Below are 230,686 nucleotides of genomic sequence, written 5' to 3'. Positions count from 1 at the left end.
CTCGGCCGCGTACGCGCGCAGGACGATCCGCAGCTGACCCATGACCGCCGCCGCGTGCGTGTCGTGGCCCTGTACGTCGCCGATGACGGCACCGACCCGGCCGCCCGGCAGCGGGATGACGTCGTACCAGTCGCCGCCGATGTCCCGGCCCATCCGGGCGGAGCGGTACCGAACGGCGATCTGCCCGCCGGGCACCGAGGGTATCCGCCTCGGCAGCATGGCCTGCTGGAGGCCCTCCGCGAGGTCGTGCTCCTGCTCCAGCAGCATGGCCCGCTGGAGGCTCTGCGCGATGCTGCTGCCCAGTGCGACGAGCAGGTTGCGCTCCTCCTGGGTGAAGCCGTCCTTGTCCTGGTAGAGCAGCCCGATCGCGCCGATGGGACGGGCCTGGGCGATGAGCGGCAGATAGGCGGCCGCCGAGATCCGCATGTACGAGATCTTCGCCCAGAGCTCGGGATAGCCCTCGGCGAACTCCTGCGCGGAGTCGAGGAAGCGCGGCTGCAGCGAGCGGACGACCTCGCTCATCGGGTACTGCTCGTCGATCCGGGTGTAGCGGGTGCCGGGGACGAAACTGTCCTGGGGGCCCTCGGCCACGAGGTGGATGCGCCCGGCCTCGACGAGGCCCATCACCATGCCCATGGAGCCGAGCCGCTCCAGGCCGTGGGCGTCGCCGATGACGTCGATGACGTCCCGTACGGTCCGGGCGTGCGCGAGGGCGGCGGTCGTGGACTCGACCACCGAGGTCTGGCGGCGCCGTTCCTCGTCCAGGCCGAGGCGCTCCGCCGAGTGGCTGAGCTCATCGGTCGCGTCGCGGACGATGCCGATGATCCGGTAGGGCCGCCCGTCCGGGCCGCGCATGACGCGGCCCTGGGTGTGCGTCCAGCGCAGCCGCCCGTCGCGGCAGCGGATGCGGAAGTAGGCGCCGTAGCTGTCCACCCCGCTCTTGAGGGCGGAGGAGACGAGGGCGTCGAGGCGCGCGGACTCGGTGGCCGGGACGCGCGGGGAGAGCGACTCGGGCCGGCCGTCGTACTCGTCGGGGGTCGTGTCGAAGACGTGGAGGGCCGCTTCGTCCATGTGCATGAGACCGGTCACGAGGTCCCAGTCGAAACTGCCCATGCGGTTCAGCGAGAGCGACCGGTCCGGGTGTGCGGGCCAGTCGTCCGGCAGCGATACGGTGGTCGGCACCGATCCACCATGACACACGGGCCGGTCAGGCGCTCTCCAGCGGGTGGCTCCCGTCCGAGGGCTGCGGCTGCAGGTCCGGGTCGGCATATGGGTCTGCGTACGGGTCCGTGTACGGGTCTGCGGAGGGGGCCGTGTACGGGTCTGCGGAGGGGGCCGTGTACGGGTCTGCGGAGGGGGCCGTGTACGGGTCTGCGGAGGGATCGGCATACGGATCGGCGTACGGATCGGCGTACGGATCGTTCGGCTGCGGCGCCGTTCCGTCGGGCTCGGGCACGAGACCCGGGGCGTTCGGGTCGGGCTGCGTCAGGTCGAACGGGATGTCCGAGGGGATGTTCGAGGGCACGTCGCCCGGCAGGTCGGAGGGGACGTCCGACGGGCCGTCCGAGCGCGGCTGCTGCGGCCGGGTGACGGAGTCGGACGGCGAGCCCGGGGTCTGCGGGACGCCCGGGCTCTGCGGCGGGTTCTCGCCCTGCGGATTCTGCGGGTTCTGCGCGGCCGGTCCGGTCGGCTGGCAGTCCGGCGCCGCGGCGGCAGGATCGCTCTGGCACGGCTGGACCGAGGCGGACCCGGACGGGGTGACGGGCCCCGTCGGGATTCCGTCGGCCGGGTCGTACTGGGGCAGGGTGCGCGGGGGCCTGTCCTGGGCGCCGTCGTCGCCCCGCTTGCGTTCGATCCAGGTGTTGTCGGCGATGTTGACGATCACCAGGTTGTTGATCACGTGGGGAGTGGGTTCGATGACGACGACCTGGTTGGGCTGGTAGCCGCTCCACGGGTCGCCCTTGTGCACCGGGGACCCCTTGGCCGCGAGCGGGGAGGCCAGCGGGTTTCCGCAGCCGCAGCGCACCCGGGGCATCCCGTGTTCGTCGACGAGGACGGCGGTTCCGGCCTGCAGGACGGACTGGAAGCCGTCGGCGCCGCCGTCGCGGAAGGCGTGGTTGGTGACGCGGGTGTCGGCGCGCAGTACGACGGGAGTGAGGCCGCGCAGGAACTCGGGGATGCTCGCCTGCTCGATGTCCGCGGCCTGGGCGAAGGCGCGGGCCTTGGCGTTGTCGGCCGTCAGGAAGCGGACCTGCTGTTCCACGTCGCAGCTTCCGAGCCGCTGGGTGCCGCCGTACAGGCCGGGAGTGGCCGCGTTGATGGTGCGGATGCCCTGTCCGGTCGGGTTGGGCAGCGGCGGCTGCACGGGGGCGGACTCGGCGGTGGCCGAGGAGGCGGTGAAGGGGTCGGGGCCGGCGGAGGCCACGGGCTGGAGGTAGACCTCCTGGCTCTCGGGTCCGGCCGCGCTCTTGGGCTCTTCGGCGCCGCCGCAGCCCGCGGCGAACAGGCCGAGGAGGGCCAAGAGGGCGGCGCCGGCCGGTAGGTGACGGCTCGACGTCTGACGAGGTGTCGGAAGTGACGGTGCGTGCACGTGGATCTCCCTTTTCGCCCCGGTTGCTCCCTCTTGTCTGCCCCATGTGCGCGAGACCCGCAACCGGAGAGCGTCTTGAACATGTTCAAGGAAGGCCGTAGGCTCACCACCGTGAGTTGAACGCGTTCAAGGCGTTCGGCCGCAGCGTTGGGGGGAGTCCAGGGTGACGGTACTGGTGAACGTGATCGTCACCCTGGGCATGCTGTACGTCGTCCCGGCGGGCCTGCGCCTGATCGACCCGGCCGGGCTCCGCCGGACCGCCCGCCTCTGGCCGCTGCTCGCCGCCCCCGGGGCGCTGTGCCTCTGGCTGCCGCGCGGGCTGCCCGCCACGGCGCTCGCCGCACTCTACGCGGCGGCCTGCCTGGCACTCGCGGTCCGGGCCCCGGTCCGGCTGCTGCGGGGCCGTTCCCCGCGGCGCGCCCCGGCCCCGGCCGAGATCGCCGTCGCCACCGCGCTGGTCTCGCCCGCGATCGCCGGGACCGCGCTGGTCGCCGAGCGCGCCGGGTACCGGCTCTTCGGATTCGACCTCGACATCCTGGCGCTGACCGTGCCGCACTTCCACTTCGCCGGGTTCGCGGCCGCGCTGGTCGCGGGGCTCGTGTGCCGGGCCGCCCGGGACCGGCCGGCGACGGGGCTCTCGCGCTGGGCCGCGTACAGCGTCCCTGCGGGCACGCTGCTCGTGCTCCTCGGCTACTTCGTCGACGACTGGGCGGAGCTGGTGGGCGCGGTCGTGCTGACCGGCGGAATGTGGGCCGTGGCCCTGCTGACCTGGCGGGAGATCCGGCCCGCGGCGCGCGATCGCGGCACGCGGACGCTGCTCGCGACCTCGGCGGCCGTGCTGGTGGCCACCATGATGCTCGCCCTGTGGTGGGCGGTCGGCGAGGCCACCGGGATCGTGCACCCCACCCTGACCTGGATGGCCGCGACCCACGGCCTCGGGAACGCCCTCGGATTCGCCCTCTGCTCGGTACTGGCCTGGCGGCGGCTCACCACCGACCGCGGCCGCCCGCCGACGGCGACCGGCCGCTCACCGCTGACCACCCACCGCTGACCACCCGCACGACTGGAGACCTCGCCATGACCCGCCTCATCAGCGCCGGCCGGGACACCGTCAACTACCCCGACAGGGGCGCGACGGCCCACCGGCCGCTGCCCGCCGGATACCACCACCTGAACCACCGCACCCGCCTCGGGCACGGCCGTGCCGTCTTCGAGGCCGCCGGCACCGCGGTGACCACCTTCCACGCGCACCGCACCTCCGGGATGCGGGTGCGCGCCGATGCCGGCGCCGTCCGGCCCGGCGCCCGCGTGGTCGTCGGGATCGGCGTGGGGCCGCTGCGCATCGACGCCCCGTGCCAGGTGATCTGGACGGCCTACGAGCCCGCCCGGATCGGTTTCGCCTACGGGACCCGGCCCGGCCACCCCGAGTGCGGCGAGGAGTCCTTCATCGTGGACATGGACCCCGACGGCACCGTGTGGTTCACGGTGACCGCATTCAGCCGCCCGAACAGCTGGTACACCCGCCTCGCCGGCCCGGTGGTCCCCTTCCTCCAGCTGCGCTACGCCCGCTGGCTGGGCCATCGCCTGCGCAAGCTGGCCACCGCCGCCTGACCGGTCCGATACTGGAGGCGATGGACTGGTTCACGGCACCCGGATACTGGCTCGCCCGGCTGGTCTTCCAGCGGGCGCTGGCCGGCGTCTACCTCGTCGCCTTCATCGGGGCCGCCCTGCAGTTCCGGGCCCTGATCGGGGCGCACGGCATGCTGCCCGTGCCGCGCTACGTGCGGTACGTGCCCTTCCGTCGCGCCCCGAGCCTGTTCCAACTGCGCTACTCCGACCGGCTCTTCGCCGGCTGCGCCTGGACCGGCGCGGCACTGGCCGCGGCACTCGCCGCCGGGGCCGGGGACGAGGTGCCGCTGGGCGCCGCCATGGCGATGTGGGCCCTGCTGTGGCTGCTCTACCTCTCCATCGTGAACGTGGGACAGACCTGGTACTCCTTCGGCTGGGAGTCGCTGCTGCTGGAGGTGGGCTTCCTCGCCGTCTTCCTCGGCAACGCCCGGGTGGGGCCGCCGGTGCTCGTGCTGTGGCTGCTGCGCTGGGTGCTCTTCCGCGTGGAATTCGGGGCCGGGCTGATCAAGATGCGCGGGGACTCCTGCTGGCGCAAGCTGACCTGCCTCTACTTCCACCACGAGACGCAGCCGATGGCCGGGCCGCTGAGCTGGTTCTTCCACCATCTGCCGAAGCCGCTGCACCGGGTGGAGTGCGCGGCCAACCACGTGACCCAGCTGATCGTCCCGGTCCTGCTGTTCACCCCGCAGCCGGTGGCCTCGTACGCCGCCGGGATCATCGTGGCGACGCAGCTGTGGCTGGTGCTGTCCGGCAACTTCGCCTGGCTGAACTGGCTGACGATCACACTGGCCCTCTCGGCCGTGGACTTCACCGGGCTCGCGGGCGCTCCGCCGGCCGCCGCCTCGCAGGGGGCTCCGGTGTGGTTCGTGGTCCTGGTCTGCGCGGTGACCGCCCTCGTGCTGTTCCTCAGCCACCGTCCGGTGCTCAACATGATCTCGCGCCGGCAGGTGATGAACCGCTCCTTCGACGCACTCCACCTGGTCAACACCTACGGGGCCTTCGGCTCGGTCGGCCGGGTCCGCATGGAGGTGGTGGTGGAGGGCACCGCGGACCGGGTGCCGCACGAGGACGGCGCATGGCAGGAGTACGGCTTCCGGGGCAAACCGACCGAACTGCGCAGGATCCCCCGCCAGTTCGCCCCGTACCACCTGCGGCTGGACTGGCTGATGTGGTTCGCGGCCATCTCCCCCGGATACGCGCGGGACTGGTTCGGGCCGTTCGTGGAGCGGCTGCTGGCGGGCGACCGGGACACGCTGCGGCTGCTGCGCCACAACCCGTTCCCGGACGCGCCGCCCGTCTACGTCCGGGCCCTGCTCTACCGCTACCGGTTCACCACCTGGCGGGAACTGCGCGAGACGGGGGCCTGGTGGCACCGCACGCTGGTGCGCGAGTACCTCCCGCCGACCCGCCTCGCGGACGCCTGGCTGTCAGAGCCCGAGTAGGGCGGCCTCCCGCTCGGCGTCGATTCCGGGGGCCGGCCGGTCCGGCCGCTGCGGGGCCTGTCCGCCGAGGGTGCACAGCCAGGCCCAGGTGTCGGCCACGGTCTCCTCGACCGGGCGGCACTTCAGGCCGGCCTCCAGCGCCCTGGTCACGTCCCCGCCGAACATGTAGTCGTGCGACTCGCCCTCGGGGAGCCAGACCGGGAGCTCGGTCCACGGCTCCACGCCGGCCGCCAGGATCGGCTCCGGGTCGGTCCAGCGCAGGTCGCCGCCGCCACCGGTGGCGGCGGCGCAGGCGTCGAGGAAGGTGCCCATGGTGGCGTGCCCGACCGGGGAGACCAGGTTGTACGGGCCGCCGAGCCCGGCCTCGGCGGCGTCCAGGGTCCAGCGCGCGAGGTCGCGCACGTCGATGTACTGGAGCGGGAGTCCGCGGGGGCCGGGGGCGAGCACCGGGCCGCCGCGCGCCGTGCGGTTCAGCCACCACGGCAGCCGGCCGACGTTCTCGTACGGGCCGAGGATCAGGCCGGCGCGTACCAGCAGGGCACGGTCCGCGAAGGCCTCCAGTGCGGCGAGTTCGCCGCCCCTCTTGTCCTCGGAGTAGGCCTTCGACCCGGCGTCCGGCGAGCCCTCGACGAGGGGGCCGTCCTCTCCCTGCCCGGCGGGGGCCGGGTAGGCGTACACCGAGCGGCTGGAGATGTACGCGTACGTCCCGGCGCGGCCGCTCAGCAGGCGGGCGCTGTCGCGCACCGCCGTGGGGGCGCCGCCCCAGGTGTCGACGACGAGGTCCCACTCCCCCGCGGCGAGGGCGGCCAGGCCCCCGGGAGCGGTGCGGTCCCCGTGCAGGGCGCGGGTGCCGGGCGGGGGCGCGTGGTGCCCCCGGTGGAAGACGGTCACCTCCCAGCCCCGGGCGAGGGCGTCCTCGGTGATCGCACGTCCGACGAATTCGGTACCACCCAGCATCAGCAGCTTCATGCCGATCAGCCTGGACCGGTGGGCCGGGCCGCGGAAGCGTTGATCGCCGACAGCGATGACGCTCAGGGCGTACGCGGGACGGGAACCCGCCGGGAAGGGCAGCGCCCCCGGTGCCGATCGGCACGGGGGGCGCTCTGCGCTGCTCTGCGGATCAGTCGATTCCGGGCAGGATGTGCGATTCCGCCAGGTCGTCCTCGTACCCCGCGAGCCGGATCGGGGCGGAGCGGGCCCAGACCTCGAGGCTGCCGAGTTCGTCGGTCCGGGGCTTCTTCGACCGCGATGCCGGTCGCTCCAGCGACGTCGGTTCGGGCTGCGTCATTTCAGTCACCGCGCACTCCTTCGCGTAACCCGGCAGGCGGACCGCGCGCCGGGCAAGGGATCAAGGGTTTTCCGGACGCGGTGGCGCCTTAGTGGAGCGCGGCCCGGATGGGGGCCGTCTTGATGCCCCAGAGTACACATATGAGCGGACCTCCGCTCGATAGGAAGGCAAAATCCGCTGCGCCCTCTTAGTTTCGTCCCGAGTTCAGCAAGTCGTAGGTCGGCGGGTAGGTGACGGGTGGTGTGCTCGGACCCGGATGCGCGAGGCGCGACGGAGGGGGTCGGCGGTGTCGAGGTCCGGAGTGCCGGAGGCCCAAGTGCCGTACGTCACAAGCGTGGTGGAGCTGATGGACCTGCTCCGCGGCAGCTGCGACGACCACGCCCTGCGGACGGCGGCGCTGATCCGCCGCTCGCACCCCTCAGACAAGGAACTGCAGCTCGCGGGCTTGCTGCACGGCATCGGGCTGCTGCTCCGTCCGGGTGACGGAGCGCGACACGCCGTACTCGCAGCGGAGGCGGTGCGCCCGCTGCTGGGTGAGCGGGTGGCCCGACTCGTACGGCTGCACGCGCCGGCGGCGGGGAGCGACCGGGCCGGCGAGGCCGACGGGCAGGGCGACGACGCCGACGCGGTGGCCACCCTGCGCCAGGCCCACGATGCGGCCGCCGGGTCCGGACTGGACGCGGGCGTCCTGGAGGACTGGCGGCCGCTGCTGGAACTGGTCGCGGCCGGGTCCTGCCGGGCCGCGCCCGCCCGGAACGCGATCGACCCCCTCGGTTCGCCGAGGGGGTCGATCGCGGGCATGTCGTAGGCCGGGGGCCGCCGGGGCTACCAGTTCGCCGGGGCGTAGTCCTTCAGGAAGACGCCGAACAGGTCCTCGCCGGCCTCGCCGCGGACGACCGGGTCGTAGACCCGGGCCGCGCCGTCGACCAGGTCGAGCGGGGCGTGGAAGCCCTCCTCGGCGAGGCGCAGCTTGTCGAAGTGCGGGCGCTCGTCGGTGATCCAGCCGGTGTCGACCGAGGTCATCAGGATGCGGTCGGTCTGGAACATCTCCTGGCCGCTGGTCCGCGTCACCATGTTCATCGCGGCCTTGGCGGCATTGGTGTTCGGGTGCCCCGCTCCCTTGTAGCCGCGGCTGAAGACGCCCTCCATCGCCGAGACGTTGACGACGTACGCACGCCCGCTGGACGCCTTGCGGGCGGCCTCCGCCATGGCCGGCCGGAGTGCGCTGATCAGGATGAACGGCGACGTGTAGTTGCACAGCTGGGTCTCGAGCAGCTCCACCGGGGAGATCTGGTCGATGGTCTGCACCCAGGTGTTGCTCTCGACGACGTCGGGCAGCAGGCCGCCCGCGTCGATGGCGGTGCCGTCGAGGTGCCGCTCCAGGCTGGCGTTGCCCGCGACCAGGGCGAGGTCGGCGACCTTCTGCGCTTCGAGCCCGCTCACCCCGACGGGCAGCGCCGTCAGGCCGTCGACCGCGCCGGAGTTGAAGGCGCCGATGACGTGGTGGGCGGGGAGCTCGCCGGCGGGCAGCGGGGCGGCCTCCCCCTCGACCAGCGCCGCGTAGGCGGTGGGCAGGCGGCGCACGGTCTGCGTCGCGTTGTTGATCAGGATGTCGAGCGGACCGGCGCCGGCCACCTGGTCGGCGAGGGCCACGGCCTGGGCCGGGTCGCGCAGGTCGATGCCGACGACCTCCAGGCGGTGCATCCAGTCCGCTGAGTCCTCCATCGCCTTGAAGCGGCGGATGGCGTCCTTGGGGAAGCGCGTGGTGATGGTGGTGTGGGCGCCGTCGCGCAGCAGCCGCAGCGCGATGTACATGCCGATCTTGGCCCGGCCGCCCGTGAGCAGCGCGCGCTTGCCGGTGAGGTCGGCGCGCGCCTCCCGCCTGGACCGGTTCTCGGCGGCGCACTCGGGGCAGAGCTGGTGGTAGAAGTAGTCGACCTCGACGTACCGCGTCTTGCAGATGTAGCAGGAGCGCGGGCGCTGGAGTATCCCGGCGATCCGGCCGGCCTCCGTGACCGAGGAGGGCAGGATGCCCTCGGTCTCGTCGTCGATGCGCTCGGCGGAGCCGGTCGCGGTGGCCTCGGTGACGGCCTTGTCGTTGGCGGTCTTGGCGGCGCGGCGCTCTTGGCGGCGGCGCTGCTTGACCGTGCGGTACAGGCCGGCGGTGGCGCGGCGTACGGTGATGGCGTCGGGGTGGTCGACGTCGAGCTTGTCCAGCTCGTCGAGCACGCTGAGGCAGAGAGCCAGTCGCTCGGGGTCGATGCCCGGCCCATAGGCCTGCCCGTGGTCGTGGCTTTCTTCGGTCACCGTCATGGCCGCTGCCGTTCCTTGATCACTCGTCCGCATCCGCCTGCTGCGGAAGTCCTCAAAAGGGGAACTGTACGGATCCCACGCGCCTGGAGCCAAACCCGCTCCGGGAAACCTCACGGACCGCGAGCGGCCGGTCACCGTAGGGGTCGATTGGGGTGGCTCCGGGGCGCCTCAGGGGTCGCCTTCCGCTGCGGTAAGGGTCACGCTGGCGTACTCATGTACTACGCCGGGAGTATGACCGGTGACCACCTGTGGGCGGAGGAATAGCGCAGATGGGTCGGGCATTGTGGACCTTATGAGTGCACTGGCGCTGGCGGTCCTGCTCTGCCTCGTGTCCGCCTTGGCGTACGCGGGTGGCGCGATCGTCCAGGAACGGGTCGCGGCGAGCACGCCGGACCGCCCGTACGCCCCGCTGCGGCGGGGCGTCTGGTGGGTGGCGGTGGGGCTGAACGGCCTCGGTGCGCTGTTGCACGTGGTGGCCCTCGCGTACGGACCGCTGAGCCTGGTGCAGCCGCTGGGTGCGCTCACCATCGTCTTCGCCCTGCCGATGGCGGCCGTCTTCGTACGGCGCCGGGCGGGCGCGGCCGCCTGGCGCGGGGCGGTGCTGGCCACGGTGGGTCTCGCCGGGCTGCTGGCGCTGACCGGCGGGGACGGCCGGGCGGAGCAATCGCTGGCGGGTGGTGAGGGGAGCATGCTGCTGACGGTGACCGGGGCGGCGGTGGCCGTGCTGTTCGTGGTGGCGCACCGGATGCGCCGGGCGGTGCTGCACAGCGTGCTGCTGGCCGCGGCCGCCGGTACCGCCTTCGGCATGGCCTCCGTGTTCACCAAGTCGGTCGCCGAGGGCTTCGCCCCCGGCGCGCTGGGCGGCCTGTGGCCCGACCTCACCGCGATCGCGGCGCTGGCGGCCGCCGGACTGCTGCTGTCGCAGGCGGCCTACCGGGGCGCCGGGCTGACCGCGCCGCTGGCCACCGTGACGGTGATCAACCCGGTGGTCGCGGCGACGGTCGGCATCACGCTGTTCGACGAGGGCTTCCGGTACGGGGCCGCGGGCACGGCCGCGGCGGTGGCCAGCGCCCTCGTGGCGGCGGCCGGCCTGGTCCTGCTCACGGTCGTGCCCTCGCCCGTGCGCGGGTCAGATGCGGACCCCGTGGCCCCGGAGGTACTTCAACGGGTCGATGTCGGAGCCGTATCCGGGTCCCGTGCGCATCTCAAAGTGCAGGTGCGGGCCGGTGGTGTTGCCGGTCGAGCCGGAGCGGCCGATCCGCTGGCCCCCGGAGACCTGCTGGCCGGCCTTGACGCCGAGGGCCGAGAGGTGGGCGTACTGGGAGTACCGGCCGTCGGTGTGCCGGATGACGACCTGGTAGCCGTAGGCACCGGCCCAGCCGGCGGAGACGATCTGGCCGGGCCCGACCGACTTGACGGTGGTGCCGGTCGCCACGGGGAAGTCGACGCCCGTGTGGTAGCCGCTGGACCAGTGGGAGCCCGAGACGCGGTACGCGGTGCCGAGGGCGGCGTCGACGGGGGCGGAGAAACCGCCCGCATCCGGCTCCTGCTGCGCTGAGGCGGGCTGCGTCGCGGGCTTCTCGGTCGGCTTTTCGGCTGGTTTTTCGGCCTGTTTCGGCGGCGCGGGCTTCTCGGCGGGCTTCTCGGCCGTCGGCTCCCCGGGTTTCACCGGGTCGGCGGTCCGCGGCGGCTTCTCGGGGTTCTGCTCGGGGGGCGGGGGCGTCGACGGCGCCGTGGGCGACTTGGCCGGTGTGGCGGTGATCCGCAGGGTGAGCCGCTGGCCCGGGAAGATCAGGTTCGGGTTGGGCCCCACCGTGGTCCGGTTGGTCTCGTACAGCGCCTGCCAGCCGCCCTCGACGTGCTGCTCGGTGGCGATCGCGGAGAGCGAGTCGCCGGGCGCGACGACGTACGGGTTCGGCAGGACGGAGGTCCCCGTCGGGCGGGGTGCGCCGGCCTGCGCCGGGGCCGCCGTCTTCACCGGCTGGGACGGCGCCACGGCCTTGGGCTGCGCCGCGGACTGCGCCCTGGGCTGCGACGGCGCCGGCGGGGCGACGGCCGGCGCCGGGCCGCTGCGGGTGAGACCGGCCTTCTTGCCGCACTGCGGCCACGCCCCGGGGCCCTGGCCCTTCAGGACCTTCTCCGCGACCGCGATCTGCTGGTCCTTGGTGGCCAGGTCGGCGCGCGGCGCGTAGGCGGCGCCGCCGAAGGCCCGCCAGGTGCTCTGGCTGAACTGGAGGCCGCCGTAGTAGCCGTTCCCGGTGTTGATGCGCCAGTTGTTGGTGGATTCGCAGGTGGCGACCTTGTCCCAGGTGTCCACGGTGGCGGCGTGGGCGACCCCGGCGCCGATGAGCGGGAGCGCCATCCCGGCGCCGCCGGCGGTGACGGCCAGCGAGGCCCGGTTGATGCTGCTCGGCTGATACCGGCGGTGCCGGCCCCGTACACCCATGGGAGCCCCCATTGAAGACATCAGGAACCGCATAACTTAACGTTGCGAACAGGGCATGACAAGGGGCGCAACGGGGCGCTTCTCAGCGGTACTTGACGGTGTGTTGCCCGTCAGGAGATCCACAGGCGACTGCGTGGGGGTAGCGTCGGCAGTCCCGCACACCGAAGCACACCGAAGCACGCAGGAGCGCAACGATGAGCACCAGCACAGCCCAGATCGGCGTCACCGGACTCGCCGTCATGGGCAGCAACCTCGCACGCAACTTCGCCCGCAACGGATTCACGGTGGCCGTCCACAACCGGACCGCCGCCAAGACCACGGCCCTGGTGGAGGAATTCGGGCACGAGGGCAGCTTCGTGGCCGCCGAGTCGGCGAAGGAGTTCATCGACGCGCTGGAGCGCCCCCGCCGCATCGTCGTCATGGTGAAGGCCGGGGAGCCGACCGACGCCGTGATCCGCGAGTTCGCCCCGCTCCTGGAGGAGGGCGACGTCATCATCGACGGCGGCAACGCCCACTTCGAGGACACCCGGCGCCGCGAGAGGGAACTGCGCGAGCAGGGCATCCACTTCGTCGGCGTGGGCATCTCCGGCGGCGAGGAGGGCGCGCTCCTCGGCCCGAGCATCATGCCCGGCGGCTCGCAGGAGTCGTACGCCTCGCTCGGCCCGCTGCTGGAGAAGATCTCCGCGAAGGCCGCCGATGGTACGCCCTGCACCTCGCACGTGGGCCCCGACGGCGCCGGACACTTCGTCAAGATGGTGCACAACGGCATCGAGTACGCCGACATGCAGCTGATCGCCGAGGCCTACCACCTGCTGCGCGAGGTCGCCGGCTACTCCCCCGCGAAGATCGCGGAGACCTTCCGGGAGTGGAACCGGGGGCGCCTGGACTCGTACCTGATCGACATCACGGCGGAGGTGCTCGCGCACACGGACGCCGCGACCGGCAGCCCCTACGTCGACGTCGTGGCCGACGCCGCCGAGCAGAAGGGCACCGGCCGCTGGACCGTGCAGATCGCCCTTGACCTGGGGGTGCCGGTGTCGGGGATCGCCGAGGCGGTCTTCGCCCGCGCCGTCTCCGGCCACGCGGACCTGCGGACGGCCGCACGCGGGCTCGCGGGGCCGACCGCCAGCGCGCTCGCGCCGGAGGCGGCGGAGGCTTTCGCCGCGCAGGTGGAGCAGGCGCTGTACGCGTCGAAGATCGTCTCGTACACCCAGGGCTTCCACCAGATCCGCGCGGGCAGCGAGGAGTACGGGTGGGGCGTGGACCTGGGCGCGATGGCCTCGCTGTGGCGCGGCGGCTGCATCATCCGGGCCGCGTTCCTCGACCGGATCCGGGCGGCGTACGACGCCCGGCCGGATCTTCCGAGCCTGCTGGCGGACCCGGGCTTCGCGGACGAGATCGGCGCGGCGCAGGAGGACTGGCGCGCGGTGATCGCGGCAGCCGTGGGCGAGGGCATCCCGGTACCGGCGTTCGCGGCCTCGCTCGCGTACTACGACGCCCTGCGCGCCGAACGGCTGCCGGCGGCCCTCACCCAGGGGCAGCGGGACTTCTTCGGGGCGCACACCTACCGGCGGACCGACCGCGAGGGCTCGTTCCACACCCTCTGGAGCGGCGACCGCTCGGAGGTCCGCACGGACTGACGTCCGGCACGCCGCCCTGGCCGGGGGCCTAGCTGAGGGGCCCCGGCTGGGGGATCGGCGCGGGCCCCGGAGGCGGGGGGATCGGGTCCGGCTCGGGCACCGGTCCGGGCACGGGCGGCACCGGCTGCGGCATGGGCTCCGGGTCGGGGAACGGGCTGGGCCCCGGCACCGGAGGCTGCGTCTGCTCTATGTTTCGTCCCATATTGTTCAGTTTCCCGCGATGGCGGCGGGTACGCCCCTACTGCGGCCCCGGACGCATCCGCAGGCCGGCGGCCAGGCCCGGGGCCGGGCTGGACAGCACCGGGAGCGCGCTCGCGGTCAGGTCGGCGGCCCCGGCCATGGAGGCCTGGGCGAGCACGATGACATCCGCGCCGGTCACTGCATCGGCGGCCGCGGCCACGCGGGCCAGGTAACCGTCCGTGTCCCCCGCCTCGAAGCGCTCCCAGGCCCCGGCGACCAGGTGCGTACGGACGGACACGCGCCGCTCGCCCGTCACCGCCTCTTCGGCCAGCAGCTCCGCGGTCGGGGCGAGCGTCGACTCCAGGGCGGCCAGTACGGCGATCCGCGCGCCCGTGCGCACCGCCGCGGCCGCCATCGGCCGGTCCACCCGCAGTACGGGGACACCGAGCTCCGGAGCCAGCGACTCCGCGGTCGCCCCGATGGTCGAGCAGGTGACGAGCACGGGCGCGGGCCCCGAGGCCGCCAGTGCCGCGAGCAGGGCCGGAGCCACGGCCCGGGGCCCTTCGGCGCGGGCCCGTTCCAGCAGCTCCGGCTCCACCAGGTGGCGCAGTACGGCCCCCGGGTGGTGCCGGTCGCGCAGCGCGTCGAAGACCGGGACGTGCACGGGCGAGGTGTGCAGCAGGACCAGGCCCGGTTCCGTCACCAGAGGTCGGAGTCCGAGTCGAGCTGGGCCTTGGCCGCCGCCACGACCTCGGCGGCCGGCTCGGGCGCCTGGTCGGGGTGCTTGGCGGCCCAGCTCGCCGCGTACGGGCAGAGCGGCACCACGGGCACGCCCTCGGCGGCGGCGAGCCCGTAGAAGGTCCTCACCAGCCCCCCGGCGATGCCCCGGCCCTCATGGGCCGGCTCGACGACGGTGTGCACCGCCACCAGGGCGTGGGGCGCCTCGGCGAGCACGAAGTAGGCGATGAATCCGACCACCGCCCCGCCCTCGACGGCGAACAGCCGCCCGGCCTTCCGCCCGTCCTGGAACTCGATCGGCGCGTTCTGGCCGCTCTGGCCGCTCTGGCCGCTCTGGCCGCTGTGACTCTCCGGCATGGTCCCCGACTCCCGTCAGACAGCCACCGCGTGGGGGCTGCGCTCCTGATCCGTCCCCGGCACCGGGGCGGAGGGGTCCGCGCCCAGCTCTACGATCCGATTGTCGCCGTCCACGTGCACGACGCGGGGCTTCAGCACCCGCGCCTCCGCGTCCTCGACCTGTGCGTAGCTGATGAGGATGACCAGGTCTCCGGGGTGCACGAGATGGGCCGCGGCCCCGTTGATCCCGATGACCCCGGACCCGCGCTCGCCCTCGATGACGTAGGTCTCCAGCCGGGCCCCGTTGGTGATGTCCACGATGTGGACCAGTTCTCCGGGCAGCAGGTCCGCCGCGTCCAGCAGATCGGCGTCGATGGTCACGGAGCCGACGTAGTGCAGGTCGGCCTGGGTGACGGTGGCCCGGTGGATCTTGGACTTGAACATGGTACGAAGCATGAAATAACTCCCGAAATGTCTGCTCCCTGCCTGCTTCACGCAGGTCAAGGGCGGTCTCCGGAGCGTACAACGATTCGCGTGTTCGGTCAGCTTTCCGCAGGTCTTTCAGGACTCACGCTGACCGATCGCCGACTCTTCCGACGCACCGTCAGAATATGTGGCAGCCTCCGTGGCGGCGATTGCGGGTCCGTTGGATCCGAGGCCGGTCAGCGAGCGCGTACGCGCGGGCCGGTCCTGGTACAGGAGAGGACGTCGTCCGGTACCAGGACCAGCCGCTGCGCCGGATGCCGGTTGTCCAGTGATCGGTGCTTTGCGCTCGGCCCGGCCGGTCGAGTGTCCCACCGGGACGGAGCCGGGCTCCTGATCAGGCGAACCGGATGGTGAGGACGGAGCCCGTGCCCACCTGGACGCCGGACGGGCCGTTGCCCAGGACGGGATGGTGTCGGAGGAACCGGTCGCGGTCGCCTGGGTGGCGAGCTCGCCGCCCGACCGCGGGTAGAAGGTGTCGCCCGTGACGTACGGCGGAGGAGCGTCACCGGAGGTGGTGGCGGTCACGACGGCGCTGGCCGGACCGACCTGGTTGGCGGTGTCGCGGGCCTTGACACTGTAGGAGTACTCGCTGCCGGGGGTCAGCCCGGTGTCGGTGTACGTGGTCCCGGTGACCGTGGCGACCTTCGCGCTTCTCCCTGGCCAGGTGCAGCGAACCACCGGTCATGGGGAGGAAGTTGATGCCGTGGATCTCCTCGGGGTTTGCGGTCCACCAGGTGGCATAGGCACCACCACTGCTCCAGACCATTCCGACGACGTCGTGGGCGAAGTCCTGCGGGCAAGGATGCGCATCTGGCTGGTTCAGTGTGCCCGCAAGCCGTGCGCCCGGAACCGGTCGCGAACGCGCTCGACCAGTGCGGCGTCCGGAACCGGGTTGTCGCGGAGCGGGAAGGGGATGCCGAGCGAGTCGTACTTGTGGGCACCGAGTTTGTGGAAAGGCAGGACGTCGACGCGGTCGACGTTGTCCAGTTCCGCGAGGACGCGGCCCAGCCCATCGATGGCAGCTGGATCGTCGGTCCAGCCGGGGACCAGGACGTAGCGGATCCAGGTCGGGACGCCGAGACGGTTCAGCCGGGTGGCGAAGCTGAGGGTGGGCGCGAGACGGCCGCCGGTCAGGCGCCGGTAGACGCCGGCGTCGAAGGACTTGATGTCGAGCAGGACCAGGTCGGTATCGGCCAGGAGCGCGTCGTCGGCCCGAGTACCGAGGGCGCCGGAGGTGTCCAGTGCGGTGTGCAGGCCGAGCTCCTTGCAGCGTCGGAACACCTCGGCGGTGAAGGCTGATTGGAGCAGGGGCTCGCCTCCGGTCAGCGTCACTCCTCCACCGGCCAAGGCGGTGAACCGCCGGTACCGCTCGATGCGTCCGACCACTTCGTCCACGGTGACCGGCTGCCCGTCGCGCATGTGCCAGGTGTCGGGGTTGGCGCAGTACAAGCAGCGCAGCTGACAGCCGCTGAGGAAGAGGACGAACCGGGTGCCGGGCCCGTCCACGCCGGTAGACAGGTCCCAGGAGTGGATGCGGCCCGTGGTCATCGCGCACCGTGGAACGTACGGTTGATGACGTCGAGTTGCTGTTCGCGCGTGAGGCGGACGAAGTTGACGGCGTAGCCGGAGACTCGGATGGTCAGGTCCGGGTAGTCGTCCGGGTGCTCCATGGCGTCCTCGAGCGTGGCGCGGTCGAGGACGTTGACGTTCATGTGGAAACCGCCTTCGGTGGTGTAGGCGTCGAGGATTCCGACGAGGTGCCCCGCACGTTCGGTCGGCTCGTGCCCCAGGCCCTCCGGGGTGATGGTGGACGTCAGGGAGATGCCGTCGCGGGCCTGGTCATACGGAATCTTCGCGACCGACAGCGCCGATGCCGCCATCCCGTGTCGGTCACGTCCGTTCATCGGGTTGGCGCCCGGGGCGAACGGCGTACCCGCACGGCGGCCGTCGGGGGTGTTGCCGGTGTGCTTGCCGTAGACGACGTTGGAGGTGATGGTGAGCACCGACTGCGTGTGCTCGGCACCCCGGTAAGCCGGGTGGCGGCGTACCTTGGCCATGAAGGAGCGGACCAGGTCGACCGCGATGCTGTCGGCGCGGTCGTCGTCGTTGCCGTAGGCCGGGTAGTCGCCTTCGACGTGGTAGTCGACGGCGAGCCCGGAGGCATCCCGAATGACCTTGACACGGGCGTGCTTGATGGCCGAGAGGCTGTCGGTCGCCACGGACAGCCCCGCGATGCCACAGGCCATCGTGCGGTGGACCGGGTGGTCGTGCAGGGCCATCTCGATGCGCTCGTAGGCGTACTTGTCGTGCATGTAGTGGATCACGTTGAGCGCGTTGACGTAGGTCGCGGCGAGCCAGTCCAGCATGCGGTCGTACGCGCTGGCCACATCGGCGTAGTCGAGCTGCTCGCCGGTCAGCGGGGCCGTCGCCGGGGCGACCTGCTCGCCGTTCATCTCGTCGCGGCCGCCGTTGATGGCGTACAGCAACGCCTTGGCCAGGTTCACACGGGCACCGAAGAATTGCATCTGCTTGCCCACCGCCATCGCGGAGACGCAGCAGGCGATCGCGGTGTCGTCGCCGGTGCGGGGGCGAAGGAGGTCGTCGGACTCGTACTGGATGGAGCTGGTGTCGATGGACGTCTGGGCGCAGAACTGCTTGAAGCCCTCCGGCAGCCGTGGGGACCACAGCACGGTCAGGTTGGGCTCCGGGGCGGGGCCGAGGTTGTACAGGGTCTGGAGAAGGCGGAAGGATGTGCGGGTGACCAGGGGGCGGCCGTCCTCTCCGATGCCGCCGATGGACTCGGTCACCCAGGTGGGGTCGCCGGAGAACAGCGCGTCGTACTCCGGCGTACGCAGGAACCGCACGATCCGCAGCTTGATCACGAAGTCGTCGATGAGTTCCTGGGCGCGGCTCTCGTCGATGGCCTCTTCGTCGAGGTCACGCTGGAGGTACACGTCCAGGAAGGTGGAGGTGCGGCCCAGGGACATCGCCGCGCCGTTCTGCTCCTTCACGGCGGCGAGGAAGCCGAGGTAGAGCCATTGGATGGCCTCGTGCGCGGTGGCCGCGGGACGGGACACGTCGCAGCCGTAGGAGGCGGCCATGCGTTCCAGCTCGCCCAGTGCCCTGATCTGCTCGGCCAGTTCCTCGCGGTCGCGGATCACGTCGGCCGTGGACGGGGTCTCGTCCAGCCGGGTCCGCTCGGCGTGCTTGGCCTCGATCAGCCGGGCGGTTCCGTACAGCGCGACGCGGCGGTAGTCGCCGATGATGCGGCCTCGCCCGTAGGCGTCTGGCAGGCCGGTGATGATGCCGGCCTTGCGGGCGCACAGCATGTCGGGGGTGTAGGCGTCGAAGACACCGTCGTTGTGGGTCCTGCGGTACGTGCCGAAGACCTTGGTGACGAACGGATCAGGTGCGAAGCCGTACGCGCGCAGCGCGTTGTCCACCATCCGCAGCCCGCCGTTGGGCACGATGGCCCGCTTCAGCGGAGCATCGGTCTGCAACCCGACGATCAGCTCCCGGTCGCGGTCGATGTAGCCGGGCGCGTGGGAGGTGATGGTGGACGGCGTGGCGACGTCCACGTCGAGCACACCCTTGCGGCGTTCCTCCGGGAAAAGCGCGGTGACGGTCTTCCACACAGTGCGGGTGCGCTCAGTGGGACCGGCAAGGAATGCGGCATCGCCCTCGTAGGGCGTGTAGTTGCTCTGGATGAAAGAACGGACGTCGATGTGTCGCTGCCACTCATCACCGGTGAAGCCGCGCCACGGGGTGACCCTGCGGCTGGTGTCGGCAGGGTGCTGGACGGTCACAGTCATGTCGTCATCTCCTGGGCCGGGACGGAGGCGAGGTGGGCGATCGCCCTGCCTCACCGATGATGGTCCCCGTCGGCTGTGTCGCCGTTCAGAGTCGAAGAGGCAGGCGGAGCCCGCTGACCGGCCCCGGTGAGCCGGACGGAGAGGGCCTGTGGTCCCGGTGATACGAGGGACCACAGGCCCTCCCGCAGTGCGTCACGCGCCGTACCCGGCAGCCGCGGGTGGTACCGGGTCCATGACGGCGTGGTTGTCCGCGCCCCGGGCAGCACGGTGCGGGGCTACACGCTCGCGTCGGTGCCGTTCGCTTCCAGGGCTGCCCGGCCGGCCTCGAGGCGGGCGGCCGGGACGCGGATCCTGGAGGGGCACGGTGTTGCGGATGCCGGCGACGACGTCCTCGCCCTGGGCGTTGGACAGGTAGTCGCCGTAGACGCCCGGTCGGCCGGTTGCCGGATCCCGGGTGAAGGCGACACCGCTGCCGGAGTCCGGACCGAGATTGCCGAAGACCATGGTCTGGATGCTGACCGCGGTGCCCAGGTCGTCCGGGATGTGCTCGCGCCGGCGGTAGAGGCGTGCGCGCTCCCCGTTCCAAGAGGTGAAGACGGCAAGGACCGCCCGCCGCAGTTGCTCGGCCGGATCCTGCGGGAATTCCTCCCCGGTCCGCTCCTGGATCAGGTCCTTGAAGGTTTCGACGATCTGGATGAGGTCGCAGGTGTCCAACTGCGTGTCGTCGCCGTGGTGGTGCTGCTCCTTGACTGCGGCGAGTGCCGCCTCGAAGTGGGAACTGTCGACGCCCATGACCGTACTGCCGAACATCTGCACGAGACGCCGGTAGGAGTCCCAGGCGAAGCGTTCGCGCTCGGGGGTCTTGGCCAGGCCCAGGACCGAGAGATCGTTCAGGCCGATGTCGAGGATGGTCTCCATCATCCCCGGCATCGAAAACTTCGCCCCCGAGCGGACGGAGAGCAGGAGCGGGTCGTCCACGTGGCCGAGTCGCTTCCCGGCCGCTCGTTCCAGCGCCGCGAGATGCTCGCCGATCTGCCGGTCGAGTCCGGCCGGAGGCTGCCCCGTGGTGAGGAAGATCCGGCAGGCCTCGGTGGTGACGGTGAAGCCGGGCGGCACGGGCAGACCCATGCGCGCCATCTCCGCGAGGTTCGCTCCCTTGCCTCCCAGGAGACCGGCCATGTCCCGGGCGCCCGCGGAGAAGTCGTACACATAGGTGGTCATGGCTGCTCGCCTGTCTCTTCGGTGGGTGCCGGGTCCCCGGAAGCGGGGCGGCACGCGGCACGGTGGCCGGGAGCGGTCGGTTCGGTCGGTTCGGTCGGTTCGGTCGGTCAGTCGTGCGGCACGACTGCCACAGGAGCCAGGGAGTGGTGGATGACGGCGTGGGTGACGGCCCCGATGTGCGTGCCGATCCGCGCAGGCCGGTTCCTGCGACCCACCACGACCAGCCGGGCCCCCCGCGAGGCTTCCGCGAGGTCCTGCGCCGGCCGGCCCTGGCGGCATTCACGGACGACGGCCACGCCGGGACACTTCTCCGTCCACGGGGCCAGCGCCTCGTCGAACGCCCGGCGCGCGTCCCGCGCGACCTCCGCCCAGATCAGCTGCAGGGCGCCGCCCATGTCGGCTCCGTAGACCGCCGGAACGGCCCAGGTGTGCAGTACCCGCAGACCACAGCCGTACCGGTCGGCCGCCGCGAAGCCGAAGGCGAGCACCTCGTCGCCGCGTGCGGACACGTCCAGGCCGACCACGACCTCTCCGGCCGGTCCGTCCTCCCCGGCCGCCGGGCGGTCGTGCGGGCGGACCAGGACGACCGGGCGCCGGGTGCGGGCGAGCACGGCCAGCGAGACGGACCCGGCCAGGAAGCCGGCCAGCCCGCCCAGGCCACGGGAGCCGAGCACCAGCAGCTCCGCCTCGTCCGCGGCGGCGCACAGCTCCTCCACCGGGTCACCGCAGACCCATTGCGTCTCGGTCCGCAGACCCGGGTGGCGCCGGCGCAGTCGCCTCTCCGCCGTACCGAGCGCCCGCTCACCCCATCCCTGGGCGGTCGCCGGGTCCACCAGGCGCGTACGCGGGCCGTCGTCCTTGCTCCAGACCCGGAGAAGCCGCAGAGGCACCGCGCGGCGCACTGCCTCCCTGGCAGCCCAGTCCACGGCGGCGAGGCTTTCACGGGATCCGTCGAAGCCGACGGTGACGGTGCGGGACATGAATGGCTCCTCGGGAGAACGGGGACGGGCCTGCATCTCCACAGTGGCCCGCCACGACACGCCCGCTGAGGGGCCACAGGTCCCTGCTGCGGGACCTCTGGGCCCCGCAGGACCGCACACGGCCGGGCGGCACAGGCATCGTGGCCGAACGGCGGGGACACAGGGCCAAGTGGCCCTCTGCCGGCGGTGCCCGCCTCGCCGATGCTGGGGAGGAGAAGAAAGGGCGGCCCGGACGGCCCGGCCGTGCCCGTCGAACCATAGGGAGGCAGCCCCCCATGACCCGCGCTATCACCGTCGGAGTGGACGGATCAGAGGAGAGCCTGGCAGCGGCCGACTGGGCGGCACGCGAGGCCGAGATCCGCAAGGTCCCGCTGCGCATCGTGCACGCCTGGCTGTGGCATCCGCTGGACGTACCCGTCGTCCAGGACGAGGAGACCCAGGCCAAGTCCGCCAACGCCGTGCTGCGTCAAGCCGAGACGCGCGTGGCCGGGCGGTACCCGGACCTGACCGTCACGGCTGAAGTGGTGCACGACACCGCGGTCGCCGCACTGCTCGGCGAGGCGGAACGGTCCGACATGCTGGTGCTCGGCTCACGCGGGCACGGCGCCCTGATGGGCTTCCTGCTGGGCTCGTACGGACAGCAGGTGATCGCCTACTCGACCCGGCCGGTGGTGTCCGTCCGGCCCCGGGACGAGAGGACGCTTCCCGCGGAGGGCGGCGAGGTCGTCGTGGGCCAGCAGGGCACGCCCGAGGACTGCGACGCGGTACTCGGGTTCGCCTTCGAGGCCGCGGCCGCACGCGGCGCCGCCGTTCGTGCGGTACGGGCCTGGAGCCTGCCACCCGTCTACGCCTACGGGGCGGGCTCGATGCGCCTGGTCGACGAGGCCGGAGGACTGGAGCCGTTCGAGAAGAAGGCGCTGGCGCAGGCACTCGCTCCGTGGCGCGCACGGTACCCCGACGTGCCGGTCGTCGAGCACGTCGAGATCGGCAGCGGCGGGCAGGTGCTGCTGTCGGCCGCGTCGAACGCGCAGTTGCTCGTGGTCGGCCGCCGGGCACGCCACACGCCCGTCGGTACCCGCATCGGGTCGGTCGCCCACGCCGCGCTGCACCACGCCCGCTGCCCCGTCGCCGTCGTGCCGCACGCCTGACGGCCCCGCCCCCGGCGGGGACGGCCTTGTCCGTCCCCGCCGCGCAACAGCTCCTTCGTCCGCGCGGGCGCTGCGGCATCCGACAGGAACGTGGCCCGGCCGGCCTCTCCGGCAGACACGCGGAAGCGGTCCTGCCCGGCGTCCGGGAAGGGCGCCGGGCAGGACCGCTCAGCCGGTTCGCGGGCGTGTGAACCTGCGCTCAGGTCCTCGGACGGCCGTCACACCCTTCCGAGCCGCCCGCTCTGATCGCCCTGGGCGGCCAGGGCCTGGGTGGCGATGACGGCGGCCTGCACCCGCCGTTCGACGCCCAGTTTGGCCAGCAGCCGGGAGATGTTGTTCTTGACCGTCTTCTCCGCCAGGTAGAGCCGCTGACCGATCTCACGGTTGGTCAGCCCTTCCCCGACCAGGGCGAGGATCTCGCGCTCGCGCTCCGTCAGGCCGGGCAGACCCTGCGGAAGCTCCTCCTGGGGAGGTCCGCCGCGCAGCCGGGCCATCACCCGGGCCGTGGCGCCGGGGTCCAGCATGGACTGGCCGGAGGCGACCGTCCGCACGGCGTTCACCAGGTCGGTGCCGGTGATCTGCTTGAGCACGTAGCCGGACGCGCCGGCCATGATCGCGTCGAGCAGCGCCTCCTCGTCGTCGAACGACGTCAGCATCAGGCAGGCGAGGTCGGGCATGCGGGAGCGCAGCTCCCGGCAGACGCTCACGCCGTCCCCGTCCGGCAGACGCACATCCAGGACGGCGACCTGCGGGCGCAGCGCGGGCACGCGGATGAGCGCCTGCTCGGCCGTGCCCGCCTCCCCGACCACGGTCAGGTCCGGCTCGGCGTCCAGCAGATCGTGCACACCGCGGCGCACGACCTCGTGATCGTCGAGGAGGAAGACCCTGACCGGTTCCTTCCCGGTGGGGCCGCCGCTGCTGTCGGTCATCGCACACTCCGTGTTCGCCGATTCTTCCGCCCGCCGGCGGATCCAGTGCATCGTGCCGTGCGAGCGGGACCTTCGGCCAGGGCCGGATGGCCCTCATACGCGGCCGCACCCCCGTATGGCTGCCCAGGGCCGCCAGGTCCCATGCTCACGGTGGCCCCGCACGGTTGTGGACGGGGAGCTCCGCGGCCGGCACTGCCGGCAGCTCGGATCCGGGCCGGCCCGCCCGCGCGAGGCGCCGTCGGCGCGGGACCTTCGGCCCCCACTCGGAGGGACCGGTCGGACCTGCTGCCTGCGCGCGCTTTCTGATGGACTGCCATGCACCGGCACAGCCGGCGCGATCAGCACCCCGAGCCTTGCCCGGACGAAGAGAGGCCGCCGCCATGTTTCTGCGACAGCTCCGGCGTCGCTCTTCCTCCGCGTGCACCGGCGCCCGGCGACCGGCATGCGCTCGGTCCGTCCGGCCTCCTGCGGCTTCCCGCCGCGTCATCCGTGCCCTGGGCGTGGGCCACGCCCTGCCCCGCGCCTTCGCCCGACCGCTGCGGCACGACGGCCTGAACTGCGCGCCCGCGCGAAAGACCCCTTCGGTCCTGCTGCCGACGGTCGACCGCAGGGACGCCGACCGAAGGCACGCAGCGCTTCCAGGGACCAAGGCAGAGCAGAAGGTGGGCACGATGAAGGACGAAGCCACGCAGCGAACGGTGGATGACCACCGGGAGGCGGTGGCGCCCCGGCGCATGACCCGGCTCGACCGCGCCGAGGCACTGCGCCTGCTCGGCTCCGTCTCCCTGGGGCGCATCGTCTTCACCCAGCACGCCCTGCCGGCCGTCCGCCCCGTCAACCACCTCATGGACGGCGACGACATCATCGTCCAGCCCCACGACGGCGCGACGCTCGCTTCCATCGTCGCGCCCACCGACGCCACAGGCGTCGTGGTGGCCTACGAGGCGGACGCCATCGACCCTGAAACGCACATCGGCTGGAGCGTCGTGGTCACCGGCTACGCCCGCCGGGTCACCGATCCCGGCGAACTCGCACGCTTCGCCACCCGCCTGCGCCCATGGTTCGACCACCCCGCCGCGAACGCCGCGCTACGCATCCGGCCCGACCTGGTCACGGGCTTGCAGCTCACCACATAACGCGCCGACCGGACCCCGAGGGCGGCGTCACGGGGCGTCGCCGCCGGCATCGAGCGGCGCCCGCCACACGAGGCGGCTGCCGCCCTCGTCCGGGCGCGCGATCTGCAGCGTGCCGCGCAGGCTCCGGGCCCGCTCCTCAAGGTTGCGCAGGCCGCTGCGCCTGCCATCGGCGGGTATGCCCCGGCCGTTGTCCGTCACGGTGAGGATGACTTCGTCGCTGGTGGCCTGCAAGGAGACCTCGACACGCGTCGCGTGGGCGTGGCGGGCGGCGTTGCTCAGCATTTCTGAGAGGGCCGCCACGACGTGTTCGGCCGCCTGCGCCGGAACGTCGGTGTCGAGGAGCCCTTCCATGCTGAGGCGCGGCGGGAAACCAAGCGTGGTCGCCGTCTCGCCCACGGCGCGGGCCACGTGTGCCCGCAGGCTCGGTCGGGTGTCCTCCTCGCGCGCGCGGAGGCCGAAAATGGTGGAGCGGATGATCTTGATGGTTTCGTCGAGGTCCCCCACGGCGCGCGAAATGCGTTCGGCCGCGCCCTCGTTCTGCACGAGCCGGGCGGCACTCTGCAGGGTCATCCCCGTCGCGAACAGCCGCTGGATCGCCAGGTCGTGCAGGTCCCGGGCGATCCGGTCACGGTCCTCCAGGAGCGCGAGCTGCTCGGCGCCGCTCCGGCGTTCGGCCAGCTCCAGGGCGAGCGCGGCCTGGCCGGCGAAGGCCAGCAGCGGCTCCAGTTCACCTTCCGTGAAGACGGGCTCTCCCAGGTGCCGGGCGAGCAGCAGCACGCCCCGGGTGTCCTTGGCGGCGGAGCCCAGGGGGACGGCGACCGCCGGACCCAGGCCGTCGAAGCAGCGGAGGCCTGAGGTGTACCGGTCGTCCTCCGCGAGGCCGGCCGTGGTCACGGGCGCACCGGCTTGATAGGCGGCGCCGGAGAGGGTGCCCTTGACCGGGATCACCAGGCCACGGCGGGTGTCGCCGTCCGCACCGAGGGCCAGCTCGACGACGAGGTCGTCCGTCCCGGCGACGGGCACGGACACGTCGGCGAGCGCTGCGCCCGTGATCTCCTCGGCGCGGCGGGCGATGAGCTCCAGGACCTCCAGGCGCGGACTGCCGGAGAGCAGGCTGTTGGTGATCTCCGCGTTCGCCTGCAGCCATCGCTGCTGGCGCTGCGAGCCTTCGTAGAGCCGGGCGTTGTCGATGGCCACACCGGCCGCGACGGACAGGGTGGAGATCACCGATTCGTCCTCGGCGTCGAAGTCCTGGCCGCCGCGCTTGTCGGTCAGGTAGAGGTTGCCGAACACCTCGTCCCGTACGCGGATCGGCACGCCCAGGAACGTCCGCATGGGCGGATGGTGGGGAGGGAATCCGTACGACGCGTCGTCCGCGCTCAGCTCGGTGAGCCTGAGCGGCTCAGGATGGCGGATGAGTTCTCCCAGGATCCCGTGTCCCGCGGGCAGCGGACCGATCCTGGCGATCTCCTCGTCCGTCAGCCCGTACGTGAGGAACTGCGACAGGGTCCGGCCGTCGGGGCCGATGACCCCGAGGGCGCCGTACTGGGCGTCGACCAGCAGCGCGGCGGCTTCCACGATGCGCCGCAGAACCTGGGAGAGGTCCAGCTCTCGCCCCACCGAGACGACCGCCTCCAGCAAGCTGTGTACCCGGTCCCGGGTGCCGCGGGCCGCGTTGATACGCGCCTGCAGCTCCTCCAGCAGCTCGTCGAGCCGCATCTGAGGCATCCGCGACAACGGCTCCTCCACCCCCACTGGCCCTCCTGACCTCGATCACCCGCTGTACACGGACAGGGTATCGGTCCGTGCGGATGACCCCGCGGTCAGAAGGAGGGAAGTGGCCGGGGCCCGGCGTAGTAGGCCGTGCGCATGATGTCCTCCATGTCGTCCAGCATCGGCATGCGCGGGTTGGCCGGGGCGCACTGATCCTCATAGGCGTTCAGTGCCTGCTGCGGCAGCGCGCCGATGAAGGCGGCCTCGTCGAGGCCCAGGGCGCGGAAGGACGGTTCGATGCCCACGGCGTCCCGCAGGCGTTCCACCGCGGCGGCGTACGAGGCCACGCCCTCGGCGGGGGTGGATGCCGGGAGCCCGAGGGCACGGGCGATGTCCTGGAAGCGCTCGGGCGCCCGGTAGCTCTCGTACTTGGGCCAGCCCGTCAACTTGGCGGGAACGGTCCCGTTGTAGCGGATCACATGCGGCAGGAGGATCGCGTTGGTCCGCCCGTGGGCGATGTGGAAGGTGGCACCCAGGGTGTGGGACATCGCGTGGACGATGCCGAGGAAGGCGTTGCCGAAGGCCATGCCGGCGATGGTGCCCGCGTTGTGCATCTTCTCCCGTGCCAGGGCCCGCCGTGCCGCCCGGCCGGTGACCGCCGCCTCCAGGTGGTCGAAGATCAGCCTGATGGCGTGCAGCGCCAGACCGTCGGTGAAGTCGTTGGCGTAGACGGAGACGTACGCCTCGGTGGCGTGGGTGAGGGCGTCGAAGCCACTGTCGGCGGCGAGCGACGCGGGCAGGTCGGCGGTCAGGACGGGATCGACGATCGCGACGCTGGGGGTCAGGGCGTAGTCGGCCAGCGGGTACTTCTTGCCGGTCGCCGGGTCGGAGATCACCGCGAAGGGGGTGACCTCGGCGCCGGTGCCCGAGGTGGTGGGGACGCAGACCAGGCGGGCCTGCTTGCCGAGCACGGGGAAGCGGAAGGCGCGCTTGCGGATGTCGGAGAACTTCTGCCGCATGTCGGCGAAGTCGACGTCCGGCTGTTCGTACAGCAGCCACATCACCTTCGCCGCGTCCATGGGGGATCCGCCGCCCAGGGCGATGATGGTGTCCGGCCGGAACTCGCGCATGAGGGCGGCGCCGCGCTGCACGGAGTCGATGCTCGGCTCCGGTTCGACGTCGTCGATGACCTGGATGGTCACGGGCTGCTGCCGCTGTTGCAGGACGCGGCTGACGCGCTCCACGTAACCGAGCCGGGTCATGGTGGCGTCGGTGACCACGGTGACGCGGTGGACCTCGGGCATCGCGGCGAGGTAGCGGATGGCCTGGGGCTCGAAGTAGATCTTCGGCGGCACCTTGAACCACTGCATGTTGTTCTGCCGGGTGGTGACGCGCTTGATGTTGAGCAGCTGGGCGGCCGAGACGTTGTCCGAGACCGAGGTGCTGCCCCAGGAACCGCAGCCCAGGGTCAGGGACGGAACCAGACGGTTGTAGATGCCGCCGATCGCTCCCTGCGAGGACGGCGAGTTGACGATGATCCGTACGGTCTTCATACGCCGGCCGTAGCGCTCGGCCAGGGCCGGGTCACCGGTGTGGATCACCGCGCTGTGTCCCTGCCCGTGGAAGTCGACCATGTCGGCCGCGAGGTCGAAGCCCTCCTCGGTGGACGCGGCCCGCAGTACGGTGAGGACCGGGCAGAGCTTCTCCCGCGTCAGCGGCTCGTCGGGCCCGACGTGGCTCGCCTCGGCCAGGATGAGCGATGTGTCCGCGGGGACGGTGAACCCGGCCTGCTCGGCGATCCGGTCGGGGCTCTGCCCGACGGCGGCCGGGTTGACGCGGCCCTGTCGACCGGCCGGGTCCGGCGGGAACAGATAGGTCTCCAGCTTCCGCTTCTCCTCGGCCGTCGCGACGTACGCGTGCAGGCGCCGGAACTCGGCGAGCGCCTCGTCGTACACGTCGGTGTCCAGAATGACCGCCTGCTCGGACGCGCAGATCATGCCGTTGTCGAAGGACTTGGACAGGACGAGGTCGTTGACCGCCCGGCGCAGGTCCGCGCTGTGGTGCACGTAGGCGGGCACGTTGCCGGCGCCGACGCCGACGGCGGGCTTGCCGGCCGAGTAGGCGGCCTTGACCATGGCGTTGCCGCCGGTCGCCAGGATCAGCGCGACGCCTGGGTGGCGCATGAGGAGGCTGGTGGCCTCGATGGAGGGAGCCTCGATCCACTGCACGCAGTGCTCGGGCGCTCCGGCGGCGACGGCGGCGTCCCGCACGATGCGCGCGGCCGCGGTGCTGCACACCTGCGCGGAGGGGTGGAAGGCGAACACGACGGGGTTGCGTGTCTTCAGCGCCAGCAGCGCCTTGAAGATGGTGGTGGACGTCGGGTTGGTGACGGGCGTGACCGCGCAGAGCACGCCGACGGGTTCGGCGATCTGGATGATGCCCTCGATGTCGTCGCGGCCGATGACGCCGACCGTCCTCGCCCGGGACATGCTGTGGGTGACGTGCTCGCAGGCGAACATGTTCTTCGCCGCCTTGTCCTCGAAAACACCCCGCCCGGTCTCCTCCACCGCCAAGCGCGCCAGGGCGGTGTGCTGATCCAGGGCGGCCACCGACGCCTTGGCGACGATGTGGTCGACCTGCTCCTGCGTGAGGGACTCGAAGTCGGCGAGCGCCTTGGAGGCGTTGTCGACCAGGAGGTTCACGGCGATGCGCGTGTCCGACGGGGCGCCGTCGGGGGTGGTGCGGGGGGCGTTGGTCGCCTGAGTCATGGAAAGCTCCCTGGGTGTGGGTGGCGCTGCGGCCTCACGTGGCCGGCCACCGGGGTGGCCACCCGTTCCGTGCTGTCACCTACAGCCTTGCCCGGGACGCGCCCTCGGCGGAGGTCCCGATGGTCCCTCGACGGGGCCCGATGGTCTCCGGCCGCTCACCGGGCGTCGAGCAGCGTGGCGACGTACTGGGTCAGGTCGACGAGACGGTTGGTGTAGCCCCACTCGTTGTCGTACCAGCCGAAGACCTTGACCAGGTCCCCGTGGGCCTGCGTCAGCGGGGCGTCCACGATGCACGAGGCGGGGTCGCCGACGATGTCGCGCGAGACGATCGGGGCGTCGCTCACCCTCAGGACGCCCTTCAGCGGTCCCTCGGCAGCCTCCCGGAAAGCGTCGTTGACGTCCTGTGTGGACACCTGCTGTGCCAGCACCAGGCTGAGGTCGGTCAGCGAGCCGTCCTCGACCGGCACGCGCACGGCGATGCCGTCCAGGGTTCCCGCGAGTTCGGGGAGTACCAGGCCGACGGCGCGGGCGGCGCCGGTGCTGGTCGGGATGATGTTCACCGCGGCCGTGCGGCCGCGGCGCAGGTCCTTGTGCGGGCCGTCGAGCACGACCTGGTCGTTGGTGTAGCCGTGGATGGTGGTCATCAGTCCCTTGACGATGCCGAAGCGCTCGTTGAGGACCTTCACCATGGGGGCCACGCAGTTGGTGGTGCAGGACGCGTTGGAGATCACGTGGTCGACGCGCGGGTCGTACGCGGACTCGTTGACGCCCATGACGATCGTGGCGTCGACGCCCTTGCCGGGGACGGACAGCAGCACCTTGCGTGCTCCTGCCGTCAGGTGCCGACCGGCTTCCTCCTTGGTGCGGAAGCGGCCGGTGGCCTCGATGACGACGTCCACGCCGAGCGCGTCCCACCGGAGGTCGGCGGGGTCGCGCCGGGACGTGACCGCGATGCGGTGACCGTCCACCGTGATGGATTCGCCGTCGTGATCAACGGTGCGGTGAAGCCGGCCGTAGGTGGAGTCGTAGGTGAGCAGATGGGCCAGCGCAGCCGGGGAGGCGAGGTCGTTGACGGCCACCACCTCGATGGGGGTGCCGCTGCTCGCCTCCGCGCGTTCCATGACGCAGCGCAGGTAGTTCCGGCCGATGCGTCCGAAGCCGTTGATTCCGATGCGTACGGTCATCTCCGCCGCCCTTCCCGTAGGTGCCGATGCGAGTGGTGCCAGCCTGGGGGCCCTGCCGCGCCGGGGGCAGGGTCGAACGGGGGGCACCCCAGGGCCGTTGGGCCCTCTTTCCGACGGGCCCCGCCCGGCCCCGGACTGTCGCGGGCCGAACGGCCCTGCGTACCGGTCCTGACCGGTTCTGTCCCCTGCGCGTCCTGCGCACCACGCTGGAAGCGACGGCAGGCATGAGGAGCACCCCGTGGCTTCCGGCCCCGGCGCGCTGCGAGAGCGGTCGGCGCAGTCAGAGGTCGGGTCGCCTTCGGCGGCATCCGGAAATCTGCGAAACGAGTGGAGATGAGCACCGTGGTCGGAAAGCGGACGGTGGGCGAAGTCATGACCAGCGAAGTGGTCCAGGCACGCCCGGACACCTCCTTCGAAGAACTGGCCCGCGTGTTCACCGCCCACCGGATCAGCGGCCTGCCGGTGGTGGACGACGACGACAAGGTCATGGGAGTGGTCTCCCGGACAGACCTCACCAGGCACCGGGCAGGTCGCGGCCAGGACGGACCGGGTCGGCGCCGGATGGCGTGGACACTGCGACGGCCGGCCGACACCCACCCCGTCGGGGGACCCGCACTGGCGGCGGGCGAGCTGATGACCAGCCCGGCTGTCACCGTGCATCCCGAACAGCGCGTCGTCGACGCCGCGCGCATCATGGAACGCCGCCACATCGACCGGTTGCCGGTGGTGGACGAGGAGGACCGCCTCGTCGGCATCACGACACGACGTGATCTGCTGCGCGTCTTCCTGAGGACGGACGAGGAGATCCTCGCGGACGTCGCCGGCGCCGTCTCCGGCCGGGCACCGGCCGCCCACCGCATCGACGGGCTCCGCATCGACGTCCGCGACGGGATGGTCACCATGGTGGGCGCGCCCGAACCGGCCCTCGATACGACGGCGTTGATCAGAGCCGCATGGCGCGTGGACGGCGTGGTGGGTGTGGTGAACCGGCTGACGGCCGACCGCGAGAGCGACCACGGCCAATAGGAGTCAGCCGTTCACCTGCGGTTGACGCCTCGCGAGCGTGAAAATCGGTACGGGGGCTGTCCGCCGACGCCGCTTGATGTTTGGGCTGTAAGCCAGCATAGGAGTCTGGTGAGGGAGCCGTCCGAGGGGCCGCACACTGTCGTCTCGAGCACGCCGTTCAGCTTCTCTGTCTCCCCTCAGGCTTCCCGGGCAGCCCCCGCCCGCACCTTGCGCAAGGGGAGGAAGACGATGGAGGAGTCCAGGGAGGACCACGACGACGGAAGTGTTGCCCGGGTCGCGGCGATCGACATCGCCAAGGCGTCCGGGATGGTGTGTCTGCGCGTCCCGCACGACACCATTGAAGGCCGGCGCGTCCAGCAGGTCTGGACGGTCGCGTCCACCACGAACGCGATCCTCGAGCTCGGCGACCGGCTGGTCTGCCAGGGTGTCCAGCGGGTGGTGATGGAGGCGACGGGCTCGTACTGGCGGCCCTTCTTCTACCTCTTGGAGGCCCGTGGCCTGGAATGTTGGCTGGTCAACGCCCGCGATGTGAAGAACGTCCCGGGCCGGCCGAAGACCGACAAGCTGGACGCGGTCTGGCTGGCCAAGCTCGCCGAACGCGGCATGGTCCGCGCTTCGTTCGTACCGCCCAAGCCGGTCCGGCAGCTACGGGACCTCACCCGCACCCGCACGGTCTTCATCCAGGAACGCACCCGGCACAAGCACCGGGTGGACAAGGCCCTGCAGGACGCGCAGATCAAGCTGTCCGACGTTGTCTCGGACCTCTTCGGCCTCTCCGGCCGGGCCATGCTCGACGCCCTGGCCGCCGGTGAACGCAACCCCCGAGCTCTGGCGGATCTCGCCAAGGGGAGCCTGGTGAAGAAGAAGCCGGCCCTGGCCGAGGCACTCACCGGGCAGTTCGAAGAACATCACGGCCGCCTGCTGGGAGTGTTGCTGGGCACCATCGACCACCTCACCGCGCAGGTCCGGGAACTCGACCGGCTGATCGCCGACCTCATGGAACAGACCAGGGCCCCGCACGACGGCACCGGAACCGGACCGCCCCGCACAGACGACACCAGCACGTCGTCAGCCCGTGACGCTGTGACCGCGCGGGAACTGGCCGAGCGTCTGGACGCGGTCCCCGGCATCGGACCGGCCACCGCCCAGATCATCCTCGCCGAGATCGGCTTGGACATGAGCCGCTTCCCCACCCCCGAGCACCTGGTCTCCTGGGCGAAGCTGTGCCCCCGCACGATCCAGTCCGGAGCGAAGAACACCACCGGCCCAGCCGGCAAAGGCAACCCCTGGCTCAAGGGCGCCCTCGGCGAGGCCGCCAACGCCGCCGCCCGCACCGACACCTTCCTCGGCGCCCGCTACCGCAGGATCGTCAAACGCCGCGGCCACGCCAAAGCCCTCGTCGCCGTCGCCCGCTCGATACTCGTCATCACCTGGCACCTGATCAACGACCCCGACGCCCGCTACCAGGAACTCGGCGCCGACTGGCACCAGCGACATCTCAACCCCGCCCGCAAGACCCGCGACCTCGTCCGCCAGCTCCAGGCCCTCGGCCACCAGGTCACCCTCGCCGCCCCCACTACTGCGGCCTGACCGCACTCCTCGTTCCCGACGTCCGTCCCGCTCCGCGGAACGGACGCTGCCGCCTGCCCGGCTGAGGTTCGATTTTCCGTTCAGCTTCAGCGGGGCGGGACATCACGGCGCTCTTCCGCCGGCTGAAGGGCGACGGTCACAGCGGCCAGTACGCCCCCTTCGCCCGACAGCTCCTCGGGAACGCCCTCGCCGACCACCCGCCCCTGCCGGTGCACTTGGGCGACTGGGCGCCGTGGGCTGCCGGGCTGCCGGGCGGGAGCGGAAGGGCGCGCTCGCTGCCGCGCTCCCCTCCACTCGGCCCTGCGCGGCGACCTGGAAGCGCCGGCCCGAGCGGTGCTGCCCGTCCGGGACACCACGCGATGTCGGGCCGGGGCTCGTCGACTTGCCCGTCCGTGGTCTGTAGGCCGAACGGCCTTGCCCGGCCGACCGGAAGTCCCGGGTCCGTGGGTGGTGCGGGTACCAGTGGCGCCGTGGCGGGGCCCGGACGGCTCTGCCCCGGAGCGGCCGCCGACAGACAGGCTGGGAGCGATCGAGGAGGAGTTCTCATGACCGGTCTCAAGACCAGCCGGACAGTCGACGTCCAGGTCCGCAACCGAGGGCAGGTGCCCGAGGGCGCGGACGTGTACGCCCAGGAGAAGATACTCGTGGTGATCGGCCACGTGCGCGAACCGGTGCCGGCCGTGCGGGTGACGCTCACGCAAGCCGTCAACACGTCGGCGAACCGTCCGGCCACGGCTCAGGCCGTGGTGGACGTCAACGGCCGGATGATACGCGCCCACGTGACCGCGAGCACCATGTTCGAAGCGGTCGACCTCCTGCAGGAGCGCCTGGCCGCCCGGCTCGCCCGGCCACGGCGGTACGGGGCGTACGGCCTCCACGGCAACGGCCCGCGCACCCGGACATGGTGGGACGGCACAGGGCACGACCACCGTCCGCACCGTCATCATCTTCCCGCCGAGGAGCGCCGCATCGTGCGGCACAAGTCCTTCAGCCTGGTCCACCAGACGCCCGAGGACGCCGTGATCGACCTGGAAGCCATGGACCACGACTTCTGGCTCTTCACGGACCTGGCCTCCGGGCGCGACAGCGTCGTCTACCGCGACGTCCGCACCGGGCGGCATCGCATGGCTTCGCTGGGACCCCTGGGCCGGGAACGGGATGTCGACGGTCTGCCCGACATGAGCACGGTTCCCGTGCCGACGAGCAGTGTGGCCGAGGCCGTTTCACGGTTGCAGCTCACCGGGCTGCCCTTCGTCTTCTTCAACGACACGGCCACCGGCCGGGGCGGCGTCCTCTACCACCGCTACGACGGCCACTACGGACTGATCACGCCGTCCCGGTAGCACGTTCCGGGCGACACGGCCCGCCGCGGCCCCAGCCCCGGCCGGTCGGACCGCACCGGGGGACCGGCCCGCAGGCCGCGGTACGTGCCGCGCGCCGGCAGCCGGTCCCCGGCCCACCCCCGCACACCATCCGAAGACTCTTCGCCCGGAGGAAACATGTCACGTACCGTCATCGCCGCTGTGGACGGCTCGGCCGAGTCGCTGGCCGCCGCGGAGTGGGCCGCCTGCGAGGCGCGGATGCGCCGTCTGCCCCTGCACATCCTGCACGTCTGGCAGGACTGGTCAACGGCCGTCGCCCACGCCCCGTTCACCGGCCGGGAGACCACGCCGGGTGAGGGGGCGACCGTCACGCAGCACTGGGCCGAGCGGATCGCCCGCGACGCGTCCGACCGGCTGCGGGAGGGACACCCCGGCCTGGAGATCACCGTCGAGCAGGTGTACGGCCGCCCTGCGGAGGTGTTGCTCGCCGCCGCCGAGAAGGCGGAAGTCCTGGTCGTGGGTTCACGAGGGCTGGGTAGCCTGGCCGGCTTCCTGGCCGGATCGGTGTCCCTGCCCGTCATCGCGCACGCCGAGCGCCCGGTCGTCGTCGTACGGGCCGGTGAGCGGGCCGAGGACGAACTGCGGCCCGGGACCGGCGACAACGGGGACCGCGAGGGGCAGTACCTCGACGTGGTGCTCGGCCTCGACCTCTCCAGGCCGTGCGACGAGCTGCTCGCGTACGCCTTCGAGGCAGCCGCTGCCCGAGCGGCCACGCTGCGGGTCGTGCACGGCTGGAGCGTACCGGTGGTCGACGGGTACGACCCCGCGGCGCACGACCCTGGCCACGGTGTCGCGCTGGGACTGCGTGAGGCAGGCGCGCTCACCGACGTACTACGCTCGTGGCGCGGCAAGTTCCCCCACGTCGAGGTCAAGGAGCAGTGCATGGTGGGCCGGCCCGCGGGCCATCTTGTGGAAGCGTCGAAGGACGCCTCGCTGCTGATCGTCGGACGGCGCATACGCCGGGCGGCGATCGGAGCGCACATCGGCCCGGTCACGCACGCGGTGCTGCACCACGCCACCACGCCCGTGGCGGTCGTCCCTCACCTCTGACCGTCGCGGGCCGCACCGTGGACGCGGGACGAGCCACGGCGGGCCGGTCCCGCCGCGGCCGCGGCCCCTCGGCGGACGCCGTCGTCCCTTGACATCAGGAGCCCTCGTCGCGCAGCTGCGCGACGAGGGCTCCTGATGTGCTGTGACCGCAGTGGTCGGCCGGTTGCTCGTCATGCCGGTCGGAAGGGACGGCGGCCGGCGCGGCGAGGGGCGGGATGGCGCGACCGTTCCGGGTCCACAGGCCAGCCGGGGAAGGACCGTTACGGCAGTTCGTCCCCGCCCGTACCCACCACCCGACCACACCGTCCGGACGCGGGCCTTGCACGCCCGCCTGCGCCGACCCGACCCCCACCCCCCGATGCGTGGGCCGCCCGACGCCGCGAGCGTGCCCGCGTCCGCAGCGAGAAAGCCATCCGCTGGGGCGGGCGCCCCACCAGATGGCTGCCTGAGCGACTCCACCCATCTCCTGGCGGGGCTCAGCGTCCTCGACCCGGCGAATCCCGCCTTACGGCATCTTCCCCGCACGGGAGTCGTGGTCGGACATGCGGGTGGCGACGAGCAGGGCGAGCATCCCCACCGCCATCATGATCAGCCCCACCAGCGGCCGGTCGGCGCTGTCCCACTGCCAGTCCACCGCGAAGACGAGAATCGCACCCAGGCCGATGGATGTAATGGCTCCGATGGCCAGCAGTCCGGGCATGAGGCCCACCTCCTTGAGCGGCTACGGGCACCCTGCCCCGCCGCATCTCACTGTCGCGGATCAGAGGGGGGCGCCCAGGGGCCTGTCGGCCCCGTCCGGCAGAGCCATGAGGCCCGCGTCGTACCAGGCGCACGACGGTGGCCGGCTGGGCGATGTACCGACCAGCCGGCCACCTGCCTGACCCGTGGCGATTCAGCGCACGGCCGCACCGAGTGCGAGGAATCCGGCGACGGCCACCAGCAGGGCGCCCATCAGCGGTGCCATGAAGCGCAGGTACTGGTCGTAGCGGACCTTGGCCAGGGCGAGGCCTCCCATGACGACGGCCGAGGTGGGCGTGACGAGGTTCACCCATCCGGAAGCCGACTGGTACGCGGTCACCACCAGGGCCCGGCTCACCCCGGCGAAGTCGGCCAGGGGAGCGAGGATGGGCATGGCGAGGGCCGCGTGGCCGGACGAGGAGGGGACGAAGAAGGCCAGCGGGAGATTCACCACGAACATCAGGACGGCGAACACGCCGGAGGACGTGCCGGCCACCGTCCTCTGCAAGGCGTCGAGGATGGTGTCGGTGACACTGGCGTTGTTCATGATCACCGTGACTCCCCGGGCCAGCATGACGATCATCGCCGCTCCGATGAAGTCCCCTGCGCCGGCGGTGACGGCGTTCACCGTCCCCTTCTCGCCCAGGCCGCCGACCAGCCCCACGGCGACCGCCGCGACGATGAACAGGGCGGCGAGTTCGGGGAAGTACCAGCCGAGGGTGGGCAGGAAGGTGACGTGCAGATCGGACCAGGGGACGACGGCGAAGATCATGAAGAGGAAGGTGGCCGCGAAGAGGCACAGGACGGTGCGCTGGCGGCTCGTGAGCTTCACCGCGCCGCTGCCTTCGTTCTTGATGCGGAGGTCGTCCTCGGTGAGGGGTGTCAGTGACCGGGAGGGGTCCTCGGTGACGCGGCGGGCGTAGCGCACGACGTATGCGGCTGCCAGCGCAGTCAGACAGGCCCACATCACCAGTCGCAGGACGATGCCCTCTCCCGTGCCGATGCCGGCGCTGTCGGAGGCCACCCCGGTGGCAAAGGGGTTGACGGTCGAGGCGAGGGTGCCGACCCCGGCTCCCACCATGACGACTGTCGCGGCGACCATGCGGTCGTACCCCAGGCCCAGCATCAGGGGGATCATCAACCCGTAGAAACCGAGGGTTTCCTCGGCCATGCCGTATGTGGTCCCACCCAGGGAGAACACCGTCAGCAGGACCACGAGGAGCAGGGTCCTGCGGTGGCGCAGACGCTGCGCGAGGCGCGCCACTCCCGCCGTCAGTGCCCCGGTGCGCATCGTGACGGTGATGAACGCGCCCACGGCCAGGATGAAGAGGAACACTCCGGCCGCGCCCGCGAAAGCGCCGGTCCCGCCGGGTGCGGTGAGGCCGGTCCCTGCGTCGGTGACGCCGTACAGACCGTTGACCGGGGAGAGGAACAGGTCCTTGAGCCGCTCCCAGAAGCCGGTGGTCAGCTCCACGGGGTGGTAGGTGCCCGGGACGGGGCTGCCGTCCTTGGTGTCGTAGCGGCCGGCGGGGATGACGAACGTCAGGGACCAGACCGCCACGGTAACGGCGATCAGGACGGTGAAGGCGGACGGAAACCAAAGCCGCCGCCGCGGGCCGTCGGGCGCGCCGGAGTCCGTTCTCGCCCGGGCCGGCTGGGGGGATGCGGGTGCGCTCTGCAGAGTCATGTCAGGTCCTGTGTTCCGTCGTGGTCGGCGTCGCGATAGCGGCCGTTGGGGGTGACGACGGTGCCGGTGGCACCGTCGAGGATGGCTCGGGCGTCTTCGAGAGCGCCGATGGCCGCCATGCCGCCGGTGAGCTCGACGAACCGGCACACGGCGTCGACCTTGGGTCCCATGGATCCGGCGGGGAACTGCTGGGCTCTCAGGGCCGCGGGCGTGGTCCGTCCGATGGGCTCTGCGCAGGGGGTGCCGTAGCCGAGCGACACGTGGGGAACGTCCGTGAGCAGCAGGAGCGCGTCGGCGTCGAGCGCCTCGGCCAGGAGGGCGGCGGTGAGGTCCTTGTCCACCACGGCTTCGACGCCGGTCAGCTGCCCTTGTTCGTCGCGGATCACCGGCACGCCGCCGCCTCCGGCGCACACGGCCACCGCTCCCGAGTTCAGCAGCAGCCGGATGAGCCGGGTCTCCACGACGCGTTGCGGACGGGGGGACGGTACGACGCGTCGCCAGTGGGCGCCGTCCTGCTTGACCGTCCAGCCGCGTTCGACGGCCAGTCGCTCCGCTTCGGTCCGGTCGTAGACGGGGCCCACGAATTTGGCCGGGTCGGTGAAGGCGGGGTCGGCCGCGGAGACGAGGGTCTGGTTGAGCAGGGCGCAGACCTGCCGTCCGGGCAGGGCGTTCTGCAGGGACTGGAGCAGCCAGTAGCCGATCATGCCCTGGGTCTCCGCGCCGAGGACGTCGAAGGGGTAGGGGCTGCTCAGGGAGCGGTCGGCGGCGCTCTGGAGAGCGAGTACGCCGACCTGCGGCCCGTTGCCGTGGGTGATGACGAGTTCGTGCTCGTGCGCGAGGGGGGCGAGCGCGGACACGGCAGCGCGGATGTTGGCGAGCTGCACGGCGGCGTCCGGCCGCTCCTCGCGGCGGAGCAGGGCGTTTCCGCCCACTGCGACGACTACACGCATGACGTGTTCTCCGGAGGTCGAGGGGATGCCGGTTCAGTCGCCGAGGGTGGCGACGAGGACAGCCTTGATGGTGTGGAGCCGGTTCTCGGCCTGGTCGAACACGATGGAGTGCGAGGACTCGAAGACCTCGTCGGTGACCTCCAGTGCGGTCATGCCGGTCCGCGCAGCGATCTTGGCCCCGACGGTGGTGTCGCTGTTGTGGAAGGCCGGAAGGCAGTGCATGAACTTGACCCCCGGGTTGCCCGTCGCCTCCAGGGTCTTCGTTGTCACCTGGTACGGCTTGAGCACGGCGATGCGCTCGTCCCACATCTCCGGCGGCTCTCCCATGGAGAGCCACACGTCGGTGTAGACGAAGTCGACGCCGGCCACGCCTTCGGTCACGTTCTCGGTCAGGGTGATCCGCGCGCCGCTGAGGGCCGCCGCCCGCCGCGCCTGGTCGACGACATCGGACGCGTTGTGCAGGGATCGCGGGCCGACCATGCGTACGTCCATGCCGAGCATCGCCGCGACGATCAGCAGGGAGTTGCCGACATTGTTCCTGGCGTCGCCCAGGTAGGCGAAGGACACCTGGTTCAGCGGCTTGTCGGTGTGCTCCCACATGGTGAGCACGTCGGCGAGCGACTGGGTGGGGTGCCACTGGTCCGTCAGGCCGTTCCAGACCGGAACGCCGGCGTGCCGGGCCAACTCCTCCACCAGGCGCTGGTCGCTGCCCCGGTATTCGATCCCGTCGTAGTAGCGGCCGAGGACGCGGGCGGTGTCCTTGATGGACTCCTTGTGCCCGAGCTGGGAGCCGGCCGGGTCGAGGTAGGTCACGTGCGCGCCTTGCCGGTGCGCGGCCACTTCGAAGGCGCACCGGGTCCTCGTCGACGTCTTCTCGAAGATGACGGCGATGTTCTTGCCGCGCAGCCGCTGCTCCTCGCGTCCCTCGCGGCGGGCGGCTTTGATGGAGGCGGAGAGTTCCAGCAGGTGGCGGAACTCCTCGGGAGTGAAGTCGAGTTCCTTCACGAACGGGCGCTGGTGCAGGTCGTCGTGCATGGCAGGCTCCTTGATATGTACGGGGTGTGTGCGGCGGGCGGATGAGGGGGCGCGGGCGGGGTGGTCAGGCGGCCTCGCGCTCGATGGGGCAGGTCATGCACCGCGGGCCACCACGGCCCCGGCCGAGTTCGCTGCCTCGCACGGTGATCACCTCGATCCCGCTCTTGCGCAGGTGGGTGTTGGTGGTCACGTTGCGCTCGTAGGCGACGACCACACCGGGCTCCACGGCCAGCACGTTGCAGCCGTCGTCCCACTGCTCCCGCTCGGCGGACCGGAGATCCTGGCTGGGGGTGAGGACGTTGATGGAGGGCAGACCCAGCGCATCGGCGATGGCCTGGTCCATGTGCTCGGGCGCGTGGTCGGTGACCCTCAGCCCCTCCCCGCCGGTGCCCGGCTCGATCGTGGAGGACGGCAGCATGCCGAGGCCTGCGTAGCGGGTGAAGGTGTCACCGCTGACCATGGTCATGACCGTGTCGAGGTGCATGAAGCTGCGGGTCTTCGGCAGGCTGATGGCCACGACCCGCCGGGCGGAACCCGCCGCGAACATGCGCAGGGCGAGGTTCTCCACGGCCTGCGGGGTGGTGCGCTCGCTCATGCCGATGAGCACGGCACCGTTGCCGATGACCAGGACGTCGCCGCCCTCGATGGTGGCGGGATAGGCCTCCTGCCCGTCGGTCCACCGGTGGAACTCCCCCTTCTCGAAAAGGGGGTGGTGTCGGTAGATGGCTTCGAAGTGAACCGTTTCACGGCGCCGTGCCCGCTTGTTCATCGGGTTGACGCTCACGCCGTCGTACACCCAGCACGAGGTGTCGCGGGTGAACAGGTGGTTGGGCAGCGGCGCGAGGAGGAAGTCGTCGGGCGCCATGGCGTGCAGTCGTACGCTCGGTATCGGGCCCGTGCGCTCCAGCAGTTCGGCCTTGGTGACGCCGCCGATGAGGCAGGCGGTCAGTGCGGCCGGCTCCAGGGAGTCGAAGTACGTGCGGAGCCGGTCGGTGCCGAGGACGCCGAACTCGCGTTCGTCGAAGACCCGGTCCATGACGAGCTGCCGCGCCTCGACGGCGTCCAGCGTCTCGGTGAGCAGGTCGGCGAGGAGGTGCACGCGCACTCCGCGGTCCCGCAGGACATCGGCGAAGGCGTCGTGCTCCTCGCGGGCACGCTTCGCCCACAGCACCTCGTCGAAGAGGAGCGCGTCCTTGTTGGTGGGTGTGAGGCGGGTCAGTTCGCGGTCGGGCCGGTGCAGGATGACCTGCTTCAGCCGGCCGGTCTCGGAGTCGACGTGAAAGGTCATGGGGTCCCCCGAAGGTGAGAAGGAAGGTGCGCTCAACGGGCGCGGCACAAGGACGTGAGGCTGGCCGGGCGTCCGCTGGGGGCGCCTCGGGGAGCACTTGAACTCTGTCACTCGCGTCCCGCCGTGCCCGGCCGCAACAGTCCCTGGTGGCGGGCCGGTCGGCACTCTCCGGGAGGACCCGTTCGGTCGGCCCGCAGGGCCCTTCGGCCCTGCTGGGCGACGGTCGGCAACCAGGCGCGGCAGGGGGGACGAACCGGCGGTCGTGCGCCTCCGCTTCCTGCGACTCCGGTTCCCTGGCGAGCATCAGGAGTCCGGCAACTACTTGTATGCGAAGAAGCGTGAGTACTTCCACCTGCTCCGGGACTCGTACGAGGACCGCTGTCAGACGCTCATAGAACCCGGACTGATCCGCCGCATGCCGACCGCAGCGGAGAAGGCTGCGCCTGGGCACCTTCGAGAGCCTGATTCAGCAGCCCGGTCAGCCCGGCGGCCGGGCGGACCGCCATGAGCCGTACCGGTACCAGTTGGTCGACGGGGGACGTGCTGCGGATGCCTTGGAGAAGTGTCTGAAGGAGATGGTGCTCAGACAGAACGGGAAGGGCTGACGCGCTCACCACTACCTGGACAAGCGGGGCCAGCCAGCCTGCTGCACCGTCTCGTCGATGCTTTTGAAAGCGTCTCGCGGCGTCCGCTCGGCCGGCATGCGCAACTGCCTCTACCGCCAATGGCCGCACGATTGATCCCCAGCGCCGGTGTTGCTGCACGCTTCTCGGCATAGCCGAAGGCCTGGCATCCTAGGGGTTGAAGGTATCAAGTCAACCTGCCAGGATGCTCAATAGTCCACAGGGCAAGGAGCCCTGAGTATCCATCTATTGGGGGCGGCTCATGATCCACATCACGCTCGGGCGGATGCGCTACGTCAACCCGAAGGAGGACCAGCTGGGCCGCGATCACGTCGGCTGGGACCCGAACATGGACGACGAATCCCTCTTCCGCGCCAACCGAGGCTGCTGGGTCCTTGGCGAACGCGCGGAGAAGGAGCAGTACGCGCTGCTCTCCTGCGAAGGCGAAGTCCGTATGGCCATCGAGATCGACAAGCTGGTTCCAGTGGCCGGAGGACGCAAGGCGATCGAGGGCAGGTTCCTCAAGCCGAGCGACGAGGTCTACGACGCCTACGTCGGAGGACAGCCTCCCGTGGAGTCGACCCGCAACCCGATCACCTACTTCGACTCCCCGCACGACACCCGCCTGTGCGGCTGCGGCTGCGGTGAACCGGTCGCCGGCGGCTGGTTCCTGGCCGGGCACGACCAGAAGGCACTGCATGCCCGAGTCGCCAAGATCGGCACCGTCCGCGAGTTCATCGACTGGTTCGACAACACGTACATCGAGCCGACGGCCGAATAGCAGCTCAGCTCGCTCGTCGCCGTACCGCCTCAGTCCGCCCCTCACCTGGTGAACCGAATGCCGGACAAGCACGAGCGGTCGCCGACCTGGGTGGAGGTGCCCCGCGCGCCTTCGGCCGATCTGCCTGACGGACCATCGACGAGTCGGCCAGCCGGGCTGGAAGAATGAGGAAGGGGCCGGACCCACTGCCTTTGGGTCCGGCCCTTCCGTGCGGCAGCACTACTCGACGGGGGCGCTGTAGGTGGTGCTGAATCCGTTCTTGCGGAAGTACACCTTCGCGGGAGTGATCTTGCCCTTGAAGGTGACGGTGCCGGTGACCTTCTCGCCCTTGTAGAGCTTGACTGCCTGAAGGTTGTCGTCGGCGCCGAAGATCTCGGCGGAGTGCTTAACGCCGTCGGAGTCCGTGACCTCGAAGTAGAGCGGGTTGACAGAAACCGTGTCATCGGAGTTGTTGACGACGGTGACCTGGACCGAGGTGTAGTCGCTGCCGTCGTGCAGCGACGTCGGCTTGAATACGGCCTTCTCCGCTGTCAGCGTGACCGGCGGAGTCTCGTTGTTCTCCTTCGTGGCCGCGGACGGCGCGGTGGCACGGGTCTGTCTCTCGCCGCCTGTGCCGTTGCCGCTCCCGGCGCTGAGGATCGCTGCGCACCCGGACATGAGGACGAGCGCGCCGACGATGGCGCCGCAGCCTATGCCGACCTTCGCTCCGGTACTCATGCCGGGCTTGACCGGCGGTGGCGGCCAAGGCCAAGCACCCGGTGCCTGCGGCATCCCGGGCTGCGGCATCCCGGGATGCGGCGGGTAGGGCGGCTGATGCCCGTAGGGACGTGCCGGGTAGGGCGGCTGGTGGGGATGGTGCGGTGGCTGTCCCTGCGGCGGGGTTGGGGTGGCCATGGAGATGCTCCTGTCCGTGCGGTGTTGCCCGATGATGCCTGGTGACCGAGCGTTCCTGTCCGTCGAGGCCGGGCGGCCAGGTCGTCCGTACCGAAGTCTGGGGCAGCCGGCCGCGCGGGGAGCCGCGCCCTCAGCCACGTACAGACGGACGGCACCGTTCTTCGCAGCCGCTGACACGGACGGGCCTTGGTCCGGGCGCCCTTCGCCTTGACCGGGCAACGGCGCCCGGCGAAGTCCAGGTCCTCGATATTGACGCCCAGGATCTCCTCTGCTCGGCCCGAGGTCTCGTAGAGCATCCTCCACAGCGTCTTCTCCCGCAGGCGCACCTCGCCGGACGATCAGCCGGTCGATCGCCGTCTTCGAGCGGGCCGGGGTCTCGGAGTCCGGCACCGCCAGCCGCTTCTCCCACGCCGGAACCATCGGCCCCTCGTAGCCGCGCTCACGGCACCAGCCGAGCCGGGACAGCACCCCCGCCCGGCGGGAATTCCAGGTGTTGACCGCCGCGGCGCCCCAGAGCAGTTCGAGAGCTTCGCCGATCTCGTCGTCCGCGACCGACGCCAACGGCCGGCCCTCGCCGATCCGCTCGGCGGTCTTGCCGACCCCGATCCCGTAGTTCCGGACCGTGTTCGGGTTGCCGAGCGAATCGAGGAACACGTCGGCTGCCGTCCGGACCGTCAACGCCTTCCCGGCCGGCAGCTGCACCCGGCCTCGGGACTGGTAGGCCCGCATGTTGGGATGTCACGTATTCCACGGCGATGCGGCCGGAGTGTCACCCAGGGTGGTTGTCGGCTCCGGTGAACAGCCGGATTCCGGTCTGGTTGTGATAGCTGAGCGACTTCGTGGTGACAGGTGCCGGGGGGTGCGGGTGCAAACAGATGGGCGCCGTCGACGCCCCTCGGCCTCATCGCCGTGCCGTTGATCCCCGAGTTGGCTCCGGAGCGGTTCGGGTTCCGCTGCTCTCCACCCGACCCGCTCCTGGTGCCTGCCTTACCCTCCCGTGCAATAGTGAAAAAGAACGCAGTCACCCCGATGGGGAGAGTGTGATGAGAAAGCATGGCCTTCTACTAGCTGCGCTAATCACGTCGAGCGTTTTCATCGCCCCGAGCCCGGCCCAGGCGGCCCCCTCGACGCTTCTGGTGAACAACGCGTCAGGCCTATACGGAACCATCAGTGGATGTCAGAGCCCGACCTGCATGAATGGAAAGGGCCTTACGCTGACACGAACCGGTAACACATTTGAGTTCGTCGGTGTACCAGGCGGCGGCTACCACATCCGGTCATACTACTGGGAAAGCAAGTGCCTGGACGTCTGGGGCGCTGGAAACGGCGAGCCCGTCGTCATGTACGACTGTCGCAGCGACACGAGCCAAACCTGGACCCCATGGATCAACTACAAGAACCCTGCCAGCGACGACACTTGGATCATAGTGAACAAGTGGAGCGGCAAGTGTCTTGACGCCCGCAACCCAACAATCAACAAACCTCCCCCTTCGGGCGCAGTTCTCCAAATATGGGACTGCAACGAAGCTTTTCGCTTTAACCAAAGGTGGGATATCAAGCTTTAACAAAGTCACTGCCAGGCGATGACCGGCCGTGGGAACCGGCGGAACAGTCAGTAATGCGTAGCGCTGAGCCGGCGTCGGTAGGAACATCGGTACAGCCGTTGGCGCTGAGATTGATCATGGTCTCTAGCTGCGGATCTCCGCATTCGGGTGCGACTGGAACCGGAGCCGTTCGCGGAGGTCGATCTCCTCGGCCGTGAGCAGGTCCCCGGGCCAGGGCATCGGCACGAAGGTGACTTGAGGGTGTTCACCCCAACTTGCCTTGCTGGGAGGGTTCGTGACGAAATGTGGCAGGCACGGTCACCGGCGATCATGTGAGTGTCTACGTCCCATGATCCTGCTGGAAGACCGTGCCTGCCGTTGCCGAATCATCCCTCATGCCCGCCTCGCTTGACCAACTCGCCACCGCATCGTCTCTGTCGGTTGAGGAGTGCCCGGGCCTGTTGACCTGCCTTGCGACGGTGACGGACCCCCGTGACCCACGGGGCCGGCTTCACCCCCTGGTCGGCGTGCTCGCCATCTGCGCCGCTGCGGTCCTGACCGGCGCGACCTCTCTGCTGGCGATCAGTGAGTGGGCGGCTGACGCCTCGCAGTCGGTCCTGGCCCGGCTCGGTGCCCGCTGCGACCCCTTCACCGGCCAACACCACGCCCCTGGTGAGGCCACCATCCGCCGGGTACTCGCCCAGGTCGACGGTGACGTACTCGACCGAGCCGTCGGCAGCTGGCTGTCCGCCCGATGCCCGCAACCCAGCGAGCGGTTGCTGCGGGCGATCGCGGTGGACGGCAAATCCCTGCGCGGCGCCGCCCGCGCGCACGACCGGAAGATCCACCTGCTGGCGGCCGTCGACCACGCCACTTCCGCCGTCCTGGGCCAGGTCGACGTTGAGACAAAGACGAATGAAATCACCTGCTACCAGCCACTACTGGATGCCATCGACCTGACCGGAGCGGTCGTGACCAGCGACGCGATGCATACCCAACGCGAGCACGCCGAGTACCTGGGAGGCCGGGGCGCCCACTACATCGTCATCGTCAAGGGAAACCAGAAGAAGCTCCGCAAGCAGATGAAGTCCCTTCCCTGGAAGCAGATCCCACTCCAGAACCGCACCGTCGGGACCGGCCACGGCCGCAGCGAGATCCGCCGGATCAAGGTCTGCACTGTCGCCGGCCTGCTCTTCCCCGGCGCCGCCCAGGCCATCGAACTCAAGCGGCGCCGAGTCAACCGCAAGACCGGCAAGGTCAGCACCAAGACCGTGTACGCGGTCACCAGCCTGACCGCCGAGCAGGCCAATCCGGCCCAGCTCGCGTCCTTGATCCGCGGCCACTGGTCGGTAGAGGCGCTCCATCACGTGAGGGACACGACCTTTGCCGAGGACGCCTCACAGCTGCGGACCGGCAACGCGCCCCGCGCCATGGCCACCTGGCGCAACCTCGCCATCGGAGCCCTTCGCCTGGCCGGTCTCCGCAGCATCGCCACAGCTCTCAGAGGAAACGCCCGCGACGCCACCCGGCCCCTGCGAATCCTGGCCATTCCGTGATCAAAAAACGGTCATACCTGCTTCATGCCGGAGCCCTGGACCCCGGGCCGGCGGATGCGGACGGGCTTGGGCCGCAGCGGCAGGCCGTCGTCCGCCTTGGCTTCTTCGGCCTCGGCGAGCGCCCGGTGGAGCGAGGCGACCGAGGGGTTCTTGCCCGCGTTCTTCCCCGTCTTGGTGGTGAGCTCCTTCGCGATCTCTGGGACGGGGACGCCCTTGTTCTTCAGTGAGACGGCGAAGGTGAGCATGTCGTCGTCGATGACCTTCGGCCGTCCGCCGTGGTTGCCCTTGGCCGCCGCGGCAACTTGGCCCTCCAGGGTCTTCTCCCCGGATGCAGTTGCGCTCGATCTGTCCCGCGACGGCGAGCACGGCGAAGAACATCGCGCCCATGCCGTTGGGGTCGTAGATCCCGGTGAGCGGGCCGGTGAGGAGTTCGAGCCGGATGCCGCTGGCCTGGAGCTCGGCGGACAGCGTCACCAGCTCGGCCGCGTTGCGCGCGAGCCGCTTCAGCTCGTGCACCGTGAAGATCACCGGCGTCTCGGGCGCCGCCTCCTTGAACTGGCGGGCCAGCGCGAGCGCAGCTTCCAGCTCCGGCCGCACCTTGATGCGGGTACTGATCTGTTCCTTGAAGATCTTGTGGCACTCCGCCCGGTGAAGGGCTTCGAGCTGGCTCGCCGGTTCCTGCCGAGCGGTCGACGTGCGGGCGTACCCGCTCCGCACCGGCCGCTCGGTGCGGGGCGCGGGCACGACGGCGAGCGCGGAGCCCTGCTTCCACGCGCGGCCGGGGAGCCGGTCCGCGGGCACCGGGATCTCCAGTTCCTCGCGGAGCGCGGGGACGAGGACGAAGCGCGGGGTGTGGTACTTCGCGGCGGTCTTCCCGCCCCGGGTGCGGCAGGCGCTGCCGGCGGGCGCGTCACAGTTCGGTCAGTCGTGACGTTCCACCGCCAATGCGGCCTGATCGGGCGTGAGATCCCTGCGGGGAGTCTTTCAGAAGTGCCTCGCACAACGTGCTGGTTTCGAGAGGACTTCTGCGAGCGGCGACCTGCGGAAACGTGATCACTCCGAGGGTTCTCGCAGAACTCTCACAGATGTTCATTTGTGAGAACGGAGAAGGACCCCGACCATCGGTCGGGGTCCTTCTCCGTTCTCGGTGTTGCGGTCAGTGGCTGCTCAGTTCACCGGTGAGCTTGCCGTGGAGGTCGGCGCTGGGGTCGTTCAAGCCGATGATCTCCACGCTCTTGCCGCGCTGGGCGTACTTGGTCTCGATGGCGTCCAGGGCGGCGACCGAGGAGGCGTCCCAGATGTGGGCTGCGGACAGGTCGATGACGACCTTGTCGGGGTCGGTGGCGTAGTTGAACTGGCCGACGAGGTCGTTGGAGGAGGCGAAGAACAGCTCACCGGTCACGGCGTACACCACCGTGCTGCCGTCGGGGTCGGTGACCGCGGTGACGTTGGCGAGGTGGGCGACGCGCTTGGCGAAGATGACCATCGCGGTGACGGATCCGACGACGACGCCGATGGCGAGGTTGTCGGTGGCGACCACGCAGATCACGGTGATGACCATGACGGCGATCTCCCCGGCGGGCATCCGCTTGAGGGTCTTGGGGGCGATGGAGTGCCAGTCGAAGGTCGCGAAGGACACCATGACCATGACGGCGACCAGGGCGGCCACGGGGATGTCGGAGACGACCGGGCCGAAGACGATGCACAGCACCATGAGGAAGGCGCCGGCGAGGAAGGTGGACAGGCGGGTGCGGGCGCCGGACACCTTCACGTTGATCATGGTCTGGCCGATCATGGCGCAGCCGCCCATGCCGCCGAAGAACCCGGTGACGATGTTGGCGATGCCCTGGCCGACCGATTCGCGGGTCTTGGAGGAGTGGGTGTCGGTGATCTCGTCGACGAGCTTGGCCGTCATCAGGGACTCCATCAGGCCGACCAGCGCCATCGCGAACGCGTAGGGGGCGATGGTGGTCAGGGTGTCCATGGTGAACGGCACGTCGGGCAGACCCGGGACGGGCAGCGAGGACGGCAGGGCGCCCTTGTCCCCCACAGTCGGCACGGCGACCGCGGCCGCGAGCGTGATGACGGTCAGGATGACGATGGAGACCAGCGGTGCCGGGATCACGGTGGTGACCTTCGGAAAGAACACCATCAGTGCCAGACCCGCCGCGATCAGCGGGTAGACCGCCCACGGAACGTGCGTCATTTCGGGAACCTGGGCCATGAAGATCAGGATGGCGAGGGCGTTGACGAAGCCGACCATGACCGAGCGCGGCACGAACCGCATCAGCTTGGCGACACCGAGCGCGCCGAGCGCCACCTGGATGACACCGGCCAGGATGACCGCGGCGACCAGGTGGCCGAAGCCGTGCTCACGGTTGAGCGGGGCGATCACCAGGGCGACGGCGCCGGTGGCGGCGGAGATCATCGCCCGTCGGCCGCCGACGATGGAGATGACCACGGCCATGGTGAACGAGGCGAAGAGGCCGACCGCCGGGTCGACACCGGCGATGATCGAGAAGGAGATCGCCTCCGGGATCAGCGCGAGCGCGACGACCAGGCCGGCCAGCACCTCGGTACGCCAGACCTTCGGGTTGTTCAGCCAGTCCGGACGCAGGCCGCGCAGTCGCGCGGCAGGGGACACAACGGAAGAAGACAAGGAAGCAGGTACCTGTCGTGCTCGGGCACACCCTGCTCAGGGCAGGCCAGGGGCGTGCGGGAGAACGCGGAAGGGCCGGGCCGGCACCCCGCGGGCGGCCCGCAACGGGGCGGGCCCGGAAGCCGAAGAACGGGACGGAGTCGGGCTGCGCGGCGTGCGGCAGGGCGACTCACGTCCAGAGGCGAAGCGTCACGGTGGGCAGGCGGCGGCGATCAGCGTCATGGGCTCGCGCACGCTCTCTCCTGCAAGAATCGGATCTTCGCCGGGGGCACCGTCGGCCCCGACACGGCAGTAGCAGGGCAACACGGTCCGCCCTCGCCACCAGCAACTCTACCCTAACGTTAGAGTAGAGATCGGTGGGGTCGCACGGGGCGCGGCCCGCCACGATGAGAAGGGCCAGGACTGCGGGCGTGGACGACAGGCACATGCAGATCGGCGAGGTCGCCGCGCGGACGGAGCTGTCGCTGCGCACCATCCGGCACTACGAGGAGACCGGTCTGGTCGCTCCCTCGGCCCGCTCCCAGGGCGGCTTCCGCCTCTACACCGAGACCGACGTGCAGCGGCTCATGGTCATCCGCCGCATGAAGCCGCTCGGCTTCTCCCTCGACCAGATGCGCGACCTCCTGGATGCCACCGACCGCCTCGATGACGATCCCGGCCTCGACCCCGGTGAGCGCGAGGCCCTGCTGGGGCGCGTGCGCGAGTACGAGCAGGCCGCCACCGAGCAGGTCGACAAGCTCCGCGTCCAGCTGGCCCGCGCCGAGGACTTCGCCGAAACGCTCCGTACGCGCCTGCACCAGGCCGCACCTGCCGGGTCCTGACCCGCGGTGACCCGCCGCCCCGCTCGCTGTCCGGCCTCGCCCCTGCTGGTGACGGGCGCGATCCTCACGATCGCGGGCGCCGCCCTCTACACGATGCCCGCCGAGCGGCCCGAGCCGTACGCGGCCGCCTCACTGGTGCTCGCCGCCGTCGCCGCCTGGTGGTACGCCTCCCGCCAGGGCTGATCACAACCTGACACCGATGTGATCTTGCGGAGGCGTGCGGGGCAGACAGCCCGCCCACCGGTGGATACGGTGTAAAGAACGCGTCAAGAGTGGCGCGCGGTGTGCCGGGAAGTCTGGTCGGCGTCCTGGGGGCAGTGTGCCCTCTTCTCGCTGACGCACCGGAGGCCCACTGCCATGGCCGGCACCCGCTCCCCCTTCCTCGGACTGCTCCCTCTGCCCGAACGGCAGGCAATCACCCGCGCCCTGCGCACCGAGACCGTCGGCGGCCTGGTCCTCCTCGGCGCAGCCGTCCTCGCGCCGATCTGGGCCAACAGCCCGTGGGGCGCGGCGTACGCGGCCGTGCGCGACTTCCACTTCGGGATACCGGCCCTCGGCCTGGACCTGTCCGTGGGGCACTGGACGGCCGACGGGCTGCTGGCCGTGTTCTTCCTCGTCGCCGGGATCGAGCTGAAACGCGAGCTGGTCGTCGGTGAACTGCGCACCCCGGCCACCGCCGCGCTGCCCGTCATCGCCGCGGTGTGCGGGATGGCCGTACCCGCCGCCCTCTACCTGGCCACCACCGCGGCGGGCGGCGGCAGCGGGGCGGGCTGGGCGGTCCCCATGGCCACCGACATCGCCTTCGCCCTCGCCGTCCTCGCGGTGCTCTCCACGCACCTGCCGGCCGCGCTGCGCGCCTTCCTCCTGACCCTGGCCGTGGTCGACGACCTGGGCGCGATCCTGATCATCGCGGTGTTCTTCACCTCCGACCTGAACCTGTGGGCACTCGCTGGAGCCGTCGCGGGCCTGGTCCTCTTCTACCTCCTGCAGCGGCTGCGGGTGCGCGGCTGGTGGTGGTACGTGCCCCTCGGGCTGGCGATCTGGGCGCTGATGTACAACGGCGGCGTCCACGCCACCGTCGCCGGAGTCGCCATGGGCCTCATCCTGCGCACCACCCGCGACCCGGGCGAAGAGCTCTCTCCCGCCTCCCGGGTCTCGCACCTGGTCCACCCGCTCTCCGCGGGCATCGCGGTTCCGCTGTTCGCGCTGTTCGCCGCCGGGGTGAGCATCTCCGGCCCTGCCCTGGGCGCGGTGTTCACCAGCCCCGAACCCCTCGGTGTCGTGATCGGCCTGGTCGTCGGCAAGACGGTGGGCATCTTCGCCGGAACCTACCTGGCCGCCCGCTTCACCCGCGCCCAACTCAACCCCGACCTCGCCTGGGCCGATGTCCTGGGCCTGTCGGTGCTGGCCGGGATCGGCTTCACCGTCGCCCTCCTGATCGGGGAACTCGCCTTCCCCGGCGGCCAGATCGCCGAGCATGTCAAGGCCGCCGTCCTCGTCGCCTCCCTGATCGCCGCCGTCCTCGCGGCCGTCCTGCTGCGGCGGCGCAACACGGTCTACCGGCGCCTGTACGAGGCGGAGAACCTCGACGCCGACAACGACGGCATCCCCGACATCTACCAGCACGACACGGCTGCCGAGGGCACCACTGCTCGTACGGGCGGGCAGCCCACCTGATGGCCGGCGGCGATGCCTCACTGCTGGCGCCCGTGATCGTCATCGCCGCCCTGGTCATCCGCACGGCCATCACCGAGCTCCGGCATCCGGGCAGCGCCCGGCGACGGTGGGCGTTCACCACCAGCCCCCGGGCCATGACAGCCGGTGCGACGGTCGCCGCGGCCACAGTCTTGATCGGCGGTACCCGCCACGGCTGGGCGGCGGTGGCCTGGGCCCTGCTCACCGGGGCACTCGCCGCCTTCGTCACCGGCAGCACCTCCTGAGGCAGTCCGAATCCGTACCGCAGCAGCGATCGGCCGCCGCCTCGCGCACTCGGCTGCTGGACGGCTGGCTGGAGTCCCGCACTCGGGAGGAACTGCTTGCCCTGGTAAGGGAACAGCTTGCCGCTGACCGCGAGGTGCGGCGCCGCCTGGAGTTGCGCGCGGCCGCCGCCGGCGAGGACACCGGCATCGTCCGGGAGCGCGTCCTGAGTCTCCTCGACACCCGCCCCTTCGCCCGCTACGGCTACGTCGAGTACGCCGACGCCCACGCCTACGACCGACGGGCGGCAGAGGCCGTCACCGCCCTGCGAGCTCTGACGGCGAGCGGCCGGTCGGCGGACGCGGCGGAGGTGGCCCGTGAGGCTCTCCAGGCGCTGGGGCACACGTACGGCGAGATCGACGACTCGGACGGTCTGATCGGGGACGTCGCCACGGGGCTGGCCGAAGCCCATCTGGAGGCCTGCCGGACTGCCCGGCCCGACCCGCTGGAGACCGCCGAGCGGCTCGTGCGGTACCTGCTGAGCGAGGTGAACGACGCTGCCGACATCGACCTCTTCGACTACCGGGAGGTGCTCGGCGGCCCGGGCCTGGCCCGGGTGCGGGCATTGGTGGTGGCCGCCTGGCGAGCCAAGCCGAAGGGGTGGGCGGAGAAGCACCTCATGGAGCGCCTCCTGAAGGCCGACGGCAACAGCGTGGACGCGCTGGTCGAGGTCCACGCAACGGACCTCGCCCCGAACGGCCACACACACCTGGTGATCGCCAGAGAGCTGGAGGCGGCGGGCCGAGCGGGCGAGGCCCTGGAGTGGGCGGAACGCGGCCTGCGGGAGACCGTCTCCGAATGGGGGCCGGACAGCGATCTGGTCGCCTTCGTCTGCGAGCGCTACGAGCGGGCCGACCGCCTGGCCGACGTGGTCGCGGTCCGCCGGGATCTGCTGCGTGCCCGTCCCTCGCTTGCCGCATACCAACACCTGCGTACGGCTGCGAGTGCGGCCGGAACCTGGGAGGGCATTGAACGCACGGGCGCCCTGGAGGTGCTGAAGGCCGTCGCCCAGCCCGGAGAGGGGCGCCAGTACGACGGCTCCGTGCTGGTCGACGCCCTGATGGACGACAACGACCTCCAGTCTGCCTGGCAGGCCGCCACCGACGGTTACGCCGACCAGCGCCAGTGGCTCGCCCTGGCCGACCGGATTCGCGACCGGCAACCGGCCGACGCGCTGCGCGTCTACCTCCGCTGGATCGAGCCGCTGCGCAAGCAGACCGGCGACAGTACGTACGAACGCCTCGCGGAGCTGCTCCTCAGCACCCGCGCCTGTCACCGCGCCCTGGGTACCGAAGCCGAGTACGCCACCTACCTGGCCGCCCTGCGCGCCGACCAGAAACGCAAGCGGAAGCTGATGACCGTCCTCGACCGGCACGGGCTCTGAACGCCTTGCGATACGCGTGATCCTCGACCGCGATCGCTGCGCCGGCGGGGCCGACGCGCCGAAGCTGCTCGTGCTGTTCGAACTCGGCCTGAGCGGCACCTGCGCCACAGCGCGCGCCTTCCGGTTCCGGCCGGGAGGGCATCGGCTCGTCCCGAGCGCGTACGCGCGGGCCGGTCCTGGTACAGGGGAGGACGTCGTCCGGTACCAGGACCGGCCGCTGCGCCGGATGCCGGTTGTCCAGTGATCGGTGCTTTGCGCTCGGCCCGGCCGGTCGAGTGTCCCACCGGGACGGAGCCGGGCTCCTGATCAGGCGAACGGGATGGTGAGGACAGAGCCCGTGCCCACCTGGAGGCTGGACGGGCCGTTGCCCAGGGCGCTCCAGACCTCCACGCGGACGGTGGCGCCGTTCAGATCGCCCAGGGTGCCCGAGGTGGAGTGCAGCCCTTGCCGGGCCGAGGAGTACTCCTCCCAGCCGGGGACCGGGTCGGTGGCGAAGTAGCGGAACGTTTCGACACGGTCGAACGTGCCGTCACCGGTCAGGTCGTACGACACCCGGGCCTGCTGGGCGTAGCCGACGGAGGTGCCGGCGTCCACCTTGAAGGTGAAGGCCGTGCTGGAGCCTGACTTGAGGGCGCCCTTGACGTTCTTCACCTCGTAGACGAGCGGATTCCGAGGCGTTCCGTCGTTGTTCGTGCCGCCGGCGGACGGGATGGTGTCGGAGGAGCCGGTCGCGGTCGCCTGGGTGGCGAGCTCGCCGCCCGACCGCGGGTAGAAGGTGTCGCCCGTGACGTACGGCGGAGGAGCGTCACCGGAGGTGGTGGCCGTCACGACGGCGCTGGCCGGACCGACCTGGTTGGCGGTGTCGCGGGCCTTGACACTGTAGGAGTACTCGCTGCCGGGGGTCAGCCCGGTGTCGGTGTACGTGGTCCCGGTGACCGTGGCGACCTTCGCGCTGCCGCGGAAGACGTCGTAGTTCTTGACGCCTTTGTCATCGGTTGCCGCGCCCCAGGTCAGCTGGACGGAGGAGTCGGTGACGTCGGACACGGCCGGGGTGCCGGGCGCAGTGGGCTTCCCGTCGGTCGGCGGCGGTTCCTCTCCGCCGCCCGCAGCGCCGCAGAGCGTCCCCAGCACGGTGTCGTCGCCCGCTCCCGACGCGGTCGACCTCGCCGGGACGTTCAGCACGCCGCCGTCGGAGAAGACCACCGAGCACTCCTCGGCACCGTAATTGTGCGCGGCGTACGTCTCGGTGCCGTTCTTGGCGAAGGCCACCGCCGAAGGCATGTTGGCCGTGACGGTCATGTCCGGCGCACCGATGGAGTTCATCGTGCCGACCCAGTGATAGGTGTGGGCCTTCGTCTCGCCGGCTTCGGGGACGTAGCCGCCGTCCCACTGGTTCCAGGCAGCCATGGCCTTGCCCGGGTCGTAGAGGGCCTGGACCTGCCAGAAGATGTCGCGCCACTCGACGGCCGGACCGCCGTTCTCCTTCTCCATCTCGGCCACGCTGCGGCGGAGCATTTCCTTCTCCCTGGCCAGGTGCAGCGAACCACCGGTCATGGGGAGGAAGTTGATGCCGTGGATCTCCTCGGGGTTTGCGGTCCACCAGGTGGCGTAGGCACCACCACTGCTCCAGACCATGCCGACGACGTCGTGGGCGAAGTCCTGCGGGTACACCTGCTGGTCGGCGTCGAACCAGTACTGCGCGATCGACTCCGATTCGGTCGTCATCATGTAGACGCCCTGGTCGCGCAGGGCTTTGTCACCCGTGGCCGAGCCCCACATGATCAGGCCGGCGCTGAGGTTGGTCGACTCCGAGGACGACTCCTGGTTGTTGCCGGCGGCGAAGGCCTCGTGACCGGCGGCCCAGCTGTGGCCGGCGTAGACGTCGAAGCCGCGCAGGAACGGGTACTCGGTGTCGTCCCTGGCCGGGTTGGCGGCGTCCTCGATGAGTTTCTCGACCATGCCGCCCCACTCGGAGCCGGCGGCCCACTGCGGGTCGTACTGCGCCACGACGGCCGCGGCCATCACGTAGTACGAGTAGTGGAAGTGGTGGTCGTTCAGCTCCTGGTCGCTGCCGTACGAGGCCGGGTAGCCGATGAGGGTGCGCCAGTCCCTGTCGTAGGAGAACTCGGACGGACCGCCGACGGTGAACCACTCCTCCATGCGCCCCTTGATGAGCTGCAGGAGCTTGTCGCGGTTCGCCGTCTCGCCGATCTGGTCGGCGATCGGCACGAGCTGGGCGAGCTTGCCCAGGGCCTTTCCCGTCCAGTAGGTGTCGATGGCACCGCTGAACGGATCACCCTGCGTCAGCACGTCGTTGATGTACGTCTTGAGCTTCGCCCTGTCGACGCCCGGGGCGCTGGGCAGCCCCGGCAGGACGCCGTTCACCTTCTGCGTGGTGGTGAAGGAGGTTCCCTCGCGGACCTTCATCTCCCCGCGCGACGAGACGTAGCTGTAGCCGGTCAGCGTGTCGGAGGTGTGCAGCCATTGGTGGCGGTAGAGCGCCTGGAGGGTGCCGGTCTCCTCGCCCTCCTTTGCCTCGGTGGTCAGCGTGTAGGTCGCCTTGACTTCACCGTCGCCCTCCCGGTAGTCCCAGTCCACCTTCGAGCCCGTCACGAAGCTGAAGGCGTACTTCTTGTAGTCGGCGAGCGCTTCCTCGCTGGGGAGGACCGCCAGGGAGAAGTAGTCCTCGGCGCCGAGATCGGCCCGGATCTCGTTGCCGGAGACGTTCCAGTCGCTGCTGCTCGGGGCGAACAGCGCGTAGTGATGGCCCGAGATGGTGACACCGAGGACATTGTCCTGGTCGGCGAAGACGGTGGGCGGGGCCGCTGCGCTGATCTGGGCCGCGCCTCCGGTGCCTTCCGCGTACACGTACGGCAGGCCGTGGCCGATGGTCGTCCGCAGGGTGCGCGCGCCGTCGTTCCAGTACGGGGTGACGGTCCAGTCGCTCCACCCGTCCGCCTTGGCGTCGGGAGAGTTGAGGCCCGCGAGGCCGAGGGTCAGGTCGGCTTTGTGCGGGAACTCGTACTGGCGGCCGCCGCCCACGATCTGATGGGCGGTCGGATAGCCGACCTCCAGACCACCGGACACCGCCTTGTAGGTGAGGGGATGCCCGTACAGGTTCTCCGACCACGGGTTGCCAGAGAACCGCTGGAAGATCAGCGAGGACCACCAGTCGTTGGTCGGCACAGGCTTGTCCGCCATGGCGGACGTGACCTTGGGCTTGACCGGCTGGCCGCCGTTGTCGGACGGCCCCTGCCTCCCTGGCGGACGAACGTCGCTGTAGCTTCCTTTGCCCACCTCGATGGTGGCGGCGGAAGCAACGCCGCTACCGACGGTGGCCGCCAGACCCGTGGTAGCCACAGCGGCCGTCAACACAAGCGCCAGACGTCTGCGTAACCTCATGCACAGCCTCCCTGAGAGCGCTCTCAATGTGCCGTCAACGTAGGCTCGCGGCAGAGGGCGGTCAATACTTCAAGGGAGGATCCCGACCCGGCGGCGTGGGCGCGCGGGGCGGTGTCCTGACGACAGACTCCGACCGGTGACCGGACGGAACAGCGCAGCCGCAGCCCATGCCGCCCCGCAGACATGCGCCTTCGGGACGCGAAAGGGTTTCCGGTAGCCGCCGCCGAGCCCCGTCGCAGCTGTGGTCACCTCTTCGCCGCGGCAGGTCAGCGCATACACAGCCCGCGCTGCCGGTGCAATGACCTCCGGCGGCTCTCCCCGACCCTGAAGCCAGGCCGGCGCCGGCAGCGCGGTGCGGACCTCGGCCGCTCGGCGTCGGCCATGTCCGACGGATACCGCCGTTCACGCCCTGACCGGTCGGCCGCGTGGTGCTCGGATGGATTCGACACCCACGGGCTGTTCGGGAGGCCCTGCCTTCATGTTCCTGCCGCGGGGAGATCACCCCCTCGGGACCCTTGCTCGACCGCCGGGCCACGTTCGCGGTACGCCGACAGGATTACCGCTTCGGGGTGAAGATGAGCAGCCGGTCCAGGAGCAGTGAGGAGAGGGCGGGGCGGGTGAGGGTTGCGGGTTGCATGTAGGCGCGGGCCACGAACCGGAGTGTGCTCATGTCGACGGGCCGGTCGGTGCCGTACTGCGCGCAGAAGTCGGTGCTGGTGGGCGGGAGTGTGGTGACGTGCGGTCCGGCCGGTCCGGTATCGGCGGCGCGACTGAAGGTCCAGGCGTAGAACTTGTCCGCGTTCGGCTGGTCGGGAATGAAGTCACCAGCGCTGCCATGCAGTTGACGGTTGTGCTCGGCGGCCACGGAGACGGAGGCCTTGGCGTCGGCGTAGAGGGTGATGCTCGAGTAGGCCGCCTGGCGGGTGGCCACGTGGTTCGTGCCGTACGCGACGACGAAGGAACCGTCCGGCAGGGTGAAGTTCCGGGTGATCGGGTCGTCGGCGTCGTTGGACAGGGCGCCCACCCCGGTAGTGGGCGGATCGATCACCAAATTGTCCTGCAGCCCCGGATTGGACTCCTCGAAGCCGCGCTCGACCACTTCGTCGTGCACCTCATAGCCCGGGTGTGCCTCGACGATGCGCTGGCGCAGCAGCTGCAGAGTGGGGTTGAGGTTGAGTTCGGTGGCCCCGGTCCCGGAGACGCGCAGCCGGGGGACGGGCAGCGGATCGGGTGCGTACACCGGCCTCGTCCCGTCCCCGGACTCACCCTGCGGCCTTACCCGGAAGGCCTGGATCGGAGGGGTGGCACGGTAGTCGTCGAGCGCCTGCTCGAAGCCGGGCTCGGGCACGATTGTGCGGATGCCGAGCAGGAACTGGTCGGCATCCTGGTCGAGGCCGAGCCGGTACATGGCCGGAGGGATCGTCATGTTGTTCGTCTCGGCACCCAGCCCGGAGGCCTCCAGCATCCGGTTCACTTCGGTCCGGGTGCGCTCGTTACCGGTGATCACCAGGGCGAACGGCCGGTTGTACGGAGTCCCGCCCTGTGTGCGTACGGTCTTGTTGTTGATCGGGTCACCCACGGAGGTCCACAGGAGCGGGCCGGTGGGCAGAGCGCCCTTCAGCATGGTGAGGTCGAAGGAGAAGTACTCCTCCGGCGGCGGGGTCGTGCCGATCAGGACAACGGCCTCGTCCTGCCTCAGGCGCCACGTCGCGGGCGGGTTGGTGTTGGGTGTCTGCCCGGGGACCTCCGGCATGCCGGTGACGATGTAGGGCGACTGAGGGTTGGGCCACATGGCGCTGAAGACGGCGCCTTCGCAGTACCTGCGGTTCAGGTCGAAGACCGCCTCTGTTCCCGACTGCGATACGTAGCCGGATCCGGCCAGTTGGTGCTTGAACCGCTCCACCTGCCGGCCGGTGTCGGGTGGCGGTGAGGGGTGCCCGTCGGCCGAGGCCGGGGTTTCCGAGAGGGAGAGGGCGCCGCGAGAGGGCGCTTGTGGCGTGGCTGCCATCGCGGTCGGGGCGGCCAGGAGCACAGCGGCGGCCAGGGCGAGGAGAGCGGGACGTCGGCGCAGACGGAACGTGGTCACGGCAGACCTCTATCCGGCCTGCCCGTCGAAACCGCTCCACCACGCCGCAGTCACCTCTTGACCTCACTCAACCGGAATACCCAGCCGGCCTTTAGGCCCTGGTGGCGGCCGCCCGCTGGAACCTGGCCGTCGCATACGGCTGCCGGACGGTCTGGGACCGGGCATCGCGTCGGCGCGGCTGGTCATGGGCTCAGATTTCACCGACCTCCCGCAGACGGCTTTACGGGCCGCCGGTGAAGTCCAGGGTGCCGCCGTGCGCGGTGCAGACATACAGGTCCCAGACGTCCTTGCGGCGCTCCGACTTCGGGGTCGCCCCCAGCCCGGCCACCAGTCTCACGCAGCCGTTCCGCCCGGGAACCGGCATGGACGCGATGCGGCCGCATCTGCAGCCCGGTCGAAGGGGGAGGCGTCGATGGCCATGGCCCGCAGCGGGCTGCGGCCCGGCCAAGGAAGACCTGCGCATGGAGGAGGGCCTCCGAAGACGAGCCGCACGCCGCCGCACGGTGCCGACGGCATCCGGCACCGAGAAGGCGTACCGGCGCGGTCCGTGGCCCGCCCGACGCCGGGTGCGGGTGCCGAACGGCGTCGACCTGGCGCAGGCCCCGGGTGAGGTGGTCGACCTGGTCGGGGGGAACGGATCCGGCAAGAGCACCACTGATTTTCGACGAACTCGGCGCACTCCTCGTCGGACCGGGACAGCTCGCTGCCCTCACGGCCGCCGCAGCCGTCACATTCCGCCACACACCCCGCTGGCATCCCGCGCCCAGACGGCTTGGTGCGGTCGCAGGCTTGGACCCGTCACTCGATCACATCCTGACCACGGGCACATCAGGGCCATAGGGCCACAGGGCCACAGGGCCGAAAGATGAGGACTTTCGGGGCTCCTGGCACTGGAGCGGGTCGGTGACCTGCGGCAATGGGTGCCGCAGGTCACCGGCCCGGTCATGCCCAGTTTGCCCCGATCTGTTACCGTCGGACAGCCGCTGTGGATCTCGGCTACCGTCGGCTCCGTGGAGCGAATCCGTGCGGTCCTGATCGACATCGACGGCGTCCTCACCGTCTCCTGGAAGCCCCTGCCCGGAACGGTCGCCGCCATGGAGCGACTGCGCGCCGCCGGCCTCCGTCTCGCACTGGTCACCAACAACACCTCCCGCACACGTGCCGCCATCGCCGCGCGCCTGGCCGGCCTGGGCTTCCCCGTCGGTGCCGGAGATATCCTGACGGCTCCGGCCGCTACGGCGGCGTACCTGCGCGAGCACTGTCCCGGCGCCCGCTGCCTCCTGCTCAACAGCGGCGACGTACGGGACGACCTGACGGGAGTCACCCTCGTCGACGACGGGGACGCGGACGTGGTCGTGCTCGGCGGCGCGGGCCCCGAGTTCGGCTACGAGGCCCTCAACCGCGTCTTCCACCAACTACAGCGCGGGGCCCGGTTGGTGTCCATGCACCGCAACCTGTACTGGCGTACGGAGGGCGGCCTCGACCTGGACACCGGGGCGTACCTCGAAGGCCTCGAGAAGGCCGCCCGCACGGAGGCGGAGGTGACGGGCAAGCCGGCGCCCGCGTTCTTCGCGAGCGCCCTCACCCACCTCGGCGCCGATGCTTCCGAAGCGCTGATGATCGGCGACGACATCGAGTCGGACGTGCTGGCAGCCCAGCACTGCGGCATCGCCGGCGTCCTGGTGAGGACAGGCAAGTACCTCCCCGAGACGCACCGCGCCGCCTCCGGAACCCCCGACCACGTCCTCGACTCCTTCGCCGACCTGCCCGCCCTTCTCACCACCGGCTCCGGCTCCGGCCGCAACGCGCCCGGAATGTAGCCCACCGGCGAACACCGCGGGTCCGGGGCGGTCCGCCGAGATTCCGGCTACCGGTCATGCCCTGGCGCCTACTCCGGCCACCAGGAAACAGAGAAGCCGAGCACATGACGCGAGACGCTCCCTCCTGCGGCACCCCCGGCCGCCGTAAGGGGGTGCCCGGCGAGTCAGAGCCGTCCATGGCCTCGACACGGCCGGCCGAACAGCCGGCGCGGCGCCCGCCGGCCCGCGTGAGATCCGGCTGGACGGTGGCTGGTACCGCATGGGCAGCGCCGCCGACGTGGCCGGTGGCCGTGCCTGGGAGACGCCGCTGGGGAACCGGATCGCGGACGCGCAGCCGGAGGCACTCGCCCCGCCGGCCAGGTGGAACATGACCTGATGGGAGCTTGACCAGAAGCCCCCTCAATGTCCTGTACGCCCCACCTGGCCGGTGTCACCTCCGGCTAGGAAGGCGCCTCCGGCATGACGGCAACGGGCACGGTGAGGACGGCGGCCGGCGGGTGTTCGGCGGTGTGGACTCCCATGCCGACACCATTCACGTCGCGGTCGTCACCGACAACGAGGGCAGGGGCACCGGGGGACGTCGCCCGTGGCACGACCTACAGATGTCCGTGTTCCCTCAGGACCCGGCGGGCCTGCGCGAAGAGCATGCCCACATTCACGGTCTTGCGGCACACGACCACGGCGACCACTTCGTCGGCGCTGTCGATCCGCAGGAAGAGGTGGGTCAGGTTGTCGCTGTTGACCAGGATCTCCTGGAAGTAGTGGCGGTCGCTCACGATCCCGCGGCGCTCCTTGAAGATCCCTTCGATCATCACCACGTTGCGGCCCTGGAAGAGGTCCAGTGTCGCCGCCGCCAGCATGTCGAGGACTTCCGCCGGGTGGGAGTCGACGGTCTCCACGGACAGCAGCATGCCGGTCGACATGTCGATGACTCCCGCAGCCACACAGTCGGGAACCTCCGCACGCAACCTCTTGACCAGGCTTGCGACCTGCTCGGACATGCTCTGGTGCCCTTGTGCTTTTGCGCCGCTCATCGTGCTCCTTCGTTGACAGTGTTCTTGTTCCAGCGCACCGATCAGCTGCCCGCGGATTGCGTGTCCGCCGAGGTGAGCAGCGCGCTCAGGCGCTGTAGGGAGGCCTGCGTCTCGGCGTTGAGGCGCCCGATGTCCAGGCCCGTGTCGCCGAGCACCCCGATCAGGGCCATGTCTCCGACGGCATGGGCGACGAGGTAGCCGTCGGTGTACCGCGACACGGTGTGGTGGAGCAGCCCCTTGCTCGTCAGGGCCCCGGCGCGGCGGGCGATACTGAGGGTCGCCGCGGTGAGCGCGGCCAGGCACTCCGGATCCACGACGTCGTCGATCTCGGCCGTGATCAGCAGACCGTCGGCGGAGGCCACCACGACGTCGGTGACGCCGACGACCCGGTCCCGCAGCTCCCGCAGCTCGGTGACGAGCTGCGCATTCCTGGTTGTCACGATTCTCCTGTTGTGCTCGACGTGTTACCTGTTGGAGGGTTCAAGGATTTCCACCGCGGGCCCGGTGCTTCGCGAGGTACGTCTGCGGGGGCCGCCAGCGCTCGGCCACAGGCCTCAGCGGCAGCACGTCGGTGATGCCACTGGCACCAGGGAGGCGTTGCGGCAGCTGCCTCTGCGCGGGCTGGCCACCGACGGGAGCGGGAGGCGGGGACGGTACTTCAAGGCTTTGGACATCGGCCGGTACCACCGTCTCCAGCAGGCCTTCGCTCATCAGGCGCGAGACCTCGACGGTGACGGCGTACAGGCTCCGGCCGAGCAGGAAGGCGATGTCCCGAACGCTGCGCCGGCCGTTGGCCCTCAGCAGGATCTCCCTGCGCTCACCCGTGGCCGTGTTCGCGAGCCATGCTGAGCCGGCATGGGTCCGGGCAAGCCGACTTCGGAACGGGGAGAGGTACTGCGCAAGAGCGCCGAGGACCCGAATCCGCCTTCCCGCTTCCTCCACCAGCCATTCCGGTTCAATGCCGTCCGGAGCAGCCAGGCGGCAGGTGCGGGCATCCTGCTCAAAGGTGAAGTCGTCGATCCGCCCCATCCCGACAGCCAGTGCTCCGTCCAGCGCGGCCATCACACACATCAGCTGCAGTTCCGCACTGCCGACCAGGTCCTGGGCGATCAGCACGGCCCCGACGCGACCATCCGCCGCACACGACCGGGTGACCGACACCCAGTCGGCCTCACTCACCCGGCCCGATCGCAGGAGTAGGATCTCGACTCCGGGGGCCCCGGGTGAAGCCACTTCGACGAGGGCACCACACCGAAGGTGGAAGGATCCTCCAGGTTCCCCCGACACCATCAGCGCCCCGGAGAGCCGGTCCTGCGACATCTCGGTGAGCGCCCTGGCCAGATCAAGCCCCGTCACTCTTGATGGTTTTCGGCGTGGTGCCGGTACATCAAACTCTGGCATGTCCCTGCAATCAGCCGCTCTCGCCGTGGACACCGAAACTGGGAACTACATATGCCAGCCCGGTAATCACACTGTATCCAGGTGGGCCGATCATCCGATGAAAAGTCCCATCAGTGATCGCTTTATGACCTCAACCGAGCATTCGTGAATCATTCATGGCGCTCTGCTTTCCTCTCGGCGAGAACTATTCGCTCACCTGACGACGACCCCCTCGGCGTCGGTCTGCTGGGCCGTGCGTGGCGCTGATCGCGGCGTGCCTCCCGTCCACCACCGTGGCGGCCATCGCACCGGCACACCCTCAGGGGCACCTGGCCGAAGACCACGATCTGCGCCGCCGCCCGGAACTGCGGGCGGCAACCGCCGGAGAGGACATCGGTGTCGTCCGCGAACGGATCCTGAGCCTGCTCGACACCCGTCCCTTCGCGCGCTACGGCTACGTACGGCTACGTCGAGTTCGCCTACGGGCAGCAGGCTTCGGAGGCGGCGACCGCGCTCCGCGCGCTGACGGCGAGCGGCCGGGCGGCGGACGCGGTGGAGGCGGTCGCGACCGGCACCTGGAATTCCTCCGAGCGCACGGGTGCGCGGGAAATGCTGCGCGCGACCGGCACGGGCTCGAACCTCGCGGACCGAGACGCGATACCCGGACTGCGGGCCCTGCACCGGCTCGTCGACCTCGCGACCTGAGGCGAGGGCGCGGTCCAGTTGCACAAGGAACTCAAGGACGAGGACACCGTCCCGACCCCCTCGGCGTCTCCATCGCCTGGCACAAGGTGCCGCATCAGCTCGGCGGCCGGGCCGACTGGAAGCCTGCGAACCCCGACCACGTGATCGCCTACAAGCAGTTGCTCCAGCCCGCTTCCGCAGGTCAAGGGCGTTCGCCGGAGCCTACGACGATTCGCATATTCGGTCAGCTTTCGCCAAGTCTTCCAGGACCTCGGGGGACCGAGGCGACCTGTCGGATTCCGCCCCCGCTCTCGCCGCTGCTCCGGCCGAGCGGAGTGCATGGCCGGTTGTGGGACACGGCCTGCCGTCGCGATGGTCTGGATATGCCTGACTGCTACAAACAACCTTGGGGCAGGTTCTCGGATGATGCCGACAAGGGTGCTGTGCGGGTCGTCAACAAGGCGGGATCCGGGCCGCCGTCGCCCCCACTCCGGATCCGGCCGGCGCTGTCGGACGTCACCTCGGTGACGTCGGACGGCGCGAGGGTCTCGATGGACGTGGAGCCGCCGGATTTCGCACCCACCGTGTACGACGCCGTCCTGTTCCGCGACGGTGTGCCGGTCCGCCGGGAGACCCTGAGCCCCGCGCCGACGTTGTCGCTCGCCGTTCCCGGGCCACTGCCGCGCGGGGCGGCCTACGCGGTGTCGGTCCGCGGGCGGGCCGGGCGCTCGGCCGGCCCGGTGGTGACGGCCCCGGTCGTGCCGGCCGCCCCGGCCGTCGCGTCGGTGGTCTGCGCGTGTCCTGGGACGCGCTGACCTCGCCGCTCGTCGACGGGTACCGGGTCAGCACGGTCGTCGACGAAACCCTGACCACGCTCTTCGACACGACGGCGACCTCCGGCAGCCGGCCGGTGGAGATCACGGACACCTCCACCACGGTCGTCGTGCAGGCGCTCGCCGGTCCGGCGGTCGGGGTGTCGTCGGACCCTGTCCCCGTGTTCACCGAGACGCTGGTCGTCGGCCGTTCGTACGTCGCGCCGCAGCTGGGGCCGGTGCTGGAGGCTACCGACATCACGCTCGGACTGCCGGAGCTGTTCGTGACCCGGCACGACGACGGTCCCGACCCTCACGCAGGCGCTCGTCGAGTGGAGCGAGCGCGAGCAGCCCGCAACGCAGGGCGGGGCCTGGGCCTTCCGGGTCAGCCTCTACTCCTCCGTCGACCCGTCACTCCAACGGCCCGTGTTGCAGCTCAAGCAGCTGTCGTCCGAGCTCTGGGACCGCTGAGTCCATGGCGGTCCCCTCGCCGTCCCACACCGCTGCAGGGACGGTACGAAACACGGAGACGGCGCAGGCCCTGCTGTCGGTGTCCCGCGGAGGAGACACCGACAGCAGGGCCTGCGCCCGGGGAGAAGGCGGGGCGGCTATTTCACCGAGCCCGCCATCACGCCCTGGACGAAGTGGCGCTGGAACGCGAAGAAGACGATCAGCGGGACCACCAGGGACAGGAACGCCCCGGGTGCGAGGACGCCGATGTTGCTTCCGAACTGCCGCATCTGGGACTGCAGCGCGACGGTGAGCGGCTGGGACTCGCTGTCCGCGAACAGCAGCGCCACGAGCATGTCGTTCCAGACCCAGAGGAACTGGAAGATGGCCAGGCTCGCGATGGCCGGCCGGCCGAGCGGCAGCACGAGCCGGGAGAAGATCCGCCACTCACTGCCGCCGTCCATCCGGGCGGCTTCCAGCATTTCCCGCGGAATCTCGGCGAAGTAGTTGCGCAGGAGGAAGATCGCGAACGGCAGTCCGTAGGCGACGTGGAAGAGGACGACGCCCGCGATCGTCCCGAACAGGCCCACCGCGCCGAAGAGTTTGGCCACGGGCAGCAGCCCGATCTGCACGGGTACCACGAGGAGCCCGACGACCACGAGGAAGACGCCGTCCCGGCCGGGGAATTCCAGCCACGCGAAGGCGTATCCGGCGAGTGCCGCGATGGCGACCACCAGGACGGTGGTGGGCACGGAGATCAGGACGGTGTTCCAGAAGGCCGCCCCGATGCCGGAATCCTTCAGCAGGGCGCTGTAGTTGTCCAGGGACAGCTGGGACGGATCGGTGAGCGCGGTCCACCAGCCTTCGGTCGCGTTGTCCTGCTCGGAGCGCATGGAGGACAGGAGCAGGCCCGCCAGCGGCGTGATCCACACGAGGGCGACCAGGATCAGGGCGCCCTGGACGACGGAGCTGCCCAGCAGGCGCGAGAGCCGGCCCCCGCGACGCCGTCCGGGCGCGGACCCCGGCGCGGACGGGGACGGGGACGGGACGGGACGGACCGCCGTCGTCCGCCGGGACGGCCTGCGCCGCTCGGCGGTGCTGTAGCCGCTCATGCTCCACTCCTTCGGAAACGCCGGACGTTGAAGATCATCGCTGGGACGACCAGCAGCAGGAGCACCATGCTGAGCGCGCTGCCGAGCCCCTGGTCGTTGCCGCCGCCGAAGGAGACCAGCCACATGCGTGTGGCCAGCACGTTCGCCTCTTCCTGCACCGGGCCCGGCGCAATGATGTAGACGAGGTCGAAGACCTTCATCACGTTGATCACCAGGGTCACGAAGACGACGGTGAGCACCGGCGCGAGCAACGGCACGGTGATCTTGCGGAAGATCTGGCCCTCGGTGGCACCGTCCATCCGCGCGGCCTCCAGCGCATCGCGCGGGATGGCCGCGAGGCCGGCGCCGATCAGGACCATCGCGAAGCCCGTCCAGACCCACAGGTAGGCGCCGATGATGGCCGGCGTCACCAGCGCGGGACCGAGCCAGTCCACGCCCTGGTAGGGGGCCTCGAAGTTGGCCGCGGGCAGCCGGACCGTGTAGTCGCCGTCGGCCAGCCCGGCAAGGCGGAAGGAGCCGTCATCCGCCGTGGTGGCGGTCGCGGCCACCCGGCCGTCCCGTACGGCCTCGACCGTCATGCCAGGCAGCCCCTTCTCGTCCGGGTCGACCCTGCCCGGGGTGCCCGCGCCACCGGGGGCGAAGTCGAGGTAGACGACTCCCCCGATCGCGTCCGTGCCGGGCGCCGCGGCGTCCGCGTCCGAAGCGGCCTTCGCGTCGGCGGGCATCGCATCGGGTGCGACCCCGATGAACCCGAGGCTGAGCGAGCCCCCGGGCCGTACGGTGCTCCCGGTGCTGTACGGGCCGCCCGCCCCGCCCGTCAGACCGTGGCCCTCCCGGGCCCGGGCCGTCGGGTAGGCGGCAGCGTCGTCGAAACCGTCGTGGACACCGACGACGGCGGCGTTGAGCACGCCCCGGTCCGGGTCCTGTTCGTAGGCGAGCCGGAAGATGATGCCCGCGGCGAGGAACGACACGGCCATCGGCAGGAAGAGCACGAGCTTGAACGCGGTCGCCCAGCGCACCTTCTCGGTGAGCACGGCGAGCACCAGCCCGAGTCCGGTGAGCAGGGTGGGGGCGACGACGACCCAGATGGCGCTGTTGCGGATCGCCTTGAGGGTGGCCGGGTCCTGCACGATCGCCGCGTAGTTCGCGGCTCCGACGAACCGGTCGCCGTCCGCGTCGAACAGGCTGCGGCCGAAGGAGAAGAGGACGGGGTAGACGACCAGCGCGCCGAGGAGCAGCAGGGCCGGCAGGACGAAGACGACCGCGAGGCGGCGCTTCCTGCGCTGGGCCCGGCGCCGCCCGTCGGCCGCGGGGTGGGCGGTCATGGTGTCAGCCATGGCGGGCGCCTCAGTTTCCGTAGGCCTTGGCGGCCTCGGCTTCGAGCTTCGCGGCGGTGCCCTGCGCGTCCGAGGGGTCGCGCAGGAAGTCCTGGAGGAGCTTCCACTCGCCCGCGCCCTTGGTCCCGCCGAACGCGGCCGGGGCCTGGTCCGACATGTCGAAGCGGATCGAATTGCCCGCGGCGATGAGCGAGTTGGCGGTGCTGCGCGTGGTGTCGTCGCTGTACTTGGCGAAGTCGACCTCGTTGTTCGGGGACAGGAAGCCGCCCGCGCCGGCCCAGACCTCGGCCGCCTCGGAGCTCGCCAGGAACTCGACGAGCTTCATGCCGGCCTTGCCGTTCTTGCCGTCCTTGAGGACGACCGCCGCGTCGCCACCGCTGACGACCGGCGCCCTGCCGCCGTCGACCGAGGGGAACGGGAAGAACTTGGCGTCCTGTCCGAGCTTCTTGCCGAACTGTCCCTTGGCGACGCCGCCGACGAAGTCGCCCTCGTAGACCATGCCCGCCTTGGGCTCCGGGCCGAACACCTGCGCGACCGACGAGGGGAAGTCGGTCCCGAGTGCCGTCTGGGCGCCGCCGGCGACGAGCTGCTTGTCCTTGAACAGTTCCCCGAGGGTGGTCAGGGCCCTGACGACGCTCTCGTCGGTCCACTTCAGCTTGTGCTGGGCGAGCAGGTCGTACTTCTCCGGCCCGGCCTGGGAGAGATAGATGTTCTCGAACCAGTCGGTGAGGGTCCAGCCGTCCTCGCCGGCTATGGCGAAGGCCGGGCGGCCGGAGTCCGCGAGGGTGCGGCCGGTCTTCAGCATGTCGCTGTAGCTCTTGGGTTCGCCGACGCCGGCCTGGGCGAAGGCCTCGGGGGCGTACCACACGGTGGACTTGTGGGCGGCCTTGAAGTACAGGCCGTAGTACGTGCCGTCGACGGTGCCGTAGTCCTTCCACACCGGGGCGAGGGTGGATCCGGCCGTCTGGGCGGTCTGGTCGGACAGGGGCTGGAGCCAGCCCTCCTTCGCGAACTGCTGGAGCACGCCCACCTGGGGAACCATCACCACGTCGGGCGCGTTGCCGCCTTCGATCTTGCTGCCGACGAAGGTGGAGACGTTGTCGCCGGAGGGCACGAAGACCGTCTTGGCGCCGGTCTTCTCGGTGAAGGCGTCGAGGACCTTCTTGAAGCTCTGCTGCTCGGCGCCGGTCCAGACGCCTGCCACGGTGACGGTCTGGCCGCTGAGTTCGCCGTCGCTCGCGGGTCCGGTGGTGCCGCCGCAGGCGGTGGTGCCGAGGGCGAGGGCGAGGGCCGCCGTCGCGGTGGCGGCACTCCGACGGGTCGTCTTGCCGGGTCGTCGCATGAGGAGTCCTTTCGAGGAAGTCAGGGGCAGGGCGGGGGGAGGGAGGAGGAACTCGGGGTCTGCGGGTTGGGGGCGCGGGCTACGGGGCCGGGTACTCGCCCGCCCACCAGGCCGCGGTCGCCGCGGGGAGCACCCCGTCGGGACAGGGCCCGCTGGCGAGCAGCGGGGTCCCGAGGACCGGGGCGGGCACCGGCTCCGTGCCGAAGTTCACCGCGCAGACCAGGCCGTCGCCGCGGGCGATCGCCAGCACGTGTGCAGGCGCGTCCAGCCAGCGCAGGGTGCCGTCGCCGAGCTGCGGCAGGGTGCGCCGCAGCTGGAGGCCGTCGCGGTAGAGGTGCCAGAAGGAACGGGTGTCGGCCAGGGCGCGGTCGGTGGCGTGCTCGGCGAACCACGCGGGCTGCGGCAGCCACGGCTTGGCTCCGACCGCCTCCTGGCTGAAGCCGAACGGGGAGGCGTGTCCGGACCACGGCAGTGGCACGCGGCAGCCGTCCCGGACGTGCTTGCGGCTGCCGGTGCGGCGGAAGATCGGGTCGGTGAGGACCTCGTCGGGCAGGTCGAGGACCTCCGGGAGGCCGAGCTCCTCGCCTTGGTAGACGTAGGCGGCGCCGGGCAGGGCGAGCATCAGGAGGGCCGCTGCGCGGGCGCGGGCGGCTCCCAGCCCGCTGCCCTCCACGCCGGGCTCGCCCGCGTAGCGGGTGACCGTGCGGACCTGGTCGTGGTTGTTGAGGACCCAGGTGACGGTGGAGCCGGTGCCGGCGATGTCGCGTATCGCCTCGGTGATCGTCGCGCGGAAGGCCTCGGCGTCCCAGGGTGCGCTGAGCAGGTCGAAGAAGAACGCCTGGTGCAGTTCGTCGGGGCGGACGTACGCGGCGTGCTCGCGTGCGGTCGGCACGGACACCTCGCCGACCAGCAGTCGCTCACGGCCGTCTCCGGCGGTGTACTCCTCGCAGACCGCGCGCCAGCGGCGCCATACGTCGTGGACCTCGGGCTGGTTCCACGCCAGCTGGTTGACGGCGTCGCGGGCCCGCTCGTCGGCTCCGGGATCGTCCGAGTCGGGCAGCTCGGGGTGCTTGAACAGTCCGGCGGCGACGTCGATCCGGAAGCCGTCGACACCGCGGTCCAGCCAGAAGCGCAGCACCCGCTCGAAGTCGTCGCCCACGACGGGGTCGCGCCAGTTCAGGTCGGGCTGCTCGGGCGTGAAGAGGTGCAGGTACCACTCTCCGGGGGTGCCGTCGGGCTCGGTGATCCGGCTCCAGGCGGGACCGCCGAACATGGCGCGCCAGTTGTTGGGCGGCTCCGCCCCCTCCGGGCCGCGGCCGGGCGCGAAGTGGAAGCGGGAGCGCGGGGCGCTGCCCGGCCCTGCGGCAAGCGCCTCGCGGAACCACGGGTGCTCGCTGGAGCAGTGGTTGGGAACGATGTCGAGCAGCAGCTTGAGCCCGAGGCGGCGGGCGTCGGACACCAGCCGGTCGAACTCGGCGAGGTCGCCGTATACGGGGTCGACGCCGCAGTAGTCGGCGACGTCGTAGCCGTGGTCGTGCTGGGGCGACGGGTAGAAGGGGCTGAGCCAGATGCCGTCGACACCGAGCTTCCTGAGGTAGGGAAGCCCGGCCCGTACGCCGGCCAGGTCGCCGATGCCGTCCCCGGTGCTGTCGAGGAAGCTGCGGACGTAGACCTGGTAGATCACCGCGTCGCGCCACCAGGGGTCAGGTGTGGTGGCGGTGCGGGAGGGGTGGCCGGTGCCGGCCGGAAGGGTGCTGAGCATCTCGCGTCGACCTGTTTCTGCTGAATGCGAGAGCGCCCTGAATCAGGTGCGCTGTTATGCATGCATGTTAAGTACCGACGACTGGAAGGTGTCAACGATGTGTCCATAAACAGCCGAAAGCTGGGATGGTTTGTGCCGAAATACCCAGATGCATGAAGAAGGGCTCCTACTTAACGTGTAAGTAGGAGCCCTTGAGGGAGGTGGCCGAGTGCGATCAGCGCTCGCGGGAGATGGTCCCGAGCTCGCGCGCAAGCCGCGCCACCGCCTGCTCGGGCGTCTGGCGCAGCGCCATCAGGTCCTGCGCCACGGCCTGCACCGCGAGGCTCACCTGGTCGTAGCGCGGACTCTTGGGGCGCGGCGCCGCCGACAGCACGCTCTGGCGAAGCGTGGGCAGGTACGGATACGCGCGGATCAGCCCGGGGTCCTCGTACAGCGCTGCGCGCACCGGTGGCAGCGAGCCCTCGGTGAGCACCCGCCGCTGGACCCGTTCGCTCGTGAGGTAGGAGATGAGATCGGCTGCCGACGCAGGATGCCGCGCACGGCTGCTGACGGCGAGGTTGGAGCCGCCCAGCACGCTGGTGCCGGGCCCGTCGGGTCCGGGCAGCGGCACGGCGCCGAACCGGCCCGCGACCTTCGACCCTTCCGCGCTCGCGTCCGCGTACACATAGGGCCAGTTCCGCAGAAAGAGCAGCCGGCCGTCCTGGAACGCCTGCCGGGACTCCTCCTCCTTGTAGCCGAGCGCGTCGCGGGAGATCCAGCCGTCCCTCACGCCGTCCGCGAGGAAGCGCAGTCCGGCGCCCGCCGCGTCGGAGTCCACGGTCACCCGGGCGCCGTCGTCGCGCAGGATCGAACCGCCCGCCGAGTGCACGGCCTCGGTCACGTTGACGGTGAGCCCCTCGTACGGCAGGAACTGGCCGGCGTAGCCGTCCAGCCCGTGCTTCGGGGCGATCGTGCGCGCCTGACGGACGAGTTCCGCCCAGGTGCGCGGCGGTTCCTCGCCCTCCTCGTCCAGGATGTCCTTGCGGTAGTAGAGCAGTCCCGCGTTGGTGACGTACGGGACCGCGTACAGCCGGCCGTCGAAGGTCGCGGTGTCGACGACCGGCCGCAGGAAGCTGTCCAGGGGGAAGCGGTCACGCCGGAGCGGGGAGATCCATCCGGCCGCCGCGAACTCGGACGTCCAGGCGACGTCGATGTTCAGCACGTCGAACCGGTTGTTGCCGGATCGCAGCTCGCTGATCATCTGGGCCCGGGTCTCGTCCGCCGAGTCGGGCAGCTCGACGAGCGTGACGCGCTCGCCGGGATGGCCTTCGTTCCAGTCGTCCAGCAGCGGGGAGAGGTAGTGGGTCAGATCGCCCGCCGTCACGAGCGTCAGGGGGCCGCGGGCCCCGGCGGCCGCGCCCGCGCCCGCGTCCGCACGGACGCCGAAACCGGCGTATCCCGCCAGCACCACCGCCGCGACCAGGAGAGCCCTACCCGCGGCACGCATCCACCGCATAGGTTCCTCCCAGTGCACGATCCGGCTGCGCCGCCGACCATCGCGGCCTATATATACCCGTTAGGCATGGGCGATACTAGACGCCCAGGCAGGCAAGACGGGTGGCGGTGGCCACTGGCCCCATGCCGAGTGAACAGGTGACTACGGAGCGGGAAGGAGGGGGGAGCGAGTGCGGCTGGCGCTCCTGGCACTGCTCGCCCGTGGCCCTGCTCATGGTTACGAGCTCAAGCAGGACCTTGAGAAGCTCTTGGGCGCCGCGTACCCTCAGCCCAACGTCGGCCAGATCTACGTCACCCTCGGCCGGCTGGAGAAAAGCGGTCTGATCGAAGGCGAGGACGTCGAGCAGTCGGGCCGCCCCAACAAGCGCACGTACCGGCTGACGGGCGCCGGGCACGAGGCCGTGCTGGCCTGGTTCGAGAACACCGCCGAGGAGCCCCGGGTACGGGACGAGTTCTTCATGAAGCTCGCTCTCGCGCCGGAGTCGGGGCTGGCCGACCCGGTCGCGCTGATCAACAAGCAGCGGCGGCAGTACCTCAACACCATGCGGGACCTGTCGAAACTGGCCGCAGCCGAAAACCGCGACAACAAGGTCTCCCAACTGCTGATCGAGGGCGCCATGCTGCACCTGCAGGCCGACCTCGACTGGCTGGAACGCTGTCAGGAGGAGCTGGAATGAGCGACGACGCCACCAACGCTCCTGCCGTACCCATCGTCCGCGCCGAGGGCATCACCAAGACCCACCACGGCGAGGGTGCGCCGGTGCACGCCGTGCGCGGGGTGGACCTGGCCGTCCAGCCGGGCGAGTTCGTCGCGGTCACCGGGCCTTCGGGAGCCGGCAAGTCGACGCTGCTGCACCTGATCGGCGGCCTCCAACGGCCCGACAGCGGAAAGCTCTGGATCGGCGGACAGCGGGTCGACGAGTACCGCGAGGCGCGCTGGGCGGTCCTCAGGCGACGCAGCATCGGCGTCGTCTTCCAGTTCTTCAACCTGGTCTCCAACCTCACCGTCGCCGACAACGTCGAACTGCCCGCCCTCCTCGCCGGCGCCTCCCCGAAGGCCGCCCGTGACTCCCGCGACGAACTGCTCGCCGAACTCGGTCTGGAAGGCCGTGAGCGGTCGATGCCGGGCGAGCTGTCAGGCGGCGAACAACAGCGGGTCGCACTCGCCCGGGCGCTGGTCAACCACCCCGCACTGCTCCTCGCCGACGAGCCGGCCGGCAGCCTCGACAGCAAGGGCACCCGCGAGGTGCTGCGGCTGCTCTCCCGGTTCCACCAGCGCGGCCAGACGATCATGATGGTCACCCATGATGCCCGGATGGCCAGCGCCGCCGACCGCGTCATCAGCTTCTTCGACGGGCGCATCGCCGACGACGCGCAGCTCGACGACGGGCGCCGCGAGCCGGCCCGTGGCGTCCGCGGCGTACTCGAACTGAAGGAGTGACCGTGCGGGCCACTCTGCGCTGGGCGCACGCCGACCTCCGGGCGCACCGCGGCGAAGCCCTCTTCGTCGTACTGGCCAGCGCCGGGATCATCGCCTCGCTCCTCCTGGCGGGCGCGCTGTTCAGCTACGCCGCCAACCCCTGGCAGCGGATCTTCAACCAGTCCCAGGGCGCGCACATCTGGCTGCACACCCGCGCCGGGGCGGACATGGACGCCCTGACCGGCGTGGACGGTATCGCCGCCCTCTCGGGGCCCTACCGCACAGCGGCGACGACCGTCGAGTCGCGCGGCGCGCGGGCCGGGATGACCCTGCGCGCGACCGCGGTGGCGCCCCCCGGGACGGGGCTGCCGATCGTCACCGCCGGCAGCTGGCTCGCCCCACCGGACGGCGACACAGGGGCCGCCGCCGTCGTGCTGGAAAGTTCCGTCGCGCGGGCATTGTGGGCCGAGCCGGGCGACACGGTGCGGGTCACCGGCTCGGACGGCGCCCCGCGCGCGCTACAGGTGAGCGGGATAGCCGAGGCGGCCGAGCCCCGCTACCGGCCCGGGGGCGGACCGGGCATCGGCTGGGTGCTCCCCGGCACCCTCGCCGAGATCGCCCACGGCGACACCGGGCAGAGCGTGGGCCTGCGCCTGGAGGATCCGAACGACACCGACTTCATGGTCCAGCGCGCCGTGACCGTCCTCGGTGCCGACCGGGTGGCCCAAGTCACCAAGTGGCAGCAGACACGGGCCGAGGCGGGCGGCGACGACCAGCTCCTCGGGCAGATGTTCGCCGTCTTCGGGCTCGGCGCCCTGCTCGCGGCGGCGCTCGCCGCGTCCGGAGCGATCGGCGCCCGGGTCCGCGGGCAGCTGAGGGACATCGCCATCCTCAAGGCCGTGGGCTTCACCCCCGGCCAGGTGACCCGCGGGTTCCTCGTACAGCACCTGGCCTTCGCGCTCCTCGGCACGGCCCTCGGCACGGCGGCCATCGCCCTGCTGGGCGCCCGGATACCGGGCCGGATCGGCGAGGCGGCGGCCGTGTGGGAGGACCTGCCCGGCCACACCGCGTTGATGATCGGCATCCCCTGCGGCGCGGTGCTCCTGATCGCGGCTGCCACCGGGCTCTCGGCCTGGCGGGCCGGACGGGTGCCACCGGTGCCGGTGGCACGGGCCGCGTTGCCCTCCGCCGCGCCGATGACCGCGCTCGGCAGGCGGGCTCTCGGGATGCGGGTTCCCCCGGCCCTGGTCCTGGGGTGGCGTGCCGCGTTCGCGCGACGCGGCCGGACGGTCATACCGGTGGCCCGGCTCGCCCTGCCCCTGATGCTCATCACGGTCGCTCTCGTCGCCTGGTCGACGCTGGACCAGTTCCGCAGCCGGCCGGCGCAGATGGGACTGCCCGCGGCACTGACCGTACGGGCCCAGCAGCCCGCCGGCCCGTCGGACTCGGAGCTGGAGAAGACCCTCTCGACGATCCCGGACGTCACCGCGGTCCATCCGGGCGCGGAGATGGCGGCGCTCGTGCCGGGGCAGACCGACACCATCACGCTCCGCGGGCTGGGCACGGCTCGGCACCCGTATCCCTCCGCGGTGGTGGAAGGGCGCGGGGTCGGCGGACCGGACGAGGCAGTGGTCGGGCAAGGGCTGCTGGACCTCCTCGGGGTGCGGGTCGGCGACTGGGTGCGGATGACCGTCGAGGGACGGCCACAGATCCTCCACCTCGTCGGCCGCACCATCGAACCCGAATCCGGCGGCCGGGTGATCACCACGACCATCGACGCCCTGCGGGAGCGCGACCCGCAGCTGCGGCCCGCCTTCCATGCCTTGGAGCTGCGCACGGGGGCGGACCCCCGCGCGGTGAGCGGCAAGCTCGCCGCGGCGGCGGGCGGAACGCTGGAGATCCGGGAGACACCCAATCCGGCCGACCGGCTGGAGCCGGCACGCGCAGTGATCGCCGCCCTGATCGCGGTGCTGGCACTGATCGGGCTGACCGAATTGCTGACGCTGATCAGCACCGGCGTACGCGACCGGGGCCGCGACCTGCTCGCGCTGAAGGCGATCGGGCTGACGCCCCGGCAGATCGGATCGATGATCGTGACGGCCGCCGGTCTGACCGCGCTCGTATCCGCAGCGGTGGGCACGACGGTGGGTGCGCTGTCGGGCAGCTGGCTGGTGGACACCCAGGGCGCGTCGAGTGGCATCGGCGCGGGGATCGCGCAACTGCCCCCGCTTCCGGTGCTGTCGACGGTGATCGTCGGGGCGGTGCTGGGTGCGGTGGCGGCGGCGACGCTCCCGGCGATACGGGCGGCACGGCGGCGCCTGGCGGACTCGCTGAGCGAGACGCTCTGACCCTCCAGGGCCGCCCTGGAGAGCAGCGGGTCCTCGCCCTCGGCCTCGACGACACCTCGCCCGCCGTGCGGACGCCCGTGGTTCACCCCTGCCGCATGTCCTCGGCTGCTACGGCGCCGTCGGCGTCGAGGCCGGGGCCCGGTGGCGCGGCCACGAACCTTCCAGCGGCGGATACCGCCGGCCGGCGGGATCATCGAGACGAGGGGTTCGGCCGCCTCGGCGGCGGCGTCCGGCCGGCGGCGCAGGGGGCGCCGTCGGCATCGCACTGCCGGTGGCCGCCCCGAAGGACACCGCGGCCAGGGATCAGGAAGAAGGAATTCCATGAAGGAGCCGAGTCCTCGACCCGTTGACGCCCCCAGCGGCCAGCCGCAGGAGGCGGACCGGCTGCGGGAGATCCTCCACGCCCCCGGCTACCTCGTGATCCTCGTCTACTCGGCCCTCATCGGCATTCCGGTGTCGCTCATCGCGTTCTGGTTCCTCGTCGGACTCCACGAACTGCAAAACGTCTTCTGGTCGGACCTTCCGCACCACCTGGGCTGGGACGCGGCCCCCTGGTGGTGGCCGCTGCCCCTGCTGCTGATCGCCGGCCTGTTCGTCGGCCTGATCGCCGGCCGACTCACCGGCGGGGGCGGCCACATACCCGCAGGCGGTCTGCACGCGGGCGCGACGACCCCGGCCGCGCTGCCGGGCGTGGTGCTCGCGGCGGCCGCGAGCCTGCCTCTGGGCGCGGTCCTGGGACCCGAGGCACCACTGGTCGCCCTCGGCGGCGGCCTGGCCCTGCTCTTCCGGGACCTCACACGGACCCCGGCGACCCCTCAGACCACCGCGCTGCTGGGCGCGGCCGGTGCGGCGGCCGCCATCGCGGCGATCTTCGGCAACCCGCTGATCGCCGCCGTACTCCTCATCGAGGTGTCGGGGATAGGCGGTCCCCAGCTCTTCGCGGTGATGCTCCCCGCCCTGCTCTCCAGTGGAATCGGGGCCCTGGTCTTCACGGGCTTCGGACAGTGGACCGGCCTGGAGACCGGCAGCCTCAACCTCACGCTGCCCACGCCCCTGCCGCGCCTGGACCCCGCGGACGTTCTCTGGACGATCCTCATCGCCCTCGTCCTCGCCGTACTCCTGAACCCGGTCCTGGAGGCGGGCCGGCGGGTCGCGGCCTTCGTCTCCGCCCGGGTGCTGCCCCGCACGGTCCTGTGCGCGCTGGGAGCTGCGGCCTGCGCCGCCGTCTACGCGCTGACCACCGGCCGCACGCCCGCGGACGTCGCCCTGTCGGGCCAGGCCACCCTCGGCGAGCTGACCGCCGACCCGCAGGCCTGGGGCGTCGGTGCACTGATCGCCGTCCTGCTCCTCAAGACGATCGCCTACGCGCTCTGTCTGGGCAGCATGCGCGGCGGCGCCATCTTCCCCGCCGTCTTCCTCGGAGCGGCAGCCGGAGCGCTCCTGGCTCCCCTGCCCGGCCTGGGCACCGTACCGGCCATGGCGGCGGGCATGGCAGCGGCCACCGCTGCGGTCATGCGGCTACCGGTCAGCAGCGTGGTCCTCGTGGTGCTGCTGCTGGGCAGCTCCGCCATGATTCCCATCGTCATCCTCGCGGCCGTGATCTCCTTCGCCACGACCGAACTGCTCCCCGCCGGCACGGCACATCCACCCGCTCCGCTCTCCGAGCAGCCCGCGGACACCGGCCGCTCCACAGCAGCCGGGACACCGTGACGACGCCTTGGCATGCGAACGACCGGTCGCCATGACGACGACCGGTCGAGAATTTTCGTGTCCCGCGCTCAGGCCCCTGGCAGCTCCTGCGCCGGCAGCCGGCCCGCGCGTACCGCGTCGACCAGGGCCTGGTGGTCGCGTTCGTTCTGGTCGGCGTACGCCTCGGCGAAGGTGACGAGCGCCCGGTCGAAGGATTCGCCGCGGCCCAGGTACGCGGCGATCGCGATCCGGTCGCCCGACCGCGCATGCGCACGGGCGAGGGTGATGCCGCACACCTCGCCGAAAGTCTCCAGCTGTCCGGGCGGCATCGTCTCCGGCATGGCGATGCCCTTCCAGTCGCGCAACTGGCGGATGTAGAAGTCGCGCTGCTTGCCGTCGATCCCGTCCACCCGCTCCCAGCCGAGGAAGATGTCACTCGCCGCCTGCATCAACCGCTGTCCCGAGACCACGCGCTCGCCTTGGTTGCGGTACCGGCTCGCGCCGATGTGGGGGGCGAGCACGGAGGTGTCGGCCTCCTTGGCCTGCAGGAAGAGCGGGTCCTGGCCGTCGCGGCCGAGCAGCAGCAAGATCCAGCAGCGGGTCCCGACGCTGCCGACGCCGACCACCTTGCGGGCCATGTCCACCATCCGGTAGTCCTCCAGGAGCGCCCGCCGGTCGCTCGCCATCGTGAGGCTGTAGGAGGCCACCAGGCGGCGGAACCGGCTCTCGAGCTCCCCGCGCTCGATGTCCGGGAGCAGGTCCGCGAGCGGCACCAGCAGCGGGGGGTCCGCCGCGATCCTCGGCCGGTCGTCGACCAGCTCCGTGAGTTTGTCGAAGACCTGCAGCGTGTCACGCGTACGGGCCTTCGCCATGGCGCGGGCCAGCTTCTTGCGTCCGCCCTTGTCGAGCTGATCCGTGGTGAGGGCCTCCAAGCGGTCAGCATCGATCTTCGCGTACCAGACGTCGAGGTTGCCCATGCCGGCGAAGCCGCGCATCGCCTCGCGGTACGAGCGCACGGCAGCGCTCACGATGCCTGCGCGCTCGTCGTCGTCGAAGCCGTTCGCCCGGCCCGCGATGACGAAACTCGCCGCCAGTCGTTTGACGTCCCACTCCCAGGGTCCGGGCAGGGTCTCGTCGAAGTCGTTGATGTCGAACATCAGCCGCCGCTCCGGAGAGGCCAGCAGCCGGAAGTTCAGCAGGTGCGCGTCCCCGCACAGCTGGACCGTGACTCCCGAGTCGGGACTGCCGGCCAGGTCGGACGCCATGATCGCGGCGGCTCCCCGGTAGAACCGGAAGGGCGACTCCGACATCCTGCTGTAGCGGATCGGGACGAGCTCGGGCACCCGGGCCGCGGACTGCGCCTCCAGGATCGCCAGTGGGTCCAGCCTGTCCGGAGACGGCCGGTACACGGCGTGCCCCGACCGTGGCGAGCGGCTCCGGGCCTCCTTGCCGTGGGCCGCACGTTCCTGGGGCGTGCTGCCGGGGACCGCGCGCATCGCGGTGGTCGCGCTCTGGGACATCACTGCGCTCCTGTCTGGACCTGCGTCCTCAGCACTGGGACGGCGCCCTGCCCGGGCGCCGTCCCGTGGTTGCCGTGCGTGGTCCGTCTCAGCCCTGGGCCTCGATCTCGGCCTCGGCGACGGCGATGGCGATGCCCAGCGCCGTGGCGATGTTGCCGGCTGCCGTCATGACGCGGGCGGTGCCCACGATGGGGGCGATGGCGACCAGCACGTCCTGCAACTGCTCGGCGGTCAGGCCCGCTCGGAGGGCGGGGTCGATGTGGGCGGCGTAGGAGATCGGCGGGGCGTCCGATGCCGCGAGGGCCGCGATGCGGGTGAGCAGGAGCATGTCCGGGGCCAAGCCGCACCGCTCGAGCGAGTCGATCGTCATCGCGGCGAGGGTGTCCAGGACAGGGGTTTCAGATGCAGTGGCCATGTCGCACGTCCTCCGGGGTGTGGTCCCGCCCGAGCACGGGGGCAAAGAAGGGGGATGGGGATGGGGATGATCACTGATACGCCTTCGTTTCAACCCTAGAACCTCACCGCGTACGGCGCATGGGGGCGATGGGGGCGCAGCCTCCTGATCCGGAATGCGGCGAGCCGAGCCGCGGCGCAGGCTTGAGGCAGGTCAGAAGGGAGCAGTGCCGGTGGCCGAAGCCGATACCTCGGGACGCGCGCCCGGTGCCCTGCGCGGTGTGCTGGCCCCGCTCGCCCTGGCCCAGTTCATCTGCAGTTTCGCCGGTTCGAACATGAACGTGATGATCAACGACATCAGCGAGGACCTCGACACGACCGTGCAGGGAGTGCAGGTCGCGATCACGATCTTTCTCCTGGTCATGGCAGCGCTGATGATCCCCCGCGGCAAGCTGACCGACCACTACGGACGCAAGCGGTGCTTGGATGGGAGACATCGTGAAGGACCTCAAGTTTGAGCAGAAGGGCTCCCTGTCACGCCTCGAGGCCGCTGATCAGCTCTCCGCGCTCGCGGAGGCGTTGAGGCAGGGCGGCAACGTCGAACTGGAATTCGGCTCCGGGACGCTGAGCCTGCAGGTCCCCGAGGAAGTCAGCACCGAGATCGAGGTCGAGGTCGGCGACGGGCAGGTCGAGCTGGAGGTCGAACTCAAATGGCCCACCGTGCAGGCCGAGACCGCGCCATCACGGGCGAAGCGGCCGGCACGGAGCAGGAGCAAGGCGGCCCGGACGTCGTGACCGCGCCGAGAGGCTTCGGCTCCGGATGACTCGTACGAGGGGAGGTTCGCGTGTCACACCGCCTGTTGCCCGGCCTGCCGCGGACGACCGTCGCGGCCGCCTTCGCGATCGCCCTGGCCGCCGCGCCGCCCGATCCCGCGCTCGCGTTCACCGGTGACAACCACGAGGACATCACCCGGGCGGCCCTGCCCTGGGAGCCGGTCACCCTGTCCGCGATGGCCGACGCCCGCGACGGGGCGGTCAACGCCAACGACCACGGCGGATACTTCCTCCTCGGCCCGCTGCACTGCGACAACGCCGACTACCTCGCCCCCCGCTACGTCCAGGACTATCCCCGCAGCCGGGACGAGGCCACCACCGAGCTCCTCGCCTGTATCCGCACCTCCGTCACCCGCTTCCGGAACGCCGTCCGGGCGGCCGACGGCCTCGTCGACGCGGACGGCAGGATCCGGGCCGACCAGAGCGACCTCTCCTCCCCCTGCACGTGGAAGGAGACGCCCGACCGTGCCAAGTGCGACGTCCTGGAACAGCTCGGCCGCGGGTGGCACCAGATCGAGGACTTCTACTCGCACTCCAACTGGTCCGACCGGACCGCCCCCGGTCCGGTCGGCCTCGCCGACCCGCCCGGACTGGCACGTACCGATGTCGCCCCCTTCCTCGACATCCGCCGCTACAGCGCCATGAACGACGCCGACTGGACCCGGGACGCGCGTGCCCGCATACCCGCGGACCTCACGACCGGCTGCTACTCCGACTTCGATGCCACCGGCGTCAAGGCCGGGGACTGCGCCAGCCGTGTCACTCACAACCAAGGTGTGAACAAGGACACCTCCGCGTCCCACCGCTCGAGGACCGGGGACAACTTCGGCCACGCCGTGTCCGGGGCCACCGCCGAGATCACCCGCCAGTGGAACGACTTCAAGGCCGAGCTGCTCACGACCTATCCGGACCACCGGCGCGGCGAGCAGATGATCTGCGCCCTGGTCCACGACGACCCGGAGTCGAGCTGCCCCTGACCCCGGCGCGCCCTGGCCGTCTCATCCCCGCCACACGGACGCGAAGAGCGGCAATTTTTTCCCTATTACGCCGAAATAACCCTTCGCCTGGGTGGTCGCAGCGAGTTCGGGGTAGCCACCCAGCATGATCACATTTGGGGTCGAGGAGGAGTACCTGCTGGTCGACCCGGAGACCCTCCTTCCCGTTCCGCTGGTGCAGGAGGTGCGTGCCACGGCCAGCCTGACACCGATCGCGGACGCGCGAGAGGTCCAGGACGAACTGCTCCAGGCGCAGATCGAAGTCGCCACCCCCGTGTGCACGGCCCTGGAGGAGGTGGGGGGTCATCTCCTGCGGCTGCGTCACGCGGTCGCCTCCGCCGCCCAGGCCCACGGCTGCCGCATCGCGATCTCCGCCACCGCGCCGGTCAGGGACGTGCTCCCGGTACCCGTCACCAGTACGGCGAGGTATCTGAAGATGCGCGGAGAGGCCCGGTTGCTGGTCGACGAGCAGCTGATCTGCGGAATGCACGTCCACGTGGGGATTCCCGACCCGGAGACCGCAGTGGCCGTCCTGAACCGGCTGCGCGTGTGGCTTCCGACCCTGCTGGCGATGTCCTCGAACGGGCCCCTGTGGGACGGGCGGGACACCGGCTTCGCCAGCTGGCGAACGATCGTCTTCGGGCGCTGGCCGGTCAGCGGCCCGCCACCGTACTTCGCCGGGTTCGCGGACTACGAGGCGCGGGCCGACGAGCTGGTGGATTCCGGGCTGATCCCCGATCGGGGGCAGCTGTACTGGCAGGCCCGGCTCTCCGAGCGCTACCCGACCATCGAGGTGCGCTGCTGTGACGTACAGCTGGAGGCGGACGACGCGGTCATGCTCGCCGGCGTCGTCCGCGGGCTCGCCGCCACCGCGATCGCCGAGGAGAAGGCGGGAGCCGCTCCCACGCCGTGCCGACCGGAGATCCTTCAGGCCGCGACGTGGCATGCGGCCCGGCACGGGATGAGCAGCACGTTGATGGACCCGGGAGACCCGGGAGGCCGGCTGCGGAGCAGCGGGGACGTACTGTGCGCACTCCTGCGGCACATCGGCCCCGCCCTCGAGGAGAACGGTGACCACCGCGAGGTGAGCTCGCTCGTTCACCGGCTCCTGCGGCACGGCACGTCGGCCGACCGCCAGCGCCGGGCCCTGGCCGAGACCGGCCTGCCGGCGGTCGCGGCCCTGATCACCGCCGGAGCCACCACCGGGTGAGTCTCCGGCGGAGGTGCGATGCTGGAAGCAGTGGAGGGCCGGCGGCCGGACTTCCGGGCCGGCCCCGTCAGCAAGGGAGATTGACGTGGGTCTTCTTCGAGGAGTAGCGCGCACCGCGGTGGTCGCCGGTACGGCGACGGCGGTGTCCAACCGCGTTTCACGGCGCCAGACGGGCCGGTGGGCCGCGCAGGAGGATCAAGCCGCTGCGCAGCAGCAGTCCGCCGCCCCTGCCGCTGCTCCGCCTGCTCCGCCGATGGCGGACGACATGAGCAGCAAAATCGATCAGCTCAAGGAACTCGGAGCGTTGAAGGAGCAGGGAATCCTGACGGAGGCGGAGTTCGCGGAGCAGAAGAGCAGGATCCTCAGCACCTGACCGCCCGGTGGCGGCGGACCGCCGGTGTGGCTGACCGTCCGGCGCCGTGGCTGACCGTCCGGCGCCGGCCGGGTCACTGCGACAGGTGGCCGCCTTCGGCGGCTTCCTCCGCGTCGAGGGAGGCGAGAATGGCCTGCACGGGGATGCGGCCGCTCGCCACCATCTGCGCGCCGCTGCGGCGCAGGGCCCGGGCGAAGGGGGCTGCCCATCGGTTCTCGTAGACGAGGATCGCGGCCGCGTTGCCCGGCTGGAGGGCGTTGCCCGCTTCGTCGAGGTCCTCCTGGTCGAGCAGTTCGGACGACGCGCCTTCGAAGACGGACACGCCGAAAGAGTTCGCCTCATCGTCGAGGCCCGTGAGTTCCAGGGCGGTGACGGTTCCGTCGACGTCCTTCTGCACGAAGCGGAGGTCGAGCAGGTGGATGATGCCCTTCTCCACCAGCTCGATCAGCAGGGGGAACGCCTCGCCCGTCATGCGGTTTCCGGGGAACTCGACGACCAGGTAGTCGACGGGGCCCATGTCTTCGATGTCGTCGCTCATGCGCACTCCTTGCGTGTGCCTCGACGGCCCGGCGGTGTGGGCTGGGGAAGTGCATCGGTGGCGCCGGACACGGCTTTGCTCTCATTGCAGCATCCGCCGCAAGGCGCCGCACCTTCACGCCGCGGCGACGGCCACGACGCGCGGCGGCGGGGTGTCAGCCGGTGAGCTGGTAGAGGCTTCTGCCGACGAGCCACAGTCCCAGCAGGAGGCACAGGACGACGATCGCCGGGTCCTTGTGCCGTTCCAGCCATGCGCGCAGGCCCAGCAGCGCGAGTTGGGCCTTCTCCGGCGCGAACACCATGTACAGCTCCATGGCCAACAGGGTGGAGGTGGCCAGGAGGCAGAAGGCCATGAGGGCCAGGAAGCTCCCTCCGTGGGAGAGGTCGGCCTGGACGACGGTGGCGGCCGCGGCGGCGACCATCCCCCAGGGCTGAAGGAGCACGGCGAGGGCCGCGGCGGACCATCCGGTGGCGTCGTCCATCCGGGACGACACGGATGACCCGGAGTCCGCGGAGGCAGCGGGCCCCTCCTGTGCGGAGGGATCCGCGGTTGCGGTGGCACGGCGGCTGCGGCGCCGCCGGTGCTCGCTGTACACGACCAGGCCGACACCGATCACCAGCGTGGCCACGAGCGCCGCGATCGAGGGGGGAGAGCGGGGCGGGGGCGGCTGCCCGCCGGTGAAGAGGAGGACGATCGCGATCACGGCCACGAGGCACGCCAGCCAGGCGATGATGAACGCCAGGCCCTTGCGCACCCCACGGGGGGCGGACACCACCAGGACGAAGGCCATGATGGGCAGCGGGAACAGCGTGACCGCCAGGCCGATGAGGAGCAGGTCGAGCACCATCGCGTCGCACCTCCTCGGAGAGCAGGCGTCAGGCCGCGCTCGCGGTCTGGTCGAGTTCGGTGTCGAGGGCGAGGGCCGCGGTGATGAGGGCGAGGTGGGTGAAGGCCCGGGGGAAGTTGCCGAGCTGTTCTCCCCTGAGGCCGACCTCTTCGGCGAAGAGCCCCACGTGGTTGGCGTAGGTGAGCATCTCGTCGAAGGAGTAGCGGGCCTGATGGAGACGGCCGGCCCTGGCGAGGGCGTAGATGGCCTCGCCGCAGATGTCCATCTGCAGTTGGTCCGCGGCACCGTTGCCCGACCGTACCGGTACGGAGCCGCGCCACCCTTCCATGTGGTCGAGGACCTCCTCGGTCAGGTACGGGTCACCGTCGACGCGGTACATGCTCTGCAGGGGTTCGCCGTTGGGAGCGCCGTCGTCCCTCAGTCGCCGGAGCAGCCGGCTGCGGAAGGCGTTGGCCAAGTATCCGCCTCGGCTGTCGTCGAGCAGGCCGGCGAAGATGCCGGGCGAGTCGAAGCGGGGTGAGCAGAACCAGTTGAGTACACCCCCTCGGACGAGACGAGGGCACAGGTCTGCAGGTCCCCGATCAGACCGTGCTCGGCGATCGGCGGGTAGGGGCGCATCGGCCCTCCACAAGGGGATAGGGGCTGCCCGGCGGGCGCTGCAGGATCGGGAGCGCGAGGTCCCTTCTCAGGAGCTGAGGACCTTGGCCTTGGCCTGTTCGTACTCGGCCGCCGTGATGTCGCCGCGGTTCTTGAGGTCGGCGAGCTTCGACAGTGCCTCGGCCTGGTCGGCGGGCCCGGCACTCTCGCGCACGTAGGAGCGGAAGGCCTGTTCCTGCTGCTGGGCCCGGTTGAGCTCGCGTTCGCCCATCCCGCGTCCTCGGGCGATCAGATAGACGAAGACGCCCAGGAACGGCAGCAGGATGACGAAGACGGTCCACCCCGCCTTGCCCCAGCCGCTCAGATCGTCGTCACGGAAGATGTCGCCGATGACGCGGAAGAGCAGCATGAACCAGAGCACCCAGAGGAAGATCAGCATCATGGTCCAGAACATGTTCAGCAGGGGATAGTCGTAGTCCTCTGCCAGGTCGAGCAGCGAGTTCCGCATGGCCCGGTCTCCTGTCGGTCGTGGCGGGCCCGTCGGGCCCGGAGAACACCCCGCGCGAGCGAATGAGCGGTCGCGTCACGCGGGCGTCGGAGTGAAGGGGAACAGCTCGTCCGCGCCCGGCTGTACGACGCCGTAGCTGCTCTCCGGTACCTCGTTCCAGGCGCCCGGCAGATCGCCGAGGGGTTCGGACACGATGAGGCGGGTCTCGTCGGAGACCTCTTGGAGGAACGCCATGTCCGGGTGCAGCCTGCGCAGCGAGTCCACCTTGCTGCTGTAGAACAGCGAGCGGGAAGCGTGCCCGCTGGAGTAGCGGAAGGCCCAGACGCGTTCACCGTCGGTCATGGCGAGCGTCATCTGGAGCGGGAACTCCACCCCGTGCTCGTGCCCGACGCGCTCCACCACTCCCGCCATCCTGGCGATGGCGGCGCGCGGGTCCTCTTCCAGGCCGAAGGTGAGGGCCAGGTAGAACATCACCTCGGAGTCCGTCGTTCCCCCGATGTCGGCGTACAGAGCGGGATCGACGAGCAGGGTGAGGTCCCGGCGCATCAGGTGGAAACCGGTGATCGCGCCGTTGTGCATGAACATCCAGCGGCCGTGCCGGAAGGGGTGACAGTTCGACTGCTGCACCGCCGTCCCGGTCGACGCCCGGATGTGCGCGAAGAACAGCGGGGAGCGGACATGGTCCGCCATCTCCCGCAGGTTGCGGTTGTTCCAGGCGGGACCGACGTCTCTGAGGAGCGCCGGCGAGTCTATGTCTCCCGTGTACCAGCCGACACCGAACCCGTCGCCGTTCGTCGTCTCCACACCGAGCTTGGAGTGGAGGCTCTGGTCGATCAGGGAGTGAGCCGGTTTGTACAGGATGGTGTCGAGCAGCATGGGTGTTCCCGAATACGCGAGCCATCGGCACATGCGTGATCACCTGCGTTTCTACGGCGTTGCGGGAACCGGACCGTCCCGCAACGCCCCCCGGGATGGATTGCCGTGCCTTCCCACCGCGCTGCGGGCGGCGTCGTGTAGATCCCTTTCCGGCCATCTCATTCTCGGGTCCCTCCCCGAGGACCGCCACGCGGGCGGAACGGCTAGCGGTCCCCTGCGGGCCCGTGCCCGCTGTGGGCGCCGGCCCCGTCACCGCGCCGGCCGCCGGCCGCCAGCAGTGCGAGTACGGCCAGCACCGCCAGCAGGATGAGCACCAGCAGCAGGACCGTGAGCACGGTCGGGTGGTTCCACAGCGCGAACACCAGCGCGAGAACGAGCAGCACGCCGGTGGTGAGCCAGCGTCGGTGGGCCTGGACCCAGGCACCGGCGCGCCCGGTGTGCACTCCGTGGGCGGCTCCCCAGCCCGCGGCGGAGTCGGCCGCGCGCTCCGCCGTACCGCGCACGCCGCGCGGCAGCCGGCCGGCACCGGAGAGGTAGGCGCCGAGGGCGACGACGATGCCGAGGACGATCGCGGTGCGGATGCTGACCCTCAGGAACCGCACGAGCGTGTCGAAGATCGCCGCGGCCGCCGCGGGCGACTGGACCTGCTCCGGGAGGTGGTCGAGGTAGTAGCGGCGTGCGATGACCAGACCGATGCCGACGAGGAGGCAGGCGGCGGCCGCGCACAGCATGGTGGTCACCAGGGCCCGGCGCCGGCGCCGGGCGAGCAGGACTCCGGCCGCCCCGAGGACCACGGTGAGTACGGGCAGCCAGTTGCCGAGGACGTCGAGGAGGTGGACCAGGCTCCTGATCTTCTCCAGTTCGTCGGACTGGAAGAGCACCATCTGCTTGTCGACCTCGGGAATCTTCTCGGCCGGGGAGATGCCGGCCTTCACGAGGTCCTCCTTGACGTTCTCCACGGCGGTGCCGAGGTCGAGGGTGACGGTGCCGCCCTCGACCTCGACCGCGCCTCGGCCCTCACCGGTGAGCGCGTGCACCACCGCGTTGTGGGCGGCCCGGTTGGCGGTGGTCCAGACCTTCTCGAACCGGTCGCTCTCGACGAACCGGGTCGCCACCTTGGAGACGGCCGCATCGGCGGCCGAGTCCAGCTGGGGACCCAGAGCCTTGACGGCCGCGCCGACACGGGGTGGCAGCCCCTGCGATTCCAGCCATTTCGCCAGGTCGGACGTGACCTGGGCGCCGTCGACGCGGACGTCGGCCGCCTCGGTGATGCGGTGGACGGCGGCGGCCTCGACGTCCGGGTTCGAGGCGAGCGGGGAGACCGTGGACACGTACCGGTCGGTGTCCAGCACGATGTCGTGCACCCACACGGTGAGCAGGGACACCGGGACGAGGATGCACGTGAGCGTGATCAGCACGGCCGAAACGGTGCTCGTCACGATCCTCCGCGGACGCGAACCCGCTGTCCGACCCGGTGCGGGCGCCCCGGCGGGCGGCTCGGACGGCAGACTCATAGCACTCCCTGGGGACGACTGAGGCGAAAGGCCGCTTCCCGGACATTGGACACGTCGGGCCGCAGGTCTGCGCGTTCGGTTGAGCCCGTCGTGTGATGCGCCGGCGAAGGACCCCGATCGCTCTGCCGCCATTCCTGTATGCGCTTCCTGTATGCGCTCCAGGACCCCGCCGTGGCCGCCCACCCCGGCACCCTCCCCACCCGGCACGGGGGCGGCGCAGCGGGCCGGCGGTCGCTCCCCGCTGCCGACGGCCCAGAGAGGTTAGAAGATGGAGTATGACCGACCTCCATCAGGAGCGCGTCCGACCCCGCAAGGGAAGGGCGCGGCGGCCGCAGCGTCTGTCCTCCCTGCTGAGCGTGCGCAGTGTGGCCGGCGAGGTGTTCCTCCTGCAGCTGGCCGTCGTGGTGCTCCTCGTCGCCGCGGCGGTGGCGGCGCTCGTGGTGCAGGCCCGGAGCGCCGCCATGCTGGACGCCCGGCACCGCACGCTCGCGGCCGCCGGAACGTTCGCGGAATCCCCGGGAATCGTCGCGGCCCTGCGCAGCCCCGATCCGAGCGCGCTGCTGCAGCCGAGCGCCGAGGCGGCCCGGAAGATCGCCGGAGTGGACGGCATCAACGTGTACAGCCTCGACGGGGTCACCCTCACCCACAGCAACCCGCGGCAGATCGGGAGGCACGTCGTCGGCCCCTTCTCCAAGGCGGCGGCCGGCAAGTCCTTCACCGAGACGTTCGAGGGGTCCCTGGGCCAGTCCGTGGTCTCGGTCGTCCCCGTCAAGGACCCCGGCGGACGGGTCATCGCCGTCGTCGCCTCGCCGGTCACGGTCCAGAACGTCCAGGGCATGGTGAACCGGCAGCTGCCGGTCGTGCTCGGCAGTGCGGCCGCGGTGCTCGCCCTGTCCGCGGGCGGAACCGCGCTGGTGAGCCGCAGACTGCTGCGCCGGACCCATGGCCTGGGACCGGCCGAGATGACGCGCATGTACGAGCACCACGACGCGGTGCTGCACGCGGTGCGCGAGGGCGTACTGATCGTCGGCGACGGCGGACGGCTGCTGCTCGCCAATGACGAGGCGCGGCGGCTGCTCGATCTGCCGGCGGACGCGGAAGGTCTCCCCGTCACCGGCCTGGGGCTGGAGGAGGCGATCGCCGAGCTGATCGCATCGGGCCGTTCCGCGACCGACGAACTGCACATGGCGGCCGATCGGCTGCTGGCGGTGAACATCCGGCCCACCGCCCCGTACGGTCAGGCCGGGACCGTCGTCACCCTGCGGGACACCACCGAGCTGCGGGCGCTCTCCGGCAGGGCCGAGGTGGCCCGGGAGCGCCTGAAGTTGCTCTACGACGCGGGGGTGGAGGTCGGAACGACGCTGAACGTGGAGCGCACCGCGCAAGAGCTGGCGGAGGTGGCGGTCCCGCGCTTCGCCGACGTGGTCACGGTCGACCTGCTGGACCCGGTGCTGCGCGGCGAGGAGCCGCCCGAAGCGAACGCCGAGATGCGCCGCACCGCCGTCGTCGGCCTTCAGGGCGACCACCCGCTCACTCCCGTCGGCGAGCTGATCCGGTTCGCTCCCACCGGTCCCATGGCCGCCGGGCTGGCCGGCGGCCACGCGGTCCTGGAGGCCGACCTGCGCCTGACCCATCGGTGGCGGGCCCAGCACCAGGCCAACGCCCTGCAGATCCTGGACCGCGGCATCCACTCCCTGATCGTCGTGCCCCTGCGGGCCCGGGGCGTGGTGCTGGGGATGGCCGGCTACTGGCGGGGGCAGGACTCCCCGGCCTTCGACGAGGAGGACGTGTCCTTCGCCGAGGAGCTGACCGCCCGGGCGGCCGTGGCCGTCGACAATGCCCGCCGCTACACCCGCGAGCACACCATGGCCGTCACCCTGCAGCGCAGCCTGCTGCCCCGGGGCGTACCGGAGCAGTCCGCCGTCGAAGTCGCGCACCGCTATCTGGCCGCGCAGGCCGGGGTGGGCGGTGACTGGTTCGACGTCATCCCGCTGCCCGGCACCCGGGTGGCCCTGGTGGTCGGCGACGTCGTCGGCCACGGCCTCCACGCCGCCGCCACCATGGGCCGCCTGCGCACCGCCGTGTACAACTTCTCCACCCTCGACCTGCCGCCGGACGAACTCCTGAGCCACCTGGACGAGCTGGTCGCCCACATCGACGCCGACGAGCAGGAGTGGCAGGGGATCACCGGAGCCACCTGCCTGTGCGCCATCTACGATCCCGTCTCCGGGCAGGTGACCGCCGCCACCGCCGGGCATCCCGGCCCCGCCCTGATCGACCCCGATGGAACCGTGTCGTTCCCCGAGGTACCGGTCTCCCCGCCGCTGGGCCTGGGCGCGGGTCTGCCCATGGAGACCATGACGCTGACCCTGCCCGAGGGGTCCCGGCTGGCGCTCTTCACCGACGGGCTGATCGAGAACCGCGACCGCGATCCGGACGCCGGCCTGGCCGCGCTGCGCGCCGCCCTGTCCGGGCCCGACCGCGATCCGGAGGAAACCTGCACCGCGGTGATCGACGCGATGCTGCCCACCAGGCCCAGCGACGACGTCGCGCTGCTGGTGGCCCGCACCCGCCTGCTGGACCCGGCGCGGATCGCCGAGTGGGACCTGTCCCCCGAACCTGCGGCGGTGTCCCCGGTGCGCAACGCGTGTGCCCGCCGACTGGCCGACTGGGGCCTGGAGGACATCGCGTTCACCACGGAACTCATCCTCAGCGAGCTCATGACCAACGCCATCCGCTACGGCACCGAGCCCATCCGGGTGAGGCTGCTGTACGACCGCTGCCTGGTCTGCGAGGTCTCCGACGGGTCCAGCACCTCCCCGCACCTGCGCCGGGCCGCGGACACCGACGAGGGCGGCCGCGGTCTGTTACTCGTCGCGCAGTTCGCCGAGCGCTGGGGCACCCGCTACACCGCCCGCGGCAAGATCATCTGGAGCGAGCAGGCGCTCCACAACGGGGCCGCACCGGCCGCGATGGACCTCGGGGAGGCGCTCCTGGCCGGGTGGGACGACGAGGGGTTCTGAGGACGCGCCGGTACGACGGCCGCAAGGAAGACGTCGGACACCACCGTCCGGGACTGCGCCGCGGAGGCCGCCGAACGTACGCTGGCCTCGATCGGTACCGACCGCCGTTATGGAGCCTTCGTGCCCGCACCCCGTCTCCGGACAGCCTTCGTCGCCGCCTTCCTGGCCCTCTCGGCCGCGCCCCTCGGCGCCTGCGGGGACAAGCCCGTCGCCGCGCCCAGCGGACCCGCGGTGGCCACCTCCGCCGCGGACGCCGGCGGCATGGCGGCACTGACCGCGGCCGCGAAGAAGGAGGGCTCGCTCAACACGATCGCGCTCCCCCGCGACTGGGCCAATTACGGCGCACTGATCGACGGCTTCGAGAAGAAGTACGGGATCAAGGTCACGGTGGAGAACCCGGAAGGTACCAGCCAGGACGAGATCAACGCCCTGAAGGAGCACAGGCCCGAAGGCCGCGCCCCCGACGTGATCGACGTGGGTGGCTCGTTCGCGCAGTCCGCGGCGCGGCAGGGTCTGCTCGCTCCGTACAAGGTCGCCGCGTTCGGCCAGATCCCCGAGGAGCAGAAGGACCCGAACGCCCGCTGGTACAACAACTACGGCGGCTACATCTCGATCGGCTGTGACGCCAAGCGCGTGAAGACCTGCCCCTCGACCTTCGCCGATCTGCGCAAGCCCGAGTACAAGGGCCAGGTCTCCCTCAACGGCGACCCCACCAAGTCCGGCTCCGCCTTCGCCGGCGTGTACGCGGCGGCCCTGGCGAACGGGGGCTCCTTCGACAACATCCAGCCCGGTATCGACTTCTTCGCCGAGCTCAGCAAGAACGGCAACTTCAACCCGGTCGGATCCTCACCGGACACGATCGTGAAGGGCCAGACCCCGATCAGTATCGACTGGGACTTCCTCAACCTCGGATACGCCGACGAATTCCGCGAGAAGGGCGCGGACGTCGACTGGCGGACCGCCATCCCCTTCGACGGCAGCTTCGCCGAGTACTACGCGAACGGGGTGAACAAGGACGCCCCGCACCCCGCGGCGGCACGCCTGTGGCAGGAGTACGTCTTCAGCCCGGAAGGCCAGAACATCCGGCTCGGCGCCTATGCGCGTCCCGTCCTCTTGGACGCCATGGAGGAGGACGGCACCCTCGACAAGGCCGCCGCGGAGAAACTGCCGACGGTCGAGGGCACGCCGGTGTTTCCGACGGAGGGGCAGACGGAGAAGGCCAGGGAGACCGTCAACCGCGGCTGGGCCGAGGCCGTCCCGGGCTGAGGTGCGCGTGGCCGACCGCGTCGATGCCGGCAACCCCCTGGAGGACCTGCAGGCCCTGCGCGCCGTCCGCCGCCCGCCGCCCGCCTCGTGTCGTCGGCGGCCGTCACTTCCTCCCGGAGGCGAAGACGCCGCACCGGCCGGCACCCCCCGGTGGTGTCAGTGCCCGGCTGCAGCCTTGACCACGGCGACCGCTGTCCCGATCGCCGCGTCGATCCCGCCGGCGAGCAGCGCGAAGGCCGTCCCGCCGCCCATCCGGATCCCTCCGTAACACCCCCACGCGAACAAGGTGGCGACGTTGACCCCGGCCGCAACGAGAAGCGCCGTCTCCAGGCCCATCGCTCCCAGTGCCGAGACTCCGAGCAGAACGAGCGGGCCCACCGCGGACAGCAGCAGCGGGCTGCTGACGTAGAGCATCGCGCGCAGTTCCCGTCCCCGTGCGAGGGCTCCGTGCGTCACGCGATGGGCCTGCTGGTCGGCGACGAGCGCGGCCAGCCACAGGCCCACCGAGGCGGTCGCGATCGTCGCCGCGGCTCCGAGGACGGTCACGTGGCTGCTGCCGGCGAGCCCGATGACGACGGAGATCATGGTGATCGTCGCGTAGAGCCGTTCCTTGAGCTGAGCCGCGGCCATCTCCGTGTCCACCGCGTCCGCCGCGTCCGCCGCATGGTCCGTCACGGAACCCACCGTAAGGGGCGGCGGTATCCCGCACCCGGAGCAACACCTGACGCGCGGTGGTCGTCGTGTGAGCCGGTGGAGGTTTCCGCCGACGCGCCGCGGTCCGGAGACCATCAGGTCCGGGGACCGCGGCGCGCACGCCGAGTCGGAGGGGCGAGCGGCCCGCCGGGACCGTCAGGCGACGGGGGTCACAGCTTGCGGCACAGCAGGGCGTCCGGCGTCTTGCCCTTGGCCCACGCCCCGGTGAAGGCGATGCCCGCGGCGTACTCGTCCGTGCCGCACTGCCCCTTGTAGTTGCCGTAGGCGAACTCTCCGCCCGGGCGTCCGGCCGGCCGGTTGTCACCCCGGTCGAACCAGACGGTACGGCCGTTGGTCCCGAGGGTCCGGCCCGCCCGGGCGCACAGGACTGCGGAGACCGCCTGGCCGCGCACGCTGTAGCCGGTCACGAACTGGTCGGGCCCGCACTGGTACTTGGTGTAGCCGCCCGCCCAATCCCCTTGCTGTACGTGGCGTTCGTCGCTCACCACCGCCGGCGCGGGGCCGGTGGCCGCCAGGCCGGGGGCCCCGGAATCGGTGCACAGCCCGCGCCCGTCACGGTGGGCGAGGCCGACGAGGCGCTGTCCGTCGGGGCAGGTCCCCTTGCGGGCTCCCGCGTCCCAGTCCCCGAGGGTGCGTACGCGCAGCGACTGGACCGCGTCGGCGTGGTCGAGGTTGAGCATGTCCCACGTGTCGGAGACGGCGACCTGGCCGCTCTTCTGCGGCGAGGCGATCAGCCGGTTCCAGTCGGTGGCGCGCCAGTCGCCACCGTCCAGGAGGCCGGAACGGCGGCCCGCCGCATCGAAGTTGAGGATGGACCAGGTGCCGTGCCCGGCCCAGCCGACCAGGGGCCAGTAGGCGAAGTCGGTGTCATTGGCGATCAGGTGGTCTACGAAATTGCCGAACCATGCGCGTGCCTGCGGGTTGGTCTCGTCGCTGCCGATGCCGAACTCGCTGATCCACAGGGGTGCGGTGAAGTGGCTGCCCGATTCGGACGTGACGTAGAACGCCTGGCGCTGCAAGGTGGCGAAGAGCTCTTCACGGGAGAGTTCCTGGTAGCGCGGGTCGTGGGTCTCGCCCATGCCCGTGGCTCCGGTGTGGTTCGGCCCGGTGTAACCGTAGAAGTGCGCCGCGTACACCAGCTTGTTCGAGGCGACGAGGGTGTGCGAGAGGGTGCGTACCGGTTCGAGCGTGGGGCGCCAGTGGGGCAGCCCGTCGGCCGGGATGCCCTGCCAGTTGATGCCTTCGACGATCACCAGGAGGTCGGGGTTGGCCTCGGTGAGGAGCCGGTCCCCCAGGCGCTGGGACGCGGCCCACCAGTCGTGGTCGTTGCCCCAGTTCCAGTTGGCGTCGTCGGTGACGGTGCGGCGGACCTCGTTGTAGAGGTCGGCGCCGACGACGCGCTTGTTGTCCTTGTAGCGTCGGGCGAGGGCGATCCAGTCGTTCTCCCACTGCGCGGTGGACTGGCTGGTGTTCCAGCGCTCGTTGCCGTCCAGACCGCAGCAGAAGCGTGAGGTGATGGTGTGGTTGTTGAGGATCACCGCGAAGCCCTCGGCCGTGGTGGCCGCGATGACGGCGTCGAAGACCTGGAGCGGAGTCTTGCCGCGCAGACTCGGGTTGGCGGCGACCGAGGCATCGGAGACCGGGCGCTGGTCGTGCAGCATCTCGTTCGAGAACGGCAGCCGGATGCTGTTGATGCCGAGTTCGTGGAATCCGGCGAGGATCCGCGCGATCGGCGCGCGGTCCAGGCCGAGCGGCATCTGGTCGGCCTTCTCGCCGTCGTGATGGCCGGCCGGGTCGTTGATGTCGCCCGAGCCGCTCCACGATCCCTGGGCCCCGTGCCAGTTCGCGGACTTGAGCTTGAAGCGGTTGCCGCCCGCGTCGACGACGTAGCGGCCGCGGGTGCTGAGGGGCGCGGTCCAGGAGTCGGCCAACGCGGCCGAAGTCGTGGGAGCCGCGTCCGTCGCGTTCGTCGGGGACGCGGCGGTCGGGGAGGCGCCTAGCGCGCCGAGCGCGAGCGCCGCGGCGAGCACCGACGGTAGCAGGGCTCTTCTCACAGTGTCCTCCGAGTGCCTGGGGGGTGGGACGTGCGGGGTGGAGCGGTGGATCGGTGACGCGGTGGTTCGCTCAGTTGCCGCCGCTGCCGAGGACGGCGACGCCCCGCGGTGCGAGGGTCACGCGGCGGACGAGGGGCCGGTGGGCGTCGAGCAGGTCCCGGCGGTCGGCCGGCAGCGCCACCTCCTGCTCGTGCTCGGTGTGGTTGAGCAGGATGAGGACGTCGTGATCGGCGCCGTGCCGGATCGTCGCCTGGATGCCGGCGGGCAGGCCGGGCAGCACGGGCGCGACCCCCGCTTCGGCCAGTGAGCGGTCGACGAGGGCCCGCATCGTGTCGGGGTCGGGGCGGGTCGCGACGTAGCGGGCGGTCCCCCGGCCATGGGCGTGCACCGTGACCGCCGGGCGGTCGTCGTCCCAGTCGGGTCCGGCGAAGAAGAGTTCGGGACGGGCGCCGGTGAGCTTCACGTCCTCGCGCCACAGCGAGGCCGGCGGCGGCGCCGCGGGAGCGGCCGGGGCGTCTGCTTCCGGAGCGCGAAGAGGGACCGCCTCGTCCGCTGCGGCCGGCCAGAACTCCTCGACCCGTACGCCCAGCACGTCGTCCAGCGCGGCGGGACGGCCGCCCGGATGCAGGCGGTCGTGCTCGTCGACGATCCCGGTGAAGAAGGAGGCGAGCAGGGATCCGCCCTCCGCCGCGAACGTGTTGATCCGCGCGGCGTTCTCGGCCGACAGCAGGTAGTGGCCGGGCAGCACGAGCAGCTTGTACGGCGAGAGGTCGGCGCACGGATGGACGACGTCGATGCCGACGCCCGCCTCGAACAGGGGCGCATAGTGGTCGAGGACGCGGTCGAGGCAGCGCACGGCGTCCGAGGGATGCGAGTCGAGTTCGAGCGCCCACCAGTTGTCCCAGTCGAAGACGATCGCGACCTCGTTGCGGACGAGCGTGCCGGCCAGCTCGGGCACCAGGGCCAGTTCGCGGCCCAGCTCGCGCACTTCGGCGTGCACCCGGGTCGCGGGCCCCGCGTGCGGGACCATCCCGGAGTGGAACTTCTCGGCGCCGCCGCGGGACTGCCTCCACTGGAAGTACATGACGGCGTCGGCGCCCTGGGCGACGGCCTGCCAGCTCCACAGGCGCATCCGGCCGGGGCTCTTGCCCCCGTTGCGGCCCCGCCAGTTGACGGCGGACGGGGCCTGTTCGGTCAGCAGCCACGGCTTCCCGCCGGCGGCGCCGCGCAGGAGGTCGTACGACAGCGCCGCGCCGATGTGCGCCGCGTCCCCGTGGGGGTCCGGGTAGCTGTCGAGGGCGAGGACGTCCATCTCGGGCGCCCACGCGTGGACGTCGACCGCCTTGTGTCCGGCGAGGAAGTTCGTGGTCACCGGGGTGTCGGGGGTGATGCGGCGCAGCACGTCGCGTTCGAGGGTGAAGCACGTGCGCAGCGCGTCGCTGCTGAACCGCTTGAAGTCGAGCTGCTGGGATGGGTTGGGGTAGGTGGGTGCGCTGCGCGGGGGCAGGATCTGGTCGAAGGAGGTGTAGCGCTGCGACCAGAAGTCGGTGGACCAGGCCTCGTTGAGCGCGTCGACCTCGCCGTACCGGGCCGCGAGCCAGCGTCGGAAGTCTGCGGCGGAGGTGTCGCAGAAGCATTCGGCGACATGGATCCCGTACTCGTTGCCGACGTGCCACAGACCCAGCGCCGGATGGTCGCGGTAGTGCGTGGCGACGGCTTCGACCAGGCGGACGGCCCGGTCGCGGAAGACCGGGCTGGAGGGGCAGAAGTGCTGGCGGCCCCCCGGGGACAGGACGCCTCCGGAGGCGGTGACCGGCAGGATCTCGGGGTGCTCGGTGGCGAGCCAGGGGGGTGGCGAGGCGGTCATGGTGGCCAGGTCGGCGGTGATGCCGTGGGCCGCCAGGTCGTCCATGACGGTGTCGAAGAACCGGAAGTCGTAGGCGTCGCGGGAGGGTTCGACGCGGGCCCAGGCGAAGATGGCGAGGTTGACGAGGTTGACGCCCGCCTGGTTCATCAGGCGCAGGTCCTCGGCGCGGGTGGCCTCGTCCCACTGTTCGGGGTTGTAGTCGCCGCCGAATCCGAGACCGCCCAGCCGTGTGCCGAGGGTCCGGGCACGGTCGTGTGCCGGAGAGTTCATCTTCCTTACCCCTTCAGGTGCTTCGGGACGTAATGCGTCCTCGTGGAGGACGCGCCGGTCCGGGCTCAGACGCGTGGCGGCGCCGTGCTGGCGCGCTCCACGAGGGTCGGCATGACCGACACGATGGACGAGTCCGTCGACGCATCGCCCTCGATCTGGCTCAGGAGCCGGTCCACGCAGGCCGCGCCGACCCGGGTGAGGTCCTGGTCCACGGTGGTCAACGGGGGGAGGAAGTAGCCGGATTCGACGATGTTGTCGAAGCCGACCACGCTCACGTCCTCCGGGACCGAGCGCCCCGCCTCGCGCAGCGCCCGGACCAGGCCGAGCGCCATCTGGTCATTGGCGGCGAACACCGCGGTGACTTCCGGCCGGCCGGCGAGTTCCCGGCCCGCCCGGTAGCCGCTCCCGGCACTCCAGTCGCCGTGGACGGCCGGCGGGACCGGGGCGCCCGCCGCCCGGAGCACGCGCTGCCACGCCTCGGCGCGGCGGCGCGCGGGGTGGGAGTCCTGGGGGCCGGCCAGGTGCCACACCGTGGTGTGGCCGAGTCCCAGCAGGTGGGTCACGGCGATCTCCGCTCCGGCCGCGTGGTCGGTGTGGACGCCGGGGTAGCGGTGGTCCTCGCCGCCGTCGACGACCACGACCGGAAGCCCCCAGGGGAGCATCAGGGAACCGGTGAGGATCTGCGCCTCGTTGACGATGACCCCGTCGACGGCATGACCGCTCAGCCTCCGGAACGCCTCCAGCACCGCCTCCTGGGTCTGCGCCTGCGGGACGACGACGTTGACCGAGTACTCGGTGGACTGCACGGCGGAGACGATCGACTCCAGGGTGCGCGCGTTCCCGTGGGCCTTGAGGTCGAAGCTGATGACGCCGATCATCCGGAACTTGCCGGTGGCCAGCGCCCGGGCGGCGGTGTTGGGGCGGTACCCGAGCATGCGGACGGCCCGGACGACGCGGTCGCGGGTGGCCTCGTCGACGTGGGCCGTCGCGTTGACCACGCGGGAGACGGTCTGCGCCGAGACTCCCGCCATGGCCGCGACGTCCGCCATCGACGGGGGCCTGGGGCGATCCGCGGCCGGGGAACGGGGCCTGCGTGGCCGCTGTCCGTCCTTCGCCATGGTGCAGTTCCTCTCGCACGGTGCGGCCCGGGCGTCTTCCCGACCGCCGCCATGTTTGCGCGAACATGGCGCGTCGGTCAACAGGTCGGCGCGCGGCAACGGACGGACCAAGGACCGGACATCGCACCTCCTGACACCTGAAGTCCCTTGAAATTCAAGGCAACTGACGATCCACCAGGAGTCTTTGTCAAAACTCTTGACACTCTCCGAGAGGAGTCGACACACGGTTCCGAACCGCGCCGCCATGTTGGCGCTAACACGCATCGGAGATCCTACCCTTGAAACGCGGCGCTGCTCGGCGCAACCTCACCGCCCATGCGTTCTTCCTGCCGTTCCTCTGCGTCTTCGTCATCGCGGTCGTCGCCCCGCTGGCGTACTCGGTCAACCTGAGCCTCTATCAGGAGCGCATGATCGGCGGGATGGTCTTCACCGGGCTGGACAACTACACCAAGGCGTTCGGGGACAGCCTGTTCCACGCCGGTCTCGCCCGCGTCGCACTCTTCTTCGCGATCCAGGTACCGCTCATGCTCGGCCTCGCGCTGGCGGCCGCCCTTGCGATCGACAGTGGCCGGCTGCGCGCGCCGGGGCTGTTCCGGATCGGCATCTTCGTCCCGTACGCCGTTCCCGGCGTCGTCGCGGCACTGATGTGGGGCTACCTGTACGGCGACCGCTTCGGCCTCGCCGGCGAGATCGGCGACCTGTTGCACACCGAGCTGCCCGACCTGCTCTCCGGGAGCTGGATGCTCGCGTCGATCGGCAACATCGTCACCTGGTCGTACGTCGGCTACAACATGCTGATCTTCTACGCCGCGCTGCGGTCCATCCCCGAGGAGCTGTACGAGGCGGCCGAGGTCGACGGTGCCGGAGCCTTCCGCAAGGCGTTCAGCATCAAGTTGCCCGCGCTGCGCCCGGCGCTGCTGCTGGCCACCACCTTCTCGGTGATCGGCAGCTTCCAGCTCTTCAACGAGCCGAGCGTGCTCCAGTCCCTGGCGCCCGCCGCCGTCTCCACGAACTACACCCCCAACATGTACGCGTACGGCCTCGCCTTCGACGGACGCCAGTTCAACTACTCGGCCGCCGTCGCCGTGCTGCTCGGCCTGGTGACCGTGCTCGTCGTGTTCGGGGTGCAGCGCGCGACCGCCCGAAGGGAGCGCCTGTGGTGACCGCCGCGCGCCGCCGCCCGGGCCGGGCGTCCACCGCTCTGACCGTGGCGATGGGCCTGATGCTCGCGTACACGCTGATCCCCTTGCTCTGGCTCGCCATCAGTGCGACGAAGTCCCACCAGACCCTTTTCGAGTCGCCCGGGCTGTGGTTCGGGGACGGCTTCCACCTGTTCGAGAACGTCCGGGACGCCTTCGCCTACGAGGACGGGATCTACCTGCGCTGGTTCGGCAACACCCTTCTCTACTCGGTGGTCGGGGCGGGTGGGGCCTCGGTCATCGCGACGATGGGCGGGTACGCCCTCGCCACGTACGAGTTCGTGGGCCGCCGGATGCTGTCCGCCGTCGTCATCGGGGCGATCTCGATCCCCGCGTCCGCACTCGCCGTCCCGACGTACTTGCTGTTCAGCGACATGGGCATCGTCAACACACCGTGGGCGGTCCTGCTGCCCTCCCTCGCCAGTCCGTTCGGGCTCTATCTGATGCGCGTGTACGCGACCGAGGCCGTTCCGGACGCGGTGCTGGAGGCCGCACGCATCGACGGCGCCGGTGAACTGCGCATCTTCCTCACCATCGCGCTGCGTCTGCTGGCTCCCGGTTTCGTCACCGTGCTGCTGTTCACCCTCGTCGCCACCTGGAACAACTACTTCCTGCCGCTGATCGTGCTCAACGACCCGGAGCTGTTCCCCCTCACGGTGGGACTGCGGCAGTGGGACTCGCTCGCGCAGGGCGGCGCCGGCGCCGGCGCCACACCGGTCCTCCCGCCGGTGATCACCGGCAGCCTGCTGGCCGTCGTCCCGCTGATCGTCGCGTTCCTCTTCCTCCAGCGGTTCTGGCAATCGGGACTGGCCGCCGGCGGCGTCAAGCAGTAGCCCACCGCCCACCCTTCTCCACGTCCGGAACGAAAGGCTTCGACATGAGCAGTTCCCTGCGGCCGTCGGCTCTCACCCGCGCCCTCAGCGCGGCCGCCCTCGCGGCCCTCTCCCTCTCTCTCACCGCGTGCGGCGGCGGCCCGGGCAGCTCCGACGGCGGCAGCAAGGGCGACCCCGCGGCCGTGCGGGCCGCCCTGGACAGGCCCGCCGAGATCACCTTCTGGACCTGGGTCCCGAACATCGACAAGACGGTCGCGCTGTTCGAGAAGAAGTACCCGAAGATCAAGGTCAACCTGGTCAACGCGGGCCGGTCCAAGGACGAGTACACGAAGCTGACCACCACCCTCAAGGCGGGCACGGGCGCGCCCGACGTCGTGCAGATCGAGTACTTCGCGCTCCCCCAGTTCGCGATGACCAAGTCCCTGGTCGACCTCGCCGGCTACGGCTCCGCCGCTCTGAAGGACGAGTTCGCCGATTCGGCCTGGTCCCAGGTCAGCGTCGCCGACGGCATCTACGGCATACCGCAGGACACGGGGCCGATGGCCATGTTCTACCGCAAGGACATCCTCGACAGGTTCGGCGCAACCCCGCCGAGCACGTGGGAGGAGTACGGCGCCCTCGCCAGGAAGATCCACGACGCCGGTCCGGACGTCCGGATCACGTACGTCGACCCCGGCGACGCGGGCACGTCCAACAGCCTGATCTGGCAGGCCGGCGGCAAGCCGTACACCGTCGACGGCGCCACCGACGTCGCCGTCGACCTCAAGAACGACGCCGGGGCCAAGGCATACGCCGACACCTGGGGCCCGCTGATCGAGAACAAGCTGGTCGACTCCACCGCGAGCTGGACCGACGAGTGGTGGAAGTCGATGGCCTCCGGACGGTACGCGACCTGGCTGGCCGGCGCCTGGGCGCCGGCGGTTCTGGAGCAGAACATCCCGCAGAGCGGCGGTCAGTGGTCGGTCGCTCCCATGCCGGGCGGTGTCAGCGCGGAGAACGGCGGCTCGTCGGTCGCGGTCACCACCCAGGCGAGGAACAAGGAGGCCTCGGTGGCCTTCGTCCAGTGGCTTGGCACCGACCCGGAGGCCGTCAGGTCGCTCAACTCCCAGGTCGGGCTGTTCCCCGCGACCAAGGTGCTGCTCGACGATCCCGGCTTCCGCGGCGCCGGGGTTCCGTTCTTCCCCGGCGGCAAGCCGAACGAGGTCTTCGCCGACATGTCGAAGGCCGTGCGCCCCGGCTGGCAGTACCTGCCGTTCCAGGTCTACGCGAACAGCGTCTTCAAGGACTCCGTCGGACAGGCCCTGCAGCCGGGCGGCAACCTGCCCGGCGCGCTGGCCACCTGGCAGGACCGGGTGAAGGCGTACGGCAAGGAACAGGGCTTCACCGTCAAGTAGTGCGAGGACCCGCCCCTTTCACCGGAGGTACCCCACAGGTATGACGACACTCGAACTCCCCCTCCTCGACGGGGAACACTGGTGGGGAGGGGCGGTCGCCGAAGGGCGGCACATGCCGTACCCCGACGGCTACACCTTCGACCTGCGTGACGTGCTGGCCAACCAGGGCATGCCGCTGCTGCTCTCCGACCGCGGCCGCTGGGTGCACAGCGAGCGCACCTTCGCCTTCGCCCTCTCCGACGGCCGGCTGAGCGTGCGGGCGCACGAAGCGGACGCGGTCGTCGAGTACGGCGAGGGACACGGCGACCTGCGCGGGGCGTACCGCCACGCGATCACCCGCCACTACCCGCCGTCCGGCACGATGCCGGACCCGCTCCTCTTCGCCGCACCGCAGTACAACCTGTGGATCGAGACGGTGTTCGAGCCGACCCAGGCGAAGGTCCTGGCGTACGCGCAACGCCTGCTCGCGGAGGGCTTCCCGCCCGGCGTGCTGATGATCGACGACCGGTGGAGCAACGACTACGGGGACTGGACCTTCCACCCCGGCCGTTTCCCCGATCCGGCGGGCATGGTCGCCGAGCTCCACCGGCTCGGCTTCAAGGTGATGCTGTGGCTCGTGCCGTACGTGACCCCGGACTCCCCCACCGCGCGCCGGCTGGGCGACCGGGGCCTGCTGGTCCGCGACTTCGGAACCGGCTCGGACGGGCGGGCCGCGGTCGCCCGGTGGTGGAACGGCTGGAGCGCCGGCCTCGACCTGCTCGATCCGCGGGCCCGGGCATGGCTCGCCGGCCGCCTGGAAGCCCTGCGGGACGACATCGGCGTCGACGGGTTCAAATTCGACGGCGGCGACGCGCCCTGGTGGCGCGCGCTCGGGTGCGCGGACCCGGAGGCCTACACGCACGCGTGGAACCGCTTCGGTGCCGACTGCCCGCTCAACGAGTTCCGTGACGCGTGGCGCGCGGCGGGCCTGCCGCTCGCGCAACGCCAGCAGGACAAGTACCACGTGTGGGAGGGACGCTTCGGGCTGGCGAGCCTGATCCCGAACGCCCTGGCCCAGGCCCTGACCGGCCATGCGTTCACATGTCCCGACATGATCGGCGGCGGCGAGTTCCGCTTCGTCCCGGGTGAGGACGGCGAGGGTTTCGACGAGGAGCTGTTCGTCCGCTACGCCCAGATCGCCGCGCTGTTCCCCATGATGCAGTTCTCCACGGCGCCGTGGCGCGTGCTCTCCGCCGACGGCCTCGCGATCGTCCGCGCGGCCGCCCGCCTCCACACCGAGTTCGCCCCGGAGCTGCTCTCCCTCGCCGCCCACGCCGCCGCCACGGGCGAACCGGTCCAGCGCCCCCTCGAATGGGCCTTCCCGCACCGGGGGTACGCGGCGGTCACCGACCAGTTCGTGCTGGGTGACAGCCTGATGGTGGCTCCGGTGGTGGCCAAGGGCGCGGTCGGACGGCAGGTCGTGATCCCACCGGGCACGTGGCTGGCCGACGACGGCCGGTCGTACGAGGGCCCGGCCACGGTCTGGATGGACGCGCCCTTGACCCGGCTGCCGTACCTGCGCAGGACGGACGCGCCACAACGGTGAAGAACTGCCGGCGCGGGACCCCGCGTCCCGCGCCGGACGCCCCCGCTACCGCGTCCCGGGGGCGGGCACGAGGCGACGCGCACCCGCGGCCGGGGTGGCCTCCAGGATGCGCGGGGGGCGGTGGCCCGCGGCGCCGAAGGCCGCGGTGACCGACTCGCCCACCACGCCCTCCCGGCCGTCCTCCACCAGCACGATGACGGATCCTCCGAAGCCGCCTCCGGTCATCCGGGCGCCGAGTGCCCCGGCGCCCAGCGCGGCGCTCACGGCGAGGTCGGTCTCCGGGCAGGAGACGCGGTAGTCGTCGCGGAGCGAGGCGTGGCCTTCGGTGAGGATCGGACCGAGCGCCGCGGCGTCCCCCTCCCGCAACCGGGAGACGGCCTCGGTGACCCGGGCGTTCTCGGTCACCACGTGCCGCACCAGCGGGGCGAGTTCCGCCGGCAGGGCGTCCAGGGCCCGCGGGAGTTCCCCGATGGGCAGGTCGCGCAGAGCGGGCAGCCCGAGCAGCGTGGCCGCGCGTTCGCAGCCCGCGCGCAGGGCGGCGTACGCCCCGTCCCCGAGGTCGTGGGTGACGCGGGTGTCCATCACCAGCAGCCGCAGCCCCTGCCCCCGCAGGTCGAAGGGCACCTGCCGGTGGGCTTCCGGGGTGCGGGCGTCGAGGTGGAGGGCGGCCTCGGCGGTGCAGCAGACGGAGGCCATCTGGTCCATGATCCCGCAGGGCACTCCGGCGAAGCCGTTCTCCGCGCGCTGGGCGATCCGGGCCAGTTCGGGCCCGGGCAGGCCGAGTCCGTACAGCTCGTCGTACGCCACCGCGACCGCGCACTCCAGCGCTGCGGAGGAGGAGAGGCCTGCGCCGGTGGGCACCGTGCTGTCGAAGTGGAGGTCCGCGCCCCCGACCGGGTGCCCGGCCTCGGCGAGTGCCCAGACCACGCCGGCCGGATAGCCGGTCCACCCCTTGGCGGCGCCGGGGGCGAGCCCGGCCACCGCCAGGTCGGTGATCCGGCCGTCGCCCTGCGCGCTGTGCAGCCGCAGCCGTCCGTCGGTACGGGCGCGGGCGGCGAGCAGGGTGGTCTGCGGGAGGGCCATCGGGAGGGCGAAGCCGTCGTTGTAGTCGGTGTGTTCGCCGATCAGGTTGACCCGGCCCGGCGCCGCCCACACCCCGTCCGGGGGGCCGCCGAAGAGCCGCCCGAAGGTGTCCGCGACCCGCTCGGCCCGGCTGCCCTCGTCCCACTGAACGGTCCGGTTCACGCCAGGGCCTCCCGCAGTCGCCGCGCGGCCGCCTCGGGGGCCACGTCGTTGATGAAGGCGTCCGTACCGGATTCCGTCCCGGCGAGGAACTTGAGCTTGTCGGGAGACCTGCGGATGGTGAACAGCTCCAGGTGCAGGGCCAGTTCCGCGCCCTGGGTGCGCGGCGCCTGATGCCAGGCGGAGACGTACGGCGTGGGAGGAGGCCCCTGCGGCCGCCCCGGTACGGGGAACAGCCGGTCGAAGCGGCGCAGCAGGTCCAGGTAGATGCCGGGGAACTCGGCCCGCTCGGCCTCGGTGAGGCAGGTCAGGTCGGGGACGCGGCGGTGCGGGTAGAGGTGCACCTCGTACGGCCAGCGGGCGGCGTACGGCACGAAGGCGGTCCAGTGCTCACCGGCGGTCACCACCCGCTCGGTGGCGGCGCGGGCGCCGGCCAGCAGGTCCTCGAAGAGGTTGCGTCCGGTGGCGGCGCGGTGGGCGGCAGCGGCGGCGGTCATCTTGGCGGTGCGCGGCGTGACGAACGGGAAGGCGTAGATCTGGCCGTGCGGGTGGGCCAGGGTCACCCCGATCTCGACCCCTCGGTTCTCGAAGCAGTACACCTGCTCGACGCCCGGGAGGGCGGAGAGCTCCGCGGTGCGGTCGGTCCACGCGTCCAGGACCAGGCGGGCGGCGGCCGGGGTGAGGTCGGCGAAACCGGCCTCGTGCTCCGGGGTGAAGCACACGACCTCGCAGCGCCCGGCTTCGCCCGCGAGGGAGGGGAAGCGGTTCTCGAAGACGGCCACTTCGTAGTCGGCGGCGGGGATCTCGCCGAGCCGGCCGTCCCGGGAGGGACACAGGGGGCACTCGCCGGCGGGCGGGTGGTAGGTCCGGCCCTGCCGGTGGGAGGCGATCGTGATCCAGTCACCGGTCGCCTCGTCCCGGCGCAGTTCCGGGTGACTGCGCACGCGGTCCAGCGGGCGCAGGTCGGGCGCCTCGCGCACGGCGCTCTCGTCGTTGTCGAAGTAGATCAGTTCGCGGCCGTCCGCGAGTCTCGCGAGGGTCTTCTTCACCCACCAAGACTAAACAGATTCCAAAACAAATCAACATGATGATGCGTGCTATGTTGTCGCTTTCTGATCGGATGTCCCCGCTATCCGGGAGTGACCTCGTGGCCGAGCAGCAGGCTGCACAGCTGGCCCATCAGCGCCGCGCCTTCATCCTCGACGCGGTCCGGCGCGAGGGCACGGTACGGGTGGCGGACCTCGTCGGACGGCTCGGCGTCTCGGACATGACGATCCGCCGGGACCTGGACGCCCTGGCCCGGCGCGGCGCCGTGGAGAAGGTCTACGGCGGGGCCGTCGCCACCGCCGGGCCGAGCGCGCACGAGCCCGGATTCGACGCCAAGTCCGATCTGGAGGCGGCCGCCAAGGCCGCCATCGCGGACACGGCCGCGGGCCTGGTGGAACCGGGCAGCGTGGTCGCGGTCTCGGGCGGCACCACCGCGCACGCGGTCGCCACCCGGCTGCTCGGTGTGCCGCGGCTCACGATCGTCACCAACTCCCTTCCGGTGGCCGATCTGGTGCGGGCGGCCGACCGCGACGGCGCGGGCGCGGCCCCCACCCTGCTGCTCACCGGCGGCTCCCCCACCCCCTCGGCCGCGCTGGTCGGCCCGCTCGCCGACCTGGTGATCGGCTCTCTCCACGTGGACCTGCTCGTCCTCGGCGCCCACGGGGTGACGGAGGAGGCGGGACTGACCACCCCCAACCTCACGGAGGCCCAGACCAACCGGGCCCTGGTCGCCTCGGCACGGCGGATCGCCGTCGTGGCCGACCACAGCAAGTGGGGGGTGGTCGGGCTCAGCGGTTTCGCCGCGCTGGACCGGGCCGACTGGTTCGTGACCGACGCGGGGATGCCCGCGCCGGCCCGCGCCGTCCTGAGGGAGGCGGTGGGTGAACTCCTCATCGCGGGCGAGGAGCACGGTGATGACGACGGCGAGGATCAGGGCGAGCCGCACTGATCTCCGTGCCAGTGGAGTTCGCCCGTGCCCAGGAGGATCGTGGCCCGCGGCCTCATCGGCTCCTCACCCCCGCGGGCGAGCAGAACGATTTCGCCGACCTCCGCCTGCATGGTGCCCAGGCGAGCGGCGCACTCCGCGGCCAGCTGCCGCGGGTCACGGGTGCGCCCCAGCGACAGGTGGGGCGTGAAGGACGGGAATCGGCCGCGGCAGAGGGGGAAGGGCTCCGCCAGGGCCCGCTGGAGCGCCGTCCAGGGGGCGGGGCCGGCAGCCGCGGGATCCAGCCACACGGTGGAGGAGGCGCGGTGCCGGAAAATGCGCACTCCGCCGAGGCGGACGGAGAAGGGCTCGATCTCGGTGGCGGCAGCGGCCAGGAGCGGGGCCGCCGCCGTGAAGTCGGCCTCCGGGACGAAGCCGAAGATCAGGTTCACGTGCGGGGGCCAGCGGCGGATCTGGGGGTCGTGCTCGGCCCGGATGCTCTGGATGGGAGGCCACAGTCCGGCCGGAGGAAGCCACACGACCGCGGTCCGGGGCGTGGGGGCCACCTCGAGGAATCCTGGGGCACCGGCTCGGCCACCGGTGGTCGGGAACCCGTTCACATGGCCATGATGCCCCCGGGGACCCCGTCGGGGCCGTGCCTCTCAGCCGGTGAAGGAGCCGTGGCGGCCGGCGCCGCCCGCGAACCGGTCGGCGCCGGCCTGGGTCTCCCCCGCGGTGAGCGGCACGAGGCCGTGGCGGTATTCGGCCGCCAGCGCTTCCCGCTCGTCCAGACCGTGCTGTTCCCGTACGGAGAGCCGGTCGTGCCGCAGGCACGACTGCGGGAACCCCGCGATCTCGTGGGCGAGTCGCTCGGCCGCCCGGCGGGCTTCCCCGGGCGGCACGAGGCGGTTGACGAGGCCGATCCCGTACGCCTCGGCGGCGGTCACGGGGCGGCCGGTGAGGATCAGGTCCATCGCGCGGCTCTCCCCGATCAGGCGCGGCAGCCGCACCGTGCCCCCGTCGATCAGCGGCACGCCCCAGCGGCGGCAGAACACGCCGAAGGTCGCGTCCTCCTCGGCCACCCTCAGGTCGCACCACAGGGCCAGTTCGAGTCCGCCCGCGACCGCGTGGCCGCTGACCGCGGCGATCACCGGTTTGGTCAGGCTCAGCCGGGTGGGACCCATCGGCCCGTCGCCCTCGGCCAGCACCTGGTTGCCACGGTCGGTCCCGACGGCCTTGAGGTCCGCGCCCGCGCAGAACGTACCGCCCTCGCCCCACAGCACGGCGACGGACGCCCCCTCGTCCTCCTCGAACGCACGGAAGGCATCGGCGAGCAGGGCCGCCGTCGGACCGTCGACCGCGTTGCGGACCTCCGGACGGCTGAGGATCACCGTACGCACCGGGCCGTCGCCTTCGGTCCGGACTGCAGACGGACCGGCGGGCGTCGTCCCCGGTGTTTCAGAGGTCGTGGCCACAGCGGAACTCCCTGGGTCGAGTGGTGTGCGAACGCCCACTCTGCAGCAATCGCGCGGGCGGCACGAGAGGCCGACGACTGCGCTGACCGCCCCGGAGCGCGCCCGTACCCCGCCCGTCCCGCGCCTGGACTGCGCCCGCCGCCGCGCGGACCTACGCTGCCAGAGGGAGGTGATGCCCGATGTCTTCACCCCGGGCAGCCGCGGCCCGATGTGCGGCCGTGGGAACCGTCTGTCTCTTCATGTTCGCGGGCCCGGGAACGGGCGCCGCCAGGGCCGATGACAACGGCATCGCCGACAAGAGCGCCCCTGCCATCGCGGCGGCCGCCCGTGAGGCCATGTCCGAGCTCGCGTCCATGCGCATGGCGGCCAAGGTGACCGACGTGTCGGGCACCACCGCTCTGGACCTCCGGTTCGACGCGCGGGGCAACTGCGTCGGCACCGTCACCCCACCCGGCGATTCCGGCACGGCCGACGTCGTCAAACGCGGCGACGACGTGTGGCTGAAGCTCGACGACAAACTTCTGCGGGCCCAAGTGCCGGGTGGCGCGGCCGAGGACGCGATCGCGCTCATCAACGGCCGCTATCTGCACGGCACGACGAGCAGCCCGGTCCTGAGCGATTTCGCCGAATTCTGCGATCTCGACTTCTACAAGAAGGAGTTCACCTCGAAACCGGTGAACGAAAAGCTCGAAAAGGGCTCGCGCACCACCGTGGACGGCCGGCCGGCCATCACGGTCAACAGCCGGCAGGCCGACAGGACGGGCGCCTTCCAGGTCTCCACCGAGGACGAGCCGTACCTCCTGCGGATTCAGGGCACCGACGCGTCCGGCGAGCGGGTGGAGGCCTCCTTCTCCGCCTTCGACGAGCCCGTCCAGGCCAAGCCGCCCGCCGCCGCGGACTCGGTCGACCTGTCGGAGCTCCAGTAGCGAAAGGGATCGATCATGGTCACCACCGACTTCGTCCCCGGCTCCCCCTGCTGGATCGACCTCGGCTCGCCCGACGTCCCCGCCGCCGCGGCCTTCTACGGCGCTCCCGTACGGACTCGGCGGTCGTCGGCGCGGCCTCCTCCAGGAAGGCGCCGACCGCGGCGGCCGAGTCCGCGCAGCGCTGCGGGTCGATGCCGACGAAGCGCACCCGCTCGGCCGCCGGGACCGTGCGGTTGTGTTCCCGCATCCACTGGACCATCGCGAGGATCTCCCGGGTCCGCCACGTCCGGAAGTCCAGCCGGGAGACCAGTCGTACGGCGTCGCCCGGGGCGCCCCCCACATAGGCGTCCACGGCCAGGGCCGCCGATTCGCCGGCCTCCATCGCCGGCGCCCTGAACCCCCTCTCGCGGACCAGGAATTCCAGCAGTCGGTGTTTGAGCTGGAAGAACTCCCGTGTGCCGTGCGTGGATTCGCCGAGGCCGACGACGCGCACACCCTTGAGGACCTCGTGCAGCGACTGAAGGTCCTCGTACGGGTCACCGGCGCAAGGAGCGGCGAGAGGGAGCGCGTTCGCGGATAACCAGCGCGTGATCGCGTCGGACAAGAGCAGTCTCCTCGGCCGTGGGTTACGGCGGCTCACGCCTCGGCGCGTGCCGCTCCTGCCGTCGCATGATCGTAGTCCGCGTTCACGGCGTGCGGTGGACCCTGGCGAGGACGAGGACCGTGTCATCGGCCGGCGGGGCGGCCAGGAGGCTCGCGAGGATGTGATCCGCCAGTTCCTCCAACGTGCCCTTCCCCCGGCCCAGTTCGGCGCGCAGCACGTCCAGGCCGGCCTCGATGTCCCGGCCGCGCGCTTCGATGAGGCCGTCGGTGTAGAGCACGAGGGTCGCGTTCTCGGGCAGTTCGACCTCCGTCGCCCGGAAGGGGCAGCCGCCGACGCCGAGCGGGACTCCGAGAACCTCGTCGACGGTCTCCACCGTCCCGTCCGGGCGGAGCACCAGGGGCGGGGGGTGCCCGGCGCTGGCGATGCGGGCGCGTCCGCTCTGCGGGTCGTAGACGATGTACAGGCACGTCGCGAGCTCGATGCCGGTCTCCTGGGCGCACTCGTCGAGCTCGGTGAGCAGGTCGTCGGGCTCGCTGTCGTGCCGCGACAGGGCCTGGGCGGTGATGCGCAGACGCCCCATGGCCGCGGCCGCCGACACCCCGTGCCCCATCACGTCGCCCACCACGAGCGCGATCCGGCCGTCGGACAGGTTGATCACGTCGTACCAGTCGCCGCCGACCTCGGTGATCCGGCTGCCGGGCACGTACCGGTGGGCAACGTCCACGTACGGGCTGCTCGCCAGGGCGGTGGGCAGCAGCGCCCGCTGCAGGGTGAGGGCGATGTCCTGGACACGGGAGTACAGACGGGCGTTGTCGAGGCAGATCGCGGCACGCGAGGCGAGCTCACCGGCGAGGTTGACGTCGTCCTGGGTGAAGGCCGGCCGGCCCTCGGACCGGCCGAACATGGCGATGCCCTGCACGGTGCCCCGGGCGATGAGCGGGGCGACGAGGACGCCGGCCACCCCGCTCTCGGCGAAGAGGCGGGCGCGTGACTCGATGGCGACGGTCCGGGCCAGGAACTCCTCGTTCACCACGGCGGAGACGGCGCGACCGGTGCTCAGCATGTCGTGCATGACGGACCCGGGTGGGTACCGGATCTTGTCCACCCCGCTGACGAGTTCGATCGCCGGCCCGGGGAGGATCGTCCCGGAGGCGATCCTGCGGGTGGACAGCGGCCGCGCCGGGTCGAAGTCCTCCGACTCGTCCATCCACTCCACGACCTCGACGACGGCGCCGTCGCAGAAGTCCGGCATCGACGCGTCGACCAGCTCCTGGGCCGTCTGGTTCACGTCGAGGGTGGTCCCGATGCGCGTGGAGGCCCCGTCCAGCAGGGCGAGCCGCCTGCGGCTGGCGGTGGCTTCGAGAATGGCCTGTTCCCGGTCCGTCACGTCCACCATCAGCCCGCCCACTCCGGGGCGCGAGCCGACCGCCTCGCTCAGCGGGAAGAAGCTCACCGACCGCACCTGGTCGCGGTCCGGATGCCCCTGCGGGCGCATGCCCACCAGCGCCCCCACGACCGGTTCTCCGCCCTGCGCGATGGCGCGGAGCATGCTCTCGTACTCGCCGCCGTCGGACATGATCATGATCTCGTCCATGCGGCGCCCCAGGTGCGCCTCGATGGGCAGGCCGTCCATGTCGGCGAGCACCTGGTTGAGGTGGATGTACCGCAGGTCCGGGTCGAGCATGACCAGACCGATCGGGCAGGTCTCGAAGAGGGCGTCGAGGAAGGCGAGGTTGGTCTTGACCCGGTCGAGCTCGTCACTGCGGCTCGCCAGGCCCATCACCACGGGACGGCTGCCGGCTCCGGCGACGGAGAAGACCCGGAATCCGCAGGCGAAGGCCGTGCCGTCCCGGTGCCGCGCCGTCAGCCGGCCCCTCCAGTACCCCAGGGTCCGGCCCTTCTCCGCCAGCCCGGCACCGGAAGCGGATTCGCCCCGGACCTCGTCGGCGAAGAGGAGGGCGGCGGGCTTCGACAGGATGGCGGCGGATTCGTACCCGAAGAGCTCTCCCGCGCCGGGCCCCCAGTAGCAGACGAGGCCACGGTCGTCGATACCGAAGACGGCCACGCGCACGTGCTCCAGCAGCGTCCCCGGCTCGGACCAGAACGGGCCGTGAGCCTCCGCGCCCCCCGGCCGAGCCGATGGCACGAGACGACCCCTTCCGCCCGCCGGTACCTCCACCCATTATGCGGACGCCACCGTGATTGCGCGGGGCAGGCAGGCGAACCCCACCCATATGACAATGGGATCCATTTGCACGCATGAACGCGATCCCCTCGCGGCAGAGCAGCCCCGGGGGGGCCGGGGAGTCGGGCCGCGCCACCGGCGGGCCTTCGCCTAATCTGGCACAAAATTCCTGCATCAACGCGAAGGGGAAATACCGTGCCTTCTCGCCTCAATCCATACATCAGCTTCAACGGCAACGCCCGGCAGGCCATGGAGTTCTACAAGGGGGTCTTCGGCGGCACCCTGACGGTGAACACGTACGGCGACTTCGGCAGCGGGAAGGAGGCCGGGGGCTCCGACGACATGATCATGCACAGCATGCTCGAGACCGACAACGGCTTCACGCTCATGGGCGCCGACAACCCGCCGGGGTCGGAGATCAAGCCCGGAAACAACATCACGGTGAGCGTGAGCGGGGACGAGGCCGACGAACTGCGCGGCTACTGGGCCAAGCTCTCCGGCGACGGCACGGTCACGGTCCCGCTGGAGCAGCAGATGTGGGGCGACGTCTTCGGCATGTGCACGGACCGCTTCGGCATCACCTGGATGGTCAACATCGTCCGGCCCCACGACTGACCAGACCTGCCGGCCCCGCTAGCAGCCCGGACGCTCCGGGCCACCCCTCCACGGTGGCGCCCCGGGGTTCCGTGTTGCTCCACCCCGGCACCTGCCGGCGCCGCCCGGCTCCCGCATGATCGATTCCCTGCACCGAAGGAGGAGCACGTGCGCTCCTCCCCCACCGCATTCCTTCGATCACGGGAGCCCGCCACATGTCCGACATCAGCGTGCGTGCCGTACGGGCCGAGGACTTCGCCCAGTGGCGCGCCCTCTACCGCGGCTACGCCGAATTCTACAAGGTGGAGCAGACCGAGGATGCGGCCGCCACCGTGTGGTCCTGGGTGAACGACCCCGGTCACGAGGTCGGCGCCCTGGTCGCCGAGGACGCCTCCGGCCGCCTCCTCGGCCTGGCCCACTACCGCCCGTTCGCCCGGCCGCTCTCCGCGACGGTCGGCTGCTTCCTCGACGACCTGTTCGTGGCGCCCGAACACCGCGGATCGGGCGCCGCCGACCGGCTGCTCGGCGCCCTGCGCGAGCTCTCGGCCGAGCGCGGCTGGAGCGTCGTCCGCTGGATCACCGCGGACGACAACCACCGCGCGCGGTCGAAGTACGACCAGGTGGCCACCCGCACCATGTGGGTCACCTACGACATGACGCCCGGCCGCTGACCCTGCCGCGGGGCCCCGGCTCAGTGAGCCGCGGCTCAAGGGCCCCGGCTCAGGAGCCGCCGGCTACGAGCTCGTGAGGATGACGAGCTGCCGGGTCGCGCGGGTCATCGCGACATAGCGGCTGACGGCTCCTTCGACGCCCTCGCCGAACGTATCCGGGTCGATCAGGACGACCAGATCGAATTCGAGCCCCTTCGTGAGTTCCGGCGCCAGCATCCGGACGCGCGACGAGGTCCGGAACGCGCCACCGCTGTCGCCGGCGTCACCGGTGGCGATGACGCAGGCGACCCCCTCGGCATGTGTGGCGAGCCAGGTGTCGAGGACCGAGTCCAGCTCCGCGACGGATCCGTGGACGACGGGGATGCCACTGCTGCGGATCGAGGTGGGCACGTTGGCGTCCGGGAGCACGGCGCGGATGGCCGGCGCGGCGTGCGCCATGACCTCTTCCGGCGTGCGGTAGTTGACGCTCAGGGAAGTCACGTCGATCCGGTCGAGCCCGACCCGTTCGAGCCGTTCCCGCCACGACTCCGTGAACCCCTGCCGTGCTTGGGCGCGGTCGCCGACGATGGTGAAGCTGCGGGACGGGCAGCGCAGCAGCAGCATCTGCCATTCGGCGTCGGTCAGTTCCTGGGCCTCGTCCACGACGATGTGCGCGAACGGGCCGGCGAGCAGGTCCGGTTCGGTGCGCGGCAGTGCGCCCTCGTCGACCAGGGTGTCCTGCAGGTCGGCTCCGTGCAGCATCCCCACCGCGCCTTCGCTCTCGTCGAGCACGACGTTCTGCAGCAGGCTGTCGATGGCGTCGGACCGGCGCGCGCGTTCGGCGGCGACGGCCGCGTCGTGCCGGCGCTTGCGTACGGAGGCCTCCGCGTCGCCGAGCCGCTGCCGGGCCGCGTCCACGAGCGGCAGGTCGGACACCGTCCACGCGTGGGCGTCCGCGCGCTGCAGCGCGCGCACCTCGGCGGGGCCGAGCCAGGGAGCGCACTTGCGCAGGTAGGCGGGCACCGACCACAGGTCCGCGACGAGGTCGGTCGCCTCGATCATCGGCCACGCCCGGTGGAGGGACTTGAGCAGCTGCCGGTCCTGCAGCAGCGCCCTCCTCAGCAGGTGGGGCGGGGCGTCGCTGTCGTCCTTGTCCATCAGGATCGTGGCGAGCTCCTCCCTGATCTGGTCGTGCGCCTCGTTGTGCGGGGTACCGGATTCCACCGCGTCGAACGCCACCGCCCAGTCGTCGGCGCTCAGCCAGAGGTCGGACCAGGGGGTCTCCACCTCCATCCCCTCGGTCGGCGGCTCCTCGTAGATGCGGACGGCCGCTTCGATCGCCTTCACCAGGTCGGCGGACGCCTTCAGCCGGGCCACGCCCGGGTCGGCCTCGACCGCTGCTCCGGCTCCCTCGGTGACGAGGTCCCGAAGGGTGCACGTCTGCACGCCCTCCTCGCCGAGGCTGGGCAGGACGTCGGCGACGTAGGCCAGGTACGGCTCGTGCGGACCGACGAACAGCACGCCGCCCCGACGGTGGCCGAGGCGGGGGTCGGAGTAGACGAGGTGCGCGGCCCGGTGCAGGGCCACGACGGTCTTGCCGGTGCCCGGACCGCCGTCGACGACGAGGGCGCCGCGGGATCCCGCCCGGATGACGGCGTCCTGGTCGGCCTGGATGGTGGCGAGCACATCGCGCATCCGCGCCGACCGGTTGGTGCCCAGGCTGGCGATGAAGGCGGACTGGTCGTCGAGCGCGGCGTGCCCTTCGAGCCCGTCGGCGGTGAACACCTCGTCCCAGTAGTCGCTGATCCGGCCGCGGGTCCAGCGGTACCTGCGGCGGCTCGCCAGACCCATCGGGTTGGCGTGGGTCGCCGCGAAGAACGGCTCGGCCGCGGGGGAACGCCAGTCGACCAGCAGCCGGCGCCCCGTGCTGTCGGTGAGGCCGAGGCGTCCGATGTACACGGGCTCGGCGTCGTCCGCGCTGACGACGTGTCCCAGACACAGGTCCAGGCCGAAGCGGCGCAGGGTGCGCAGACGGCTGGTCAGGCGGTGGATCTCCGCGTCCCGGTCCATCGCCTCGCGACCGATGCCGCCGGGCGCCTTGCGCGCGGCCTCCAGGCGGTCGGACAGTTCGGCGATCGATTGCGCCAGGCTCTCCGAAATGGCAGCGAAGTGCTGCTCGTCGCGGTCGATCAGTGCCGCGTCGGCCTTGGCGGCAAGGCGCTCGGGAAGGTCGAACGCACTGGTGGTGGTAAGGGAGTTCACGGCATCAGCTCCGATCCGAGGTCGCACGACGGATAACTCGACAACAGCAAACACACTGGGTGGATCTCCCGTTTCTGCAGGTCGGACCGCGGTCCGCGAAGTCTGCCTCACGGCCGGGGCCTTGCCGCAAGCCCCCCGGTGCGCTATAAGTTGAGAGTGGCAAGGAGCGGTTCTACCTCCTTGCCTTTCTCTTTGCCCTCTTGCGCTCTCGCCGACGTCGCCACGTCCGCACGCTGATCCGGCATGCCACCCACTCCACGGCCCGGGGGTCGCGCACGCCCCCGAATCCACCACTGGCGAGTACCGCATCTGGTCGGGTCCGCACCGGGTGGTGTCCTTGGTGACCAGGGAGTCGGTCGAGGAGCTCGGCATCACGGTCGGGGCGACGGTGACGGCCCGGGTGAAGTCCACCGAGGTCCACATCGGCCTGGCGTAGCCGGGCCCCCACCGGCCGACGCCCACCGCCCCGCACCCCCTCATCCGCAGCGCAGCGCCGCGTACAGGTCCAGCTTGTGGTCGAGGCGGGACAGGTCGCGGCCCGTCAGGACCTCCACCCGCTCGATCCGGTAGTGCACGGTGTTCACGTGCAGGTGGAGCGCCTGCGCCGTGCGCGCCCAGGAGCAGTTGTCCGCCAGGAAGACCCAGCAGGCCGATCAGCTCCTGTCCGGCCGCCCGCTCCGCGGCGAGCCGGCGCGCCCGGCCGCCGCGGCACTGGGCGAGCACGTCGGCGATCTCGTGGAGTACGCAGGCGCGCTGCTGCGCGACGTGGTGGCGGGGGCCGGTCCTGCCTTCCACGCGCGGCGCCGCAAGGACCGCTCGCGCTTCCTCATCGCCGTCAGCGGCGGGGACGGGCACCACGCCGTCCTCGCCTGGTCCGAACTCGACGAGGACTTCGGAGACAGCCCGGTGCTGCTGGCCACCCGACTCGACGGGGAGGAGCTCGACGAGGCGGGCGCGCAGCTGGTGGTCCCCTCGGACTGGTGCGGGGCGCGCTACGTCAGCGCCGTCACGCACGTGTGGTTCGGCGCGCTGGCGGCGCCGGACCTCTGACCGGGCCGGGCCGGCCCGGCCTCTGACCGGGGGTCAGACGGTGGCGAGGGAGATCTCGGTCGACTTGATCAGCGCGACGACGGACGAGCCGGCGGACAGACCGAGTGCCTCGACCGCGTCGGCGGTGACGGCCGCGGTGAGGTGGCCTCCGTTCACGTTCACCTTCACGGCGGCCATGGCCGGGCCGGTGGCGACGTCGGTGACCGTGCCGGTGAGCTGGTTGCGGATGGAGATGTTCTCGACCGGGCCGGTGGCCAGGGCCACCTCGGTGGCCTTGACGAGCGCCTTGACGCCGGAGCCCGAGGTGATGCCGAGGTCCCTCACGGCGTCGGCGGTGACGGCCACGGTGATCTCCTGCCCCCCGTCCAGACGGACCTTGACCGTCGCCATGGCCTCGCCGACGGTGACGGCGGTGACGGTGCCTGCGATCTGGTTGCGAATGCTGAGACTCATGACGGTTCGACCTCTTACGTGGACGCGTCGCGGTCCGGAGGGAACCGCTCAAGATCGACCGTAGGGCCGCTCGGTCCGGCGCGCACGGACCCCCTCGCATCCGCCGGCCGGAACCACCCGCCCGGCTGGCCCCTGCCGGTGCGAGCGCCCCGGACTCCGCCCGGCCGTCAGAGCGGGTCGCCCAGGGCCCCGTACTCCTCTTCCAGGTTCCGGGCCCAGTGGGCGGCGAAGTCGGGTTGCGTACCGTCGGCGTCGGTGAAGCCGTACTCCCGGTACAGGCCCCACGTGGCCAGGGCCCGCCCGGTCTTGGCCATGACGTCGGGGTCGGCGGCCAGCGCGGCGACTGCCCGGCCGAGGTAGGCGGGGGTCTCGGAGTGGGCGAAGTTCGGGTCCTGGGCGGCGCCGTCGCGCCAGTTGTCCTCGGTGACGCCGAAGTGTTCCAGCAGCGCCTCCGAACGCAGGAAGCCTGGTGTGAGGGCCACGGCCGCGACGCCGTGCGGCTTGAGCTCGGCCGCCTGCGCGACGGCGAGACGGATCACGGAGGATTTCGCCAGGTCGTAGAAGAACGAGCCGCGGTAGCGGGCGGTGTTGCCGTCGGTGACCTCCACGACCAGGCCACTCCTGCGGGCGACCAGCAGCGGGAGCACGAACCGGCTGGTGATCACGTGGGTCTCCACCGCCTGGCGCAGCAGCCGCAGACCCGTCTCCAAGTCCTGCTGCCACAGCGGGTTTTCCCAGTCGGTCAACGGGTCTGCGCCCCACACGGAGTTGACCAGGACGTCGAGCCGCCCCTCCTGCTCGTCCGCGATCCTCTCGGCGAGGGCCCGCACCTCGTCGGGACGGCTGTGGTCGACGCGGACGGGGATGCCGGTGCCGCCCGCGGCGGTGACCTTCTCGGCCGTCGCCTCGATGGTCTCCGGGCGGTCCAGGTCGGAGCGACCGGCCGTGCTGCTGCGGCCGGTGACGTACACCGTGGCACCGGCTGCCCCGAGCTCGACGGCGATGCCCCGTCCGCCTCCCCGGGTGCCGCCGGCGACGAGGGCCACCTTGCCCTTCAGCGAGCGCGTGCCGGTCATCGTGATTCCTCCAGGTCTCGGCCGTGCCGGGGCGCGACGTGCGGGAGCAGTACGGTGTCGAGCTCCTGCCGGAGCCGCTGTTCGAGGGTGCCGCGGCGTTCGAGCGCCCAGGTCAGGCCCGCTCCGGCGGTGATCGCCTGCACGGTGCGGGCCAGGGCCGCGACATCCGTACCGGCACGGAGCTCGCCCGCACCCTCCGCCTCCGCCAGCAATGCCTCGACCGCCCGCCCCTGGGCCCGGTGAACGGCCAGGGCGTGCTCGTAGAGCTGTGGATCGGCAAGGTCCGTGCACAGGAACGCCAGATGATGGGCGAAGGTCTCCGGCGTGTCCATCCCGGCCACCGATTCCACCGTGAGCGCCGCCAGGGCCCCGAGCGCCGAGGCGTGCGCCTGACGCACGCGGCCGGCCCGTTCGCCCGCGTCCTTCGCGGACTGCTCGGCGAGGGCCAGGAGCAGTCCCCGCTTGGACCCGAACCGCTGCACGAGGGTGCCGGGCACCAGCCCGACCTCGCGCGCCACGGCGGCCAGCGTGAGCCCGGCCGGCCCGACCCGGCCCATGACCCGGGCCGCGGCGCGCAGGATCACCGCATCCTCGACCCCGCGGGGACGTCCCACCACCGGCACCTCTTCATTAATAAATGCTCGTTCATTTATTAAACTGCACGACCCGTGCTGCGGCAAGCGCGCCTCGCACGCGATCGGGGTGAGCGGGCCGGTCGCCACTGCGGCCGGGACTCGACCTTGCGCGCCCGGCCCGGCCACTGGCCTACTACGTGAACGAAGGCGAAGTCCCGCGGTCCGGCTCCCGGTTGACGGCCGCGTGCGACCACCTCGTGGACACACCTCCCCGCCGATCCGGCGCCGAGGCCGGGCCGTTGCACGGGCCGTTGCACGGGCCGCGGCAAGATAGCAGCCTTTCGCGGACCCGCCGGGATGTTTGTCCGATGGTGATGTCCTCCCGCAGCGGCGCCACGCCTGGCACTAGCGTCCCGTGACACCCCGGGAATGCGGGTGTGCACCGCACGGCTCGTGCGGACCCTCCTGCCCCGCCACCTTTCCCGGCCCATGGAGCGAGGAGGCACAGTGCTGTCATTGCGGCGGAGATCCTTCAGCAGCTTGTCGGTGGCCACGAGATACACGATCGGAAGCGGTGTCGTCATCGCCGCGCTTGCGCTCACCCTGATCGCACTGCTGATACCCGTGGACAGGTTCGGCAGCAGCGCCCAGGCCGCCGTCGCGGCTCCCGCGGGCGACGACGACGGCCTCGGAACGATGAGCACGGCGTACGGGCCTCTGACGGCCGCGGACCGGGACTTCGTCCGCAAGGTACGGCTCGCCGGCCTCTGGGAGCTGCCGGCAGGACGGCAGGCCCAGCAGCGCGGGACGCGTCCCGCGATCCGCACGGCCGGCGAGCACCTCGTCGACGGCCACACCGAGCTGGACCGGCAGGTCATCCAGGTCGGTCAGGCCCTCGGCGTCGATCTGCCCAACCAGCCCTCCGCGCAGCAGCAGGAGTGGCTGGGCCAGCTGACCCGCGCCAAGGGGGATGAATACGAACGACTGTTCGTCCAGCTGCTGCGCCGAGCGCACGGAAAGGTCTTCGCACTGCTGGCAGGAGTGCGGGCGCAGACCCGCAACTCCATGGTGCGAGCCCTCGCCACGTCCGCCAACGCCACGGTCCTGGACCACATCACGGTCCTCGAAGACAGCGGACTGGTCGACTTCGACACGCTCTCCGACAATGTCCGACCGACGAAGTGAAGTGATCGCATGAGTCAAAAGGGCCACAAACGCCCCCGGTTGTCGAACAAGCTCCTGGCCGTGGTCTCCGCCCTCGTGCTGGGCGGTGGCGGTGTCGCCATCGTCGCCGGAAACGCGTCCGCGGGGCAGGAGGGCGGCCGCGCGACGCAACTGACGGCGACCATCGACTGCCCCGACGTCGGGGAGAAGATCACCGCCGTACCCGACCAGGCCAAGGCCGAGGTGGACGCGGGCCTCGCCAAGCTGGACGACCAGGTGGCCGATGCCTACCGGCGGCTCGCGGCCGGCGAGGCCAAGGGCGACGCCCTCCTCGGCGAGCTCAAGGAACAGCGGGACAAGACCATCAACGGCATGGCCGACGCGATCGGCAAGGGCGGTCAACCCCCCGCGGAAATAAAGCAGTTGAGCGGCTGCGCAATGAAGGAGGCACCTGCCGCGGACGACGCTCAGGCTCAGGCTCAGGGGGGCGGCGAGCAGAGCGCCGCCGCCAAGAGCGGCGCCGCGCAGAAGGGCGGTCCCTCGCGGAGCGACTTCGTCAACATCACCAAGATCAAGCCGAACGTCCGCACGCCCGCTGCCGCGGGGAACGCCTCCAAGGGGTCCTTCAGCTCGCAGTGCGGCCGCAACGAGAACGGCCACTTCAACCCCGACAACGTGATCGTCGCCCCCGGTGTCTCCAACGGCGCCCACCACATGCACGACTACGTGGGCAACAAGACCACCGACGCCTTCTCCACCAACGACAGCCTCGCCGCCTCCGGCACCACCTGCGGGAACGGCGACCAGTCGAGCTACTACTGGCCCGTGCTGCGGCTGCGCGACGGCAAGGCGGAGAAGGACGCCAAGGCTCCCGGCGGCGGCCAGGACGCCAACGTGGGCACCATCCTCAAGCCAAAGCAGGTGTCGATCACCTTCAAGGGCAGTCCCGTCGGCAAGGTCACCGCGATGCCCCGCTTCCTGCGCATCATCACCGGTGACGCCAAGGCCTTCACCAACGGCAATGCCAACGCCAACGCCTCGTGGAGCTGCACCGGATTCGAGAACCGCCAGTTGAAGGACAAGTACCCGGTCTGCCCCAAGGGCAGCGACGTGGTGCGCACCTTCACCTTCCAGAGCTGCTGGGACGGCAAGAACGTCGACAGCGCCAACCACCGGACGCACGTGGCCTTCCCGGACAAGAACGGCCGCTGCCAAAAGGGCTTCAAGGCCATTCCGCAGCTGGTGATGCGCCTCACGTACGGGGTGGCGCCGGGTGCCCGCTTCGCCGTGGACAGCTTCCCCGAGCAGCTGCACAAGCCGGCGACCGACCATGACGACTTCATCAACGTGATGTCGAACGGCCTGATGAACAAGGCCGTGGGCTGCATCAACGACGGGCGCACCTGCCGCTGACCACCCTGGTCCGCACCGGTCCGGTTCCTCGCGATCCGGGCCGGTGCGGACCCCTTTGCTCCCGGGCCCGGCGCTCCCCTCCCCCACCCACCGCGCCCGGCCCGGGAAAGGTGTTGGCCCGGAGCCGACTTCGGGCCAACACCGCATGCACGAGCAGCCCGGCCCGGCCCCGTCGTCACGGGGCCGGGCCGGGCTGCTCGGTGGTTCAGTGGCCGTTCAGAGGCCGTTGACGCGGGCCATGCGCCCGACGACCACGGGGGTGAAGTCCGCGGTGATCACGCGCGCCGCCCTGCGGCTCACGCGCGAGTGCTGGCGCCGCACCTGGGCCATCAGCCGACGGCTGCGCAGGGCCATCTCCAGTTCGAAGCGGGTACGGGGGTCGCGCAGGCCGGTGCCGAAGAGCTTCTCCAGCTGGCGCATCCGGTAGCGCACGGTCTGCGGGTGCACGCTCAGGGCTTTGGCGGCCTCGGGGGCGCCGCCGCCCTCCAGCCAGGCGAGCAACGTCACCTCCAGGCGCTCGCTCTGGCGCGGGGTCAGGTCGGCCAGCGGCCGCAGCCACCGGGCGGCCAGCGCGTGGGCGAGCGGTTCGTCCTGGAGCAACAGCAGGGTCGAGAGGTGGTCGTCCACGAACACGGCCCGCAGCTCCAGGCCCGGGCGGGCGGGCGTCAGAGCGAACAGCCGCAGTGCCCAGCGCAGCGAGGAGGCCGTGTCCCGGAGCGGGACCGCGTGGCCGACGGCCGCGAACCGGCCGCGCAGCAGCTGGTCCAGAGGGGCGCGGCTGTCGGGGTCGGTGCTGGGGACCAAGAGGCACGGCCGGCCCGCGAACGCACCGGCGAGGGCCTCGGGCAGTACGGAGGCGAGCTGCTGGGCCTCGCCGGGCGTGGCCGGCACGATGGCCCGTACGGCCGGCGGGAGGGGCCAGCCGGCCGCCTCGGCGAGCTCGACGAGGGAACTCTCGGAAGCCGCCCGGTCATCGGTGAGCGCCTTGAAGAGGTCCTCACGTGCGCGGTCGCCGTCGCCGGAGCTCTCGCGGGTAGCCGCTCGAACTCCCTCGCGCACGCCCTCGTACCGGCCCTCGTGCGTGACCTCGCACTCGTCGTTCCTCTCGACCGTGATTCCGGCCTTGATCCGGGCCTTGGTCTCGGCCCTGGTCTCGGGCCTGGTCCCGGGCCTGGTCCCGGCCGCGACTTCGCCCGTGTCCGTGTCCGCGATGTCGTCCTCACTCTCGTCCGGGTCCCAGTCCGGGCCCTCGTCCCGGTCCTGGTCCTCGTACTTGTCCGGTGTCTGTTCCCGGGTGTGCTTCTGATAGCCGAGCGCGGTGAGAAGAGCCTCTTCCACGCACTGCCTGAGCAACTCGTCATCGATGGCATCGTTGTCATCGATAAGTGCGGAAAATTCCGGAATTCCATGCAGAAGCTCCTCCACTATCTCGGCGGCCAGCGCGGGCATTTCTTTGCGCAGGACGCGGGTCCACTCGCCACGCGGGCGGGACCAGATGCGGTTCAGAAGTTCGCACATCGTTTCCTCGTTCGTGCCGGGGTGAGGCTTGTCCGGGGAAGAGCGACAAGCCCGCCGAGGTTGCCCCCCACGCCAACAACGTTGTCTGACACGGGAGTTGCGGCCCTCGTACTCCCTCCTGGAGAGGTCCGGCCACTTACGGCCCCTTGATTTTGCGGTAATTTTGCCGTCGGGGACGCGTAGGTGACAGGCGGCGCGGTGGCCAGTCGCAACCTCCGCTGGAGGGGAATCTTCCGGTGTTGTTCGATGCGTCGGAGACGCGGTGCGAGAAATTATCACGTTTCGATAAATCCTGTGGAGCTGGTGTGCAGCTCCACGATGCTGCTGCACTCCGGCCCCAAGTTCCCTCGGCCGGCGCGGAGTTTCACAGCGCTGCCGGGCACAGAGGACACAACGACCCCCGGGTGCCCGAGCGCCAGGTGGAGTGCTCGGAGCCCAGGCGCACAGGAGAACTGGATGCCCCTGCCCCAGCCTCACATGCCCCGCTCACACAGAGCCCGCCGCAGAAGCCGTCACGCGGCAGCGGCACCGGCCGCCGGCCGGCGGGCCGTTCGGCGGCCCTCCCTCCTTCCCACCGCCGGCAGACTGCGCCCCGGCGTGATCTGCGCCGCCGGCGCGGCCATCGTCTCCTTCGCCGTGGCCGCCCGCGCGGGCGCCCTGACCCATCTGTGGGACTTCCTCGACTACGGGGCGGGCGTGCTCTCGCTCGTCTCGCTCACCTCCACCGTCCTGTGGGGGCTGGTGGCCAGCGACGGCCGACTCCTGCTGGGGTCGGGCCACCGGCTGCTCGCCCAAGGCGTGCACCGCGGCCTCGCGGTGGCTGGGCTGGGCTTCCTGGCCCTCCACATCTGGGTCAAGATCGCGGAACAGCGGACGACGGCGGCTTCGGCTGCGGTGCCGTTCACGGACGTCGGCCAGCCGGTCCTGATCGGCCTCGGCTCGCTGGCCGGATACCTCTTCCTTGCCGTGGCGGTCTCCGGTGCGGTGCGCAGCGCCTTCGCCACCAAGGGCCGCTCCCTGTGGTGGCGGGCCCTGCACTTCGGGGCCTATCCCGCATGGGGCGCGTCCCTGGTGCACGGGCTGAAGGCGGGCCGGCCCGCCGACGTCTGGGTCACGGCGGCCTACGCGCTGTGCCTGGCCGGTGTCGCCGGAGTGCTCGCCTTCCGGCTCAAGTCCCGCATAAGCGACGTGACCTCCCGACCGCCCACCCCACAAGCCGTTACGCAGCCGCCTGTTGTGCTGGCGGCCGTGCCCCGGCCGAGGAGGGGCACGCGTCCGGTCCCGTTCGACCGGCCCGCGGCGCCGCCCCGGCCCGACGACCCGCCGCGTACCGCCGTGTACGCGCGGGGCCGGGCCGGCGGCGGCCGCGGCACGGTGGAGGAGCAGTTCGCCACCCGGGAGCAGCGGCTGTGACCGGCGACCCTCGCCCCAGCCTGGGCTGCGTGGGCGCCCCCAGGCTGCTGGCGGGGCTCGACCAGGCCCCCCGGCTCGAGCGCGTCGCCCATCTGACCACGCACGGCTCGCTGCCCCGGTACCGGCCGGACGAGCTCGTCGACCTCGCCGACAACATCGACCTGCGGGGTCGTGGCGGGGCGGGCTTCCCCTTCTCCCGGAAGCTGCGCGCAGTCATGCGGGCCGCCCGGGGGCGCGAAGGGCAGACCGCCGTCGTCGTCAACGGCAGTGAGGGCGAGCCGAGTTGTCTCAAGGACACCGCACTGCTGTTGCACGCCCCGCACCTGGTGCTCGACGGAGCCCTGCTGGCCGCCGCCGCGATCTCCGCCGAGGACGTCGTGGTCGGGGTCACGAGGACGGACGTGGAGCAGTCGGTGAGGGCCGCCGTCGCGGAACGCGGCCCGGCCGGACGCCGGGTTCGGGTGGCGCTGCTCCCCGAACGCTTCGTCACCGGAGAGGGAACCGCCCACATCAACGGCTTGAACGGGGGTGAGACGCTGCCGTCCGGGCAGAAGGTGCGGACCAGCGAGCGAGGACTGAACGGCGTACCCACCCTGCTGTCCAACACCGAGACCTTCGCCCAACTCGCCGTCGCCGCACGGCTCGGCGCGCTGGACTACCGCACGGCCGGTCTGCCGGCGGAGCCGGGCACCGTCCTGCTGACCGTCGCCGGCGCCACCGTCGTCGAGACACCGACCGGGGCCGCGCTGTCGTACATCCTGGAACTGTGCGGCACCGGTCCCGGTCAGGGCGTACTGGTCGGCGGCTATCACGGCAAATGGCTGGATCCGGCGTCCGCCCGCGCCGCGGAGGTGTCCCGGCAGTCCCTCGACTCGCTCGGCGCCCGGCTGGGGGCGGGGGCGGTCCTGCCGCTGCCCGAGGACACCTGCCCTGCCGGCGAGGTGGCACGGGTGACCCGCTGGATGGCGAAGGAGTCGGCCGGCCAGTGCGGGCCCTGCGTACGGGGGCTGCCCGCACTGGCCGACGTACTGGAGGACGCGATCCGAGGAGGGGGCGCAACCGCCCTCGAAACGGTGGAAGCGCGGCTCAAGGCGGTCCTGGGGCGCGGCGCGTGCAGTCATCCCGACGGTACCTCGCGCTTCGTGGCCTCGGCGCTCAGCGTGTTCCCCGACGAGTTCCGGGACCACGCCCTCGGCAGCGGGTGCGGCCGACGGGTGCTGGGGGCGCTGCCGCTGCCGCAGGACGAGAGTCCGGAGCGGCTGGTCGTGGACTGGACCCTGTGCAAGGGGCACGGGCTGTGCGTGGACATCCTGCCCGACGTCGTACGGCTCGACGCGGACGGCTTTCCGGCGCAGGCGTCCATGCCGGTGCCGGGACGGCTGCGGCCGAAGGCGCTGCGCGCGGTGCGCCGCTGCCCGGCCCTCGCCCTGCGCATCCAGGACTGAACCATTGCGCCGGGTTCAATCTTGGCGCGATCTGACAAATTCCCAGGGAATTCCGCTTCCACCGCTCGGAGCCCCGTATCAATTACCGGGGGCAAGAAAACGCGGAACCGAACCTGAAGGAGAGATCGTGAAGAGGATGCGTCGTGAGATATTCGCCGGGTCGGCGGTCGCGGTACTACTGATGACTGCCGCATGCGGCACCGGAGACAATTACTCGGGAAAGGGGAGCTCGGTCCAGCCGGTGGGCGACAGCAAACAGGTCGGGAACGGCTACGACGACGTCTACGGAAGCGGATCCGGGGCCGACCCGGGCGCGGCCGGCAAGAGCGGCCCGGCCGGGCAGCTGAAGGTGCAGGACGTCGCGGAGGTCGGCGAGGGCGTCACCGACAGCGAGGGCTTCACCCTCTACCGGTTCGACAAGGACACGCCCAAGCCCCCCAAGTCCAACTGCGAGGGGGACTGCGCCACGGCCTGGCCCGCCGTGGCCGCGGACGACGCCACGGCCGGTGAAGGCATCGACAAGGCCCTCCTCGGTTCGGTCGCACGGGCCGACGGCACCCGGCAGCTGACGCTCGCGGGACGGCCCGTGTACCGCTACGCGAAGGACACCAAGGCGGGCGACGCCCTCGGCGAGGGCGTCGGCGGAACCTGGCACGTGCTGGGGCCCGGCGGGAAGCCGGCCGCTCCGGCCAAGGGCGGAGCGGACAAGGGCGAGGCGGACAAGACCGGCGAGGACGGCGCGGCGGAGCAGCTCACCGAACTCGCCGTCAATCAGAATGCCGAACTCGGCCCCATCGTCTCGGACGCGGAGGGCCGGACGCTCTACCGGTTCGACAAGGACAGCGCCTGGCCGATGAAAATCGGCTGCGTGGACGCCTGCACGGACACCTGGAAGCCCGCCAAGCCGGTCGACAAGGCGAATGTGAAGGGAATTGCCGCCGAATTGATCGGCAAGGTGAAGCGGCCCGACGGCAGTGAGCAATTGACGATCGACTGCTGGCCTGTCTACACCTTCACCGGTGACAAGGAACCCGGGGACATCAGCGGACACAACAACAAGGGCCTCTGGTTCGCCGTCACCGACAAGGGCAAGAAGGCGAAGGTGGCCGGCTAGGACCGGACCGGTCTCTCCCGGCGCAGCCCCCCTGCCCCCTCGACGCGTGGTGCCCGGGCCCTCCCCTCCCGGGCACCACGACCCCCGTCCCGATCAGCCAGTGAGGTCGCCATGCCCCCGTCCACCTACCGCCGCACCCGCCGGACGGGCCGTTCCCGCACGGCCTTCGCCGCGCTGTGCGTCACGGCTCTGCTGTGCGGCGGCTGCGGCGCCGGGAAGGCGGCCGCGCACCGCACCCCGGCGTCCGAGCACCAGACCTCGATCGAGGAGATCGCCACGGCCATCGGCTGCACCGCCGAAGTGAGCGTGGAGGCCGACGAACTGCGGCAAGGGGGCTGCGAGACCGGGCAGGGCGGCCCTTACCGGATGGTCACCTTCGCCGCCGAGAAGGGGCTGCGCTCCTGGCTGGCCGAGGCCCGGAACTACGGCGGCATCTATCTGGTCGGGGACCGGTGGGTCGTCACCGCCCGTTCGGAGGATGCCCTGGCGGCGGTGCGCGGCCGGCTCGGCGGGTCCCTGGAGACCGGCGACACGCACGCCGGCCCCTCAGAGCACGCCGGCCCCTCAGAGCACGCCGGCCCTTCCGAGCACGGCGACCCCGCCGCGCACGCCGCCCCCTCCGCCCGTCCCTGAACCACCACGGCGTGTCGGCCAGTTGTTCTGATTTCAGCTCATTCGTGAGGAGCACAAGGCACGACCCTTCGGGATGATTCGGCAGGTCTCCGCGTACAACAAGGTTGATCTGTAAGCGACTTCACCGAGAGGAACCGCCTTCGTGCGCCTGAAACGCTTCGCACCACTGCTCGCCGCCGCCGGGCTCGTCGCATCCACCGTGCCCCTGCTGTCCGCGACCCAGGCATCGGCCGCCCCGGCATCGGACCACCTGCGGCAGAAGCCCGCCTGGCACCGCTGCAGCCCCGAGCTGCCGGCCTCGTACGAGTGCGCCACCCTCAAGGTGCCGCTCGACTACCGGCGTCCCGACGGGCGCACGATCGACCTCGCCATATCCCGCATGAAGAGCGAGAACCCGGCCAAGCGGCACGGCGCCATGCTGCTGAACCCCGGCGGCCCCGGCGGTTCCGGGCTCGACCTGCCGCTGATGATGAACGAGGCGATGCCCAAGGAGGTCCGCGAGCAGTACGACCTCATCGGCTTCGACCCGCGTGGTGTCGGCGCCAGCAGCCCGATCACCTGCGGACTGAACGACGCCGAGCAGAGCTTCCCCCGGGCCTACCGTCCGGAGACCTTCGGCTCCGACGTCACGTGGGCGCGCACCGTCGCCGACAAGTGCCGCGAGAAGGCCGGTTCGGTGCTTCCTCACATCACCACCCGCAACACGGCACGCGACATGGACACGATCCGTGCGGTGCTGGGCGAGCGCAAACTCTCGTACCTCGGCTACTCGTACGGGACCTACCTCGGCGCGGTGTACTCGCAGATGTTCCCGGACCGCACGGACCGCTTCGTGCTCGACAGCGGTGTGGACCCGCAGCGGATCTGGCGCGGCATGATCCAGGTCTGGGCCACCGAGGCCGAGCCCGCCTTCGCGCGGTGGACCCAGTGGGCGGCGCAGCGGTCGGCGGAGTACCAGCTGGGTGACACGCCGAAGGCCGTGTCCGAGACCTTCTGGGGGCTGGTGGCGCGCGCCGACAAGGAGCCCATCGACCTCGAAGGCACGAAGGTCGACGGGGACATGATCCGCTCCACGCGCGCATTGTTCTTCTACCCCGCGCAGGCCACTCCCGTGGTCGTGGCCCTGAAGGCCGCGGCCGAGGCCAAGCCGCTGCCCGCGGGCACGACCCTGACGGAGATGAAGCGGCTGCTGACCGGCGCGGCGGCCGAACCCGCCTCGGACAACGGCACGGCCGTCTTCTGGGCGGTGGCGTGCGGGGACACCGGCAGCTGGCCCCGCTACACGGAGCAGTACGAGCGGGACGCTGCGAAGGACAAGGCGAGGTACCCGCTGTACGGGGACTTCGCGTCCAACATCGTGCCGTGCGCCTTCTGGGACCGGCCGGTCGAGGCGGCCACGCCGATGAACAAGAAGGCGAATGTCCTGACCGTGCAGAACGAGTGGGACTCACAGACCCCGCTCGTCAGCGGGCAGGGCCTGCACCGCGCGCTCAAGGGCTCGCGGATGGTGCTGGCGGCCGGCGGTGAGGGCCACGGGGTGTACCTCGCCGACCCCACCTCCTGCGCCAACGCGCCGGTCCACGCGTACCTGACCACGGGCGAGCTGCCCGCCCAGGACGTGACCTGCCAGAACCCGGCGGGCGCTGCCGAGCAGCGCGGGTCCCTGGCCCCGTCGAAGCCGCTGCCGATCCCGGCCGGGCCCGGGCGGTTCTGACTCCGTCCGGATGACGGTCGGCCGGACGGAAGGTCGGAAGGTCGGCCGGACGGTCAAGCGCGGGACGCCTCCGCGGCAGCCTTGATACGGCGGCCGAAATCGGGGGCGTCCTTGCGCGCGGCGCTCAGCGCGAAGCCGACGAGCAGCTTGCCGAGGCCGTGGCCGTGCAGGGTGTTGAAGATCCGGACCCGGGTGCGGCCGCCGGGGAGGCCTTCGAGGTCGTAGCCGCCCTCGGCGGTGACGAGGTTCTTGCTCTGCTCGGTCCAGCGGATCAGGTGCGGCGGCTCGAAGCCGACGATGCGGAACTCGCGGGCGGTCTTCATCCCGGCGTCCTTGACCGTGCTGCGGAAGACCGTGCCGAGGGCCGTGGGGCCGTCCGGGGTCCTGGTGATCTCCTGGACGCGCGGGCTGAAATCCGGGTCGTTGCGCCCGTCGGCGAGGTAGGCGAAGACCTCCTCGACGGGCCGGTCGATCTCGACGCTCGCCTCGAACTGTCCGGACATGTCGGCTCCTCGGTGTGACTGCACCCTGTGATCCACGATCCCAGAGCGCCACCCCGTGCGCGCGCCGACGGCGGCCGGCGGCGCCGTGCCGGCGGGGACGGGTGGGTCCTGGTGCGGACGGCTGGGTCCCGGTGATCGCTGGTGGGACCGGGGCGACTGCGGTGTCGATTCCGGGGACGCCGATGCCCGGGACGGGAACGGTGCTCATGAGCGGGCCTGCGGGTGACGGACCAGGTGGCGCGCGTACGCGTCCGGGGTGAAGAAAGCCGGCAGCTCCCGCGCGAGCGCCGTGCGCTCGAAGACGGCGGCGGCCTCGGCGACCAGGGCGTCCGGCTGCTCCTTCGCGAGCGCGGCGCACTCCGCGGCGAGGATCTCCCGCACGCCCTCGCGGTCGGCGGTGCCGTGCCGCAGCCACTGCCAGAGCTGGACCCGGGCGATCTCCGCGGTCGCCGCGTCCTCCATGAGGCCGTACAGGGCGACCGCTCCGCTGCCGCGCAGCCAGGCGTCGAAGTACCTCAGCGCGACGGCGGTGTTGGCGCGGATCCCCTCCGGGGTGGGCGGGCCGCTGATCCGCCGGACCGACAGCAGGTCGGCGGCGGTGACGTGGACGTCCTCGCGCAGCCGGTCGAGCTGGTGGGGCCGCGCGCCGAGCACCCCGTCGAAGACCTCGCGGCAGACGGGGACGAGTCCGGGGTGGGCCGCCCATGAGCCGTCAAACCCGTCCTCGGCCTCGCGCTCCTTGTCGAGGCGGACCTTGGCGAGGGCGGCGGCGTTGGCCCCGGCGTCCTTGCCGGGGACGTGGGCGGCCATGCCGCCGATGGCGTGGGCGCCCCTCTTGTGGCAGGTACGGACGAGGAGTTCGGTGTACGCGCGCAGGGTGGAGACCAGGTCGAAGTAGCCGGTGCCGACCTCGCGCTGTCCACACGGCCGCGGAGGAGTTCCGCTACGACATCGAGCGGCTCACCGACCACTTCGGCCTCGGCTACGAAACCGTCTGCCACCGCCTCAGCACCCTGCAACGACCCAGGCTGCGCGGGGTGCCCTTCTCCTTCGTCCGCGTGGACCGGGCCGGGAACATGTCCAAGCGGCAGTCCGCCACGGGCTTCCACTTCTCCCGGGCGGGCGGCACCTGCCCGCTGTGGAACGTCTACGAGGCCTTCGCCGCGCCCGGCCGCATCCACGTCCAGGTCGCGGTCATGCCCGACGGGCAGCGCCACCTGTGGACCGCCCGCGCCGTCACCCGCCACCGGGGCGGCTGGGGCGAGCCCGGCAAGACCTTCGCCATCGGCCTCGGCTGCGAGATCCAGCACGCGTCCCGCCTCGTCTACTCCGACGGGCTCGACCTGGACAACACGGCGGCGGCCACGCCCATCGGCATGGGCTGCCGCCTCTGCGAGCGCCTCGACTGCCCCCAGCGGGCGGTCCCGCCGCTCGGCCGCACCCTCGCCGTCGACGAGAACAGCATCACCTTCATCCCGTACCCGGTCACCGCGGAACGCGGCTGAACGGCGCCCCGGGGCGGCTCAGTCCAGCCGCCGGGAGGATCCGGAGTGCGCCGCGCCGCCGACGGCGTCGGAGATCTCCCGGCTGCTGAGCGCCTCGGCGGAGAATTCGGCCGCGGTGACGACCGGGACACCGGCGACGGCCTCCAGAAGGAGGGGATGGCGGCCTTCGTGGACAAGCGCCCGCCGGGGATCAGCCGAGCAGGGCGTAGACCGTCGAGGCCGTGGCGGCCGGTTCGTCCGAGCCCTCGGGGGTGAGCGTGATGTCGGCGAAGGCCATCCGCTTGCCGAGCTTGGTGACCCGGACGTGGATCAGCACGTCGGCCCCCACCACCGGCCGCTGGAAGCTCGTCGACTGCTGGACGGTGGTCATCGGCCCGTACCCGCCGCGGGCGGCGGAGATCGCGATCACGGTCGCCGTGTCGGCGGCGGCCATCATGGCCTGCCCCGAGAGGCCGCCGCCGTCCCGGGCCAGCTCCCCGGACCAGGGCAGGCGCAGCACGGCGTGCCGCTCGCCCGTCTCCTGGACGGTCAGTCCGAGGGCGAGCACCCAGGGGGCGAAGTTGTCGGCGAGGATCTTGTCTGCGTCTGCGGCTGAGAACGTCACCGGGAAATTGTGGCGGCCGGGCCGGACCGCCACAATCCCCTTCGGCCGGCGGATCTCAGAGCGCGGCGGCCAGTTCCGTGCCCTGCCGGATGGCCCGCTTGGCGTCGAGCTCGGCGGCCACGTCGGCGCCGCCGATCAGGTGCGCCTCGACACCGGCCGCGCGCAGCGCCTCGTACAGGTCGCGGCGCGGCTCCTGGCCGGTGCACAGGACCACCGTGTCGGCGGGCACGAGGCGCTGCTCCCCGTCGACGGTGATGTGCAGGCCCTCGTCGTCGATCCGGTCGTACGCGGCCCCGGCGACGGACACGACCCCGCGGTGCTTGAGCTCCGCGCGGTGGATCCAGCCGGTGGTGGTGCCGAGACCGGCGCCGACCTTGGTGGCCTTGCGCTGGAGCAGGTGGACGCGGCGCGGCGGCGCGGGGCGCTCGGGCTTCGCGAGCCCGCCGGGGCCGGTGTACTCGGTGTCCACGCCCCAGTGGCGGAAGTAGACCTCGGGGTCCTGGGAGGCGCCCTCGCCGCTGTCGGTGAGGAACTCCGCGACGTCGAAGCCGATGCCGCCGGCGCCGACCACGGCGACGCGCTCGCCGACGGGGGCGCCGTCGCGCAGCACGTCGAGGTAGCTGACGACGTTGGCGTGGTCCACGCCCTCGATGTCGGGGGTGCGGGGGGTGACGCCGGTGGCGACGACGACCTCGTCGAAGCCGCGCAGCATCTCCACGTCGGCGCGGGTGTCGAGGCGGACCTCCACACCGCTCTCCACCAGCTGGGTGCCGAAGTAGCGGATGGTCTCCTCGAACTCCTCCTTGCCGGGGATGCGGCGGGCGACGTCGAGCTGGCCGCCGATGTGACCGGAGGCCTCGAAGAGGGTGACGGCGTGGCCGCGTCCGGCGGCGGAGACCGCACAGGCGAGACCGGCCGGGCCGGCGCCGACGACGGCGACGCTCTTCTTCGTGCGCGTCGGGGACAGGACGAGCTCGGTCTCGTGGCAGGCCCGCGGGTTGACCAGGCAGCTGGTGATCTTGCCGCTGAAGGTGTGGTCGAGGCAGGCCTGGTTGCAGCCGATACAGGTGTTGATGGTCTCGGAGCGGCCGGCCGCGGCCTTGGCGACGAAGTCGGCGTCGGCCAGGAAGGGGCGGGCCAGCGACACCAGGTCGGCGCGCCCGTCGGCGAGCAGCTCCTCGGCGATCTCCGGCGTGTTGATGCGGTTGCTGGTGACGAGCGGGACGCTCACCGCGCCCATCAGCCGCTTGGTGACCCAGGTGTAGGCGCCGCGCGGGACGGAGGTGGCGATGGTGGGGATGCGGGCCTCGTGCCAGCCGATGCCGGTGTTGATGACGGTGGCGCCGGCCGCCTCGACCTCCTTGGCGAGGTGGACGACCTCGTCGAGGGTGGAGCCGCCGGGGATGAGGTCCAGCATGGACAGGCGGTAGATGAGGATGAAGTCCTCGCCGACGGCCGCGCGGGTGCGCCGGACGATCTCCAGCGGGAAGCGGACGCGGTTCTCGTACGCGCCGCCCCAGCGGTCGGTGCGCTTGTTGGTGGCGGCGACGATGAACTCGTTGATCAGGTAGCCCTCGGAGCCCATGATCTCGACGCCGTCGTAGCCGGCGAGCTTGGCGAGGCGGGCGGCGCGGACGAAGTCCTCGACGGTCCGCTCGACCTCGATGTCCGTGAGCTCGTTCGGCACGAAGGGGCTGATGGGGGCCTGGAGGGCGCTGGGGGCGACCAGGTCCTTGTGGTAGGCGTAGCGGCCGAAGTGGAGGATCTGCATCGCGATCTTCCCGCCCTCGGCGTGCACGGCCTCGGTGATCACCCGGTGCTCCGCGGCCTCGTCCTCGGTGGTGAGGCGGGAGCCGCCCTCGAAGGGGCGCCCGGCGTCGTTCGGGGCGATGCCGCCGGTGACGATCAGGCCGGCGCCGCCGCGGGCGCGCTCGGCGTAGAAGGCGGCGAGGCGCTCGAAGCCGCCCGCGTGCTCTTCGAGGCCGGTGTGCATCGACCCCATGATCACGCGGTTCGGCAGGGTGGTGAAGCCGAGGTCCAGGGGGCTCAGCAGGTGCGGGTACCGGCTTTGGGAACTCATGAGGGGCGCCTCCTCGCGCGGGGGTGATGAACCTGTTCTAGCGAGGGGCGGCGGGTTTTGCAACTAGGTGCATAACCAGATGCCCGCCCACTGCCCCGCCATCCCGGGCCCGTAGGGCCGGACCCTCCCGCACCTGTGGCGGAGTTCACGCCGTCGAGGCCTCTGCGGCCGGGCCCGGCGGACTGCCGGGCCGCCGGCGTCGGCCGTTGATCGAAGACCACTCCTTGATCGTGAACGGCCTCCCGTTCGAGTACCGCGCTCGTGGCCGACGGTGATGCGCGCCGAGCCGCGCAGTGTACGGGCGGGTGGGCCCCGGCCCTGACGTCCGGGCCGGGGCCCACTCGCCCGGCGGTCAGGCGCGGTGCAGGCGGACCGTGACGATCTGGAACGGGCGCAGGGTCAGGGGGACCGCACCCGCCGGGGTGGGCGTGCCCACCGCCGAGCCGGCCAGCGGGCGTTCCAGCAGGTCGCTCTCGACCGCCGCCGAGAAGGGGAAGTCCGCCGTCAGGACCGCCGTCGCACGGCCCCCGCGCGACTCGTAGAGGCGGACGACCACGTCACCGCTGCGGTCCTCGGCCAGTTTCACCGCCTCCACGACCACCGCGTCCTCGTCGACGGCGAGCAGCGGGGCGACCGGGCCCGCGCCGGTCACGGTGCGCTCGGGCAGGTTCAGCGCGTGCCCCTCGCGGACCGCGTCCCCGATCGACGCGCCGGGCGCGAGGGAGAACCGCAGGGTGTGGGCGCCCTGGTCGGTCTCCGGGTCGGGGTAGCGGGGGGCCCGCAGCAGGGAGAGCCGGACGGTGGTGGTCTGGCCGCCGTCGGGCCGCACGTCCCGGGTGACGTCGTGCCCGTACGTGGAGTCGTTGAGCAGCGCGACCCCCCAGCCGGGTTCCTCGGCGTGGATCCAGCGGTGGGCGCAGATCTCGAACTTGGCCGCCTCCCATGAGGTGTTGGTGTGGGTGGCCCGGTGGACATGCCCGAACTGCGTCTCGGAGGCGGTGCGTTCGGCCTTGATGTCCAGCGGGAAGGCTGCCTTGAGGAACTTCTCCGTCTCGTGCCAGTCCACGTCCGTCACGACGTCCACCGTCTTGGCCCCGGCCCGCAGCGTCACCGACTGGACGGCGGTGGAGGAGCCGAAGGAGCGCGTGACCCGGACGGTGGCGGACACCGGCCCGCTCTCGGCGACGTCCAGGACGTCCACGTCCACCAGGTCCGTCACCCGGTTGCGGTAGAACGCGTCGATGTCCCACGCGTCCCACATGTTCGGGAAGTCCGGGTGGATCTGCAGCAGGTTCGCCGCGGCCCCCGGAGCGACCGCCTCTCGCCGCGCCTCCAGGTCGTAGACGGAGACGATCAGCCCGCGGCCGTCGATCTCCACCAGCAGCCGGCCGTTGGCCAGCACGTGCCCGCCGCCGTGCCGCTCCTCCACCGTGACCGGCTCCCCGGCCTCGGCCGGGCGGCCCGCCCCGCCCGCCGGAACGCCCCGCCGGGCGTGCGGGGCGCAGTTGAAGACCAGCTCCTCGCCGCCCTCCCCGGCGAGGGCCAGCTGCGCGGCGAGGGTGATCCCCTGGAGTTCCTCGCGCAGCTTCGCGTACGTCTCCCGCGCCTCGCGGTGCACCCAGGCGATGGAGGAGCCCGGCAGGATGTCGTGGAACTGGTGCAGCAGCACCGTCTTCCAGATCCGCTCCAGGTCCTCGTACGGGTACCCGTAGCCCGGCACCCTGACCGCGGCGGTGGCCGCCCACAACTCGGCCTCGCGCAGCAGTGATTCGCTGCGCCGGTTGCCCTGCTTGGTCTTGGCCTGGGAGGTGTAGGTGCCGCGGTGCAGCTCCAGGTAGAGCTCGCCCGCCCAGACGGGCGCGTCCTCGTACTCGGCGCGGGCCTTCTCGAAGAAGGCGTCCGGGCGCTCGATCCGCACCTTCGGGGAGCCTTCGAGGTCCCGCTGGCGCTTGGCGCGGGCCAGGTGTTCGCGGGTGGGGCCGCCCCCGCCGTCACCCCAGCCGAAGGGGGCCAGCGACCGCGAACCGCGGCCCTTCTCCCGGTAGTTGCGGGCGGCGTGCGCCAGCTGGGCGCCGCCGAGGTCGGAGTTGTAGGTGTCGACCGGCGGGAAGTGCGTGAAGACGCGGGTGCCGTCGATGCCCTCCCACCAGAAGGTGTGGTGGGGGAAGGCGTTGACCTGGGACCAGGAGATCTTCTGGGTGAGGAACCACTGGGAGCCGGAGAGCTTGACGATCTGCGGCATCGCGGCGGTGTAGCCGAAGGAGTCGGGGAGCCAGACGTTGTTCGTCTCGATGCCGAACTCGTCGAGGAAGAACTTCTTGCCGTAGAGGAACTGCCGGGCCATGGCCTCGCCGCCGACCATGTTGGTGTCGGACTCCACCCACATCCCGCCGACCGGCACGAACTGCCCGTCCGCGATCTTCTTCTTGACCCGCTCGAACAGCTCGGGCCGGTAGGTCTTGATCCAGTCGAGCTGCTGGGCCTGCGACATCGCGAAGACGAACTCGGGGTGCTCGTCCATCAGGCTGACCATGTTGGAGGCGGTGCGCGAGACCTTGCGCACCGTCTCGCGCAGCGGCCACAGCCAGGCCGAGTCGATGTGGGCGTGGCCGACGGCGCTGATCCGGTGTGCGGAGGCGCCGGCCGGGGCGGCCAGCACCCCGGCGAGCTCGGCGCGGGCGGCGGCCGCCGAGCCGGGCACGTCCGTCAGGTCCACCGCGTCCAGGGCGGAGCCGATGGCGTGCAGGATCCCGTGGCGCCGGGCGTCCCGGGTGTCGAGCTGGATCATCAGGTCGTAGAGGACCTCGAGGTCCTGGACCAGCTCCCACACCTCGGTCTCGAAGACGGTGAGGTCCATCCGGGCGAGCCGGTAGAGCGGCTGGTCGCCGCTGGTCAGCCGGTCGCCCTCGTACGTGACCGCGTGGTCGACCAGGACCGGGTTGGAGGCGGCCTCGACGTACCACTCGACGTGCTCGCCGCCCTCGGCGCGGTCGGCGACGCGGACCCAGTCGTTGTACGGGTTGAGCGCCTTGATCTCGCCGCCGTCGGCCCGGTGGACCAGGCCCTCGCACTGGAAGCCGGGCATCATCCGGTCGAAGCCGAGGTCGAGGACGGCCTCGACGGTGCGGCCGGCCCAGTCAGCCGGGACGGTGCCGGTGACCTTGAACCAGGTGGTGCCCCAGGCCGGGCCCCACGGATCGCCGATCGCGCAGGGCTCGTACGAGGCCGCCAGGCCCTCGGCGACGGGGACGGGCTCCCCCGGGGCCTCCCAGCGCTCGACGGTCAGCGGGAGCGGGCGGGAGTGGACGGCGGGCTTGATCCGCTCCTTCAGGACCCGGCGGAGGCGGTGCTCGGTGATGCTGCGGTCGTCGTGCATGACGGCTGCTCCAGGGACTGGGTGGTCGGTACGGACGGCTGGTCGGTACGGGGGCGGTGGAACGGGCCGGGCGGTGGACGGGCGGGCTCAGGTCTTGACTGCTCCCTCACCCACGCCCTTGAAGAAGAAACGCTGGAGGGCGAAGAAGAGCAGCATCATCGGCAGGAGGGCGGCCATCGCGCCGGCGGCGATGAGCCTCTGGTCGTTGACGGTGGTGGCGCCGGCCAGGGTCTTCAGGCCGAGCTGCAGGGTGTAGTGGTCGCTGTTCGTGAGGACCAGCAGGGGCCAGAGGAAGTCGTCCCAGGCACCCATGAAGCTGGTGATGCAGACGACGGCCAGGGCGCCCTTGGCGGCGGGGAGGAACACCCGGGTGAAGCGGGTCCATTCGCCGGCCCCGTCCAGGACCGCGGCCTCCTCGACCTCCTTGGGCACGGCGAGGAAGGCCGCCCGCATGATCATGATGTTGAGCACGGAGACCGCGCCGGGGAGCCAGACGCCGATGAGCGTGTCGACCAGGCCCATCTCGCGGACCGTGAGGAACATCGAGATCATCACGGACTCGAAGGGGAACATCAGGGTCGCCACCAGCACGGTGAAGACGACCTGGCGGCCCTTCCAGGCGGCCCGCGAGAGGGCGTACCCGCCCATCGCCGCGAAGAGCATGTTCGAGGTGATCGCGAGGACCGCGACGGTGAGGGTGTTGCCGACGTACTGGAGCAGCGGGAAGGACTCGGCGACCCGGGCGTAGTTGTCGAGGGTGGGCTGCGAGGGCAGCACGCCGTCGTAGACGTTCTCGGTGCGGCCGCGGATCGAGGTGAGGAACTGCCAGACGATCGGTCCCAGCATGACGACGAGCATCAGCAGCAGCGTGGCGTACCGGGCGGCCGGGCCGAGCCACCGGCGCCTGCGGGCGGCGGCGCCCGCGCCGTGGCCGGTGCGGCGGGGCGGCCCGCTCCCGGGGGAAGGCGGGGTGCTCCCCGGGGAGGGTGGGGTCTTCCCCGGGGAGAGCGGGGTGCTCAACTCTCGTCTCCCTTCGACAGGCGGCGGCCCAGCAGGCTGAAGACCAGGGTCAGGAGGAACAGCAGGATGGAGATGGCGGAGGCGTAGCCGGTCTCGCCGGAGAAGCCGAGGCCGACCTGCCGGATGAGGAACGGCAGGGTGCGGGCGCCGCCGCCGGGGCCCCCGCTCTCACCGCCGAGGATGTAGATCTCGGTGAAGACGCGCAGCGCGGAGATCGCGGAGAGGGTGCCGACCAGCAGCATCATCGGTTTCACCTGGGGGACGGTGATGCTGAAGAAGCGGCGGACGGGGCCGGCGCCGTCGATGGCGGCCGCCTCGTAGAGGGAGGCGGGGACGTTCCCGAGGGCCGCCAGGTAGAAGACCATGTAGTAGCCGAGGCCCTTCCACACGGTCACGAGCATCGCGGAGACCAGCAGCATCGCGGAGTCCGTCAGGAACGGGATCGGCTCGGAGACGAGGTTCAGCCGTTGGAAGACCGTGTTGACGAGACCGTCGCTGCGCAGCACCCACTGCCAGATCAGTCCGACGACCACGGCCGAGGCGATCACCGGCGTGTAGAAGGCGGACCGGAAGAAGCCGATGCCGGGGACCTTGGCCTGGACGAGGACGGCGAGGGCCAGCGGGAGGAGGACCAGGCACGGTACGACGACCGCGAGGTACAGCACGCTGTTGCCGGTGGCGACCCAGAAGTCGGGGTCGTCGAAGGCGCGGCGGTAGTTGTCGAAGCCGACGAAGGTGCCGCCGCGCAGGATCTGGGCGTCGGTGAAGGAGAGGACGACGGTGTTGACGAACGGCCAGAGGCTGAAGAGCGCCACCATCGCCAGACCGGGGGCGAGGAAGAGGTAGGGGGTCCACCACTTGCGGTGGACCAGGCCCGTATCGGCCTCCATGGCACGCTGAGCGGCTCGGCGTCGCCGCCTGCGCGCGAGGGCGCCGCCCGGCTCCCGGGCGCCACCGCTCGACTTCACGGTGTCGCCCTCCGCCTCCCCGGTGACGACGTCGGACCGTTCGGCGCCGACGCCCGCGCCGACGCGCCCGCCCACGGCCGTCACTTGTCGGCCGCGGCTGTGAGGAGCTTGTTCGCCGCTTCCTCGGCCTTCTTCACCGCCGTCCGGGGATCCTGCTCACCCGTGATGGCCTTCTGCACCTCGCGTACGACGGCGTCGCCCACCTGATTGGTCCACTGGACGGGGGTGTTGGCGTCGAGCGCGGCGGTCTTCAGCTGCTCGGCGCCGACCGCGCGGGCCAGGGTCTCCGCGTCCTTGCCGTCGCCCTTGTCCGAGAAGAACGGGTCGGCGAGGCCCTGCGCGTTGGAGGGGTAGATGGTGGCCTTCCTGGAGAACTCCACCTGGTTGGGTCCGTTGGTCACCCACTTCGCGAACTCGGCCGCCGCGTCGGGGTGCTTGGTGTCCTTCTTGATCCCGAGCGACTGGGCGTAGATGCCGATGTGGCCGAGCTTGCCCGTGACGGCTCCCGCGACCTGGGTCTTCGCGTAGACCTGCGGGGCGTTCTGCTTGACGTCCTTGACGAAGCCCGGGGAGCCGGGGCCGAAGACGATCTTTCCGCCGCCGTAGAGCTGGTTGATGTCGTCGGACTTGAGCAGGGACTCCTTGGGCATGGCGCCCTTGGCGTACAGGTCCTTCATCCGCTCCACCCAGGCGACGGCCTGGTCGGTGCCGAAGGTGAACCGGTCCTGCTTCTCGCTGAGGATCGGTATGCCCATCTTCTGCCAGTCCCCGGGCAGCCGGCCCTTGGGATCGGCCATGAAGGCGGAGTACTGGCCCCCGGACGTGGCGGCGATCTTCTCGGCGTAGTCGAAGAACTGCTCCACGCCGGTGGGCGGCTTGGCCGGGTCCAGGCCGGCCTTCTCGAAGAGTTCTCTGTTGTAGGTGAGGATCTCGGGGGTCACGTACCACGGGTAGGCGTACACGCTGTCCCCCTTGCCCGGCAGCTTGAACTGCTCCCAGGCACCGGGCACGTACTCCTTGGCCGCCGCCCCGTCGAGCTTGGCGACGTCGGCGAGCATGCCGCGGTCTGCGAGGAGCTGGAAGGAGTCGGTGGAGAGGTTGACCACGTCGGGAAGGGCCCCGGCCTGGGCGTCCGCGACGAGCTTCTCGTTGTAGCCGTCGCCGGGGACGTCCTCCCACTTGACCTCGGCCTCGGGGTGCTTCTGCTCGAAGGCGTCGATGACCCCCTGCACGTAGGCCGTGAACGTCGGCTTCAGCTGGAGGGTCCGGAAGGTGATCTCACCGGCCACCCTGCCCGTCTTCTCGGCCTCCTTCGCGTCACTCGCGCCACCGCTCAGGCCGCACGCGGCGGTCGAGAGGAGGGCGCCGGTCACCAGCGTGGCCACGGCAATACGGGTCGGGTTCGAACGGATCATCGTCGCCGCCTTTGCAGAAGTCCGGCCTCTTTGCCGGAGGCGGTGCCCACCGTGGCCCGAAGTCAGGATCCCGTCAATGAGGCCGAGGCCCCATTGGCCGGTGACATCCGGGTACCGAATGCCCCAACAGGCCGGAACAGGCGGCCAGATGGCCTCAGCACGACAAGGTTGACTTGGACTAATGCGCTTTAGTGCAAAGCCGGTCCGGCATGATATCAATTCGATAACAAAGCCCGACTCTCCGTCAACTTGCGACCATTTATGGCCGGTTCGCGAAGGCGGGCACTAATGCGCTTTACCACCCCACTGCGAAACCGCTTTGGCGACGAGGCGCACCTCCCCCGGGCGGACCTGGTGGCTTGAACGCGTTCAGTTGAACACGTTCAGGGATTCGAGGAGGCGGCCGTGAGCGCCGGACGGAAGAGCGACGCGCGGGTCCAGCCTGCGCACAAGGTGCAGCGAAACCTCGCGGTGGGCACCACTTCGTACGCCTGGCACTTCCGGTTCGGCCCCGCGATGGCCGAACCTAACGCGTTCTATCGGGCGGAAACCGGTGCCGACTGGAATGAGGACGATTTCCGGGGCGTCCAGGGTCGGCTTCAGCCGTACGGTGCGACGAGTGTGACGGGATCGGAGTCGGACAAGGGCTTCTACCTGGTGGTCCACTTCGAGGCCGACATGCCCGTAGGGCAGCGTGCGGAGTTGAAGCGGCAGATCGCCGAGCAGCACGGCATCCAGAAGGTGAAGCTCCGCCGGGTGCGCGGCTGACCGTCGACCCGGCCGCCCCCGCCCGCGGCAACCGGGGCCACCGGTCCGCTTTGTGCATTCCCGTGTGCAGCGCCCGCCGGAACTGTCACGATGATTCCCGGCCAGGCTTCAGCAGGGGCCGCGCGAGCGGCCTCCGCCTCCGGGAGGGATTCCGACGTGACAGATCTCCGCGTGGCTGCCCTCCGGTGCGTCTCCCCCGAGGACGCGGGCACCTCGTTCGGCTCCGGATACCTGGTCGCCGACCGTCTCGTCCTCACCGCGGCCCATGTCGCCGGAGCGGTGGGGCAGTCGGTGGAGGTGCGCCTCGACACCCGGCTCGTCACCGGCACGGTGATCTGGCGGGCGTCCGGGGCCGACGGCGCCACCTCACCACCGGACGCCGCGCTCATCGAGATCGACGACGAGGCCTACCGCCCTCCCGACCTCCCGCCCGTCCGCTGGGGCTGGATCGCCGGCCGCGGTCCCGCCGTCGGCTGCACCGCCACCGGCTACCCCGACGCCCTGGTCACGCAGGACGGCCGCGCCGAGCCCGAGCAGGTGCGCGGCGAGATCATGCCGCTGACCCGTGACTCCAACGGCCTGGCCGACGTCCTCCCGTCGAGCTGGCCGCAGCCGGACCCGGACGGCGGCACCCTGTGGTCGGGCATGTCCGGCGCGGCGGTCCTCTCCGACTCCGGCCACCTGGTCATCGCGGTCCTCATCGAGATCTCCGAGAACTTCGACGACCGCCGCCTCACCGCGCTGAGGGTCGCCGCCCTGAGGCGCGACCATTCCTTCACCGACCTGGTCGAACGGCACACCGGCCGGCCGTTGGTGCTGGAGCCCGTCGAACTCGAGGCGACCTTACGTCCCTGGCACCGGTCGACCCGGCCGCAGTCCCCGATCGCCCTGCTCCGCCCCGAATACGAGGTCGCGCCGTTCCACGGCCGCGCGCAGACGCTCGGCCGCCTCGTCTCCTGGTGCGAGTCCGGCGGACGCGCCGCCGGCCTGCTCGTCCACGCTGCGGGCGGCACGGGGAAGACCCGGCTGGCCCGCGAACTCGCCCAGACGATGTACCGGAAGGGCTGGGTCGTCGGGGAGCTCTCCGACGCCGCGACCACCTTCACCCAGTTCACCCGCCTCGCCCACCCGGCCCTCGTCCTCATCGACTACGCCGAGTCCCGCGCCGCGACCACGGCCGCTCTGCTGCGGCACATCGCCGAGCACCCCGGACAGCACCCCGTCAGAGTGCTGATGCTCGCCCGGTCCGCCGGACCCTGGTGGGAGCAGCTCATGAACGACGCCGTCGTCGCCGCCACCCTGCCGGACGAACCACGAGAGCTCGGCGGTCTCGAATTCTCCCCCGACTCCGGCGGCCGGCTCACCATGCTGGCGGACGCGTTCGACACCGCCCTGCGCCAGGTGCCCGGCTACGAGGACCACCAGCAGCGGACACCGGCATTCCAACTGCCGTGGGCCCTCGAACCGATGAGGGACCACCACCCCCTGACCCTGCACATCGCAGTCCTGGCCAGCGTCCTCACCGGCCCCGAGCAGGGCGAGGCCTCGGCGCCGCCCGCCCGGGTGCTGCTGCGGCACGAGAAGATGTACTGGAGCCGGCTGGCCGCCGAGCGGTCCCTGGGACATCCCGAAACACGGGACGCGGCGCTCGTGTTCGGTCTGCTCTGCGGGGCGCACTCCCGGCAGCAGGCGGCGCTGACGATGCAGCTGCTCCCGGGCCTGCGGTCCGACTCGGCCGAGGACGCCCGGCGCGCACTCGCCCACTGGATCGCCACCCTCTACCCGCCCAACGACCCACGGGCCGAGTACTGGGGCCAACTGGCTCCGGACTGGCTGTTCGAGCATCTGCTGGCAGCCCTCGTCGCAGACGAACCGGACCTGCTGGACAACCTCGCGAGCCTCAGCGACGACGGCTCGCTGACGTGTCTGACCGGAGCGCAACTCGACCGCGCCGTCACCGTCCTGACGGCTGCCGCCGCCCACTCCGGTGAGGCCGCGGCCGCCGTACGCCGCAAACTGATCGAGCTCGTGGCCGTCCACAACGGCGTGTTCGTGCCGTACGCCTGCCTCATCAGCATGCAGGCCCAGTACCCCGAGCCGCTGCTGACCGCGTTGAAGATCCTCATCGAGCATCCCGCCGCCGAACTCCCGCACCTCTACGAGATCCGCCGCTTCATGCCGCCGACGGGAGGCGTCCTGGCCGATCTCGGCGTGGCGGTGCAGCAGCGGATGGTGGCGATCTCGCGGGACGCCCCCGCATCGGACGAGCGTGAAAGAAGACTTGCCCACAACCTGGATCTGCTCGGCATCTACCTCGCGCGCGTCGGCCGCATCGACGAGGCCCTCTCGGCCAATGGTGAAGCAGTCGCGATCCACCGAGCCCTCGACGGAGGGGACCCGGAGATCCAGGACGGCCTCGCCCGCGCCCTGACGAACCACTCGACGAACCTGGCGCGTGCCGGGAGCCACGAGGAGTCCTACGAGATCTGCCAGGAGGTCGTCGACCTGCTGGACCACTCGGCCCTGCTGCCCGAACAGCGCCGCAGGCTCCTGGTCAGACCGCTGAACAACATCTTCCTCTACCACGAGCAGCACGGCGACACCCGGCAGGCCTACGAAGTGGTGACGCGGGCGGTCACCCTCCAGCGAGAGGAACTCGCCGACGGGGCCGACCGGTTCGAGCGGGACACCCTCGCGCAGCTCCTGACGAACCGCGCCAAGAGCCTCGATCGTCTCGGCCGGCCGGCGGAAGCGCTCGCGGACCACGAAGAGTGCATGGAGATCTTCCGCAGCCTGTACCGCAGTGAGCCCGGCGTCTACGCGGACAGGGTCCAGGCGCAGGCGATGCTCCTCGCGGGGAAGCGCCAGGGCGAGGGCCGCCACGCCGAAGCGGCGGCGCTGTACGGGGAAGCCGGCGAGGCCCTGACCCGCCTGCCGCTCCGCGATCCCGGCAGGCAGCTCCAGCTCGGTCTCGCCCTCCAGCTCCAGGCCCAGGAACTCAGCCTCGCCCGCGCGCCCTTCGCGTCCGTCGTCCACCTGCTGGAACGCTCGTGCGCGGTACTGGGCAGCTTGTTCCGGCAGGATCCGGAGATGATCGCGGACCCCTACTTCGATCTGCTCAAGCACTTCGTCCAAGGGGCCCAACTCGTCGCCGAGGACATCGACATCAAGCCCTACATGGCCGAGGTCGCCGGCGTCCTCGACCACATCGTGTCCCGGTGGGAGGCCGCGGGGCGCATCCCCGGCGTGGTGACGACCGTGGGCAACCTCGCCATGTACGTGTCGTGGGCGATCGAAGAAGGCGACCTCACCTCCGCGATCCGGCTCTGCGAACGGGTCGAGGCCATCGCCCCGGACGACTCCGGCGCAACTGCCCACCTGGACCGGGAGAACTTCCACGCCACGATGATGATGCTGCGCGCGAAGGCCATGGCCCGCCGAGGAGACCTCCCCGAGGCGGCGGTGGTCGCCACGGCCGCCGCGGAACGCCTCGACGCCTGCGCCACGCCGGACAACCCGTGGGCGGCCGTCGTCGCGGCCGAAGGCCTCCTCGATCTGTCGCTGCGCATGTCCGTCACCGACGCACCCCGCGAAACCATCGCGCTCAATCAGGCGGGCAGTGCCATCGCCCTCCGGCACATGGCCGAGGCTCTGGACGACTGGACCCCCCTCCTCGCCAACCACCTGGCCCGCCAGGCACGAGCCCACACGGTGCTCGGTGAGCACGAAGCCGCAGCGAACCTGCTCGAAGTGGTCCTGGAACACGTCCGAGGCCTCGCCGACGGCCGGGAAGAGCAACGGAAGGACCCCCTCGTCACCTTCGACATCCGCCAGGCGCCCGTCGGCCCCAGCCGTCACGAGAGCCTCGACGAGCTCCTGTGCATGTATGTCGTGGAACTCCAGCGACTCGACCGGACCCCGGACCTCGCGGCAGCCCTGGAGGAGCTCGTCGAGCTGAGGCGCCGCCGCTGGGAGGCCGACGGGCAACCGGACCAGGGGCTGTCCTACGCCTGGATCGCACGTTTCCACGGCAAGGTCCTGATCGACACCGACCAGCCGGAGGCCGCCGCGGCAGCGGCCGGTACGGCGATGGCGGTCGCCAAGGACCTCCCCGTCACGGACGAGGAATCCCAGGGGATCCGGGCGACGATCCTCCACGAGGCCGCCCTCGTGCTGATCGGCGCCGGCACCGTCGACGACGCCGTCGTCTCGATCTCCGCCTGCGTCGAAATCCACCGGACCGGCCGTGCCCCCTCCGCCAAGGACCTGGCGTCCGCCCTGGGCGACCTGGCGGCGATCCTCGGCGTGGCGGGCCGGACCGAGGAGTCCTTCACCGTGGGGGACCAGGCGCTGGCCCTGTGGCGGGAGCTGGCCGCCCACGATGCCGATGGGCTCGAAGGTCTCGCCATCTGCCTGCACAACCAGGCGCTCAACCGGAAGAAGGCCGGCCGCGAGGACGAGGCGCGAGAGCTGCGCGCCGAGTTCGAGGAACTGCTGGCAGCAGCGACCGAAAGGCGATGACGGCCCGATGATGTGGTCCCAGCTGTCCCAGCTGTCCCAGCTGTCCCAGCTGTCCCAGCCGCAAGCCGTGCTCCTCGCCGCCGGTATCGGCGCCACCGGGGCGATCATCGGCGGAGCCGTCGCCTCCCTCCTCACCCAGATGCTGAACGGGCGGGCCAACCGGCGCCGCCAATGGGACGAGACCCGGCACACGGCCTATGCGCGCGTCACCGAGACCTTCCACGCCGCGCTGGGACTCTACGACGGAACGGGCCGCCCGCGGGCCGACCCGGCGGCGCAGCGCCGCGCCGCGGACGACCTGCTCGCCGCCTATTCGCGCGCCGCCCTCCTGACGCGTACCGACGGCACGGCGATGGCACTGGAGCGTCTGCACGACGTCGCACAGGACCTCTGGGACCGCCCGGCCCGGCCCTGGACGGAGATCGACGAGCAGTGCCGTCGCGCCGAGTGGGCCTTCCGCAAGGAAGCCCGGGCGGAGATGGGCCTGCCGACCCGGCGCGGCCTGCCCGAACCCACGGCCACGGCCACAACCGCGCCCGTCGCCGAACTCCCTGCCGAACCCTCGTCCTGAGGCCTGCCGATGGGGAAGCGGCGCGCGCCACTGCTTCCCGTCACCGCACGCTGCACGCCGCAGGGTTCGCTGCGTGCCGTGGTGGCCGACCGTTGGCCTCACGCCTGCAAGCTAGCTGATAATGCTTCAGACCCCCTGGTCACGACCGGTGACCGCCTCTCGGGGGTGCGGCCGGCAGCCGTGCGAAGCGGCTGCTCTGATGTAGGGAAAGGCGACCGCGTGAGCCCCAAGCACCCCCGCCCGGCGCAGAAGACCGACGAACAATTACTGCAGTCCTCCCGCCCTGCCGCGACTCCACAGCGGGCGGCGGCGCCGCCGGTGGGGCTGATGGCGCTCCAAGCCGGTGCGGGCAACGCCGCGGTCGTGCAGATGCTCCGTCGGGCCGGTCACTCCCCGGACCAGGACCAGGAACGGCACCAGCACACCGACGGATGCGGACACCCGCAGACCGGGCAGCCCGAGGTGCAGCGGTCCGCCGTCCACGACGTCTTGCGCACCCCCGGACGTCCCATGGACGACGCCACCCGCACCGACATGGAAGCCCGGCTCGGCGCGGACTTCTCCGACGTCCGCATCCACAGCGGCAGCGCCGCCAAAGCCTCCGCCGCCGAAGTCGGCGCCCGCGCCTACACCTCCGGCAGCCACGTCGTCATCGGCGACGGCGGCAACGACAAACACACCCTCGCCCACGAACTCACCCACGTCATCCAGCAACGCCAAGGCCCCGTCGCGGGCACCGACAACGGAACGGGGCTGAAGGTCTCCGACCCGTCGGACCGGTTCGAGCGCGAAGCGGAAGCGAACGCCAGCCGGGTCATGGCGGCCGGCCCGCAAGCCGCCACGAACGTGCAGCGCCATGCGGCACCCTCACCCGCCCCCGGCTCGCGCCCTTCCGTGCAGCGCGTCGAGAACCCTCAGGACCGGATGACGGTCGAGTACTGGGAGGGCAAGGCGGGAATGGGCGAAGCCAGCAGCAGCGCCGCAAGAGACAAGGCCGCGCAGATCAAGGCGTCCAAGGCGAGCGCGAAGAAGTTCAAAGCCAGCAAGCCTCCGCGCACGATCGACGAGATCGTCAGGATCGTCGGCCCCAAGCTCTTGGACGATCTGGCGAAGAAGGGGGAGGACGCCGGAAGGATGGAGCTGTACAGGTCCATGAGTTTCGACGAGGCCCACAGCGCCCTGACCTACTGGGGCGACGCGACCTCACGGAACGAACTCCTGGCCTACATAGGCTCCGGCAACGGCACGGGAAAGGATTTCAGGGACCAGGGGTTCGGGGGTTTGACGATAGGGGCCCATCTCGGCGACCAGGGCCAGGCCGACGGGTACTACGACACCCTGGGTGATCCCTACGCGGTCCAGCTCAAGTTCACGCTGAAACCCGGAGCCCACGAACTCCTTTTCAATCAGGACCACATGGCTCTCGGGCCGGGCTACAAGAACGACCTGATCCGCAAGGCGAACGAGAGCGGCGGGGCCTACAAGAACGCGAGCTCGAACGAGGGCACCCTGGGTGGGTACATCGGCGTGAAGGCCGAGGACAAGGAGCCCTACAGTCTGGGCATCGCGCAGGGGAACAACGGCAAGAACGGCCGGGAGCTCGGCGCGAGTCAGCTGCTTTTCCAGCTGTTCGTCGAAAATGTGGAACTCGTGAAGAACAGGTCGGGGAAAGAGCTGCCCACTGCTGTTCCCGCCTGATCCCAGCAGCAGGAAACCGTAGCTGTCCAACGGCAGATTGCCGCGGATGCCTCAGGACCGGTCCGGGGCATCCGCGGACACGCCTCAGGACGAGGAGGACGAGCCGGGCTCCGGGAGCGTCAACGACAGCTTGACCGCGAACGTGCCGTCGGAGGGCGACGAGCACAGGTAGGCGCCCTCGCCCTGCGCGAACCCGACGTTGAACTCCACCTCCAGGCCGCCGACGCGCAGCGGGGACACCGGCGATTCATCGACCGCCCGCACCATGGTGGACAGCACCGACTGGATGGCCGCCCGCAGGTCGTCCTCGTGGTCGGACAGATGGGCCGAGCCGTACCGCCGTGCCGCGATCTGCCTTCCGTCGCCCGACGGAAGCTGCCGCGTCTCCACCCGAACCACCCTCGCATCGGACATGCAGGCGCCCCGTCCCTCGATGGCCTTCTCCAGCTCTCCGCCACCTTAGCCGCGCCCGGATCCGAGCGGGGGCGTACCACCTACTGCATCGGGTACTCGGTCTTCTCCGCGAGCTTGCCGTCCTTGAAGCAGAAGCGGAGCACGGTCTCCTGGCCGTTCCTGGTGTCGCCGCTGGAGATGTACCAGGAGCAGGTGCTGCCCTCGGGTTCGGCCGGTCCGCCTTCCTTGAGGGCGCCCTTGACGAAGCTGTCGCCCGACGGGAGCTTGCCGCGGACCTCGCTCTCCGCGTCGCCGGTCTTCACGGACTCGTAGACCGTCGGGTCGAGCAGGGTCTTGTCGGCCATGTCGAGGACCTTGCCCATGCCGAAGACCACGGCCACGAGAAGGCCCACGCCCAGCACCAGCGCCACGCCGCACCCGATCAGACAACCCTTGCGCTGAGCCACGCCCGTTCCTCCATGTCGCTCCGTGTCCGGCGGCGGTCGCCTGGACACTCACACCCTCGCAAGGGGCGGGGGCCCCGGACTGTCCTCGAAAGTCGTCGGGCGCCGCAACGATCGTCGTTCGAGGTCGGACCCGCGTTCCGGGTATACAGGGAGGAGATCGACTATTCGGACGAAGTGAGAGGAACCCCCGTGAACGAGCAGGACACCGTCGAGCCTCTGATCGTCGTCGGCGTGGACGGTTCGAACCATTCCAAGGAGGCCCTGCGCTGGGCCGTCGCGCAGGCCGCGATGACGGGCGGCCGGGTGCACGCCGTCATGGCCTGGGAGTGGAACCGCAATCCGTTCTCCATCGCACCGGTGGCCGCCGAGGTCTCCGACGCCGAGGCGGTGACGGTCGAGGAGGCGGCCCGGCGGAAGCTGGCGGACACCGTCAAGGCGGCCGTCGGCGCCTCGCCCGGTGTGCCGGTGTTCCGTCGCGTCGAACAGGGCTCCGCGGCTCAGGTCCTGGTCGACGCCTCGAAGGAAGCGGACCTGACGGTGGTCGGCACCCGTGGCCACGGCGGGTTCAAGGGCGCCCTGCTGGGCTCGGTGAGCCAGCAGGTCGTGCAGTACGCCGCCGGCACCGTCGTGGTCGTCCGCGAGGGCGAGGACGACGACTGACGGCGGCCGGCTGACGGCGGCCGGCTGAGCCCCGGCCCGGCGGCGGGCTCAGGCCGTGGGGGCCACCAGGTCCCGGGGGTCCGTGTTGGCCCCGCACAGGACGACGGCGACCCGCTCGCCCAGCGGCTCCGGCGCGCCGTGCAGCGCCGCCAGGGCGGTGGCCGCGCCCGCCTCCACCACGATCCGGTGTTCCTCCCAGAGGGCGCGCCGGGCGGCCGTGATGGCCGCGTCGGGCACGAGCACGGACGTCACGTGCTCCTCCTGCGCGACGGCCAGCGCGTCCGCCGAGACCCGGGTGGCCCCCAGGGAGTCGGCGGCGACCGAGTCCACGGCCACGTCCACGACCCGGCCCGCCGCCAGCGCCGCGTTCAGGGCCCGGCAGTTCTCCGGCTCGGCCGCGATCACCCGTACGCCGTGCTCGCGCGCGGCGGTGGCGATCCCGGCGAACAGTCCGCCGCCGCCGACCGCGACGACCACGGCGTCCAGCCCGGGCAGGGCGGCCCGGATCTCGTCGAGCAGCGTCCCGGCACCCGCCGCGATGAGCGGGTGGTCGTAGGCGTGGCTGCTCAGCGCCCCGCTCCCGGCGGCGAACTCCTCGCAGGCGGCGAGCGCTTCGGCGTACCGGTCGCCGACGAGCCGCACCTCGGCCCCGTATCCGCGCAGCCGGTCCACCTTCACGCGCGGGGCATTGGCGGGCAGGAACACCGTCGCGGGCACGGACAGCGCGCGGGCCGCCCAGGCACAGGCGAGCCCGGCGTTGCCGCCGGAGGCGATGGTGACGCCCGCGGCCGGGAGGCCGCCGGCCTCGTGGTGGGCGGCGAGGAAGTTGCGGGCGCCGCGGGCCTTGAAGCTGCCGGTGTGCTGGAGGTACTCCAGCGCGTACCAGACCCCCGCTTCGGCCGCGGGCGCCACGGCGACGGGCCGTATCCCGCCGGCGATCCGGTCGGCGGCGGCGCGGACGGCGGCGTAGTCGAGCTGCTGTGCGGGTGCTGCTTGCATGGGCTGTCTCCCCTGTCAGGTGGTGGGCCGGGCGGCCTCGATCAGCTGGCGCAGGGCGCCGTAGTACACCTCGTGGTCCGTCAGGGGCGGCAGTACGTCGGCCAGTCCGCCGGAGAGGACGGGGAACTCCGCCGGATCCAGCGCGGCCAGGGCCGCCCGCGAGGCGGCGGTGGCCCCCGCCGGGTCCCGGTGGTCCACGAAGGCCGCGCTGCCCAGGGTGAGCAGGTACATGCGGCGGTAGACGGTCATCGCCTCGACGGCGGTCATCCCGGCGGCCACGCTGTCGGCGAGGGCGGGCTCGACGAGCCGGGCGAGGAGCTGGCGGCCGAGCCAGGGCCGGCCGCCGCGCAGCACCAGCAGCCCGGGATGGGCGGTGAGCAGCAGGTAGAGCGCGCGGAACCGCTGCTCGGCGGCCTGCGCCCAGTCCGTGCCGGCGGGGATCTCGGGGAGCTGCGCGGCCAGGTGCTCGGTGCACAGGTCGAGCAGCCCGGCGAGGTCGGTGCAGCGGCGCTGGACGGTGGCGTGGGAGACGTCGAGCCGGTCGGCGAGGGTGCGGAAGCTGAGGCGCCCCGGCCCTTCCTCGTCGAGGATCCGCAGGGCGGCGACGGCGATGGCCTCGGGGGTCGCACGGTCCAGGGCATCTGATCTGCGAGGCATGAGATACAACGTAACATACGATGTATCTCCTCTTTCGTGTGACATCGATTGCAGCCATATTGCTGGTCATTGGCCGACAAGCAGCGACTTTTGTTGACAGTGGGTAATCGCATCGCTGCACTGGGCGCACGCCTGCCCCCACGTCAAGGAGACTCCGTGCCGCCTCGCCTGCGTGCGTCGCTCCCCTGCCTGACCGCGGCCGCCCTGTTCGCCCTCGCGCTCTCCCCCGCCCCGGTGGCGGCCGAGCCCCGGGCCACCTCGGACACACCGCTCGCGCTCACCCCTCCCATGGGCTGGAACAACTGGGCGCACTACATGTGCGACATCGACGAGGCCAAGGTCGTCGCCAACGCCGACGCGCTCGTGTCGACCGGGCTCGCCGCCAAGGGCTACGACACCGTGACGGTCGACGACTGCTGGATGACCAAGAGCCGGGACGCGCAGGGCGGTCTGGTCGTCGACACGGCGAAGTTCCCGCACGGCATGGCCTGGCTCGGCGACTACCTGCACGCCAAGGGCCTGAAGTTCGGCATCTACCAGGACGCCGGCTCGCTCACCTGCGAGAAGTACCCCGGCAGCGGCGCGCCCCAGGGCGGCGGCCCGGACCACTACGCCCAGGACGCCCGGCAGTTCGCCGCCTGGAACGTCGACTACGTGAAGATGGACGGCTGCAACCTGTGGGTGCCGCCGGGGCAGACCAAGGAGCAGGCCTACCGGGACGCCTACAACGCCGTCGCGAAGGCGCTGCGGGAGAGCGGCCGGGACATGGTCCTGTCGGCGTCGGCGCCCGCCTACTTCCAGCAGGGTGAGTGGGGCGGCTCCGACTGGCACAAGGTCCTCGGCTGGGTCGGGGAGACCGGCCAGCTGTGGCGCGAGGGCAAGGACATCAAGGTCTACAGCCCGGCCGCGCCCGCCACCTCGCGGTGGAGCTCGGTCATGGGCAACTACGGCTACAACCGCTGGCTCGGCCGGTACGCGGGCCCCGGCAACTGGAACGACCCCGACTTCCTGATCGCGGGCGCCCCCGGTCTCACCGCGGCCGAGAGCCGCAGCCAGGTCGCCCTCTGGGCCATGATGGCGTCCCCGTTCATCCTGTCCTCCGATGTCTCCAAGCTGACCCCCCAGGGGCTCGCCGCCCTCGGGAACACCCGGATGATCGAGCTGGACCAGGACCCGATGGGCCGTCAGGGCGCCGTGGTCTCCTCCAACGCCACCTTCGAGATCCTGGCCCGGCCGCTCGCGAACGGCGACCGCGCGGTGGCCGTGCTCAACCGCTCGGCCACCACGCGGGACATCAAGGTGCCGCTCGACGAGATCGGCCTGGGCAACTGCACGGCCGACGCGCAGGACCTGTGGAGCGGGACGCGCCGGGAGGTCACCGAGGCGCTCACCGGAAGGCTGGCCGGGCACGACACGGCGGTCTGGCGGCTCAGCCCGCGCGGATGCGCCGAGGCCACCCCGACCGGGCAGGTCGTCGGTGACGGCGCCAAGTGCGCCGACGGGGCGAACACGACGGGCGTCGGCGCGGTCGTGATGGCCGCCTGCACCGGGGCCCCCGACCAGCGGTGGACCCTGGGCGACGACGCGAGCCTGCGGCTGGCCGGCGAATGCCTCTCCGCGGGCGAGGACGGGCTCGTGGAACTGGCCGACTGCGCGCCGTCGCAGGACCGGCAGCCCGGCCAGAGCTGGACGCACCGCCGCGACGGAGCCCTCGTGGAGCAGGAGAGCGGGATGTGCCTGACGGCGCCGGCCGCCGCCGCGACCCCGGACGCCCCGGCCGCCCGGCTGCGGCTGACCGCCTGCGGCGACCACCGGGTCGACCAGGCCTGGGCCCTGCCGGTCTGACGGCACGAGCCGACGGATGAGGAACCCCATGTCGCGAAGCGGGCGCCGCCCGCTCACCCCGCGCCCGCTCACCCCCCGCGCGCTCGCCCTCGCCGCGCTGCCCGCGGCGCTGCTGGCGCTGATCTGCGCGGGGTCGCCCGCACCTGCCGACGTACGGTGGTCCACTGCGCGGGACGGCGTGCGGGCCGTTGCGCCGGCCGGCGTACGGAGTACCGGGCGGCCGGGCGCGCCCCGGAGCCGGAGCTTCGACACCGCGCCCGCTCGGGCCGCCCTGGAGCGGTTGCTTCCGCGCCACTCCGGGCAGTTCACCCTGGTTCCCGACACGGCCGGCGGCGCCGACACCTTCACCGTGTCCGGGACCGCCGGCGCGATCACCGTGCGCGGCAGCACCGGAGCCACCCTGCTCACCGGGGTCGGCTGGTACCTCCAGCACGTCGCCGGGGCCGACATCGGCTGGCCGGGCGAGAGCATCGGCATGCTGCCCGCCCGCCTGCCGGCCGTTCCCGCGCCGGTCACCCGCAGCGCCCAGGTCCCGCACCGGTACGCGCTCAACGACACCGACGACGGGTACTCCGGCCCGTACCGCACCTTCGAGGAGCACCAGCGGCAGATCGACCTGCTCGCCCTGCACGGCATCAACGAGGTGTTCGTGCAGGTGGGGGCGGAGTACCCGTACTACCGGGCGCTCCAGGGCTTCGGCTACTCCGCCGAGGAGCTGCGGCAGTGGATCCCCGGCCCCGGCCACCAGAGCTGGTGGCTGCTGCAGAACCTCAGCGGTTTCGGCGGTCCGGTCACCGAGCGGCTGATGCGGGAGCGCGCCGAAGTGGGCGGGCGGATCGCCGAGCAGCTGCGCGGGCTCGGCATGACCCCGGTGCTGCCCGGCTACTTCGGCACCGTGCCGCCGGAGTTCACCGCGCGCAATCCCGGAGCGGCCACGGTGGCCCAGGGCGACTGGGCCGGCTTCGACCGCCCCGACTGGCTGGACCCCGCCTCGCCCGCGTTCCGGCAGCTGGCCGCCGCCTACTACGCGGAGCAGCGCGCGGTGTTCGGGGACAGCACGATGTACCGGATGAGCCCGCTGCACGAGGGCGGACAGACCGGGTCCGTCGACGTCGGGGCCGCGGCGGGCGCCATCCAGGCCGCCCTTCACGCCGCCCACCCGGGCGCGCTGTGGGCGGTGCTCGGCTGGCAGGACGACCCGACCCCGGAGCTGCTGGCCGGGGTGGACGCCTCGAAGCTGCTGATCCTGGACGGGCTGTCCGACCGGTACAACCGGCTCGACCGCGAGGCCCGTTGGGGCGGTACCCCGTACGCGATGGGCACCATCTACAACTTCGGCGGGCACACCACGATCGGCGCGAACACCTCCGTGTGGCTCGAACGGTTCGGCCCCTGGCGCGCCAAGGGCAACAGCGCGCTCGCCGGGATCGCCTACCTGCCGGAGGCCACCGGGACCAACCCGGCGGCCTTCGACCTCTTCACGGACCTGGCCTGGGAGCCGGGCGGGATCGACCAGCGCGAGTGGTTCGCCGGTTTCGCGGCCCGCCGCTACGGCCGTCCCGACGCCGCGGCCGCCGCGGCCTGGGAGGAGCTGCGCAAGGGGCCGTACAGCACGTCATCGGGGCTGTGGTCGGAGTCGCAGGACAGCCTGTTCACCGCCCGGCCGGGCCTGACCGCGGCGGGGGCGGCGTACTGGAGCCCCAAGTCCATGCGCTACCCGGCCGGTTCGGTCCGCAGGGCACTGGACCACCTGCTGCAGGTGGCTCCGGAGCTGCGCGGCTCCAGCGCCTACCGCTTCGACCTGGTGGACACCGCCCGGCAGGCCCTCGCCAACCACTCGCGGGTGCTGCTGCCGAAGATCAAGGCGGCGTACGAGGCCAAGGACCTGACCCTGTTCCGCACGCTCACGGCCGAATGGCGGGAGAGCGAGGCGAGGCTGGACGCGGTGACCGGCTCCGACCCGAACTTCCTCCTCGGCAGCCGGCTCGCCGGGGCCCGCTCCTGGGGCGCCGACCGGTCCGAGCAGGACCGGTACGAGTACGACACCCGCTCCCTGCTCAGCATGTGGGGCCGCCGCAGCACCAGCGAGGGCGGTTTCCTCCACGACTACGCGAACCGCGAATGGAGCGGCCTGATCTCGGAGTTGTACGCCCCCCGGTGGGAGCGCTACTTCGCCTCGCTGGACGAGGCGCTGGTACGGAAGGCGGCGCCGCGGGCGATCGACTGGCACGCCTTCGAGGCGGAGTGGGCCGGGCGGACCACCCGCCATCCGGACCGGCCGAGCGGGGATCCGTACCGGCTGGCCGCACGGATCGCGGCGGCCCTGCCCCCGGCGGCCGCCGGCGGCTGACCGGCACCACCGTCCGGCCCGGACACCCGTTCGCCCGGTGTCCGGGCCGGCCCGTGGGAGGGGGTCATGACCCGCGCCGCTGCGCCACCCGTGCGGCCCCGGCCGCGGCCAGGCCGAGGACGGCGATCGAGACGGCCGAGACCAACAGGGTTTCCCGGGCTCCGAGTCCGGCCACCAGCGGGCCGCCCAGCACGGTACCGAGCGGGACCGAGAGCACGTGGACCGCCGAGCTCGCGGCCAGGGTCTGTGGAAGAAGGTGCCGCGGGGCCGAACGCTGGAGGAGGGCGGTGGACAGCGCGGCGTACGGAGGCCAGAGCAGACCGGCGGCGGCGAACCCGAGGACGGCGACGGTCGTCGGCGCTCCCAGCCCGGTCGGCAGCAGGAACACGCCGAAGGCGACGACGATGCCGGTCGTGGTCGGCCACATCGGCAAGCGGCTCAGGTACCCGGCCAGTACGGAGCCGAGGACCGCGCCGATACCGAACGCGGTGTAGAAGGCGGCCAGCAGACCCGCCGGGCCGCCCAGGCCGTCCGATACGTGCAGCGGCAGGGCGACGTACACGGGACCGAAGAGGCAGAAGAAGGCGGAGCTCAGGCCGAGCAGCCCCAGCAGGGCCGGAGTGCGGCGGATGACGGCGAATCCCGCGGTACGGGAACCGCCTTCCCCGGGTGCGGGCGCCTCGTCGCGGGGGACGCCGAAGAAGAACGTGGCGGCCAGGACGAGGAAGGTCGCCGCGTCGACAGCGATCACGGTCACGGCGCCACCCCGGAGGATGAGGGCGCCGGCGAGCGGCGGGCCGAGGACGGTGGAGAGCGAGCCGACACCGGACAGGACGGCGTTGCCGGCCAGATGATCGCGCTCCGGCAGCAGTCTGGCCAGCAAGGTGTAGACACCCGCCCGGCCCCACGAGTGAAGGACGGAAGAGACGGCGAGCAGCACGACGTACAGCTCGATGCTCAACGTCCCGAGGGCGTGACACACGGGAATCGCACCCAGGGCGGTGGCGCGCAGCAGCGCGTCGCAGGCGACCAGCCGGGCCGGGGACCGGTGGCGCAGGAACCGTCCCAGGAGGACCGCGCCCGCCGCGCCCGAGAGCGTGTAGGCGGCGGCTGCCAACGCGACCCATGTTCCGCGTTGTGCCGCCGGTGCGAGCTCGATCGCCAGCCAGCTCACGGCGACCACGGCCATGCCGTCGCCGAGCGACGAGACGGTGAATCCCGGTAACAGACGGCGCAGCGTCGAGTGGGTGAACACCGGCCAGTAGGGCGAGGTGGTGATGGTCCGGGTCGGCTTCAGAGGCACGACGGTTGCGCTTCCACGAGGTGACGGGGCTCCATGACGTCATCCTCACCGCGTACCCCGCCGCCGATGTGTTCCTTTCGCGCTGGGCACAAGACACCGACACTCCCCGCGGCGCCGCCGCGGAGCCGCCGGAGCGCGGCACACTGGCCGTGTGAAGGCAGACCCGAGCCGTTCCGTGCGGCCGCGGCGCACGCTGGGCGTCGTGAGCGGGCTCGTCGCGGCCGTCGCCGGGCTGGCGCTCGCGCAGCTGACCGCGGCGGCGGTCCGGCCCGAGGCCTCGCCGGTCACCGCCGTCGGCGGGGCGGTGGTCGACCTGACGCCCGTGGCCCTCCGGGAATGGGCGATCGGGCTGTTCGGCACCGCCGACAAGCTGGTGCTGACGCTCGGCATCATCGCCGTCCTGGCCGTGGTCGCGGCCCTGGCCGGGCTGCTCGCCATACGCCACCTCCCGGCCGGGATCGCGCTCGCGGGCGGATTCGGACTGTTGGGGGCGGCAGCCGCACTCAGCCGTCCGGAGGCCTCCTGGCGCGACCCGCTGCCCTCGCTGGTGGCCGGACTGACCGCGGCCGGGGTGCTGTACCTGCTGATCACCGCGGCGACGCGGCCCCGGCCGGCCGGGTCACCACCCTCCGGGACCTGGGCGATGGACCGGCGCGGCTTCGGCCGGCTGGTCACCGCCGTCCTGGTGGGCTCGGCCGCGGCAGGCTTCGCCGGGCGGCGTCTGGGTGCCCACGGTTCGGCCGGCGCCACCGCCTCCCGGGCCCGCTTCGTCCTCCCCCGGCCCACCGTGCCCGCGCTGCCGGTACCGGCCGGGGCCGACCTGCGGGTGCCCGGGCTCTCCCCGTTCCTCACACCCGACCGCGACTTCTACCGGGTGGACACCGCCCTGGTCGTCCCCCGCGTGAACGCGGACACCTGGCGGCTGCGCATCCACGGGGAGGGGGTCGCCCGGCCCCTCGACCTCGATCTCCGGGAGCTGCTCGACCGGCCGCTGGTCGAGCACGACATCACCCTCACCTGCGTGTCCAACGAGGTCGGCGGCCCGTACGCGGGCAACGCCCGCTGGCTCGGCGTACGCCTCGCCGACCTGCTGCGGGAGGCGGGCGTGCGGCCGCCGTCCCAGGGCGGTCCGGCCGACCAGCTCGTGGCGCGTTCGGTGGACGGCATGACGATCGGCACGCCCGTCGAGGCCGTCATGGACGGCCGGGCGGCGCTGCTGGCCGTCGGCATGAACGGCGAACCGCTGCCCTTCGCGCACGGGTTCCCCGTCCGGATGGTCGTACCGGGCCTGTACGGGTACGTCTCCGCCTGCAAATGGCTGACCGAGCTGCGGCTGACCACCTTCGCCGCGTACGACGCCTACTGGGTGCGCAGGTCCTGGGCCCAGCAGGCCCCGGTCAAGACGCAGTCGCGGATCGACACCCCGCGCCCGTACGCCGGCCTGACGCCGGGCCGGGTGGCGGTCGCCGGGGTGGCGTGGGCGCAGCACCGCGGGATCGAGGCGGTCGAGGTACGCGTGGACGCCGGCCCCTGGCAGCAGGCGCGGCTCGGGGCCGCGGACGGGGTCGACACCTGGCGGCAGTGGGTGTGGCCGTGGGAGGCGACCCCCGGACGGCACACGCTGGAGGTCCGTGCGACGGACGGCACGGGCGCCGTCCAGACCGGGGTCCGCACCGGAACCGTGCCGGACGGGGCGACCGGGTGGCACGCGGTGGAGGTACAGGTCAAAGCCCTCGGCTGAACGGCCTCGGCTGCACGTCCACGGAACAATCCGTCCATCGTTCGGGTGCTGACGATCGGACTGTGCCACTGATATCCGGGCGTTCATCGTGGTGCTCCCGGAGATCCATCCGGGCGGGGTGAACACCGATCGCGGGCTGGCTGAGCACGGACCTGACGCCGCCGGGCGCGGGCTGACAGGCCGGCGCGTCACTCCCGGAACGCTTCCGGAGTGCAACGGGCGACACCCCCCGTTAGCCTGCGTGACGGGGCCTGCAACCGCGAGCCGGGGGAACCGGGAACCTTCGCCTTCGACCCGCAGGGAGGCACCACTGTGCGCAGTTCCAGGATCCTCACCCTCACCTGTCTGAACCTGCTCCTGGGCGCTTCGCTGGCCGGCGGATGCACCCTCAGCCGAGCCGAGAGCGCCGCGAAGCAATGTCCGTCCGGCCAGATCTCCCGGGGCGGCACGTGCCTCCCCGGCGATACGGAGGACTTCACCGGGCAGCAGGTCGCCGACGCGCTCGCGAAGTACAGGCTGACGGCGGCGATGGCCGAGGTGTGGGTCGACGGCGAGCGCGTCTCGGCCGCCGCGGCCGGGGAGACGATGACGGGCTTCCCCGCGACGACGGACATGCGTTTCCGCATCGGATCGGTCGCCATCCCCTATCTGACGACCTCACTGCTCAAGCTCGTCGACGAGGGCGAGGTCGCGCTCGACGACAAGATCTCCCGATGGCGCCCGGACCTCCCCCACGCGGACGAGATCACGCTGAAGATGCTGGCCTCGACCTCCTCCGGGTACGCGGACTACGTCACGGACCGGACCTTCATCGCCGATCTCTACAAGAACCCCTTCCGGACCTGGACGGCGGAGGAGCGCGTGAAGATCTCGGTCTCCAAGCCCCTGGTGCTGCCCCCCGGTTCGGGCTTCGCCTACTCGCACGCCAACTGGGTGATCCTGGGCGACATCATCTCGAGGGTGAGGCACAAGCCCCTCCACGAGGTGATGGTCCAGGACGTCCTCGGGCCGCTCGGCCTGAGCCACACCGCGATCTCGTCGAAGGCGGACATCCCCGAGCCGGTGCTGCACTCCTTCGACAACGAGCGGGGCGTGTTCGAGGACGCCACCTACTGGAATCCGTCGTGGACGCTCGCGCCGGGCGCGGTGATGACGGGAACGCTGGAGGACATGGCGAAGTCCTTCGCGGCGATCGGTGACGGGAAGCTGCTGACGCCCGAGTCGCACAAGGCCCAGCTGACCGGCGTCGTGAAGGTCAAGGGGGACACCTGGTTCGCGCTGGGCCTGCCCGTGCAGAACACCTGGATCGTCCAGAACCCGTCCTTCGCCGGCTACGAGGGCACGGTCGCCTACCTGCCGTCCAGGAAGCTCGCCATCGCGACGGTGGCGACGCAGGGCCTCGGCAGCACCGTCCAGAACGCGAGCTCCAACGTGCTGCAGGCGATCGCCGCGCACCTGGCCCCGGAACAGCCCCTCACTCTGGGATGACGGTCCGCCGCCCGCTCGGGCGCCGGTCCCGGCGGGGCCGGTCGCGGCGGGCGGCGGACGACGCTAGTTTCCGGCCAGGCGGACCGGGAGCGTCTCCACGCTGTTGCCGATGAAGCTGCGCTGGTGCGGGAGCTCGGCCTCGGGGGCGGCGAGGTCGAGGTCGGGGAAGCGGGTGAAGAGCCGCTCCAGCGCGGTGGTGGCCTCCAGGCGGGCGAGCGGGGCGCCCACGCAGTAGTGGGCGCCGTGCCCGAAGGAGAGGTTGCGGGCGGCGGTGGGGCGGGTGATGTCGAAGCGGTCGGCGTCCGGGCCGTGGAAGGCCTCGTCCCGGCCGGCGGCGGTGTAGCCGGCGAGCACCGGGGTGCCCTGCGGGATGACGGCGCCGTCCACGGTCAGGTCGCGGGTGGGGTAGCGGAAGGGGAACCAGCTGACCGGACCGTCCCAGCGCAGGGTCTCGTCCACCACGTCCGACCAGGTCGCCTTGGACTCCAGAACGAGGTCGAGCTGGTCGCGGTGGGTGCACAGGGCGCGCACGGCGTTGCTGATGAGGTTGAGGGTGGTCTCGTGACCCGCGACGAGCATCAGCCTCATCGTGCCGATGAGTTCGGCCTCACTGAGCCGGTCGCCGTCGTCGTCGCGGGCGGCTATCAGGGCGCTGGTGAGGTCGTCGCCCGGGGCCTCCCGGCGGGTGGCGGCGATCGTGCCCATGAGCTCGACCAGCTCCCGTACGGCGGCCATCGCCTCGGCGGGGGTGGTGTCGGTGGCGATGATGACCTTGTTGGACAGGTGGTGCAGCCGGCCCCGGTGCTCGGGGTTCACCCCGAGCAGTTCGCAGATGACGCTCATCGGGAGCGGGAGCGCGAAGTGCTCGCGCAGGTCGGCGACCCCGTCGGGGGCTTCGGCCGCGGCCCGGGCGAGGTCGTCGAGGAAACCGGCGGTCAACTCCTCGACGCGCGGCCGCAGCCTTTCCACCTGGCGGGCCGTGAAGGCCTTGCCGACCAGGGCGCGGAGCCGGCGGTGGTCCTCGTCGTCGGCGGTGTGCATGCCCTGGGCGTTGGCGAAGGCCCGCAGCGGCCAGTCCCGGGGGATGGTGCCGTCGTGCAGGGCCGGGAAGTGCCGGGCGTCCTTGGCCACTTCGGGGTGGCCGAGGAACTCCTTCAGCGCGTCGTGGCCCAGGACGACCGCTCCGGGCACCCCGCCGGGGAGTACGACCTCCGCCACCGGGCCGTGCTCGGCGCGCAGCCGGGCGTTGAGGGCGTGGGGGCAGCCTCCGGCGGGGTCGATGACGTGCGGGGAGCCCGAGGCGGACGGGACGGGTGAAATGGGGGACGACAAACCGGCTCTCCTGACCTGATGGACGAAACTCGGTCAACAGTGCGGCCTCGGGGGCACCTTGGACAAGCCCGCTCTCCTCGCGTCTCAGAACCAGTTGACGGTGAGGGAGAAGGCCGCGGCGGCGGTGGCCCCGGTGGAGTCGGTCGCGGTGGCGGTGACCTGGACCGTGCCGCTGCCCCAGGGCTTGCCGGTGATCCGGCCGGAGGCGCTGTCGAGGGTCAGGCCCCAGGGCAGGCCGGTGGCGGCGTACCGGACGGGGGGCTTTCCGCCGGTGGTGGTGAGCTGGATGGTGCAGGGCTGGTTGAACTTGCACGCCTGCGGTCCGGGGTTGGTGAGCCTCAGGTCACCGGGGGTGGGAGTCGGGGTCGGCGTGGGGGTGGGAGTCGGCGTGGGAGTCGGCGTGGTGCCGCAGCCCGGGGTGGCCTCCGGCGGCAGCGCGACCCGCCAGACCTGGGTGTCGTTCTCCGACCCGACGAGCAGGCTCGTGCAGTCCGCGTACGTCACCGTCTCGCCCTGCGACTGGGCCGGGAGGGCGACGTCCGCGAGCTTGACCCCCGCCGTGTCGTACACGGAGGCCGTGTTGGCTCCCAGTGGCCCGCCGCTGCGCAGGGTGTACGAGGCGCCCGAGGGGGAGAACGCGCCGTCGGTGGCGAACACCGGGCCGGGCCGGACCGGCGTGAGGGTGTTGATCTGCCCTGACACGGGTGGCAGCGGGGCCTGGTACAGCCGGCCGGCGGATCCGATGAGCTTGCTCGCGACGTACAGCCGGCCGGTCACGGGATCGGCGAGCAGGGACTCCGCGTCATGCTTGCCGTCGGCGTAGGAGAAGCGGTACGTCACGGGTGTGACCGTGGCGTTGGCCAGCTGGTCGGGCTCGGCGAATCCGTGCACGGTGATCTCCGCTCGGCTGCTGAGGTTGTCGCCGATGTCGCCGACCAGGATCGCCGGGCCGCCCGAGGCGTCCTTGCCGAGCGCGAGGCCCTCCCAGTCGGTGTTGCCGACGCCGGAAAGGGTGAAGGTGGCCAGCAGCCGGCCGGTGGCGCCGTTGCAGTCGACGGCGAAGACCTGGTTCGTGTTCCCGCTGTCGTTGACGGCGTAGAAGACGCCGGGGTGTTTGCGGCTCATGGCGAGTCCGCTGAACTCGGCCAGGCCGCCGGGGAGGGTGCACTTCTTCTCCGGCGCGAGCGCTCGGGTTCCGGCGGCCGCCGCCGCGGCGGACGGGGCCGGGGAGGCGGTGGCGCTGGCGCTGGCCGTCCAGGCGACCGCGGGCAGGATCGTAGCGAGGGCGGCGGTCGCGAGGGCGGCGGCCCGTGGGGGTGTCAGGAGTCGGGACATGCGCACCATGTGACGGGACATCAGCCGGGCCCGCCAGGCCCAATCCCCTCCCGTTCGAGCATCGTTCAATGCCGAGGGGGCATGCCCCGTCAGCGCACCGGCTCCCGGACCGGTCCCTTGTGTCCGGCCTGTGCGATGAACGCACGGGCCGCGCGGCTCAGCGGCCGACGGGCGTGGGCGATGCCCACCGGACGCAGCAGCGGCGGGGTGAAGGAGCGGATCTCGGCCCGGCTCCCGAAGGCCCTCAGCACCACGTCGCGGTACCAGATGAGCGAGCCGCGGCCGTCCGTCACTCCGGTCACCCAGGCGAGGCGTTCGTCGACCTCCAGGGAGGGGACGGGCCGTACCCCGAGGCAGCTGAACATGGCCTCCATCTCGGTACGCCGGCCGGTCCCCGGGGTCGGCAGCACCATCGGCAGCCCGTCGAGCATGCGCAGCGGCATGGGATGCGGCAGCCGGGAGCCGACCGGGGAGATCAGTACCACCTCGCGCTCCTGGATGAAGTGGGTGGAGAGCTCCTTGTCGACGGGCAGGTCGACCAGGGCCAACTCCGCCCTGCCCTGGTTCAGTTCCTCGACGAGGACCTCTCTGCTGTCGTGCTGCTGGAGGCGGACGTCGACCGTCGGGTGCCGCTCGGTGAAGGCCGCGACCAGGTCGGAGGCCAGGTCGAGGGCGAGGGTGGGGGTGGTGACGAGGGTCAGGACGGCCCGGGTGTCCCTGCCGTGCGGGGTCCCGATGTCGTCGATGGCCTCCACCGCGTTGAGCACGGTGCGGGCCAGCCGGACGACCCGGGCCCCCTCCGGCGTGAGGTCCACCCCCCTTCCCCGGCGGGCGAGGAGCTCGACGCCGAGATCGCGTTCCATGGCCTGGACGGCCCGGGACAGGGCAGACTGGGCGACGAAGACCGAGGCGGCGGCGCCGGTGATGGACCGGCAGTCGGCGACGGCGACGAGGTAGCGGAGCTGCGCCAGCGTGGGGGTCATGACCGGACGGTAACCGCGCGAGGCCGTACCTGTAAGGGCTCGACGGGTGAACAACTGACCGGGTGCGGCTTCGTGTTCATGCCCGGTCGGCGGATAGGCATGCCCATGCGGCATGCCCGCGGGGACGCACTGCCGCGGGTCGCGCCGCGGGGTCGGCCCATCGTGGCGGGAAACGTCGCAGGCCACGGCTCGGCCGGGGCGGATCGCGGGTCCGATCGGGGGGCGCGCCGGGCGGTCCGCGCTGACCGAGGGAGCGAAGTACCGTACTCCGCATAGCTGTTGACAGTGCACGGCCGTCACCGCACGATGCATCGCGGCATGAGGGTGTTTGACCACTGTTCAAGCCTGCCCCCGCACGCCGGCCGAGGTGCGAGACCGCCGCACTCCCCTCCTCGCGCTCTGCCGCCTCCTCCGCTCTCCGTTCTGCCGTTCTTCCGTCCTGCACTCCGCCATGTCACACCGCACTGGAAGAGGAGCGCCCGTGACCCCCCATCCCCCGCAGTCCGCCGCCACCCGCGATCTGGTCGTCGCGGTCAGTCCCTTCGAGGAGCCCCGCCCGGGAATCGTGACCGCCGCCGCACGCGCCGGGGCCCTCGGACTGCTCGACCTCGGCCGGGACGCGAACGCCGCACGGGACGGCCTCGCGGAGTCGGGCCGCCGGCTCGGCGGCAGCGGCAGATACGGAGTGCGGGTGCCCGCGGGCTGCCCGCTCGGACCGGAGGAACTGCCGGCCGAGGTGGACACCGTGCTGCTCGCCGACACCGGGTGGCACACCCCGGAGCGGGTGGCCGCGTGGGCCGCCGCGGCCGGCCGGCCCCGCGTGTGGGCCGAGGTCACCAGCCTGGCGGAGGCCACGACCGCCGTGGCCGCGGGGGCGGACTCGCTCGTCGCCAAGGGCCACGAGGCCGGCGGCCGGGTGGGCGCGGCCACCACCTTCGTACTGCTCCAGCAGCTGCTCGGGGACCCCTCGATCCGGGTACCCGTACGGGCCTGTGGCGGGATCGGCCCGCACACGGCGGCCGCGGCCGTCGCGGGCGGCGCCACCGGGGTACTCCTCGACGCACAACTGGCCCTGACCGTCGAGGGCGAGGCCGGGTTACCGGCAGAAGTGGCCGCCGCGCTCCGGGCGATGGACGGTTCCGAGACCCGGATCATCGACGGGCACCGGGTGTTCGCACGACCCGACCTCACCCCGCCCGAGGGGCCGGCGCACCTGCTGCTCGGCGCCCGGGACCTGCGGACGCAGCTGCTGCCCGTCGGACAGGACGGATCCTGCGCGGCCCGGCTCGCCGAGCGCCACCGGACCACCGGCGGCGTGCTCCTCGCCGTACGGGCGGCCATCCGCGGGCACGTGGAGGCGGCTGCCCGGACCCGGCCGCCGGCCGTCGTGCAGGGGCCGATGACCCGGGTGAGCGACCAGGCGGCCTTCGCCGAGGCGGTCGCCACCGCGGGCGGGGTCCCGTACCTGGCGCTCGCGGTGATGGAGGGCCCGGACGTACGCCGGCTCCTGGCCGAGACCGCGGAACGGCTCGGGGAACGCCCCTGGGGCGTGGGGCTGCTCGGCTTCGCCCCGCCCGAGCTGCGGCGGGCGCAGCTGGCGGCCGTGACCGGGGCCCGTCCACCGCACGCGATCATCGCCGGGGGCACCCCGGCGCAGGCGGCCCCACTGGAGGCGGCCGGGATCCGCACCCACCTGCACGTGCCCTCGCCCGGCCTGCTGGAGCGGTACCTCGCCGAGGGGGCGCGGCGGTTCGTCTTCGAGGGGCTGGAGTGCGGCGGACACGTCGGGCCGCGCGCCTCGTTCCCGCTGTGGGAGGAGCAGATCGAGCGGCTGCTGTCCTGCCCCGAACCCGAGGCGCTGGACCTGCTGTTCGCGGGCGGGATCCACGACGAGCGGTCCGCCGCGATGGCGTTGGCGGCCGCGGCTCCGCTGGCCGGGCGCGGCGCGCGGATCGGGGTGCTGATGGGCACCGCGTACCTGTTCACCGAGGAGGCCGTGGCGGCGGGCGCGGTACTGCCGGGCTTCCAGCGGGCGGCGGTGGAGTGCGCGGACACCGTACTGCTGCGCACCGCGCCCGGGCACGCCACCCGCTGTGCGGACACCCCGTACGCCGAGACCTTCGAGGCGACCCGGCGGCGGCTCGCGCAGAGCGGCGTGGAACCGCGCGAGATGTGGGAGGAGCTGGAGCGGCTCAACCTCGGGCGGCTGCGGGTCGCCAGCAAGGGCCTGCGGCGCGCGACGGACCGGCTGGAGGCCGTCGACGAGGAACAGCAGTACGCGGAGGGGCTGTTCATGCTCGGGCAGGCCGCGACCCTGCGCACCGGGACCACCACGATCGCCGCACTGCACGCGCAGGTCACCGAAGGAGCCACCGCACTGCTGCAGCGCCGCGCCCGGGACTTCGCGGACGGCGGGGCCGCGCAGGCGCCCGACCCGCTCGACATCGCCATCGTCGGCATGGCCTGCGCCTACCCCGGCGCGCCGGACCTCGCCGCCTACTGGGCGATGGTCCTGGCCGGGACGGACGCCGTCACGGAGGTGCCGGCCGAGCGCTGGGACCCGGCGCTCTACTACGACCCCGACCCGGCCCGGGCCGGGGAGCGCACGCCCTCCCGCTGGGGCGGCTTCCTCGGTCCGGTGCCCTTCGACGCCCTCGCGCACGGCATCCCGCCCTCCTCCCTCGCCGGGATCGAGCCGGTGCAGCTGCTGGCCCTGGAGATCTCGGCGCGGGCCCTCCGCGACGCCGGCTACGGCAAGGAGCGCGCCTTCGACCGCTCGCGGACCTCGGTGGTCTTCGGCGCGGAGGCCGGTACCGAACTGGCGGGCGCGTACGGGCTGCGCGCCCTGCACCCCGCCTACCTGGGCGAGCTGCCGACCTCCCTGGACGAGCAACTGCCGCGGCTCACCGAGGACTCCTTCCCCGGGATCCTCGCCAACGTCATCGCGGGCCGGGTCGCCAACCGGCTCGACCTGGGCGGGGCGAACTGCACGGTCGACGCCGCCTGCGCCTCCTCCCTCGCCGCCCTGGACCTCGCCTGCCGCCAACTGCGCGACGGGGACAGCAACATGGTGTTGTGCGGGGGCGCCGACGTACACAACGGGATCAACGACTACCTGATGTTCGCCTCCGTCCGCGCCCTCTCGCCCGGCGGCCGCTGCCGGCCCTTCGACGCGGCCGCCGACGGGATCGCCCTCGGCGAGGGGGTGGGGGCGCTCGTCCTGAAGCGGCTGGCGGACGCGGAGCGGGACGGCGACCGGGTGTACGCCGTGATCAAGGCGGTGGGGTCCGCCAGCGACGGCCGCTCCCTCGGCCTGACCGCACCCCGCCCGGAAGGACAGCGGCGGGCCCTGGAGCGGGCCTACGCACGGGCCGGCATCGCCCCGGCCGAGGTGGGTCTGGTCGAGGCGCACGGCACCGGCACGGTGGTCGGCGACAGCACCGAACTGGCCGTCCTCAGCGACCTGTTCACCGCCTCCGGAGCCACCAGCGGTTCCTGCGCCCTGGGCTCCGTCAAATCCCAGCTCGGCCACACCAAGTGCGCCGCGGGACTCGCCGGGCTCATCAAGGCCGCCCGGGCCGTCCACACGGGCGTCAGGCCGCCCACCCTGCACATCGACACGCCGAACCCGGCCTGGCGGGCGCAGACCAGCCCGTTCTCCTTCGACACCGAGGCGCGCCCCTGGCCCGTACCCGCGGAGCGGCGGATCGCCGGAGTGAGCGCCTTCGGCTTCGGCGGCACCAACTACCATGCGGTGCTGGCCGGGTACGGGGGCGCGGAGGAGCCCCGGCACGGCCTGGAGGAGTGGCCGGCCGAGCTGTTCTGCTTCCGCGGCGCGGACCGGAAGGCGGCCGGCCGCGCGATGGCCCGGCTCGCGGCCCGCCTGGAGGAGAACGACACGGCGGGACGCCCCTGGCCCCTGCGCGACCTCGCGGCGGAAACCGCCGCCGGCTCCGACCCGGTCCAGGTGGCGATCGTGGCCGCCGACCTCGACGAACTGGCGGCCCGCCTCGAACAGGCCTGCACCTTCACCCACGGCACGGGCATCCACATCACGAGGGAGAACCCGGGCCTCACCGCCTTCCTCTTCCCCGGCCAGGGCAGCCAACGCCCGGGCATGTTCAACGAGTTGTTCACCTCCTTCCCCGCCCTGCGCACCCTCCTGGACTCGGCTCCGCCCCCCGTCGTGTCGGCGATGTTCCCGCCGGCGGCCTTCACCGCCGAGGGACGGGCGGCCCAAAAGGCGGCCGTCACCGACACCCGCGTGGCCCAGCCGGCCCTGGGACTGGCGGGGGCAGCGGCGCATCTGCTGCTCGGCGAGCTCGGCGTACGGCCGCACTGCGTGGCCGGGCACTCGTACGGGGAGCTCACCGCGCTCTGGGCGGCCGGGGTCTACGACACCGAGAGCCTGCTACGGCTGAGCGCGCGCCGCGCCGAGGCGATCCTGAAGGCCGCCGGCGCGGACCCGGGCTCGATGGCGGCCGTCTCAGCGACGCCGGACGAGGTCGCCGCACGCACCGGATGCACCATCGCGAACCACAACGCCCCCCGCCAGTGCGTGATCTCGGGCCCCACACCCTCCGTCGAAGAGGCGGTATCCGCACTCCGCGAGGCGGGACTGTCGGCAGAGCCCCTCCCGGTGGCCTGCGCCTTCCACAGCGAGGTGGTGTCAGAGGCGTCGAAGGACCTCGCCACGGCACTGGCGGACACACCGATGGCAGCCCCGGCCCTCCCCGTCTGGTCGAACACGACAGGGCGCCCGTATCCGACATCGGCCGAGGAGATCCAGCACCTCCTGGCCCGCCAGGTCGCGGAGCCGGTCCGGTTCGTCGACGAGGTCGAGGCCATGTACGCGGCCGGCGTCCGCACCTTCGTGGAGGCGGGTCCCGGCCGGGTCCTCACCGCCCTGATCGGCCGCATCCTGTCCGACCGCCCCCACACGGTGGTCCCGCTGGACGTACCGGGCGAACACGGCCTGGTCCGGCTGGTCACCGCACTGGCGGAACTGACCTCGGCAGGTGTGCCGGTGGCACCGGAGGCCCTGTTCCGCGGCCGCACCACCCGCCTCCCGGAGCGCGCCCCGCGCCGCCCGGGCTGGCTGGTGGACGGCCACCTGGTCCGCACGGCAGCCGGCACCCCGGTCCCCGGCGGCCTCCGCCCCGCCCAACGCGTGGCGCCGACCCCACGCCAAGCCCCGCCCACGGAAACCGGTGCGAATGGAGGTGCGGGAATGACCGCGCGTCGGACCACAGATGAGACCGCAGGTACCGAGACGGGCAGGACGGCAGGTCGCGAGGAGGCGGTCCTGGAGTACCTCCGCAGCACCCGGGAACTGGTCGCGGCGCAGCGGGACGTCCTGCTGGGTTACCTGGGCGCGCCGACGAACGGGCCGGAGGCCGCTTCCGCCGGGGCCGGGAGTGTGCCGGGCCGATCCCCGCAGGGCGACGAACGCAATACGGCCCGGCCCGCCTACCCCCCGCCACGTTCGGCGCCCGAGGAGACGCCCCGGCGCGCGCCCGGCCCCACCCCTCCCCCAAGCCCCGGCGAAGCCGCGCCCCCCGCCCGGTCCCCCGAGGCGGTCATGGAGGTCGTCCTGGAGATCGTCCACACCCGGACCGGATACCCGTTGGACATGCTCGACCCCGACCTGGACCTGGAGGCCGACCTCTCCATCGACTCCATCAAGCGCGTGGAGATCATCGGAGCCCTGGCCGACCGGATCGGGCTCCCCCAGGACCCGGGCGGCTCCGCCGAGTCCGCGGTCGAGGAGCTGTCCCGGATCAAGACGCTGCGGGCCATAGTCGAGTGGATCACCACGCACACCGGACCACAGCCGGACCCTCGTCCGGCACCCCCCGCCCAACCGTCCGCACCCCCGCTCACCCGCCTCCGGGTGGACACCGTCCCCGCACCCCCCGCCACCCCGGCCCCGGAAGCCCTCCGCGGCCTGCGGATCGGAGTGGTCGACGACGGCCAGGGCCTCGCCCAGGCGCTCGCCACGGCACTGGAGGCATACGGGGCCGAGCCACTCCCCCTCACCGAACCCGAGCCCGGTTTCGACGCGATCGTCGACCTGACCGGTCTGCGGACCGGTTCGGAGCCCGTCCTCCCCCGGCTCTTCCCCGCGCTGCGCCGCACCCTCACGGACGGAACGCAGCGGCTGCTGCTCGTCACCGCACCCGGCGCCCCCGCCGCCGGCCTGCACGGCTTCGCCCGCAGCGCCGCCCTCGAATTCCCCGGCACGCTCGTCCGCGCCGTGGACGTCCACCCCAAGGAGGCCCCCGAACAGGTCGCCGCGCAACTCCTGGCAGAACTGAGCTGCAACACCCCCCACTCGTCCGTCGGGTACACGACCGAGGGCGCCCGTACCACCCGCGCACCCATTCCGGCCCCACTGACCCCACCCGCCCCAGCCGGAGGCACACCGGCCGCGGGCACCGCGCCGCCCCTGGGCCCCGACTCCGTCGTCCTGCTCACCGGCGGAGCCCGCGGCATCACCGCCCGCACCGCCCTGGCCCTGGCCCACGCCACGGGATGCCACATCGAGCTCCTCGGCCGCACCCCCGAACCCGCCCCCGCCTCCCCCTCCGCGGACGAGTTCGCCCAGGCCCAGGACCGGGTCGCCCTCCGCGCCGCCCTGATCGCCGCGGGGCTCCGTACGCCCGCGGAGATCGAGGCCGCGGCCTCGCGGATCCTCGCCGAGCGCGAGGTGCGCGCCACCCTGGCCGCACTCACCGCGGCGGCCGCGTCCGTGCGCTACCACTGCGCGGACGTCACCGACGAGCAGGCCGTACGGGCCGTCGTGGCCGACGTACGGGGGCGCCACGGCCGGCTCGACGGCATCGTGCACGGCGCCGGAGTCCTGCGCGACGGCCTGCTGAGCGACAAGCAACCGGCCGACTTCACGCACGTGTTCACCACGAAGGTGGCCGGCGCCCGCCACCTGGCGGCCGCGTCCGCCGAACACGGCTCGGCGCCCGCCCCCCGCTTCCTGGCCCTGTTCGGGAGCGTGGCCGGGGTCTACGGCAATCGCGGCCAGACCGACTACGCCGCGGCCAACGACGCCCTCGACGGCCTCGCGCACAGCTGGGCGGAGTCGTTCCCGGGCCGGGTGCTGTCGGTCGACTGGGGCCCCTGGGCCGCGGAGGCGGGCGGGATGGTCACCCCCGAGCTGGAGCGTGCGTACGCCCGGCGCGGCATCCCGCTCATCGATCCGACGGCCGGCACCGCCGCGTTCCTCGCCGAGCTGTCGCACGGAACCGACGTACAGGTGGTCCTGATGGCAAGGGCACGGGAGGACGGAGGCGATGAGTAGCCAACGCAACGGCACCGCCCCCCGCCCCACCGACGCCGCCATCGTCGGCATGGGCGCCGTCTTCCCCGGCGCGCCCGACCTGGCCTCCTACCGCCGCAACCTCCTCGCCGGTACGGACTCCATCGGCGAGGTCCCCCCGGGCCGCTGGGACCCCGAGGTGTACTACGACCCCAGCGCCGGACCCGCCTCGGGACCCGCGGCCGGCGACCGGTTCTACTGCCGCAGGGGCGGCTTCGTCGACGGCCTCGCCGCCTTCGACCCGACCCGGTTCGGGATCATGACGGCCGCCGTGGAGGGGGCCGAGCCCGATCAGATGCTGGCCCTGCACGCGACGCCGGAGGCGATCGCCGACGCGGGCGGCGAGGACCGGCTGCCTGCCGACCGCTCGCGGATCGCAGTGGTGCTGGGCCGCGGCGGGTTCATGGGCGTGGCCACGGCCCGCCTCGACCAACGGGTGCGTACCGCGCACCAGTTGGCCCAGACCTTGCGGGAGCTGGCGCCGGAGTTGGGCGAGCGGCGGATCGCAGCGGTGCGCTCGGCCTTCCAGGACGCGCTGGGGCCGGAGCGGCCGGACGCCTCGATCGGGCTGGTGCCGAGCTTCACGGCCGCGCGGACCGCGAACCGGCTGGACTTCCGCGGCCCCGCCTACACCCTGGACGCGGCCTGCGCCTCCTCCCTGCTGGCGGTGGACCAGGCGGTGGGGCTGCTGGCCTCGGACCGCTGTGACGCGGTGGTCGCGGGGGCGGTGCACCACTGCCACATCGCGACGCTGTGGAGCGTGTTCACGCAGTTGCGGGCGCTGAGCCCGAGCGAGCGGATCCGGCCCTTCGACCGGAGGGCCGACGGGACCCTGCTGTCCGAGGGGACCGGGGTGGTGCTGCTGAAGCGGCTGGCGGACGCCCAGCGGGACGGCGACCGCGTGTACGCGGTGATCCGCGGGACGGGCGTGGCCGGGGACGGCCGGGCGGCGAGCCTGATGAGCCCCCTGGTCGCCGGCCAGGTACGAGCCCTGGAGCGGGCCTGGCGGGAGGCCGGCCTGGATCCGCGGGCGCCGGGCGCGCTGGGCCTGCTGGAGGCGCACGGGACGGGCACCCCGGTCGGCGACGCGGCCGAACTGGACACCCTGGCCCAGGTGTTCGGCCCGCCCGAGCCGGGCGACCGGCGCGGCATCGGCTTCGGTTCGGTGAAGTCGATGCTCGGGCACACCATGCAGGCCTCGGGCATGGCCGGGCTGATCAAGGCCGCGCTCGCGGTACACGAAGGGGTGCTGCCGCCGACGCTGCACCTGGAGGAGCCGCACCCGGACCTGGCCCGCACCCGGATGCGGCCGGTGACGGCGGCGGAGCCGTGGGAGCGGGGGCCGGCGCCCCGCCGGGCCGGGGTCAACGCGTTCGGCTTCGGCGGGATCAACGCGCACGTGGTCCTGGAGGAGGCTCCGGCGGCCGCGCGCCCGCCGCTTCCGGTGCGACGGTTCCTGCCACTGGGAGCCGCGGCCGCGCCGGTGGGGCCGGCCGCGCGGGCCGACGTACTCCTGATCGGCGCGGACGGCCCGGCGCAGCTGTCGGCCCGGCTGGCGTCCGATCCCCCTGTGTCCGGCGGCGACGGGCCCTGCCGGGTCGCGGTGGTCGGGCCGACGCCGCAGCGGCTCGCGCTGGCCGCGAAGGCGGTGGCGCGGGGCCGGCCGTGGCGGGGGCGCGGGGAGGTGTGGTTCACGCCGGAGCCGCTGGGCGGCCGGGTGGCGTTCCTGTTCCCGGGCCTGGAGCCGGAGTTCGCCCCCGTGATCGACGACGTGGCGGACCGGCTCGCGCTGGCGCCGCCCCGGCTCACCCGGGGCGCGACCCTCGTGGAACGGGCCCTGGACGCGATCGCGACCGGCCGCTTCTTCGCCCGGGTGCTGCCCGGACTCGGCATCGAGGCCGATGTGCTGGCGGGCCACAGCCTGGGCGAGTGGGCGGCGATGGTGGCCGCTGGGATGTACCCGCAGGAGGCGGCCGACACCTTCCTGGACTCGCTGCGGCCGGACGATCTGCGGGTCCCGGACCTCGTGTACGCGGCACTGGGCTGTGGCGCCCGGCGGGCCGAGGCGGCACTGCACGGCCTGGACGCGGTGGTGGTCAGCCACGACAACTGCCCGCACCAGTCGGTGGTCTGCGGGGATCCGGACCAAGTCTCCGCGGTGGTACAGCGGTTGCGCGCCGACGGGGTGCTCGGCCAGGAACTGCCGTTCCGCTCGGGCTTCCACACCCCCATGTGGGAGCCGTACCTCGGCCAGGTCCGCGCCGCCTTCGACCGGCTGCCGCTGCGGTCCGGTTCCCTCCCGGTGTGGTCGGCGACCACGTGCGAGCCGTTCCCGTCGGCGCCGCAGGAGGTGCGTGACCTGGTGGTCCGCCACCTCCTGGAGCCGGTCCGCTTCCGCGAGTTGACGCTGCGGCTGTACGAGGAGGAGGGCGTGCGCAGCTTCGTCACACTGGGGCCGGGCAGCCTGCCGGGCTTCGTCGAGGACACCCTGCGCGAGCGTCCCCACCTCTCGGTGTCGACCTCCTCCCCCCGTCTGCCGGGCCTGGCGGCGCTGAACCGCACCTGCGCCGCGCTCTGGGCCGAGGGGTACGCACCGCGCTGGGGGCTCCTGGCCGGGGCGGACCCGGCGGCCGGTTCGGCGCTTCGCCCCGGCCCGGCCGCGCCGCAGCCGGTACCCGCCGGACCGGGACTCCGCGTGCCCCTGGACCTGGGGTCCCCGCTGGTCCGCCTGAGCGAGGCGGCCCGCGCCTCCCTGAGCGGCCTCCTCACCCCGGGCACGGCCCCGGCCGCCGCCCCGAGCACGGCTCCGGCCCCGGTCCCGGTCGTCCTCGCAGCCTCGGGCCCGTCGGCCGGGCCGGCTCCGGCCCCGGCCCGGCCGACGGGCACTCCCGCGCCCCGGTCCGCGGCGGCGGGAGCGGCCCGCCCGGTGCTGCTCTCCGCCCTGGACGCGGTGCTGGCCGACGCCGGCTCGGCCGCCCGGGCCGTCACCGACGCCTGGTCGACCGCAGGACCGCCGAAGGCCCCGGCAGAGGCACAGGCGCAGGCCACGGCACCGGCACCGCCGCCGGCTCAAGCCCTCAACGGTTCGGGAAGGTCCACGGGGAAGGAACTCCTGCGGCTCTCGCTCGCCGCACTGCCCTACGTACGCGACCACTGCGTGTACCTCCAGCCCGACGGCTGGCCGGAGGATTCCGACCGGTTCCCCGTCGTGCCCATGACCACCATGCTGGAGCTGGCCGCCGACGCCGCCCGGCGGCACGCCCCGCCCGGCCTCGCCGTCGTCGGCTACGAGGACGTACGGGCCCTGCGGTGGCTGGCCGTCGAGCCGGCCGTCGACGTCGAGATCCGCGTCCACGGTGACGGGCCCGGCCGGTTGCGCGTCGCCCTCGGGGAGTACGCCTCGGTCGTCGTGCTGCTCGGCGAGCGGTACGGGGAGCCGCCCGCACCCGACGACACGCCGCTGCGCGACCCCCGGCCCGCGCCCGTCAGCGCCGCGGCCCTGTACCGGGACCGCTGGATGTTCCACGGGCCGCGCTTCGCCGGGGTCCACGAGGTGCGCACCGTCGGCTCGGACGGCATCCACGGCGTGCTGCGGGCCCTGCCCGACCCCGGCGCGCTCCTCGACGCCGCCGGGCAGCTCTTCGGGCACTGGATGCAGCTGCGGCTCCCGGTGGACCGGCTGGTCTTTCCGGCCACCGTGGACCGCATCCGGTTCTCCGGGCCGCCGCCGGCCCCGCAGGAGCTGATCACCGCCACCGCCCGGATCCGCGAGGTGCACGACGTCACCGTGCGGGGTGACCTCGAACTGCGCCGGGCCTGCGGCGGGGTGTGGGCCCGGATCGAGGGGTGGACGTACCGCCGGTTCGGCGCCGACGAGCGGGTCTGGCCGATGAAGTTCACCCCGGAGGTCTGCGGGATCGGCGAGCCCCGGCCCGAGGGCTGGTGCCTGGCCCGGCGCCGCTGGACCGATCCCGCCTCGCAGGAGCTGGTGATGCGCCGCTACCTGGGCGCCGCCGAGCGGGCCGCCTACGAGCGGCTGCCGCCGCGCGCCCGGGCACCCTGGCTGCTGGGCCGGATCGCGGCCAAGGACGCCCTGCGCGGGCTCTTGTGGGACGGCGGAGCCGGGCCGGTGTTCCCGGCGGAGGTGCCGATCGGCAACGATCCGGCCGGCCGGCCGCTCGCCGAGGGCCCGCTGACCCGGGGCCACCGGCTGTCCATCGCCCACAAGGACCGGATCGCGGTCGCCCTCGCCGACCCTGCGCGGCCGGTCGGCATCGACGTGGAGCCGGTGACCGCCGACCCGGACGCGCTGATCCGGATCGCCCTCGGGCAGGACGAACTCCGCCTCGCCGAACGGCTGGCGGCCCGCGGGGGCACCGGTCTGCCGGCCGCCCTCACCGCCCTGTGGTGCGCCAAGGAGGCCGCCGCCAAGGCGGACGGCGGCGGGCTGGGCGGCCGGCCGCGGGACTGGCGGGTGGCCGGTGATCCGGATTCCGGCGCCCTGCTCGTGACGTCCCCGGACGGGCACCCGTACCCGATCCGCACGACACGGCTCGGCACACCGCTCACCTGGCCACCGCTGACCGGCACGCCGCCCGCCGGCGCCGAGCCCGCCGACCCGGCGCCGCCCGACCACGTCGTCGCCTGGACCGCCCGTCCGACCGCGCCCTCCCCCGTCCCCTTCCACCTCACGGAGAACCGTCATGGCAACTGACATCCTCACCGAGATCACGGGCATGCTCGTGGAGATCGTCGGCGACGAGTACCTCCTCGCGGAGGAGGTCACGATGAAGACGACGTTCAACGAGGACCTCGCCCTGGAGAGCATCGAGTTCGTGGCCCTCGCCGAGCTGCTCCACCACCGTTACGGCGCCGACGTGGACCTGATGGGCTTCCTGGCGGAGAAGGACATGGACGCCATCCTGGCCATGTCCGTCGGCGAGCTCGTCACCCACATCGGCCGGATCACGCACACCTCCCTGGCCCGGGTCTCGGCGGGCGACTCGCCCGCGTCGGCCGGCTGAGCCCGCCATGGCCGTCGTCCTCGCCAACTCCCTGCGCTTCCACGTCCAGCGGCTCCCGGCCGCCGACGGAGCCGACGCCCCGGACCGCCCGGTCGTGGTCTTCCTGCACGGGCTGGTCGTCGACAACCTCTCCTCCTTCTACTGCCCCCTGGCCGTGCCGGTGGCCCGGGCCGGGCACGAAGCCGTCCTCTACGACCTGCGCGGCCACGGCCGTACCGAGCGCCCGGCCTCCGGCTACGACAGCCGCACCGCCGTACGGGACCTCTTCGCCCTGCTCGGCGCGCTGGGCCTCGGGCAGCGCCCGGTCCACCTGGTCGGCAACAGCTACGGCGGGACCCTCGCCCTGCACGCCGCCCTGGCCCGGCCCGACCTCGTCGCCGGGCTCACCCTCCTCGAACCCCCGCTCGGCGGGGCGTGGGTGGAGAACATGGTGGACACCCTGTCGGCGGCCGCGCTCAGCCTGGAGGACAGCCCGGTCCCCGCCGAGCTGCTCACCCTGCGCCTGCGCAAGGCCGCCAACCTCACGGCCATCGCCGACGCCCTCCTCAACCGCACCACGCTCATCGACGACATCGCCGCGAGCCGCACCTTCACCCCGGCCGACTACGCCCGGCTGCGCTGCCCGGTCCTGGCCGTCTGCGGCGAGCACTCCGAACTGGTGCCGGGGGCCCGGGAGCTGGCCCGCCACGCCCCGCGGGGGGCGCTGCGGATCCTGCCGGGTCTGGGGCACGACGTGCTCAAGGAGAGCAGTGGGGTGCTACGGGAGTCCGTGCTGGCCCATCTCGACGCGACAGCCGCGAGGGCTCCGGCGGACTCGACCGCCACGACGGCTGCGGCAGCGGTACGGCCGCGGGCGGGAGCGCTGGTCCGGTGAAGGTGCTGTTCACCGTGCCCCCGCTGGCGGGGCACGTCAATCCGACGGTGGCCGTCGGGGCCGAACTGGCGGCCCGGGGACACGAGATCGCCTGGGCGGGGCCGGCCTCCGCGCTGGCCCGGCTGCTGCCCGCGCAGGCGCGGATCCTGCCGGCCGGCGAGGAGGCGGGCGGCGGGTACTCGGCGCTGCACGAGCGCTGGCGCGATCTGCGCGGGGTGGGGGCGCTGCGGTTCCTGTGGGAGGAGGCGCTGGTTCCGCTCGCCCGGGCGATGGTGCCGGGGGTGGAACGGGCCGTCCGGGCGTTCGGGCCGGACGTGATGGTCGCCGACCAGCAGGCCCTGGCCGGGCCGCTGGTCGCCCGGCGGCTCGGGGTGCCGTGGGCGACCTCCGCCAGCACCTCGGCGGAACTGACCCGGCCCTTCGCGGACTTCCCGAAGGTCGGGGAGTGGGTGGCCGGGCAGATCTCCGGCCTGCTCGCGGAGTTCGGTGACGCGGCGCGGGAGTCCGGGGGCTGGGACCCGCGGTTCTCGGAGCGGCTGGTCCTGGTCTTCTCCACTCCCGAACTCGTCGGAACCGCCGGGGAGTTCCCGGCCCACCACGCCTACGTCGGGCCGGCCTTCGGGGCCCGGCCGGTCGCGCCCGGATTCCCCTGGCAGCGGCTGGACCCGGCGCGGCGGCGGGTGCTGGTGTCCCTGGGCACCCTCAACCAGGAGGCCGGTGCCCGCTTCTACGGCGCGGTACTGGGAGCCGCCGAACGGCTCGCCGAGGAGGTCCAGTTCGTGCTGGCGGCGCCCTCCGCGCTCATCGGGCCGGTGCCCGGCCACGTACTGCTCCAGGAGAGCGTCCCGCAGCTGGAACTGCTGCCGCACCTGGACGCGGTGGTCTGCCACGCCGGCCACAACACCGTCTGCGAGGCCCTCGCGCACGGGCTGCCGCTGGTCGTCGCCCCGATCCGGGACGACCAGCCGATCGTGGCCCGGCAGGTGGTCGAGGCAGGAGCCGGAATCCGGGTGCGCTTCGGCAGGACCCGGGCCGAGGAACTGCGCGACGCGCTCACGGCCGTGCTGGACGATCCCGGCCCCCGCCGGGCCGCCCGGCGGATCCAGACCTCATTCGCCGCGGCGGGCGGGGCTGCCGCCGCGGCCGACCGGTTGGAGAAGCTGCTATGACGCCACCCCCGCTCTCCCGGGTCCGGTGGACCTCCGCGGTGTTACTGGCCGCACTCGCCGCGGGCACCGTACGCGCCGGGCGCCGGCTTCGGGCGATCCCGGTGCTGCCCGCGACCCCGTCCGCGGCAGCCGGCGTGCCGCGGCCGGCCGGATGGCGGCTGCTCACCGCCCGCGGCGTCGAGCCCGATGCGGCCACCTTCCTCGCCGCCTGCGCACACGCCGAAAGGGAGGGGCTGCGGGTGCTGGACCTGCTGCCCGCGGACCTGGCCGCCGAGCGGGCGCTGGGGCTCCTGCGGCTGGTCGATCCCGCCCGGTACCGGTGGGACCGGCTCGGTGAGGGGCGCGGGGCCGGGTTCGCCGTGCTCGTCGCCGAGGAGGTGCTGGCGCGGGCCGGGGTGGATCCCGTCGGGCCGCGCCCCCATCCGGCGGAACTCAGCGCACTGACCCGCCGGTTGAAGGAGTACGCCGCCGACGCGACCGGCCTGGCCATCGCCCCCGGCCTGAGCTGTGGAGGACCCGACGAGCCCCGGGGACCGGCACGGGTCGCCGAGCTGCGGGCCCGGGGGCTGCCGCCGGGGGCGCTGGCCGCCGCGCAGCTCGGCGGGCTGGCGCTGCTGGCGGGTGTCGCGCTGCGCCAGGGCCGGTGGGGCGCGGCCGCGGCCGGGCTGTACTGGCTCCAGCCGTACCTCGCCCTGGGCGGGCCGGGCTCCCCGCTGAGGCCCGCCGATCTGGCCCGGGCCACCGCGGCCCGGCCGCTGCGCTCGCTCGACGCCGCCCTGCGTACGGCCGCGGCGGCCGGCTGGGACGCAAGCGGCGAGGACCGCGCGCGGGCCGCCGCCTATCAGGCCGAACTGACCACGGGTGTCGCACACTTCCTCGACCCGCGCCGCCCGGACTGCCCGTGGTGCGGCTCCGGCCGGCTCGCCGTCCGGGTCCGGGTGCCCGACCTGCTCCAGGGCAAACCGGTCCTCTTCACCCTGGAACAGTGCGGGGAGTGCGGGCACGTCTTCCAGAACCCCCGACTGACCCCGGAGGGCCTGGAGTTCTACTACCGAGACTTCTACGACGGGCGCGGCGGCGAGGGCGCGGGCACGGTCTTCGGAAGGCTGGGCGCCGCCTACCGGGGGCGCGCCGAGATGCTCCTGCCGCACGCCGAGCCGTTGTCCTGGCTCGATGTGGGCACCGGACACGGCCACTTCTGCAACACGGCGCGGGCCGTCTGGCCGCGGACCCGTTTCGACGGGCTCGACATGGGCGACGGGGTCCGCGAGGCGGAGCGCCGCGGCTGGGTGGAGACCGGGTACCAGGGGCAGTTCCCGGAGTTCGCGTCGAAGCTGGCGGGCCAGTACGAGGTGGTCAGCATGTACCACTACCTGGAACACACCCGGGATCCGCTCGCCGAACTGGACGCGGCGGCCTCCGTCCTGGCCCCCGGCGGCTTCCTGACCATCGAGCTGCCCGACCCGGAATCACGGATGGCCCGGCTGCTCGGCCCCGTGTGGCTGCCCTGGTTCCAGCCCCAGCACCAGCACCTGGTGCCCGCCGCGAACCTGCGCGAGGCACTGGCCGACCGGGGGTTCACCGTCCTCGCCGAGGAGCACGGACCGGCCCACCAGGGCAACGACTTCTTCGGCGCGGTGGCGCTCACGGCGACGCGGCTGGCCCCGGACCCGGACCGCCCGTGGGGTCCCCCGGCCACGGCCCGCACCCGGGCCCTCGCCCACGCCGTTCGGCTGGCCGCCCTGCCGGCCTTCGCGGGCGCGGCGGTACTCGACGCCCTGCGCACGGCGGCGGCCCACCGCACGGACGGCGGCAACGCCTACCGGATGCTGGCCCGCAAGGACACGCCGTGACGGGCCCGGGAGCCTCCGGGCGCCGGTTGCCCCCGGCTGCGGGAGCCGATCCGGCCTCGCCCGGGGGGACCCCAGGACGGAGTCCGGGGGAGTTCGAGGCGCGGGGTCCGGGGCGGAGCCCCGGTTTCCGCCCGGACGGGACGGAGGCCCCAGGCCCTGCCGGAGGCGACTCGGCTGACCCCGCCGGAGGCGACCTGGCCAGGCGGGCCACCGCCGATCCGTTGTTCCGGCTCGTCGCCTACGCGCTGGAGGCCGCGCACGGGCGGCCCCCCGCCGCCGTGTGGAGCGCGCCGTACGCCTTCCACCTGGGCTCGCCCGGGCTGGTCGCGGCGGCCGGCTGGCCCACGGCTGCTGCCGCGGCCCCGCGCACCGACGGTCTGGTGCGGCTCAGCTCCCTCGCCCACCCCACGGACAGCTGCGATCTGCCGCTGACGCTGTCCGGGCCGCCTCCCGCCGCACCCGACTGGGCCGTGCGGCCGTACACCGTGCTGCGGGAGCTGGCCCGTGCCGGTCACGGCCGCGGCGGAACGGACCTGCACGTGCAGGGTTCGCTCACGGGGGCCGCCGGCCTGGCCACGGCGGAGCCCGCCGAGTGCGCGGTGGCGCTGGCGGTGGCCGACGTGCACGCGGCGGCGGGTGAGCGGCCGGACCGCGCGGACCTGGCCCGGCTGCTGGCCGGTGCGCTGCCGGACGGGGACGACGGGCTGCGCCGGGCGGTGCTCTTCGCCCGGCCCGGCCGGGCCCTGCTGGTGGGTCCGCAACCCCGGCGGCGACAGCGGTACGTGCCCTTCGACCCGGCGGCCTCGGGGGCCCGACTGGTGCTGGTCGCCGTCCGGGGCGAGGCCGCGGACCGGTCGCGGGAGCTGGCGCGGGCGGTGTCCTGTGCCCGGCGGGCCGGTGCGCTGAGTGCGTGGCAGCCCGGGCCGCGGCCGGGGCGGAGCGTGCTGGTGCTGCTGCCCGAGGCACGACTGACGGCGGTGCGGGCCGCGGTCGCGGAGGACTTCCGCGGCCGGGGGCGGCCCGTACCGCGCTTCCTGAACATCGCCGTGGCCGGTGCGGCGCGGCGCGAGGACTGACACCGGGTCGCTGGACCCACGACAGGGAGGAAACACCCATGCCCACCCCCTCACCCTCGCCCAGGGCCGAGATGAGACGCCGGGCCCGCTGGTCGGCGCTCGTGGCCGGGCTCGGCGCGCTCGGCCTGCTGGGCGCCTTCACCGTGGCCAACTCGCAGGCCGCGGAGGGCGGTTCGGCCGCGCCGGCGGCGGCCGCGGCCGCGCTGCCGACGTACGACCACGTGGTGGTCGTCGTGTACGAGAACAAGCAGTACGGGGAGATCATCGGCAGCGCGAACGCTCCGTACGTCAACCAGCTGGCGAACGGCGGCGCGAGCCTGACCGGCATGAAGGCGCTGACCCACCCCAGCCAGCCGAACTACTTCAACCTCTTCTCCGGCGCCACCCAGGGCATCACGGGCGACGGCTGCTACACCCCGCAGTCGATGACCGCGCCGAACCTCGGCCAGGAGCTGATCGCCGCGGGCAAGACCTTCGCGACGTACAACGAGGACCTGCCGAGCGAAGGGTCCACGGCCTGCACGAACGGCCAGTACGCGCAGAAGCACAACCCGTGGTTCGCCTTCAAGAACGTGCCGCTGAACACCGGCAAGACATGGGCGCAGTTCCCGCAGAACAACTTCGCGGCGCTGCCGAACCTCTCCTTCGTGGTCCCCAACCAGTGCAACGACATGCACTCGTGCTCCGTGAACACGGGGGACACCTGGACGAGGAACAACATCGACGCCTACGCCCAGTGGGCGAAGGCCAACAACAGTCTTCTGGTGCTCACTTGGGACGAGGACAACTACCTCGGCTCCAACCAGATCGCCACGGTCTTCCACGGCGCGAAGGTCAAGACGGGCAAGTACGCCACGGCCTTCAACCACCACCACCTGCTGCGGACCTTCGAGGACCTCTTCGGCACGGCGACGCACGCGGGCAACGCGGCCAACGTCCAGCCGATCAGAGAGGTGTTCGACACCTCGACGGAACCCACCCCGACCCCCACGCCCACCCCGACGCCCACCCCGACACCGGCCCCCACGCCGACCCCCACCCCCACTCCGGGTGATCTGAAGCTGGCCAACCCCGGCCCTCAGACCTGCAAGTTCAACCAGTCCTGCACCATCCAGCTCACCGCCACCGGCGGCAAGCCCGCCTACCGGTACGCGGCCACCGGCCTGCCCTGGGGCCTGACCGTCGACGCCGCCTCGGGACGCATCTCCGGCAAGCCGTGGGGCAGCGGCACGGTCCAGGTCACGGCGACCGCCACCGACAGCACCGGCACCACCGTCACCACCGCGTTCCCGCTCACCGTCAACTGGTTCTAGAACGCTCCTGAAAATCTTGTTCGAGGGGCCGTCCGGTGTTGGGCTGGGTGGCTCCTCGCGTTATGCGGTGGCCGGGGTGATCGTCCAGGTGCCGCCTGTGCGGGTGAGTCCGAGGTTGATCAGGCGGCGGAGGTTGAGGGCGGCGGCGCGGTTGTGGAGCCAGGTGTTGTTCTTGATGACGCCTCGGTAGGGGACGCGGCGGTTGCCTTTGGCGACGAGCCAGGCGATGGCACGCTCGACCGGTGGTCGCCATCGGCGGTACTCGGCCTGCCAGTGGGGGTCGGTGGCGGCCTGGTCGCGGGCGGCTTTGAGCAGGTCGTAGACTCTGTTGCTGAATGCCTGCGGGGGTACGGGGCGGTTCGGCATGATCGTTGGTGCGGTCGTTCTGTCTGCCCCGGCCGCAGGGGGTAGGTGCGGTGTCCATGCGACCGGGGGGATTGCCGCCTGTTCCTGAGGAGACCGCCAGGACGGCCCGCGCGGCTTTCCCTGGTGCCAGCCTGCCGATGCGTCTGCGTGACCACCTCGCCGAGGTCTTCGACGACGCCTTGTTCACCGATGCGTTTCCCGACCGTGGGGCTCCCGCCCAGTCCCCTGCTCTGCTCGCCCTGGTGACAGTGCTGCAGTTCACGGAGAACCTCACCGATCGGCAGGCCGCGGACGCCTCGCGGGACCGTCTGTCGTGGAAGTACGCGCTGGGCAAGGAGTTGTCCGATACCGGCTTCGACTTCTCCGCGCTGTCGAAGTTCCGTGCCCGGCTGGTCGGGCACGGCCTGGAACGGACGGTCTTCGACCGGCTGGTCGAGCACTGCCGCGAGGCCGGGCTGATCAAGGCCGGCGGCAAACAGCGCACCGACTCCACCCACGTGATCAGCGCGGTCCGCGACCTGAACCGCACCGAACTGGCCGGGGAGAGTGTGCGGTCCGCGCTGGAGGTCCTGGCCGTCGCAGCGCCGTCCTGGCTTGCCGGGGCGATCGACGTCGCCGAGTTCGCCGAACGCTACGGACCGCGCGTCGACAGCTGGACGATGCCGCGCTCGAAGACCAAGCGGGACCGGCTCGCCCAGGTCTTCGGCCAGGACGCGCTGACCTTGTGCCGGGCCGCCTGGGCGGACGATGCCCCGCGGTGGGTCCGCGAGATCGACGCGGTGGCCCTGATGCGGCAGGTCCTCGTGCAGACCTACAGCGTTCGCACCGATGCCCGGGGACGGGAGGTGGTCAAGAAGCGGGACGCCGACGACGAGGGCGTCCCGCCCGGCCATATCCGCCTGGCCTCCCCTTACGACCCCGACGCCCGTTGGTCGGCCAAGGGCGAAGACCTTTTCTGGATGGGATACAAGGTCCACCTCACCGAGGCCTGCGACAGTCCCACCGAAGCCGAAGCCGAAGCCGAAGCCGGTAGGGGTGTGCCGCGGCTGATCACCGATGTGCACACCACCACGGCGACGGTTCCCGACGTCAAGGCCACCGCGCCCATCCAGCGGAACCTGGCCGCCCGGCAGGTCGCACCGGGCGAGCACTACCTCGACTCCGGGTATCCCTCCGTCGACCTGGTCGTGGAAGCCGCGCGCCGGGGCATCACCATGATCACCCCGCTCCTGGCCGACCACTCACCCCAGGCCAAGGCCGCCGAGGGCTTCGACAAGAGCGCCTTCCGCATCGACTGGAAGACCCGACAGGTCCGCTGCCCCCAGGGTGCCACCAGCGCCGGCTGGTATCCGGTCACCCAGCACGGCCGCGACGCCATCGTGATCGACTTCGCCCGCGCCGACTGTCACTCCTGCCCCACCCAGGTCAACTGCACCAACTCGATCCGCGGCACCCGCATGCTCACCCTGCGCCCCCGTGAACTCCACGAACACACCACCGCGGCCCGCGCCGAGCAGAACACCGAGTCCTGGCGGACCAAGTACGCCCTCCGCGCGGGCGTCGAGGGCACCGTCAACCAGGCCCTCGACATCACCGGCATCCGCCGGGCCCGCTACCGCGGCCTGCCGAAAGCCACCCTCCAAAACGCCTTCTCCGCCACCGCCCTCAACATCGTCCGCCTCGACGCCTGGTGGACCACCGGCCCAATACACCAGCCCCGCACCAGCCGACTCGAGCGCCTCAGCTACCAACTCACCAGCTGACGAATTCAGCAACAGAGTCGTCGTACTGGGCGTGGACGCTGAAGACACGGCCGGTCTTGGAGCGGGTGCAGCGGTCCTTGAGCGGGCAGGTGGCGCACAGTTTCTTGAACTGGGCCTGGCGTGCGCCGTTGGCCAGTGGCCGGCCGAGCCGTGCGGTGTGTCCGGCGGGGCAGGTGACGTGTCCCTGTTCGGTGTCGACGGTGAACTCATCGGCGGTGAACCCGCCGGGGACCGCCGGTTTGAGCGGTGGGGGCTTCAGGACCAGGTCGTGGCCCAGGTCCTGGAGGTGTTCGCGCAGGTCGCCGGTGCCGTAGGCGGCATCGCCCAGGGCGGTGACCGGCGCGTCCTCGTCGGCGAGGAGGTCGCGGGCGACGGCTGCCTCGTGGTTGCCGGCCCCGCTGCCGGCGGTCAGCGCGACCTCGGTGAACACTCCCGCCTCGGGCTCGAAGGCCACGTGGGCGCGGAATCCTTCCTGGTGGCGGGTCCGGTTCTTGTGGATGTGACGGGCTTCGGGGTCGACCGTGGACACGGTGCGGTCGCGGACGGTGCCCCGGGCGATGCGCCAGCGCCCGTCGCGGCCGTCGGAGTCGTCGGCGGGCTCCACGTCCTGGCCCGCGACCAGGGCCAGCAGCCCGACGGCGTTCGCCGCGGCTTCCCCGAGTTCCTGCTCGGGCAGGCGGCCCAGCAGGTTCAGTGCGTCGGTGACCAGGGCGTCGATCAGGCGGGTGCGGGCCTGCTCGTCGTTCCACGCGATCTTCGGCTTGCCGGGGTCGGTGTAGTCGTGGGCGGTGCACCAGGTCGCGGCGGTCCGCTCGGCGTGGGGGACCTCGCGGATGACCCTGCGGATCGCGGCGATGAGCTGGGTGACGGTGTCCTGGGTGGCGACCGCGTCATCCAACACGGTGGAGTCCAGGGCACGGCGCTGCTTGCCTTTGAGGACGCCGGTGGCCGCGATGACCTCTCTGACCTTGTGGAACAGCCGGTTCGGGTCACTGGAGCGCTGCAGGCGGCGGCGGAAGTAGGTCAGAAGGGACGGATCGAACGCAGTGTCGTGCAAGCCGAGCCCGCAGGCGGCCTTCCACCGCAGGTCACAGCGCAGTTCCTGAACGACCTCGAAGTCGGAGAGCCCGTGCAGGCTCTGCAGCACCACCGTCACGGCCAGGACCTGCGGCGGCAGCGACGGCCGCCCGTTCGTGGACGGGTACATGTCCGCGAACATCGACCCGGGGAACAGCACCCCGCGGTGCTCGGCCAGGAACGCGAACACACCCCCGGCCGGGATCAACTCCCGGCAGGTCTCCCACACGTCCTCGCCGACGCTCTCGCCATCCCATTCCCCCTGCATACACAGCAGTCTGGCCCCGCGTCAGCACACGCGAGGCCAGAACCCAGATTTTCAGTGATCTTCTAGCTCTGTACTTCGCGGGTAGTTCGTTCAGGTCTCTGGCCAGCGGGGATGTGTGGGTTCCAGGCCGAGGAGGTCGAGGAGGTGGAGCTGGATGCCCCGGGTGATGGCGATGACGGGTGGGTCGGTGGCGCTGCCGACCCGTAGCCGCAGGTCGGACAGGTGGTAGAGGATCATCCGGCCGGTGGGCCGCACCCTCTGGTTGCCGGGGTAGAGCCCCTGCATCTTCTGGTCGCCGCCGAGGGCTCGGCGGACCTGGCGTTCGATCAGGCAGAACAGCAGCAGGGCCAGGCAGATCACTGTGATCAGTGCGGCGACGCGTTTGTTGTCCTGCACGAAGACAGGGGTGACGGCCAGGGGGCCCTTGAAGTCGCTGTATCGGCGCTCGACGGTGCCCTGGCCTTTGTGGCGGCGTAGTACTTCGCCGGGATCGGCCTGTTCGGGGGTGAGGGTGGCCAGCAGCGCGTACCAGCCGTCGACGGCGGCTTCGGCCTGGAGCACGTCCTGATCGAAGTGCCAGGACAGGGCGGGCCGTCCGGTTTCGTCGGTGGTGATCTCGGTGTGCAGGCAGCCGGAGACCCGGCGGGTGCGGGTGATCACGCCGAGGCGTGCGGCGATCTTCTCTGCGGTGCTGTAGTAGCGGCCGCCGGCAGAGTGCTGGAGCTTGTCGAGGTCTTCGCGGGCCTTGGCCAGGCGTTTCTCGCGGGCCCGCTGCTGGCCTTTGGCGTTGCCGGTGGAGTGCACCAGGATCCGGCGTACCTGGAGCGGGGGATCGCTCTTGCGGGGCCCGGTCACAAGGTGGATGTCTTCCAGGACCCGGTAGGTCTCACGCGCTGCGGCGGGGGTGTTCTCGTCGCGGGCGGGGGTGTAGTCCACGACGGTGGCCGTCTCGAGGTCGAGGGCGGCGTAGACGGCGTCGTCGACCCTGGAAGCGGGGGCCGGGGCGATGAAATCGGTCCCGGCCCCGATCAGGGCGGTGACGTTGCCGTATGAGATCAGCTTGGAGTCGGCGATCAGCAGGAACTTCTTCGGTCCGGCCATCGCGCGCAGAGCGTTCATGGTGCCGGTGATCTGGGAGATCTCCGCGGCTCCGCCGTCGATGACGCGGGACAGCAGGGGGATACCGCCGTCGCCGGTCACCGCCAGGCCGGTCTGGATCTGCTTGAGGTCGTAGCGGCGGTCCTTGGGATGGCCGTGTCTGATGCGGGGATACTCCTCGTCCTGGTCATCGGCCGGGTAGGCGCCGTAGAGCGACATGGATGTCATGTCCCAGTGGAACGTGGACACATCGATGCCGAACTCGCCGATCGCCTGGGCCCCGATGCTGTCGGTGAGCTCTCTCAGCCGCGGGGCGATGGCGTCCAGGGCCCGGCCCAGACGGTCGTCGTTGAGCAGTTCCGCCTCAATTCCGAATACTTCTTCCACCGCCCACTCCCGGGCCCAGCGGTCCACCCGCCACAGGGGTGCGGGTGCGGTCAGCCGGTTGGCCACCAGCACCTCGATGACCTGGCCGTGCGTCACATGGGCGATGTCGCGGCCCGGGCACAGCCGGTCGACGGTCCCGGCCACATCAAGCCGGCGCAGAAACTCGGCAGCGACAGGCAGAGCGCCCAGACGCTTCTCCACCACGGAGGTGACCACACATTCCATGCGCGGGCGCACCGTCCGCAGCCGTGGGGACCGGGAAGACTTCGTCACACCCGGATCAACACAGCCACCCCCGGACCGGACACGGCCAGACACCAACTCCACCTGACTCAGCCACCCGCGAAGTACGGATCTAGCCACAATACCAGTGATTTAAGGGTCCGGGGTGCCTGGGGTCTTCGGTGGGTTGGTCGGGGCCGTTTTGTGGTGTGGGGCGATGGCCACGGCTCGGGCTGGGTCGAGTGTCGGCTGTGGCCAGAGCCGGTGTGCGGTGCGCTTGACGCCGAAGTTGGACATCTTGCGTTTGACGACGCGGGCGTTCGACCGCTGTCGTCGCGGTGGCAGGAGGTGACGGGCTATCTCTCGTATCCCGTCGGTGAGGGCTGTGGCCAGGCGGTCAGGGGAAAAGGCCGCCTGCGCGGTGACCTGGCGTCGGGCGAGGCGGAGGGTGCGGGTGAAGGAAAGCCGGTCGGTATCGGTGTCGGTGTCCCGGGCGGCGGTGTGCATGAGCTGGCGGATCGCGTGATGGACGAGGAGGTGGGCCCAGACCTCCTGTTCGACGCCGTCGGGCGATCGGGAGCGCAGGACCTGGGCGGGGCCGCGTTGGTGGGTCTTCAGCTCGTCCAGTGTGGTCTCGATCTCCCATCGCTCGTTGTAGAGGGCCGCCAACTCCGCCGCGGGTGCGGCTTCGTGGTCGAGGATGGTGGTGATCAGCCGGTACGGGGCGTCGTGCTGCGGGCGTCCGGGGTCGTCCAGGGTGTACTCGATGACCCGCACCACGGTGGGATCGGTGCGTTTGCGGTGGTCCTTGGCCGCCACGATGTCGGAGAGGTAGGACCCGTCGGGGAGCTCGCGCCGCACGGGCAGGACGGCGTTGGACTTGATGCGCCAGAGCAGGTCCGCACCGCCGGCCGATGCCGCTCGCCACTGCTCCAGCCCGGCGAAGCCCCGGTCGGCCATCAGCAGGTCATCCGGTCCAAGGGCGTCGAACAGCTCCCGCGCGATCACGGACTCCGCGGTGGTGAACGGCCCCAGAGCCGCGCGGGTGATGGCGTGCGTGCCGCACTCCGCCAGCGCCACCACCCGCACCTGCGGGAACGCGGTCCGCTCGCCCCGGTGGGTGGCGGGACGACCGAACCGGGCGTCGTTCTCCTCACTGTCCGGCACGTCGAACGTGGTCCCGTCGACCGCCATCAGACGCCAACACCCGTACCACGCACCGGGAGTGGACTCGGTCGCCACAGGCCCGGCGGACTGCTCGAAGAGAGCCTTGAGCGGCTCGGGCCCGAGCCTGGCCCGGGCCCGGGAAACCGCACCGGGCGTAGGCACCTGCCACGAACCCGACCAGTGCTTGGCCCAGGCCAGACCCTGAGTGAGCAGCCGTGCGACCTCTTCGTAGCCCTGACCGGAGAACAAGCACATCGCCAGCACGAAGTAGACGACCACCCGTGGAGGCAGCAGCCGGTTGCGCTGCCCGGCCTTCCCGGATTCCTCCACGACCCGGTCCACCAGCTCCGGCGGGAACGTCCGCGTCAGCAGTCCGATCGCGATCCGATCCGACAACCGCTCGTCCGTCTCCGGCTTGACCTGTCCAGGGCGTGGCATCCAGACACCTCCTGGCCAACACCCTACCAGCCGAGATCCTTAAGTCACTGGTATTGGATCTAGCCACCCGCTTCCTGGCCCTGCCCAGCCGGGGAGGGCGGGGCCAGGGACGGCGATCCCGCGACGGCACGCTCAGGCCGCCCGGGTCCTGTCTCTTGGGTCAGTGCCGGGTCCGGATGAGCATGCCGACGACGTGGAGTGCCGCCTGGTAGGCGATGGCGGGTTCGTCGGTTCGTGTGGCCAGGCCGCGCCGCTGCTTGAGGCGGTTGATGCAGCGTTGGACGGTGTTCCGCTGCTTGTGAGCCTCGCGGTCGAAACCGGGCGGCCGGCCGCCGTGACGGCCTCGCCCTTGGCGGTGGCCGATCCGGTCGGACGGCTGCGGGATACCTGGAGGGTGCGCCGCCGTACGCCCGGCTGACGCTGCCGCCGATGCCGTCGGCGCTGCTCATCGTCAACCTCGGGGCGCCGTTCCGCATCCGCGCCGGCACCGACATCGAGACGGCCGAGTACGCCGACGGCTGCGTGGTCACCACGCCCACGCGCTGGACGGCTGGCCGCTGCCGGCCAATTGATTTCTTACAAGAGCGACAGCTCACGACACGCTAATTTGGGGCACCCCAAAGCAGAGGAGAGCCCCGTGGGCACGGTGGTCATGTACAGCTCGGTGTCGGTGGACGGCTTCGTCGCGGACGAGAATGACCAGCCCGGACCACTGTTCGACTGGTTGTCCAGCGGTGACGTCCCGTTGGACGAGAGCGGCGAGCTGAACGTGTCGCAGACGTCATACGACTACACCCGGCCGTACTGGGACCAGATCGGAGTCACGATCGTCGGCCGCCACGTCTTCGACCTGACGGACGGCTGGGACGGGAAGCCTCCGGGCGGGATCGACCACGTGGTCGTCGTGTCACACCGGCCGATGCCCGAGGGCTGGGACCCCGAGGCGCCGTTTCACTTCGTCGACGGCGTCGAGGCAGCCGTGGCCAAGGCGCAGGAGCTTGCGGGTGACCGCATGGTCGAGGTCGCCGCTGGCGACGTCGGTGGCCAGGTGCTTGCCGCGGGCCTGATCGACGAGGTGCGCATGGACGTCGTACCCGTCGTGTTCGGGTCCGGCAAGCGCTTCTTCGGGTCGGTCCACGCGCAGCACCTGTTGGAGGATCCTGACGTGGTGATTCAGGGCAACCGGGTGCTTCACCTGCGCTATCGGGTGCGCCGTTGACACTGACTCGTGGCCGAGCGTCCGGTTGGCCGATCTTGCGGACCGAAGCGTGCGAGGAGGTCGGACCCGTGCGACCTGGCCGCATCCCGGGCCCCGCACAGGGCCGGACATGCCGTCGGCTCGGAGAGCAGGGGGAGGGCGCTTGCCCGAAGTGCAGGCCAGGCCCCCTGCGGCCGCCGCAGGACCGCCGAGCGTGGGCTGGCGGCCGACTAGGGTTCAGGCATGCACAGGAAGAGGATCATCGCGGCGATAGGGGGCCTGGGCCTGTTCCTCACGGCCTGCGGGGCCGGTGCGAAGGACGACACCGCGCAGGACTACTCCTTCCCGGAACTGCCCCAGGCCGTCGCCGATCCGGTCCGGCAGCCGTCCGACCTGCCGATCCCGTGGGCGCAGCCCGGGGCCGTCTTCCACGAGGTCGTTGCCGCCGGCTTGCGCGGGAAGACCCTCGACATGGCCAACACCGACGGGGAGACCACCGGCCGGTGCCCTGCCGACCTCGTGTTGAAGGACGGCGCCAAGGCCGTGTGCGTGAGCACGTTCGAGGGCCTGGAGGTCGAGTGGGACGTCATCGTGGGCGCAGCGTCGGACGCATACGGAAGGCCGGTGCAGTGGAGCGCCGAACCCCGCAAGGGCATCCTCACTCGTGACGGTGCCGCCAACCAGGTCTACAACGACTACGGCGGGCCCGACCTCGTGCGCTGCAGCAACATCCCGAAGGCCGTGCTGGTCCCCATGCTCGGCACATCCGGCCACAGCTGCCAGACGGTGGTGGACGGGAAGGCCGGGAAGCCCATGCCGATCGAAGTCGGCCTGGTCCACCCGACGTTCCAGTGCAGGCACCGGACCCTCGAAGCCTGCGTGGGGTGAACTGGCTTACTCAGCGGCGGATCCCGAGGAGCGGGGCGAGCTGCCGCATCGTGAGGTTCGTGCGGTAGCGGACGGCCACCAGCAGGACCCGGTCGGGCAGCGGCAGGCACCACGGACGGCCACCGCCCGGACCGTTCCCGCCCCGCTCCCCCACCACCTTCACCAGCTTCGCCTTCAGGCCGCGTCGGCCGCCCGGCGCATCTCCGCCACGTCCAGCTTCTTCATCTTCATCATGGCGGCCACGGCCCGGGCGGCCCGCTCCGGGTCCGGGTCGCTGACCAGGTCGACGGCGCCGGGCGGGACGACCTGCCAGGACACCCCGAACCTGTCCTTGACCCAGCCGCAGGCGGACTCCTGGCCGCCGTCCTTGGTCAGCGTGTCGTAGTAGTAGTCCGCCTCGGGCTCGTCGGCGCAGTTGATCATGAAGGAGATCGCCTCGGTGAAGGGGAACTGCGGTCCGCCGTTGAGGCCGACGAACTTCTGCCCGTTGATCTCGAACTCGACGGTCATCACCGAGCCCTCCGACCCCGGGTTCGCCGCCGTGTAGCGCGCGATCCGGCCGATCCTGCCGTCCTTGAACACGGACACGTAGTACTCGGCCGCCGCTTCCGCGTCGCCGTCGAACCACAGACACGTGGTGAAACCGTTGCCGCTCATCTCTGCCTCCGGGCCGGTGCGTGGACGGTGGATACCGTTCCTCACATACAGACCGGCCCCGGGCCCGAAATTCATCGGTGGGCCCGGGGCCGGTCTGTTTCGGCCGGGTTTTTCGCCCGTACGGCTTACTTCGCGGGCGCCGCACCCATGGCGAGCATGCGGTCGACGACGCGCGCGGTGGCGTTGCCGTCGTCCAGGTCGCAGAACTCCTCGCGGAACGCAGCACGCGCCTCGGCGTACTGCGCCCCGACCTCGTCGGCGTTGCGCACGGCCTCGATCAGGCTCGCCGAGTCCGCCAGCAGCGGGCCGGGCGCCTTCTCCTCCAGGTCGAAGTTGAAGCCGCGCAGCGTGCCGCGGTAGTGCGCCAGGTCGTACGTGAAGAGCAGGATCGGCCGGTCGGTGTGCGCGAAGTCGAAGATCGCGGAGGAGTAGTCCGAGATCAGCACGTCGGCGACCAGCAGCAGGTCGGCGGCGTCGGGCCAGCGGGACACGTCGACGACGAAGCCGTCGCGGACGCCCTCGCGGACCTGCTCGGTCACGTGGTGGTGGCCGCGGACCAGCAGGACGTGGTCCTCGCCCAGCTCACGGCGGGCCTGCTCCAGGTCGATCCGCAGGTCGAGCTTGTAGCCGCCCGACCAGCCCTCGCAGTTCTCACGCCACGTCGGCATGTAGAGGACGACCTTCTTGCCCTCGGGCAGGCCGAGCCGCCGCCGGACTTCCGCGATCCGCTCGGCGTCGGGCCGTACGAGTGCGTCCGTACGCGGGCTGCCGGCCTCGATGACCTCGCCGTCGTAGCCGAGGGCGCGCTTGAGGATCGGCGTGGCGTAGGAGCTCGGGGAGGCCAGCAGGGACCACTGGGCACTGTCGTGCTCCAGCCCCTCCAGGATCTCCGGGCTCGTGTAGTAGTCGTGCACGAAGTCGTGCCCGATCTGCTTGATCGGCGTGCCGTGCCACGTCTGTACGACGACCTGGCCGGCGCGGCGCTGGAAGAGCCGGGGCACGTTGTCGTTGGTCACGTAGTAGCGGGCGCGGGCCAGCACGTCCCACGACTCCACGCTGCCGTACTGCACGGCGCGGGCGGTCGCCGGAACCTCGGCGCGGCCGTCGCGGACCAGCCAGATGTGCTCCAGCTTCTCGCCGCGGCGCAGCAGTTCCTCGTGGATGGCGCGCGGCGAGTCGCCGGCGCCGTTCCCCTGGAAGGTGTCGTAGACGACCATGTCCTTGACCGGCAGGGCGCGCTGCGCCGGGTAGGTCTCGAAACGGGCGACGCGCTGGGCGAAGTTGGAGCGGTCGTGCGGGCTCAGCAGCGGGTCGGCGACCAGCACCATGCGGTCGTGGAAGCGGGTCTCGACCCGCATCCGGCGGCCCTGCGTGCTGAAGGGGTGCGGGCCGGCGAAGAGCAGGCCGGGGCCCATCTGCACGGGAGCGCCGCGGTCGACGCCGAGCAGGCCCGCGGTGGTTCCGGCCTGGGCGACCGGGCGCAGCGTGGGCCACCAGCGGCCCTCGGGGAGCGTGGTCCGCCCGGCGTACGCCTCGGGGAGCACGGGCTGGAAGGTGGTCTCGAAGGCGTCCCCGTCACGGGTGAGCGGGTAGCTGAACTCGACGCCGTGCGCGTTGTGCAGGACGAGCTCGTACGGCTCGTCGGTGGGCGCCACGAACCGGCCCCGCAGGGTCACGGTGCCGTCCTCGGCCGTGACCTCGTCCACCAGCGGCGGGGAAGGCTGTACCGAGAGGGTCAGGTGTCCGGTGTTGCCGCGCTTGGCGAAGAGGGAGCGGCCGGTGGCCTCGCCGGGCAGGGGCAGGACCAGGCCGTTGAAGCCGCCCCGCTCGTCGTGGACCAGGCGGTGCTCGGTGCCGTCGGCGCCGATCACGGAGAGGCTCCAGGGCTCGGGGGCCCACTCGCCGGGCTCGACCTCGGCGTCCGGTACGGCGGCCAGCTCGGCCAGCGCGACGCGCGCGGTGAAGGGGACGCGGCCGGATCGGGCCGCGGCGGTCTCCAGCGGGAAGCTGAGGACGGCGCCGGTGGTGACGTGGACGGCCCGCAGTGCGGACGCGGCACCGACCTCGGCGGAGAGCTCGCCGGTGATCTCGACGGCGTCGTCACCGGCGGGGTGGGCGTCCAGGGCGCGGGCGCTGACGACCTCGACCTGGATGGTGAGGGCACCGGAGACGGCCGGGACGATCCGGACGTCGGGGGCCACCCACTGCGGGGGCGGGTTCTGGCCGGTGTCGTGCTCGCCGCCGCGCAGGCGGGCGCGGTGCAGACCGCCGGCCCCGGTGACGGCGATGGACGTGGTCCATATTCCGTCGCGCCACTTGCCGCCCGACTGGAAGATCGAGGGGTCAACGACGGCGGTGAAGCCGGCCCAGTCGGCGTGCCGCAGGGCGAGGTGCGGGGACTTCACGGTGGCCATCGGGGAGGCGACCGTACGGGCGCTGACCACGGAGCGCCGGCGCTTGCCGCCCTCGCGGAAGACCAGCATCTTGCGCGAGCCGAGGCGGCTCTCCGCGCCGAGGTGGCCGGGGAGGGCGTAGCCGCGCAGCAGCAGCTTGCCGTCGGCCCAGGCCGCCTGCTCCAGGCGGCTGACGACGCGGCGCTCGCGCGTGCCGAGGGTGAGGACCTTGGCGGGGACCGGCGGGCGGCCCTGCAGGAAGGGGTAGTCCGCCTGCGGGCGGGCGAGGCCCTTGACCGGCACGCTGTAGTGGTAGTCGCGCTGGTGGTGCAGGAGTGCGATGAAGTCCTCGACGCGGCCTTCGCCGGCCAGGTACGCCTTGAGCCGGTCGGCGACGGTCAGGTCGGGCCAGGGGCCGGTGCCGATCTCGCGGACCAGGCCGCCGACCTCCTTGACGAACGCGGCGCGGAAGTCGGCGCCGCCTTCGGCAACGTACTTGTAGATGAGCGGGAGTTCCTCGCTCAGCACGTTGTAGTCGTAGTCGCGCAGGTAGCGGACGTACTTGGCGCCCTGCTTGGCCTTGAGGGACTCGCGGACCAGGCGGACGGACTTCACGCGGTCGATCAGGGAGATCGGGTCGGTGGAGCGCTGGGTGATGGAGCGCTCGCCGGTCTCGCGGACGCGCCAGTGGTAGACGCAGTCGCTGATGATGTCGACGCTGGACGCGAAGTAGTGCGCGGGGATGCTGACCGGGGCGTCCTCGTAGAGGATGCCCTCCGGGTACTGGAAGCCGTGCTCGTCCCAGAAGGTGCGCCGGTAGACCTTGTTCCACGCGGTGCGGTCGGTGACCAGCGCCGGGAACTTGGAGATGTGGGTCTTCAGCTGGGTCTTGGCGAAGGCGGCCCGGTGGCCCCACGACTGCTGCATGCCGACCGAGCGGAAGCGCTTGACGTTGCCTCCGGCGAAGTCCGAGCCCGTCTCGTCGAGGGCGTCGATCATCCGCTGATACGCGTAGTCGGGCATGGTGTCGTCGCTGTCGACGAAGGCCAGGTACTCGCTGTCCGGGTGGGCGTGGCGGGCGCCCACGTTCCGGGCGGCGCCGAGTCCGGCGTTCTCCTGCATCACGACGCGGAACCGCTTGTCCCGGGCGGCGAAGGCCTTGGCTATGACGGCGCTGGTGTCCGTGGAGCCGTCGTCCACGAGGATGGCCTCGAAGTCGCCGAAGGTCTGAGCGGCGATGGATTCCAGGCACTCGTCGAGGTAGAGCTCGACGTTGTAGACGGGGACGACGATGCTCAGGCGCGGGGGCATGGGTGGCGGGTTCTCCAGCGTTTTGTGCTTTACCGATGATCAGCTGCTCACAGCATCCTACTAGGTAGCAGAATCATGAACTCCTCCCTTATCGGGCATACCACGGCTGATCGCCGGGGCGGACGGCAAAGATTTAAGCCGCCCGCCACCTCGACGTCGCGGTCCCGGGTCAGACCTCCAGGTCGGCCTCGATCTTCTTCAGCTGGTGGCGGGCCATCGCGAGGTTGGCCCGGCCCTTGTCGAGGGCGAGGTAGAGGAAGAAGCCCGAGGTGCCCCGGCCCTTCAGCAGACGGATCAGGTGGTACTGGCTGCCCAGGGTGATGAGGATGTCCTCGATCTCGTCCTTGAGGCCGAGCATCTCCATCGTGCGGACCTTGGCACGGACCACGTCCGTGTTGCCGGCGGCCGCGACCGTGAGGTCGAGGTCCTTTCCGCCGCCGACGGTCCCGAGGGCCATGCCGCTGCCGTAGTCGACAAGGGCGGCGCCGAGCGCGCCTTCGATGGTGGTGGTGGCTTCCTTGAGCGTGGTCTCGACGTTTGCCATGAGGGGTTCCTCTTTCCTCGTTTGTTTTGTCGTTCGTTGTGGTCGTACGTGGTTCCGGTGCGGCCTGGGGCCGTCGTACGGGGTCAGGCGGGCAGAGCGGGCGGAGCGGGCGGCAGCGGGGGAAGGGGCGGAAGGCCGGAGCCGCGCCGCCCGAGGATGTGGTCGATCAGTTCGGCTATCCGGAGGCTGGAGCGCCGGGCCTCCAGGTGGAGGCGCCCGACGTTGACGCGGGGCTCCGCGGTCAGGGTGAGGACGGCCGCCATGCCCGCCGCGTAGGTGGCCACGTATCCGTCCTCGCCCCGCACCAGCAGCTCGCGGAACGCGCCCTGCCCGGTGCTGTCGCTCAGCCGCTGGGCCACCCCGAGGGCGGCCGCGGTCAGGGCCGCGACGGATTCGGCCTCGGCGGCGGCGCTGTCCTGGGCCAGGACGAAGCCGTCGGCGCTCGCTGCGAGCGCACCGGTGAGCTGGGGTACCCGGGCCCGCAGCCTGCGGAGCTCGGCGAGTATCTCGGCCTCCGCCTCGGGGGGCACCGTACTCATGTCGGGCTTTCTCCTTTCGGGCTGCCTCCGCTCGGAGCGGTCGGCGCGCAGGGCCGGTCGCAGCGGGAGCCTCACAGGCTTGCCTCCAGTGCGTCGCGTAAGCGGCGGAGCAGCGCCACGTCCGGGGATTGGGCCTGGGTCATCCAGTCGGGCAGGGGTGCCTCGACGGGGGGCGGAGCCGGGGTGCGCGGGGTCTCGACCAGTCCGGCCGCCGCGAGGCGCCGCACGTCGAGCAGGGTGTGGAAGGCGGGCCTGCCGAGCACCCACGCGAGGTCCGCCGGGGTGCGCACGCCGTCGGCCTCGCGCAGCAGGATCCGCTGCCGGGCGCTGACCGTCTGGCCGGGCGAGGCCGCCCGGGGCACCACGGGGGCGGTGTCCAGCAGCGGGTACGGCCAGACCGCGTCGAGCAGTTCACAGCGGCGGAGCGTCTCCCGCTCGACGGCGGCGGCCGGGACGGAGCGGACCGAGCCGATCCAGTGGGTGGCCCCGCGCCGGAACCGGGAGGGCCCGCTGCCCGGGGACAGCGCGAAGAACGCGGCGTCGAATATGGCGGCGATGTGGCAGATCTCCAGCTCCCCGCCGGAGAGCCCGCCGCTGTCCACGAGGAAGCGGGCGACCTGGCGGCGGGCGCCGGCCCGGTCCACGGCCTCGCGCCAGCGCTCGGGGGCGAGGCCGCCGCCGGTGGTGAGCAGGACGTCGAGGCCGGGGGTGGCCGGACTCTCCGCGTGCACGATGCGCCCCTCCTCCAGGAAGAGGGTGCCGCGGTCGCGGAGCAGGGCGCCGGTGGCGCGCTCCGCGGCGAGCCGGGTGAGCAGGGGGGAGACGGCGGCGAAGGCGTTCGCGGCCGTGGCCGGGGTGGTCATCTGAGCACCAGCCCTTCGGCCAGGGCCCTGAGTCTGTGGCGGGCGAGGGCGAGGTTGCCGTCGGCTCGGTCGAGCCACAGGTGCAGGAAGACGCTGCTGTCGAAGCTCGTGTCGACGAAGCGCAGGACGTGGTAGCCGGAGCGGGTCGTGACGATCAGGTCCTCGACGGGCGGTCCGGCCGTATCATCGCCCGACGCCGGAGTGGCGAAGGACTCGTACTCGGCGGCCGCCCGGGCCAGCTCGGCGGTCTCGGCGGCGGTGGTCTCGTGGTCGCCCACGGGCGACTCCCCGGCGGTGCCGAGGGCCAGTCCGCTGCTCCAGTCGACCAGCGCGGCCCCCCGCGCACCAGGCAGGGCCATGGCTTCGAGCAGGCATTCGTCGATCCCGGGCACGCGGGCTCCCCTCCCGGCCGGACGTGCTGTTTGCACGGTCGTACGGCGCGACAGGAGGGAACTTACTCAACTTCCACAGTACGAAAGGGCGTTCTGGCATTTTCCGCTGGAACATGCCATGACGCACGTGAGACCTTGGCCGGAACGCGTCGATATTTGATCACGAAGCGAGCGGAAGATCGTCCGCGAGACGGAACGAGCCGCCTTCGCGCTGGACGTACCCCTCGTGGCTGAGGGTCCGCAGGAGGTGGTAAACCGTGGGCAGCGGGATCCCGGTGACCCGGGCGAGCCGTTTGGCCGTCGCCCCGCCTTCGGCGTACATCGCTTCCACGAGGCGCAGCGCGCGCTGCACGGAACCGATCAGGGTGGGCGCGCTGCCCTTCTGACTGTGGTCGGTACCCATGATGAGTCCCCCTGCTCGGTACGAGGCCTGGCAAACCCATCAAAGTCGCTCACCGGCCGCAAAACCAGCGGACTCGCGTAAACCTGAGCATAAGATCACCGGATACCTGTCGGTCGGTTCCGCTAGCGCGTGCAGGTCACGTACGCCGGGAGCGGGGTGTCCTCGATCAGGTGGCGCGGCAGGGACAGCCCGAAGCGGTGTTCCAGGACGGCGAGGGTGTGGCGGTCGCGGCCCTCGAACGGTTCCTCCTCGGGGCGGGCGCACGCGCCGTCCGGCGCGAGTATCTTGGCCGCGATCAGCTCCGGAAGCAGGAAGTCCGGCTGGTGGCCGCCGCGCCAGCATTCCTCGCCGAGGCCGAAGCAGCACACCAGTTCGCCGCCCCGCGCATACGCGAACTGCTTGGGCGGATGGTCGGGCTGGGGGTCGAGGTGGACGGCCTCGACGCCGCCCCGGGAGACCTCGGCGAGCCGCTCCGCGCCGGCCGGCAGCCCGTGTTCCACGGCGAAGGACCAGTCGCCCCACCGGCCAACCCGGGCCACGCCGTCCCCGTCAACCGTCTCCGTGACCATGCTCCAGGCGTCCAGCGCGCCCAGCGGCCCGGGCTGGACCCCCGGTACCGCGCCGAGCCGCGCGGCGAGTTCGTCGGGGCCGATGCCCCGGGCGAAGGTCAGGCCGACGAACCATCCGTCCCAGTCGGCCAGCCACTGGATTCCACCGGCCGCGCCGGCTCCGCCCTCGGCCATGTGCGCCATCCCTGCACTCCCCACGGTCTCCCCCGCGATGCCGGTGCTCCCTCACCGGCACGATAGTCACTCCGCGGACCGCTCCGGGAGGAGGCGCTCGACCATCGTCTCGATGAGCCCCTCCGCCGGGTGGGCCTCCAGCATCGCCGGCGCGGTCAGGTCGTCCACGATCAGGCCCAGCATCGCGAGGTACAGCAGGACCACGCCCTGCCGGTCCCCGGGCAGGCCGGCCTCCATGTGCCAGGCGATGTTCGCCTCCAGCTCCTCGCCCTGGAAACCGGCCAGCTCCGCCTGGAGTTCGGGGCGCCGGGTGCCCTCCAGCCGCAGCTCCAGCATCGCGATGTGCACGCTGCGCTCGCGCCGCATCCGCTCCAGGAGCCGGGTCAGCAGCACCTCGGTGTCCGGCGGGCCGGCCAGGTCCGCCGGGTCCGGCGTCAGCCGCTCACGGGTGCGGTGCAGGATCTGCACGAGCAGCTGGGCCCGGTTGGCGAAGTAGTTCGAGGCGGTGCCCGTGGGCACACCCGCCTCGGCGTCCACCGCGCGCAGCGTCAGGCCGCGCGAGCCCTCGCGCGCAAGGACTTCGATGGCGGCGTCGAGCAGCGCGGCGCGGCGCTGCGGATTCTGGCGCATGGGCGATCCCTGGGGCTGGGTGCGGCACATCGCGTGAGGCACATCGATTGATCACTGCAAGTGCAGTGCTTCGCTCACGGTAGCGGATGCGCCCGCCCCGGGCTCTCCCCACCGTCCCCTCCCCCGTGTCAGGCTGCCCGTCATGGAGCGGATCATCGAGGAGATACGCGAGGACCTGTCCCGCCGGATCGCCGTCGCGGCGGACCGGCTCGCCGACCGGACGCTGACGGAGGATCCCGCCTACGCCGCCCTGCTCGGCCGGGCCGAGCTGCGCGAGCGGATCCAGCACCACCTGCGCCAGGCCGTCGAGGGGCTGGTCCGCAGCTCGCGGGGCCTGCCGGTCGAGCTCGCCGACGCCCGGGCCACGGGCGCGCTGCGGGCCGAACAGGGGCTGCCGCTCGCCTCCCTGCTGCGCACCTACCGCCGCGGCGGCCGGGTGCTCTGGCAGACCCTCACCGAGGCCGTCGCCGCGCACGACCGGGCGGCGCTGCCCCGTCTGCTGCCGGGCGCGACCGCGCTATGGGACGTACTGGACCAGATGACGGACGCCGTCACCGAGTCGTACCGCCGCACCGAGGCCGCGCGCGCCGACCGTGACCGGGAGCGTCGGGCAGCCCTGCTGGACGTCCTGCTGGACGGGGCGGCCGACGGCGGCGGGCCGACGGCCGCGGAGGCCGCGGCGCGGCTGGGCCTGCCGGAGCGGGGCCGGTTCGCGGTGGTCGTGGTGGGGTCCGGCGGCGAGGGCCTGTCCGCCGGCCCGTCCGCCGGTCCGGCCCCGGGCCAGGGCAACGCCCCCGCTCCGCGCGTGCTGTGGCGGGTCCGCGGCGACGGGGAGATCGGCCTGGTGGAGCTGGGCCACCATCCGCTGGACTCCGTACGGGAGCTGCTCGCGCCGCTCGGTCTGCGCGCCGGGGTCAGCCCGGTCGTCGGCGCGGCGGCCGAACTGGCCGGGGCGCACCGGCTGGCGGCCCTGGCGCTGCGCACGGCTCCCGAGTCCGGAGGTCCGCGCACGGCGCTGCTGGACGAGCGGCTGCCGGCGGCGCTGGTCGCCGCCGAGGCCGAACTCGCCGCCCGGCTGCGGCAGGTGGTGCTGGGTCCGGTGCTCGCGCTGCCCGTCGAGGACCGGCGCACCCTGATGACCACCCTCGGCACCTGGCTCGCCTGCCAGGGCTCGACCACGTACGCGGCGCAGCGGCTGTACTGCCACCGCAACACCGTCTCCAACCGGCTGCGCCGCCTGGAGCAGCTCACCGGCCGCTCCCTCACCGACCCGCGGCACGTGGTGGAACTGGCTCTGGCGCACGCGGCGGTGGTCCAGCACGCCGCGGCCCAGCACGCCGCCGCGGGCCGGCACGCAGCGGCCCAGCACGCCGCCGGGGCACCGCCTACCCCTCCTGCCGCACGGGCTGCGCGGGTTTCGCCGACTCCAGCAGGTACGGCACGTCGATCACCGCGACGCCCGGCGTGAACAGCAGCCGCGCCTTCAGCCGCAGGGCGTTCTGGTTGTGCAGCGGCTGTTCCCACCAGTGGCCCACGACGAACTCCGGGATCACCACCGACAGCACGTCCGTGCCGGAGTCCGCGGCCAGTTCCTGGACGTGCGCCATGATCGGGCCCACCACCTCGCGGTACGGCGAGTGCAGGATCTTCAGGGGCAGGCCCAAATCGTGCGCCGCCCAGGTCTCCCGCAGCTGGGCCGCCTCCCCCTCGTCCGCGGCGACGGTGACCGCCGTCAGGGTGTCGGGGCGCAGCCCCTGCGCGTAGCCGATGGCCTAGGTGCCTTCCGCGGTGATCGACAGGTGGGCGGACTCGGCGCGGATGGTGTCGCCGGTCGCGAGGCGTACGGCGGCGACGGCGAACATCAGGTAGATGACGAGGACGAAGCCGTAGGTGGGAATGGCGAAGAGGCGGCCCGACTCCCGTACGCCGCGCAGGTTCATCAGCGTCAGCAGTACCACGAAGGCGACCGACAGGGCCACTTCGTGGTCGTTCAGCGAGGGAATGGCGGAGGTGATGGCGGAGACACCGGAGACGACGGAGACCGCGACGGTCATCACGTAGTCGACGAGCAGGGCGCTCGCGGCGGTGAGCGCGGCGGTCTGCCCGAGGTTCTCCGCGCTGACGACGTACGCGCCGCCCCCGCCGGGGTACGCGTGACAGGTCTGCCGGTAGGAGGCGACGACCACCACGAGCAGGAAGACGATGGCGGCGGCCGCGTACCAGGTGACGTGGAGCAGTGCGACGCCGCCGAGGGCCAGGATCAGCAGGATCTCCTCGGTGGCGTAGGCCACCGAGGAGAGCGGGTCGCTGCAGAAGATCGGCAGGGCGAGCCGTTTGGGCAGCAGGGTCTCGCCCAGGCGTGCGGTGTCGAGGGGTTCACCGACCAGCACGCGTTTCGCATTGATTCGCCTCATTGGGGCATGATCATCGATTCCCTTCGCCGATCACCCCTTCTGCGGCTTGTGTCACCCTCTGAGCCTCTCCGCCCGGTATGCCAGCCAGAGGTCGTACCGGGCGCTCGGGGACTGGAGCAGGGAGCGCTCCAGCAGGACCTCGATGCGGGTCAGCCGTTTGCGGGCGCCCGGGACGGAGACGCCCAGCGCCGCTGCCGCCGGAGCGAGTTGGGCGTCGTGCGCCAGCCAGGCGCCGACCGTGGCGCGCGCGCCCGAAGGGGCGTCCGGCCCGCTCAGCGCGCTCAGCTGGGCACGGGCCCAGGCGGTCACGCGCGGATCGCGCAGCACCGCGTCGAGACCGGGGGCGGCCGCCGCGGGCGCACCGTTCGCCGGCCGCGCGCCCGGGGTGAGCCGCAACGCCAGCGAGAGCGCCGCCTGGTCCCCGAGACGTGCGAGGTCCAGCCCGAGCAGCGCCTCGACCAGCCGGAGCCTGGCGGCGAGGGTGTTGCGGTGGATCTTCAGCAGCCGGGTGGCGTGCGAGGAGAAGTTCAGCCAGGCGTGGGCGGTGGCGCGCAGTTCCTGTCCGCCGGGGTCCTGGGGGCGCCGGGGCTCGTACGCGTGCAGGGGCGCGAGCAGGGCCTCCGCCCAGCCGGCTCCGGCCTCGTGGGCGGCGAGGGCCAGCTCGGGGCCGGGCCCGAAGCGGGCGTGCCGCTCGTCCCGCTCCCGGGCGACGGCCAGGGCGTGGAAGGCCTGGCCGTAGGCGGCCGGGGCCTCGCGCAGGCGCAGCTCCCCGCTGACCCCGACCGTGCAGTCCGGGGCGACCGCGACCAGCGCATCCGCGAGGGGGTCGTGCCCGGCGGACACCGCCGCCCGGTCGGCCGGGACGAGCACGATGAGGTGGCGTACGTAGACCGGGCAGCGCACGATCCAGGCCCGGCCGTCCGTCAGTTCCTCGCACAGCCGGGTCACTTCGGCGCGCTGACCGGTGCGGCATTCGACGACGTACATCCGCATCGGCTCGGGCAGCGAGGGCCCCAGCGCCTCGGCGATCTGGTGGGCGGTGGAGAGCCGGCCGTTCATCAGCAGGTGCAGCACCGCCTCGCGGGCCCGCGACTCGGCGAGCGCGGCCCGCTCCTCCCGCCCGGCGGCCTCCTCGGCGCGCAGGACGAGGGCGAGCGGTGCGGCGGCGTCCGCGAGCAGGATGGCGGCGGCGGGGTGCGGCTGCTCCAGTACGGCGGCCAGCGCGCGCCCGCCGTCCAGCGCGAACAGCAGCGTGGCGGAGCCGGGGGCGTGCAGGACGGCCGACCGTACGCCCCGGGCGGTCAGTTCGGCAGCTCCCCGCACCGCGGCCTCCGGCCCCCGCCCGTGTTCGGCGTCCACCACCCCGGTCCATCCGCCGAGGCGGGCGGAGAGCCACTCCAACAGGGCGGCCGACCCACCGGAGTGGGCGAGCCGGTGCAGCTTGAGGACGTCGTCGGACCGGGACACCGGCGCATTCAAGCATCCATCGCCCACTGTGCGCTGTGATACCCGTCTCGACCGGTCACTGTGCACAACGAACCCTGCCAACGGGCGCCGGACCGCCTAGGTTTGGCCGCGGGCGGCCGGGTCCCGGCATCCACGGGGGAAGACCGGGGTCCGCCGCCGCTCACATCTTGGCGGCCGCGCTGCGGATGGCCTCGCGGATGCGGAAGTAGGTACCGCAGCGGCAGATGTTGGCGATGGCGTCGATGTCCTCGTCCGTGGGCTCGCTGGTGCGCTTGAGCAGGGCGACGGCGGCCATGATCTGGCCGGGCTGGCAGAAGCCGCACTGGGCGACGTCCTGCTCGAGCCAGGCCTCCTGGACCGGGTGCAGGTCGTCCCCGTTCGCCAGCCCCTCGATGGTGGTCACCGCCCTGCCCGCACACGCGGAGACGGGCACCACGCACGGGCGGACGTCGGCGCCGTCGAGGTGGCTGGTGCAGGCCTTGCAGACGTCCACCCCGCAGCCGTACTTGGGCCCGCGGACGCCCAGCATGTCGCGGAGCACCCACAGGAGGGGCAGATCGTCGGGCGCGTCCACGGTGACGCTCTGCCCGTTGACGGTGAAGGTGTGCGAGGGCACGGCGTACTCCTGGATCCGGCGGCGAGGGGGGTGGGGGTCAACGGGGGTAAGGGGTGAAGTCGACGTCGAAGTCGAGGGGGAAGCTGCGCGGCTTGGAACCGGTGGCCCGGGCCCAGGCGTTGGCGATCGCGCCGACCGCGGCGGGCACTCCCAGCTCGCCGGCGCCGCCCGGCTCCTCACCGGTGGCCGGCAGCACGAAGACCCGTAGGTCACGCGAGGTGTCCCGCTGCCGCGCCCAGTGGAACTGACTGTAACTGCCTTCCAGCGGCAGTCCCTTGTCCAGGTGCAGCCCGGCGCGCAGGGTGGTGGAGATGGCGTCGGTGAGACCGCCGATCATCTGCGCCTCCAGCCCGCGCGGGTTGACCGGCAGGCCCACGTCCACGGCGATGACCGCCTTGGTGACGCGGACGTGTTCCGGGTCCCGGGTGTCGATCTCGACGAGGCACGCGGTGCGGGACTTGTACTCCTCGTGGAAGGCGATGCCCTGCGCGCAGCCCGCCTCCATCGGCCGCCCCCACTCCCCCTCCGTGGCCGCCTTGTCGAGTACGGCGCGCTGGGCGTCGGTCTTCAGGAAGGTGCGGCGGAAGCGGTACGGGTCCCGGCCCGTCCGCGCGGCGAGTTCGTCGACCACGATCTCCTCGGCTCCGCGCGTGTTGGCGGAGTACACCGAGCGCCAGGATCCGGTGGGGATGCCGGTGGGCACCTCGGTGAGCGCCTGGGTGGTGAGCCCGAAGTGGTACGGGGACTTCACCGTGGTCAGGAACAGGGTCTGGGCGAGGGTGGCGTTGCCGATCCCCAGGGGCAGACTCGCCGCGGTGGCGGTGATGATCTCGCCGAGCCCGTGCCGGAAGTCGGTCTCGGCGGCGGCGACCCGGTGCTCGAAGCTGAGGACCTCGCCCAGCAGGTGGGTGGCCCGGATCTTGTGGTGGGTCGCGGGACGCATCCGGCCGTGCCGGGTGTCGTCGACGCGGGTCCACATCAGCCTGACCGGGCGGCGGCAGGCCTTGGAGACACGGGCGGCCTCCAGGGCCGCGTCGAAGAAGAGCCGCCGGCCGAAGGAGCCGCCGGCCTGGACCACGTGCACCTTCACCTTGTCCAGGGGCAGGCCGAGGTCCGCGGCGATGGTCTCGCGGGCCACGATCGGGGACTTGAGCCCGGACCAGATCTCGGCGCGGTCGTCGCGGACGTCGGCGATGGCGGAGTTGGTCTCCATCGGGGCGTGGCTGACGAAGGCGAAGTCGAACTCGGCGTCCACGTACGGGGTCAGCAGCGGCGGCACCAGCAGCGGCGGGGTGGCGGCGCGCAGTTTGGCGCGGATCTGGGCGTCGGACAGCTGGTCGGCGGGGCCGGGCCCCCAGGTGACCTGGAGGGCGGACTTGGCGGTGATGGCCTGCCCGAAGGTCTCGGCGACCACGGCGACCCCGGTCGGGACGGTCACCACGTGCAGGACGCCGGGCATGGCCCGGACGGCCGCGAGGTTGGTGACGGTGCGGACGGTGCCGCCGAGGGTGGGCGGGCGGCGTACCACGCAGGGCTTGGCGCCGGGCACGTCGAGGTCGAGGGTGTACTGCTGGGCGCCGGTGACCATGGCCCGGGCGTCGACCCGGCTGGTGGGCCTGCCCACGAGCGTGTGCTTCGCCGTCTTCTTGGGAGTGGCGCCCGGCACGACCAGGCCGGGGTCGGCGGCGGCCGCGGCGAGGGAGCCGTAGTCGGCGGTGCGGCCGTCGGGGGCGCGGACGGCGCCGTTCGCGGTGGTCAGTGACGCCGCGGAGAGGCCCCAGCGCAGGGCGGCGGCCGCGACGAGGCGGGCCCTGGCGGTGGCCGCGCACTGGCGGACCGGCCCGTAGAGGGAGCGGATCGAGTTGGAGGATCCGGTGAGCTGGTTGAAGAGCAGCTCGGGCCGCGCGTCGTCCAACTCCACGCGTACGTCGGCGAGGGGCGCGTCGAGTTCCTCGGCGACGAGCATGGCGACCGCGGTGGTGAGGCCCTGGCCGACCTCCTCGCGCGGCAGCCGGAAGCGGATGCCCCCGTCCGCCTCCACGGCGAGCGCCAGCAGGGCGGCGGTGGGCGCCCCGGCCAGGATGAACAGGTCACCGAGGTCGATCACGTCGGCGATGGCGGGCAGGGACGGGACCACGGCGTGGGCGGGCTGCGGGGCGAGCGCGTCGGCGCCGGCGCGGGTGACGAGGGCGAGGGTCGGCGCGGCCACGAGGTAGGTGAGGAAGGAACGTCGGCTCTGCCCGGCGGGGCGGCCCTGCCCGGCGGCGCCGTCCCGGGGCGCGGCATCGTCTCGGACCCCGGCCTCGTCCTGGACGCCGGCCCGAACCGTGTCGTGGTCCCGCCCGGCAGCGTGGCTGTGCCCGCTCATGTTCGTAGTGTCCCCACGCTGCGCGGGCCCGCCCGCACGGACCTCCCCCGGTTCATTACCGGCCCGTAGGGTAGCGACCAGGTGGTGCGGTGGGAAGCCCGGGCTCCGGTCGAAACCCGGCAGGGGGTCCTCCGTTCAGGGGTACCGCGGTGGGCCGCGTTGATCCGGGCCCGGTACGGGTGTGACTGCGGGCCGCCCTCGTACACCTCGGCCGTACGATCGAGCGGCGGCGGGCGGAGGGGTCGTTTCCGGCCGCCGGCGCCACCGTGTTCCGGCTCCGACCGGCTGGTGCCGGTCCCGCCCGGCCGAAGGCCGTTGACCGGATTCGTTCGCACACGGAATACACCTCGGAAGGCCTGCGGCATATACCACAAGCAAGAACGTTGCGGATGTTGCCAAACGCCTTTCACCCCGTCGCGCCCTGTGCAACAGTCGTTACCGGTCCTTCCTTCAGACTTGGCCGTGCCGCGCCTGTATCGGAGTTCTCATGCCGTCCCACCTGTTCGCGGACCGTCCCGCGCAGCCTCCAGAGCCGGGTTCGGTGGACGCGCTGATCTCCCAGACCCGGCGGCTGCGGGGAGAAGTGGACGCGGTCCGCCGCGACACCGTCGTGGACGACGACGCCCAGGGCCGCTGGCAGCGCGCACTGTGCGATCTCGCCGTCCATCACCTCGACGACCTCGGCGAGCACCTCGGCCAGCTCAAAGAGGGCCTGCCGGCGGTACCCGAGACCGTCGGGCTCCCGCAGGGGGCCCCCGAGGCCGGGCCCGAGGCCCACACCCGCGTCGGCAGCGCCGAGTGGAACCTGCTGACGGACGAAGTCAGCTGGTCCGACGAGCTGTTCCAGATCTTCGGGCGCTCGCCCGAAGCGGGCGCGCTCCCCCTCGACGAACTGGGCTCCGCCCTGTTCTCCGAGGACCAGTCACTGCTCACCGCGTGGGTCACCGCCTGCCTGGTGGACGGCAAACCGATCGACGGCGAGTTCCGCATCGTCCGGGCCGACGGCCGCGTCCGGACGCTGCACATGAGGGGCGAGCCGGTACTCGACTCCGAGGGCTGTACGGCCTCCATGTGGGCCGTGCTGCGCGACGTGAGTGAACTGCGCCGGAGCCAGCGTGCGGTGCGCGAGTCCCGTGACTCGCTGCAGCGCCAGCGGGAGATCGCGCAGACCGAGCACCGGCTGGCGGTCGAGCTGCAGGAAGCCGTGCTCCCCCCGTGGCGCGGCTCCCTGCGGTTCCCGCACAGCAACGCGGGCACGCTGGACGTGGCCGCCCACTACCTGCCGTCCGCGACCAGCGCGCTGATCGGCGGCGACTGGTACGACGCGCTCGAACTCCCCGACGGACGCTCGATGCTGACGGTCGGTGACCTGACCGGGCACGGAGTGACCGCCACCTCCGGGATGGCGATGATGCTGGGCGCCCTGCGCGGGATGGCCATGGCGGGGATCGAGCCCGGCCCGCTGATGGGCTGGCTCAACCAGCTCCTGGAGACCTCCGTGCAGCCGGCGCTCGGCTCGGCCGTGTGCTGCCGCTACGATCCCGCGCGCCGGGTGCTGTCCTGGGCGCAGGCGGGCCACCCGGCCCCGCTGCTGTTCCGCCGCGGGTCGGGCCGGGGCCTGCTGCCGCCGGAGGGCGTCCTGCTGGGCGCGACGTCCGGAGCCTCGTACGGGCAGGCCGAGGAACGGCTCGAAGTGGGCGACCTGCTGGTGCTGCACACGGACGGACTGACCCCGCGCAGCATCGAGTTCAGCCGGGCCGACGGGACCGAGCGGCTCCTGGCGCTCGCGCCGCGGTTCGCGGCGGCGCGGTCGGCGCAGGACTGCGTGCGGATCGTGATCGAGGAGTTCGGCGAGAGCGAGCGGGAGGACGACGCCTGCGTGCTCGTGGCCCGGGTGGGCGGGTAGCGGGCGCCGCCCGAACGGGCTTCGCCGCCACACGGGTTCGGGGGCCGCACCGCTTCAGGACAGCACAGATGCAGGACAGCACAGGTCTGCAGGGCCGCGCCGGAAGGCGCGGCCTTTCTCGTCTCCGTACAGGGTGTGCGGGCACGCGCGGCGGACGGGGCGTGCGGGGCCGGCGTAGGACTACACCCCCGTGGCGCGCGGCGCCGGGCTGTCCGGGAGGGCCAGCTTGATCTCCTGGCGCAGGTCCTCGATGCTCGGGTAGCCGGAGTACTGGGCGGTGAGCCGGTACATCTCGCGCAGCCGGTCCCAGGTCCGGTGCGAGGAGGTCTCGTTCATCGAGACCAGGGCCAGGCGCGCGTAGCGGTCGGCCTGTTCGGGCTCGTCGGCGATGAAGCAGGCCGAGGCCATGGAGATGTAGTCGAAGATCTGCGAGCGCTGGTAGCCCTCGCCGCGCAGCCGCAAGGCCTCCCTGGCGTGGCGCGCGGCGATCGGCGCCGCCGTGGCGTCGTGGTCGGCGAGGGTGCGGTAGGCGAGGGCCTGCATGCCGTGCAGGTCGGCCTCGTCGAAGTGCTGCATCCAGCTCGGCGGGGGCACGTCGCCCTTGTCGGAGACGAACAGCTCCTCCGCCTCGCCCAGGGTGCGGCGCATGGCCTGGCCCTTGCCCATGGCGGCCTGCGCCCAGGCCTCGATGGTGTGGAGCATGGCGCGGGTGCGCGGCAGGGTCTGCTCGCCCGAGCCCGACTGGGCGAGCTTCATCAGGTCCAGGGCCTCGTTCGGCTTGCCCAGGTGGACCATCTGGCGGGCGGCGCGGGACAGCGCCTCACCTGCGCGCGGCCGGTCGCCGCCCTCGCGGGCCGCGTGCGCGGCGATGACGAAGTACTTCTGCGCCGTGGGCTCCAGGCCCACGTCGTGGGACATCCAGCCCGCGAGCACGGCCAGATTGGCCGCCACCCCCCAGAGTCGCCGCTGGAGGTGGTCGGGGTGGTGGTAGGCGAGCATCCCGCCCACCTCGTTGAGCTGGCCGACGACGGCCTTGCGCTGGAGACCGCCCCCTCTGGAGGCGTCCCAGGCGCGGAACACGTCGACGGAGCGCTCCAGGGCCTCGATCTCCTGGGAGCCGATCGGGGCCGCCTCGTAGCGGTCGTATCCCGCGGGATCGGCCTGGAAGGCGTCCCCGAAGTGCCGCGCCTCCTTCGCGAGGGCGGGGTCGGTGTGCAGCCAGTCGTACATGGCGTTGCTGAGGGCGGAGCCGGCGGTGAGCACGGCGCCCGCGCCCATCAGACCGCGACGGTTGAGCATGAGGTCCATTCCCGTGAATTCGGTGAGGACCGCGGCTGTGCGTTCGGGCGCCCACGGCATCCCGTCGGGGTTCTCACGAGCCCCTTCCGGCTGCCGTCTGGAGGTGCGCCGCTGCCGTACGAACCCGAGGTCCTCGATGGTCACGACACGACCGAGCCGCTCGGTGAACAGTGCTGCCAGTACCGTGGGCACCGGTTCGCGAGGGGTCTCCCCCATGTCGATCCAGCGCCGCACCCGCGAGGTGTCGGTGGCCAGCTGGGGGTGGCCCATGGCCGCCGCCTGCCGATTGACCATCCTCGCCAGTTCGCCCTTCGACCAGCCGGCCAGGCCGAACAGGTCGTTCAAGCGGGTGTTTGGACCTTTGCTCACGTCAAGCCCCCAGGTTCTCGGCTGAGTTGACAGTAGCCCGCCGTCAGATGCCCAGCGACTATTCGCCAGGCTTCGCCAGGGCACGCCCGATGGTTCGCCACCTTGCGCCGGGTGTCAGGTAGGAATGCGCCTCCCCGACCCGGTTCACCGGCGGAACTCCCCAGGGTGAAGCACGGGATCCGGCGGGGCGGCGTACGCAACTCGTCGGCGCACGAAGGGATCCGTATCACCATGTACGCAGCAACGTCCTCCGTGTCCGCACCGGTCCGGTCGCACCGCACGCTCCCGGCTGGCGGCGGCCCCTACCTCGAACCCGGCCGCCCGTCGGCTCCGGTGCAGGGCACCGTCCGGACGCGGCGGATGCCGGGTACCGGCTCACTCCCCGTCAGCGGAAGAATCGACCTCTCGGGACCTCAGGGGGCGCAACTGCGCACCGCTCTCGCCTCGGTGCAGCGGATCTGTCCGGAATTCGCGCCGGTTCAGGTGCTGCGGCGCAGCGGACGGTCCGTCCTCCTGGTCGGGACCACCGGGCGGATGACCGCCGTCGCGAAGGTCTTACTGGACCACTCGCCGGAGTGGCGCGAGCGGTACCGGCACGAAATAGCGGCGTACCGGACGTTCGTCCGGCACCGCCCGCCGGTCCGGGTGCCGCGGCTGATCGCCGCCGACCCCGAGAACTGCACGCTGGTGGTGGAGCGGATGGCGGGCCGGGTCGCGGCCCTGCAGCGACACCCGGTGGAGCCGCCGCCGCGGGTGGACCTGCGGGCGGCCCTGGGCGCGGTGTGCCGGGTCAACCAGTGGCGGCCGCCGGCCGAGCTGTTCGGAACGCCGATGAACTACGCGCGGCGGATCGCCCGCGACCACGAGTTGGGGCTGCTGACCGACCGGGACCTCGGCGACCTGCAGAAGCTGCTGCACGGCGTGAAGCTGTCGGGCACGGCGCTGCAGTTCAACCACGGTGACGCGCTGCTGTCGAACCTGCTGCTGTCCCCGGCCGGTCCGGTGCTGCTCGACTGGGAGCACGCGGGCTGGTACCTGCCGGGCTACGACCTGGCCACGCTGTGGGCGGTGCTGGGCGACGCCCCGGCCGCCCGTGCCCAGATCAGCCGGCTCGCCCAGTCGGCCGGTCCGGCCGCGCGGGACGCCTTCCTGGTCAATCTCATGCTGGTGCTGACCCGGGAGATCCGGATGTCCGAGACGGCGGTGCAGCGCTCGATGCTGGCGACCGCCCCGACCCAGCCGCTGCCGGCGGGATCACTGTCCTCCGGGGAGGAGCAGCGGCTGCTGCTCCGCCGCCTGCACGACGATGCCGGAATGGCGCGCAGGGCGGTCCGCGCGGCGGTCGGCACGCGCTGACGCCTTCCCGCACCCCATGTACGCGAAGTCCCGTGGCCCCCACCGCCACGGGACTTCGCTCGTTCGCGGGTGCGCAGGCACCGGGGGCGGGCGCGGGGCGCTGCACCGCCCCGCGCGGCGCCGGCTTGCCCCGGATGTCCCGCCGGGCTCCGTTAGCGTGGGGAGACGATCGACGGGAGGCGCTGATGAAGTCCGGAGTGCGCAAGTGGGAGGCGGTGCGGGAGTTCGCCCTCGGTCTCCCTGAGGTCGTGGAGGATTATCCGTGGGGTCCCGAGGACTGCGTGATGAAGGTGAACAAGAAGATCTTCGTCTTCCTGGGGAACACCGACGGGCCAGGACAGCCCGGCCTGTCCGTCAAGCTCAAGGACGAGGCGCTGCACGGGCACGCAATGGCCTCGCCCGGAGCGGAGCCCACCGGATACGGTCTGGGCCGCTCCGGGTGGGTGTCCGTCCCGCTGGCGGAGAAGGGGGCGCCCTCCGTGCAGGTGCTGTGCGAGTGGGTGGAGGAGAGCTACCGCACCGTGGCCCTCAAACGGCACGTGAGGGAACTGGACGCCCGGATCCAGGCAGAGGGCTGAGCGCACGATCCTGCGCTCGGGCGCCGGATGCCTTGACATCACATGATCCCCCGAAGACCTTTTCTGACTCAGCATCAGACGTGCTGGAGCCGATCCCCGCCCTCCCCACACCGCTGGAGCCTGCCCATGTCCGCAAGCGCTTCACGCACCTCCCCCGGAACCCGCCCGTCGAGACGTACGGTCCTCGCCGGTACGGGCGCCGGGGTGCTCGCCGCCACCGTGCTCCCCTCCGCCGCGGCCCGGGCCGCCGGCGCCCAGGACGGCCCCCCGCTCGGCGAGTTCGACGTCGTCGTGGTCGGTTCAGGGGCCGCCGGGATGACCGCCGCGCTCACCGCCGCCGGGCGGGGGCTGAGCGTGCTGGTCGTCGAGAAGGCCCCCACCTTCGGCGGATCGGCCGCCCGTTCGGGGGCCGGCATCTGGCTGCCGAACAATTCGGTGATCCTGGGCGCGGGGGTGCCGGACACCCCGCAGAAGGCGGCGACGTACCTCGCTGCCGTGGTCGGGCCGGAGGTGCCGGCCGACCGTCAGGCCGCCTTCCTCGCCAACGGTCCGCGGATGCTGGACTTCGTGATGGCCAACAGCCCGCTCAAGTTCCGTTTCATGGAGGGGTACAGCGACTACTACCCCGATCTGCCGGGCGGGCTGCCGAACGGCCGGTCCATCGAGCCGGACCAGATCGACGGCAACGTGCTCGGCGCCGAACTGGCCCGCCTGAACCCGGCGTACATGCCCGTCCCGGCCGGGATGGTGGTCTTCAGCCAGGACTACAAGTGGCTGAACCTCGCGGCGGTGAGCGCCAGGGGGCTCGCGGTGTCCACCGAGTGCCTGGCGCGCGGTACGAAGGCGGCGCTGTGCGGGGAGAAGCCGCTGACGATGGGACAGGCCCTGGCGGCCGGGCTGCGCGCCGGACTGCAGCGGGCCGGGGTGCCGGTGTGGCTGAACAGCCCGCTGGTCGACCTGGTCCAGGAGGGCGGTGCGGTCACCGGCGTGGTGGTCGAGAAGGAGGGCGTGAGGGGAACCGTACGGGCCCGGCGCGGGGTGGTCGTCGGCTCGGGCGGCTTCGAGCACAACGCGGCGATGCGGGCGCAGTACCAGCAGCAGCCGATCGGCACCCAGTGGTCGGTGGGCGCGAAGGAGAACACCGGCGACGGGATCCGGGCGGGGCAGCGGGCCGGGGCCGCGCTGGCCCTGATGGACGACGCCTGGTGGGGGCCGTCGATCCCGCTGCCCGGGGAGCCGTACTTCTGCCTCGCCGAACGGACCCTGCCGGGCGGGCTGATCGTCAACGCGAACGGCGCTCGGTTCGTCAACGAGGCGGCGCCGTACAGCGATGTGGTGCACGTGATGTACGAGAAGGACCGGGGTGCCCCCGGTTCGCACATCCCGGCGTGGCTGATCGTGGATCAGAACTACCGCAACAAGTACCTGTTCAAGGACATCCTGCCGACGCTCGTCTTCCCCGATGCCTGGTACCAGGCGGGTGCGGCGAAGAAGGCGTGGACGTGGGACGCGCTGGCGGGTCAGATCGGGGTTCCGGCGGGCGCGCTGCGGGCGACGCTCAACCGGTTCAACGCGCAGGCGTGGAGCGGGACCGACGCCGACTTCCACCGGGGCGACACCGCGTACGACCACTACTACACGGACCCGAACGTGTATCCGAACTCGTGCCTGGCGCCGATCTGGGCCCCGCCGTTCTACGCGTTCAAGATCGTGCCCGGGGACCTCGGGACGAAGGGCGGCATCGTGACGGACGCCCGGGCCCGGGCCCTGCGGGCGGACGGCTCGGTGATCCGGGGCCTGTACGCGGCGGGCAATGCGAGCGCGGCGGTGATGGGCCACAGCTACGCGGGTGCCGGGTCGACGATCGGGCCCGCGATGACGTTCGGCTACGTGGCGGCCAACGACATCGCGGACGCGTGACGGCCCGGCGGAGGGGTTGGTGCGAAGGAGACGGCCCTAGCCCTGCTGGAAGAGCTCGGCGGGGAGCGGCTTCAGGAGGGCGTAGAGGTCATCGGTGATCGGGCGGTCCCAGCTGGCGATGGTCACCAGCACGTTGTCACTGCGGTCGAACTGGACGCAGGAGATGCGGGACTCCGACAGCTTGACCTTCCGGACGATGAGGAGGTTGTCGCCCTGCATGACGGGGCAGTCCTCGACCCCGGTGACCTCGACGTCCTCGTCGTTCTCCAGGGCGTCGAGGAGCTGGGCCACCTCGAAGGGGACCTCACCGTCGGAGAGGTCCCGTGCCGGGGAACCCTCGGGGAGGTTGCCGATGATCATCGCCGGGCCGCGTCCGCCGAACAGGTCGTAGCGGAGGAAGACACCCTGGCAGCTGCCGTCGGGCGCGGGCAGCAGCCCGGCCCCGAGATTGCCCGGCCAGTCCCCCGGGTCCATGGCCAGGACGTCGAAGTCCGGGCCGGCGGGTGTGGCGGCGCGGTGGCGGCGGAGGAAGGACATGCCGCCATGGTACGTGGCCGCGCGAGTTTTCCGGCCCGGGGGCCCGTATCCCGGTGCCGCCCGGGCCGGGCGCCGCAGGCCCGGCCGGTCAGACCGGGGGAACCAGGGTGAACCAGTGCGGGAGCAGGGCGGCGTCGCCCCGCGTGACCCGCAGGGCGGTGGCGGGCAGCCGTCCCCAGAGGAAGAGGGCGAGGTCCGAGGCCGTCCCGGCGGCCTCGACGTCCGGGGCGGTGGGGCCGGGCTCCAGGCCGGGGCCGCACTCCAGCAGGACCTGGTCCGCCGCGAAGACGACCGTCCAGGTTTCCGGTCCGTCGGTGCTCCGGAAGCGGTACCGCTCCCCCGTACCGGCGGGGGCCGCCTTCCACGAACGGCGGGCCGGAGCCATCACCTCGAAGGTCTGGGTGACGGCGTCCGCCGCGACGCCCGGGTCGAGGGGGCCCGGGGTCCCCGTCGCGGATTGCGCGTCCCAGCGGTGGACGGCCAACTCGATCAGCTGCATCCGCAGCCAGAATCCCGAGGTCTGCTCGGCCGACCAGGTCCACACCGGGGTGTCCGGTCCCCGCTCGTGGAACAGCTCCGCCAGCTCCCGGGCGCCCTGCGCGAACCATTCCGTCAGCGCGTCGGGGCCCGCGGGGACCTGCGGGAGGTCGAGGCCGGCAGGGTCGGGCGGGGCCGCGAGCCGTCCCCGTAGGACGTGGGCCAGGTAGCGGTGCACGCCCCCGAGATGGGCGACGAGGTCGGAGACCGTCCAGCCCGGGCACGAGGCGACGGGCGGCATCGGCTCGCCGCGGTCGAAGGCGTGGCGGACGGCCTTCTCGAATGCCGACGCCTCGCTCTGGAAGTGGGAGATGCGGTCGATGTGATCCATACGGTTGACCCTGCCCGTCGGATGGCGGAGTCTCCCGCCTTGCGCTCCGGGCGAACACCTCCGGCGCGACACGCAGACCGGCCGGTACGAGTCATTGCCATGGAAATCGGACGGCCATGTCATCTGATCATGACCATCTGAACAGGTTCAACAACACTGGGGGGCCGGTGTACCGGCACCGTGTCATGATCTCCGCCGCCGTCGTCGCGGCAGCCGTCGGTCTCGTCGTACCGAGCGCGGCACACGCGGCCGAGCCGGCCGCGAACCACACGCAGGACGCGGGCAAGAAGCTCGCGGGAGCCGTGGAGGCGGCGGCGAAGACCGCCACCTTCAGCAGCCCGCCCGAGCGGTCCGTCCGCAAGACCCCTGCCAGCGCACCGGCCGCCGCGGGCACGCCGGCCGCGGCCGCGGACCACTCGGTCGGACTGGTCACCACCGGCTCCGGCGCACGCACCATGGACCTGTCCACCTGGGTCTCGAGCGAGAAGACCGAGGTGTTCCGGGTGGACGTCGACTGGGGTGACGGTCACACGTCGGACCCCGAGCACTCCCTCACGGACGGGTTCCTGCGCTTCAAGCACACGTACGCCAAGGTCGGCACCCACAAGATCACGGTCACGGCGACCGATCTGGGGACCAAGGAGTCCGTCACCAACAGCGTGGACGTCGTCGTGGCGGGCTCCGACTTCACCCCGCACGCGCCCACCCGGCTGCTGGACACCCGGGACGGCACCGGTACCTCTTCGTCCCAGCCGGTAGCCCCCTACGGAACGACCCGGGTGAAGGTCGGCGGCACCAGCGGCATCCCGGCCGGGGTGACCGCCGTGGCCCTCGACATCACCGCCACCGGCGCCGCCGCCGACGGGCACATCGCCGCCTACGCGTCCGGCAGCGAGCAGCCGGCCACGTCGAACGTGAACTTCACCGCGGGACGGTCCGTTCCGAACCTGGCGATCGTGCCGGTCGGCGCGGACGGGTACGTCGAACCGGTCAACCGCAGCCCGGGCTCGGTGAACCTCATCGCGGACGTCACGGGCTCCTTCGCCCGCTCCGCCTCCAGCGGATACACCCCGCTGGACCCCGTCCGTCTCGTCGACACCCGGGACGGCAAGGGCACCGCCAAGGGCCAGGTCGCCGGGCAGGGCTCCTTCGGCGTCCAGATCGCGGGCCAGGGCGGGCTGCCGGCCGCGGGCATCACGGCCGTCGCCCTCAACGTGACGATCACCGCGCCCAAGGACTCCGGCCACCTGACCGTCTTCCCGAGCGGGCAGCAGGCTCCGATCACGTCGAACGTGAACTTCACGGCCGGCCAGACGGTCGCCAACTCGGTGATCGTGCCGGTGGGCCCCGACGGAAAGATCAACATCCGGAACGGCTCCTGGAGCCCGACCGACGTGATCGTGGACGTCACCGGCTACTACAGCGCCGACGGCAAGGCCGCCTACCTGCCGCTCGCGCCGGAGCGCCTGTACGACTCGCGGAAGTACTTCTTGCCGGTGAGCGGCCAGGACTACTGGTGGGAGTCGCTGTTCGAGCCCAACGTCACGCTTGCGGGCGCGGTGATGAACACCACGGTCACCAACACGGAGGGCAGCGGCCACCTCACGGTCGCCCCGGACCCGAACACCCGGGAGGCGTACGGCCGGAGCAAGGCGATCCGGCCGACCCCGCCGAACTCCTCCAACCTGAACTGGACGAAGGGCGAGACCGTCTCGAACCTGGTCCAGGCGAGCACCGGCAAGAACGACACCGTCGACTTCTGGAACCGGGGCTGGGAGCCCGCCGACCTGATCGTCGACCTCTTCGGCGTGTACGCCAAGAACTGACGCGCATCCCGGAGGCCTACGGCGCGTACGCCTCCAGGGCGGCCGGCAGGCCCGGGACATCGGAACCGAGCTTGCGGCAGGCCGCGGACAGGGCCCATTCCGGGCCCTGTCCGGGGCGGCCGGAGCCGTCCGGGGCGGGCCTGCCCGCCGCCCGCCTCGCCGCCCGGAGCTCCTCTTCCGTGAGCCCGTCCTGCGTGAGCCCGTCTTCCCCGTCCTTCCCGTCCGCCTCGCACGGCGGGGTGCCGCCCAGCCCGAGCAGGGTGTCGGTCGCCCGGGCCACCAGCCCGTCGGCCCCGCATGCGCGGGCCGTCACCACGGCACGCGCCAGCAGGTCCACGTCCCGCAGCTCGCTGCCCAGCGCGGCCAGGGCGCGGGCCAGTTCGTAGCCCGCCGGTGATTCCGCGAGCAGCGTGACCGCCTCCTCCAGCAGAGCGGCCCGGTCCTGCGGCACCGCGACCTCGGCCGCCACCCGCAGGGCCTGGCCGATGCCGGAAGGGGCGCCGAAGGCGCGGGCCCGCCGCACGGCGTCGCCGGCCAGGGCACGCGCCCGGTGCGGATCGTCCGCCGCGACGGCCCGGGCCAGGTGCAGCTGCCACGGGCACCATGCCGGATTCTGTATGCCGCGCGGGGTCAGCCGCCGGTCGACCTCCTGCAGTTCGGCGACCGCCGCCCGTACCTGGCCGCGGGCCAGCAGCAGTTCGGCGTAGACGGTCTGGGAGTCGGGGAAGACCACGGCCGCCGGGAAGGGCCTGCCGTACTCGTGCTCGCGTCCCAGCTCCCAGGCCTCGTCGATCCGGCCCCGCGCGAGCAGCGTCGTGAGGAGGATGGCTATGGCGTACCAGTGCACGGGGGTGCGCCGGCCCACGCGTTCGGCCAGCCGGAGCCCGGCCCGCGCCAGGTCCTCTGCCCCGGTGAGCCGCCCGCGCCGGTAGAGGATGTAGGCGCGCAGGCTGTACGCGAACGAGAGGTGCGCCCCGCGCCAGCCCTGCCGTTCGAACTCGGCGGTGCCCGCCTCGAACAGCTCCTCCGCCCGTCCCGGCCGGTCGGCGTACATGTGGGCCATCGCGACCAGGACCGGGACCTCAAAGCCGCGGTCCTCGTGGGCCCAGCTGAAGGGCCGCTCCAGCACGCGTCCCGCGTGGTGCAGCACCACGTCCACCGGCTCTCCCCGCAGGCAGGCGTCCCAGGCGCGCAGCCCGATGACGTACCGCTCGGTGAGATCGCGTCCGGCCAGCCGGTCGGCGAGCCGGGCGAGGCGCCGCGAGCGGGCCGGGGAGTCGGTCTCCGCGGCGTTGAAGGCGTCCCACATGAACTGCTCGGACTGCAGGCGCAGCCGGGCTCGGACGTCCTGGGTGTACGGGATCTCCCGCGCCAGGGATTCCGAGGCCTCGGCGAGGCGGTCGCTGTGCGAGAGCACCTGGGCGAGCCGGATGACGATGCCCTGGCGCAGGGCCGGATCGTCGAAGGGCTCGGCGAGGGCGGCCCGCAGGTGGTTGACGGTGTTGGCGGGCTCGGTGAGCAGGGAGGCGCAGCCGAGTTCGTACAGGACGGCCGCGCGCTCGTCGAAGTCCGGGGGCTCGCGCAGCGCGCGGGCGAGCTGGCGGCGGGCGGCCTCGGGAGCGCCGGCGCGGAGGTTCTCGCCGGCGGCCTCGCGCAGGATGCGCACCACCCAGGGATCGTTCTCGGGATGGGTCTCCAGCAGGTGGCGGGCTGCGGCGGAGGGTCCGAGTCCGGCGTCGACGACGGCCGCGGCGGCCTTGCCGTGCAGGGCGACGCGGAGCGCGTCGGGGATGGCGCGGTAGATGCCGGTGGCGATGAGCGGGTGGACGAACTCCAGCCCCGCGTCGGGCTCTTCCGTCGCGGCGGACAGGATGCGCGCGTCGCGCAGCCGCCCGGTGGCGTCCACGGCCTCCTCGGCGCCGAGGGCGGCGACCCGGGCGGCGAGGTCCTGCGGGATGGCGGTGCCGAGGACGGCGCAGGCCCAGGCGAAGCGGACGGTGGAGGAGCCGAGGCGCTCGAGGCGGGCGACGAGGCCGCTGCCGCGCTGGGCGGCGGCGAGGTCGCGCAGCAGCGGCGCGTTCGCCTCGACCGGGGGCAGGCCCTTGTCGCGGACCTTGGCGGCGAGTTCGACGGCCTCGAAGGGATTGCCGGTGGTGACGGCCCAGGCTTCCTGGCAGAAGGCGTCGTCGGCGTGGTCTCCGATCCATTCGCGGACCAGGGCGGCGACGGCGGCCGGGGTGAGCGGCGCGAGAGGAAGCGGGCGCTGTCCCGCCCGGCCCGGCAGCCTACGGAAGGCGTCCGCGTCCGCGGGCAGTTCGTCGGGGCGGTAGGCGACGACGAGGAGCAGCGGGAGGTGCTCGACGCGCGGGGCGAAGGCGGCGAGCCAGCCGAGGGACTCGGGGTCGGCCCAGTGGGCGTCGTCGAGGACGAGGGTGACGGGGGCGCGTTTGACGACGAGGTGGGTGAGGACCCAGTCGAGTCCGTCGCGCAGGCCCTGGGGGTCGGGCGGGGCGCCCTGTTCGGGTGCGCACAATCCGAGGGCCGGTCCGACGATGGAGTACCAGCCGCCGAGGGCCGCGCGCAGTTCCTGCTCGGAGGTGCCGGCCAGCTGGGGCTGGATCAGCTGGCGGGCGACGTGGAAGGGCTGGCTCTGCTCCTGTTCCCCGCCGCGGGCGGCGAGGACGGTGCAGGAGCGGGCGTGGGCGCGGCGGCGCAGTTCGGCGAGCAGGGTGGTCTTGCCGAGGCCGGCCGGGCCGGAGAAGGCGAGCAGCGCGCCGCCGGCGTCGGGCCCGGGACCGGTGAGCTGGTCCAGGGCCTCGTCGACGGTGGCGAGTTCGGCCTCGCGTTCGACCATCGTGCGCCGCAAGCGGGTCCGGCGGTCCGTCATGGCTGGTACCCCCCAGGCCTGTTCGGAGCATCAGCGTACGCCCGCGCACAGGGCGGGGGATCCCACAGTGAGGAAAGAATCCGATCTTCTTTTCCGATGACCTTTCAGGGGGCCTTTCGGAAGCCTTTCGGGGTCGTTCCGGTACGTGTCAGTCCCGTGCGGAACGTGCCGCGAGGTCCTCCAGGACGGCCACGGCCTCGGCGGCCCGGTCGGCGGCCACGAACAGGTGGTCGTGGTGGTAGCCGGCGATGACGTTGCAGCTCAGGCCGTGCGCGCCGAGTTCGTTGGCGAAGGCCGCGGTGAGGCCGACGGCGTCGAGCGCGGAGTGGATCCGCAGGGTGATCCAGCCGGCGGTGTAGTCGTAGGCGAGACCGGCGGCGTCGGCGTCCTCCTGCCGCAGGACCAGGGTGAGCCCCTCTCGCTCCAGAACGGTGGCGACGGGGGCGGTCCCGGCGGGCACGGTACCCCCGGGGACGGTACAGAAGACGTACCGCCCCTCGTTCAACTCGGGCCGCATACCGCTCAGGAGCTTGCGCAGATCGTTCTCTCCACTCATGCCGCCACCCTACCCATCTTCCCCATATGACCGATTCGGGCGGTGCGGACCCAGTGGGCGGCGGCACCAGCGGCATCGCCTCTGCGGGTGATCGTCATGGCCCCCTCCCGCCGGGGCGCCCCGCGGACGGCAAGGGGCCGGCGACGGCGGGCGGCCACCGGGCCGACTGCTCCGCGCCCGGTGGTGCCGCGCATACGGGCTCGGTCTACGTCAGGTCGAACTCCCCACCCCGGGCGTTCAGTACGAACTTGTGCCACTCGTCAGGCGTGAAGATCAGCGAAGGGCTCTCGGGGCGCTCGCTGTTGCGCATCGCGATGAAGCCCTCCACGAAGGCGATCTGGACGTCACCCGCTCCCCGGCTGCTCGACTGCCAGTCCGCCTCGGTGAGATCGAGGTCCGGCTTGCCCCAGCCGGCGAGGGGTTGCGAAGTCATGCTCTCGGCCACGTGCGTGCTCCTCCCGGTACGTCGTCCGGGGGCAAGGTTAACCACCGCAGCGCGTGGCGCACAGGCCACGGTGAGTCACCGTGGCCTGTCCCGTACCCCGGCCGGCCCCTCCGTCGCCGGCCGGGGCCGCCGTCAGGGCGTGGGTTCCTCGGCCCCCACCAGCCACATCGCGAAGAACTGCGCGCCGCCCCCGTACGCGTGGCCCAGGGCCCGCCGGGCTCCCGGAACCTGGTGTTCCCCGGCCTGGCCGCGGACTTGGAGGGCTGCTTCCGCGAAGCGGATCATCCCGGAGGCGCCGATCGGGTTGGTGGACAGGACCCCGCCGGAGGGGTTGACCGGAAGGTCCCCGTCGAGTTCCGTGACCCCCGCCTCGGTGAGCTTCCAGCCCTCGCCCTCCGCCGCGAACCCGAGGTTCTCCAGCCACATCGGCTCGTACCAGGAGAACGGCACGTACATCTCCACCGCGTCGATCTCCCGGCGCGGATCCGTGATCCCCGCCTGGCGGTAGACGTCGGCCGCGCAGTCCTTGCCGGCCTGCGGCGAGACGAAGTCCTTGCCCGCGAAGAGGGTCGGCTCGCTGCGCATCGCCCCGCCGTGCACCCAGGCGGGCGGTTTCGGTGAACGGGCGGCGCCCGCCCGGTCGGTAAGGACCATGGCGCAGGCGCCGTCCGAGGAGGGGCAGGTCTCGGAGTACCGGATCGGGTCCCACAGCATCGGCGAGGCCTGGACCTTCTCCAGGGTGATGTCGTGCTCGTGGAGGTGTGCGTACGGGTTCTTCAGGGCGTTGCGCCGGTCCTTGTAGGCGACCAGCGAGCCGACGGTGTCGGGGGCGCCGGTGCGCCGCATGTAGGCGCGCACGTGCGGGGCGAAGAACCCGCCCGCGCCCGCCAGCAGCGGCTGTTGGAAGGGGACGGGGAGGGAGAGCCCCCACATGGCGTTCGACTCGGACTGCTTCTCGAAGGCGAGGGTGAGGACGGTCCGGTGGACGCGGGCCGCGACGAGGTTGGAGGCGACCAGGGCGGTGGACCCGCCGACCGAACCGGCCGTGTGCACGCGCAGCATCGGCTTGCCGACCGCGCCGAGCGCGTCCGCCAGGTACAGCTCCGGCATCATCACCCCCTCGAAGAAGTCGGGGGCCTTGCCGATGACGACGGCGTCGATGTCCGCCCAGGTCAGCTCGGCGTCGGCGAGTGCGCGCGCCGCCGCCTCGCGGACCAGTCCGGCGATGGACACGTCGTGGCGGGCGGCCACGTGCTTGGTCTGGCCGATGCCGACGACGGCGACCGGCTCCTTGCCGGACCTGCCGGTTGTGCTCATGCTCGGTCCCCTTCCAGGACGGCGACCAGGTTCTGCTGGAGGCAGGGGCCGGAGGTGGCGTGGGCGACGGCCCGGTCGGACTCGCCGCGGTGGATGCGGGCGGCCGCCTCCCCGATGCGGATCAGGCCTGCGGCCATGACCGGGTTGGCCGCGAGCGCCCCGCCGGAGGGGTTGACGCTCACGCCGTCCCCGAGCCCGAGTGCCTTGCGGAGCACCACTTCCTGGGAGGAGAACGGTGCGTGGAGTTCCGCCGTGTCCACCGGCGCCTCGAAGACACCCGCGTGTTCGGCGGCGATCCGGGTGGACGGGGAGTCGGTGAGGTCGCGCAGGCCGAGGCTGTGCGCCTCGATGCGGTGATCGATGCCGGTGATCCAGGCCGGGCGTTCGCACAGCTGCCGGGCCAGGTCGCCGGCCGCCAGGATCACGGCGGCCACGCCGTCTCCGATGGGTGGGCAGTCCCCGGTGCGCAGCGGCCGGACCTGGTAGTCGCCCTGGGGCACCGAACCGCTCAGCTGGGCGTGCGGGTTGGTCTCGGCGGCGGCCCGGCTGCGCGCTCCGATGGCGGCCAGGGCGGGCTCGTCGGTCTCGCCCGCGTCGATGAGGGCCTGGGCCTGGAGGGCGGCGAGGGCCACCGAGTCGGGCCAGAGGGGCGCCACGTAGTACGGGTCGAGCTGCCGGGTCAGGACGTCCCGTACCGAGCCGGGCGAGGACTTTCCGTAGGAGTAGACGAGCGCGGTGTCGGCCTCGCCGGTCTGGATCTTGACCCAGGCCTCGTAGAGGGCCCAGGCGCCGTCCATCTCCACGTGCGACTCGGAGATCGGCGGCCAGGCGCCGACCCCGTCGAGGGTCATGGTGAAGGAGAAGGCGCGGCCGGCCAGGTAGTCGCTGGAGCCGGAGCAGGTGAAGCCGATCTCCCCGGCCTTCAGGCCGGTCGCGGCCAGCACCTGGTGCAGGACCGGCATGACCATCTCGACTTCGCTGAGCTCGTCGGTGCGGCGCAGGTGGTCGCTCTGCGCGAAGGCGACCACCGCGACCTCACGGGCGTATCGGGCCATCAGATGAGCTCCTTGTACGCGTCGTAGTCCGCGTCCGGCTCGCCGGTGGGGCGGTAGTGGTCGGGGTAGCGGCCGCCCTCCGTCCACACGGGCTCGACCCGCAGGCCCATGCGCACCTGGTCGTACGGGATGCCGCCGATCCGGCCGTGGAGGGCGAGGCCGGCGCCGTCGAGGGCGATGTGTGCGTAGACGTACGGGACCTCGATGTCGAGGTTCCTGGCCTTGATGTTGACGATGCAGTACGTGGTGACCGTGCCCGCGGGGCCGACCTCCACCTGGTCGGTGGTGGCCACGCCGCAGGTGGGGCAGGCGCCGCGCGGAGGTACGTACACCTTCTGGCAGGAGGGGCAGCGCTCGCCGACCGTCTTCTGCTCGGAGAGGGCGTTGATGTACGCGGTCTGGGCGCGGCCGGGGCTGTAGACGTAGTCCAGGCGGGCCTGCGCGACGATGCCGGTGACGGCGCCGGCGAAGTCCCCGTCGTGCGGGGCGGCCTCGCCGCCCGCCGGGCCCTCGTACGGTTCGAAGCAGGCGATGTCGGTGATGGCCCCGGTGCGCTCGGCGGCCCAGCGGACGCGCACCCGCATGCCGGTGTGCACGGCCTCGGGACCGGGCGCGTCGAGGACGTGCAGGAGGGCGGTGTCCGCACCGTCGAGCTTGACCAGCACCCAGGCGAAGGGGGTGTCCAGGGGCTGGTGGGGGCGGGGCCGGTCGTTCCACGCCCAGGTGGTGACGGTGCCGGTGGCGGCGACCTCGACGAGCTCGCGGATCTCCTCGGCGGTGACGGGGTCGTACTCGACGGGCGGGACCATCACCTTCCGGTCGGCGGTCCTCACCCCGAGGACGACGCCTTCGCGCAGACCCGTGAGGAAGGCGCTCTGGACGGGCCCGAGGGACCGGGTGAACGGAAACTCGACGACCAGGGGCGCGCGGAGCACCTGCGGTGGGGAGGCAGCTGTCATGGTGGCTCTCCGATGTGTTGGTTCCGGGTGTCTCCCCGGCCCCGCCGGCAAATCCAGCCCGCCGTCGTTTGAGGCGTGGGGGTCCCCCCGGACGGAGTCTGGGGGAGGGTCCGGGGCGGAGCCCCGATCTTTGAGCTCCGCCGGCACATCCCAGCCCCGCCGGCGTTTGAGGCGCGGGGTGCGGGGCGGAGCCCCGGCGGCAACGCGGCGGCTACTCCCGCCGGTACAGCGCGGGCCGCTTCTCCGCGAAGGCCCGCGCCCCCTCCTTCGCATCCGCCGTGTCGAAGATCGGCCACCCCCGCAGCAACTCCGAGGCCAGCCCCTCCGTCTCCGTCATCTCGGCCGTCTCGTAGACCGACGCCTTCACCGCCTCCACTGCCAGCGGCCCGCACGCGTTGATCCGCTCCGCGGTCTCCAGCGCCGCCTCCAGCGCCGTGCCGTCCGGCACCACCCGCCCGACGAGCCCGATCCGCGCCGCCTCCTCCGCGGAGTACGGGCGCCCGGTCAGCAGCATCTCCAGGGCGTGCGTGCGCGGGATCTGGCGCGCCAGCCGCACCGTGGAGCCGCCGATCGGGAACAGCCCCCGCTTGACCTCGAAGAGCCCGAAGGTGGCCCCCTCGCCCGCCACCCGGATGTCCGTGCCCTGCAGGATCTCCGTCCCGCCCGCCACGCAGTAGCCCTCCACCGCCGCGATCACCGGCTTGCGCGGCCGGTGGTGACGGAGCATCGCCTTCCAGTGCAGGTCGGGATCGGCCTTGAGGCGGTCCCGGTACCGGTCGCCCGCCATCCCCTTCCCGGCCAGCGCCTTGAGGTCCATGCCGGCGCAGAAGTCCCCGCCGGCGCCGGTCAGGACGACCGAGCGGATCGTGTCGTCGGCGTCCGCCTCCAGCCAGCCGTCGTACAGGCCCACCAGCAGCGGCAGCGAGAGCGCGTTCTTCGCCTCGGGCCTGTTCATGGTGAGCACCAGCGTGGCGCCGTGCCGTTCCACGGTCAGGTGTTCTGTCCCACCCATTGCCGTCCTCCCGTCTCAAGACCTAGAACAGGTTGCAGTAGGGGCGGGTGCAGTTCAATAGTTTTCTGACACTCAGTCAGATTTCTTGGGCGGCGCCCTTCCCAGTTGCCGGCTCCGGCGCTCTAATGACCGCCGAGCAGACCAGCCACGGGGCCAGTCGTCGGGAACATTCGGGGTCAGGAGGAACGGTGGAGTACAACCTTGCCGACCTGTTCGAGTCGGTCGTGGACGTGGTCCCGGACCGTGAGGCCCTCGTCTACGTGGACCACCCCGGGACCGGCGCCGAGCGCCGCCTCACGTACGCGGAACTGGACGCGGCGGCGAACCGGATCGCGCACCACCTGCTGGACAGCGGCCTGAAGCCCGGCGAGCACCTGGGGCTGCACCTCTACAACGGGATCGAGTACCTCCAGACCATACTGGCCTGCCTCAAGGCCCGGCTGGTCCCGGTGAACGTCAACTACCGGTACGTGGAGGAGGAGCTGGTCTACCTCTACAACGACGCCGATCTCGCCGCGCTCGTCTTCGAGGGCGAGTTCACCGAGCGGGTCGCGGCCGCGCTGCCGCAGACGGCGAAGCTCCGGCACCTGATCCGGGTCGGGGAGGCCCCCGGGGGAGCCCCGGAGCCCTCGGTCGCGCCGGTGGCGTACGCCGGCGCCGAGACGGCAGGCTCGGCCGAGCGGGGTTTCCCGCCGCGCAGCCCCGACGACCTGTTCATCATCTACACCGGCGGCACGACGGGCATGCCCAAGGGCGTCATGTGGCGGGCGGAGGACCTCTTCTTCGCCGGGCTCTTCGGCGGCGAGCCGTCGGGCGAGCCGGTGAAGCGGCCGGAGGAGCTGGCCGAACGGGTCGCGTCGAAGGGCGCCGGGCTCACCTTCTTCCCCGCTCCCCCGCTGATGCACGGCACGTCGACCCTGACCTCGTTCATCGCCTTCAACTACGGCCAGCGGGTGGTCATCCACCGCAAGTACGCGCCCGAAGAGGTGCTCCGCACGATCGAGAAGGAGAAGGTCTCCAGCGTGTCGCTGGTCGGCGACGCGATGCTCCGGCCGCTCATCGACGCCTTGAACGGCCCGCTCCAGGGCACGGACCTGTCCTCTCTGTTCAGCGTGTCCTCCTCCGGGGCGATCATGTCCGAGACGGTGCGCGCCGAGTTCCAGCGGCTGGTGCCGAACGTGCTGCTCCTGAACAACTTCGGGTCGTCCGAGTCCGGATCCAACGGCCGGGCCGCGGACGACTCCGGCCCGGAGAAGGGCTTCCGCCTGGTGGTCAACGACCGTACGCAGGTGGTGGACCCGGTGACGCACGAGCCGGTCGCGGTAGGCGTGCCGGGGCGGCTCGCGCAGCGCGGGCACGTCCCGCTCGGCTACTACAACGACCCGGCCAAGACCGCCGAGACCTTCTTCCGGAAGGGCGCGGAGCGCTGGGTGCTGCTCGGCGACATGGCGACGGTCGACGAGCAGGGCATCGTCACGGTGCTCGGGCGGGGCTCGCAGTGCATCAACACGGGCGGCGAGAAGGTGTATCCGGAGGAGGTGGAACAGGCGCTGAAGTCCCACCCCGACGTGTACGACGCCCTGGTCGCCGGTGTCCCGGACCCGACGTGGGGCAGCCACGTGGCGGCCGTGGTCCAGGTCCGCGCCGGTTCACCGGTGCCGACCCTGGACGAGATCCAGAGCCACTGCCGCACCCGCCTGGCGGGCTACAAGATCCCGCGCCAACTGGTCGTCGCACCCGCCATCCAACGCTCCCCGAGCGGCAAGGCCGACTACCGCTGGGCGAAGGCGGTGGCGACGGAGGCGGCCACGGCCCCCCAGGGGTAGGGATACGGAGAGGACGGCTGACGGCACAGGGCGGGGGGCCGGATCCCGGGCGGTCCAGCCCCTTCAGAACAGGATGCGAGCGGAACCCCGGCGCTGACAACGTGTCCCGGTGAACCGTGAACAGATCTCCCGGATCGCCCATGCCGATCACCCGATCAAGGCCCCGCTCGACGACGAATCCGTGAACCGGCTCCTCGAACGCGGCGCCCCGCGTGGCGACGAGCGCGTGCTCGACCTCGGTTGCGGCGGCGGGGAATGGCTCCTCCGCGCCCTGGCCGCGCGACCGCGGCTGCACGCCGAGGGCGTCGACATCTCCGAGGACGCCCTTGCGCAGGCCCGCTCGGCGGCGGGCCGGCTCGGCCTCCGGGAACGCCTCGTCCTCCACGAGCGGCCAGCCGAGGACTTCGTCTCGCCACAGCCGTTCGACCTCGTGCTGAGCGTCGGGGCCACACATGCCTTCGGCGGTCTGCTCCCCACCCTCGCGGCGGCCCGCAGGCACCTGGCTCCGGGCGGCCGCGTCCTGATGGGCGAAGGGTTCTGGGACCGCACCCCCTCCCAGGAGGCGATCGAGATGCTCGGGGACTTCACCGACTTGGCGACCACCGTGGACCGTGTCGTGGCCGACGGATGGACCCCCGTCTGCGGGCACGTCAGCACGCGCCGCGAGCTGGACGACTACGAATGGGCCTGCTGGGGGTCGCTGGCCTCGTGGGCCCTGGACCACCCTGCTCATCAGGACAGCGCGCAAGCCCTCGAAACCGCCACCCTCCGGCGCTCCGAATGGCTGCGCGTCTACCGGGACACCTGGGGCTTCGTCTCCCTGGTGCTGCGCCGGACTGCCGACTGACCGGCTCGGGGAGCCCGGGCGGGCCCCGGCGAGCCCGCCCACGGGCGGTCTCGCCGGGCTGGGCGGCTGGGCGGCTGGGCGGGGCGACGTACTCGCCGGGCGTCAGGTGCCGGAGGTGAGGAAGCGCTCCACCCGGGCGGCGAACCAGGCGTCGTCCAGCCACGGGAAGTGCCCGGCCCCGGCCTGGACGTCGAGCGATCCCGCGGGGAACAACGCGGCGAGCCGGGCCGCCAGCGCCGGACGGGGGTTCCCGTCCAGCTCCCCGGCCAGCACCAGCACCTCGCCCGTCAGCTGCCGCAGGCCTTCCCTGGTGGCGGGCGGGTCGAAGGCGCCGGGGCCCGCGTAGGCGTCGGCGGCCTTCTCGTTCTGCTGCCGTCCGTTCGCCGCGCAGTGAGCCCGGGCCGTCTCGTCCCAGCGCCCGTAGAACAGCGGCGCGGCCAGGTCCCAGTCCGCCTCGCCACGGCCGTCGCCCGCGAGGATGCGCCCGTAGGCCTCGATGGCCGTGTCGTACGGCTCGGTTCCCGCGCGCAGCCGGGCCCCCTCCAGCCGCTGCTCCGGGGTGACCGGGAGGTCCACCGCCCACGCGGTCGGCGTGACCAGGACGGTCCGGCGCAGCCGCTGCGGGTGCGCGGCCGCGTAGAGCTGGGCGAGGTTGCCGCCGGCCGAGTGGGCGAGGAGGTCCATGCGGTCCAGGCCGAGGTGTGTCCGGAGTGCCTCGACGTCGGCGACCTGGTGGTCGACGCGGTACGTCGACTCGTCCGCCGGTATCGCGGAGTCGCCCGTACCGCGCAGGTCAAGCAGGATGAGACGGCGGCCGGCGGCCAGTCCGCCGAGGTCGCCCAGGTATTCGGAGGCCCGCATGGCGCCGCCCGGGAGGCAGATCAGCGGTGCGCCCTCGCCTTGCAGGTGATAGGCGAGCTCGGTTCCGTCGTAGGTGGTGAAGGTAGGCATGGGAGCCATCACAACAGGCGATCACTCGTTCGAGTCATTGATTTAGCGTGCCCGGTCCTGGCAATCTACCGAATGATCGTTCGGTTCACTCAGGATGAGGTGACGGCATGGCGGTGCACGCGGATCTCCACGACGAAGGCGAGCGGCTGAGCCGCGACGAGCTGGCCGCCCTCCAGCTGACGCGGCTGCGCGCGACCCTGCACCGCGCCTACGAAAACGTGCCGTTCTACCGGCAGGCCTTCGACAAGGCGGGCGTCCATCCGGACGACTGCCGCTCGCTCGCCGATCTCGCCCTGTTCCCCTTCACCGCCAAGGCCGATCTGCGCGACCAGTACCCCTTCGGGATGTTCGCCGTGCCCCGCTCCGAGGTGCGCCGCATCCACGCCTCCAGCGGCACCACCGGGCGCCCCACGGTCGTGGGGTACACCGACGGGGACCTCGCCACCTGGGCCGATGTCGTCGCCCGGTCCATACGTGCGGCGGGCGGCCGGCCCGGCCAGATCGTCCACATCGCCTACGGCTACGGACTGTTTACCGGCGGCCTCGGCGCGCACTACGGTGCGGAGCGTCTCGGCTGTACGGTCGTGCCCGCCTCGGGCGGGATGACGGACCGCCAGGTCCGGCTCATCGAGGACTTCCGGCCGGAGGTCATCATGGTCACCCCGTCCTACATGCTGACCCTGCTCGACGAGATGGAGCGCCAGGGCATCGATCCCCGCGCCACCTCTCTGCGCACCGGCATCTTCGGCGCGGAGCCGTGGACCGAGGAGATGCGCCGGGAGATCGAGGAGCGGCTCGGCATAGACGCGGTGGACATCTACGGCCTGTCCGAGGTCATGGGCCCGGGCGTGGCGCAGGAGTTCGCCTCGCACAAGGACGGCCTGCACATCTGGGAGGACCACTTCTACCCGGAGGTGGTCGATCCGCTGACGGGCGCGGTCCTGCCGGAGGGGGAGCAGGGCGAGCTGGTGTTCACCTCGCTCACCAAGGAGGCCATGCCCGTCATCCGCTACCGCACCCGGGATCTGACACGGCTGCTGCCCGGCACGGCCCGGCCCGCGTTCCGCCGGATGGAGAAGATCACAGGCCGCAGCGATGACATGATCATCCTGCGTGGGGTGAACCTGTACCCGACCCAGATCGAGGAGATACTTCTGCGGACGTCCGGCCTGGCGCCGCACTTCCAGCTGCGGCTGACCCGGGAAGGACGGATGGACGCCCTGACGGTACGGGTGGAGGCCCGCAGGGAGACGGACACGGAGGCACGGGCGGCCGCGGCCGCCCGGGTCGTCCGGTCCGTCAAGGAGGGGATCGGGGTCTCCGTCCGGGTCGAGGTCGTCGACCCGGAGACCCTGGAGCGTTCGGTGGGGAAGATCAAGAGGCTGGTGGACCTCCGCAGTGCGGGGGAAGTGGCAGACACGCGTCCGGACGGCTGAAACCACCCCTTCGGGCCCAATTCCGGGCGGCTCCCGGGAGCGGGATCGCCCTCGCGGGTAGTGCATGACTTGTGACCTCGATCTTCCGGCAGCTTCACGACCGGCTCCAGGGCTCCCACATCGGGCTGGCCTGGAGCCGGGGCCGGGAGATGGAGCTGATGCACCGGGCGATGGGCTTCGCGGCCCTCGGGTTCCTCACCCTGGTGCCTCTGCTGGTCGTCGTCGCGGCCGCCGCACCCGGCAGCGGTTCCGGCTTCGGCCGGTGGCTCGGCCAGGCCCTCGGGGTGGCGCCGTCCTCGCGGGCCCGGGTCGAGATGCTGTTCAGCGCCGCGGACCTGGCGCTGGAGCGGACCACCGCCTTCGGTCTGGCAGCGCTCGCCGTGTTCGGCCTGACCTTCGGTTCGGCCGTGCAGACCGGGTACGAGAAGGTCTGGGACCTGCCGACCGCGCGCTGGCACACCATGTGGCGGCACGTCGTCTGGCTCGCCCTGCTGGTCTGCTACCTCGCCCTGCTCGTCGAGATCCCCGCACCCTCGAACGACGTCATCGGCACGATCCTCGGCACGGTGGGCGACCTCCTCGGCACCTGCCTGTTCTTCGTCGCCTCCCAGCGCCTGCTGCTCGGCGGCCGGGTCCGCTGGCGGGCCCTGGTGCCGGGAGCGGTGGCGACCAGCCTCGGCCTGCTGGGGCTGCGGATCTTCTCGCAGCTGGTGTTCTCCCCGCTCATCGCTTCCAACGCGGTGACGTACGGCCCCTTCGGCACCCTGCTGGTCGTCCAGTCCTGGCTGGTCGGCGTCGGCTTCGTGGTCTACGGCGGCGCACTCGTCGGCCGCCTCGTCCACGAACACCTCACCCTGCGGCGCCTGCGCCACAGCGGACTCCTGCCCCCCGAAGCCTTCCCGCCCCACGCCCCGCACCCCCACTGGCCGCGCCCGCCGCACTGACCGCGCCGGCCGGGTCCCCAACCTCACAGGGCAATACACCTAGGAGGCGGAGGTTTCTCCGAAGCGGTCGCGGAGTTCCCGCTTGAGGATCTTGCCGCTGGCGTTGCGCGGGAGGGCGTCCACGAAGAGCACCCGCTTCGGGGCCTTGAAGTGGGCGAGCTTCTCCCGTGCGTACGTCATCAGGTCCGCCTCGGTCACTTCCCCGCGCGGAACC

180 protein-coding genes and 16 pseudogenes (2 of these 196 only partly in view) are annotated in these 230,686 nt (G+C 71.9%); 86 read left to right on the top strand and 110 right to left on the bottom strand.

Translation table 11 applies throughout. The features are described from left to right. Together OG332_RS41225 and OG332_RS41220 are read right to left on the bottom strand one after the other, a co-directional pair. Positions 1 to 1,200, bottom strand: partial view of a SpoIIE family protein phosphatase gene (locus OG332_RS41225; protein ID WP_327418245.1) — the 5' portion only. It extends 885 nt beyond the left edge of the window; 1,200 of the gene's 2,085 nt are visible here — the first part of the coding sequence; it begins with the start codon at positions 1,198 to 1,200; its stop codon lies off the left edge, out of view. A gap of 7 nt (positions 1,201 to 1,207) precedes the next feature. Continuing rightward, complete coding sequence (locus OG332_RS41220) at positions 1,208 to 2,590, bottom strand: DUF6777 domain-containing protein (protein WP_327418244.1); 1,383 nt, start codon at positions 2,588 to 2,590, stop codon at positions 1,208 to 1,210. Positions 2,591 to 2,753: 163 nt separating this feature from the next. On the opposite strand from OG332_RS41220, the gene OG332_RS41215 reads away from it, so the two are divergent. The 3 genes from OG332_RS41215 to OG332_RS41205 are packed head-to-tail and all read left to right on the top strand — an operon-like array spanning position 2,754 to position 5,661. Continuing rightward, entirely contained in the window at positions 2,754 to 3,641 is an 888-nt protein-coding gene (locus OG332_RS41215; protein ID WP_327418243.1) for a YndJ family protein, read from the top strand. Between the two features lie 26 nt (positions 3,642 to 3,667). Then, a complete protein-coding gene (locus OG332_RS41210) occupies positions 3,668 to 4,201 on the top strand; it encodes a DUF1990 family protein (RefSeq protein WP_327418242.1) in 534 nt (177 codons plus the stop codon). Positions 4,202 to 4,221: 20 nt separating this feature from the next. Further along, on the top strand, positions 4,222 to 5,661 hold the full coding sequence (locus tag OG332_RS41205; protein WP_327418241.1) for a lipase maturation factor family protein: 1,440 nt from the start codon (positions 4,222 to 4,224) through the stop codon (positions 5,659 to 5,661). Here OG332_RS41205 and OG332_RS41200 read toward each other — a convergent pair. Both OG332_RS41200 and OG332_RS41195 read right to left on the bottom strand, forming a co-directional pair. Next, positions 5,647 to 6,630 carry an NAD-dependent epimerase/dehydratase family protein gene (locus tag OG332_RS41200; protein ID WP_327418240.1) on the bottom strand — a complete coding sequence of 328 codons (984 nt, stop codon included), beginning with the start codon at positions 6,628 to 6,630 and terminating at the stop codon, positions 5,647 to 5,649. The two genes, OG332_RS41205 and OG332_RS41200, sit on opposite strands and share 15 nt — an antisense overlap. A gap of 151 nt (positions 6,631 to 6,781) precedes the next feature. Next, positions 6,782 to 6,958 (bottom strand): hypothetical protein, encoded by a 177-nt coding sequence (locus OG332_RS41195; RefSeq protein WP_327419593.1) that lies wholly within the window; start codon positions 6,956 to 6,958, stop codon positions 6,782 to 6,784. 337 nt (positions 6,959 to 7,295) lie between these two features. On the opposite strand from OG332_RS41195, the gene OG332_RS41190 reads away from it, so the two are divergent. Next, a complete protein-coding gene (locus OG332_RS41190) occupies positions 7,296 to 7,757 on the top strand; it encodes a hypothetical protein (RefSeq protein WP_327419525.1) in 462 nt (153 codons plus the stop codon). Between the two features lie 17 nt (positions 7,758 to 7,774). Here OG332_RS41190 and OG332_RS41185 read toward each other — a convergent pair whose 3' ends face one another. Beyond that, on the bottom strand, positions 7,775 to 9,262 hold the full coding sequence (locus OG332_RS41185; RefSeq protein WP_327418239.1) for an SDR family NAD(P)-dependent oxidoreductase: 1,488 nt from the start codon (positions 9,260 to 9,262) through the stop codon (positions 7,775 to 7,777). A 292-nt stretch (positions 9,263 to 9,554) separates the two neighbouring features. Here OG332_RS41185 and OG332_RS41180 point away from each other — a divergent pair. Beyond that, positions 9,555 to 10,367 (top strand): annotated as a pseudogene (locus OG332_RS41180) (DMT family transporter); the annotation flags it as partial. Positions 10,368 to 10,391: 24 nt separating this feature from the next. On the opposite strand, the gene OG332_RS41175 reads toward OG332_RS41180, so the two are convergent. Next, positions 10,392 to 11,708 (bottom strand): transglycosylase family protein, encoded by a 1,317-nt coding sequence (locus OG332_RS41175; RefSeq protein WP_327418238.1) that lies wholly within the window; start codon positions 11,706 to 11,708, stop codon positions 10,392 to 10,394. A 194-nt stretch (positions 11,709 to 11,902) separates the two neighbouring features. Here OG332_RS41175 and gndA point away from each other — a divergent pair, with 194 nt between their 5' ends. Next, entirely contained in the window at positions 11,903 to 13,348 is a 1,446-nt protein-coding gene (gndA, locus tag OG332_RS41170; RefSeq protein ID WP_327418237.1) for an NADP-dependent phosphogluconate dehydrogenase, read from the top strand. Positions 13,349 to 13,586: 238 nt separating this feature from the next. On the opposite strand, the gene OG332_RS41165 is transcribed toward gndA, so the two are convergent. The 8 genes and pseudogenes from OG332_RS41165 to OG332_RS41130 form a co-directional block, all read right to left on the bottom strand. Beyond that, complete coding sequence (locus OG332_RS41165) at positions 13,587 to 14,231, bottom strand: aspartate/glutamate racemase family protein (protein ID WP_327418236.1); 645 nt, start codon at positions 14,229 to 14,231, stop codon at positions 13,587 to 13,589. Then, positions 14,228 to 14,623 carry a GNAT family N-acetyltransferase gene (locus tag OG332_RS41160; RefSeq protein WP_327418235.1) on the bottom strand — a complete coding sequence of 132 codons (396 nt, stop codon included), beginning with the start codon at positions 14,621 to 14,623 and terminating at the stop codon, positions 14,228 to 14,230. Before OG332_RS41160 ends, OG332_RS41165 begins: the two co-directional genes overlap by 4 nt. A 15-nt stretch (positions 14,624 to 14,638) precedes the next feature. After that, entirely contained in the window at positions 14,639 to 15,058 is a 420-nt protein-coding gene (panD, locus tag OG332_RS41155) for an aspartate 1-decarboxylase (protein ID WP_327418234.1), read from the bottom strand. A 534-nt stretch (positions 15,059 to 15,592) separates the two neighbouring features. Further along, positions 15,593 to 15,884, bottom strand: a pseudogene (locus OG332_RS41150) (hypothetical protein); the annotation flags it as partial. A gap of 23 nt (positions 15,885 to 15,907) precedes the next feature. Then, complete coding sequence (gene pflA / locus OG332_RS41145) at positions 15,908 to 16,636, bottom strand: pyruvate formate-lyase-activating protein (protein WP_327418233.1); 729 nt, start codon at positions 16,634 to 16,636, stop codon at positions 15,908 to 15,910. Next, positions 16,633 to 18,900 carry a formate C-acetyltransferase gene (gene pflB / locus OG332_RS41140; protein ID WP_327418232.1) on the bottom strand — a complete coding sequence of 756 codons (2,268 nt, stop codon included), beginning with the start codon at positions 18,898 to 18,900 and terminating at the stop codon, positions 16,633 to 16,635. The genes pflA and pflB overlap by 4 nt, the downstream gene beginning before the upstream one ends. 282 nt (positions 18,901 to 19,182) lie before the next feature. Beyond that, a pseudogene (locus OG332_RS41135) lies at positions 19,183 to 20,121 on the bottom strand (PEP/pyruvate-binding domain-containing protein); the annotation flags it as partial. A gap of 107 nt (positions 20,122 to 20,228) precedes the next feature. Then, positions 20,229 to 21,101: a universal stress protein gene (locus OG332_RS41130; RefSeq protein ID WP_327418231.1), complete on the bottom strand. Its 873-nt coding sequence runs from the start codon at positions 21,099 to 21,101 to the stop codon at positions 20,229 to 20,231. A 275-nt stretch (positions 21,102 to 21,376) separates the two neighbouring features. Here OG332_RS41130 and OG332_RS41125 point away from each other — a divergent pair, with 275 nt between their 5' ends. Continuing rightward, positions 21,377 to 22,249 (top strand): universal stress protein, encoded by an 873-nt coding sequence (locus OG332_RS41125; RefSeq protein ID WP_327418230.1) that lies wholly within the window; start codon positions 21,377 to 21,379, stop codon positions 22,247 to 22,249. Positions 22,250 to 22,467: 218 nt separating this feature from the next. Here OG332_RS41125 and OG332_RS41120 read toward each other — a convergent pair whose 3' ends face one another. Further along, entirely contained in the window at positions 22,468 to 23,178 is a 711-nt protein-coding gene (locus OG332_RS41120; RefSeq protein WP_327418229.1) for a response regulator transcription factor, read from the bottom strand. A 671-nt stretch (positions 23,179 to 23,849) separates the two neighbouring features. On the opposite strand from OG332_RS41120, the gene OG332_RS41115 reads away from it, so the two are divergent. After that, complete coding sequence (locus tag OG332_RS41115) at positions 23,850 to 24,314, top strand: pyridoxamine 5'-phosphate oxidase family protein (protein ID WP_327418228.1); 465 nt, start codon at positions 23,850 to 23,852, stop codon at positions 24,312 to 24,314. Between the two features lie 27 nt (positions 24,315 to 24,341). Here OG332_RS41115 and OG332_RS41110 read toward each other — a convergent pair whose 3' ends face one another. From OG332_RS41110 to gap, 3 genes are all read right to left on the bottom strand, one after another. Beyond that, positions 24,342 to 26,042, bottom strand: coding sequence for a GAF domain-containing protein (locus tag OG332_RS41110; protein WP_442816293.1), 1,701 nt, complete (start codon positions 26,040 to 26,042; stop codon positions 24,342 to 24,344). A 95-nt stretch (positions 26,043 to 26,137) separates the two neighbouring features. After that, positions 26,138 to 28,795: a bifunctional acetaldehyde-CoA/alcohol dehydrogenase gene (gene adhE / locus OG332_RS41105; protein ID WP_327418227.1), complete on the bottom strand. Its 2,658-nt coding sequence runs from the start codon at positions 28,793 to 28,795 to the stop codon at positions 26,138 to 26,140. A 155-nt stretch (positions 28,796 to 28,950) separates the two neighbouring features. Next, positions 28,951 to 29,979 carry a type I glyceraldehyde-3-phosphate dehydrogenase gene (gap, locus tag OG332_RS41100; RefSeq protein ID WP_327418226.1) on the bottom strand — a complete coding sequence of 343 codons (1,029 nt, stop codon included), beginning with the start codon at positions 29,977 to 29,979 and terminating at the stop codon, positions 28,951 to 28,953. Positions 29,980 to 30,312: 333 nt separating this feature from the next. Here gap and OG332_RS41095 point away from each other — a divergent pair, with 333 nt between their 5' ends. The 5 genes and pseudogenes from OG332_RS41095 to OG332_RS48015 all read left to right on the top strand — a co-directional run. After that, entirely contained in the window at positions 30,313 to 31,005 is a 693-nt protein-coding gene (locus OG332_RS41095) for a CBS domain-containing protein (RefSeq protein ID WP_327418225.1), read from the top strand. A gap of 228 nt (positions 31,006 to 31,233) precedes the next feature. Beyond that, positions 31,234 to 32,595: an IS110 family transposase gene (locus OG332_RS41090; RefSeq protein WP_327411792.1), complete on the top strand. Its 1,362-nt coding sequence runs from the start codon at positions 31,234 to 31,236 to the stop codon at positions 32,593 to 32,595. A gap of 545 nt (positions 32,596 to 33,140) precedes the next feature. Continuing rightward, entirely contained in the window at positions 33,141 to 33,938 is a 798-nt protein-coding gene (locus OG332_RS41085) for an HPF/RaiA family ribosome-associated protein (RefSeq protein ID WP_327418224.1), read from the top strand. A gap of 156 nt (positions 33,939 to 34,094) precedes the next feature. Next, complete coding sequence (locus OG332_RS41080; protein WP_327418223.1) at positions 34,095 to 35,027, top strand: universal stress protein; 933 nt, start codon at positions 34,095 to 34,097, stop codon at positions 35,025 to 35,027. 218 nt (positions 35,028 to 35,245) lie between these two features. Beyond that, positions 35,246 to 35,456: pseudogene (locus OG332_RS48015) on the top strand (IS630 family transposase); the annotation flags it as partial. A 76-nt stretch (positions 35,457 to 35,532) separates the two neighbouring features. Here the strand turns inward: OG332_RS48015 and OG332_RS41075 are convergent. From OG332_RS41075 to OG332_RS41055, 5 genes are all read right to left on the bottom strand, one after another. Further along, the gene (locus tag OG332_RS41075) at positions 35,533 to 35,727 is read right to left on the bottom strand and encodes a hypothetical protein (protein ID WP_327418222.1); all 195 of its coding nucleotides are present in this window, start codon (positions 35,725 to 35,727) and stop codon (positions 35,533 to 35,535) included. 192 nt (positions 35,728 to 35,919) lie between these two features. Further along, positions 35,920 to 37,452 carry a YfcC family protein gene (locus tag OG332_RS41070; RefSeq protein ID WP_327418221.1) on the bottom strand — a complete coding sequence of 511 codons (1,533 nt, stop codon included), beginning with the start codon at positions 37,450 to 37,452 and terminating at the stop codon, positions 35,920 to 35,922. After that, complete coding sequence (locus tag OG332_RS41065; RefSeq protein ID WP_327418220.1) at positions 37,449 to 38,402, bottom strand: carbamate kinase; 954 nt, start codon at positions 38,400 to 38,402, stop codon at positions 37,449 to 37,451. Before OG332_RS41065 ends, OG332_RS41070 begins: the two co-directional genes overlap by 4 nt. Before the next feature lie 33 nt (positions 38,403 to 38,435). Then, the gene (argF, locus tag OG332_RS41060) at positions 38,436 to 39,437 is read right to left on the bottom strand and encodes an ornithine carbamoyltransferase (RefSeq protein ID WP_327418219.1); all 1,002 of its coding nucleotides are present in this window, start codon (positions 39,435 to 39,437) and stop codon (positions 38,436 to 38,438) included. 64 nt (positions 39,438 to 39,501) lie between these two features. Further along, positions 39,502 to 40,725 carry an arginine deiminase gene (locus tag OG332_RS41055; protein ID WP_327418218.1) on the bottom strand — a complete coding sequence of 408 codons (1,224 nt, stop codon included), beginning with the start codon at positions 40,723 to 40,725 and terminating at the stop codon, positions 39,502 to 39,504. 885 nt (positions 40,726 to 41,610) lie between these two features. Here OG332_RS41055 and OG332_RS41050 point away from each other — a divergent pair. Further along, complete coding sequence (locus tag OG332_RS41050; protein WP_327418217.1) at positions 41,611 to 42,129, top strand: hypothetical protein; 519 nt, start codon at positions 41,611 to 41,613, stop codon at positions 42,127 to 42,129. Between the two features lie 219 nt (positions 42,130 to 42,348). Here the strand turns inward: OG332_RS41050 and OG332_RS41045 are convergent, their stop codons facing one another. Both OG332_RS41045 and OG332_RS41040 read right to left on the bottom strand, forming a co-directional pair. Further along, positions 42,349 to 42,846 carry a DUF4352 domain-containing protein gene (locus OG332_RS41045; protein WP_327418216.1) on the bottom strand — a complete coding sequence of 166 codons (498 nt, stop codon included), beginning with the start codon at positions 42,844 to 42,846 and terminating at the stop codon, positions 42,349 to 42,351. 356 nt (positions 42,847 to 43,202) lie between these two features. Next, positions 43,203 to 43,752, bottom strand: a pseudogene (locus tag OG332_RS41040) (site-specific integrase); the annotation flags it as partial. A gap of 314 nt (positions 43,753 to 44,066) precedes the next feature. On the opposite strand from OG332_RS41040, the gene OG332_RS41035 reads away from it, so the two are divergent. Then, complete coding sequence (locus OG332_RS41035; RefSeq protein ID WP_327418215.1) at positions 44,067 to 44,588, top strand: RICIN domain-containing protein; 522 nt, start codon at positions 44,067 to 44,069, stop codon at positions 44,586 to 44,588. 374 nt (positions 44,589 to 44,962) lie between these two features. Then, a complete protein-coding gene (locus tag OG332_RS41030) occupies positions 44,963 to 46,123 on the top strand; it encodes an ISAs1 family transposase (RefSeq protein WP_442816266.1) in 1,161 nt (386 codons plus the stop codon). An 11-nt stretch (positions 46,124 to 46,134) separates the two neighbouring features. Here the strand turns inward: OG332_RS41030 and OG332_RS41025 are convergent, their stop codons facing one another. From OG332_RS41025 to OG332_RS41015, 3 genes and pseudogenes are all read right to left on the bottom strand, one after another. Next, on the bottom strand, positions 46,135 to 46,368 hold the full coding sequence (locus OG332_RS41025) for a hypothetical protein (protein WP_327419592.1): 234 nt from the start codon (positions 46,366 to 46,368) through the stop codon (positions 46,135 to 46,137). Positions 46,369 to 46,507: 139 nt separating this feature from the next. Then, a pseudogene (locus OG332_RS41020) lies at positions 46,508 to 46,990 on the bottom strand (recombinase family protein); the annotation flags it as partial. Between the two features lie 289 nt (positions 46,991 to 47,279). Next, positions 47,280 to 48,782 carry a SulP family inorganic anion transporter gene (locus OG332_RS41015; protein WP_327418214.1) on the bottom strand — a complete coding sequence of 501 codons (1,503 nt, stop codon included), beginning with the start codon at positions 48,780 to 48,782 and terminating at the stop codon, positions 47,280 to 47,282. A gap of 410 nt (positions 48,783 to 49,192) precedes the next feature. Here OG332_RS41015 and OG332_RS41010 point away from each other — a divergent pair, with 410 nt between their 5' ends. From OG332_RS41010 to OG332_RS40985, 6 genes are all read left to right on the top strand, one after another. Further along, positions 49,193 to 49,603, top strand: a complete 411-nt coding sequence (locus tag OG332_RS41010) for a MerR family transcriptional regulator (RefSeq protein WP_327418213.1) — start codon at positions 49,193 to 49,195, stop codon at positions 49,601 to 49,603. A gap of 48 nt (positions 49,604 to 49,651) precedes the next feature. Continuing rightward, complete coding sequence (locus OG332_RS41005; RefSeq protein ID WP_327418212.1) at positions 49,652 to 49,786, top strand: hypothetical protein; 135 nt, start codon at positions 49,652 to 49,654, stop codon at positions 49,784 to 49,786. A gap of 174 nt (positions 49,787 to 49,960) precedes the next feature. Further along, a complete protein-coding gene (gene nhaA, locus OG332_RS41000) occupies positions 49,961 to 51,280 on the top strand; it encodes a Na+/H+ antiporter NhaA (protein ID WP_327418211.1) in 1,320 nt (439 codons plus the stop codon). Then, positions 51,280 to 51,543 carry a hypothetical protein gene (locus OG332_RS40995; protein ID WP_327418210.1) on the top strand — a complete coding sequence of 88 codons (264 nt, stop codon included), beginning with the start codon at positions 51,280 to 51,282 and terminating at the stop codon, positions 51,541 to 51,543. The genes nhaA and OG332_RS40995 overlap by 1 nt, the downstream gene beginning before the upstream one ends. Before the next feature lie 134 nt (positions 51,544 to 51,677). Continuing rightward, positions 51,678 to 52,964: a hypothetical protein gene (locus OG332_RS40990; RefSeq protein ID WP_327418209.1), complete on the top strand. Its 1,287-nt coding sequence runs from the start codon at positions 51,678 to 51,680 to the stop codon at positions 52,962 to 52,964. Positions 52,965 to 52,980: 16 nt separating this feature from the next. Next, a complete protein-coding gene (locus OG332_RS40985) occupies positions 52,981 to 53,208 on the top strand; it encodes a hypothetical protein (RefSeq protein WP_327418208.1) in 228 nt (75 codons plus the stop codon). A gap of 62 nt (positions 53,209 to 53,270) precedes the next feature. On the opposite strand, the gene OG332_RS40980 is transcribed toward OG332_RS40985, so the two are convergent. After that, entirely contained in the window at positions 53,271 to 56,366 is a 3,096-nt protein-coding gene (locus OG332_RS40980) for a glycosyl hydrolase (RefSeq protein WP_327418207.1), read from the bottom strand. 556 nt (positions 56,367 to 56,922) lie between these two features. After that, positions 56,923 to 58,452 carry a hypothetical protein gene (locus OG332_RS40975; protein ID WP_327418206.1) on the bottom strand — a complete coding sequence of 510 codons (1,530 nt, stop codon included), beginning with the start codon at positions 58,450 to 58,452 and terminating at the stop codon, positions 56,923 to 56,925. 1,010 nt (positions 58,453 to 59,462) lie between these two features. Here OG332_RS40975 and OG332_RS40970 point away from each other — a divergent pair. Further along, positions 59,463 to 60,272, top strand: coding sequence for a TIGR01458 family HAD-type hydrolase (locus tag OG332_RS40970; RefSeq protein ID WP_327418205.1), 810 nt, complete (start codon positions 59,463 to 59,465; stop codon positions 60,270 to 60,272). 596 nt (positions 60,273 to 60,868) lie between these two features. On the opposite strand, the gene OG332_RS40965 is transcribed toward OG332_RS40970, so the two are convergent. The 3 genes from OG332_RS40965 to OG332_RS40955 form a co-directional block, all read right to left on the bottom strand. Beyond that, positions 60,869 to 61,273, bottom strand: coding sequence for a hypothetical protein (locus OG332_RS40965; RefSeq protein ID WP_327418204.1), 405 nt, complete (start codon positions 61,271 to 61,273; stop codon positions 60,869 to 60,871). Between the two features lie 74 nt (positions 61,274 to 61,347). Continuing rightward, positions 61,348 to 61,746: a roadblock/LC7 domain-containing protein gene (locus OG332_RS40960; RefSeq protein ID WP_327418203.1), complete on the bottom strand. Its 399-nt coding sequence runs from the start codon at positions 61,744 to 61,746 to the stop codon at positions 61,348 to 61,350. A gap of 40 nt (positions 61,747 to 61,786) precedes the next feature. Then, on the bottom strand, positions 61,787 to 62,422 hold the full coding sequence (locus OG332_RS40955; protein WP_327418202.1) for a hypothetical protein: 636 nt from the start codon (positions 62,420 to 62,422) through the stop codon (positions 61,787 to 61,789). Between the two features lie 1,391 nt (positions 62,423 to 63,813). Here OG332_RS40955 and OG332_RS40950 point away from each other — a divergent pair. Continuing rightward, positions 63,814 to 64,185, top strand: coding sequence for a hypothetical protein (locus OG332_RS40950; protein WP_327418201.1), 372 nt, complete (start codon positions 63,814 to 63,816; stop codon positions 64,183 to 64,185). A gap of 605 nt (positions 64,186 to 64,790) precedes the next feature. Here OG332_RS40950 and OG332_RS40945 read toward each other — a convergent pair. The 5 genes from OG332_RS40945 to OG332_RS40925 form a co-directional block, all read right to left on the bottom strand. Continuing rightward, positions 64,791 to 65,744 carry a carbohydrate ABC transporter permease gene (locus tag OG332_RS40945; RefSeq protein WP_327418200.1) on the bottom strand — a complete coding sequence of 318 codons (954 nt, stop codon included), beginning with the start codon at positions 65,742 to 65,744 and terminating at the stop codon, positions 64,791 to 64,793. Beyond that, on the bottom strand, positions 65,741 to 67,081 hold the full coding sequence (locus OG332_RS40940) for an ABC transporter permease subunit (protein ID WP_327418199.1): 1,341 nt from the start codon (positions 67,079 to 67,081) through the stop codon (positions 65,741 to 65,743). The genes OG332_RS40945 and OG332_RS40940 overlap by 4 nt, the downstream gene beginning before the upstream one ends. 10 nt (positions 67,082 to 67,091) lie before the next feature. Beyond that, positions 67,092 to 68,423 carry an ABC transporter substrate-binding protein gene (locus OG332_RS40935; RefSeq protein ID WP_327418198.1) on the bottom strand — a complete coding sequence of 444 codons (1,332 nt, stop codon included), beginning with the start codon at positions 68,421 to 68,423 and terminating at the stop codon, positions 67,092 to 67,094. Positions 68,424 to 68,502: 79 nt separating this feature from the next. Next, the gene (locus tag OG332_RS40930) at positions 68,503 to 70,185 is read right to left on the bottom strand and encodes a glycoside hydrolase family 13 protein (RefSeq protein WP_327418197.1); all 1,683 of its coding nucleotides are present in this window, start codon (positions 70,183 to 70,185) and stop codon (positions 68,503 to 68,505) included. Between the two features lie 214 nt (positions 70,186 to 70,399). Then, positions 70,400 to 71,680, bottom strand: a complete 1,281-nt coding sequence (locus OG332_RS40925; protein WP_327418196.1) for an ABC transporter substrate-binding protein — start codon at positions 71,678 to 71,680, stop codon at positions 70,400 to 70,402. Positions 71,681 to 71,849: 169 nt separating this feature from the next. Here OG332_RS40925 and OG332_RS40920 point away from each other — a divergent pair, with 169 nt between their 5' ends. From OG332_RS40920 to OG332_RS40905, 4 genes are all read left to right on the top strand, one after another. Next, positions 71,850 to 72,356 (top strand): PadR family transcriptional regulator, encoded by a 507-nt coding sequence (locus tag OG332_RS40920; protein ID WP_327418195.1) that lies wholly within the window; start codon positions 71,850 to 71,852, stop codon positions 72,354 to 72,356. Continuing rightward, positions 72,353 to 73,120, top strand: a complete 768-nt coding sequence (locus OG332_RS40915; protein ID WP_327418194.1) for an ABC transporter ATP-binding protein — start codon at positions 72,353 to 72,355, stop codon at positions 73,118 to 73,120. Before OG332_RS40920 ends, OG332_RS40915 begins: the two co-directional genes overlap by 4 nt. Positions 73,121 to 73,122: 2 nt before the next feature. After that, complete coding sequence (locus OG332_RS40910) at positions 73,123 to 75,447, top strand: FtsX-like permease family protein (protein WP_327418193.1); 2,325 nt, start codon at positions 73,123 to 73,125, stop codon at positions 75,445 to 75,447. A 321-nt stretch (positions 75,448 to 75,768) separates the two neighbouring features. Then, the gene (locus OG332_RS40905) at positions 75,769 to 77,157 is read left to right on the top strand and encodes a chloride channel protein (protein WP_327418192.1); all 1,389 of its coding nucleotides are present in this window, start codon (positions 75,769 to 75,771) and stop codon (positions 77,155 to 77,157) included. Between the two features lie 68 nt (positions 77,158 to 77,225). On the opposite strand, the gene OG332_RS40900 is transcribed toward OG332_RS40905, so the two are convergent. Together OG332_RS40900 and OG332_RS40895 are read right to left on the bottom strand one after the other, a co-directional pair. After that, positions 77,226 to 78,656: a DUF2252 domain-containing protein gene (locus OG332_RS40900; protein ID WP_327418191.1), complete on the bottom strand. Its 1,431-nt coding sequence runs from the start codon at positions 78,654 to 78,656 to the stop codon at positions 77,226 to 77,228. 88 nt (positions 78,657 to 78,744) lie between these two features. Next, entirely contained in the window at positions 78,745 to 79,071 is a 327-nt protein-coding gene (locus OG332_RS40895; RefSeq protein WP_327418190.1) for a carboxymuconolactone decarboxylase family protein, read from the bottom strand. A 211-nt stretch (positions 79,072 to 79,282) separates the two neighbouring features. Between OG332_RS40895 and OG332_RS40890 the strand changes: the two genes are divergently transcribed. The 5 genes from OG332_RS40890 to OG332_RS40870 all read left to right on the top strand — a co-directional run bounded on the left by OG332_RS40890 (position 79,283) and on the right by OG332_RS40870 (position 82,461). Continuing rightward, positions 79,283 to 79,567, top strand: coding sequence for an MFS transporter (locus tag OG332_RS40890; protein ID WP_442816292.1), 285 nt, complete (start codon positions 79,283 to 79,285; stop codon positions 79,565 to 79,567). Beyond that, positions 79,548 to 79,844, top strand: coding sequence for an amphi-Trp domain-containing protein (locus OG332_RS40885; protein WP_327418189.1), 297 nt, complete (start codon positions 79,548 to 79,550; stop codon positions 79,842 to 79,844). The genes OG332_RS40890 and OG332_RS40885 overlap by 20 nt, the downstream gene beginning before the upstream one ends. A 50-nt stretch (positions 79,845 to 79,894) precedes the next feature. After that, positions 79,895 to 80,860, top strand: coding sequence for a hypothetical protein (locus OG332_RS40880; RefSeq protein WP_327418188.1), 966 nt, complete (start codon positions 79,895 to 79,897; stop codon positions 80,858 to 80,860). A gap of 124 nt (positions 80,861 to 80,984) precedes the next feature. Beyond that, positions 80,985 to 82,088 (top strand): carboxylate-amine ligase, encoded by a 1,104-nt coding sequence (locus OG332_RS40875; RefSeq protein ID WP_327418187.1) that lies wholly within the window; start codon positions 80,985 to 80,987, stop codon positions 82,086 to 82,088. Between the two features lie 85 nt (positions 82,089 to 82,173). Beyond that, complete coding sequence (locus OG332_RS40870; protein WP_327418186.1) at positions 82,174 to 82,461, top strand: SHOCT domain-containing protein; 288 nt, start codon at positions 82,174 to 82,176, stop codon at positions 82,459 to 82,461. A 73-nt stretch (positions 82,462 to 82,534) separates the two neighbouring features. Here the strand turns inward: OG332_RS40870 and OG332_RS40865 are convergent, their stop codons facing one another. The 6 genes and pseudogenes from OG332_RS40865 to OG332_RS40840 form a co-directional block, all read right to left on the bottom strand. Further along, positions 82,535 to 82,999, bottom strand: coding sequence for a DUF6325 family protein (locus OG332_RS40865; RefSeq protein WP_327418185.1), 465 nt, complete (start codon positions 82,997 to 82,999; stop codon positions 82,535 to 82,537). 154 nt (positions 83,000 to 83,153) lie between these two features. Further along, the gene (locus OG332_RS40860; RefSeq protein WP_327418184.1) at positions 83,154 to 83,846 is read right to left on the bottom strand and encodes a GAP family protein; all 693 of its coding nucleotides are present in this window, start codon (positions 83,844 to 83,846) and stop codon (positions 83,154 to 83,156) included. Between the two features lie 28 nt (positions 83,847 to 83,874). Then, positions 83,875 to 84,300: pseudogene (locus tag OG332_RS40855) on the bottom strand (glycoside hydrolase family 15 protein); the annotation flags it as partial. A gap of 231 nt (positions 84,301 to 84,531) precedes the next feature. Then, a complete protein-coding gene (locus OG332_RS40850) occupies positions 84,532 to 84,951 on the bottom strand; it encodes an SHOCT domain-containing protein (RefSeq protein ID WP_327418183.1) in 420 nt (139 codons plus the stop codon). 75 nt (positions 84,952 to 85,026) lie between these two features. After that, entirely contained in the window at positions 85,027 to 85,860 is an 834-nt protein-coding gene (locus OG332_RS40845; RefSeq protein ID WP_327418182.1) for a class II glutamine amidotransferase, read from the bottom strand. Positions 85,861 to 86,030: 170 nt separating this feature from the next. Continuing rightward, positions 86,031 to 87,266: a hypothetical protein gene (locus OG332_RS40840; RefSeq protein WP_327418181.1), complete on the bottom strand. Its 1,236-nt coding sequence runs from the start codon at positions 87,264 to 87,266 to the stop codon at positions 86,031 to 86,033. 350 nt (positions 87,267 to 87,616) lie between these two features. Here OG332_RS40840 and OG332_RS40835 point away from each other — a divergent pair, with 350 nt between their 5' ends. Then, on the top strand, positions 87,617 to 90,364 hold the full coding sequence (locus OG332_RS40835; protein ID WP_327418180.1) for a SpoIIE family protein phosphatase: 2,748 nt from the start codon (positions 87,617 to 87,619) through the stop codon (positions 90,362 to 90,364). A 120-nt stretch (positions 90,365 to 90,484) separates the two neighbouring features. Further along, positions 90,485 to 91,630: an ABC transporter substrate-binding protein gene (locus OG332_RS40830; RefSeq protein ID WP_327418179.1), complete on the top strand. Its 1,146-nt coding sequence runs from the start codon at positions 90,485 to 90,487 to the stop codon at positions 91,628 to 91,630. A gap of 156 nt (positions 91,631 to 91,786) precedes the next feature. Here the strand turns inward: OG332_RS40830 and OG332_RS40825 are convergent, their stop codons facing one another. From OG332_RS40825 to OG332_RS40810, 4 genes are all read right to left on the bottom strand, one after another. Continuing rightward, positions 91,787 to 92,305 (bottom strand): hypothetical protein, encoded by a 519-nt coding sequence (locus OG332_RS40825; RefSeq protein WP_327418178.1) that lies wholly within the window; start codon positions 92,303 to 92,305, stop codon positions 91,787 to 91,789. A gap of 188 nt (positions 92,306 to 92,493) precedes the next feature. Further along, positions 92,494 to 94,398: a glycoside hydrolase family 5 protein gene (locus tag OG332_RS40820; protein WP_327418177.1), complete on the bottom strand. Its 1,905-nt coding sequence runs from the start codon at positions 94,396 to 94,398 to the stop codon at positions 92,494 to 92,496. 70 nt (positions 94,399 to 94,468) lie between these two features. After that, on the bottom strand, positions 94,469 to 96,535 hold the full coding sequence (locus OG332_RS40815; RefSeq protein WP_327418176.1) for a beta-galactosidase: 2,067 nt from the start codon (positions 96,533 to 96,535) through the stop codon (positions 94,469 to 94,471). Between the two features lie 65 nt (positions 96,536 to 96,600). Then, positions 96,601 to 97,584: a LacI family DNA-binding transcriptional regulator gene (locus tag OG332_RS40810; protein ID WP_327418175.1), complete on the bottom strand. Its 984-nt coding sequence runs from the start codon at positions 97,582 to 97,584 to the stop codon at positions 96,601 to 96,603. Between the two features lie 347 nt (positions 97,585 to 97,931). Here OG332_RS40810 and OG332_RS40805 point away from each other — a divergent pair, with 347 nt between their 5' ends. From OG332_RS40805 to OG332_RS40790, 4 genes are read left to right on the top strand one after another with little or no spacing between them, the layout of a single operon-like run. Beyond that, on the top strand, positions 97,932 to 98,816 hold the full coding sequence (locus OG332_RS40805; RefSeq protein ID WP_327418174.1) for a carbohydrate ABC transporter permease: 885 nt from the start codon (positions 97,932 to 97,934) through the stop codon (positions 98,814 to 98,816). Continuing rightward, complete coding sequence (locus OG332_RS40800) at positions 98,813 to 99,685, top strand: carbohydrate ABC transporter permease (protein WP_442816291.1); 873 nt, start codon at positions 98,813 to 98,815, stop codon at positions 99,683 to 99,685. The genes OG332_RS40805 and OG332_RS40800 overlap by 4 nt, the downstream gene beginning before the upstream one ends. A 44-nt stretch (positions 99,686 to 99,729) precedes the next feature. Next, the gene (locus OG332_RS40795; RefSeq protein ID WP_327418173.1) at positions 99,730 to 101,079 is read left to right on the top strand and encodes an ABC transporter substrate-binding protein; all 1,350 of its coding nucleotides are present in this window, start codon (positions 99,730 to 99,732) and stop codon (positions 101,077 to 101,079) included. Between the two features lie 40 nt (positions 101,080 to 101,119). Further along, positions 101,120 to 102,664, top strand: coding sequence for a glycoside hydrolase family 31 protein (locus OG332_RS40790; RefSeq protein ID WP_327418172.1), 1,545 nt, complete (start codon positions 101,120 to 101,122; stop codon positions 102,662 to 102,664). A 45-nt stretch (positions 102,665 to 102,709) separates the two neighbouring features. Here the strand turns inward: OG332_RS40790 and galK are convergent, their stop codons facing one another. Together galK and galT are read right to left on the bottom strand one after the other, a co-directional pair. Continuing rightward, entirely contained in the window at positions 102,710 to 103,909 is a 1,200-nt protein-coding gene (gene galK / locus OG332_RS40785) for a galactokinase (RefSeq protein WP_327418171.1), read from the bottom strand. Further along, positions 103,906 to 104,955: a galactose-1-phosphate uridylyltransferase gene (gene galT / locus OG332_RS40780; protein WP_327418170.1), complete on the bottom strand. Its 1,050-nt coding sequence runs from the start codon at positions 104,953 to 104,955 to the stop codon at positions 103,906 to 103,908. Before galT ends, galK begins: the two co-directional genes overlap by 4 nt. Before the next feature lie 98 nt (positions 104,956 to 105,053). On the opposite strand from galT, the gene OG332_RS40775 reads away from it, so the two are divergent. Then, positions 105,054 to 105,902: a DeoR/GlpR family DNA-binding transcription regulator gene (locus OG332_RS40775; RefSeq protein WP_327418169.1), complete on the top strand. Its 849-nt coding sequence runs from the start codon at positions 105,054 to 105,056 to the stop codon at positions 105,900 to 105,902. Here OG332_RS40775 and OG332_RS40770 read toward each other — a convergent pair. Both OG332_RS40770 and OG332_RS40765 read right to left on the bottom strand, forming a co-directional pair. Next, positions 105,884 to 106,444: a 2'-5' RNA ligase family protein gene (locus OG332_RS40770; protein ID WP_327418168.1), complete on the bottom strand. Its 561-nt coding sequence runs from the start codon at positions 106,442 to 106,444 to the stop codon at positions 105,884 to 105,886. The two genes, OG332_RS40775 and OG332_RS40770, sit on opposite strands and share 19 nt — an antisense overlap. Before the next feature lie 96 nt (positions 106,445 to 106,540). Then, on the bottom strand, positions 106,541 to 107,353 hold the full coding sequence (locus tag OG332_RS40765) for a crotonase/enoyl-CoA hydratase family protein (RefSeq protein ID WP_327418167.1): 813 nt from the start codon (positions 107,351 to 107,353) through the stop codon (positions 106,541 to 106,543). 218 nt (positions 107,354 to 107,571) lie between these two features. Here OG332_RS40765 and OG332_RS40760 point away from each other — a divergent pair, with 218 nt between their 5' ends. Next, on the top strand, positions 107,572 to 108,279 hold the full coding sequence (locus OG332_RS40760) for a hypothetical protein (protein WP_327418166.1): 708 nt from the start codon (positions 107,572 to 107,574) through the stop codon (positions 108,277 to 108,279). A gap of 15 nt (positions 108,280 to 108,294) precedes the next feature. Beyond that, a pseudogene (locus OG332_RS40755) lies at positions 108,295 to 108,384 on the top strand (VOC family protein); the annotation flags it as partial. Positions 108,385 to 108,415: 31 nt separating this feature from the next. On the opposite strand, the pseudogene OG332_RS40750 reads toward OG332_RS40755, so the two are convergent. Both OG332_RS40750 and OG332_RS40745 read right to left on the bottom strand, forming a co-directional pair. After that, positions 108,416 to 108,661, bottom strand: a pseudogene (locus OG332_RS40750) (erythromycin esterase family protein); the annotation flags it as partial. A gap of 304 nt (positions 108,662 to 108,965) precedes the next feature. After that, positions 108,966 to 111,029 (bottom strand): SpoIIE family protein phosphatase, encoded by a 2,064-nt coding sequence (locus OG332_RS40745; RefSeq protein ID WP_327418165.1) that lies wholly within the window; start codon positions 111,027 to 111,029, stop codon positions 108,966 to 108,968. 234 nt (positions 111,030 to 111,263) lie between these two features. Between OG332_RS40745 and OG332_RS40740 the strand changes: the two genes are divergently transcribed. Together OG332_RS40740 and OG332_RS40735 are read left to right on the top strand one after the other, a co-directional pair. Then, a complete protein-coding gene (locus OG332_RS40740) occupies positions 111,264 to 111,683 on the top strand; it encodes a VOC family protein (protein ID WP_327418164.1) in 420 nt (139 codons plus the stop codon). Between the two features lie 194 nt (positions 111,684 to 111,877). Then, positions 111,878 to 112,333 carry a GNAT family N-acetyltransferase gene (locus OG332_RS40735; RefSeq protein WP_327418163.1) on the top strand — a complete coding sequence of 152 codons (456 nt, stop codon included), beginning with the start codon at positions 111,878 to 111,880 and terminating at the stop codon, positions 112,331 to 112,333. A 63-nt stretch (positions 112,334 to 112,396) separates the two neighbouring features. On the opposite strand, the gene helR is transcribed toward OG332_RS40735, so the two are convergent. Continuing rightward, a complete protein-coding gene (helR, locus tag OG332_RS40730; RefSeq protein ID WP_327418162.1) occupies positions 112,397 to 114,574 on the bottom strand; it encodes an RNA polymerase recycling motor ATPase HelR in 2,178 nt (725 codons plus the stop codon). Positions 114,575 to 114,902: 328 nt separating this feature from the next. Here helR and OG332_RS40725 point away from each other — a divergent pair, with 328 nt between their 5' ends. Next, a complete protein-coding gene (locus tag OG332_RS40725; protein ID WP_442816290.1) occupies positions 114,903 to 115,010 on the top strand; it encodes a TOBE domain-containing protein in 108 nt (35 codons plus the stop codon). 40 nt (positions 115,011 to 115,050) lie between these two features. On the opposite strand, the pseudogene OG332_RS40720 reads toward OG332_RS40725, so the two are convergent. Beyond that, positions 115,051 to 115,215: pseudogene (locus OG332_RS40720) on the bottom strand (helix-turn-helix domain-containing protein); the annotation flags it as partial. Here OG332_RS40720 and OG332_RS40715 point away from each other — a divergent pair. After that, positions 115,181 to 115,624, top strand: a complete 444-nt coding sequence (locus OG332_RS40715) for a molybdopterin-dependent oxidoreductase (protein ID WP_327418161.1) — start codon at positions 115,181 to 115,183, stop codon at positions 115,622 to 115,624. The pseudogene OG332_RS40720 and the gene OG332_RS40715 overlap by 35 nt on opposite strands. 33 nt (positions 115,625 to 115,657) lie before the next feature. Here OG332_RS40715 and OG332_RS40710 read toward each other — a convergent pair whose 3' ends face one another. The 3 genes from OG332_RS40710 to OG332_RS40700 form a co-directional block, all read right to left on the bottom strand. Next, a complete protein-coding gene (locus OG332_RS40710; RefSeq protein WP_327418160.1) occupies positions 115,658 to 116,077 on the bottom strand; it encodes a TOBE domain-containing protein in 420 nt (139 codons plus the stop codon). A gap of 167 nt (positions 116,078 to 116,244) precedes the next feature. After that, positions 116,245 to 117,153 carry an SDR family oxidoreductase gene (locus tag OG332_RS40705; protein WP_327418159.1) on the bottom strand — a complete coding sequence of 303 codons (909 nt, stop codon included), beginning with the start codon at positions 117,151 to 117,153 and terminating at the stop codon, positions 116,245 to 116,247. Then, the gene (locus OG332_RS40700; protein WP_327418158.1) at positions 117,150 to 117,875 is read right to left on the bottom strand and encodes a TetR/AcrR family transcriptional regulator; all 726 of its coding nucleotides are present in this window, start codon (positions 117,873 to 117,875) and stop codon (positions 117,150 to 117,152) included. Before OG332_RS40700 ends, OG332_RS40705 begins: the two co-directional genes overlap by 4 nt. A gap of 399 nt (positions 117,876 to 118,274) precedes the next feature. Here OG332_RS40700 and OG332_RS40695 point away from each other — a divergent pair, with 399 nt between their 5' ends. Then, complete coding sequence (locus OG332_RS40695; protein ID WP_327418156.1) at positions 118,275 to 118,913, top strand: DUF4142 domain-containing protein; 639 nt, start codon at positions 118,275 to 118,277, stop codon at positions 118,911 to 118,913. 9 nt (positions 118,914 to 118,922) lie between these two features. Further along, positions 118,923 to 120,305 carry a DUF1996 domain-containing protein gene (locus OG332_RS40690; protein WP_327418155.1) on the top strand — a complete coding sequence of 461 codons (1,383 nt, stop codon included), beginning with the start codon at positions 118,923 to 118,925 and terminating at the stop codon, positions 120,303 to 120,305. Positions 120,306 to 120,521: 216 nt separating this feature from the next. On the opposite strand, the gene OG332_RS40685 is transcribed toward OG332_RS40690, so the two are convergent. Beyond that, on the bottom strand, positions 120,522 to 121,823 hold the full coding sequence (locus OG332_RS40685; protein WP_327418154.1) for a PucR family transcriptional regulator: 1,302 nt from the start codon (positions 121,821 to 121,823) through the stop codon (positions 120,522 to 120,524). 597 nt (positions 121,824 to 122,420) lie between these two features. Here OG332_RS40685 and OG332_RS40680 point away from each other — a divergent pair. The 5 genes from OG332_RS40680 to OG332_RS40660 all read left to right on the top strand — a co-directional run bounded on the left by OG332_RS40680 (position 122,421) and on the right by OG332_RS40660 (position 128,142). Then, positions 122,421 to 123,236, top strand: coding sequence for a hypothetical protein (locus OG332_RS40680; protein WP_327418153.1), 816 nt, complete (start codon positions 122,421 to 122,423; stop codon positions 123,234 to 123,236). Beyond that, positions 123,233 to 124,681, top strand: coding sequence for an NADH-ubiquinone oxidoreductase-F iron-sulfur binding region domain-containing protein (locus tag OG332_RS40675; RefSeq protein WP_327418152.1), 1,449 nt, complete (start codon positions 123,233 to 123,235; stop codon positions 124,679 to 124,681). Before OG332_RS40680 ends, OG332_RS40675 begins: the two co-directional genes overlap by 4 nt. Before the next feature lie 136 nt (positions 124,682 to 124,817). Further along, positions 124,818 to 125,795 carry an SCO0930 family lipoprotein gene (locus OG332_RS40670; protein ID WP_327419522.1) on the top strand — a complete coding sequence of 326 codons (978 nt, stop codon included), beginning with the start codon at positions 124,818 to 124,820 and terminating at the stop codon, positions 125,793 to 125,795. Between the two features lie 111 nt (positions 125,796 to 125,906). Further along, on the top strand, positions 125,907 to 126,428 hold the full coding sequence (locus OG332_RS40665; RefSeq protein WP_327418151.1) for a hypothetical protein: 522 nt from the start codon (positions 125,907 to 125,909) through the stop codon (positions 126,426 to 126,428). Positions 126,429 to 126,570: 142 nt separating this feature from the next. Then, positions 126,571 to 128,142: an alpha/beta hydrolase gene (locus OG332_RS40660; RefSeq protein ID WP_327418150.1), complete on the top strand. Its 1,572-nt coding sequence runs from the start codon at positions 126,571 to 126,573 to the stop codon at positions 128,140 to 128,142. 53 nt (positions 128,143 to 128,195) lie between these two features. On the opposite strand, the gene OG332_RS40655 is transcribed toward OG332_RS40660, so the two are convergent. Together OG332_RS40655 and OG332_RS40650 are read right to left on the bottom strand one after the other, a co-directional pair. After that, on the bottom strand, positions 128,196 to 128,645 hold the full coding sequence (locus OG332_RS40655) for an SRPBCC family protein (protein ID WP_327418149.1): 450 nt from the start codon (positions 128,643 to 128,645) through the stop codon (positions 128,196 to 128,198). A 204-nt stretch (positions 128,646 to 128,849) separates the two neighbouring features. Then, positions 128,850 to 129,521: pseudogene (locus OG332_RS40650) on the bottom strand (malate synthase A); the annotation flags it as partial. Positions 129,522 to 129,556: 35 nt separating this feature from the next. Between OG332_RS40650 and OG332_RS40645 the strand changes: the two are divergent. After that, positions 129,557 to 130,150, top strand: a pseudogene (locus OG332_RS40645) (short-chain fatty acyl-CoA regulator family protein); the annotation flags it as partial. A gap of 190 nt (positions 130,151 to 130,340) precedes the next feature. Here OG332_RS40645 and OG332_RS40640 read toward each other — a convergent pair. The 6 genes from OG332_RS40640 to OG332_RS40615 form a co-directional block, all read right to left on the bottom strand. Then, entirely contained in the window at positions 130,341 to 130,754 is a 414-nt protein-coding gene (locus OG332_RS40640; RefSeq protein ID WP_327418148.1) for a PaaI family thioesterase, read from the bottom strand. Between the two features lie 55 nt (positions 130,755 to 130,809). Then, positions 130,810 to 132,834, bottom strand: coding sequence for an NADPH-dependent 2,4-dienoyl-CoA reductase (locus OG332_RS40635; RefSeq protein WP_327418147.1), 2,025 nt, complete (start codon positions 132,832 to 132,834; stop codon positions 130,810 to 130,812). A gap of 352 nt (positions 132,835 to 133,186) precedes the next feature. Continuing rightward, a complete protein-coding gene (locus OG332_RS40630; RefSeq protein WP_327418146.1) occupies positions 133,187 to 136,210 on the bottom strand; it encodes an alpha-mannosidase in 3,024 nt (1,007 codons plus the stop codon). Positions 136,211 to 136,297: 87 nt separating this feature from the next. Continuing rightward, positions 136,298 to 137,230, bottom strand: a complete 933-nt coding sequence (locus tag OG332_RS40625) for a carbohydrate ABC transporter permease (RefSeq protein WP_327418145.1) — start codon at positions 137,228 to 137,230, stop codon at positions 136,298 to 136,300. Continuing rightward, a complete protein-coding gene (locus OG332_RS40620; RefSeq protein WP_327419521.1) occupies positions 137,227 to 138,120 on the bottom strand; it encodes a carbohydrate ABC transporter permease in 894 nt (297 codons plus the stop codon). The genes OG332_RS40625 and OG332_RS40620 overlap by 4 nt, the downstream gene beginning before the upstream one ends. 158 nt (positions 138,121 to 138,278) lie before the next feature. Beyond that, positions 138,279 to 139,613 carry an ABC transporter substrate-binding protein gene (locus tag OG332_RS40615; protein WP_327418144.1) on the bottom strand — a complete coding sequence of 445 codons (1,335 nt, stop codon included), beginning with the start codon at positions 139,611 to 139,613 and terminating at the stop codon, positions 138,279 to 138,281. 405 nt (positions 139,614 to 140,018) lie between these two features. On the opposite strand from OG332_RS40615, the gene OG332_RS40610 reads away from it, so the two are divergent. From OG332_RS40610 to OG332_RS40595, 4 genes are all read left to right on the top strand, one after another. Next, positions 140,019 to 140,381, top strand: a complete 363-nt coding sequence (locus OG332_RS40610; protein WP_327418143.1) for a hypothetical protein — start codon at positions 140,019 to 140,021, stop codon at positions 140,379 to 140,381. Between the two features lie 156 nt (positions 140,382 to 140,537). Further along, positions 140,538 to 144,902: a trypsin-like peptidase domain-containing protein gene (locus OG332_RS40605; RefSeq protein ID WP_327418142.1), complete on the top strand. Its 4,365-nt coding sequence runs from the start codon at positions 140,538 to 140,540 to the stop codon at positions 144,900 to 144,902. Between the two features lie 7 nt (positions 144,903 to 144,909). Continuing rightward, the gene (locus OG332_RS40600) at positions 144,910 to 145,473 is read left to right on the top strand and encodes a hypothetical protein (protein WP_327418141.1); all 564 of its coding nucleotides are present in this window, start codon (positions 144,910 to 144,912) and stop codon (positions 145,471 to 145,473) included. Between the two features lie 267 nt (positions 145,474 to 145,740). Then, on the top strand, positions 145,741 to 147,171 hold the full coding sequence (locus tag OG332_RS40595; protein ID WP_442816405.1) for an eCIS core domain-containing protein: 1,431 nt from the start codon (positions 145,741 to 145,743) through the stop codon (positions 147,169 to 147,171). Between the two features lie 84 nt (positions 147,172 to 147,255). Here the strand turns inward: OG332_RS40595 and OG332_RS40590 are convergent, their stop codons facing one another. After that, positions 147,256 to 147,561, bottom strand: a complete 306-nt coding sequence (locus tag OG332_RS40590; RefSeq protein ID WP_327418140.1) for a hypothetical protein — start codon at positions 147,559 to 147,561, stop codon at positions 147,256 to 147,258. A gap of 104 nt (positions 147,562 to 147,665) precedes the next feature. Continuing rightward, positions 147,666 to 148,031, bottom strand: a complete 366-nt coding sequence (locus OG332_RS40585; protein ID WP_327418139.1) for a hypothetical protein — start codon at positions 148,029 to 148,031, stop codon at positions 147,666 to 147,668. 189 nt (positions 148,032 to 148,220) lie between these two features. Here OG332_RS40585 and OG332_RS40580 point away from each other — a divergent pair, with 189 nt between their 5' ends. Next, positions 148,221 to 148,691, top strand: coding sequence for a universal stress protein (locus OG332_RS40580; protein ID WP_327418138.1), 471 nt, complete (start codon positions 148,221 to 148,223; stop codon positions 148,689 to 148,691). Between the two features lie 48 nt (positions 148,692 to 148,739). Here the strand turns inward: OG332_RS40580 and OG332_RS40575 are convergent, their stop codons facing one another. Continuing rightward, entirely contained in the window at positions 148,740 to 149,690 is a 951-nt protein-coding gene (locus tag OG332_RS40575) for a serine/threonine dehydratase (RefSeq protein WP_327418137.1), read from the bottom strand. 15 nt (positions 149,691 to 149,705) lie between these two features. Continuing rightward, entirely contained in the window at positions 149,706 to 150,347 is a 642-nt protein-coding gene (locus tag OG332_RS40570; protein WP_327418136.1) for a TetR/AcrR family transcriptional regulator, read from the bottom strand. A gap of 156 nt (positions 150,348 to 150,503) precedes the next feature. Here OG332_RS40570 and OG332_RS40565 point away from each other — a divergent pair, with 156 nt between their 5' ends. Then, entirely contained in the window at positions 150,504 to 152,192 is a 1,689-nt protein-coding gene (locus OG332_RS40565) for a ricin-type beta-trefoil lectin domain protein (RefSeq protein WP_327418135.1), read from the top strand. Positions 152,193 to 152,220: 28 nt separating this feature from the next. Continuing rightward, complete coding sequence (locus tag OG332_RS40560; protein WP_327418134.1) at positions 152,221 to 154,542, top strand: alpha-N-acetylglucosaminidase; 2,322 nt, start codon at positions 152,221 to 152,223, stop codon at positions 154,540 to 154,542. Positions 154,543 to 154,606: 64 nt separating this feature from the next. Here OG332_RS40560 and OG332_RS40555 read toward each other — a convergent pair whose 3' ends face one another. Next, positions 154,607 to 155,845 (bottom strand): MFS transporter, encoded by a 1,239-nt coding sequence (locus OG332_RS40555; protein WP_327418133.1) that lies wholly within the window; start codon positions 155,843 to 155,845, stop codon positions 154,607 to 154,609. A 20-nt stretch (positions 155,846 to 155,865) separates the two neighbouring features. Between OG332_RS40555 and OG332_RS40550 the strand changes: the two genes are divergently transcribed. From OG332_RS40550 to OG332_RS40540, 3 genes are all read left to right on the top strand, one after another. Next, positions 155,866 to 156,000 carry a hypothetical protein gene (locus OG332_RS40550; protein WP_327418132.1) on the top strand — a complete coding sequence of 45 codons (135 nt, stop codon included), beginning with the start codon at positions 155,866 to 155,868 and terminating at the stop codon, positions 155,998 to 156,000. Between the two features lie 38 nt (positions 156,001 to 156,038). Next, on the top strand, positions 156,039 to 157,586 hold the full coding sequence (locus OG332_RS40545) for a molybdopterin-dependent oxidoreductase (protein ID WP_442816404.1): 1,548 nt from the start codon (positions 156,039 to 156,041) through the stop codon (positions 157,584 to 157,586). 312 nt (positions 157,587 to 157,898) lie between these two features. After that, entirely contained in the window at positions 157,899 to 159,074 is a 1,176-nt protein-coding gene (locus tag OG332_RS40540) for a serine hydrolase domain-containing protein (protein WP_327418130.1), read from the top strand. Positions 159,075 to 159,137: 63 nt separating this feature from the next. Here the strand turns inward: OG332_RS40540 and OG332_RS40535 are convergent, their stop codons facing one another. The 3 genes from OG332_RS40535 to OG332_RS40525 all read right to left on the bottom strand — a co-directional run bounded on the left by OG332_RS40535 (position 159,138) and on the right by OG332_RS40525 (position 162,724). After that, entirely contained in the window at positions 159,138 to 160,406 is a 1,269-nt protein-coding gene (locus OG332_RS40535) for a cytochrome P450 family protein (RefSeq protein WP_327418129.1), read from the bottom strand. An 84-nt stretch (positions 160,407 to 160,490) separates the two neighbouring features. Continuing rightward, complete coding sequence (locus tag OG332_RS40530) at positions 160,491 to 161,741, bottom strand: Ig domain-containing protein (RefSeq protein WP_327418128.1); 1,251 nt, start codon at positions 161,739 to 161,741, stop codon at positions 160,491 to 160,493. An 89-nt stretch (positions 161,742 to 161,830) separates the two neighbouring features. Further along, positions 161,831 to 162,724: a LysR family transcriptional regulator gene (locus OG332_RS40525; RefSeq protein ID WP_327418127.1), complete on the bottom strand. Its 894-nt coding sequence runs from the start codon at positions 162,722 to 162,724 to the stop codon at positions 161,831 to 161,833. A gap of 481 nt (positions 162,725 to 163,205) precedes the next feature. Here OG332_RS40525 and OG332_RS40520 point away from each other — a divergent pair, with 481 nt between their 5' ends. The 8 genes from OG332_RS40520 (at position 163,206) to OG332_RS40485 (ending at position 181,366) form a co-directional block, all read left to right on the top strand. Further along, positions 163,206 to 170,039 (top strand): SDR family NAD(P)-dependent oxidoreductase, encoded by a 6,834-nt coding sequence (locus tag OG332_RS40520; protein ID WP_442816289.1) that lies wholly within the window; start codon positions 163,206 to 163,208, stop codon positions 170,037 to 170,039. Next, positions 170,032 to 174,771, top strand: coding sequence for a polyketide synthase (locus OG332_RS40515; RefSeq protein ID WP_327418125.1), 4,740 nt, complete (start codon positions 170,032 to 170,034; stop codon positions 174,769 to 174,771). The genes OG332_RS40520 and OG332_RS40515 overlap by 8 nt, the downstream gene beginning before the upstream one ends. Next, positions 174,761 to 175,081 (top strand): acyl carrier protein, encoded by a 321-nt coding sequence (locus OG332_RS40510; protein WP_327418124.1) that lies wholly within the window; start codon positions 174,761 to 174,763, stop codon positions 175,079 to 175,081. The genes OG332_RS40515 and OG332_RS40510 overlap by 11 nt, the downstream gene beginning before the upstream one ends. A gap of 7 nt (positions 175,082 to 175,088) precedes the next feature. Further along, positions 175,089 to 175,955 carry an alpha/beta fold hydrolase gene (locus tag OG332_RS40505; protein WP_327418123.1) on the top strand — a complete coding sequence of 289 codons (867 nt, stop codon included), beginning with the start codon at positions 175,089 to 175,091 and terminating at the stop codon, positions 175,953 to 175,955. A gap of 2 nt (positions 175,956 to 175,957) precedes the next feature. Continuing rightward, positions 175,958 to 177,124, top strand: a complete 1,167-nt coding sequence (locus OG332_RS40500; protein ID WP_327419519.1) for a glycosyltransferase — start codon at positions 175,958 to 175,960, stop codon at positions 177,122 to 177,124. Continuing rightward, entirely contained in the window at positions 177,121 to 178,977 is a 1,857-nt protein-coding gene (locus tag OG332_RS40495) for a class I SAM-dependent methyltransferase (RefSeq protein WP_327418122.1), read from the top strand. The genes OG332_RS40500 and OG332_RS40495 overlap by 4 nt, the downstream gene beginning before the upstream one ends. Positions 178,978 to 179,198: 221 nt before the next feature. Then, positions 179,199 to 180,053 (top strand): galactokinase, encoded by an 855-nt coding sequence (locus OG332_RS40490; RefSeq protein ID WP_327418121.1) that lies wholly within the window; start codon positions 179,199 to 179,201, stop codon positions 180,051 to 180,053. A 38-nt stretch (positions 180,054 to 180,091) separates the two neighbouring features. Further along, positions 180,092 to 181,366 carry an alkaline phosphatase family protein gene (locus OG332_RS40485; protein WP_327418120.1) on the top strand — a complete coding sequence of 425 codons (1,275 nt, stop codon included), beginning with the start codon at positions 180,092 to 180,094 and terminating at the stop codon, positions 181,364 to 181,366. 60 nt (positions 181,367 to 181,426) lie between these two features. On the opposite strand, the pseudogene OG332_RS40480 reads toward OG332_RS40485, so the two are convergent. Next, positions 181,427 to 181,678, bottom strand: a pseudogene (locus OG332_RS40480) (transposase); the annotation flags it as partial. A 110-nt stretch (positions 181,679 to 181,788) separates the two neighbouring features. Here OG332_RS40480 and OG332_RS40475 point away from each other — a divergent pair. Continuing rightward, positions 181,789 to 183,495: an IS1182 family transposase gene (locus OG332_RS40475; RefSeq protein ID WP_327418119.1), complete on the top strand. Its 1,707-nt coding sequence runs from the start codon at positions 181,789 to 181,791 to the stop codon at positions 183,493 to 183,495. On the opposite strand, the gene OG332_RS40470 is transcribed toward OG332_RS40475, so the two are convergent. The 4 genes and pseudogenes from OG332_RS40470 to OG332_RS40455 form a co-directional block, all read right to left on the bottom strand. Beyond that, the gene (locus OG332_RS40470; protein ID WP_442816288.1) at positions 183,485 to 184,840 is read right to left on the bottom strand and encodes a transposase; all 1,356 of its coding nucleotides are present in this window, start codon (positions 184,838 to 184,840) and stop codon (positions 183,485 to 183,487) included. The genes OG332_RS40475 and OG332_RS40470 overlap by 11 nt on opposite strands. A 90-nt stretch (positions 184,841 to 184,930) precedes the next feature. Then, the gene (locus tag OG332_RS40465; RefSeq protein WP_327412294.1) at positions 184,931 to 186,550 is read right to left on the bottom strand and encodes an IS1634 family transposase; all 1,620 of its coding nucleotides are present in this window, start codon (positions 186,548 to 186,550) and stop codon (positions 184,931 to 184,933) included. A 396-nt stretch (positions 186,551 to 186,946) separates the two neighbouring features. Then, positions 186,947 to 188,152, bottom strand: a pseudogene (locus tag OG332_RS40460) (IS4 family transposase); the annotation flags it as partial. A 160-nt stretch (positions 188,153 to 188,312) separates the two neighbouring features. Next, positions 188,313 to 188,537 (bottom strand): annotated as a pseudogene (locus tag OG332_RS40455) (IS5/IS1182 family transposase); the annotation flags it as partial. Between the two features lie 44 nt (positions 188,538 to 188,581). Here OG332_RS40455 and OG332_RS40450 point away from each other — a divergent pair. The 3 genes from OG332_RS40450 to OG332_RS40440 all read left to right on the top strand — a co-directional run bounded on the left by OG332_RS40450 (position 188,582) and on the right by OG332_RS40440 (position 190,238). Beyond that, positions 188,582 to 188,758 carry a hypothetical protein gene (locus tag OG332_RS40450; protein ID WP_327419591.1) on the top strand — a complete coding sequence of 59 codons (177 nt, stop codon included), beginning with the start codon at positions 188,582 to 188,584 and terminating at the stop codon, positions 188,756 to 188,758. A gap of 31 nt (positions 188,759 to 188,789) precedes the next feature. Then, the gene (locus OG332_RS40445) at positions 188,790 to 189,371 is read left to right on the top strand and encodes a dihydrofolate reductase family protein (protein ID WP_327418118.1); all 582 of its coding nucleotides are present in this window, start codon (positions 188,790 to 188,792) and stop codon (positions 189,369 to 189,371) included. Between the two features lie 222 nt (positions 189,372 to 189,593). After that, positions 189,594 to 190,238, top strand: coding sequence for a hypothetical protein (locus tag OG332_RS40440; protein WP_327418117.1), 645 nt, complete (start codon positions 189,594 to 189,596; stop codon positions 190,236 to 190,238). Between the two features lie 13 nt (positions 190,239 to 190,251). On the opposite strand, the pseudogene OG332_RS40435 reads toward OG332_RS40440, so the two are convergent. From OG332_RS40435 to OG332_RS40390, 10 genes and pseudogenes are all read right to left on the bottom strand, one after another. Then, positions 190,252 to 190,416: pseudogene (locus OG332_RS40435) on the bottom strand (transposase family protein); the annotation flags it as partial. After that, on the bottom strand, positions 190,413 to 190,895 hold the full coding sequence (locus OG332_RS40430; protein WP_327418116.1) for a VOC family protein: 483 nt from the start codon (positions 190,893 to 190,895) through the stop codon (positions 190,413 to 190,415). The gene OG332_RS40430 and the pseudogene OG332_RS40435, both read right to left, overlap by 4 nt. A gap of 125 nt (positions 190,896 to 191,020) precedes the next feature. Beyond that, positions 191,021 to 194,599 carry a bifunctional glycosyltransferase/CDP-glycerol:glycerophosphate glycerophosphotransferase gene (locus tag OG332_RS40425; protein WP_327418115.1) on the bottom strand — a complete coding sequence of 1,193 codons (3,579 nt, stop codon included), beginning with the start codon at positions 194,597 to 194,599 and terminating at the stop codon, positions 191,021 to 191,023. Positions 194,600 to 194,768: 169 nt separating this feature from the next. Then, positions 194,769 to 195,143: a hypothetical protein gene (locus tag OG332_RS40420; RefSeq protein ID WP_327418114.1), complete on the bottom strand. Its 375-nt coding sequence runs from the start codon at positions 195,141 to 195,143 to the stop codon at positions 194,769 to 194,771. Between the two features lie 83 nt (positions 195,144 to 195,226). Further along, positions 195,227 to 195,682 (bottom strand): roadblock/LC7 domain-containing protein, encoded by a 456-nt coding sequence (locus tag OG332_RS40415; RefSeq protein ID WP_442816287.1) that lies wholly within the window; start codon positions 195,680 to 195,682, stop codon positions 195,227 to 195,229. Positions 195,683 to 195,753: 71 nt separating this feature from the next. Beyond that, positions 195,754 to 196,545: a transcriptional regulator gene (locus OG332_RS40410; protein ID WP_327418113.1), complete on the bottom strand. Its 792-nt coding sequence runs from the start codon at positions 196,543 to 196,545 to the stop codon at positions 195,754 to 195,756. Then, on the bottom strand, positions 196,542 to 196,937 hold the full coding sequence (locus tag OG332_RS40405) for a hypothetical protein (protein ID WP_327418112.1): 396 nt from the start codon (positions 196,935 to 196,937) through the stop codon (positions 196,542 to 196,544). Before OG332_RS40405 ends, OG332_RS40410 begins: the two co-directional genes overlap by 4 nt. A 160-nt stretch (positions 196,938 to 197,097) precedes the next feature. After that, positions 197,098 to 197,340: a helix-turn-helix domain-containing protein gene (locus tag OG332_RS40400; protein ID WP_327418111.1), complete on the bottom strand. Its 243-nt coding sequence runs from the start codon at positions 197,338 to 197,340 to the stop codon at positions 197,098 to 197,100. A gap of 122 nt (positions 197,341 to 197,462) precedes the next feature. After that, the gene (locus OG332_RS40395; protein ID WP_327418110.1) at positions 197,463 to 198,083 is read right to left on the bottom strand and encodes a DUF6461 domain-containing protein; all 621 of its coding nucleotides are present in this window, start codon (positions 198,081 to 198,083) and stop codon (positions 197,463 to 197,465) included. Positions 198,084 to 198,149: 66 nt separating this feature from the next. Further along, the gene (locus OG332_RS40390; protein ID WP_327418109.1) at positions 198,150 to 198,713 is read right to left on the bottom strand and encodes a TetR/AcrR family transcriptional regulator; all 564 of its coding nucleotides are present in this window, start codon (positions 198,711 to 198,713) and stop codon (positions 198,150 to 198,152) included. A 142-nt stretch (positions 198,714 to 198,855) separates the two neighbouring features. Here OG332_RS40390 and OG332_RS40385 point away from each other — a divergent pair, with 142 nt between their 5' ends. Further along, complete coding sequence (locus tag OG332_RS40385) at positions 198,856 to 200,181, top strand: PucR family transcriptional regulator (protein ID WP_327418108.1); 1,326 nt, start codon at positions 198,856 to 198,858, stop codon at positions 200,179 to 200,181. Here OG332_RS40385 and OG332_RS48010 read toward each other — a convergent pair. From OG332_RS48010 to OG332_RS40365, 5 genes are all read right to left on the bottom strand, one after another. Beyond that, the gene (locus OG332_RS48010; protein WP_442816286.1) at positions 200,099 to 200,377 is read right to left on the bottom strand and encodes a hypothetical protein; all 279 of its coding nucleotides are present in this window, start codon (positions 200,375 to 200,377) and stop codon (positions 200,099 to 200,101) included. The genes OG332_RS40385 and OG332_RS48010 overlap by 83 nt on opposite strands. A gap of 108 nt (positions 200,378 to 200,485) precedes the next feature. After that, positions 200,486 to 201,127, bottom strand: a complete 642-nt coding sequence (locus tag OG332_RS48005; protein ID WP_442816285.1) for an amino acid permease — start codon at positions 201,125 to 201,127, stop codon at positions 200,486 to 200,488. Positions 201,128 to 201,178: 51 nt separating this feature from the next. Beyond that, positions 201,179 to 202,594 (bottom strand): PucR family transcriptional regulator, encoded by a 1,416-nt coding sequence (locus OG332_RS40375; protein WP_327418107.1) that lies wholly within the window; start codon positions 202,592 to 202,594, stop codon positions 201,179 to 201,181. A 160-nt stretch (positions 202,595 to 202,754) separates the two neighbouring features. Beyond that, the gene (locus tag OG332_RS40370; RefSeq protein WP_327418106.1) at positions 202,755 to 203,210 is read right to left on the bottom strand and encodes a (2Fe-2S)-binding protein; all 456 of its coding nucleotides are present in this window, start codon (positions 203,208 to 203,210) and stop codon (positions 202,755 to 202,757) included. Positions 203,211 to 203,247: 37 nt separating this feature from the next. Next, complete coding sequence (locus OG332_RS40365; RefSeq protein WP_327418105.1) at positions 203,248 to 205,578, bottom strand: xanthine dehydrogenase family protein molybdopterin-binding subunit; 2,331 nt, start codon at positions 205,576 to 205,578, stop codon at positions 203,248 to 203,250. A gap of 487 nt (positions 205,579 to 206,065) precedes the next feature. On the opposite strand from OG332_RS40365, the gene OG332_RS40360 reads away from it, so the two are divergent. Then, a complete protein-coding gene (locus OG332_RS40360; protein ID WP_327418104.1) occupies positions 206,066 to 207,484 on the top strand; it encodes a PP2C family protein-serine/threonine phosphatase in 1,419 nt (472 codons plus the stop codon). 180 nt (positions 207,485 to 207,664) lie between these two features. Here the strand turns inward: OG332_RS40360 and OG332_RS40355 are convergent, their stop codons facing one another. Continuing rightward, complete coding sequence (locus OG332_RS40355) at positions 207,665 to 209,152, bottom strand: DNA-binding protein NsdB (RefSeq protein WP_327418103.1); 1,488 nt, start codon at positions 209,150 to 209,152, stop codon at positions 207,665 to 207,667. A gap of 231 nt (positions 209,153 to 209,383) precedes the next feature. On the opposite strand from OG332_RS40355, the gene OG332_RS40350 reads away from it, so the two are divergent. The 3 genes from OG332_RS40350 to kstD all read left to right on the top strand — a co-directional run bounded on the left by OG332_RS40350 (position 209,384) and on the right by kstD (position 213,006). Beyond that, positions 209,384 to 210,508, top strand: a complete 1,125-nt coding sequence (locus OG332_RS40350) for an aminoglycoside phosphotransferase family protein (protein ID WP_327418102.1) — start codon at positions 209,384 to 209,386, stop codon at positions 210,506 to 210,508. A 185-nt stretch (positions 210,509 to 210,693) separates the two neighbouring features. Next, positions 210,694 to 211,086, top strand: a complete 393-nt coding sequence (locus OG332_RS40345) for an MmcQ/YjbR family DNA-binding protein (protein ID WP_327418101.1) — start codon at positions 210,694 to 210,696, stop codon at positions 211,084 to 211,086. 126 nt (positions 211,087 to 211,212) lie between these two features. Beyond that, positions 211,213 to 213,006, top strand: a complete 1,794-nt coding sequence (gene kstD, locus OG332_RS40340) for a 3-oxosteroid 1-dehydrogenase (RefSeq protein WP_327418100.1) — start codon at positions 211,213 to 211,215, stop codon at positions 213,004 to 213,006. 36 nt (positions 213,007 to 213,042) lie between these two features. Here kstD and OG332_RS40335 read toward each other — a convergent pair whose 3' ends face one another. Together OG332_RS40335 and OG332_RS40330 are read right to left on the bottom strand one after the other, a co-directional pair. Continuing rightward, positions 213,043 to 213,543: a hypothetical protein gene (locus OG332_RS40335; RefSeq protein WP_319723853.1), complete on the bottom strand. Its 501-nt coding sequence runs from the start codon at positions 213,541 to 213,543 to the stop codon at positions 213,043 to 213,045. Between the two features lie 88 nt (positions 213,544 to 213,631). Continuing rightward, positions 213,632 to 214,411, bottom strand: a complete 780-nt coding sequence (locus tag OG332_RS40330) for a maleylpyruvate isomerase family mycothiol-dependent enzyme (RefSeq protein ID WP_327418099.1) — start codon at positions 214,409 to 214,411, stop codon at positions 213,632 to 213,634. Positions 214,412 to 214,527: 116 nt separating this feature from the next. Here OG332_RS40330 and OG332_RS40325 point away from each other — a divergent pair, with 116 nt between their 5' ends. Continuing rightward, positions 214,528 to 216,237: a hypothetical protein gene (locus tag OG332_RS40325; protein ID WP_327418098.1), complete on the top strand. Its 1,710-nt coding sequence runs from the start codon at positions 214,528 to 214,530 to the stop codon at positions 216,235 to 216,237. Between the two features lie 16 nt (positions 216,238 to 216,253). On the opposite strand, the gene OG332_RS40320 is transcribed toward OG332_RS40325, so the two are convergent. The 7 genes from OG332_RS40320 to OG332_RS40290 all read right to left on the bottom strand — a co-directional run bounded on the left by OG332_RS40320 (position 216,254) and on the right by OG332_RS40290 (position 224,468). Then, positions 216,254 to 219,124 (bottom strand): ATP-binding protein, encoded by a 2,871-nt coding sequence (locus tag OG332_RS40320; RefSeq protein ID WP_327418097.1) that lies wholly within the window; start codon positions 219,122 to 219,124, stop codon positions 216,254 to 216,256. A gap of 148 nt (positions 219,125 to 219,272) precedes the next feature. After that, positions 219,273 to 219,680, bottom strand: a complete 408-nt coding sequence (locus OG332_RS40315) for an ACT domain-containing protein (protein ID WP_327418096.1) — start codon at positions 219,678 to 219,680, stop codon at positions 219,273 to 219,275. Positions 219,681 to 219,885: 205 nt separating this feature from the next. Further along, positions 219,886 to 220,113 (bottom strand): DUF397 domain-containing protein, encoded by a 228-nt coding sequence (locus OG332_RS40310; RefSeq protein ID WP_374778183.1) that lies wholly within the window; start codon positions 220,111 to 220,113, stop codon positions 219,886 to 219,888. Positions 220,114 to 220,257: 144 nt separating this feature from the next. Then, positions 220,258 to 221,442 (bottom strand): thiolase domain-containing protein, encoded by a 1,185-nt coding sequence (locus OG332_RS40305; RefSeq protein WP_327418095.1) that lies wholly within the window; start codon positions 221,440 to 221,442, stop codon positions 220,258 to 220,260. Then, the gene (locus OG332_RS40300) at positions 221,439 to 222,497 is read right to left on the bottom strand and encodes a thiolase domain-containing protein (RefSeq protein ID WP_327418094.1); all 1,059 of its coding nucleotides are present in this window, start codon (positions 222,495 to 222,497) and stop codon (positions 221,439 to 221,441) included. Before OG332_RS40300 ends, OG332_RS40305 begins: the two co-directional genes overlap by 4 nt. Next, positions 222,497 to 223,456, bottom strand: a complete 960-nt coding sequence (locus OG332_RS40295; protein WP_327418093.1) for a Zn-ribbon domain-containing OB-fold protein — start codon at positions 223,454 to 223,456, stop codon at positions 222,497 to 222,499. Before OG332_RS40295 ends, OG332_RS40300 begins: the two co-directional genes overlap by 1 nt. 211 nt (positions 223,457 to 223,667) lie before the next feature. Further along, positions 223,668 to 224,468 carry a crotonase/enoyl-CoA hydratase family protein gene (locus tag OG332_RS40290; RefSeq protein WP_327418092.1) on the bottom strand — a complete coding sequence of 267 codons (801 nt, stop codon included), beginning with the start codon at positions 224,466 to 224,468 and terminating at the stop codon, positions 223,668 to 223,670. A 188-nt stretch (positions 224,469 to 224,656) separates the two neighbouring features. Between OG332_RS40290 and OG332_RS40285 the strand changes: the two genes are divergently transcribed. Both OG332_RS40285 and OG332_RS40280 read left to right on the top strand, forming a co-directional pair. Further along, positions 224,657 to 226,294 carry an acyl-CoA synthetase gene (locus OG332_RS40285; protein WP_327418091.1) on the top strand — a complete coding sequence of 546 codons (1,638 nt, stop codon included), beginning with the start codon at positions 224,657 to 224,659 and terminating at the stop codon, positions 226,292 to 226,294. A gap of 109 nt (positions 226,295 to 226,403) precedes the next feature. Further along, entirely contained in the window at positions 226,404 to 227,141 is a 738-nt protein-coding gene (locus OG332_RS40280) for an SAM-dependent methyltransferase (protein ID WP_327418090.1), read from the top strand. A gap of 102 nt (positions 227,142 to 227,243) precedes the next feature. On the opposite strand, the gene OG332_RS40275 is transcribed toward OG332_RS40280, so the two are convergent. After that, entirely contained in the window at positions 227,244 to 228,092 is an 849-nt protein-coding gene (locus tag OG332_RS40275; RefSeq protein ID WP_327418089.1) for an alpha/beta fold hydrolase, read from the bottom strand. Positions 228,093 to 228,199: 107 nt separating this feature from the next. Here OG332_RS40275 and paaK point away from each other — a divergent pair, with 107 nt between their 5' ends. Together paaK and OG332_RS40265 are read left to right on the top strand one after the other, a co-directional pair. After that, positions 228,200 to 229,528 carry a phenylacetate--CoA ligase PaaK gene (paaK, locus tag OG332_RS40270; protein WP_327418088.1) on the top strand — a complete coding sequence of 443 codons (1,329 nt, stop codon included), beginning with the start codon at positions 228,200 to 228,202 and terminating at the stop codon, positions 229,526 to 229,528. A gap of 71 nt (positions 229,529 to 229,599) precedes the next feature. Next, a complete protein-coding gene (locus OG332_RS40265; protein WP_327418087.1) occupies positions 229,600 to 230,472 on the top strand; it encodes a YhjD/YihY/BrkB family envelope integrity protein in 873 nt (290 codons plus the stop codon). A gap of 39 nt (positions 230,473 to 230,511) precedes the next feature. Here OG332_RS40265 and OG332_RS40260 read toward each other — a convergent pair whose 3' ends face one another. Further along, positions 230,512 to 230,686 carry the final stretch of a fatty acyl-CoA synthetase gene (locus tag OG332_RS40260; protein ID WP_327418086.1) on the bottom strand. It continues 1,406 nt past the right edge of the window, so the window shows 175 of its 1,581 coding nt (coding positions 1,407-1,581); the start codon falls outside the window, past its right edge; it ends in the stop codon at positions 230,512 to 230,514.

Origin of the sequence: Streptomyces sp. NBC_01233, from assembly GCF_035989305.1 — a bacterium.
Classification (GTDB): Bacteria; Actinomycetota; Actinomycetes; order Streptomycetales; family Streptomycetaceae; genus Streptomyces.
The sequence above is the reverse complement of the archived record's forward strand: the minus strand, read 5'-3'. Positions and strand labels throughout refer to the sequence as shown.

What these genes read in the sequence shown, in the direction of transcription:
- OG332_RS41210 (WP_327418242.1), top strand. Translation starts at nt 3,668, where the DNA reads ATGACCCGCCTCATCAGCGCCGGCCGGGACACCGTCAACTACCCCGAC.
- OG332_RS41205 (WP_327418241.1), top strand. Translation starts at nt 4,222, where the DNA reads ATGGACTGGTTCACGGCACCCGGATACTGGCTCGCCCGGCTGGTCTTC.
- OG332_RS41200 (WP_327418240.1), bottom strand. Translation starts at nt 6,630, where the DNA reads ATGAAGCTGCTGATGCTGGGTGGTACCGAATTCGTCGGACGTGCGATC.
- OG332_RS41190 (WP_327419525.1), top strand. Translation starts at nt 7,296, where the DNA reads ATGGACCTGCTCCGCGGCAGCTGCGACGACCACGCCCTGCGGACGGCG.
- OG332_RS41185 (WP_327418239.1), bottom strand. Translation starts at nt 9,262, where the DNA reads ATGACGGTGACCGAAGAAAGCCACGACCACGGGCAGGCCTATGGGCCG.
- OG332_RS41175 (WP_327418238.1), bottom strand. Translation starts at nt 11,708, where the DNA reads ATGGGTGTACGGGGCCGGCACCGCCGGTATCAGCCGAGCAGCATCAAC.
- gndA (WP_327418237.1), top strand. Translation starts at nt 11,903, where the DNA reads ATGAGCACCAGCACAGCCCAGATCGGCGTCACCGGACTCGCCGTCATG.
- OG332_RS41160 (WP_327418235.1), bottom strand. Translation starts at nt 14,623, where the DNA reads ATGCCGGAGAGTCACAGCGGCCAGAGCGGCCAGAGCGGCCAGAGCGGC.
- panD (WP_327418234.1), bottom strand. Translation starts at nt 15,058, where the DNA reads ATGCTTCGTACCATGTTCAAGTCCAAGATCCACCGGGCCACCGTCACC.
- pflA (WP_327418233.1), bottom strand. Translation starts at nt 16,636, where the DNA reads ATGACCACGGGCCGCATCCACTCCTGGGACCTGTCTACCGGCGTGGAC.
- pflB (WP_327418232.1), bottom strand. Translation starts at nt 18,900, where the DNA reads ATGACTGTGACCGTCCAGCACCCTGCCGACACCAGCCGCAGGGTCACC.
- OG332_RS41130 (WP_327418231.1), bottom strand. Translation starts at nt 21,101, where the DNA reads ATGTCCCGCACCGTCACCGTCGGCTTCGACGGATCCCGTGAAAGCCTC.
- OG332_RS41125 (WP_327418230.1), top strand. Translation starts at nt 21,377, where the DNA reads ATGACCCGCGCTATCACCGTCGGAGTGGACGGATCAGAGGAGAGCCTG.
- OG332_RS41120 (WP_327418229.1), bottom strand. Translation starts at nt 23,178, where the DNA reads ATGACCGACAGCAGCGGCGGCCCCACCGGGAAGGAACCGGTCAGGGTC.
- OG332_RS41115 (WP_327418228.1), top strand. Translation starts at nt 23,850, where the DNA reads ATGAAGGACGAAGCCACGCAGCGAACGGTGGATGACCACCGGGAGGCG.
- OG332_RS41110 (WP_442816293.1), bottom strand. Translation starts at nt 26,042, where the DNA reads ATGCCTCAGATGCGGCTCGACGAGCTGCTGGAGGAGCTGCAGGCGCGT.
- adhE (WP_327418227.1), bottom strand. Translation starts at nt 28,795, where the DNA reads ATGACTCAGGCGACCAACGCCCCCCGCACCACCCCCGACGGCGCCCCG.
- gap (WP_327418226.1), bottom strand. Translation starts at nt 29,979, where the DNA reads ATGACCGTACGCATCGGAATCAACGGCTTCGGACGCATCGGCCGGAAC.
- OG332_RS41095 (WP_327418225.1), top strand. Translation starts at nt 30,313, where the DNA reads ATGAGCACCGTGGTCGGAAAGCGGACGGTGGGCGAAGTCATGACCAGC.
- OG332_RS41090 (WP_327411792.1), top strand. Translation starts at nt 31,234, where the DNA reads ATGGAGGAGTCCAGGGAGGACCACGACGACGGAAGTGTTGCCCGGGTC.
- OG332_RS41085 (WP_327418224.1), top strand. Translation starts at nt 33,141, where the DNA reads ATGACCGGTCTCAAGACCAGCCGGACAGTCGACGTCCAGGTCCGCAAC.
- OG332_RS41080 (WP_327418223.1), top strand. Translation starts at nt 34,095, where the DNA reads ATGTCACGTACCGTCATCGCCGCTGTGGACGGCTCGGCCGAGTCGCTG.
- OG332_RS41075 (WP_327418222.1), bottom strand. Translation starts at nt 35,727, where the DNA reads ATGCCCGGACTGCTGGCCATCGGAGCCATTACATCCATCGGCCTGGGT.
- OG332_RS41070 (WP_327418221.1), bottom strand. Translation starts at nt 37,452, where the DNA reads ATGACTCTGCAGAGCGCACCCGCATCCCCCCAGCCGGCCCGGGCGAGA.
- OG332_RS41065 (WP_327418220.1), bottom strand. Translation starts at nt 38,402, where the DNA reads ATGCGTGTAGTCGTCGCAGTGGGCGGAAACGCCCTGCTCCGCCGCGAG.
- argF (WP_327418219.1), bottom strand. Translation starts at nt 39,437, where the DNA reads ATGCACGACGACCTGCACCAGCGCCCGTTCGTGAAGGAACTCGACTTC.
- OG332_RS41055 (WP_327418218.1), bottom strand. Translation starts at nt 40,725, where the DNA reads ATGACCTTTCACGTCGACTCCGAGACCGGCCGGCTGAAGCAGGTCATC.
- OG332_RS41050 (WP_327418217.1), top strand. Translation starts at nt 41,611, where the DNA reads ATGATCCACATCACGCTCGGGCGGATGCGCTACGTCAACCCGAAGGAG.
- OG332_RS41045 (WP_327418216.1), bottom strand. Translation starts at nt 42,846, where the DNA reads ATGAGTACCGGAGCGAAGGTCGGCATAGGCTGCGGCGCCATCGTCGGC.
- OG332_RS41035 (WP_327418215.1), top strand. Translation starts at nt 44,067, where the DNA reads ATGAGAAAGCATGGCCTTCTACTAGCTGCGCTAATCACGTCGAGCGTT.
- OG332_RS41030 (WP_442816266.1), top strand. Translation starts at nt 44,963, where the DNA reads ATGCCCGCCTCGCTTGACCAACTCGCCACCGCATCGTCTCTGTCGGTT.
- OG332_RS41025 (WP_327419592.1), bottom strand. Translation starts at nt 46,368, where the DNA reads ATGCTCACCTTCGCCGTCTCACTGAAGAACAAGGGCGTCCCCGTCCCA.
- nhaA (WP_327418211.1), top strand. Translation starts at nt 49,961, where the DNA reads ATGGCCGGCACCCGCTCCCCCTTCCTCGGACTGCTCCCTCTGCCCGAA.
- OG332_RS40995 (WP_327418210.1), top strand. Translation starts at nt 51,280, where the DNA reads ATGGCCGGCGGCGATGCCTCACTGCTGGCGCCCGTGATCGTCATCGCC.
- OG332_RS40980 (WP_327418207.1), bottom strand. Translation starts at nt 56,366, where the DNA reads ATGAGGTTACGCAGACGTCTGGCGCTTGTGTTGACGGCCGCTGTGGCT.
- OG332_RS40965 (WP_327418204.1), bottom strand. Translation starts at nt 61,273, where the DNA reads ATGTCCGAGCAGGTCGCAAGCCTGGTCAAGAGGTTGCGTGCGGAGGTT.
- OG332_RS40945 (WP_327418200.1), bottom strand. Translation starts at nt 65,744, where the DNA reads ATGAGCGGCTACAGCACCGCCGAGCGGCGCAGGCCGTCCCGGCGGACG.
- OG332_RS40940 (WP_327418199.1), bottom strand. Translation starts at nt 67,081, where the DNA reads ATGGCTGACACCATGACCGCCCACCCCGCGGCCGACGGGCGGCGCCGG.
- OG332_RS40935 (WP_327418198.1), bottom strand. Translation starts at nt 68,423, where the DNA reads ATGCGACGACCCGGCAAGACGACCCGTCGGAGTGCCGCCACCGCGACG.
- OG332_RS40930 (WP_327418197.1), bottom strand. Translation starts at nt 70,185, where the DNA reads ATGCTCAGCACCCTTCCGGCCGGCACCGGCCACCCCTCCCGCACCGCC.
- OG332_RS40925 (WP_327418196.1), bottom strand. Translation starts at nt 71,680, where the DNA reads ATGCGGTGGATGCGTGCCGCGGGTAGGGCTCTCCTGGTCGCGGCGGTG.
- OG332_RS40915 (WP_327418194.1), top strand. Translation starts at nt 72,353, where the DNA reads ATGAGCGACGACGCCACCAACGCTCCTGCCGTACCCATCGTCCGCGCC.
- OG332_RS40905 (WP_327418192.1), top strand. Translation starts at nt 75,769, where the DNA reads ATGAAGGAGCCGAGTCCTCGACCCGTTGACGCCCCCAGCGGCCAGCCG.
- OG332_RS40900 (WP_327418191.1), bottom strand. Translation starts at nt 78,656, where the DNA reads ATGTCCCAGAGCGCGACCACCGCGATGCGCGCGGTCCCCGGCAGCACG.
- OG332_RS40895 (WP_327418190.1), bottom strand. Translation starts at nt 79,071, where the DNA reads ATGGCCACTGCATCTGAAACCCCTGTCCTGGACACCCTCGCCGCGATG.
- OG332_RS40875 (WP_327418187.1), top strand. Translation starts at nt 80,985, where the DNA reads ATGATCACATTTGGGGTCGAGGAGGAGTACCTGCTGGTCGACCCGGAG.
- OG332_RS40865 (WP_327418185.1), bottom strand. Translation starts at nt 82,999, where the DNA reads ATGAGCGACGACATCGAAGACATGGGCCCCGTCGACTACCTGGTCGTC.
- OG332_RS40860 (WP_327418184.1), bottom strand. Translation starts at nt 83,846, where the DNA reads ATGGTGCTCGACCTGCTCCTCATCGGCCTGGCGGTCACGCTGTTCCCG.
- OG332_RS40850 (WP_327418183.1), bottom strand. Translation starts at nt 84,951, where the DNA reads ATGCGGAACTCGCTGCTCGACCTGGCAGAGGACTACGACTATCCCCTG.
- OG332_RS40845 (WP_327418182.1), bottom strand. Translation starts at nt 85,860, where the DNA reads ATGTGCCGATGGCTCGCGTATTCGGGAACACCCATGCTGCTCGACACC.
- OG332_RS40835 (WP_327418180.1), top strand. Translation starts at nt 87,617, where the DNA reads ATGACCGACCTCCATCAGGAGCGCGTCCGACCCCGCAAGGGAAGGGCG.
- OG332_RS40815 (WP_327418176.1), bottom strand. Translation starts at nt 96,535, where the DNA reads ATGAACTCTCCGGCACACGACCGTGCCCGGACCCTCGGCACACGGCTG.
- OG332_RS40810 (WP_327418175.1), bottom strand. Translation starts at nt 97,584, where the DNA reads ATGGCGGACGTCGCGGCCATGGCGGGAGTCTCGGCGCAGACCGTCTCC.
- OG332_RS40795 (WP_327418173.1), top strand. Translation starts at nt 99,730, where the DNA reads ATGAGCAGTTCCCTGCGGCCGTCGGCTCTCACCCGCGCCCTCAGCGCG.
- OG332_RS40790 (WP_327418172.1), top strand. Translation starts at nt 101,120, where the DNA reads ATGACGACACTCGAACTCCCCCTCCTCGACGGGGAACACTGGTGGGGA.
- OG332_RS40735 (WP_327418163.1), top strand. Translation starts at nt 111,878, where the DNA reads ATGTCCGACATCAGCGTGCGTGCCGTACGGGCCGAGGACTTCGCCCAG.
- OG332_RS40710 (WP_327418160.1), bottom strand. Translation starts at nt 116,077, where the DNA reads ATGAGTCTCAGCATTCGCAACCAGATCGCAGGCACCGTCACCGCCGTC.
- OG332_RS40705 (WP_327418159.1), bottom strand. Translation starts at nt 117,153, where the DNA reads ATGACCGGCACGCGCTCGCTGAAGGGCAAGGTGGCCCTCGTCGCCGGC.
- OG332_RS40690 (WP_327418155.1), top strand. Translation starts at nt 118,923, where the DNA reads ATGAGTCAAAAGGGCCACAAACGCCCCCGGTTGTCGAACAAGCTCCTG.
- OG332_RS40685 (WP_327418154.1), bottom strand. Translation starts at nt 121,823, where the DNA reads ATGTGCGAACTTCTGAACCGCATCTGGTCCCGCCCGCGTGGCGAGTGG.
- OG332_RS40670 (WP_327419522.1), top strand. Translation starts at nt 124,818, where the DNA reads ATGCGTCGTGAGATATTCGCCGGGTCGGCGGTCGCGGTACTACTGATG.
- OG332_RS40665 (WP_327418151.1), top strand. Translation starts at nt 125,907, where the DNA reads ATGCCCCCGTCCACCTACCGCCGCACCCGCCGGACGGGCCGTTCCCGC.
- OG332_RS40655 (WP_327418149.1), bottom strand. Translation starts at nt 128,645, where the DNA reads ATGTCCGGACAGTTCGAGGCGAGCGTCGAGATCGACCGGCCCGTCGAG.
- OG332_RS40635 (WP_327418147.1), bottom strand. Translation starts at nt 132,834, where the DNA reads ATGAGTTCCCAAAGCCGGTACCCGCACCTGCTGAGCCCCCTGGACCTC.
- OG332_RS40630 (WP_327418146.1), bottom strand. Translation starts at nt 136,210, where the DNA reads ATGCACGACGACCGCAGCATCACCGAGCACCGCCTCCGCCGGGTCCTG.
- OG332_RS40620 (WP_327419521.1), bottom strand. Translation starts at nt 138,120, where the DNA reads ATGGAGGCCGATACGGGCCTGGTCCACCGCAAGTGGTGGACCCCCTAC.
- OG332_RS40615 (WP_327418144.1), bottom strand. Translation starts at nt 139,613, where the DNA reads ATGATCCGTTCGAACCCGACCCGTATTGCCGTGGCCACGCTGGTGACC.
- OG332_RS40600 (WP_327418141.1), top strand. Translation starts at nt 144,910, where the DNA reads ATGATGTGGTCCCAGCTGTCCCAGCTGTCCCAGCTGTCCCAGCTGTCC.
- OG332_RS40575 (WP_327418137.1), bottom strand. Translation starts at nt 149,690, where the DNA reads ATGCAAGCAGCACCCGCACAGCAGCTCGACTACGCCGCCGTCCGCGCC.
- OG332_RS40570 (WP_327418136.1), bottom strand. Translation starts at nt 150,347, where the DNA reads ATGCCTCGCAGATCAGATGCCCTGGACCGTGCGACCCCCGAGGCCATC.
- OG332_RS40560 (WP_327418134.1), top strand. Translation starts at nt 152,221, where the DNA reads ATGTCGCGAAGCGGGCGCCGCCCGCTCACCCCGCGCCCGCTCACCCCC.
- OG332_RS40530 (WP_327418128.1), bottom strand. Translation starts at nt 161,741, where the DNA reads ATGTCCCGACTCCTGACACCCCCACGGGCCGCCGCCCTCGCGACCGCC.
- OG332_RS40525 (WP_327418127.1), bottom strand. Translation starts at nt 162,724, where the DNA reads ATGACCCCCACGCTGGCGCAGCTCCGCTACCTCGTCGCCGTCGCCGAC.
- OG332_RS40515 (WP_327418125.1), top strand. Translation starts at nt 170,032, where the DNA reads ATGAGTAGCCAACGCAACGGCACCGCCCCCCGCCCCACCGACGCCGCC.
- OG332_RS40510 (WP_327418124.1), top strand. Translation starts at nt 174,761, where the DNA reads ATGGCAACTGACATCCTCACCGAGATCACGGGCATGCTCGTGGAGATC.
- OG332_RS40505 (WP_327418123.1), top strand. Translation starts at nt 175,089, where the DNA reads ATGGCCGTCGTCCTCGCCAACTCCCTGCGCTTCCACGTCCAGCGGCTC.
- OG332_RS40495 (WP_327418122.1), top strand. Translation starts at nt 177,121, where the DNA reads ATGACGCCACCCCCGCTCTCCCGGGTCCGGTGGACCTCCGCGGTGTTA.
- OG332_RS40485 (WP_327418120.1), top strand. Translation starts at nt 180,092, where the DNA reads ATGCCCACCCCCTCACCCTCGCCCAGGGCCGAGATGAGACGCCGGGCC.
- OG332_RS40475 (WP_327418119.1), top strand. Translation starts at nt 181,789, where the DNA reads ATGCGACCGGGGGGATTGCCGCCTGTTCCTGAGGAGACCGCCAGGACG.
- OG332_RS40470 (WP_442816288.1), bottom strand. Translation starts at nt 184,840, where the DNA reads ATGCAGGGGGAATGGGATGGCGAGAGCGTCGGCGAGGACGTGTGGGAG.
- OG332_RS40465 (WP_327412294.1), bottom strand. Translation starts at nt 186,550, where the DNA reads ATGGAATGTGTGGTCACCTCCGTGGTGGAGAAGCGTCTGGGCGCTCTG.
- OG332_RS40450 (WP_327419591.1), top strand. Translation starts at nt 188,582, where the DNA reads ATGCCGTCGGCGCTGCTCATCGTCAACCTCGGGGCGCCGTTCCGCATC.
- OG332_RS40440 (WP_327418117.1), top strand. Translation starts at nt 189,594, where the DNA reads ATGCACAGGAAGAGGATCATCGCGGCGATAGGGGGCCTGGGCCTGTTC.
- OG332_RS40430 (WP_327418116.1), bottom strand. Translation starts at nt 190,895, where the DNA reads ATGAGCGGCAACGGTTTCACCACGTGTCTGTGGTTCGACGGCGACGCG.
- OG332_RS40425 (WP_327418115.1), bottom strand. Translation starts at nt 194,599, where the DNA reads ATGCCCCCGCGCCTGAGCATCGTCGTCCCCGTCTACAACGTCGAGCTC.
- OG332_RS40420 (WP_327418114.1), bottom strand. Translation starts at nt 195,143, where the DNA reads ATGGCAAACGTCGAGACCACGCTCAAGGAAGCCACCACCACCATCGAA.
- OG332_RS40415 (WP_442816287.1), bottom strand. Translation starts at nt 195,682, where the DNA reads ATGAGTACGGTGCCCCCCGAGGCGGAGGCCGAGATACTCGCCGAGCTC.
- OG332_RS40410 (WP_327418113.1), bottom strand. Translation starts at nt 196,545, where the DNA reads ATGACCACCCCGGCCACGGCCGCGAACGCCTTCGCCGCCGTCTCCCCC.
- OG332_RS40400 (WP_327418111.1), bottom strand. Translation starts at nt 197,340, where the DNA reads ATGGGTACCGACCACAGTCAGAAGGGCAGCGCGCCCACCCTGATCGGT.
- OG332_RS40395 (WP_327418110.1), bottom strand. Translation starts at nt 198,083, where the DNA reads ATGGCCGAGGGCGGAGCCGGCGCGGCCGGTGGAATCCAGTGGCTGGCC.
- OG332_RS40390 (WP_327418109.1), bottom strand. Translation starts at nt 198,713, where the DNA reads ATGCGCCAGAATCCGCAGCGCCGCGCCGCGCTGCTCGACGCCGCCATC.
- OG332_RS40385 (WP_327418108.1), top strand. Translation starts at nt 198,856, where the DNA reads ATGGAGCGGATCATCGAGGAGATACGCGAGGACCTGTCCCGCCGGATC.
- OG332_RS48005 (WP_442816285.1), bottom strand. Translation starts at nt 201,127, where the DNA reads ATGAGGCGAATCAATGCGAAACGCGTGCTGGTCGGTGAACCCCTCGAC.
- OG332_RS40365 (WP_327418105.1), bottom strand. Translation starts at nt 205,578, where the DNA reads ATGAGCGGGCACAGCCACGCTGCCGGGCGGGACCACGACACGGTTCGG.
- OG332_RS40360 (WP_327418104.1), top strand. Translation starts at nt 206,066, where the DNA reads ATGCCGTCCCACCTGTTCGCGGACCGTCCCGCGCAGCCTCCAGAGCCG.
- OG332_RS40350 (WP_327418102.1), top strand. Translation starts at nt 209,384, where the DNA reads ATGTACGCAGCAACGTCCTCCGTGTCCGCACCGGTCCGGTCGCACCGC.
- OG332_RS40345 (WP_327418101.1), top strand. Translation starts at nt 210,694, where the DNA reads ATGAAGTCCGGAGTGCGCAAGTGGGAGGCGGTGCGGGAGTTCGCCCTC.
- kstD (WP_327418100.1), top strand. Translation starts at nt 211,213, where the DNA reads ATGTCCGCAAGCGCTTCACGCACCTCCCCCGGAACCCGCCCGTCGAGA.
- OG332_RS40335 (WP_319723853.1), bottom strand. Translation starts at nt 213,543, where the DNA reads ATGTCCTTCCTCCGCCGCCACCGCGCCGCCACACCCGCCGGCCCGGAC.
- OG332_RS40330 (WP_327418099.1), bottom strand. Translation starts at nt 214,411, where the DNA reads ATGGATCACATCGACCGCATCTCCCACTTCCAGAGCGAGGCGTCGGCA.
- OG332_RS40325 (WP_327418098.1), top strand. Translation starts at nt 214,528, where the DNA reads ATGTCATCTGATCATGACCATCTGAACAGGTTCAACAACACTGGGGGG.
- OG332_RS40320 (WP_327418097.1), bottom strand. Translation starts at nt 219,124, where the DNA reads ATGACGGACCGCCGGACCCGCTTGCGGCGCACGATGGTCGAACGCGAG.
- OG332_RS40315 (WP_327418096.1), bottom strand. Translation starts at nt 219,680, where the DNA reads ATGAGTGGAGAGAACGATCTGCGCAAGCTCCTGAGCGGTATGCGGCCC.
- OG332_RS40310 (WP_374778183.1), bottom strand. Translation starts at nt 220,113, where the DNA reads ATGACTTCGCAACCCCTCGCCGGCTGGGGCAAGCCGGACCTCGATCTC.
- OG332_RS40305 (WP_327418095.1), bottom strand. Translation starts at nt 221,442, where the DNA reads ATGAGCACAACCGGCAGGTCCGGCAAGGAGCCGGTCGCCGTCGTCGGC.
- OG332_RS40300 (WP_327418094.1), bottom strand. Translation starts at nt 222,497, where the DNA reads ATGGCCCGATACGCCCGTGAGGTCGCGGTGGTCGCCTTCGCGCAGAGC.
- OG332_RS40295 (WP_327418093.1), bottom strand. Translation starts at nt 223,456, where the DNA reads ATGACAGCTGCCTCCCCACCGCAGGTGCTCCGCGCGCCCCTGGTCGTC.
- OG332_RS40290 (WP_327418092.1), bottom strand. Translation starts at nt 224,468, where the DNA reads ATGGGTGGGACAGAACACCTGACCGTGGAACGGCACGGCGCCACGCTG.
- OG332_RS40275 (WP_327418089.1), bottom strand. Translation starts at nt 228,092, where the DNA reads ATGCCTACCTTCACCACCTACGACGGAACCGAGCTCGCCTATCACCTG.
- paaK (WP_327418088.1), top strand. Translation starts at nt 228,200, where the DNA reads ATGGCGGTGCACGCGGATCTCCACGACGAAGGCGAGCGGCTGAGCCGC.